The organism is Streptomyces sp. CY-1, assembly GCF_047218265.1.
In the GTDB taxonomy this organism is placed as follows: Bacteria; Actinomycetota; Actinomycetes; order Streptomycetales; family Streptomycetaceae; genus Streptomyces; species Streptomyces niphimycinicus.
Genome location: NZ_CP178393.1, coordinates 571,390 through 799,986, shown reverse-complemented (window position 1 = coordinate 799,986; position 228,597 = coordinate 571,390). Strand labels below are relative to the sequence as shown.

Genomic DNA, 228,597 nt, shown 5'->3' with positions numbered 1-228,597 from the left:
CAGTGGTAGCCGCGGGCCACCCCGGCGCCCGCGATGTACAACTCCCCGGGAATTCCCGGGGGTTGCGGCTGAAGGGCGCCGTCGAGGACGTACGCCCGGGTGTTGTCCAGCGGCCGTCCGATGGGCAGCGAGCGCGGCAGCGCCTCCCCGGCGCGGAACGGGCGCCGGGTGGCGAAGGTCGTGGTCTCGGTGGGCCCGTAGCCGTCCATCACGGTCAGCTCCGGGCAGGCCGCGAGCACCCGGCGCACCGCCCCGGGGGGCACCGCCTCACCGCCGGTCCACACCTCCCGGGCGCCGCGCAGCGCCTCCGGCGCCTCCTGCGCCACCAGCCGGAACAGCCCGGCGGTCAGCCACAGACAGCTCACCCCGTGCTCCGCGATCGCCCGGCGCACGGTGTCCGCGTCCACGTCCCCGGCGGGCGCCAGCACGGCCCGGCCGCCGCGCAGCAGCGGCACCCACAGCTCGTATGTCGAGGCGTCGAACGCCTGGGGCGAGTGCACCAGCACCCGGTCGTGGCCCGCGAAGGCGCGGTCCGCGACGAGGGCGGTCACATCGCGGTGGCGCACCGCCACTCCCTTGGGCCGCCCGGTGGAGCCCGAAGTGAACATCAGATACAGGGCGTTGTCGGGGGAGAGCACCACGCTCGGCGGCTCGGACGGGCCGTCGTCGCCGTCGCCGGACTCCACGGCCAGGACCCGGCCGGCGTCCGCGATGTCCGCCGCCGTGCGCTCCCAGGCGCGGTCGGTCAGCAGCAGCTCGGCGCCGGCCTCCGCCAGCACGCTCCGCAGCCGGTCCTCGGGGGCCCGGGTGTCCAGCGGTACGTACACCCCGCCCGCCTTGACGACCGCCAGCAGCGCCACCACCAGCTCCACCGACCGGTCCATCAGGACGGCGACCGGACGCTCCGGGCCGACGCCGTGGCCGATCAGCCGGTGGGCCAGCCGGTTGGCGCGGGCGTCCAGCTCCCGGTAGCTCACCGGGCCCGCCGCGCCGTCCAGGGCCGTCGCGTCCGGCGCACTCCGCACCCGGTCGGCGAAGAGCCCGGCCACCGTGGATTCGGGCAGCGGGACCGCGGTGTCGTTCCACTCCCGGAGCACCTGGTGGCGCCGCACCGAGGTGAGCATCGGAAGGCGTGCGGGCGCCCGGTCCGGGCCGTCGGCCATAGCCGTCAGCAGCACCGTCAGATACTCCGCCAGCCGCCGGGCGGTGGTCGTATCGAACAGCGCCGGGTCATAGCCGAGCCGCAGCGTCAGCTCAGCGCCGGGGTAGACCACCAGCGACAGCGGATAGTTGGTGGTCTCCACGCCCTCCAGCTCGCGCAGGGCCAGGCCGTGGGCGGCGGCGAGGTCGTCGCCGAGCGGATAGTTCTCGAAGACCACGATGGAGTCGAAGAGGTTCACCCGCTCGGGCAGACCGGTCCAGGACCGCAGCCGGGTGAGCGGTACGAAGTCGAACCGCCGGTCCTCGGTCTGCCCGGCCTGCACCGCGCTCAGCCAGGACAGCAGGGTGGAGCCGGCCGGCACCGTGAGGCGGGTCGGCACGGTGGTGATGAACAGCCCGTTCATCGTCTCCACGCCCGGCAGCTCCGGCGGCCGCCCGGACACCGTGGTCCCGAAGACGACGTCCTCGCGCCCGGACTGCCGGGCCAGCAGCAGCGCCCAGGCGCCCTGCACCACGGTGTTCAGGGTGAGCCCCTCGCCCCGGGCCAGCTCCTGAAGCCGGCCGGTGGTGGCGGCGGGCAGGGTGAGCCGGATGTCCTCGGTGGACTCGGCGTGATGGCTCTCGGTGGGCTCCCGGTCGTACGGCAGCGGGGTGGACTCCGTGAGGTCGCCGAGCCGGGCCCGCCAGTGCTCCTCGGCCGGGGCCCCGTCGCGCTCCCGCAGCCACGCCACATAGTCGCCGAACGGACGGCGGCCGGGCAGACCGGTGGCCAGAGCCGCGCCGGATGCCCCGTCACGTGCCCGCGCATGGCAGTGGAAGACATCCGAGAGCACCTGGAAGAGGCTCCAGCCGTCCAGGATCAGATGGTGGAACGTCCACACCACCTGGACCTCGGTGGCCGACAGCCGGGCCAGCGCCAGCCGCGTCAGCGGGGCGGCGGCCAGGTCGAGACCGCGCTCCCGGTCCTCGGCGAGGAACCTGCGCAGCTCCTCCCGGCGCTCGTCCGGCCCGGACAGATGACGCCAGTCGAGCAGGGTGACCGGGATCCGCACCCCGCGCTCCACCACCTGGACCGGCTCCGGCACCCCTTCCCACACCACGCGGGCGCGCAACACCTGCGTACGGTCGGCGACCCGCTGCCAGGCCGCGGCCAGCGCCGCCGGATCGGGCACCCCGTCGAGGACGAAGCTCAACTGCTGGAAATAGGCGCGCCGGTCGTCCTGGGCCAGGCTGTGGAACAGCATGCCCGCCTGGGTGGGGGTGAGCGGGTAGATGTCCTCCACCGTGCCGCCGTTCCCCGCCAGCCGGTCCACGGCCACCTGGTCGAGGGTGGCGAGCGGGAAGTCGGACGGGGTGCGGCCGCCCGCGCCGGGCGCGCTGCCGTGCCGGGCGATCTCGCACAGCGCCGCGCGGAACTCCTCGGCGAGCCGGGCGACCGTCTCCTCCCGGTGCAGATTCCCCGAGTAGAACCAGGTGAACTCCAGGTCGTCCCCCTCGACCCGGCCCACCACCTCCAGCGGATGCGGGCGCGGCGAGGCCGGGTCGGCGTCCAGGGCCAGTTCCCGGTGGAGACCCCGGAAGAGCCCGTCGCCACCGCCCGGCGCCTCGAACCGGCCGAGGTAGTTGAAGCTGATCCCGGCGGTGGGTCCGTCGGGAAGGCCCTGGCCATCGAGCAGATGGCGCCGCACCCCGTAGCCCAGACCACGCCGTGGCACGGCCCGCATCTGCTCCTTGACGGACTTGAGGACCTCGCCCCAGCCGCCCTCCGGGAGGTCGAGCGCCACCGGGAAGCGGGTGGTGAACCAGCCGACCGTACGGGACAGATCCAGGTCCGCGAAGAGCTCCTCGCGGCCGTGGCCCTCCACGTCCACCGGCACCCGGGCGCGCCCGGTCCAAAGGCGCAGTACCCGGGCCAGCGCGCTCAGCAGCACATCGTTGACCTGCGTCCGGTAGACCTCGGGCAGTGTCTGGAGCAGTGCGGCGGTCTCCTCCGGGCCGAGCCGGACGGTGACCGACCGGGCCGAGGCATAGGTGTTCGGCCCCTGGAGGTCCACCGGCAGCGAGGCGTCGCAGGCCCCGGCCAGGCCGGTCCAGTACGCCTCCTCGTCGGCGAACCCGCCCTCGGCCGCATGGGCGGTGAGCCGCAGCGCCCAGCGGCGCAGCGGGGAGGACTTCGCGGGCAGCCCGGCCCCCTCGTCCCGGGCCGCCCGCCGGTAGGCGCTGTCGAGATCCTCCAGGAGGACCCGCCAGGACACCCCGTCCACCACCGCGTGGTGAACGGTGAGATGGAGGACCGGACGCGGCCCGGCGTCCCGGTCGAGCACCGCGCGCAGCAGCGGTTCCCCGGCCAGGTCGAAGCGGCCCAGATGCGCGCCGCCGGTGGTGGTCAGCGGTACGCGGACGGCCGCCGCGTCCTCGATCCGCTGGTGCCAGCCGTCGTCCCGGCGGTGGAACCGGGAGCGCAGCGCGTCATGGTGTGCCACCAGCGCGTCCACGGCGTGCCGCAGCGCGTCCTCGTCCAGGTCCTCGGGCAGCACCAGGGAGATGGTCTGGTTGAAGTGGCCGGCCCGCTCGGGGTCGGTGGTGAACAGCCAGTGCTGAATGGGGGTCAGCGGCAGCTCCCCGGTGGCCGTCTGGTCCCCGTCGGAGCCGGGCGGCCCGGCCGGGGCCGTGGTGGTGTCCAGATGCAGGGCCAGCGCGGCGACCGTCTGGTGGCGGTAGACATCGCGCGAGGTGACGGCGAGCCCGACCTGCCGTGCCTGGGAGACCAGTTGGATGCTGAGGATCGAATCGCCGCCGAGGGAGAAGAAGTTGTCCTCCACGCCCACGCGCTCCACCCGCAGGACCCGGGCCCAGACCGCCGCCAGGGTCCGCTCGGTGGCGGTGCGGGGCGCCACATAGCCCGGTGCCGCGGCCTCGGCCCAGTCGGGTTCGGGGAGCCGGCCGCGGTCCAGCTTGCCGTTGGGGCTCAGGGGCATCCGCTCCAGGACGACGACCGAGGCGGGCACCATGTAGTCGGGCAGCGAACGCCGCAGGAGGCGCCGCAGCCCCGCCGGGTCCGGTACGGCGCCCGCGGCGGCCACCACATACGCGATCAGCCGCGTATGACCGTCCGCCTCCCTCGCGACGGCGGCGGCCTCGGCGATGTCGGGGTGGCGCAGCAGCGCCGTCTCCACCTCGCCCAGCTCGATCCGGAAGCCGCGGATCTTCACCTGGTCATCGGTCCGGCCCAGGTACTCCAGCCGGCCGTCGCTATTCCATCGGACCAGGTCACCGGTGCGGTACATCCGGCTGCCGGGCCGCCCGAAGGGGTCCGCGAGAAAGCGGTGGGCGGTCAGCCCGGGCCGCCGCAGATAGCCCCGGGCCAGGCCCTGCCCGCCCAGATACAGCTCACCGGTCACCCCGGGCGGCACCAGCCGGAGCGTCGGGTCCAGGACATAGGCGCGGGTGCCCGCGACCGGGCGGCCGATCGGCGGGGCCTGCGACGGCGCCTGCCCGTCGCAGAACCAGGCGGTGGCGTACACCGTGGCCTCGGTCGGCCCGTACAGATTGGCGATCCGGCAGGACGGCATGGCCTCCCGGACCTCCCGTACGGTCTGGGCGGGCAGCGCCTCGCCCGCCAGTACGACCGTCCGGGCCCGGACCGCCGGGGGATCCTCGCCCAGAAGCCGGGAGAACACCGAGGGCACCCCGCTGAGCAGCCCCTGCGCCCGCGGCCGCCCGTCCGGATCGGTGAGGGCGAGCAGATCCCGCACCACCTCCACGCTGCCGCCGGCCAGCAGCGGGCAGAGGATCTCGAAGACCGACACATCGAAGTTGAGCGAGGTCGAGGCGACCACATCGGTCAGCCGCTCACGGCCCAGCTCCGCCTCGGCCCAGGCCGCGAGCCCCGCCACGCCGCGGTGGGTGGCCACCACGCCCTTGGGCCGGCCGGTCGATCCGGAGGTGTAGATGACATACGCGGGATGGGCCGGGTCCAGCGGACGGATCCGCTCCCCGTCGGTGATGTCGCCGTCCGCGAGCCCGTCCAGTTCGGCGCGGACCGCCGGGGCGTCCAGCACCAGCGGTTCGGCGTCCGCGGGCAGGCAGCCGGCCGTTCCGGTGGTGGTGAGGATGGTCGAGGGCGCGGCGTCCTCCAGCATGAACGCGATGCGCTCGGCCGGATAACCCGGGTCCACCGGCAGATATCCGGCGCCCGACTTGAGCACCGCCAGCAGGACGACGACCAGCTCGGCCGAGCGGGGCAGGGCGAGGGCCACCAGCCGCTCGGGACCGGCGCCACGGGCGATGAGCAGCCGCGCCAGCCGGTTGGCGCGCCGGTTCACCTCGTCGTAGGAGAGGTCGGTGTCCTGGCAGGTCACGGCGGTGGCGGCCGGTCGCCGTGCCACCTGGGCGGCGAAGAGATCGGGCAGGGTGGCCTCGATGGGGGTCTGCTCCGGCCCGTTCCAGGCGTCGAGCATCGCATGCCACTCGGCGTCGGCCAGCATCCGCAAGCAGACCAGGGTGGCGCCCGGATCGGCCACCATGGCGGTCAGCAGCCGGTGCAGATGCCCGGCCATCCGCTCGATGGTGGCCACGTCGAACAGATCGGAGTTGAACTCGACGGTCAGCCCCAGCGAACCGTCGTCGCGGGGCAGGAACTCCAGCACCAGATCGAACCGCGCGGCCGGGCGCGGCAGGGAGTGCTCGGTGATCCGCACACCCGCCGCCTCCTGGGCGGGCACCATGGCGCTCTGCTGCACCACCAGCGCCTGCACCAGCGGATTGCGGCTGGGGTCGCGGCGCGGGGCCAGCTCCTCGACGACCCGCTCGAACGGCAGCCGGTCATGGCTGAAGGCGTCCAGCACCGTCTCGCGCATCGTGTCCAGGAACCGCTCGACCGTGCTGTCCCCGTCGACATCGGCGCGCAGCACCAGGGTGTTGACGAAGAATCCGGCGACCGACTCCAGCTCCTCGCGGTGGCGTCCGGCGGTGACGGTGCCGAAGGCGATGTCCCGCTGGCCCGAGTAGCGGGAGAACAGCACCGCGACGGCGGACGCGAGCAGGGTGAACAGCGTGGTGTCCCGCTCTCTGCCGAGCCGGGTCAGCCCTGCCACCAGCTCGGCGGGCAGCTCACGGCGGTGCACCTCGCCCGCCGTGGTGCGCACCGGCGGGCGCGGGCGGTCGGTGGGCAGCTCCAGCGTCTGCATCCCGGCCAGCCGGCCCCGCCAGTACTCCAGGTCGGCGTCGTCCGGGGCGATGGCGGGACGGCCACGCTCCCAGACCGCGAAGTCCGGGTACTGGAGGGCGGGTTCGGGGAGTTCGGCGGCGGTTCCGGACGCCTCTGCGGCGTAGAGCGCGGCCAGCTCGCGCACCAGCACCCCGACCGACCAGCCGTCGGTGACGATGTGATGCTGCGCCAGCAGCAGGATGTGCTCCTCGTCGGCGAGCCGGATCAGCAGCGCCCTGGTCAGCGGGCCCTGTCGCAGGTCGTAGGGGCGGTTCAGCTCGCCGGTCAGGGTGTGCTCGAGCGCCTCGGCGCGCTCCCGCGGCGGATGCCCGCCGAGGTCGACCCGGTCCAGCGGTACGGTCCCGTGCGCGGCCACCTGCTGCACCCCGTGCCCGTCCACGGTGGCGAAGGTGGTGCGCAGGGCGTCATGGCGGGCGGCGAGCCGGTCCAGCGCCCGGCGCAGCGCCGCCGCGTCCAGCGGGCCGTCGAGCCGCAGCCCGGCCCCGGTGTTGTACTCGGTGCCGCCGGAGGTCAGATCGTCCAGGAACCACAGCCGCCGCTGGGCGGAGGACAGCGGCAGCGGACGGTCGCGCGGCGCGGGCGGGATCGGCGCCTCGGGCGCCACGGGCCCGTCGGCGGCCCCGGCGGGCAGCCGGCCGGCCAGCCGGGCCACCGTCCTGGCGTCGAGCAGGTCGCGCAGCGAGAGCTCCACGCCCAGTTCGGCCCGGACGCGGGTGAGCAGCCGCACACCGAGGATGGAGTCGCCGCCCAGGCCCAGGAAGTCGTCCTCCACGCCCACCGTGTCCACCGGCAGCACCTCGGACCAGATACGGGCCAGGGCCTCCTCGGCCGGGGTGCGCGGGGCGATATGGCGCCAGTCGCCGCCCGGCGCGGAGCGCGGGGCGGGCAGCGCCTGCCGGTCGATCTTGCGGTGCGGGGTGAGGGGAAAGGAGTCCAGCACCACATAGGCGGACGGCACCATATGCGCCGGCAGCACCCGGGCCGCCGCGGCACGCACCTCCGCGGCCTTCGGCGGGGTCCCGCCGCTGGGCGGCACCACATAGGCGACCAGCCGCTTCTGACCGGGCTCGTCCTCCCGTACGGTGACCACGGCCGTGCCCACCCGGGGGTGGCGGGCCAACGCGGCCTCCACCTCGCCCAGTTCGATGCGGAAGCCGCGCAGCTTGACCTGGTGGTCGGCCCGGCCGAGGAATTCCAGTTCACCTTCGGCGTTCCAGCGGACCAGGTCCCCGGTGCGGTACATCCGGGAGCCGGGCGGGCCGAAGGGGCAGGCGGTGAACCGCTCGGCGGTCAGCCCCGGCCGGTCGAGATAGCCGCGGGCCAGGCCCGCCCCGCTGACGCAGAGCTCTCCCGTGGCGCCGACCGGCACCTGCCGCGCCGCCTCGTCCAGCACGAACACCCGGGTGTTGGGAAGCGGACGGCCGATCGGCGGCGCGCCGGAGCCCGCCGACAGGGCGTCCGTCCAGGTGGCCACGACCGTGGCCTCGGTCGGGCCGTAGGAGTTGACCAGCCGCCGCCCGGGCGCCCACAGGTCCACCAGATCGGCGGGGCAGACCTCCGCGCCCACGATCAGGGTGCGGAAGTCGGGCAGCCCGTCGTGGAGTTCCTCCGGGGGCACGGTCGCCAGCGCCGCCGGGGGGATCAGGGCATGGGTCACCCGCTTCTCCCGCAGCACCGAGACCAGCTCGGCGCCCAGCAGGGGCCCCTCCGGGGGCACCACCAGCGCCGCCCCGGCGAGCAGCGAGGAGCACAGCTCCAGCACGGAGGCGTCGAAGCTCGGCGAGGAGAACTGGAGCACCCGGTCGCCCGGCCGGACCCGGTAGTGGGCCGTCGTCGCGGCCGAGAAGTTCCCCAGACCGGCATGCGGCACCAGCACGCCCTTGGGCACACCCGTGGAGCCGGAGGTGTAGATGACATACGCGGGATGCTCGGGGAGCAGCGGGCCGAGCAGGTCTCCCCGGCCGGGCGCGTGATCGGGGCCCGCCCCGGCCGCCACCTCCCGGATCCGCGCCGGGTCGTCGAGCACGGCCACCGGCCGGGCGTCGGCCAGCATCATGGCGCGGCGCTCCTCGGGATGCGCCGGATCGATCGGGAGATACGCGCCGCCGGCCTTCGCCACCGCCAACTCGGCCACCACCAGTTCGGCCGAGCGGGGCAGGACCAGGGCCACCACCCGCTCCGGCCCCACGCCCTGCCCGATGAGGCGGTGGGCCAGCCGGTTCGCCCAGCGCTCGACCTCGCCGAAGGACCACTCGCGGTCGTCCGCCACCAGGGCCGGCGCCTCGGGGGTGCGCCTCGCCCATACGGCGAAGAGCTCGCCGAGCGGCGCGCGGGAGACGGCACGGTCCGTGGCGTTCCACGCCGCCGGAGGGAGGTCCGGGACATCCTGGGGTGCGGACACCGATGAGGTCGCGTAGTGGTCCGTCATGGCGGGGTGTGGCCCTTCAGAGCGGTTGAACGGGCGGATGGGTGACGGCTCGGGCCTTGTGGCGCCGAACCGGGGCGCCCGCACCCGGCCGGGGAGATGTGGGGAGACGACCGTGCGTGTGGGCGGTGGGGCCTCAGACCAGGGCGCTCTTACGGGCCATCCGGCCCGAGAGCTGGATCCGGTCGACGGCGCCGGTGCGCGGATCGCGGACGAAGCGCCCGCCGGGGATCCGGCGTCCGGAGGACGGGTCCACCAGATCGCAGGTGAGGTCCTCATGGCAGACCAGCGGCGCGGGGAGGTCGCCGTCCACGGACAGGGCGAGGCCACCACCGTCGCCCATGGTCACCTGGTACTCGATGTCGCCGTTGAGATAGATCCCGGTGCACTGCGAGGTCACGGCCATGGGGGTGGCCGAGTGACGCGGGGTGGGGCTGGCGGGCACCCGGACGCCGGTGACCTCGCCGAGGACATCGGTCAGTTCGTTCCACAGCTCGGTGCCGCCGCCCGCGTTGGCGGTGAAGCCGACCACCACCCCGGTCGCGGGATCGGCCCGCAGCGAGCACGAGGTGCCCTGGGCGTTGCCGTCGTGTCCGAACCACAGCGTCTCGCCGTGCCGGAAGAGCGCCCAGCCCAGGCCCCAGCCGTCGGCCAGCACACCGGGATCGGCGCCGGGCACGGGGCGGCGCATCTCCTCCGCCAGCTCATGGGGCGGCAACCCGCGCGGGCCGTCGCCGAGATGGGCCCGGCCCAGCGCCACCAGATCGAGGGCGCCGGCCCGCAGCGCACCGGCCGCGGCCTCGGCGGGGGCGAGGTTCTGCCGCACCGGTCTCGTTCTGCCCGTGGCCGTGTTGGCCGAGTGGCCGCGCGCGGTCGGCCGGTGCGGAGTGGTGGCGGTGCCGATGAAGGACGGCACGGTGCCCAGCGGATCGAGCAGCACCGACCGCATGGCCTCCTGCCAGCTCATCCCGGTGACCGCCTCGATCAGCCGGCCCGCCGCGACATAGCCCGCGTTGGAGTAGGAGAAGTCCGTGCCCGGGGGCATCACCAGGCTGCGGTCGGTGCAGTGGTCCAGCAGATAGCGCGCGGCGGTCACCGAGGCCACCTGGTCCGAGTCGGGCCCGGACGGCAGCCCCGCGGTATGGCTGAGCACCTGGCGCACCGTGCACGGCGGACCGCCCCGGCGCAGCTCCGGCACATGGTCGCCGAGCGGGTCGTCCAGCTCCACATCGCCGTCCGCCACCAGCAGCGCCACCACGGTCGCGGTGTACGCCTTGGTGACGGAGCCGATGGGCACGGCCGCCTCGGCGGTGAACGGCTCGCCGGTCTCCGCGTCCAGGACACCGGTCTCCACGGCGAGCGTCATCCCGCCGGTGTGTACGGCGAGTTGGGCGCCGGGCACCTGATGGGCGCGGGCCAGGGCGGTCAGCCGGTCCTCGAGGACGCGGCGTATCTTCGACCGCTCGACGGACGGTGCCGGGGTCGGACGTAACACGGTGCACTCCTTGCCGGGGGACGGAACGGGATGGGCGACAGGGGCCGGGTCATGGCAGTTGGCTCGTGGCCGTGACATCCCGGGGCACGATCGTGAAGCCCTGCCAGTGGGTGGGCATCGGGTCCTGGTCCTCGTCCCTGGGCACATGGTGGAAATCGACGCTGACCCAGGCGACCGGATCGGTGAGCTTCTCGTCGCCGGTGTACTTGTCGACCGAGGCGGCGCAGTCCGGGGCGGTGTTGCCGTAGGCCAGCCGCTCGCACTCCCGGTACTGCGTGAAGTACATGTCGTGGTGGGTGAATTCCTCGGTCTCCTGCGGACCCCGGTACTGATCGCTGTGGTGGTTGTCGATCTCCCAGGACTTGGCGTGGCCGTCGGAGTTCTCGGCCGTGGGGTTCACCACCCGCCAGAATCGGGTGGGCGCGAGGTCCGCCGCGGTCTCATGGGAGAGCACCGTGCGCCTGGTGGTGCGCTCGGCCGTACCGCTGCCCAGGTAGTCGTACTGCTCCACGGTGTTCGCCGACTGTCCGTCGACGTCGAAGTCCAGCCGCCAGAAGATGTTGTGCGAGTGGTTCTCGCTGAACCGGGTGGAGCCCACCCCGGTCGGCCAGCCGCTGCTCGCGTCGGAGAACTGGAACGGCGAGAGGCTCCCGGTGGCGCCCGACCGGGGAGTGATGGAACCGTCGTCCGAGAAGCGCCACTCGGTGATGTAGTCGTACCAGCCGATCTCGGAGACCGAGAAGACGACCAGGTCGGTGCCGTGCAGCACGCCCTTCTCCACCGCGCTCTTGTAGGCGAACGGCCGGGGCTGCTCCTCGGCGCACAGCACGGGGGTGTCCCGGAAGTCGTGCAGCCGCCCGTCGGGGCAGTCCTTGGCGCTGAGCGGGGTGAGTGTGCCCTGCTCCAGATCGCCGAAGCCGATCGCGGACACGTCGTAGAAGCGCGGCCGGCCGCTGTCGTAGGGCACATGCACCTCGGCGAGCGAGGCGCTCTTGAGGACCCGGGTGGGGGCGCCGCGGTTCGGGGTGTAGGTCACATCGCTGAGCACCGCACCGGTGTTGCGGTCGATGTCCCAGCACATCTGCCACCGGGCACCGTTCTTCAGGGTGGTGTCGATGCGATCCGCGGCGGGGCAGGACGGCGCCGCCGAGGCCCTCGGGGGTGCGGCGGACGCCGGGCCCGGCACCCACAGGGCCAGCAATCCCACCACGGCGACCAGCACACGGGCACGCCGAAACAGACTGGACACGGACGAAGCCCCCCTCACAGGCCGATGACGGCGGCGCGCCTGGCCGACAGATCGATGACGATCCGGCTGGTGTCGATCCACTTGCCACCCGGAAGGCGCACGAAGAGCTGCACACACCGGTGCTCACCGCATCGGGACACCTTCCGGGCGCCGTCCACCCCCTTGGCGCGGGAGCCGAGGAACGACATGCTCTGGAGGCGCAGTTGGGAGGGCGAGGTCAGCCGCTTCCCGGTCTGCGAGGTGTAGGAGTCGCGCATCCCCGGGCCGAGCCGGCGGTCGGCCAGGACGACCTTCACCGCCTCACGGGCCTCGGCCAGGGTGGGAGGCGGCTGGACGCCGTGCTGCCGGGCGGAGTCGAGGACCTTCTTGGAGCGCAGATCCACCAGCCGGGTGATGAGGGTGTCCGAGGCGTAGTCGTAGAGCTGGACCTCGGCCCGGCTGTCCGGGGCGGAGGAGGCCGACTTGGGTCGGGGCGGACGGCGGGTGTCCAGCGGCTCGGCGCCAAAACCGCCCGCGGCGTTCCGCTCCCCGCCCGCGGTGTCCTTCTCAGTGTCCTGGCCGCCCCGCGCGGGCGCGGTCCCGGGCCGGGCGGTGGCGTCGATGGCGATGCGGGACGCCTCACGCGACTCCCCGGGTGTCAGCCGGCCGGAGTGCGAGGCGACGACGGCCGCCGGCTCCGGGGCATCGGACGCGGGCGATCCGGCCGTCCGGAGGGCGGCGATCCCGCCGCCCGCCAGCACCGCCGTCAGACCCAGTGCCGCGGACACGCGCCATCGCGGATGACGGCGCCCCCTCGTATCGTCCGCGCCCCTGTCAGTGGCGTTGTCTCTCATCACCCAGCCGTTTCCGTTGTCGGTCAGGAGAGCCCGGTGGGGCTCGCGGTGACAGCACTCGGCCGGATCCCGATTTGTCGCTGGTGCGTTTCCCGTCCATACCGACGGGATTCAAGCCGCTGACGACGGCTCGCGCGGACCCCCCGGACACTTCGCTGTCCACTGATGGCTCACGCTTTCACCACTCCGGGCGGCGTAACAGTCGCATTTGTCATCAAGCGGCTGTGAGAAACGCATGTCTCGATGGGGGGCCGAACGGCCGCAAAGCGATGACAGGGAAGGCCCGTTGGAGGCCGCTCTGCCATCATGCTCACATGAGCCATTCGATCACCATTCGATGTGACATCTGTGGCGCCACGCATTCCTCCTCCGCGGCCGACAGCATCGGTGCGCTCCGCGAAGCCATCGTCAAAATGAGCTGGTCCAGGGCGCGATGGGATGACCGGGTGATCGATATGTGCGGTGGGTGCGGCGTCCGGGAAAAGGCGCCGAGCAAGCCCGGACGACGCTGCGGTTCCTGTGAGGGGGGCGAACTTTTCGATGCCCTCGGACACGACAGAATCGGACATCGTTTGGCCAATGCATTACTCAGAGCTGGTATCGATAATCTCGAACTACTCTCCAGTTTCTCCGCGCGCCAGCTTCGCGATCTGGAGGGCATCGGCGCCGTGAGCGCACACCACGCACTCAATCGTCTGCACTCCGCACCGAGCGAAAGGCCATCGTGAACGAATATTCCACCGGAACATCCGCGCGGCCCACTCTGTACAGCGGCCCGCGCCACCGGGTGCTGTGGGTGGTGGGCGTGGTGTTCTCCGCCGGGCTGCTGGCGCCGCTGTTGTTCCTCGGCGCCGCCCGTAAGGGGATCGTGCCGCCCACCGTGCCCGCCGGGTACGCGGTGGCCATCTATCCGATCGCGCTCGGACGCCAATGGCTGCCCGACCCGGGCAACTGGATCTCATGGACACTCGCGGCCGTGGTCCTCACCGCGGCCGTCCATGCCGCGCTCCTGGACACCGGCCGTACACCCGGCGGTTGACCGTCGGGCGCGGGCCTCAGCCCTGTGCGGTGGGGCGGACCACGATCTCGCCGACGTCGACACCGGACGGCTGCTCGATGGCGAACGCGATGGCGCGGGCGATGGCGTCCGGGGAGATCGCGATCTTGTCCATGCCGGCCTGGATCTCGCTCCTCGCGCCCGGATCGGTGATGGAATGCGCGAGCTCCGTCCGGATGTACCCCGGCGAGACGGTGGTCACCCGCAGCGACTCGCCCGCCTCCTGGCGCAGCCCCTCGGAGATGGCGCGTACGGCGTTCTTGGTCCCGGCGTAGACCGACATCGTCGGGACGATTTTCAGCCCGGCGGTGGAGAGGGTGTGGACGAAATGCCCGAAGCCCTGCTCGCGGAAGACGGGCAGGGCCTCGGCGATGCCGTACAGCACGCCCTTGACGTTGACGTCGACCATCTCCTCCCAGTCCTCGACACGCAGATCGTCGAGGGCGGAGATCGGGCTGATACCGGCGTTGCCGACCAGTACATCGAGCTTTCCGTACCGCTCGCGTGCCGTCGTGACCAGCCGGGACAGATCCGCGCGCCGCTTGACATCGGTGACGACGGGGACGGCCTCGCCGCCCGCCTCGGTGATCCGCGCCGCCAGCGCCTCGATGCGGTCCGACCGCCGCGCGGCGAGGACGACCTTGGCACCGCGCTCGGCGAGGAGCAGGGCGGTGGCCTCGCCGATGCCGCTGCTCGCGCCCGTAATGGCGATGACCTTGCCTTCGATACCGGACATCATGGGGAGTCCTTCCAGGGGGATTGCGGGAGAAAGCGGGGGAGGCGGCGATGGCCTACAGTGGGAACCGGAGCCGCCTCCACTTCACTCGACACACACTAAGTGGATGCGCCTCCACTTAGCAACCGGGGAATGAGGAGAGCCGCCGATGGTCAGGGATCCAGGGCGTCCGCTGCGGGCCGACGCACAGCGCAACCGGGAGAAGATCCTCTCCGCCGCGGTGCGGGTGTTCGCCGAGGAAGGGCTGGACGCCCACCTCGAGCGCATCGCCAAGGAGGCGGGTGTGGGCACCGGCACCCTCTACCGGAACTTTCCGACCCGCGAGCTGCTGATCGAGGCCGCCTACCGCAATGAGCTGGCCCGGCTCTGCGATGCCGCCCCCGAGCTGCTGGCGACCCTGCCCCCGCGTGAGGCGATGCGCGCGTGGCTGGGCTGCTTCATGGACTACGCGAACGCCAAACTGGGCATGGCGGACGCGTTGCGGGGCGTCGTCGCGTCGGGCGTCAATCCGTACGCCCAGAGTCACGAGATGATCCAGGGCGCTCTCTCCCGGCTGATGGACGCCGCCGTCACGGCCGGGGTGATCCGGTCCGACATCAGCGCGACCGACATGTTCGCCGCCCTCACCGGCATCGCCCTCGCCTCGGGAAAGCCCGAACAGCGGGAGCAGGCCGACCGGCTTCTCGACCTCACCCTGGACGGACTGAGCGCCGGATCCCGCCAGTAGCGCCGGACCTCGTCAGTATCGCCGGACTCCGCCAGTAAAGATTTCTGAGTTTTCAGTACAGACTCTTGTGCCAGCCGCTCAGCGCTCTTAGCGTGTCCGGCCATGGAGAACGAACACCCCACGGACCGGGTCGCCGGTACCGGCGACGAGTCCGTAGGCGACCGGCTGCGTGCGCTGCGCAAGGCACGACGGCTGACGCTGCGGACCGTCGCCGAGGCCGCCGCGATCAGTGAGGGCTATCTGAGCCAGATGGAGCGCGGGCAGGCCAACCCCAGCATCGCCACCCTCCAGCAGGTCGCCGCCGCGCTCGGCCTGAAGGTGGCCGACCTGTTCGGCGACGACTTCACCAGCGGCCCCAGCGTGCTGCGCGCCGAGGAGGCGCCCCGGCTCGCCCTCGGAGTGCTCGGCGGGCGCAAGTTCCGGCTGACCCCGGGACCGCAGCACCATCTCGAGGTGTTCCTGGGGGAGTTCGACGCCCATGGCTCCACGGGGGAGACCCTCTACAGCCACGGCGACTCGGAGGAGTTCCTCTACGTACTCGAGGGCACGGTCTCCCTCCAGCTCGGCGACCGCTCCTTCACCCTCGGGGCCGGTGACAGCATCCGCTACTCCTCCGCCGTACCGCACCGGCTGAGCGAGACGGCCGCGGCGGCCGCCCGGGTGCTGTGGGTGATCAGCCCACCCAGCTACTGACCCGCACCCCTGGGTCCAGGCTCCTCGGTCCACCCTCCTCGATCCGCGACGAAACCGGGGCCATCCCCAGGCCGCCCGACCAGCGGCCGTACGACCACGATTGGCTGAGTACCGCAGTGCTGAACGGAAATGTGTCCTTCTGGTACCGCCAGACCGGCTTCCCCGAACGGCGTCCGCCCCTCGACGGCGACCTCGCCACCGATGTGTGCGTCGTGGGCGCGGGCTTCACCGGGCTGTGGACCGCGTACTACCTCAAGCAGGCCGCCCCCGATCTCGATATCACCGTCGTGGACCGGGAGTTCGCCGGATTCGGCGCCTCGGGGCGGAACGCCGGCTGGCTCAGTTGCAAGATCGCCGGATCGGCCGGGACCTATGCGAGGAAGCGCGGGCGCGAGGCCGTCATCGCCCTCCAGCGGGAGATGATCCACACCGTGGACGAGGTGATCTCGGTGGCCCGTACCGAGGGCATCGAGGCCGACATCGTCAAGAGCGGCTATCTCACCGTCGCCCATGGCGCCGCCCAACTGCCCCGGCTGCGCACCGCGTACGACCAGATGCGGCACTGGGGCGCACAGGACCTGGAGTGGCTGAGCGCACCCCGGGTCGCCGAGCGGCTGCGCCTGGACGGGGCGTTGGGCGGATACCACAATCCGCACTGCGCCCGGGTCCACCCGGCCAAGCTGGTGCGGGGCCTGGCCCGCGCGGTGGAGGCGCGGGGCGTACGGATCCTGGAGTCCACCCCCGTCACCGCCATCGCCCCCGGCCTGGTCAGCACCCCGTTCGGCACCATCCGCGCGGGCCGGATCGTCCGCGCCACCGAGGGGTTCACCAGCGGCATCGACGGAGAGCGGCGCACCTGGCTGCCGATGAACTCCTCGATGATCGTCACCGAACCGCTCCCCGACGAGCTGTGGAAGCGGGTCGGCTGGGCGGGGCAGGAACTCCTCAGCGACGCCACCCACGCCTACACCTACGGACAGCGCACCGCGGACGGCCGGATCGCCATCGGCGGCCGCGGCGTGCCCTACAAGTTCGGCTCCCGCACCGACCGGGTCGGACAGACCAGCGCGGACACCGTGCGCGCCCTGCGGCGGATCCTCACCGGCCTCTTCCCGGACACCGCCGAGGCCGCCATCGACCACACCTGGTCGGGGGTGCTGGCCGTACCCCGCGACTGGTGCGCCTCGATCGACTACGACCCGGCCACCGGTCTCGGCTTCGCGGGCGGATACGTCGGCCATGGCGTGGCCGCCACCAACCTCGCCGGACGCACCCTGTCCGATCTGCTGCTCGGTCGTTCCACCGAGCTGACCGCGTTGCCCTGGGTCGGCCACCGCACCCGTCGATGGGAGCCCGAACCGTTCCGGTGGATCGGGGTGCACGGCATGTACGCCGCGTACCGCGCCGCCGACCGCTCCGAGTCCTCCGGCCGCACCACCACATCACCCATCGCCCGTCTCGCCGACCGCATCTCTGGACGCTGACCATGAGCAAGCCCACCGCCACCGCCGCGGCCACGGACCGCGCCCCGGCCACCGACCGCGAGCGGACCGCCCGCAAGGCGGGTCTCGCCTCGTTCATCGGCACCACCGTCGAGTGGTACGACTTCTACATCTACTCCACCGCGTCCGCGCTCGTCCTCGGCAAGATCTTCTTCGGCGGCGGCGGTGGCACCACCGGCGCGCTGGAGGCGTTCGGCAGCCTGTGGCTCGGATTCCTCGCCCGGCCGATCGGCGGCATCGTCTTCGGTCACCTCGGCGACCGGATCGGCCGGAAGAAGACCCTGGTCACCACGTTGCTGATGATGGGTATCGCCACCACCTTGATCGGGCTGCTCCCCGGCTACGACGAGGTCGGTGTCGCCGCGCCCATCGCGCTGGTGCTGCTGCGCATGGTGCAGGGCATCGCGGTCGGCGGCGAATGGGGCGGCGCCGTCCTCATCGCCAGCGAACACGCCCCCAAGGGGAAGGCATTGTCGTTCGGCGCCTTCGCCCAGCAGGGGTCACCGGCCGGATCGATCCTGGCCACCGGGATGTTCGCGCTGCTCACCCAGCTTCCGGACGACGACTTCGACGCCTGGGGCTGGCGCGTTCCGTTCCTCTTCTCCGCCGTGATGGTGGTCATCGGCCTCGTCGTGCGCCTCAAGGTCGAGGAGTCCCCGGAGTTCGCCCGGCTGCGCGACGAGAAGCGGGTCGCGAAGGTCCCCCTGCGGGAGCTGGTCACCCGCCACCCCGGAACCCTCGCCCTCGGCGTGCTCGCCAGCTCCATCGGCATCGCCGCCACCTACTTCATCACCACCTTCGTCCTGTCCTGGTCCACCGGCAGCCTTGGCATGGAGCGCTCCACCATGCTGAACGTGCTGCTCGTCTACAGCGTCATCCAGTTCTTCACCCAGCCCTTCGGGGTGCTGCTGGCCGACCGCTTCGGCCCGCGCCGCACCGTGGCGGCCCTGCTGAGCCTCAACTTCGCGCTGGTGCCCGTGATGTACGCGTGTGTCTCGACGACCCAGCCGGTCATCGTGGGGCTCGGCATCTGTCTGCTGGGCATCACCGGCGCGATGAACTACGCGATCCTGGCCGGACTGCTCGCCGCCGCCTTCCCGATCTCCGTGCGCTACACCGGTATCTCCCTCTCCTACCAGCTCTGTTCGGCGCTCATCGGCGGTACGGCGCCCCTGGTCGGCGAGTGGCTCCTGCGCTCGACCGGCGGCTCGATCGTGCCGGTCGTGATCTACCAGATGGCGCTGGTGGCGGTGTCCCTCATCTGCTCCCTGGCACTGCTGAAACGCTCACGAGAGGCGTAGCCACGGCGGGCGCCGCCCACGGGGTAGCCACGGCGGGCGCCGCCCACGGGGCGGCACCTTCCGGCCCAGCCTAGGAGTAGCGCGGCCACCTTACGGGCTCCGGATGCCGCTTTCCCCGGTCTAGGCTCGATTTCATGGACAGCGAGAACCCTCTGGGGCGCTTTCTGCGCGCCCGCCGTGAACTGGTCCGGCCCGAGGACGTGGACATCCGGCCCGCCGGCCGGCGCCGGGTGGCGGGACTGCGCCGCGAGGAGGTCGCCCTGCTGGCGGGGGTCAGTACCGACTACTACATACGGCTGGAGCAGGGCCGGGAGCGGCATCCCTCGGCGCAGGTGACCGAGGCGCTGGCCCGGGCCCTGGTGCTGGAGGAGGACGCGGTCGCCCATCTGCACCGGCTGGCCCGTCCGGCCCCCGCCCGACGCCGCCCGGCCGCGCGGCGGGAGCGGGTGAGCCCGACCCTGCTGCGGATGATGGAGGGCTGGCCGCGGACACCGGCCGTCGTCCTGGGGCGCTGTCTGACCGTACTGGCCCACAACACCCTGGGCAGGGCCCTGTTCGACGGGCATACCCACAGCCGGGACCTGATGCGGCTGGTCTTCCTCGACCCGGACGCGCGGGAGTTCTACCCCGACTGGGAGCGGGTGGCGGCCAACACCGTCGCCGGGCTCCGCGCGGCGGCCGGGATCGACGAAGAGGACCCCGAACTGATCGCAGTCGTAGGCGAGTTGTCGCTGAAGAGCGAGGCGTTCCGGCGGCTGTGGGCCCGCCATGACATCCGTCAGAAGACCCATGAGACCAAGCGCTTCCGGCACCGCCTGGTCGGGGAGCTGACGCTGGAGTACGAGGCGCTGACCGTGAACAGCGCCCCCGGTCAGCAGCTCATCGTCTACCAGGCCGAACCGGGCAGCCCGTCCGAACAGGCGCTGTCCCTGCTGGGCAGCCTCGCCGCCGACGCGGTGGAGACGCCCCACGACACCATGAGCACCACGACGAAGGACTCTTCCGCATGAGCGTGATCGACTCGCCCGTCTGGTTCATCACCGGCTGTTCCACCGGTCTGGGCCGGGCACTGGCCACCGCCGTCCTCGACCATGGCCACCGCGCGGCGGTCACCGCCCGCGACCCCGGGCAACTGGCCGACATCGTCGCCGGGCACGGGGACCGCGCGCTGGCCCTGGCACTCGACGTCACCGACAAGGACCAGGTGGCGGAGGCCGTCAAGGAGGCGGAAACCGCCTTCGGCCCCATCGACGTACTGGTCAACAACGCGGGCTACGGCTATCTCGCCGCTCTCGAGGAGGGCGAGGACGAGGAGGTCCGGGCCCTGTTCGACACCAATGTCTTCGGCCTGGTGGACGTCACCCGGGCGGTGCTGCCGGGCATGCGCGCCCGCCGCGCCGGCCACATCGTGAACATCTCCTCCCTCGGCGGCCTGGCCGCCTTCGGCGCCACCGGCTACTACCACGCCACCAAGTTCGCCGTGGAGGGCCTCTCCGAATCGCTCGCCGCCGAAGTGGCCCCGCTGGGCATCAAGGTGACGATCGTCGAACCCGCCGCCTTCCGCACCAACTGGTCCGGCCCCTCCATGCGGCAGTCCGCCGTCACCATCGAGGACTACGCCGAGAGCGCGGGCGCGCGGCGCACCAGCACCCTGGCCACCTACGGCCACCAGCCCGGGGACCCGGCCCGGGCGAGCGAGGCCATCATCGGCGCGGTGGAGGCGGCGGAGCCCCCACTGCGGCTGCTGCTGGGCAAGGCCGCCTACGACATCGCCCAGGCCAGGCTGGACTCCCTCAGGGCCGGCTTCGACGCCTGGCGCGATGTCACCCTCGGAGCCGACTACCCCGTCGCCGCGACGTCCTAGGGCCGTCCGGCGGATCGTGACGGCTGCGGCAGTGTTCCCCTCCCCGCCCCTTCCCACAGCCCCGAAATGCGGCTCCACCGCGTGGCAGGGGCCCCGCCCCTGGACTCGGGGTCTGGGGCAGAGCCCCAGTTGCGGGAAGGGGCGGGGAGGGGAACAGCCCGCGCTCCTTGGCCCCGCCGGCCCTCAGCGCCCCCGCATGCGGCGGCCCCACCGGCGCAGCAGCCCCCGCCGGGTCCGGGAAGCCCGCGCTCCAAAGGGCCGACGGTCCCCCGGACCGGCGGCGGCGTGGCTCGGCGTCCACTGACCGTCGGGGGAGAGGATCGGCGCCTTGCGCTCCGCCTGTGCCAGGATCTCGTGGTGGGAGTCATGGGCGGTCACCCGGAACGCCTCGTCATGGGAGGCCAGGGCCGCCCGCAGGGCCGCGCCGGTCGCGCCTCGCCGACGGGCGAGGGACGCCACCCAGCCGAGGAAGCCCATGAGCGCGGCGAGCACCCCGGCGACGATCAGATACGGCAACGCATCACCCATGGGCCGAGGTTACCTGTAGCCGCACCTCGTCGAGGAACCCCAATTCGAGGCGGCTCAGCCGCCCAGGGTCGGCGATCACCTCGTACGCGGTGATCCGCTCGTCCTCGACGGTGAGGGTCAGGGCGAGCAGCAGCCGGCCGCGCGGGGCCACGACGATCCCCACCGCCCCGTTGATCAGCGCGGGCTCCGCCAGCCGCGACCTCGGCGCGAACCCGGCGGTCTCCTCCGCCACCGCCCGCGCACCGCGGGCCACCGTCGGCGCCCCCTCGGGCAGGGCGGCGCGGTCGGCACGCCGTACGACATCCGGGTCCAGCACCGCGAGCAGCGCCGCCATGTCCCCGCCCCGCGCGGCGGCGAGGAAGGCGTCGACGGTGCGCCGCTGCCGGTCCAGTTCGGAGCGGGGCACCGCCGCGACCCCCCGTACCTTCTGGCGGGCGCGGCTGGCGAGCTTCTTCGCGGCGACCGGTGACCGCTCCACGATGGGCGCGATCCGGTCGAACGGCACCGCGAACACATCGTGCAGCACAAAGGCGACCCGCTCGGCCGGGCCCAGCGTGTCCAGCACCACGAGCAGCGCCCTGCCGACCGAGTCGGCCAGCACCGCCTCCTCCTCCGGATCGCCGCCGTCCCCGGCCTCCCGGGCCAGGTCGGGCAGCTCCGGCCCGACAGGTTCCTCCCGGCGCGCGGTGCGGGAGCGCAGCATGTCCAGGCAGATCCGGGAGACGACCGTGCGCAGCCAGCCGGACAGGTTCCCGACCGCCTCGGCGTCGGCGCGGCTGAGCCGCAGCCAGGTCTCCTGGACGGCGTCGTCGGCCTCGCCGAGCGAGCCGAGCATCCGGTAGGCGACCGCCCGCAGCGGGCCGCGGTGCTTCTCGAACCGCTCCGCCAGCCCGTCCTGCGGGTGCTGCCCGTCCCCCGGCTTCCGCCCGTCCATCGGTCACCTTTCCTCGCCGCGCTCCGTCACCTCTTCAGACGTATCCCACGCGGCCGGGGTGACCAGGCCGAGGTGACGAGGAGAAACACACCATGAGCACCACCTGTCCGACAGTCCTGGACCAGCCACTGCTGCGCCCCGCGGACCTGGGGGACCTCCGGCTGCCCAACCGGGTGGTGATGGCCCCCATGACCCGGGCCCGGGCCACGGGTAGGGGGCTGGTCCCGAACGGTATGCACGCGGCCTACTACGGCCAGCGGGCCGGGGCCGGGCTGATCATCACCGAGGGGACCTGGGTCAGCGAGCGGGCCATCGGCTTCCCGAACGTTCCCGGCGTCTACAGCGAGGAGCAGGTCGGCGGGTGGCGGCGGGTCACCGACACCGTCCACGCCCTCGGCGGCCGGATCGTGCTCCAGCTATGGCACACCGGCGCCGCCTCGCACCCGGACCACCTCGGGGGAGCGCTTCCGGCCGGCCCCTCGGCGGTCGATCCCCGGGAGCGCTCCTACACGCCCGGCGGGCCCAAGGAGACGGTCACCCCGCGGGAGATGACGATCACGGAGATCCGGGAGACGGTCGCGGACTACGGCGCCGCCGCGGCGAACGCCCGCCGCGCCGGTTTCGACGGAGTCGAGATCCACGCCCTCGGCTCGTTCCTGATCCCGCAGTTCCTCAATCCGCGGCTGAACCGCCGCCACGACGCCTACGGCCACGACCCGGCCGGACGGCGGCGGCTGCTGGTGGAGATCGTCGACGCGGTGGCCGCGGCCTGGGACGGCCGCCGGGTGGGCGTCCGTCTGTCGCCGTACTGGACCGCCGAGCGGTTCACCGCCGATGAGCGGACGCTCGCCGAGTACGACGCGCTCGTGGCGGAGCTGAGCGACCAGCCCGTGGCCTATCTGCATCTGCGGGGACCGGCCCCCGCCGCGCCGGGCGCCGCCCCCGGCCACGACGCCTTCGCCCGCTACCGGCGCCTCTTCGACGGCCCGCTGATCGTCAACCATGGCTTCGGCCGGGAGAGCGGGAACGCGGTGATCGAGGCGGGGCTCGCGGACGCCGTCTCCTACGCCACGCACTTCGTGGCCAACCCCGACCTGGTGGCCCGGTTCGCCCTGGACCACGAGCCGGCGGCGGGCGACCCGGGGACGTACTACACCGGCGGGGCGGGCGGCTACATCGACTATCCGGTGGTGACCGAGTGACGGCGTCAGGCGTTGAGGACGCCCGAGCCGAGCAGTCCGAACAGCGCCAGACCGATGACGATCCGGTAGATCACGAAGGCGTTGAACGAATGCTTGGCGACGAACTTCAGCAGCCAGGCGATCGAGGCGTAGGCCACGGCGAAGGACACCACCGTGCCCACCGCGAGCGGCACCGTGCTCACGCCACCGCCCATGGCGTCCTTGAGTTCGTACAGACCGGCGCCGGTCAGCGACGGAATGCCCAGGAAGAAGGAGAGCCGGGTGGCGGCCAGGCGGTCCAGGTCGAGGATGAGGCCGGTGGACATCGTGGCGCCCGAGCGGGAGAAGCCGGGGAAGAGCAGCGCGAGGATCTGCGAGGAGCCGACCAGCATCGCGTCCTTGAGGCTGGTGTCGTCCTCCCCGCGCTTGTGACGGCCCATCTGGTCGGCCAGCCACATCAGCCCGCTGCCCACGATCAGCGAGGCGGCCACCACCCACAGGGAGGCGAGCGGGCCTTCGATCAGCGGCTTGGCCGCCAGGCCCACGACCACGATGGGGATCGTGGCGTAGATGACCCACCAGGCGAACTTGTAGTCGTGGTGGTACCGCTCCTCGCGGTTGACCAGCCCCCGGCCCCATGCGGTGGCGAAGCGCCGGATGTCGCGGAAGAAGTACAGCAGGACGGCGGCGATGGCACCGACCTGGATCACGGCGGTGAAGGCGACGACGGACTTGTCGTCCACCGGGATGTCCATCAGCCCCTCAGTGATCTTGAGGTGGCCGGTGGAGGAGACCGGGAGGAACTCCGTGACCCCCTCGACGACGCCGAGAACCACGGCCTGTCCGATGTTGATCGCGCTCACGTGATCCGTCCCGCCGGTGTCTTTCCGCAACCAGTGAATGTCTACGAGACTGTAGACGATGGATCGGGAAGGTGACCAATCGACGGGCGGCCCACGGCGGTCCGCCGCGAGAGTGGGGGAGGGGCGGCTCCGACATCATCCGGGCATCGCCGCGGCCCGTGCCCGTGGAGAGAAGGGCACGGGCCGCCGCGGCCGAAAAGGGTCAGGCGGCCGGACCGGAACCGCTGAGCAGGCTCCGTACGCCGGTGGCCGAGAGGGTGACGGCCTCCGGGGCACCCGCGTCGATGGTCAGGGAGAGCTCCTCGGAGGGCCATCCCTGGGCCAGCGCGCCCAGCGGCACCAGGTGGTACCGCTCGATCTGGGGCAGGGCCTGGTGCATCCGGGCCGGAGTGGTGAAGACCGGTACGAGCTGAGCCCCGTCCTCCTGCTGGAACACGGGCAGGGTCACGGCCTGGGGGTCGGTCTCCTCTCCGCTCTCGGCGGAGGGGAGGAGGACCTCACTGTTGGCAAGGGTGTTCAGCGCCGACTCGTCCGCCCGGTCGGCCGCCAGCTCGCCGAGGGCCTGCTGGGTGGCGGAGACGTTTTCATCGGAAGGGCTGGTCATGATTCCGTCCATGGATCGGGTTTTGGGTCTTCATGGGTTTCTGGGTCCCAGAGCGACTGGTTTTCAACAGCCGCGGCTGGCTCGAATACCCCGCCTCATGGAACTCACACGTCCACCTCGGGCACGATTCTTTCCCCGGGGCCCGACGGGGCCCGATATGGCCCGCCCGGAAAGGTGCCCCGGGCTACGACCTAGGTGCCCCGGGCTACGACCTGGCCCAGCCCAGCGACCGCTCGACCGCCCGCCGCCAGTTCTCGTACTCCGCCTCCCGCCGCGCGGGATCCATCGTGGGCATCCACTGGGCCGCGCGGTGCCAGTTGCGCCGCAGCCCCTCCAGATCGGGCCAGTAGCCGGAGGCGAGCCCGGCGGCGTAGGCGGCCCCTAGGGAGACGGTCTCGGAGACCATGGGGCGCACCACGGGCAGGTCCAGGACATCGGCCAGGAACTGCATCAGCAGATTGTTCGACGTCATCCCGCCGTCCACCTTGAGCTGCCGCAGCGGTTGGGGCGAGTCCGCGTTCATGGCGTCGACCACCTCCCGGGTCTGCCAGCCGGTGGCCTCCAGGACGGCCCGGGCCAGATGTCCCTTGGTGATGTACGAGGTGAGCCCGACGATCACTCCGCGCGCGTCGCTGCGCCAGTGCGGGGCGAAGAGCCCGGAGAAGGCGGGGACGATATAGCAGCCGCCGTTGTCCTCGACGCCGCGGGCCAGGGTCTCGATCTCGGGGGCGCTGTGGATCATGCCCAGGCGGTCGCGGAACCACTGCACCAGCGAGCCGGTGACGGCGATCGGGCCCTCCAGGGCGTAGACCGTCGGCTCGTCGCCGAGCTTGTAGCCCACCGTGGTCAGCAGCCCGTGCCGGGACCGTACGAGCTCGGTGCCGGTGTTGAGCAGGAGGAAGCTGCCGGTGCCGTAGGTGCACTTCGCCTCGCCGCCGGCGAAACACGTCTGTCCGAACAGCGCCGCCTGCTGATCGCCGAGCGCGGCGCAGATCGGGACCTGCGGCAGCAGCGCGCGGGCCATGCCGTAGCGCTCGGCGGAGGGACGGATCTCCGGCAGCATCGCCCGGGGCACATCGAAATAGGCCAGCAGCTCATCGTCCCAGGTCAGGCTGCGGATGTTCATCAGCATGGTGCGGCTGGCGTTGGTGGCGTCGGTGAGGTGCAGCCCGCCGTCGGGCCCGCCGGTGAGGTTCCAGATCAGCCAGCTCTCCATCGTGCCGAACAGCACGTCCCCGCGCCCCGCGCGCTCGCGCAAACCGTCGACATGGTCGAACAGCCAGCGCAGCCGTGGCGCCGAGAAGTAGGTCGTGGGGGACAGTCCGCAGCGTTCGAGGAAGAAGTCGTCACCGGTGGTCCGCCGCAGCTCCTCGACATAGCCGCTGGTACGGGTGTCCTGCCAGGTGATGGCGTGGCACACCGGATCGCCGGTGCGCCGGTCCCAGACCACCGTGGTCTCGCGCTGATTGGCGATGCCGATGGCCGCGATCTGCTCGGGCCCGATCCCCGCGCCCTCCAGGGCCCGGGGCACGACGACCCGGCGCAGATGGGACCAGATCTCGGCGGGGTCGTGCTCGGCCCAGCCGGGCTTGGAGAAGTACTGCTGATGTTCTCGCTGGCCGACCGAGACCAGCCGTCCCTGGTGGTCGAAGAGGATGCACCGGGTGGACGTGGTGCCCTGGTCGATGGACATCACATAGCGTTCAACCATGGCCTGGCCTGCCTTCGGGCGGGTTCGAGCAGGGCATGGGGCGTCACCAGCGGGCCGCGCCGAGATCGCGGGAGATCGCCCGGGCGGCGTCGCGCGTCAGCCCGACGAGTGAGGGATGCGGGCGGCCCTTGCCGTCGCAGAGGCGGTCCACGGCGCCGGAGATGCCGACCGCGCCCACCACCAGGCCGCCCTGCCCGCGGATCGGCGCGGCGATATCGGCCTCGCCCACCATCATCTCCTCGGTCGCGACCGCCCACCCGTTCTCGCGGATCTCACTCATCGCCCGGCTGAGCTGCTGGGGAGAGACGAGGGTGTGACGGGTGTACTGCTCCGGTTCGGTTTCCATGAGCGGCTCCAGCGGGGTCGCCCCGTACGCCAGCAGGATCTTGCCCAGCGCGCTGGCGTGCAGGGGCAGCAGCGAGCCCACGTCCAGGGTCTGGAAGGTGTCATCGGGCCGGAAGACGTGGTGGACGATGAGGACCTTGCCCTCCAGGGGCACTCCGAGCCGGACCGCCTCACCGCTGCGGGCAGCCAGGGCGTCGGTCCAGTTGATGGAGCGGGACCGCAGCTCGTTGATGTCGAGATAGCTGGTCCCCAGGTGCAGCAGCGCCGCGCCGAGCTGGTACTTCCCCGTCGCCTTGTCCTGTTCGACGAAGTCGACGCTCTGGAGCGTGCGCAGAATGCCGTGCGCGGTGCCTTTCGCGAGGCCGAGCGAGGCGGCCACCTCGCCCAGACTGAGCCGACCGGAGCCCTGGGCGAGCAGCCGCAGAATCGCCGCCGCCCGCTCGATGGACTGCACCGGGCCGGCCATGACGCGATCGTAGCTCTTCGGCCAGTGGCACAGCCTGTCGGCGAAAACGCCAAACGTTCGGTAATGCCGACTCGGATTCGTTGACCCCGATGGAGAGGGGCCATAGCGTCCGTATCGGGACAAGAAGACCAGGATGCCAAAAGGTGGCCCGAAGGGTGCCCGGCACGGACAACCCACCCGGCTCGGAGAGGAGGAGACGTGGCGGAACAACTGAGCTACCCGAAGCCCGGCGCCACCGGGCAGGCCGCGGAGACCGTCGATTTCAACGGCGCCCGTCTCATCGGCTCCCAGGCGCCGGAACCGGATCCCCTGCTGGCGCCGGTGGTGACCCACGGCGAGGTCCCCGACCGGCCCCCGGCGGACGAGGCGGACGGGGGAGACGGCCATGTCCTCCCGGTCCCGCACATCTGCGAGGCCGTCGCCACCGTGCGGCGGCGGGCGCACGCGCTGCTGACCGAATGGGAGCTGTCGGACGACTGCCTCGACGAGGCGCTCATGGTGATCTCGGAACTGGTCACCAACGCGATCCTGCACGCCCTGCCCCCGGCCGTGCTGCGGCTGCGCTGGACCGAGTGCGAGGGCTCCGCCAGCCTGCGCATCGAGGTGACCGACGGCGGTCCGGTGCCGGCCGGTCAGCGGGCCGACGAGGACCTCGAGCCCGATGAGCACGGCCGCGGCCTCGGGATCGTCACCGCGCTCTCCACGCGCCACGGCAGCCACTCCTGCCATGAGGGCATCACCTGGTGGGCGGACCTGCCGGTCGCCTAACCGGCGGCCCGGTCCCAGGTGACCGGGAGCCGATGGACGCCGTAGATCAGCATGTCGTGGCGCAGGGGCACCTCCTCGGGCGGCACCGCCAGGCGCAGCGTGGGGAAGCGCCGCAGCAGGGCGGGAAAGCCCGTCCGCATCTCCATCCGCGCCAGATGCTGGCCCAGGCACTGGTGGATGCCATGGCCGAAGGCGATCTGATCGGCCGTCTCGCGGGTGACGTCCAGGGTGTCGGGGTCGGAGAACCGCGAGGGGTCCCGGTTGGCCGAGGCGAGCGACCCGACGACCGTCTCCCCGGCCCGCACCCGCGCCCCGGCGATCTCAAGATCCTCCCGGGCGACCCGTACCGTCCCGAACTGGACGATGGTCAGATACCGCAGCAGCTCCTCGACCGCGTGGTCGATCAGCTCCGGCCGCTCCCGCACCAAGCGCGACTGCCCGGGGTGGCGCAGCAGCGCGTAGGTGCCAAGGGCCAGCATGTTCGCCGTCGTCTCATGGCCCGCGATGAGCAGCAGCAGCCCCACGCCGGTCAGCTCCTCGTCGGTCAGCCCGGCCGCCGTGGCGGTGCCGGAGCCGCCGGGCGCGCCGTGCTCGCCGTTGACCAGACGGGAGAGCAGCGCCTCGTCCGGCCGGTGCCGCTTGGTGCCGATCAGCTCCCGCATGTACTCCCACAGCGCGTCCCGGGCCGCGTAGACCTCCTCCTCGGCCTGGCCGATCCGGAGCAGAACGGCTGCCCAGCGCTGGAAGTCGCCCCGGTCCTCGTACGGCACCCCCAGCAGCTCGCAGATCACCAGCGACGGGATCGGCTGGGCGAAGGACGTCACGAGGTCGGCCGGCGGACCGGCGCGCTCCATCGCGGCCAGATGGCCGTCGACGATCTCCTCGATCCGGGGCTGGAGCCGCCGCATCCCCCGGGCGGTGAACCACTTGCTCAGCAGCCGCCGGTAGCGGGTGTGCTCGGGTGGATCCATGCCGATGAACGAGCCCAGCATGCGACGATCGTCCGGGCGGACCGGAAACGCGTGCACCGGCGAGGAGGCCCGGCGGCGGTCCGAGCTGAACCGCTCGTCCGCCAGCAACTGCGCCACGTCCTCGTGCCGGGTGAGCAGCCAGCCCGCCTTGCCGTCCGGAAAGGCCAGCCGGCTGGCCCCGCCCTCCGCGCGCAGCGCCTCGTAGGCACCGGGCGGGTCGAAGGGGCAGTCGCGATCTCTGGGCAGCGGCGCCGGAGTCGACGCGCGTGATGTGACGGACACGGAAACGCTCCCTTCGAAGGCGAACCGAGTCCCTCCCTTTTGAGCGTAGCTCGGGCCGCAGGGCCGGGCGACGCGACCGGGGGCTACGGCAACCGGCCGTCACCGCGGGTGGTTTCCCCGGCCGACGCGGCAGCGCGGGCCGCCCGCCCGAGCAGACGCGGAACCGTTCGGTGGTGGACCGGCGCGGCCAGGGCCCACAGCGGGCGGCCGACGGGCCGGTCGAACCGTACGAAGGTCGCCCACAGGACCCTCGCGTCCTCGACGGCCACGACGTTGTGCGTGAGCACCAGCGGGGAGCGGGCGGTGAGGGTCAGCGAGTGGTCCGCCGCGTCCGAGACGGCCCACCCCAGGACATGGCGTGGCGACGTCCTGGGGCCCAGCCGGAGCCCGAGCCCCAGCGTCCAGCCCAGCACGAGGAACCGCCGCAGAGGGGCCGGCGCGCCCTCGAAGACGGCCCGCGCCCACTGCTCGGCGGTCAGGGCCCCGGCCCGTGGGACCGGTAAGGCGAACGCCGAGGCGTAGTGGGCACCCGCGAGGTCATAACGGGCCGCCAGCGCCCCGGGCACCGTGGTGCGTCGGGCGAGAGGAGCGGCCGGGGGAGTGGTCATGGGAACAGCTCCTTTTCATGGCATGGGCGGGACTCCACGACGTGACCGGCCCTTCATGACGTGACCGGGACTTCATGGTGTGGCTGCACCGGCGCCGACGCCGGAAGGTCCCGGGAGTGCCGGATGGGGGAGAAGAGCAGGATCAGCCCGGCGAGCGGAATCCCCGCCGTGGTGATCCACATGGCGGCCCGGAGACCCAGCGCGGTGCCGAGCGCACCGCCGAGCAGCGCTCCCAGGGGCAGCGTTCCATAGCTGACGAACGCCGATGACGCGGTGAGCCGGCCGAGCAGCTCCGGCGGGCAATAGCGCTGCTGGAAGCCCGCCTTGAGCACATTGCCGGCCACCACACCGGCGGTGACGCAGAAGCCGCCCGCCACGAACAGCACGACCCACGGCCCCTCGGCGGTCATCGGCATGAGCAGCGCGCCCACGGCCAGCCCCAGCTCGAACAGGAGCGTCGCCCGGGCGTCGCCGACCCGGGCGGCGACACGGCGGGCGCAGAACGCCCCGGCGACGCCGCCGAGGCTGACGGCCGCGATGAGCCCACCGACCAGCCCGGGGGACAGACCGACGGTACGGACCAGGAAGACCACCCGGATCGATTGGTATCCCATCAGCGCCAGGTTGGACGCGGCCGCGAAGAGCGTCAGGGTGCGCAGCCACCGGTCGCGGGCGATCAGCCGCAGCCCTTCGGCCACCTCATGGGCCAGCGCCCGGGGCGGGCGCTCGGCCCGGGGGACGCGCGGTTCGCGGAAGCCGATGCCGGTCAGGCAGACAAGGGAGACCAGAAAGGTCGCGGCGTTGACGAACATGCCGTTCACCGCGCCCGCGAGCTGTGCGATCAGACCGCCGGAGCCCTGGCCGGCGATCTGCGCCGCGGACGCGCTGCCGTGCAGTTTGGCGTTGCCCTCGGGCTGGTCCCCGGGGTCCAGGAGGCCGGCGAGATACGCGCTGTAGGCGGTCTGGAAGAACACCGCGGCCGTACCCGTCAACAGGGCGACGGCCAGCAGCAGTGGGATGCTCAGCAGACCGCACCAGGCGGCCACCGGGACACTCGCGAACAGCACCAGCGAGACCGCGGCGGCCGCCAGCATGACCGGCCTTCGGCGCCACCGGTCCACCCAGGCCCCCGCCGGAAGGCCGATGACCAGCCAAGGGGCCCAGCTCGCGGCGGTCAGCAGCCCGACCTCGAAGGTGTCCGCGTGCAGGGTGCTGACCGCGATCAGCGGCATCGCCACTCCGGTGACGGCGGCACCGTACTTCCCGGCGGTCTCACCGCACCACAGCAGCCGGAAGTCACGGTGGCGCCGCAGCAGGCCACCGGAGGTTCTGGGTGTCACGACGGTCAGGCTCCTTGGGTGGGGAGGAGGGCGGCCGCGTGGCGGAGCAGCGCGTGCAGGGCCGGGTTGTCGTTGTTCTTACGCCACACGAGGTTGAGTTCTACCGGCTCCGGAGTGGCCGGCTCCACCGATTTGAAGACGATGTTCGGGTAGCGCGGCCGGGCGGCGGTCTCCGGGACCAGGGCCACTCCCCAGCCGCCGTTCACCAGGGCCAGGATGGTGTGGACCTGGCTCAGGTACTGGGAGAACACCGGGGTGGCGTGTGCGGCGCGGAAGATGCTGATGAGCAGCTCGTTGAAGTAGCGCGCCTCGATGGGCGAGTACATCAGCAGATCCTGCCCGTCGAAGTCGGCCACCTGGAGCGGCCCTTCGCCGGCCGCCAGCGGATGTCCCGTCGGCAGGGCGGCGAGCAGCCGCTCCCGGGCCGCGGGCCGGGACCGCAGATCCGGTCCGGTGACCGAGGGCCGCACCAGGCCCAGGTCCAGGCTCTGCTCGGTGACGGCCTCCAACTGATCCCGGGTGACCATCTCGCGCAGGGTGATCTCCGCGCCCGGCATGGCCGCACGGGCGATCTCCAGCAGGGTGCCGAGTACGGAATGGGCGCTGGCCGCCGTGAAGCCGATGGCGATGGACCCCGCCTCGCCCGTCGCCACCTGCCGGGCGGCGAGGACGGCGTGCTCGGACTGGCGCAGGATACGGCGGGCCTCGGTGAGGAAGGCGCGTCCCGCGGGAGTGAGTCTCACCGAGCGGTTGGTGCGCTCCAGCAACTGGACCCGCAACTCGGTCTCCAGCAACTGGATCTGGCGGCTCAGCGGCGGCTGGGTCATCTTCAGCCGCTCCGCGGCCCGGGTGAAATGCAGCTCCTCGGCGACCGTCACAAAGCTGATGAGTTGCATGAGCGTGAACAACGATGCTCTCCCGGTATCAACGCATGCCAATTTTAAGTTAGACGTAGATCGTCCGGCGACCTTAGCTTGCAAAGGAGCTCGCCGGCCGCCCCGGGGCGGATCCGGCGATATCCACTCGCCCCGCATACGGGCCCACACACAGGGACAACACGTGGTGACCACATCGCATACGGCAACGCACCCCGCGCAGCAGCCTGGTGAGGCAACCCTCGACCGGGTCTCCTGGATCCGAGTGTCCTCGGTCGTCCTTCCCCTGGCCACGCCCATCAGTGACGCCAAGGTTCTCACCGGGCGCCAGAAGCCGATGACGGAGGTGGCCTTCCTCTTCGTCGAACTCGCCACCGAGGAGGGACACCAGGGCATCGGCTTCAGCTACTCCAAGCGCGCGGGAGGGCCCGGCCAGTTCGCCCACGCCCAGGAGATCGCGCCCACCCTCCTCGGTGAGGACCCCAGCGACATCGGCAAGATCTGGACCAAGCTGGTGTGGGCCGGTGCCTCCGTGGGCCGCAGCGGGCTGTCCACCCAGGCGGTGGCGGCCTTCGACATCGCCCTGTGGGACCTCAAGGCCAAGCGGGCCGGGCTGCCGCTGGCCAAGCTGCTGGGCGCGCACCGCGACACCGTCCGCTGCTACAACACCTCGGGCGGCTTTCTGCACACGCCGACCGAGCAGGTTCTGGAGAACGCCACGGCCTCCCTGGCCAGCGGAATCGGCGGTATCAAGATCAAGGTGGGGCAGCCGGACGGCAAGGAGGACCTGCGCCGGCTGACCGCCGTACGGGAGCACCTGGGCGACGAGGTGCCGCTGATGGTCGACGCCAATCAGCAGTGGGACCGGCCCACCGCACAGCGCATGGGGCGCGCCTTCGAGGAGTTCGGCCTGGTCTGGATCGAGGAGCCGCTGGACGCCTATGACGCACCGGGCCACGCGGCCCTCGCCGCCTCGCTGGACACCCCCGTGGCCACCGGGGAGATGCTGGCCAGCGTCGCCGAACACTGGGAGCTGATACGCCACAACGCGGCGGACATCATTCAGCCCGACGCACCGCGCATCGGCGGCATCACCCAGTTCCTCAAGCTGGCCACCCTCGCCGAACAGCACCATCTCCAGCTCGCCCCGCACTTCGCGATGGAGATCCACCTCCATCTCGCGGCCGCCTATCCGCACGAGCCGTGGGTGGAGCATTTCGACTGGCTGGAGCCGCTGTTCAACGAGCGGCTCCAGATCAGCGACGGCCGGATGCGGGTGTCCGCACGGCCCGGCCTCGGCATCACCCTCAGCGAGCAGGCCCGCGCCTGGACGGGAGCCAAGGCCGAATTCGGCGCCCGGTAAGTCCGGTTCACACCGGCGCCGATCGCGAATCCCCGGCACACCCATTGACCAGCGGTGTTCACCCCTCTAGCCTCCATCTTCATATATAGACGGAGTGCATGTACGTGGACTCCTTGACCCGTGTGGCGATCCGCTCGAGCCTCCAGCTCACCGGCCGCAGTTCAAAGGGGAACTGAAGACATGCCTCTCGTCGTCGTCGGAATCAGCGTGGTGATCCTGCTGTTCCTCATGACCAAGCTGAAGCTCAACGGCTTCATCGCCCTGCTCCTCGTGGCCGTCGGTGTCGCGCTGGTGCGGGGGGTCGAGGTGGAGAAGATCCCCGATGTCCTCGGAGAGGGCGTCGGGGGTCAGATCGGCGACACCATGCTCGTCGTCGGTCTCGGGGCCATGGTCGGCCGGGTCATGGGCGACTGCGGCGCGGCCCAGCGGATAGCCAGCACCCTCATCGACACCTTCGGACTGCGCTGGGTCCAGGTGGCGATGGTGGTCACCGCCATGCTCATCGGCGTGACCATGTTCTACGAGGTCGCCTTCGTCATCATCGTGCCGGTGGCGTTCACCATCGTCCGGGTCACCCGCAAGAATCTGCTGTGGGTCGGGCTTCCGATGTCGATCGCCCTGTCGACCATGCACAGCTTTCTGCCGCCGCACCCCGGACCCACCGCCGTGGCCTCGACCTTCCACGCCTCCGTCGGTCTGACCCTGTTCTACGGGCTGTTCATCGCCGTTCCGGCCGGTGCGCTGATCGCCCTGGTGTGGCCGCGGCTCCCGTTCGTCCGGCGGATGGACCCCGAGATCCCCAAGGGCCTGGTCAGCGAGCGCACCTTCACCGAGGAGGAGATGCCGGGCCTCGGCTGGTCGCTGTCGGTGGCCCTGGTCCCGGTGGTGCTGATCGCGGGCGCCGCGGTGACCGATATGGCGGTGTCCGGCGACAGCCCCGCCCTGCACGTCATCGCCTTCATCGGCTCCGCGCCGATCGCCCTGCTGCTGACCCTGCTGCTGGCGGTGTGGGCCTTCGGCCCCCGGATCGGCCGGAGCCTTGCCGAGGTCAGCGCCTCCTGCAACTCGGCGGCCCAGGCGATGGCGATGATCCTGCTGGTCATCGGGGCCGGCGGCGCGTTCAAGGAGGTCCTGGTCGAGGGCGGGATCTCCGACTACATCAAGGACCTCACCGACGGCTGGTCCATCTCGCCGATCATCCTCGCCTGGCTCATCGCCGTCGTCCTGCGGGTGGCGCTCGGATCGGCTACGGTCGCCGTGGTCACCGCCGCCGGTGTGGTGCAGCCGCTCCTGGAGAACAGCGGAGTCCACCCCGAGCTGATGGTCCTCGCCGTCTCCTGTGGATCGATCGCCTTCAGCCATGTGAACGACCCCGGCTTCTGGATGTTCAAGGAGTACTTCAACCTCTCCGTCATCGACGCCATCAAGGCGCGCACCACCTACACCACCGTGCTCGCGGTCCTCGGCCTCGGCGGCGTGCTGGCCATCGAGGCCATCATCTGAACCCTCCCTGTGCGACCCCTCCGACCCCGACCGCTCCGACCCCGACCGCTCAGACCCCGACCGCTCCGACCCCGACCGCTCCGACCCCGACCGCTCAGACACCGACCCAAGGACGCCACGATGAGCCAGCCGACCGTCACCTCGTTCGCCGTCTATCCGGTCGCCGGCCGGGACAGCATGGAGCTGAACCTCTCCGGCGCCCACGGCCCCTACTTCACCCGCAACGTGGTCGTCCTCGAGGACTCCGAGGGCCGTACCGGACTGGGGGAGGTCCCCGGCGGAGAGAAGATCACCCAGACCCTGCGCGACGCCGAATCCCTTGTCGTCGGGGCGCGGGTGGGCGACTACAAGCGGGTGCTGGCCGAGATCGGGCGGCGGTTCGTCGACCGCGACGCCGGGGGCCGGGGCACCCAGACCTTCGATCTGCGCACCACCGTGCACGCCGTCACCGCCGTCGAATCGGCCCTGCTGGACCTGCTGGGCCAGCATCTGGAGGTGCCCGTCGCGGCGCTCCTGGGCGACGGGCAGCAGCGCGAGGCGGTACGGGTCCTGGGCTATCTGTTCTACGTCGGCGACCCCGACCGGACCGACCTGGAGTACGTCCGCGAACCCGGCGCCGAGGCGGAGTGGTACCGCATCCGCCGCGAGGAGGCGCTGACCCCCGAGGCGATCGTCCGCCAGGCCGAGGCCACCTACGACCTCTACGGCTTCAAGGACTTCAAGCTCAAGGGCGGAGTGCTGGAGGGAAACGAGGAGGTCAAGGCGGTACGGGCGCTCAAGGAGCGGTTCCCCGACGCCCGTATCACCCTCGACCCCAACGGCGCCTGGTCGCTGCGCGAGGCGATCGAGCTGTGTCGGCCGCTGCTCGGCACGCTCGCCTACGCCGAGGACCCCTGCGGGGCCGAGGACGGCTACTCGGGCCGGGAGATCCTGGCGGAGTTCCGGCGCGCCACCGGACTCCCCACCGCCACCAACATGATCGCCACGGACTGGCGGCAGATGACCCACGCACTGGCGTTGCAGTCCGTCTCCATCCCGCTGGCCGACCCCCACTTCTGGACCATGCAGGGGTCGGTACGGGTGGCCCAGCTCTGCCATGAGATGGGGCTGACCTGGGGCTGCCACTCCAACAACCACTTCGACATCTCCCTGGCGATGGTGGCCCACTGCGGAGCCGCCGCCCCGGGCGAGTACAACGCCCTGGACACGCACTGGATCTGGCAGGAGGGACTGGAGCGGCTCACCGTCGAGCCGCCGCGGATCACCGGCGGTGAGATCGCCATCCCGGACGCCCCCGGGCTCGGCATCCGGCTCGACCGCGACCGGCTCCTCGCCGCCCACGCCCTCTACCAGGAGAAGGCGCTGGGGGCGCGGGACGACGCGGTCGGCATGCGCTATCTCATTCCGGGCTGGACCTTCGACAACAAGCGTCCCTGCCTGGTGCGGTGAGTGCGGTGACCCCGCGCATGCCGACCGCCCCGGTCAGACGGCGGGGCCGCTCGTCGAGCGGCCCCCGCGCCCGTATCGGGGGCCATGCGGCCCGGACGTCAGACCTCCAGCTCGGCCTCGATCTTGCGCAGTTGGTGCCGTGCCATCGCCAGATTGGCCCGGTTCTTGTCCAGTGCCAGATAGAGGAAGAGCCCCTGGCTGTCCCGGCCCCTCAGCAGCCGGATCAGGTGGTACTGGCTGCCGAGGGTGATGAGGATGTCCTCGATGGAGTCCTGTAGACCGAGCTGTTCCATGGTCCGCACCTTGGCGCGCACCACATCGGTGTTGCCCGCGGCGGCCACCGTCAGGTCGAGTTCTTTTCCGCCGCCCACGGTGCCGAGGGCCATCCCGCTGGAGTAGTCGACCAGCGCGGCGCCGAGGGCGCCCTCGATGGACGTCATCGCCTCTTTGAGCGCGGTCTGGGTATTCGCCATGATCGTGGCTGTTCCTTTCGATGTCAGTGATGTCCGGTCGGGTGCCGGCGCGGGTGTACGCGCCGGGCGGGAAAAGGTCGTGGTGGTCAGGGCTGCGGCTGCTCGGCCCTGCTGAGGGCGACGCCCACCAGATCGGCGAGCCGGGCGCCCGAGCGGCGGGCCTCCATATGGAGACGGCCGACATTGGTACGGTCACCGGCCAGAACGGTCAGCACGGCCGTGGAACCCGCGGCATAGGTGGCCACATAGCCGTTCTCGCCGCGGACCAGCAGCTCACGGAAGGCGCCCCGCCCGGTGGCGCCCGCCAGCGACTGCGCCACCCCGAGGGCCGCGGCGGTCAGCGCCGCCACGCCCTCGGCCTCGACGGCCGTGTCATGCGCCAGCACCACTCCGTCGCTGGTGGCGGCGAGGGCGCCGGTCACATGGGTCACCCGGGCCCGCAGCCGGCGCAGCTCCTCCAGTACGTCGGGCTCGGCGGCCAGCAGCCACTTCCGCTCCGTGCGCTGCCGCAGGCTGAGTCTCATGACGCCGCGCACGGGGCGGGCGGGTCGGTCGGGGGAATCACAGGGTTGCCTCCAAGGCGTCGCGGAGCCGGCGCAGCAGGTCGATATCGGGATCGGTGAAGACGGCCGCGGCGGGACCGCGGTCCGCAGCGGGCGGCGCGGAGGCGCCGGACCGGGCGGACGGATAGGGGCGGCCGGGATGTTCCGGATCGTCGGGCCGCGGCGTGGCGACATGGCCCGCCGCCGCCAGCCGCCGTATGTCGATCAGCGTGTGGAAGGCGGGGCGGCCCAGCTCCCGCGCGATCCGGGCGGGGGTGCGCACCCCGTCGGCCAGCGCCAGCAACGCGCGCTGACGGGGGGTCACGGCCGGGGCGCGGCCATCGGGGCGGCGGAGCACCACCGGCTCGATGTCCACCCGCGGATACGGCCACAGGGAGTCCAGCAGCTTGCCGCGGCGCCGGGTCTCGCGCTCGACGGCGACCGCGCCCACCGCGCGCACCGGTCCGAGCCAGTGGGCCGCGCCCCGCTGGAAGCCGCGCGGGCCGCTGCCGTGCCCGAGGGCGAAGTACGCCGCGTCGAACAGCGCGCCCAGATGGCAGATCTCCAGCTCCGCGTCCGACAGCCGGCCGCTGTCGACGAGGAACCGCCCGACCCCGCCGTCCGGGCCCGTCCGGCCCACCGCCTCCCGCCAGTTGTCGGCGGTCAGCCGTCCACCGGTGGTGAGCAGCACCTCGATTCCGGGGGCCACGGGGCTTTCGGCGTGCACCACCTCGCCGTCCCGGAGATAGACGGTGCCCGCGTCGCACAGCAGCGCGCCGCTGGCCCGCTCGGCGGCGAGCCCGGTGAGGCTGGGCGCGTGGCCGTCTCGCCCACCGGCCCTGCGAGGCATGCTCATATCAGTGCCAGCCGCCCGCACATATCGCGCAGCCGCATCCGGGCGAGCGCCAGATTCCCCTCCCGGCGGTCGAGCCAGAGATAGAAGAAGACGCCGCTGTCGAAGGCCGTGTCGACGAAGCGCAGCAGGTGGTAGCAGGTGCGGGTGGTGACGATGATGTCCTCGACGGCGGGCTCCCCGTCCGTATCGTCCGCGTCGGGGCCGCTCCCGGCGCCGCTGTCCGAGCCGCCCTTCGCGCCGCCGGGGCCCAGTGCGGCGAACGCCCGCTGCTCGGCGGCCATCCGGGCCAGCTCCGCCGTCTCCGCCGCCGTGGCCTCGGGGTCCTCGTCGCGGACCTCGCCGACCATGCCGAGCGCGAGTCCGCTGGTCCACTCGATCACGGCGGCTCCGCGCGCGCCGTTCACGGTCATCGCTTCCAGCAAGCACTCGTCGATTCCGGGCATGCGGCCTCCCCTTTCCTGCGTCGCCCGTGGCGGGCGCCCACCGGGGCGCTTCGCCAGTGACGGAGAGGTTACGCAGGGTTCAGCAGTTGGGGGTTAAATCCGGTAATGCTCGGAAATGGTGGGTGGCGTGTAGTAGGGTCCGCCGTCCCATGGGCCCCGTATGCCTCGGCGGCCCTGCCGGGCACCACACCGGGCCCGGTCACCGGCCCTCTGAACGGATTCATAGCCGCTTCGGGGCCACCGGGCCACAGACGGGCGGGCGCATATTCCACCGTCCTATTGCAGGCGTGGTGGATGGGTCAGTAGACGGTCGTGCGATGGTCGAGTACGCATTCGCGGGGAGCCGGAACGCGGCGCGGTGCCCGACAGGAGTGCCCGCAAGGCTTTCCCAGGGCCGTTTCGCACCCCTGTGCCGCACAGAGTGGCGAGATTTGACGGTACCGATGTGGCGGAAACCGCCCGCGTTTCACCCGGCTTGTCTGCGCTGTCCTGACGGTGCGTTACCGAACGGCGGGCGCGGAGGGGGAGGAGGTGGCGCCCGGAGTGGCCGGGGAGGCCGAGGAGCCCGGCGCGTCGTCGACCGGGGCGGGCGGGGACGGTGTGGGCGGTTCGCCCTTGCCCTCGAGCGAGGCCGGCTTCTTCAGGACCACCATCGGCTCCCCGGGCTTGGGCATCACCGGCTTGGTGAAGTCCGGGCCCTGGGTCGGAGTCTCGGTGATCTGCGCGGGAAGCCGCTCGTAGTCGACCATCCCGGTGTTCTCCATCTGCGTGATGTGGTCCAACACCGTGTTGTTGGCCTGGGTGGCGAGCTGACGCACCAGGGTGTTCTTGCTGGTCGCGCGGATCTTGGCGATGGAGCTGAAGATCTGGCCGTGGGTGATGCGCAGGATCTGGGCCATCTCGCTGTCGAAGTTCTTGCCCGTGGCGGCCGTGAGGGTGTCCAGGAACCCCTGCTGCTGCGGGGTGGGCTTGTTGGGCAGGGTGATGCCGAGTTTGGGTGCGATGTCCCGCGCGGCGTCGTCCAGTTGCGCATGCCCCACGATCAGATGCTCACCGGCCGTCTTCACCGGCGCCGTGGTGCCCTTCTTCAGGGCCAGCTCACCGACGGGGTACTCCCACAGCCCGGCGAGCCGGACCTTGACCACGAACTCCTTGTCGGCCCCGGTGAGCGGTCCGTACTGCGTCGAGTTCGTCTTCGCCAGGTTCGTCTGGTTCTCCTGCTGCACACCCGTCAGGGCGGGCGACATGATCACGCCGAGGGTGACCACCACGGAACCTATGAGGAGGGAGGTACCTGTCACGAAGTACCGGGATCGCATAGAGCCTCCTGGCGGGGACGCCGGTCGTTGTGCAGAGCAGTGTCTGCCCGTGCTTGCACCGGCGAATACGGACCGCGAAGGGTCTGTGCTCAATGGCGCAGCGGTTGTTTATACGTCTTTGAGCCGTTACTTCGGCGGCGTATGGCCTATCTCACAGCCACCTCCGGTCTCATGCGTCACGGCGCCGCTCCCCAGGCGCTCCCGGGTGAGGACGTCCACCAGCCGCTGGAGCGCCGGGTTCGGGCTGTCGGGGCTCCAGCAGGCGTGGAGGGTGACGGAGTGGGCATCGGCGGGGGCCAGTTCGCGGTAGCGGACGCCATGGACGCCCATGGTCATGATCGAACGGGGTATCAGGGCGCAGCCGAGACCCGCGCGGACCAGGGCGAGCATGGTGGGGACCTGGGAGGTCAACTGGCTGACGGCGTAGCGGTCCACCCCGATCATGGCGGCGCAGATGTCATGCAGATAGCGGGAACCCTCGGGGCTGTACCCGATATAGCCATCCGCCACGTCCGTCAGGGCGACGGGGGTACCGTCGCCGAGGTGGGCCAGCGGGTGGCCTGCGGGGACCGCGAGCACCAGATCCTCGGAGTGGACCAGCAGCGAGGCGTACCCCTCGGGGATGGGCGGCCGCACCAGACCCAGGTCGATGCGCAGCTCCGAGAGGGCGGCGAACTGGTCGGGGCTGACCAGTTCGGTCAACTCGACGGTGACGTCGGGGAGATGCCGGTTCACCAGGTCCAGGACATCGGCCAGGATGGCGTACGCGCCGATCGCGGTGAAGGCGAGCCGCAGGGTGCCGGTGCGGCCGTCGGCGGCCCGGCGGGTGGCGGTCGGCGCGGCGTCCAGCAGGGCCAGGACCCGATGGCAGTGGTCGAGGAAGACCTGGCCCGCGGCGGTGATCCGGGCCCCTCGCCCGGTGCGCTCGAACAGGACGACGTCCAGGGCGCGTTCCAGGGCCTGGATCTGACGGGTCAGCGGGGGCTGGGTCATGTTGAGGCGCGCGGCGGCGCGGCCGAAGTGCTGCTCCTCCGCCACCGCGACGAAGCCGCGGAGCTGCTGAAGGGAGAGGTTCATACCCTCAGGGTATGGGGCGATGCGAAAGTGGGCTTGGACGGGCATGGCGGCCCGCCTCTACGGTCATGACGACCGCCAGGGCAGATCCGCGCCGATCCCGTCCGAGGAGCCAGGTTGTCCAGACTCGCCGTCGCCATGACCCCCCAGCGTGCCGCCGATGTGATCAGCGCCGAGGCCCGGGAGCTGATCGAGAAACGCTACGAAGTGACCTGGGCCGATGAGCCGCTGACCGCGGACGGGGTGGCCCGGCTCGCCGCCGGCAGCGACGTACTGCTGACCAGTTGGGGCACGCCCCGTCTGGACCGGGCGATCTGGTCCGGCGGCGGTGGCCCCCGGGTGGTGGCACACGCCGCCGGGACGGTGAAGAAGCTCATCGACCGCGAGGTGCTCGACCAGGGCGTCACGGTCTTCTCGGCCGCCGGGCGGATCGCCTGGTCCGTGGGGGAGTACTGCCTGGCGGCGATGCTCACCCTGGCCCGCCGGCTGCCGCTGTTCGACACCGCGATACGGGCCGGGGGCTGGAAGCAGAGCGGTTTCCGGGGCGGTGAACTCACCGGCCACCGGGTGGGCGTCCTCGGCGCGAGCTCCACGGCCCGCGCCCTGATCACCCTGCTCCGGCCGTTCGGCTGCGAGGTGGTGGTGTACGACCCGTATCTGGACGAGGAGCGGGCCGCCGCGCTGGGGGTACGGACCGCCACTCTCGAGGAGGCGCTGGGCTGCCCGTTCGTCTCCGTGCATGTGCCGGATGTCGCCGAGACCCGTGGCCTGGTGAGCGCCCGGCTCATCGAGCGGATCCCCGACCACGCCGTGGTCGTCAACTCCGCTCGGGGGCCGGCCCTCGACCAGGGCGCACTGCTCGAACAGGTGCTGGTGGGGCGGCTGTTCGCCGCGCTGGACGTCTTCGACCCCGAGCCGCCGCACCTCGGCGAGTCCGTGCTGAGCTGCCCCAATCTGCTGCTCACCCCGCATATCGCCGGGGACACCGTGGACGGCCATCTGGCGCTGGCCGGCTATGTGCTGGCGGATGTCGCCGACTGGCTGGACAAGGGTGTCCGCGGTCCCAGTTACGTCGACCCCACCGCCTGGCCCATCGCCGCCTGAGCCACGGCCTGGGCCACCGCCTGGGCCACCGCTTCGGTCACGTCCGCACTCCGTACCCGGCCGTCCGCGTCATCGACCTTTTGGACAGGAGTCACTCACCATGTCGCGAATCACGGCGGTCGAGGTCTTCCCCGTGGCCGTGCCGTTCGCCCGGCGGTTCGTGCTGGGCAGCGGCGCCGTCGGCACCCCCGATCAGGCGGGAGCGGTCGTCTTCGTCAAGCTGACCACCGAGGACGGGGTCGTCGGCTGGGGCGAACAGCGGGCCCTGCCGAGCTGGAGCTATGAGACCGCCGAGACGATCGCCGTGGTCATCAAGCGCCATCTGGCCCCCATCCTGCTCGAACTCACCCCGTTCGACGTGGAGTTGTTCCACGCCCGGGCGAGCCGCCGACTGAGCCCCGCGGTGTCCAACGGCTTTCCGTTCGCCCGGGCCGCGGTGGACATCGCCCTCCACGACGCGGCCGGCAAACTGGCCGGGCTGCCCGTCCACGCCCTGCTGGGCGGCAAGCTCCGGGACACGGTTCCGCTCTGCTCGGCCATCGGCGTGGGCGAGCCCTCCGCCGTCCGCGAGCACGCCCTCCAGTCCTCGGACTACACCGCCTACAAGGTGAAGATCGGTGGCGACCCCGTCGCGGACACCGCGGCCATCACCGCGGTCGCGGAGGTCGCCGCGGGCAAACCCCTGTGGCTGGACGCCAATCAGTCCTACCGGCCGACCGCCCTGACCCGGCTCATGGCCGCGGTACGCGAGGTGCCGCACCTCCACTGCGTGGAACAGCCCGTGCCGGGCACCGACACCCTCGCCCTGCGCCGGGTGCGGGAACTGATCGGCCTGCCGGTCGCCATCGACGAGGGCAGCTTCACCGCCCAGGACCTGGCCCGCACGCTGCGCCTGGACGCCGCCGATCTGGTGGTCGTCAAGATCTGCAAGTCCGGTGGACTGCGCAACGCCCTGAAGACCGCCCAGGTCGCGCTGGCGGGCGGACTGGAGGTGCTGGCCAGTGGGCTGACCGACTGCGGTATCGGCTTCGCGGCCGCACTGCACCTCTTCAGCCAACTGGAACTGGCCCTGCCCGCCGAGCTGAACGGACCGGAGCTGCTGACCGATCTCTACGTGGCGAACCTGGACATCGTCGCGGCCACCGCCACCGTCCCCTCCGGACCCGGCCTCGGCGTCGAGGTCGACGAGGAACGCATCCGCGCCGAAGCCCTGGACCTGTCCTTTCTCTGAACCCGGGGCCGTTCTCCGAACCCGGCCGCACCCCGAACCAGCAGCGAGGAGACGACGATGTCTTCCAGCTTTTCCCGGCGTGCCCTGCTCAAGGGTGCGGCCCTCGGCGGGCTCGCCGCCACGGGAGCCCTCAGCGGCTGCTCCTCCGGCCCGCCACCGGGCACGGCCACCTGGTCCATGTGGTCCAGCAGTCCCGAGGAGCAGCGGGTCTGGGCCGACTTCGGACATTACGTCGAGCGGCGGATGCACATCAGATCGGCCTCGACGCTCACCCCCTCCGACGGCTATCCCACCAAGCTCGACCTTCAGCTCGTCAGCGGAACGGCGAGCATGGTCACCGCCCTGAACGGCTGGCTGATCCCCACCTACGCCTCACGCGGCGCGCACCGGCCACTCGACGATCTCATCGCCGCGGACCCCGACTTCGACCTCGACGACTTCTACCCCGCCATCCGGTCCATCTCCTCGTTCGCCGGCCGCACCTACGCCATCGGCTTCGATGTGGCGCCGACCGTGCTCTACTACAACAAGACACTGCTGGAGCGGAACGGCGTCGATCCGCCGTCCCCGACCGAGCCCATGAGCTGGGACACCTTCCGGCACCTGGCCATCGAGCTGAGCAAGCCGAAGGACCAATACGGCTTCACCTGCTCGCCGACCATCGACGACCTGGTGTCCTGGATCTACTGCGCCGGTGGCAATGTCGTCGACGGGGACCGTGACACCAGCCCCCTGGACGCCCCCGAGGCAATGCAGGCCATCCACTACGTCGTCGACCTGTTCACCAAGGACCGGGCAACCCCGCCGATCGACAACCTGGTCACCCAGAACGCCTCCGGCGCCTCCCTCGCCAACTTCCTCCAGGGCAACGTGGCCTTTATGCAGAACGGCCCCTGGCAGGTGCTCAACGTCCGCAAGGCGTCCTTCGAATGGGACATCGCCCCCTTCCCCGCGGGCCCGGCGGGAAGCAAGCCACGGGTGTCGGGCTCCAGCTTCGCCATCCCCTCGGGGGTCAAAGGCGACGATCTCGACCTGGCGTGGCGGCTGCTGAAGACCCTCACCAGTACGGGGGCGCTGGACATCTACGCACGGGCCGGGCGCAACAACCCGGCGCGGCTCTCGGCCGCGAGCGCCTTCGAACCGCCGCCCGCCAACCTTGGCATCGTCCAGCGGATCCTCAAGGGCGAGGTCGCCGGTGGCCATCCCTTCGACGTCACCACCAACTGGAACCGCGTCCGGCTGCTGCTGGCCCAGGACCTGCCCCGGGCCTTCCTCGGCCAAAAGAGCGCCGGCGACGCGATCGACGGTGTCATGCCACGGCTGAACGCCCTGATGCGCCAGCACCGGGACGCCGTCCGCCAGGCCACCTGAGGGAGGATCACGATGGCTGTCCCCACCCGCACCGCGGCGACCGCGGCCCCGCTTCGAACACCACGTGGCCCGCTGCGTGGCCGCCGGTCCCGGCGGCACGGCTCGGAGACGCTCGCCGCCTGGCTGTTCCTCCTGCCGAGCCTGGCCGGATTCCTGGTCTTCACCGCCGGACCGGTCATCGCCGCCGGGGTGATCTCGCTGCTGGACTGGAATCTGTTCAGCCCGCCCCGCTTCATCGGACTGGACAACTTCGCCCGGCTCGGACCGGACGACACCTTCTGGTCGGCGCTCGGCAACACCGCGTACTTCACCTTCGTCAGTGTGCCGCTGACACTGCTGGTCAGCCTGGGACTGGCGCTGCTGCTCAACCAGGGGCTACGGCGCATGGCGGTGTTCCGGTCGCTGCTTCTGCTGCCGTACGCGACGATCACCGTGGCGGTGGCCTTCGTCTGGGTGTGGCTCTACATCCCGCACGACGGGCTGATCAACGCGGTGCTCGGCGTCTTCGGCATCGACGGACCGGCCTGGCTGATCTCGGACGACTGGGCCATGCCCGCCCTGATCGTGATGAGTGTCTGGAAGAGCTTCGGCTTCGGCATGGTGATCTTCCTCGCCGGGCTCCAGGCCATTCCGCAACAGCTCTACGAGGCCGCCAAGGTGGACGGGGCCTCGCCCTGGCGGACCTTTCGCGAAGTGACACTGCCCCTGCTGTCGCCCTCGGTGTTCTTCACCGTCGTCACCTCGATCATCGGCTCCTTCCAGGTCTTCGACCAGGCCCTGGTGATGACCGACGGCGGACCGGGAACCAGCACCACCACGCTCGTGATGTACATCTACCGGACCGGATTCGAGAACTACGAGCAGGGTTACGCGGCCGCGCAATCGATGGTGCTGTTCGCGTTCATCGTGGTCATCACCGCGGCGCAGTTCCTGCTCCAGCGGAGGCTGGTGCACTATGACCTCTGACGTTCCCGCGCTCGCGGCGCTGCGCCGCTCGCCCGTGGCGGCCCGGCGGCTGCTGTTGTTCACCTGCTTCCTGGTCACCGCGGTCACCCTCACCCCCATCGTGATGATGGTGCTGGTGGCCTTCCAGTCCGACACCGAGTCGATGGCGGCACGGCCGTCGCTGTGGCCTGGCAGTTGGCATCCGGAGAACATCGGCCGCGCCTTCGACCTCGTCCCCCTGGGCCGCTATCTGCTGAACACCATCTTCTTCGCCGGTGGTACGGCGCTTCTGGAGACGGCCACCGCGGCGCTGGCCGCGTACGCCTTCGCCCGGCTCCGCTTCCGTGGCCGCGGTGTGCTGTTCGGCGTGTATCTGACCACCTTGATGATCCCCTCGCAGGTCACGCTGATCCCGCAGTTCATCCTGGTGGCGAAGATGCACGGGGTGGACACCTGGCCCGGGATGATCCTGCCGCACGCCTTCACCGCGCTCGGGGTCTTCCTGCTCCGCCAGTTCTTCCTGGGCGTCCCCCGCGACTACGAGGAGGCCGCCCGCCTGGATGGGGCGAACCGCTGGCAGACCTTCATCCGGATCATCATCCCGCTGGCCGTCCCGGCCATCGCCACCCTGGCGGTGTTCAAGTTCATCAGCCAGTGGAACAACCTGCTCTGGCCGCTGGTGATATCCAACAGCGACTCCACGAGGACGGCGGCGGTCGGCCTCCAGGTGTTCCAGTCCACCAATGGAACCCAGTGGAATCTGCTGCTGATGGCGGCCGCCATCACCACCGTGCCGCTCATCGTGCTCTTCTTCCTCACCCAGCGCTGGTTCGTCAAAGGCATCACCATGAGCGGGCTCGGAGGCCGCTGACACCATGACATTTCTCTGGTCCGTCTTCACCAAACCGTGGTCCGCACTGCCCGGCGAAACCCTGGGCCCGCTGGTGTCCGGCCTCGGTTTCACCGGCGCCGAGATCCCGGTCCGGGACACCGCCTACGTCACCCCGGCCGAAGCCGGACGGCTGCTGCCCGAGTTCACCGCGCGGCTGCGGGCCGACGGCGTCGAGGTGATCAGCGTGGCCGGCGATCTCCGCGAACCCGTCTTCGCGGCCTGCCGGGAGGCGGGGGTGCCGATGATCCGGATCATGGCCGAGCTGGGCCTCGACGGCTATGCCGCCTCGGTCCGCCGCGTACGGAAGCGGCTGGAGGACGCGGCGCCCCTCGCGGAGCGGTACGGCGTCCAGGTCGGGGTGCAGCCGCACCACGGGCGCTATGTGTCCTCCGCGCTCGGGGTGATGGACCTTCTCGACGGCCTGCCGGTCCAGCACTTCCGGGTGATCTGGGACGCCGCCCACGACGTGCTGGCGGGCGACGATCCACGGGTCACCCTGCCCCTGGTCGCCGAGCGGCTGGGCATCGTCAACCTCAAGAACGTCATCCATGTGCGCACCGAACCGGCCGCCGGGGCCGTCGGCGGGCACTGGAAACCCTGGTTCGTGCCGGGCCCCGACGGACTGGCCGACTGGTCGGCCGCGCTCGGCCAGTTGGCGGAGCTCGGCTATACGGGCCCGGTGTGTCTGTCGGGGCAGTACTCCGACCCCGGAGTCCCGGTGGAGGAGCGCCTGGTGGCCGATCTGGCGGCGGCACGCGGCGCCGCGGGCGACGCCTGACCGGGTCCCCCGCTCACCGCGGGGAGCGGGAGAACCCCGCGCCCCCGCTCCCCGCGGCCCCTCCTCCCAGAGGTTCCTACGGCAGTCCGCCCGGCTCGGGGCCCCGGTAACCCGGCCTGGACGAATCGTCGATGCCCACCTCGTAGCGGATACCGGAGTGGAGGGTGTTGCCGTCGACCCGGGCGCCGGTCGAGTGGTAGGCGAGGCCGATGGCGTGGTCGGTGGGGGCGGCGAAGACATTGCCGGTGATGGTGGCGTTCTGCACGTCCTCGAACATCAGGGCCTGCGAGGCGCGCAGCGTCTCGCAGTGGTTGCCCCTGATGGTGAAGTCGGAGGTGGTACCCCGGCCGTCGCCCTCGCCGTCGTTCGGGCCCTCGGCCATCAGGCACATGTTGTCCACCTGCTCGCAGCGGTTGCCCTCGATCCGCACACGATGGCTGGGCGGGGTGTCGCCGGCGAAGGTCTGCATGCAGTCGGCATGCCGGCCATGGCTGTTGTCGGTGCCGCGGACGGTGTTGTGCGCGATGGTCAGGTCGTCGCCGAAGAACCGGATACCGTCGCCGTCCCCGCCCCGCGGGCCGATCACGGTGTTGTTCCGCACGGTGACGCGGTGGCCGGTCAGCTCGATCCCGGGCGCCTCCGGGCGGACGGACCGGAACCCCTCGACGATCACATCGTCGGCCCCGATGGTGATGCCGTCCACGGCGTCCCCGCCCCCGGCGTAGATGACCGGATGCTCCCGGCTGCCGCCCCTGGTGATGACCAGCCGCTGCCGGGACAGATCGCCGTCGAAGCAGACGGTGTCGCCCGGCCTCGCCCGGCGCGCCGCCTCCCGTGGGGTGGTGGCGTGCAGAGTGCAGGGCGCGGCCCCCCGCACGGTGGCGGGCGCCCCCGCCCGAGCGCCGGCGTCCGAGCCGCCGTCCGCGCCCCGCTCCCGGGGCCACGACGGACTCGCCAGGGCGGCCAGGAGTGCGAGGACCGAGACGGCGAGAAAGCCGAGGACGAGTCTCCATGTGATCCGCATGGCGGGAACCGTAGACCCGGGTCCCGGGGACCGGTCCCGATCCCATCCGCCCATCGCCGCCGTCCGGTTCACTCCACCGTCACCATGCGCCCCTAGGTTCACACCCACACACGGAAGGGCGTGATCCCCGATGGAGACGCACAGAGCACGGCGAAACAGACTCGGGCGCCGGTCGGCGCTGGCCGGCGGGGGAGTGGCGGTGGCGATCGGCGCGCTGCTCGCCCCGCTCGTCGAGGCACCCGCGGCGAGCGCTGCGCCACGGGCCGACGAGGTACGTCACCCCGTCGACTACGTGGACCCGCTGATCGGCTCGGCAGGCGGCGGCAACACCTACCCGGGCGCCAATCTGCCGTTCGGCATGATCGCCTGGTCGCCGACCAGCACCGCGGGCGACCAGACCAACACCGCGGCGGCCAACGGCTATTCGTACGACACCACCCGGGTCCGGGGCTTCAGCCTCACCCATGTCAACGGCGCGGGCTGCCACCCCGGAGCCGCGGGCGATGTGCCGATCATGCCGTTCGTCGGCGAGGTCGACAGCTCGCCCACCGCCGACACCAAGGACCAGAAGTACGCCGCCGGCTTCTCGCACGAGAAGGAGAAGGCCGAGCCCGGCCGCTACCGGGTGGGGCTCGACTCGGGCGCGGCCGCCGATCTCGCGGTGAGCGAGCGGGCCGGTGTGGCCGACTTCTCCTTCCCCGAGGACGCCCCGGCCCGACTGCTGTTCCGCACCTCCAACTCCCTCAACGGCAGCGAGAACGCGCATATCGAGATCGACCCCGAGCGGCGCAAGGTCACCGGCTGGGTGCTGACCGGCGCGTTCTGCGGACGGCGCGCCAACGGCGGGGAGAACAACCGCAAGACCTACTACCGCCTCCACTTCAGCGCCTCGTTCGACCGCGCCTTCTCCACCGTGGGCACCTGGGAGAACGACCGGCTCTCACCCGGCGCCACCACCGCCGACGGCGGTGAGGGCTATCTCACCGGCGCCGACCGGGCCGGACGTGGCTCCGGCGGATACGTCGGCTTCGACACCACGCGGGACGACGATGTCCGGATGCGGCTCGGCATCTCGTACGTCTCCCTCGCGGGCGCCGAGGCCAACCTCCGCGCCGAGATAGCGCCCCGGGCGAGCGTCGCCGATGTGGCGGCGGCCGGTCGGGCCGCCTGGGACCGCAGGCTGCGCGCCATCCGGATCAGCGGCGGCAGCGAACCGCGCCGCACCGCGTTCTACACCGCCCTCTACCACGCGCTCCAGCAGCCCAACCTGATCAGCGACACCGACGGCCGCTACCCGGGCATGGACGGCACACCGCACCGCCTCGAGCGCGGGCAGACGGCGCAGTACAGCAACTTCTCCGGCTGGGACCAGTACCGCGCCCAGGTGCAACTGCTCGCCCTGCTCCAGCCCCGGGTGGCCGGGGACTTCGCCCAGTCGCTGTTCAACTTCGCCCGGCAGAACGGCGGGGTGTGGGACCGCTGGGTGCACATCAGCGGCGCCACCCATGTGATGACGGGCGACCCCTCCGCCGCCACGCTCGCCACCTTCTACGCCATGGGGGTACGGAACTTCGACGCCAAGGGCGCCTTCGACTCCCTCTACCGCCAGGCCACCGTCCCGCACCCCGACGGGCTCTCCGACAAGGGCTGCCCGGGACAGTGCGAGGGCCAGCGCCCGAACCTCGCCCAGTACCTGGACTCGGGCTACGCGGCGCAGGACGCCTGCCACTGCTGGGGCGGCGCCGCGGAGACCCTGGAGGACTCCGTGGCCGATGACGCGCTCGCCCGCTGGGCCCGGCTGCTCGGCCGGCAGAAGGAGGCCGATGAGCTGGGCGCGCGCGGCGGCTACTGGCGGCATGTGTTCAACCCCGGGGCCACCGGCACGGCGGGCTACATCCAGGCCAGAAACCGGGACGGCTCCTGGGTGACCCCCTTCGACCCGGCGTCCGACCGGGGATTCGCCCAGGGCAGTGCGGCCACCTACACCTGGATGGTGCCGCAGGACGTACAAGGGCTCGCCGAGGCCATGGGCGGACGCGAGCGCGCGGCGGCCCGGCTGGACGGCTTCTTCCACCGGCCCGACGGCTCCTGGTCGGTCCGCGGCGGCGACCCGCTCCGCTACGACCCCACCAACGAACCGGGCATCCACGCCCCCTGGCTCTACAACGCGCTCGGGCAGCCCTGGAAGACCCAGGAGACGGTGCGCCAGATCGTCGCCACCGTGTACGGAACCGGGCCGAAGGGGCTGCCCGGCAACGACGACCTGGGCACCATGTCCGCGTGGTACGTGTTCGCGGCGCTCGGCATCTATCCCCAGGCCCCGGGGCGCGCCGAGGCACTGCTCACCGGACCGCTCTTCCCCCGCGCGGTGATCGCCCCGGCGGGGCAGCGGCGTGCCCTGACCATCGGCGCCCCGGACGCCTCCGACACCCATCTCTATGTGCGCGCGGTGCGGGTGAACGGCACACCGCACGCCACCTCATGGCTCGACGGCTCGTTCCTGCGCCGGGGCGGTTCGCTCGCCTTCGACCTGGCCGACCGGCGCGACACCACCTGGGCCACCGACCCGGGCGGGCTGCCCCGCTGATGCCCTGGGCCGGACCGGGTGAGCTTCCCATGGACCACGTCGGCGAGCTCGTCGTTCCCGGTACGGATCACCTCATGCCCTCATCGGCGCCGCTCGCCGTCGCCGCGGGTCCGCCGGAGCGTGAAGGTGTCCACGGGTTCGATACGGCCGTAGAGACCGGTGACCGCGTAATAGGTCACCGACATCGTGGTGAGGCCGCCCGGTTCGGTGCCGGGGTCGACGGAGAACGCGGCGAAGCCGTACGGGTTCACCCGGTCGCGTACCGCCGACCACGGGGCCGCCTCGGTCACATAGACCGGGGTCTTATGGCCATTCGCACCGGTGGCTCCGACACCGGTGATGACATTGCATCGCGGGGTGTCGAACAGGACGTCCATCGACGGGACCGAGGTGCCACCGCCACCGATGACCATATGGACGGTGCCCCCGGTGGTGTCCACCAGATCGGTGCGGGTGGCGGCGGGGGTCGGCGTCATCGTGTCGTTGGGCTCCCGGCCGCGGATCGGGTGGGAGCGCTCGTAGTGGTGTTCATGGCCGCAGACGACCAGGTCGACGCCGTAGGTGTCGAAGAGCGGCAGCCACTCCTGCCGGATGCCGAGGTCGGCGCCGTTGCCCGGGTGGTCGGCCGTGGAGACGACCACCTGGTGCATGACGACCACGATCCAGTCGATGTCCCGGTCGGCCCGGGCCCGTGCGAGCTCGGCCTCCAGCCAGCGCCGCTGGGCCCCGCCGGAATAGCCCCGCACATAGGTGTTCCCGGCGTCCTGGTAGGCCACGTCGTCATTGGCCAGGCTCACGACGCGCACCGAGCCGACGGTGAAGGCGTACCACAGCCCCTGGGTCTCGGCGTCGCCTCCGTTGCCGGGCAGCGAGAAGTACGCCTGGTAGGCGGCGAACCCGATCGGCCCGTTGCCCAGCTCGTTCTCGTGGTTGCCGGCCGCGGGCATCCACGGCCTGAACCGCGAGGACCGGCTGGTCATATCGAACCAGTCCGACCAGGTGCGCAGCCGGTCCTCGGACAGATTGGCGTAGCACAGATCGCCGTTGATGAGATGGAACAACGGCGCGACCCGTTCGACGGCGGTGGTCACGTCATTGGCGTACGGCGAGCCGAGGTTGTCGTTGAGATAGGTGAGCTTCTCGGTGATCTTCGGCGGCTTGGGGCCGTTCAGCTTGCCCACCGTGGGCGTGCCCTGGTCGCCGAAGCTGGTGAAGGTGAACGGCGCCCGGCCACTGGGCCCGGTGCGGAACGACCCCGCCTCCGGCGTCGCCCCGTCGTGCACGGCGGCGTAGACATAGCCGGTGCCGGGGCGCAGCCGGCTCAGCCGGGCGTGATGGACATGGATGCGCTGCTGGGATTTGGCGTCCTGGTAGGAGGTGGTCCGCGCGGTGACCTCGGTGCCCATGCCATGGGCCGGGGTGCCGAACCTGACACGTGGCCGTCTCACCGGGACCGGCGTCTGCCAGGACACCACGACCTCCCGGGCGGCGTCGGACCCGAACTGGAGGTGCAGCCCGCTCACCGGTGGCATCCCGGACCCCTCCGGCCGGGTCCACAGCACCGGCGAGGCCGCCACCGCCTCCTGCTGGGACATCAAGGTGCCCGCACCGGCCGCCGCCGCCCCGGCCGCGCCCAGCAGCCCCCGGCGGCTCACCCGGGACTCCGGCGGTGTGGTGCCCGTGGTCTTCGGTGTCGTCGTCATGGGGCGAAGCTCCCATGCGCCCACCGCCGACCGACACCGTGGCGCCGTGAACACCACGGCACGGCGGGCTACCGCCGGACGACCGGACGGCGAACCCGGACAACCATCTCGGTGGACGGTGGCGGATGCGCGTTGCCACCGGCGGTGGCGGCACAGCACGCTGGTCCCTGTGAACGATCGGGACGAAGAGCTGCGCGGGCTGGACGCGGTGCTGCGGGAGCTGCGGCACGCCCGGTTCGGGCTGTACGGACCGCTGGTACGGGAGCGCTTCCTGAGCGGGCTGCCCGGGGATGTCACCCCGACCGGCTACCGGGTGCTGCGCTTCGTCGAGGCCAGCTCCCCGCCCGGCCCCGCGGTGTCCGACATCGCCGCCCTGCTGCTGACCGACCGGGCCCGCGCCGTGCGCGTCGTCGACCGGCTGACGGCGGCAGGGCTGGTGACCCGGGTGCGGGACACCGTGGACCGGCGGATACGGAGGGTGGAGCTGACCGACGCCGGGCGCCGCCATATCGCGCTGGCGGCCGAGCGGCGGACCCGGCTGCTGGGCGAGGCCGTCGCGGACTGGCCGGACGAGGACCTCGCCCGGCTGACGGAGTTCCTGAAGCGCCTCAACGCCTCCGTGGCACGCCATCTGCCGGTGTCCGGCGCGTCCGAGGTATCCGATGGCCGGTGACGCGGGGCCGGGACGCCACCGGCCCCGCGTCACCGCCGCGGGCTATGCCTTGGACGCCTGGAAGTTCCGGAACAGCAGATAGGTGTCGAGGATGTCCGACGAGGCGCTCTCGACCGAGCGGTAGATGCCCCACTTGGGCCGCTGGTAGTCGTCCTGGTCCGGCACCTTCACATTGGACATGCTGCCCTGGACCGCGACCGGGGCGCCGGACCCGGTGCCGTTGCGGGCCACGAAGGCCGCCTTGCCGTTCGAGCCGATGGTGAGCGTCCACTCGATGGTGATCCACTTGTTGCGCAGCGGGGACAGATTGGTCGAGGCGATGTCCGGTGAGCCGGAGTTGGCGTACGCACGGGCCCGCAGCGTTTCCGTGCTGCCGCTGCGGCCCAGGTCCAGGGTGATGTACGGACCGCCGTTGTCCGCCGGGGTCTTCGTCTGGAAGATGTGCGTGAACTTGCTGGTGCCGTGCAACGAGGTGGGCATGAACATCTCGTAGCTGATGGTCCATGTCTCACCGTCGCGCATCTTCAGGGTGGTGCCGTCCTGCACCATGCCCTTGGACTCGGTGCGCTGGCGGTCGCCGCCACCCGTGGTGTCCCGGTCGTCCTTCCAGATGTTGAAGCGGTAGTGGTCACCGCCCTCGACGACCACATAGTCCCGGTCGGGGTGTGCGTTGCCACGGTCGGCCTCGATGCCCTCGAACGCCTTGAGCCCGGCGCTGGACGGGTTCGGGTGCCAGAGCAACTGCGCGGCCGCGGCCCGGGAGGCGGCGGAGGCGGGGGTGGCCCCCGAGGTCAGTTGCCCAAGGGCGATCGGCGTTCCGACGGCGGCCGCGGCCATCGAGCCGAGGACCCGGCGGCGGCTTAACGAGCGGGGAACCAGGGGTTCTGCCATGGTCGTTGACTTCCTTCCTGAACCGGTAGAGGAGTGGCGTGCTCATGGCGCACCACGCACATTGGACCGGACCAAATGGACCGTCAAGGCTCACGGACAGTTCTTTACCGCAGAATGATATTCACATCCATGAACAAGCGTGCCCCTTTTTGGGTGCTTAGCAGGTCCCGTGAGTCTCTGGGTTGGTCATTCCTTCGTCATTCTGAACGCGTAGACACTGTCTACTCCTCTCTGGTAGACAGTGTCTATGGATGAGCATGGGCAGGAGCAGGACTCGGGTCTCCGATCCCGATTGGTGGACGTCGGAGTGGCACTGGTGGCGGCGGAGGGGGTACAGGCCCTTTCGCTGCGGGAGATCGCCCGTCGGGCAGGGGTGTCCCACGGTGCGCCGCGGCGCTACTTCCCCACACATCTGACCCTGCTGTCGGCCATCGCGCGCCGCGGCTTCGAGAGCCTGGCGGACCAGGCCGGTGAGGCCATCGCCGCTCATGAGGGCGATCCACGCGGGCAGTTGACGGCCCTGGCGCGGAGCTGTCTCGACTTCGCGCTGACCAACCGCGGCATGTTCGAGCTGATGTTCCGCCACGATCTCCTGGAGAGCAATCAGCTCGGTCTGCGGGAGACGAGCCTGCCGCTCTTCGCCACCCTCGTCGACCTGGTGGCCAGGGTGCGGCCGGAGTCCGGCGCGGAGCCACGGATCGTCGCGGGCGCGCTGTGGGCGAATCTGCACGGCATCGCCCAACTGTGGGGCTGGGGCAGCCTTCAGCTCGCGGTGGGAGTGGACGACGCCGAGCCGCTGCTGCGTGCCGCGCTCGACGCACACCTCGGCCCGGAGGCCCGATGAGCGCCCCGCGGGCACGACGCCTCACCCTCGTCGGCAGCGTCACCGGGGCCGTGATCGTCGCCCTGGACGGCACCGTGCTGACCGTCGCCCAGCCCCGTCTACAGCGGGACCTCCATGCCACGTTCGCCCAGGTCCAGTGGACCAGCACCGGATATCTGATCGCCGTGGCGAGTCTGCTGGTGTTCGCGGGCCGCCTCGGCGACCGCTACGGGCATCGGCGCGTCTTCGCCATCGGGATGCTGGGCTTCGGCGCCGCCTCGGCGGGCATCGGACTCGCTGGCGGTATCGGCTGGGTGATCGGACTGCGGATCGCCCAGGGGGTCTTCGGGGCGCTGCTGCAACCCGCCACCCTCGGAATGCTGCGCGCCGCGTATCCGCCCGACCGGCTCGGCAGGCCCCTCGCGGTGCGCACCGGCGCCATCGGCCTCGCGGCCGCGGCGGGCCCCCTGATCGGCGGGGCGCTGACCACCCATCTGGGCTGGCGGTCGGTGTTCTTCCTCAATGTCGTGCCCGCCGTTGCCCTGGGCCTGGTGGCGCTCGCCGCACGGGCCCCGGCCGCGCCCCGTGAGACCGCCCGGCCGCGGCTCGATCTGCCCGGTGCCGCTCTGCTCGCGGTGGCGCTGGCCGGGCTGGTGCATACGCTCGTCGGCGTCCCCGGAACCGGCTGGACGGCGGCGACCGCGCTCGGGCCGACGGGCGCCGTGGTGGCCGGAGGCGTCTTCGTATGGCATGAGCGCCGTACGGAACATCCGCTGCTGCCGCCGGGACTGCTGCGGTCGGCCACCGTCGGCCCGGCGCTCGGCGTGCTGGTGTCCGCGTCGGCCACCCTCTTCGGGACGCTCTTCCTCGGCACCTACTATCTCCAGGACGTGCTCGCGCTGGATCCGCTCGCCAGCGGGCTCAGGGCGCTTCCGCTGGCGGTGATGATGGTGCTGGGCGCGCCGGTGGCGGCGATGCTGATGCGCCGTCAGGGGCCCCGCCGGACTTCGGTCGCGGGGATGGTTCTGGTGGCGGCCGGTGTGCTGCTGATGTCCTTTCTCGGCCGGGGCTCGGGCGCCGCGGCGATCGGTGGATGCTTTCTCGTGCTGGGCGCGGGATTCGCCACCGTGATGGTCACCGCGACCACCGTCCTCGTGCGCCACGCGTCCGTGGACACCGCCGGGGTGGCGGGCGGGCTCCAGCAGACCGCCATGAACATCGGCCCCGTGCTGGGGGTCGCGGCCGCGACCACGCTGATGAGCGTGGCCGGGCCGGGCGGCGCCACCGGACGGCGGCCAGGCGACGGGCCGGGCTGGGCGCCCGACGTCTTCCTCTCGGCGATGGGACCGGCGCTGACGGCCCTCGCGGCTGTGGCCGCGGCCGGTGCGCTGCCGGCCACCAGACTGCCGGGCCGTGCCGCGACGCGGCCAACCGAAGGTCGGCCGGTGGATGAGCTCCCGGACGGGCCGCCGAGGTCGCAGATCGCGTCGGGCGCCTGACCTCACCGCGGGTACCTCGCCACCTTCTTCAATCGCCGTCGTCGAGCGGCCGCGCGAACCCGGGGACGGTCTGCGCGCCGCCCCGGAGGACATGGCGTACGGCCATCCGGCTCGGTGAGGCGCTGGGCCGGTGGACACCTTTCCGCGGGCATACGAAGCCGCCGCCACCGAGCCCCCTGACCCGAGGGCCGGGGACCGGTGGCGGCGACTTGTCGACGCTGTCGGCTCAGCTCAGGGCGACCAGCAGATCGCCGCCTTCCACCTGCTGGATCGCGCTGATGGCGATGCGCGACACCGTCCCGCTCCTCGGGGCCGCGATGGTGGCCTCCATCTTCATCGCCTCGATCGTGGCCACGGTGGCACCGGCCTCCACCTGATCGCCCTCGGCCACCGCCAGCGTCACCACACCCGCGAAGGGCGCCGCCACATGGCCGGGGTTGCTCCGGTCGGCCTTCTCGGTGGCCGGTACGTCGGAGGCCGCCGAGTTGTCCCGTACCTGGACCGGGCGCAACTGCCCGTTCAGCGAGGCCATCACGGTGCGCATACCGCGCTCGTCGGCGTCGCCGATGGCCTCCAGCTCGATCAGCAGCCGGACCCCGGGCTCGAGGTCCACCGTGTACTCCTGCCGCGGGCGCAGCCCGTAGAAGAAGTCCTTGCTGTCCAGCACGCTGGTGTCGCCGTGGGCCTGCCGATGCGCCTCGAACTCCTTGGTCGGACCGGGGAACAGCAGCCGGTTCAGCGTCGCCCGCGGATCCTTCTCCAACTGCTCCCGGTCCTCCGTGGACAGCTCCGCGGCCGTCGGCTTGGCGGCGGCGCGGCCCTCCAGCGCCTTGCTGCGGAACGGCTCGGGCCAGCCGCCCGGCGGATTGCCCAGCTCGCCGCGGAGGAACCCGATGACCGAGTCCGGGATGTCGTACCGGCCCGGATCCGCCTCGAAGTCCTTTGGCGACACTCCCGCCCCCACCAGGTGCAGCGCGAGATCGCCGACCACCTTCGACGACGGGGTGACCTTCACCAGATGGCCCAGCATCCGGTCCGCGGCGGTGTACATCGCCTCGATCTCCTCGAAGCGGTCGCCGAGGCCGAGCGCGATGGCCTGGGTGCGCAGATTGGAGAGCTGACCACCGGGGATCTCATGGTGGTACACCCGCCCGGTCGGCGAGGCGAGGCCCGCCTCGAACGGTGCGTAGATCTTGCGCACGGCCTCCCAGTACGGCTCCAGGCCGCCGATCGCCTCGAGGTCGAGCCCGGTCGGCCGGTCGGAGTGGTCGGTGGCGGCCACGATCGCCGACAGCGACGGCTGGGAGGTGGTGCCCGCCATGGAGGCCACCGCGCCGTCCACCGCGTCCGCACCGGCCTGGACCGCCGCGAGATAGGTGGCGAGCTGGCCGCCCGCGGTGTCATGGGTGTGGATGTGCACCGGCAGGTCGAACTCCCTGCGCAGCGCGGAGACCAGCGTGGCCGCGGCCGGGGCGCGCAGCAGCCCCGCCATGTCCTTGATGGCCAGCACATGCGCGCCCGCGTCCACGATCTGCTCGGCGAGCCGCAGATAGTAGTCGAGGGTGTAGAGCCGCTCGGAGGGGTCGGACAGGTCGGAGGTGTAGCAGAGCGCCACCTCGGCGATCGCCGAGCCCGTCTCCCGTACCGCGTCGATCGCGGGCCGCATCTGCCCGATGTCGTTCAGCGCGTCGAAGATCCGGAAGATGTCGATTCCGGTGGCCGTGGCCTCCTGTACGAAGGCGGTGGTCACCTCGGTCGGATACGGCGTGTAGCCCACCGTGTTGCGGCCGCGCAGCAGCATCTGGAGACAGATGTTGGGCACGGCCTCGCGCAGCTTGGCCAGCCGCTCCCACGGGTCCTCGGCCAGGAAGCGCAGCGCCACGTCGTAGGTGGCCCCGCCCCAGCACTCCAGCGACAGCAACTGCGGCACGCTCCGCGCCACCACCGGGGCCACGGCCAGCAGGTCCCTGGTGCGGACCCGGGTGGCCAGCAGCGACTGATGCGCGTCCCGGAAGGTGGTGTCGGTGACCCCGATGGTGGGCGACTCGCGCAGCCACCGCGCGAAACCCTCCGGGCCAAGCTCGGTGAGCCGCTGCTTGGAGCCGGCGGGCGGCTCGGTGTCCGGCACCGGGGGCAGCTTGGTGGTCGCGTTGATCAGATGGGGCCGCTCGCCGTGCGGCTTGTTCACCGTGACATCGGCGAGATAGGTGAGCAGCTTGGTACCGCGGTCGGCGGAGTGGCGCGCGGTCAGCAGATGCGGCCGCTGCTCGATGAACGACGTGGTGACCTGCCCGGCCCGGAAGTCCGGATCGTCCAGCACCGCCTGGAGGAAGGGGATGTTCGTGGAGACGCCGCGGATGCGGAACTCGGCCACCGCGCGCCGGGCGCGGCCGACCGCGGTCGCGAAGTCGCGCCCCCGGCAGGTCAGCTTGACCAGCATCGAGTCGAAGTGGGCGCTGATCTCCGCACCGGAGTGGGTGGTGCCACCGTCCAGCCGGATGCCCGAGCCGCCCGGGGAGCGATACGCGCTGATCATCCCGGTGTCCGGGCGGAAGCCGTTGGCCGGGTCCTCGGTGGTGATCCGGCACTGAAGCGCCGCACCCCGCAGATATACGGTGTCCTGGGCGAGGCCGAGGTCGGCCAGGGTCTGGCCGGCGGCGATCCGCAACTGCGACTGGACCAGATCGACGTCGGTGATCTCCTCGGTCACCGTGTGCTCGACCTGGATCCGCGGATTCATCTCGATGAACACATGGCGGCCCTCGCGGTCGAGCAGGAACTCCACCGTGCCGGCGTTGCGATAGCCGATCTGCCGGGCGAACTTCACCGCGTCCTCGCAGATCCGTGCCCGCAGCTCCGGATCGAGGTTGGGTGCCGGCGCCAGCTCGATCACCTTCTGGTGGCGTCGCTGCACCGAACAGTCGCGTTCGAACAGATGGATGACATCGCCCTGCCCGTCGGCGAGGATCTGCACCTCGATATGGCGGGGCTCCACCACCGCCTTCTCCAGGAAGACCGTGGAGTCGCCGAAGGCGGACTCGGCCTCCCGCGCCGCCGCCTCGATGGACTCACGCAGCGTCTCCCGGTTCTCGACCCTGCGCATTCCGCGCCCGCCACCACCGGCGACGGCCTTGACGAACACCGGGAAGCCGAGCTCGTCCGCGGCCCGGACCAGCTCGTCCACATCGGTCGACGGCTCGGAGGAGCCGAGCACCGGCACCCCGGCCGCACGGGCCGCGGCCACCGCGCGCGCCTTGTTCCCGGTGAGCTCCAGGATCTGCGCGCTGGGCCCCACGAACGTGATCCCCGCCTCTTCGCACGCACGTGCGAGATCGGGGTTCTCGGACAAAAAGCCATAGCCGGGATAAACGGCGTCCGCGCCCGCACTGCGCGCCGCGCGGACGATCTCCTCGACGGAGAGATAGGCCCGCACCGGATGGCCCGGCTCACCGATCTCATATGCCTCATCGGCCTTGAGCCGATGCAGCGAGTTGCGGTCCTCATGCGGGAACACGGCTACGGTTCTCGCGCCCAGCTCATAGCCGGCGCGGAAGGCGCGAATGGCGATCTCTCCACGATTGGCGACCAGCACCTTGCGGAACATGCCCGATCCCTTCTACCTGCCCGGTACCTACAACACACGCTTGTCGGCGAACCCTACTGCCGCGTGCCACGCGGGACGCCCGGGGTGTGATCGAGTTCTCGTGGATGGCGTGCGGGATGGCGCCCGGCCCTTGTGGTCCATGGTCGCAGCGGATGCGGAGAGTGGCCCCGTGGCCGCGCCGGGTGATGCCGTGCGTGGCCCCGGAGCGCCGTTTCGGATGCTGGGATCGAGGAGCGCGTGTGTGACGGTAATTGGTAAATAACGAGAACTCGCGCAAGTCCTCCGATGCCGAACATGACCGCCGAAAACGACCTTGCGTCATGCCATGGCGAGATCTGGCGATTCCGCCCATCATGCCGCCATGACAGCAAACCTGACGCGTCGTCACATTCTCGGTCTGGCCGCCCTGCAGAGCGCGGCGGCCCTCGGACTCACGCGCATCGGCCTCACCCCGGCGGCGGCCGCCGCCGGGAGCGCCGAACACTTCCCCGCCGTCGTCGTCGGCTCGGGCTACGGCGCGGCCGTGGCCGCGCTCCGGCTCGGCGAGGCGGGCATCAAAACCCTCGTCGTGGAGATGGGACGGTTATGGGACACCCCGGGTCCCGACGGCCGGATCCACTGCTCGATGACCGCCCCCGACCAGCGCTCCATGTGGTTCAAGAGCAGAACCGAGGCGCCCCTGTCCACCTTTCTGTGGCTGGACGTCATCAACAAGGACATCACCCCCTACCCCGGCGTCCTGGACCGCGTCCGCTTCCCCGGCATGTCCGTCTACGTGGGCCGCGGGGTCGGCGGCGGCTCGCTGGTCAACGGCGGTATCGCGGTCACCCCGTCGCGCTCGTACTTCCAGCAGATGCTGCCGCAGGTGGCCGCGGACCCGATGTACGACACCTACTTCCCGCTGGCCAACCGCATGCTCGGCGCCAACACCGTGCCCGCCGCGTGGTTCGAGGCCACGGAGTGGTACACCTACGCCCGCGTCGCCCGCGACCAGGCCGCCAGGGCGGGCCTGAAGACCGTCTTCATGCCCAACGTCTACGACTTCGACTACATGCAGCGCGAGGCCGACGGAACGGCGACCAAGTCGGCGCTCGCCCAGGAGGTCATCTACGGCAACAACTTCGGCAAGCGCAGCCTCGGCAAGACCTATCTCGCGGCCGCGCTCGGCACCGGCCAGGTCACCCTGCACACCCTCAGCCGGGCCCGGGCCCTGCGGCGGGCGCCTGACGGCAGCTATGTCCTCACCGTGGAGCGCATCGACACCACCGGCACCGTCGTCTCCACCGACGAGATCACCTGCGGTTCGCTCTTCCTCGGCGCGGGCAGCCTCGGCACCACCGAACTCCTGCTGCGCGCCCGCGAGACCGGCGCCCTGCCCGAGCTGAGCGAGGAGGTCGGCCGGGGCTGGGGCGGCAACGGCAACGTCATGCTCGGCCGCGCCAACCATGTGTGGCACCCGACCGGCGCCCGTCAGTCCACCATCCCGGTGATGGCGATCGACGACTGGTCCAACACCGCCAACCCGGTCTTCGCCGAGATCGCCCCGCTGCCCGCCGGCCTCGAGACCTGGGTCAGCCTCTACCTCGCCATCACCCGGAACCCCGAGCGCGCCGCCTTCACCTACGACGCGGCCAAGGACGCCGCCGTGCTCAACTGGACCCGCGCCCAGAGCGCGCCCTCGGTCGCCGCGGCCAAGGCGCTCTTCGACCGCGTCAACTACGCCAACGCCACCATCTACCGCTATGACCTCTTCGGCGACACCCGGGCCATCGCCGACGACTTCTGCTACCACCCACTGGGCGGCTGTGTCCTGGGCCGGGCCACCGACGAGTACGGCCGGGTGTCCGGCTACGACGGGCTCTATGTGACCGATGGATCCCTCATCCCGGGCTCCATCGGCGTCAACCCGTTCGTCACCATCACCGCCCTGGCCGAGCGCACCATGGCCCGGGTGCTGGCCGAGGACCGCGTCGGCGGCCGGTGACCCCGGTCCCACCGGGGTCACTTCCAGGGAAGGGTGAGCCAGGGGCTCTCGGGATCGGTGGTGAGGATGCGATGCGCGGTGAGCATGTCCTCGTACCACTCGCCGAACTCCTCGTCGTCGAAGTGGAGACACCGCCCGAGGATGTACGCGGCGGAGAACTCCTCCCAGGAGCGGTAGTTGGCCTGCGCCGACCGTCCCGCGCGCAGCACCGCGCGCTCGGCCTCGTCGAGGGAGCAGAACCGGGCGGCGAGCCCCCAGCGGGCCATTCCCGAGGCCCGCCCGTAGTCCCACGCCTCCACCGTGCGGACGAACTTGCCCTCGGCGAGCAGGCCGTCCGCGCGGAACCGGGCCTCATAGCGGGCGATCCGGCCGATGAGCCGCTGCACGCCCGCCACCTGTGCCTCCACCTCCGCGCTGTCCCGGGGCTCCGCCTTGGTGACCCCGTCGGGGGTGATCCGGACCTCGCCGGGCTCGGCGGCGGTGCGCCGCAGCACCCGCTCGGCCACCGTCCGCCAGTGGTCCACCCCGACCGGGCCGGCGAAGTCCAGGGCCAGGGTGCGGCGCACCCCGAGCGCGAACTCCCAGACGCCGCTGATCATTTCGGCGCCCAGCAGCAGCTCCTGGATGCGCTGCCACTCCTCCCGGGCGGTGATGCCCCACCACTCCTTGAGCCGGCTCCGCTCACGGGTGTATCCGCCACCGTGGTAGGCCATCGCGTTCCACAGCTCGCCGTTCTTGACGAACAGCAGCGCCCCGCAGGCCAGTCCATGGGCCACCGGGCCCTGTGTCGGCCCGCCCACCCGCAGCCCGCGCAGCTCCATGGGCGCGTGTGCGCGGCCCTCGGCGGCGTGTTCGGCGTGGCCGCTCCACAGCGCGCGGTGCGTGGGGGAGGTCGGGAAGAACGTCTCACACGGACTGCCCGGGTTGACCACGATCCACGGCGGATCGCCGGGCTCCCACTCCGTGGCGAACCACCCCAGGGAATAGGAGAGATAGACGGTCTCCGGATGGGGCGCGGGGAGCATGCCCTCGGTGAAGATGGGCAGGCAGTTGGCCTGCACCTGGGGATACCAGTACGGGGTGAACAGCACCGTCCCGGGGCGCGCCTGGAGGCGGGAGTACGCGTCGGCGACGAAGAGTTCGGCGCGGGCCAGCACATCGAAGTACGCCGACCAGTCGCCGCGGGTCTTCGCCTCGTACAGCTCCCGCTCGATCGCGCTCGGCGCCGGCCATGCGGTCTGTGTGCTGCCCTGGACGCCGTGTTCCGGCCCGGTGGCCGGCCCCTCCCCGTTCCCCATGGCCGACCACTCTATCCAGCGGCCGGCCGGGCCCGCGTGATCAGCCCAGGGCCCGGTCCAGGTTGAACGCGGCGCTGATGAGCGCGAGATGGGTGAACGCCTGCGGGAAGTTGCCGATCTGCTCACCGGTGCGGCCGATTTCCTCCGCGTACAGCCCGACATGGTTGGCGTAGGTGAGCATCTTCTCGAAGGCCAGCCGTGCGTCGTCCACCCGTCCGGCCCGGGACAGCGCCTCGACGTACCAGAACGAGCAGATCGAGAAGGTGCCCTCCGCACCGCGCAGCCCGTCCGGGCTGACCGTGGGGTCGTAGCGGTAGACCAGCGAATCGGACACCAGCTCCTCGCCCAGCGCGTCCAGCGTGGACAGCCATTTGGGGTCGGTGGGGGAGATGAACTTGGACAGCGGCATCATCAGCACCGAGGCGTCGAGCACCTCCTCGCCCTCGCGCTGTACGAAGGCGCGCCGCCGCGGCGACCAGCCGCAGCGCATGATCCGGCGGTAGATGTCATCGCGCGCCTTCGACCAGCGGGTCATGTCCGCGGGCAGGCCGCGGTGGCGGGCGATGCGCATCGCCCGCTCGATCGCGACCCAGCACATGAGCTGCGAGTACAGGAAGTACTGCGGGCCGGCGCGGGTCTCCCAGACGCTCATATCGGGCCGGTCCCAGTTGTCGCAGACCCAGCCGACCGCGTCGCTGACGGTGTCCCAGTGGTCGCTGGCCAGCGGCTGCCCCCATTTGTCGTAGAGATAGAGGGAGTCCACCAGCGCTCCGTAGATGTCCAACTGGAGCTGGTGGACCGCCGCGTTGCCGACCCGGACCGGGGCGGAGCCCTGATGGCCCTCCAGATGGGGGAGCGTCTGCTCGGGGATCTCGCTGCGGCCGTCGATGCCGTACATGATCTGCATCGGGCCGCCGGGGCCGTCCTCGAAGCTGATCTTCTCGGACAGGAACCGGACGAACGCCTCGGCCTCCTGGGTGAAGCCCAGCCTGAGCAGTGCGTAGATACAGAACGCGGCATCGCGGACCCATACATACCGGTAGTCCCAGTTGCGCTCGCCGCCGATCTGCTCGGGCAGGCTGGTGGTCGGGGCGGCCACGATGGCGCCGGTCGGCGCGTAGGTGAGCAGCTTGAGGGTGAGCGCGGAGCGGTGCACCATCTCCCGCCACCGCCCGCGGTAGCGGGACTGCGAGAGCCAGCGGCGCCAGTAGCGCACGGTGGCGTCGAACAGCTTCTCCGCCTCCGCCTGCGGGCAGTGCCGCGGCTGCACCGTGCCGCCGATCCGGTCGAGCGCGAAGACCGCGGACTCGCCCTCGACCAGCTTGAACGTGGACACCACATCGGCCCCGTCGGTCTCCACGGTGACGCTGGAGGTGAGCGCCAGCGACAGCTCCGGGGACTCGAAGATCGTGAGCCCCTCCTCGGCGCGCACCGTATGCGACTGCCGGGCGTAGTCGAACCGGGGCGCCACCCGCGCGCTGAAGGGCAGCGAGCCGCGTACGCACAGCACCCGGCGGATCAGCCGGTGCCGGTCCGCCTCGCGTGAGTCGTCCACGATCGGCATGAAGTCCTGGACCTCGGCGACTCCGTCGTCCGCGAAGAAGCGGGTGATGAGGATATTGGTGTCGGGGAAGTAGAACTGCTTCGTCCGGGCGGGCACCTCCGGTGTGAGCCGGAACGAACCGCCGCGGTCGGCGTCCAGGATCGACGCGAACACACTGGGTGCGTCGAACCGGACCGGGCAGTACCAGTCGATGGTGCCGCGGGTATCGACGAGCGCGGCGGTGCGCAGATCGCCGATCAGACCGTGCTCGGCGATCGGCACATAGCGGGACGCGTCCGCCGGGCGGCGGACGCTGTCGGCGACGGTCATCGGAACCTCCCGCGCTGAGGGAGGGCGGGAAACCCTGGGTAGCGCAGACTCTCGCTTCAGGATACGACCGGCGGGCCGGTCCGGCGCAGCACCGCCCCGGTGCGTAGTCGGCCGTCACGGTCCGTACGCAGGGGTGTTCGCGAGTGCCCCGGACCGGCGCGAACGGGGACGGGACCGCCCTCAACGCGCCGGCTCGGTGATCACCCGCGCCGCCTCCGCAGCCACGGTGCTCCGGCCCGCTCGTCACCGGTGGGCGGCCCCGGGCGCCGCCAGCCAGGACGCGACCGCCGCCGCGATGGGCTGACCGGTCTCCAGCTCGACAAAGCCGAATTGGCCGCCCTGGTTGCACTCCAGGAACCACCAAAGGCCATCGGCGTCCTCGGCGAAGTCGAAGGCCCCGTAGGCGAGACCGGTGAGAGCCATGTACTCATGAACGGCGCGCACGATTCTGGCGGGCACATCCACGGGTTCCCAGCGGTGTCCATGACATCCAAAGCGCCCGTCCACCTGCCCCGAGCCGGCGGTCTTGCGTGCGGCGAATAACTCGCTGCCGACGCAGATCAGCCGGATGTCGGCCGCTTTGGGAATGTACCGCTGAAGAAGGGTTGCCCCGGCCGCGACATCGGAGAAATCTGTGTCCGGATCGATACGCGTTGTAGGCAACGTTACCGGCGGATCGGCGGTTGGCGGACCGGAGGCGGATTTCACCACGATGTCCGAGCACTGGACGGCGAAATCGCGTGCCGCGCGCGGATAGGTGGTGACCAGAGTCGAGGGCACGGCGAAACCGCTGTGCTGGGCGACTCGCAACTGGAACGGTTTGTGCCGGGCCGGTTCGGCGGCTGCTGGATGGTTCATCCAGCGGGCCGTTGTCGCGTAGAGCATCCCGTAGAGCGCCTGTCCGCACTCGGCGGTCAGCCACTCCGATGGATTCGCCGCGTGGGCCGCGGGGCGGCCCGGCCTGCGCACCCAGATGGAGCGCACACCGTGGATGCTGACGAGGCGTCCCTCGGTCGACAGATAACCAGTGAAGTCACCGCGATCGAATTCGACCGACAGCCCGGCCTGATCCGGAAGGTCGGCCGGATCGAAACGCACCAGAGGGACGCCTTGTTCGCGCAGCTCTGCCACCACCAAGTCGGCGGTGACATCCTGGCGACAGGTCAGGATGAGTACCGTCATCGACGTATGCGCAGGTCAGTCGTCGAAGTGCGTCTTGGAACCCGCTGTGGACGTGGTGGTGCCGGTGGCCAGCAGCACCGCATGGTCGGCGATGGCCGGACGCCCGTCGGAGAGGACATTCAACTGCAGGGCGGCGCTATAGGCGTAGGGAACGCTCGCCGACGACCGCTCGGCAGGGATTGCGTGCTTCAGTACGAAGGGCTGCATGAGTGACCTCTTGGTGCTCCATGTATTCGTCTATCCACCACGCAACAGTACGTACTAAAAGTCTACGGCACTCCCTAGCAACGATTTTGTCCTCTGCGTTGCGATATGAAGTGTGTCACAGGATCCCAGTGGAACCTCAAGGCCCGATTGAGCGTCAACATATGCCTCGGGTATTGCTTCACCGAATAGTCGGCCACCGCAGAGGGAGCACCGGCTGAGGAACGGCGGGTCAGGACGTCCGCGCGGCCTCGCGGTGGGTGACGCGGATCTTCGACTGACCGTGCGGCAGCTCCTCCCAGTCCGCCATGAACCGGGCCGCCAGACCGTGTTTCTCCGCCAGCGCTATGAGCGTCTCGGTGCGGTAGTAGAAGTCCTCCCGCAGTACCTGGTGTTCGACGCCCTCGGTGCGGTCGAAGGTGAAGTCGAACCAGCCGCCGGGCGCCATGACGCGGCCGACATGGGCCAGGCACTCCTCGATGACGGGCAGTGGCGAGTGCGAGAAGACACTGTGCGCGTGCACAACGTCGAAGTGGGCGTCGGGCAGAAATCGCAGCGTCAGATCGCGGACCGGAGTGAGGGTGGGACGGCGGTCCTGCAACCCCTCGCGCACCAGCGTGTCCTGGGCGGCAGCGAGGATCTCGGGCGAGATGTCGACGCCGTAATAGTGGCCCGGCTTCAGATGGCTGATGAACCGCCAGCCCGCCCGCAGATTGCCGCAGCCGATCTCCAGCATCCGGTGTTCCGGCCGCAGTCCGTGGTCCAGGAGGTAGTCGAACTGCATCGCGCCCAGCGCCAGCCACCGCTCATGGCTGCGGCTGCCGACCGCCGCCTCCGGGCTGGTGCGGGTGTCGGACCGCATCACCGCGCGGTAGTACGCGACGTGGTCGGGGTAGCGGTAGCGCAGCCAGGCGTCCCGGGTGGCACGGACCAGATGACTCGGTACGCGCTGCGGGTGGCGCAGCGCGTAGGAGACCCGGTGGCCGAGGGCGGAGCGGTTGACGCCGAGGTTCTTGGCGGGCATGTGGACTCTCTCATGGTCGTCGTACGGACGCGGCGGACGATGCGTTCCCGCGTCGCTGTTGTCGGTACCAGCCTCGGTGCCGTGGCGACGGCGCGGATCGGCGGAGCGGTCCCGGTCCGGACGCGGTCCGGGTGAACGCCGTATCAACCGATCGGATGATGCGGGGTCCGGCCGGGCGGGTTAGGACTGGCTGAGGGAGTGGACGCAAGAAGAACCGGAGAGGTCCGGAGCGAATCCGGAGAGCGGGGAGGGGCCCAGGTGCGGTCGGCGGTCGGGGCGGTCAGGGCGGACGGGCGGTCAGGGTGGGCGCCGTGGTCGGCGATGTGGTCGGCATGGTCCGGGCGATCCGGGACCGACGGGGTGGACGATCCGGACGAGCGGTGGCTGACGGCGGTCCTGCACATCGCCTTCTTCCTGCTGCTGGGCTCCTCACTGGTCCGCTATCTGATCCGGGACACCGGCACCGCGCCGAACGGCTGGGTCGTCGCCCTCTTCGTGGCCTTCGGCGCGCTCTATCTGCCCGGCCGGTGGCCGGCGCCCGCGCCGAGCCCCGGCGGCCGGCCCTCCGGCCGCTATCTGGTCTGGCTGACAGCGGTGCTGGCCGCATGGGTCGCGCTGCTGGTTCTCGCGCCGAGCGCCGCATGGTGTGCCATGCCGCTGTTCTTCACCGGTCTGCACACGCTGCCCACCCGGTTCGCGGTGCCCTTGGCCGCCGTGCTCACCGCGCTCGTCGTCGCCTCGAAACTGCGGTTCATGCACGACGGCTTCGATCCCAACGCGCTGATCGCACCGCCCGCCATCGCCGCCGTGGCCGCCGCCGTCCTCATTCATCTGCGGCGCCAGTCGGCGCGGCAGCGGGTGCTGATCGACGATCTGGTCCGTACCCGCCGAGATCTGGCCGCGACCGAGCGGCGGGCCGGAATCCTGGCCGAGCGCCAGCGGCTGTCCTCGGAGATCCATGACACCCTCGCCCAGGGCCTGTCCAGCCAGCGGATGCTGCTTCAGGCCGCCGACCGCACCTGGGAGACGGACCCGGCGGCGGCCCGAGGCCATATGCGCGACGCGGCGGAGATCGCCTCCCGCAGTCTCGCCGAGGCCCGCCGGTTCGTCCAGGACCTGGCCCCGGTCGACCTCGCCGAGCGCTCCCTGGCCCAGGCGCTCGGCGCGCTGGCCGAGCGGGAGAGCGGCGCGGGGCGGACGGTGGACTTCCATCTCGACGGACCCCTCGGGCCGCTGCCCGAGCCGGTGGCGGCGGCGCTGCTGCGCATCGCCCAGGGCGCGCTGGCCAATGTGCGGGAGCACGCCGGGGCGAGCCGGGCCGCGCTCACCCTGACCTGCATGGGCGACCAGATCTGTCTGGACATCGCCGATGACGGCCGCGGTTTCGACACCGACGCGGTCCCCGCGCCAGGAGCGGACCGGTCACGCGGACACGGGCTGCGGGCGATGCGGGTCCGCGTACGTCAGCTCGGCGGCACACTCACCGTCGAATCCGCACCGGGCGAGGGGACCGTCGTCTCGGCCGCCATCCCCGTCGATCCCCTCCCCGCCCTCGTCCCCGACCGTCCCGTGGAGGCCACGGCATGAGCCCGACCCCGTCCCCGCCGTCCGGCGCTGCCTCGAGCCCGAGCCCGGTCCCGCCCGCCCCTGCCATCCGGCTGCTGCTCTGCGACGACCACGCCGTGGTGCGGGCCGGTTTGCGAGCGCTGCTGGCCAGCACCGACGGCATCGAAGTGGTCGGCGAGGCGGGAAGTGGCGAGGAGGCCCTCGCCATGGCCGACCGGCTCCGGCCCGATGTGGTGCTGATGGATCTCCAGCTCGGGGAGGGCATGGACGGGGTGACCGCCACCCGGCGGCTGGTCTCCGGCGACCCGCCGGCGCCCCGCGTCCTGGTGCTCACCATGTTCGACACCGACGCCGACATCACCCGTGCCATCGAGGCCGGGGCCACCGGCTATCTGCTCAAGGCCGAGCGGCCGGAGGAACTGTTCGCGGCGATCCGCAACGCCGCCTCCGGCCGTACCGCGCTGTCCGCCCCGGTCGCCGACCGGGTGCTGGCCCGGATGCGCAGCCCGCGCCCCGGACTGTCCGAGCGGGAGCGCGACATCCTGCGGCAACTGGCCCGTGGCCTGGGCAACCGGGAGATCGCCCGGGCCCTGTTCATCAGCGAGGCCACGGTCAAGACCCATCTGGGTCGGATCTACGGGAAATTGGGGGTCGAGACCCGGGCCGGGGCGGTGGCGGTGGCCACCGAGCGGCGGCTGCTGCCGTGACGGCGTCAGACCGCCGAACGGTCCGGCAGCGGCAGCCGGTCCTGGTCGGGCAGGACGAGCGTACGGGTGGGCAGCGGGATCTCGATGCCCTCGGCGCGGAACCGGCGGTGCAGCTCCTTCATGAACTCATGCTTGATGAGGTACTGGTCGCTGAACTCCAGGGCCCGCAGAAACACCGAGAAGTCGATGCCGGACTCTCCGAAGGTGTGGAAGCGCACGCTCGTCTCGTGGTCGACGACCCCGCCCTCGACGCCGGACATCACCTTCCCGGCCACCTCGATGGTCACCCGCTCCACATGGTCCAGATCGCTTCCGTAGCCGACCCTCGCCTGGACCATGACCGACATCTGCTGCTCGGGCTGGTGGAAGTTGGTCATGATGGTGTTGCCCAGCTTGGCGTTCGGGATGATGACGAGGTTGTCCGACAGTTGCCGCACCGCCGTGTTGCGCCAGTTGATGTCGACCACATATCCCTCCTCCCCGCTGCTGAGCCGGATGTAGTGGCCGGGCTGCACCGTCTTGGAGGCCAGGATGTGCACCCCCGCGAAGAGATTGGCCAGGGTGTCCTGTAGCGCCAGGGCGACCGCCAGACCGCCCACGCCCAGGGCGGTGAGCAGCGGTGCGATCGAGACGCCCAGCGTCTCCAGCAGGATCAGCACGCCCATCGCCAGCACCGCGATCCGCGTGATGTTGACGAAGATGGTGGCCGTTCCCGCCACCCCGGAGCGGGACAGCGCCAGCGAGCGCACCATACCGGCCACCACCCGCGCCGCGGTGACCGTGCTGACCAGGATCAGCACGGCCTTCAGCGTCTGATTGACGTCATGGCCGACCGTGGCGGTCAGCGGCAGTGCGGCGGCCGCGGCGGCGACTCCGGCGGCCATCGACGCCCACGGCGCCAGTGTGCGCAGTGTGTCGACGATGATGTCGTCGCCGCTCCACCGGGTGGAGCGGGCCCGCTCACCCAGCCAGCGCAGCGCCACGCGCAACAGCACACCACCGGCCGCACCGCAGACCAGCGCCGCCCCGACGAGGATGACATCGTGCAACGTCAGGCCCCGGTTCATCGGCCACCGTCCGCTATACCGGAAAGCGCGTCAGAACCGGCCGCGCGGCCCGCGGTCGTCGGTGCGGCCTCCGGTCTGGAGTTCTGTGGGATCACGTTGTCCACCTGCTCGTGCCTGGGGTGTACGGGCTGTGCCGGGCGTACATGTGTACGGCTCCGGCGTGAGGTGCCATCCTGCCGCATGCGATCAGGGCCGAATGACGGGATGTCCCGCTACCGCACGTAACCCGCCAGGAAGGCGGCGCCGCGCCATCGCGTTTGACGCAGAGGTGATGTGTGGTGGAATCGGGTCGTATGGAAAGCCGCCAGGACATGGAGAGGAGATGGCCGTTCCTCGCGGCCGCCTACGCCTTCGTGGTCACGATGTGCGGTACGACGCTGCCCACCCCGCTCTACTCGCTCTATCAGCGGGAGTTCGGCTTCTCCTCGTTCATGGTCACGGTGATCTTCGCCGTGTACGCGGCGGGGGTCATCGTCGCGCTGCTGCTGCTCGGGCGCATGTCCGACTTCATCGGGCGACGGCCCGTCCTGCTGGCCGCGCTGGCGCTGTCGGGCCTGAGCGCGGTGTGCTTCCTCCTCGCCGGCGGACTGCCGGAGCTGTTCACGGGCCGCACCCTGTCGGGGCTGTCCGCCGGTCTGGCCACCGGCACCGCCACCGTGATGGTGATCGAGCTGGCCCCCGAGCGCCGCCGCCGTGCCGCCACCCTTCTCGCCACCGGGGCCAACCTGGGCGGTCTCGGTGTCGGCCCGTTGCTCGCGGGTGTGCTGGCGCAGTACGCCCCGGCGCCGCTGAAGCTGGTGTTCGTGGTGGACCTGGTGCTGGTGGCGGTGGCCGCCGCCGTGGTGCTCGCTCTCCCGGAGACCGTACGGACCCGGGGGCGCCCGTCGCTGAGGCCGCAGCGGCTGCGGGTGCCCAAGGAGATGCGCGCGACGTTCGCGGCCGCGGCGATGGCGGGGTTCGCGGGCTTCGCCACCCTGGGCCTGTTCACCTCGGTGTCGCCCACGTTCCTGAGCGAGGTGGAGGGGGAGAGCAATCTCGCGGTGGCCGGTGCCGTGGTGTTCTCCGTGTTCGCCGCTTCGGTCGCCGGGCAGGCGCTGGGGCGGCGGCTGGGCCCGGGGCGGTCGCTGCCCGGCGGGTGCGCGGTGCTGGTGGCCGGTATGGCGGCCATCGCGGTCTCGCTGGCGATCGCATCGCTGGCGCTGCTGGTGCTGGGCGCCGTGATCGCGGGGACGGGCCAGGGGCTGTCGTTCCTCGCCGCCGTACGGGTGGTGACCGAGCGCAGCCCGGCCGACCGGCGTGCCGAGGTCACCTCCGCCCTGTTCGTGCTGATGTATCTGGCCATCTCGATTCCGGTGATCGGCGTGGGGGCGCTGTCGCTCGCGGTCGGGCTGCGCTCCGCCGGGCTCATCTTCACGGGGTGTGTGGCGCTGCTGGCCGTGGCCGCCCTGCTGCGGCTGCGGGGGATTTCCGTCGTGGCATCAGGCCGCTGAGCACGCCCGGCGAACGTGGCGGGGACGCGCACCGCGCGGCGAACCGCTCGATCCGCCCCCGGGAGCGGGAGCGGATCGACGGCATCACGGCTTCACGGCATTCGGCGCGGGGCGCCTCGCGTCACAGCTCCAGGACGGTCCGCACCGGCAGATGGTCGCTGGGGTACTGGCCGTCCCCGGAATAGGTGTCGATGACGGCGTGGTGGGTGCGCACACCGGGCGAGGTCAGGATCCAGTCGATCCGGTCGCCGTCCGGGACCAGCGGGCCGAAGCCGTGGAACGTCCCGTACAGCGGGCCGCGCCGCTCGGCGGTGTCCCACGAGTCCACCAGGGTGCCGCCGTTCAGCATGGCGTCGTAGACCGGGTTGCCGTGGGCCGCCACATTGAAGTCGCCGGTGACGACGCGGGGGAGCGCGGAGTCCAGCCCGCCGAGCCGCTCGGTGATCAGAGCGGCGGCGTGGTCACGGGCGTTCTGGCTGCGGTGGTCCAGATGGGTGTTGAGGGCGTAGAACTCCTTGCCGGTCCGCCGGTCGTGGAAGCGCACCCAGGTGACCATCCGGACCACGGCCCCGCCCCAGGTGTTGGAGCCGATCACATTCGGGGTGTCGGACAGCCAGAAGTGGTCGTACTCCACGGGCTCGAGCCGCTCGGTGTCGTAGAAGACGGCCATGAACTCGTCGCGGCTGCCCCCCATCCGCCCGGTGCCGATCCACGCGTAGCGCTGTCCGAGGTCGTGGGCGATATCGCGCAACTGGCCGTACAGCCCCTCCTGAGTGCCCAGCAGATGGGGCCGGGCCCGGCGCAGCAGCTCCCGCATGACCGGGCGGCGCCGGCCCCAGGAGTTGGGCTCGCTGTCGCCGGCGTAGCGCAGATTGAAGGTCATGACGGCCAGCCGTGAACCGTCGGCGGGGGCGTTCGGGGCGGCGGCGACCGCCGTGGCCACGTACTGCGGCTGGGAGGCGAGCGGAAGCGCGGCGGCCGCCGCGGCCGCGACGCGCATACCGTGACGGCGGCTGAACACAGGTGCGGGCATGGCTCCTCCAAGGTCTTGAAGGTGCGGTGACGGACCCAGTGTCGGGTCCCGCGGTGTGGGGGGTGTGTCCTGCGGTGGCCGTGCGGTGGAACGTACGGTCACGCAGAGCCGACCACAAGAGCGCGGGCGTACTCCACCCGTGACGAAAGTGGCCGGGGATGCGCGGTGGCGGCGCTGGGTAGAGAAGGGCGGTAGTTGTCGAGACGGAAGGGGCATCTGGGGTGACGTTACGGCCGCTGACCTTCGTCGTGGGGACCGGACGATGCGGTTCGACCGCTCTGTCCCGCGTCCTGCGGCTGCACCCGGATCTGCTCAGCGTGAGCGAGCTGATCGCCGCGCTGGAGCCGGACGCGCTGCCCGAGGCGCCGCTGACCGGGGCGGAGTTCTGGCGGATCCTCGCCACTCCGAGGTCGTTCGCCAACCGCGTCATCCGCGATGGCATCCCGCTGCCGGAGTACCGGTATCCGCATGTCGAGGGGCGGTTCTCGGTGGCGGGCGGTGGCATTCCGGCCCTGTGCATGATGACGCTGCCGCATCTCACCGACGACCCCGACGCGCTGTTCGACGCGCTGGAGCCGGAGCTGTCCCGACGGCCCGCCGCCCCGGTGGCCGATCACTACCGGGCACTGTTCGACCTGCTGGGGGAGCGGTTCGGCCGACGGGCCGTCGTGGAGCGCTCCGGCTACTCGCTGCGGTCGGTGCCCCGGCTGCGGGAGGTCTTTCCCGAGGCCCGGTTCGTCCATCTGCACCGGGACGGCGCCGACTGCGCGCTCTCCATGAGCCGCCACCCCGGATTCCGGCTGATCCAGCTCATGGCGGAGCGCGCCGAGACCGCCGAGAGCCTTCCGGCCGGTCTCGAGGCGCTGCTCAGCGACGACGACGCCGATCTGCGTCCGCTCTACGAACGATCCGTACCCGTCGCCGAGTTCGGCCGATTGTGGTCGCACACGATCGTGGCGGGGCTGGCCCATCTGTCCCGGCTCCCTGCCGGGATCCGGATGTCCCTGTCGTACGAGAGCCTGCTCGACGCGCCCGAGCGCGAGCTCACCCGGCTGGCCCACCACCTCGGCGTGGAACCCCTCCCGGAGTGGCTGGCTGCCGGAAGCGCCCTGCTCGACGGCGACCGCCGGGGCTCGGCAGCCGCGACCCTGCCGCCCGCCGAACTGGCCGCCCTCCGCGAGAGCTGCGCCCCCGGCGCCCGGGCCCTGAGCCTGGCCGGGGCCGGATGAGATAGCTGCTCCGGTGCGCGGAGGATGAGGTAGCCCCGGCGTGCGGATGAGGTAGCTCCGGTGCGCGCATGGGCCGGCTTCGGCGTCAGGCCGTCGCCGCTTCGGCGACCTCCCCCGAATGCTCGACGGCCACCGCCCGCAGCGCCTCCAGCAAGGCGGCCACCGCGGGCACCCGCGCCGCCTCCGGCCGCAGCAGCGCGCAGACGTGGCGCCGTGGCCAGTCGTCCAGCGGGCGCGGCTCGACCCGCGGATCGGGCCGGGGGAGCAGACCGAGGCCGTCCATCAGGGCGATGCCCACCCCGTCGCCCACCAGGCCGAGGGTGGTCGCCTGGTCATCGGTCGTGGTCACCACCCGGGGCTCGAACCCCGCCTCCGCGCAGCGCCGCAGCAGCCGCCCGCGGTCCCGCTCCAGGATCCACCGCTCCCGCGACAGATCGGCGAGGCCGACGCTGCGCCGCCCCGCGAGCGCATGGCCCCGCGGCAACAGCACATGGCGGCGGTCGACCAGCAGCGGGACCCGGCGCAGCGGAGTGTGCGCGGCCCCCGAGGCGTCTCCCGTCTCATCGTCGGCGACGATCGCCAGATCGGTCTCGCCCGCGTCCAGCAGCCGGTACGCGTCATGGGAGTCCGTCTGGCCCAGCTCCACCTCCACCTCGATACGGGAGGCGCCCAGCCTGGCCAGCGCCGCGGGCAGCACGGCGACGCAGACGCTCTGCACCGAGGACATCCGCACCCGGCCACGGGTGCGCGCGGCGAGCGCCTCGAACTCGTTCTCCACATCCCGCAGCCCGGCCAGCACGTCCTGGGCGCGCTCGGCGAGTCTGTGGCCCGCGGGCGTGAGCCGTACCCCCCGTCCCGCCTTGACCGTGAGCGGCACGCCCACGGCGCGTTCCAGCGCGCGCATGTGATAGCTGACAGCCGGTTGGGTGTAACCGAGCCGGTCCGCCGCAGCGCTGTACGAGCCGGCGCGACAGACCTCAGCGAGTACGGTGAGCTGACGAAGATCGATCACTACAGGACGATAAAAATCGTTTATCAATTCCCGTAAGACTCTAATTGGACGCGTGATCGAGAGACCGTCAAAATCATGGTGACGGATTTCGCCCGCACCCGCTCATTGAACTGACCGATCGGACACGGCCCCACCCGCACTGGCTGCCCGTACGGTCACAGCCCGCCCACAACGGTTTCCTCCCCACCGATCCGGCCGGACCGGCAAGGGGACCCGGGCGCGGTGACTTTCCTCCCTCCGCCCGAATCCCCCGCTGGAATGGATGGATGGTGCCCGATGCATGATGGCTGGAATCGCATGACTCCGGTGGTCGCGGAGAGCAATCCCTTTCACCAGATGTCGCTCAACGAAACCGTTCACCCCCCGCTCCCCGAAGTGGTGGACGCCGTCCTGCGCACCGCGCGGACCGCCCACCGTACCCTGGATGCCCTCGGCACCGGGCTCTGTCAGGCCCTCGCCGGACATCTGGGAGTGCGCCCGGAACATGTGCTGGCCGGACCGGGTTCCGGTGCGCTGCTCCAGCAGTTGTTCTCCACCCTCACCGGACCGGATACGGACACGGTGCACGCCTGGCCCTCGTGGGAGGCGTACCCGATGATGGCGGCCAACGCCGGATCCACCACCGTCCGGGTGCCGCTCACCGGATACGACCACGATCTGAAGGCGATGGCCGACGCCGTCACCGACCGCACCCGCATGGTCCTGCTGTGCACCCCCAACAACCCCACCGGCACCGCGCTGGACCAGGAGCGCATCCTTCGTTTCCTCGACCGGCTCCCCGCGCATGTCACCGTCGTCATCGACGAGGCGTACCGGGACTTCGCCGACCCCGGCGCCGTCGCCGACGGCATCGCACTGCACCGCGCCGATGAACGGGTCTGTGTGGTGCGGACGTTCTCCAAGTCGTACGGGCTGCTCAGCCTGCGGGTCGGCTATCTCGTGGCGCATGAGCCCGTGCTCGCCCCGCTCCGCTCGGTGCTGCCCTTCTACCGGGTGAGCGCCGTGGCGCAGGAGGCCGCCATCGCCGCGCTCGGTGCCCAGGAGCAGGTGCTCCGGCAGTGCGCCGAGACCGCCGAGGAGCGCGACCGGCTCCATCGGACCCTGCTCGACCAGGGCTGGGAGGCGCCCGCGAGCCAGGGCAACTTCCTGTGGCTGCCGATGACCTCCGGTGTGGAGCGCTTCACCCAGTTCTGCGCGGACCACGGCGTGGTGGTGTGCGGCAAACCGGGCGAAGGGGTACGGGTGACCGTCGCCGAGCCCGCCGCCAACCGGGCGTTCGCGGAGCTTGCCGGGAAGTACCGCGAGGCGTCCCGGTGACGCCGCCCGATGTCGCGGTCACCGATGTGGCCGACCCGCTGGCGGAGGCCGCGCCGACCATGGAGCTTCTGCTGCGCGAACTCGACCGGCGCTGGCCGCCGGAGGCCGAGCGGCTCCACCAGATCTCCCGGTACGCCCTGCTCCCGGCGGGGAAGCTGCTGCGTCCGCTGCTGCTCATGGAGTCGGCCGGGGCGGTGGGCGGCGGCGGACCGGCCGTCGTCCCGGCCGCGCTGAGCGTGGAGTACCTCCATGTGGGATCCCTCGTCCATGACGATGTCATCGACGGGGACGCGATGCGGCGGGGCCGTCCGTCCGTCGTGGCACGCTACGGCACCGCCGACGCCATCGTCACCGGGGACGCCCTGATGCTGGGCATGTTCGGTGTGCTCACCGACGGCGCCGAAGAGGCCGGGGGACTGCCGCCGGGCCGGGTGCTGGGCGCCGTGCGGGTCTTCGCCCGGGCGGGCGTCGACCTGTGCCGCGGCCAGGCGATGGAGGGCGAACTCCGCGGCGACCTCGGCTGCGGACTCGACCGGTATCTCACCATGAGCTCCCTGAAGACCGGGGCGCTGTTCCGGGCCGCCTGCCGGGGCGGGGCGATCCTGGGCGGCGGAACCCCCGCCCAGCAGCACGCGCTCACCGCCTACGCCGAACATCTGGGGCTGGCCTTCCAGATGCACGACGACCTGCTGCCGTACACCAGCGACCCCCGCACCACCGGCAAGTCCGCCCTCAGCGACATCGCGGCCGCCCGGCCCACCTTCCCCGTCCTGCTCTGCCACGCCATGGCCGGTGCGCCTGGCCGCGCCCGGCTGGAGGCGGCACTCGGCGGCGCCCTGCCCGCCGCCGACGCGCTGCGCACCGTGCACGAGCTGCTGGAGGCGACCGGCGCGCTCGACGCCGCGCGGGACCAGGCCACCGCCCAGGCGGACCGGGCCAAGTCCTGTCTGGCGGAGCTGCCCCGCTCCCGGGCCACCGCCGTGCTCGCGGCGGTGGCCGATCTGTCGGTCAGCCGGGACCGGTGACGCCATGGCGGCCCCGCGCACCGCACTCCTGGCCCATCTCCAGACCTGGCGCCCGTACACCCTGTGGTATCCCGGGCTGGTCGGCCTCGCCGGAGCCACCCTCGCCGGAGCGCACCCCGCCACGGGGCAGTTGCTGGTGGCCTGGGCCGCGCCGACCCTCGGCTGGATCGCCGGCCACTATCTCGGCGACTACTACGACCGTGACCTCGACGCGCTCAGCAAGCCCCAACGCCCCATCCCCTCCGGCCGGTTGAGCCCACGAGCCGCCGTGGCCACGGGCATCGGCTGCGTCATCGCCGTGGCCGCGCTGGCCCTGTGGGCCAACTGGCGCGCCGTGGCCGTGGCCGCCGCCGCCATGGCGGGCATCGTGGCCTACAGCCGGGTGCTCAAGGGACGTGGCCTGTCGGGCAATCTCATACGGGGCGTGCTGACCGCCCTCACCGTGCTCTTCGGCGCGATGGCCGTCCAGCCGTGGCCACCATGGCGGGCGCTGCCGTTCGCCCTGCTCTTCCTGGCCCATGACACCGCGTCCAACCTCGTCGGCACCCTCCGCGACGTCGACGGCGACCGCGAGGGCGGCTATGCCACCGTGCCGGTGCGCCAGGGTGTCCGGCGCGCCACCCACACCGCCGCCGCGCTGTATCTGGCCGCCGTGGCGGTGGCCTGCGCCGCCACCGGGCTGGTACCGCGGGACACGGCCGGCTATCTCGTGCTGCTGTCGGCGGCGGCGCTGTGCGGCGCGGGCGCCTTCGGGCTGCTGCTGCGGTCGCCCGGGCACCTCACCCCCGCGCTGGCGCTGCGCGCCCACGCCGTCCTCGTCGCCGAACGCCTGGTGCTGGCCGCGGCGGTGGTGGCCGCGGGCGCCGGCACGACGCCCGCCCTGGCACTGCTGACGCCGCTCCTCACGGTGAGCGTCATCACCCAGAGCCGGATGCGGTCCCGGCATGAATTCCCCGCCCCCCTGGCCGACGGCGGGCCCACTCTTCCCGGTCCACGCCCCTGAAACACCGCGCGCCACCAGCAGAAGGGTCCGCTCCCATGCCCGCTTCCGCCTTGACCGAGAGCGTCGGCACGGCCGTCACCGCCGGTACCGAGGCGCTCCTCGCCCACCGGCGCGACGACGGCGCCTTCGTCTTCGGCGCGCACCACGCCTCCCCGCTGAACACCGCCGGAGCCCTCACCGCACTCCACTTCGCCGATCCGGAGGGCTCGGCCGAGACCATCGAGCGCGGTGTCACCTGGCTGTGCGAGAACCAGCGGGACGACGGCGGCTGGGCCATGCGCGGGGTGCCCACCGAACCCCTCACCACCGCGCTCGCCGCCGCGACGCTCCACCTGCTCGCGCCCCGCCGGGCGGCATCGGCCGTCCATGCCGCACGGGCCCGGTTCGAGGCGCTCGGCGGCTCCGGGGCCGTCCCGGAACCCGCGATGACCGCCCTCATCCGCCAGTTCCACACCTTCGCCGGACTGCCCCACGAGGGCGCCCAGCGACGGCTCCCCCTGGAACTGCTGCTCTTCCCCGGCCTCAGCCGCCGCCTGCTGAGCCTGCGGCTGCCCATCTACGCGAGCCAGGCGCTCGCCCAGTCCGCCCACCGCCGCCGCGGCCCGGCCGGTCGCGCCCTGGACCGGCTGGCCCGGCCGAAGGCCCTGGCGATCGTCCATGACGCCTACGAACGGGAGGGCGCCACCGGCGGGTTCAGCACCGACCCCTGGCTCACCGGACTCATCTGCCTCGGCCTCGCCCGCTCCGGCCAGGCGCCCTGCCTGGTCCGCGCCGCCGCCCGCTGGCTCCGCTCCGCGGCCAACCCGGACGGCTCCTGGGATCTCATGCCCCTCGATGTGACCTGGACGAACTTCGCCACCGCCGCGCTGATCGAGGCCGGTCACGCCGAGGACCCGCAGCTCATCGGCACCCGCGAGATGCTCCACCGCCACCAGCAGCCCGAGCCGTTCGACGCCCTCGGCTGCCCGGCCGGCTACTGGGGGTTCTCCAGTCCCCGAAGCTGGCCGATGGCCCTGGAGACGGCCGAGTCCAGCGCCATCCTGCTGAAGCTGCCCGGCGGCGCGGACGACCGCCACGTCCGCGCCGGACTGGGGTGGCTGACCGCCACCCAGGACGCGGCCGGTTCCTGGAGCCTCGCCGTACGGAACAGCAAACCGGGCGGCTTCGGGCCCTGCCCCCAGATGACCGCCAAGGTCGTGGGCACCCTGCTCGACTCCGGGGCAGGGGCCGACGACCCGCGCGTGGCCAAGGCGGTGCGCTGGCTGCTCGGCCGGCAGCGACCCGACGGATCGTTCGAGGCCATGTGGTACCGCGGCGGCACCCCCGGCACCGCCGCGGCGCTGGAGGCGCTCAGCCGGGCGGGCCGCACCGGGGAACACCACCGGGCGGCGGCCCGGGCCAGGGACTGGCTGCTGCGCACCCGCCACCCCGACGGCTCATGGAGCACGGGCGAGGGCACCCAGCCGGGCGAGGGCACCCAGCCGGGCGAGGACACCCGGCCGGGCACCGTCGAGGAGACCGCCTGGGCGCTGCGCGGACTGCTCGCCGCCGGGCTGAGCCCCGCCGACCCCGCCCTCGCGGCGGCGGCCCGATGGCTCGTCGACGCCCAGCGGACGGACGGCGGCTGGACCCCGGGCCCGGTCAACGAGTACGTCCGCGGCTGTGCCCGCTACGCCGACGACGGCATCGCGGCGGGCCTGGCGCTGCGGGCCCTCGCCCACTACCGCTCGGCGGAGGCCGCTCGCGCGGCCGAAACCGGAGAAGGAGGCCGGGGATGAGCCCCGATGTGCTGGTGTGCGGGGCGGGCGTCGGCGGTCTCGCGGCGGCCCGCGCACTCGGCGGCCTCGGACTGGACGTCCTGGTCGTCGACAAGCAGCCGAAGGTCCGCCCGATCGCCAAGGGAGAGGTGCTCCAGCCGGGCGCGCTGCGCCTGCTGCGCTCCTGGGGCGTGGAGAAGCGGCTCGACGCGCGGGGGGCGGTCCGGCTCGGACGGCTGGTCGTCCGCGATCCGCGAGGCACCGCGCAGATGTCCCTCGACTACGGCCAACTGCCCGCCCCCGACCAGTGGTTGCTGGCCCATGACCACACGGTCATCCTCGCCGCCCTGGCCGAGAGCCTCGGGCCGGGTGTCGAACTGCGCCGGGGCGTGCGCGCGGAGGCGCCGCTGCGCGACGACTCCGGCCGGATCACCGGACTGCGGCTGGCCGAGGGCGGCAGGGTCTACGAGCAGCGGGCGCCGCTCGTGGTCGCCGCCGACGGCATCTCCTCACGGCTGCGGTCCTGGGCGGGCATCGAGGCCAAACGGGCCGACTATCCGCACCGGCTGGTCTCCTTCGACATCGGCGACGCCGACGCGGCCGCGCGGGCCGACGACTTCTCCGCGTATGTCACCGACCGGGGGCTGCGGCTGCTCTATCCGCTGCCGGGCGGCCGGTTGCGGCTCTACCTCCAGGCGGGGCCCGATGAACTGCGCGGCGTCACGGCACGTGGGGGGCTGGGCGACTGGGTCGCCCGAGCGCTGTCCCAGGTGCCCGCCCTGGAGCCGCTGACCGCGTCCCTGCTCGCCCATCTCGACAGCCGCCAGACGCTGCCCGTCGGACGGCTGCTGTCGCCCCGGCTGGCCGGGCGCGGACTGGCGCTGGTCGGCGAGGCCGCGTACGCCGTCCATCCGATGGCGGCGCAGGGCATGAACACCGCCATCACCAGCGCCGGTGCCCTCGCCGAACGGCTGTCGGACCAGTTGGAGCGTACGGGCGGGATGTCGGCCGCGGTGGTGGACGCCGCGCTGCGCGACTACCACGAGCGGCAGTCGCCCCTTCTCACCCAGGCGGCCAGGACCAGCGGCAACGCGGCGCGGATGGTCACCGATCTGTCGTGGCGCGGCCGGGTCCTCGGGCGCCGGGCCGTCCGTCACACCGGTGCCAACCCCCGGCTGCTGCACACCGTCACCCACAACATGTCGGGCCTCGGCCCGCGCCCGCTGACCCCGCTGGACCGGCTCCAGCAGCTCGGTCTCCTCCCCGATCCGCGCGCCCACCGAGTGCCGACCGCCCCGGCCGGCCGACCGCAACCCATGTGAGGACGGTTTACCGCATGTCCACTTCCGAATTGATGGTGACCCCCGTCTCCGGAGCACTCGGCGCGGAGATCCGCGGTGTCGATCTGACCGAGCTCACCGATGAACTCTTCGACCGGATTCACGAGTTGCTGCTCAAGCACCTCGTGGTCTTCTTCCCGGACCAGGAACACCTCACCCCAAAGGCGCATATCGCCCTGGGACGGCGGCTGGGGGAGCTGGAGGTCCATCCGTTCCTGCCGAAGGTCGAGGGCCATCCCGAGATCGTCGTCCTGGACGCGGACCAGGGCGCCAAGGCCGACGAGTGGCATATCGACGTGACCTTCCAGCCCAATCCGCCGGTCGCCTCCATCCTCCATCTCCAGGTGTGTCCCGCCTCCGGCGGCGACACCATGTGGAGCAACCAGTACCTGGTCTACGAGACGCTCTCCGAGCCGATGCGCGAACTCCTCGACGGGCTCACGGCTGTCCATGTCCTCAACACACCGCAGACCGGCGAGCACTCCGCCGAACACCCGGTGGTGCGGATCCACCCCGAGACCGGCAGGCGCTCCCTGTACGTCACCCGCATGTGGACCTCGCACATCCCGCAGCTCAGCCGCCCGGAGAGCGACGCCCTGCTGCAATACCTTTTCGAGCACTCCGAGTCGCCCCGGTTCAACTGCCGTTACCGCTGGCAGCCCGGCGCCGTCGCGATGTGGGACAACCGCGCCACCCAGCACCTGGCCGTCAACGACTACACCGAACCCCGCAGGGGCCGGCGGGTGACCGTCCTCGGCGACCAGCCCACCGGCGACACCCCGCGCTGGAAGGAGTACCGGCCCGCGCCCGACGAGCGCTACTACCCGCGCCATGTCACGGCCCGCCACGGCTACCGGTGACAGCGGCCGGTCAGCGGCGCGGGCGCCGCCACCGTACGGCGGCGGCGGCGCCCGCGCCGAGCACCAGCACGGACGCACCGCCGGCGAGCAGCACCGGAGTGCTGTCGCCGTCGTCCTCCTCGGAAGTGGCAGAAGTGGCAGAAGTGGCAGAAGTGCCGGAGGTGGCGCGGGAGTCCGCTGCGGCGTCCTGGGACGGCGGGGCGGCGGCCTTCGACGAGGGGGCTTCCGACGAGCGGGCCTTGGAGCCCAGCACCACATCGGAGCAGGAGTAGTAGGTGTCCGGGGTGCTGGTGTTCCGCCAGATCGTATAGAGGAGCTGACGGCCGGTCCGGCCGGCGGGCAGCGTGGCCTTGATGCGGTACGCGTCGTCGATCAGCGCGGGGTCCTTGGCCGTGGCGAACGGTCTCGCCTCCAGGTCCGACCACTTCAGCGGCCGCGCGGGATCGTAGCCCTCCTTGGTGAGATACAGCTCGAAGGTCCCCGTGTGCGGAATCGTCGACCGGTAGGTGAGCGTGAGATCGGCCCCGGCCGACAGCCGTGTCGAAGGCCAGTCGGCGCGCGCCAGATCCAGCCCCCGGTACGCCTCCAGGCCCCCGCTGCACAGCTTCCCGTCCGGGATCCGCTCCCGGTCCTTGCCCGCCACCCCCGCGATGCGCAGGTTGTCCCAGTCCGCCGCCTCCGGACCATTGGCGGCCCGAGCCGCCCGGCACGCCGCCGACCGCGCCGCGCCCCCGCCCTCGGGGGAGCAGGCGAACGTCCGGCTCACCGGGTCCGTCGGCGCCCCGTGCGCCTGGGCGGGCTGAGCGGCCAGTGCCGTCAACAGGCAGGGGAGGGCCCCGAGAAGAGCGCCCACGGCGGCGGTGCGATACGAGGTCATCCGGTGCGGCCCTCCGGTTCGGTTCGACGGACGCGTCGCCCGTCCACTCGAATACGGGAAGCCAGGGCCGGGCGTTCAACGGCCCGCCGGAAGCAGTCCCGGAAGCAGTCGTGGAATGCCGTACAACCATCCGCGAGCCCGGCATGTCTCCCTAGGCAGACGCAAACAGCGCCTACGCCCATGAAGAATCATTAAGGGGGACAAATGAATCTTTCTCGCCGTATGGCCGCCACCGCGGTGCTCGCCACCGCCATCGCGGGCACCGTGGCCCTGACGCCGCAGGCATCGGCCGCCACCAAGGCCGCGTACAACGGGGTGTGCGGCAGCGGGTACAAGGTGGTGAACTCGGCGCCCATCGGCACCAAGGGCACCGTCTTCCTCACCTACAACTCCGCCAAGGGCAAGAACTGCGTGGTCACCGTCCGGAACGCCACGGGCAAGGCGGTTCCGATGTTCGCCTACCTGTACGTTCAGGGGGCCGACGAGGCGGCCGAGGACGGCGGCGCGTACACCTCGTACGCGGGCCCGGTGTACGGCGACGGGCGCGGCAAGTGCGTGGACTGGGCCGGGGGCATCGACAACCAGTCCACCTGGACGTACGGATCGAACTGCGGATCCCTCAAGGCCCACCGCGTGACCAAGGGCTGGTAAGCCCGAAAGCCACGCGTCGGCACACCGACGGGGGAACACACGGGGGAGCGGCGGCCACCTTCTGGGAGGGTGGCCGCCGCGATTCCGAAGATTTCGAGTGATCTTCGCCCAGGATCTGAAGATGGGACTCAATCTGGGGTTCTGCCGTACCTTCGCGGTACCGGAGATCGCCCGGGTGCTCACCGCCACCGGCCGGATGACCCGGCACACCCGGGTCCGCGCCAAGGCGACCGGCGAGTTGATGTATCGGATGTTCCGCCATGGTCTGGACGGCGAGGAGGGTGAGCGGGCCGTCCCCGCGCTGAAGTGTCTGCACGCCCCGTGGGCCATCAGCGACAACGCCTACCGCTATGTGCTGGCCTGCTTCGACCTCGCCCCGCTGCGCTGGTGCGCCGCCCATGCCTGGCGGGCTCCCGCCAGGGATCTGCTCGCCGGGCGTGTCCCCGGGGTGCTCCGCCCGCTCGCGGGCAGCGCCGCCGACAGCCTCCTGGACGAGGAGCTGCGCCGGGCGCTCGGCGTTGGGCGGCCCGCGATGCCGGTCCGCGCCGCGACCCACACCGCGCTGCGGCTGCGCGCCGCCACCGGCCGGGTGCGCAGGAGAATTCGCGGAAGTCACCGACCCGCCGGTATGTCGATGGTGCAATAGCGGGGCAGGCTCTGGTATTCAACCTGGTCGTGGCCTCACGCTGCCGCGTCGAGCTGCGCATTGCCCGTCACAGGTGGAGGAACGTTCATGCACCCAGTCACCGGCTCCCGCGCTTCCGTCCCCGCCAAGGGCCGCGCCGTCCCCCGCCTGTCCACCGACCGGGGGCGGACGCCGCCCCGGATGCCCGCCGCCCGTCCGCCGATCCGGTCGCGGGCCGATGCCGAGACCGTGGCGCTGCTGCACCGCGCCGCCCGGGTGCTCATCGAGGAGGTGCCCCGGCTGGCGGACCGAATCGTCGCGCTGATGAAGGAGCGGGAGCCCGCCTACCGGTCGCCCTCCCTGGACCCGCATGAGGTGTGGCGGGAGGTCCACGACTCGCTCAGCAACAATGTGCGCTCGCTGGTGCACCCCAAGGAGACGCGCGAATCGGCCAGGTCCTGCGCCTGGCGCATCGGCACCGACCGGGCCGCGCAGGGCTTTCCGCTGGACGCGCTGCTGCACGCGTACCGTATCGGCTGCACCGTCGTGTGGGAGCAGCTCCTGGAGACCGCCTCCAAGGAGGACCCGCTCGGCGCCCAGTCGCTGGTCCATGTCGCCGCCGACGTATGGAACTTCGTCGACGAGCACTGCACCCTCGTCGCCACGGCGTATCAGGAGGTCGAGCGGCAGCTCTCCTGGCACCGGGAGAACCGCTACCGGATCATCGTCGCGGCCCTGCTCGACGGCACCGCCCGGGTGAGCGACTTCCCCGAGGCGGAGGAGGTCCTCGGCCTGCCCGAGCAGGGGCGTTACGCGGTCGTGGCGCTGGAGGACGCCGACGCCTCGTCCCGGGCGCCGCACCCCGCCACGGTGGGCGCGGGACTTCGTACGGTCTGGCATACGGCGGAGGGCACCGCCCACGCCATCGTGCTGCTCGGCGACGACGGAGCGGAGCATCTGGTGCGCGGGCTGGAGGTGCCGCCCGGCGCACGGGCCGGGGTCAGCCCCGCCGTGTCCGGTCTCGCCGCGGTGAACACGGCCCGCCGGCTCGCCGATACGGCGCTGCGCACCCGCCCGGCCGCCGGGCAGGCGGCGCTGCTGGACGAGCGCTATCCGGAGGCGCTGGTGGTGTCCTGCCCGGACCTCGGGGCCGCGCTCGCCGACCGGATGCTCGGACCGGTCCTGGCCCTGGAGTCCGCCGACCGGGAGCTGCTGCTGACGACGCTGGCCGCCTGGCTGGACGGCGGGGGATCGGCCCGCCGCGCGGGCGAGCTGCTGTTCTGTCACCGCAACACGGTGCTCAACCGGCTGCGCCGCTATGAGCAGTTGACCGGGCGTTGCCTGGACCACCCCCGAGAGGTCATGGAGTTGTCGCTCGCGCTGTCCGCGCACCGGCTGCTGACACCCTGAGCAGCACCCCTCGGCCTGAGGCGATGTGGGCGTGCACAACGGCCCTCGGCCGATCATGTGCACCCGTCACACGGTCCGCCGGTTGGGCTGTACGCGACCGCGCTGACCTGCTGTCGTGGCGATTCCGCCCCTGTGACATGGGGCGGAACCCGCACAAGGAGCCGCGACATGTCCGACTACGACCAGCCCTGGCGCGCGTCCGTCCCGCCCTTCGAGCTCGAGCCCCGCACCACGCGCCGCACCATCGCCATGCCGCCCCGCCCCACTGCACCGCCTCCGCCGGCGCGGCGCACACGGTGGCAGGGGCCGTGGCCCTGGCCGGCGCGGGCGGCCTGCACCGCGCTCGCCTGTCATGTGGCCGCCGTGGTGGTGAACTGTGCCGCCGAAGGCGTCGTCAACCTCGGCGCGGGCGGCGGATTCACCGTGGGCGCCCTGCTGATCGGCCTGGACACGGCGGTGCTGCTCACCGTGCTGGTCCGGGCCCACCGCCGGTCCACCGTCACGACGGAGGAGGGGGAGGGGTGAGCTTCCTCGATCCCAGAACGCTCGCGTTCGTGCTCTTCGCGGGCTTCATGGCCGTCTCGTTCCTGCTGTGCATCCTCGCGGCCACCGGCAATGACGACCCCACCGAGTTCTACCTCGGCACCGGCGGACTCAGCCCGATGCAGAACGGCCTGGCCATCGCGGGTGACTACATCTCCGCCGCCACCGTGCTCAGCACCACCGGCACCATCGCCCTGGCCGGATTCGACGGGGTGCTCATCGCCTCGTCCACCGTGCTCTCCATCCTGCTGTTCATGCTGGTCCTCTCCGGACCGCTGTGCGGGCGGGGGCGGTTCACCCTCGGCGACGTCCTCTCCGAGCGGCTGAGCGAACGCCCCGCCCGCATCGGCACCGCCGTCGGGGTGCTGGTGGTCGTCATGCCGCTGCTGCTGGTCCAGCTCAACGGCGCCGGCGCCATGCTGGCGGTGCTGCTCGGCATCCCGGGAAGCGGCGCGGTCACCGGCTGCACCGTCTTCATCGGCTCGCTGATGGTCTGCTACGCCGCCCTCGGCGGGATGAAGGGCACCGGATTCATCCAGATCCTCAAGACGGTACTGCTGCTCGCCGCGTTCGTCCTGCTGGCCGCTCTGGTGCTCAAGCGCTTCTCCTGGAACCCGTTCACCCTCTTCGACGCCGCGGCCGACGCCAGCGGTTACGGCGACGGCTTCTGGCAGTCCGGCCGCCAGTACGGCGACTCGCTCAGCGGCCGCCTGGATGTCATCAGCGTCCAGCTCACCCTCGCCGTCGGCGCCGCCTGCATGCCGCATCTCACCATGCGGCTCCACCCGATCCGCGGCATGCGGGCCGCCCGCGCCGCCACCACCTGGGCGGTGGGCGCGGTCACCACCATCCTCGGGCTGATCGTGATCGTGGGCGCCGGAGCCACCGCCGTCGTCGGTGCCCGCGCCCTGCGCGCCTCCGACCCCACCGGCAGCGACTCGCTGCTGACGCTGACCCTGGCCCTGGACCCGGCGGCGCAGGAGCCCCACCGCAGCCTGCTCTTCTCCGTCGTGGCCTGCGCGGTCGTCGCCACCACCCTCGCGGCGGTGGCCGGACTGACCCTGGCCGCCGCGGCCTCCCTCGCCCATGACGTCCTGGCCAAGGTCGTCTTCAAGGGCAGGCTCTCGGCCAACCGGGAGCTGGCCGCCGCCCGTACGGCCATCGTGGTCGTCGGCGTCGTGGCCGTCGTCCTCGCCATCGTGACCCAGCACTGGAACCGGCAGGTCCTGATCTCCTTCACCTTCGCGGCCGCCGCCTCCGCCCTGCTGCCGATCGTGCTCTACGGCACCCTGTGGCGCGGCTTCACGGTGAACGGACTGCGCTGGGCGCTGTACGGAGGACTCCTCCTCACCGCCGTGACCATGGCCTTCTCCCCGGCGATCTCCGGCAACCCGCTCGCGGTCTTCCCCGGGCGCGACTTCCACTGGTTCCCGCTCCGCAACCCCGGCCTGGTCACCATTCCCGCCGGGTTTCTGCTCGGCTGGCTCGGTTCCCGTACCGGACGGCGGGCACGGCATGCCCAGGACCCCACGCGGGGGGAGACGCCGTACGCGATGCCCACCGGCTGACCCGCCCGGTGCCGCCCCGGGGCCTGGGTCTCCTACGGGGACCGGGGCCCGGCCTTGGCGCGCCGGTGGGCGGCCACCCGCTCACGGGTCGCGCACCGGCGTGAGCAGTAGCGGCGCTCCGGTCCGCCGCCCACGGTGAGGAAGACATCGCCGCAACTGGGGGAGGAGCACAGGCCGCCGGGCGGGCGCTGACCGTCCCAGATCAGCACGGTCAGCGCCATGCAGGAGGAGGCGAGGAACCATTCGCCCCAGGGCGCCTCGTCATCGCTGTCCAGGTGCGGATGCCAGGGTGAACGGCCGTCGTGGGAGCTGAGCCGGAGCGGACCCGTGCCCTCCCGCAGCAGCCGGTTCAGCACCCCGGCGGCCTCGTCGACCTGCGCGGCGGCGAACACCTCGCGCAGCCGCAGCGCGGCGGTGCGCATGCCCGCGACATCACCGGCGGTGAGCTCGACGGGGCCGGGCTCACCGTGGTCGAGCAGGATCCCGGCGATCGCGCCGGGGTCCGGACTCGGCTCCGCGGTCAGGGCGTTGACGAGGGCGGCGGTGCGCCGGGCGGTGTCCCGCACCGAAAGCCGGGTGGACCGTTCGTCGTTCGAGGGTGGTGACACGGAGCCAATGTAACGCATCTGGTGAACATTTACGTTACCCCCGTAACGTGATCTGTATGCCAGGGCGTTACGCGATGGAGTGCTATCTGGGCGGGGCGGCCGCCGCCCGTGCGGGGGACGAGATGTCGGGGCCCGCGCTGCTGCTGGCCGGACCCGCGCTCACCGGTTCGGCCTCCTCGGGTTCGTCGCTGCTGGCGGGCATCATGATCGCGGCGGCGGTCGGCGGACCGCTCTTCGGGGTGCTCCTCGACCGCTCCGCCCGGCCGGGGCGGCTGCTGGCCGCGGCACTCGCCCTCTACGCGGTGGCGCTGACCGCGATCCTGCTGGGGCTGGGGCGGTTGCCGTTCGCCCTTACCCTTCTTCTCGCGGTGGGCGCCGGGCTGCTGGGACCGGCCCTGTCCGGCGGCTGGACCTCCCAACTGCCGCGGGTGGCACCGCCGCGGGCCCTGCCCCGGGCCAACGCACTCGACGCGATGACATTCAGCCTCGCCGCGCTGGTGGGGCCCGCACTCGCCGGGGCCGTCGCGGGGGCGGCCGGGGCTCCGGCCGCCATGGCGGTGTCCATCGCGCTGATCGGCCTCGCGCTGCCCGCCGCCTGGGCGCTCCCCGCGCCTCCGCCGCCCGCCCCGGTCCCGCCATCGGCCACATCGGTCGTCGCCGATCTCACCGCCGGACTGCGCGCCATCGCCCGCAACCGGCCGCTCGCCCGTGCCACCGCCACCTCCGTCGTCTCCTGCGTCGGCCAGGGCGCGCTGCTCACCTGCTGCCCGCTCCTCGGCGCGGCCGTGCTCGGCGGCGCCGACCGCGGCGCCCTGCTGCTGTCCGCCTCCGCCGCATCCGCCCTCGTGGCCAACGCGGTTCTCGCCCGCCGTCACCGCCCGCCGCGTCCGGACACCGTGCTCCTCGGCGGAGTCCTGCTGCTCGTCCTCGCGCCCCCGCTCGCGGCCACCGGCCACCCGGTCGCGCTGATCGCCGCCGTGCTGCTCGCCGGGGCCGCCGAGGGGCCCCAGCTCACGGCCCTGTTCGCGGTGCGCCACCGGGAGTCGCCCGAGCGGCTGCGCGGCCAGGTGTTCACCACCGGCGCCAGCCTGAAGATCAGCGGCTTCGCCGTGGGCGCTGCCTTCGCCGGTCCGCTCGCCACCTGGTCGCTGCCCGGCGCCCTGATGGCCGCAGGGGGGTGCGAGGCGCTCGCTGCTCTGGTGTTCGTATGCTTGCCGGGCGATGCGGAGGTCGTCGTTCCGGATTCACCCCCGGGGCTGTGTGACAGAGGCATGTCAGTCATGATGACCTGCATGGAAGACCTGAAAGACCTGCTGCCCGTCGAGGCCGTCCGGCTCGACGTCCGGGCGGCCGACTGGCGTGAGGCGATAGGCGCGGCCGGCCGGCTCATGGTGGAAACGGGCGCCACCACCGACGAGTACACCGGCGAGATGGTCGCCAACGTCGAGGAGAACGGGCCGTACATCGTCATCGCTCCGGGGGTGGCGTTCGCCCACTCCCGGCCGTCCCCGGCGGTGCTCCAGACCGGGATGTCCTGGGTCCGGCTCGCCGAGCCCGTGGAATTCGGGCATGAGTCCAACGACCCCGTCACCCTCGTCGTCGCCCTGGCCGCCCAGGACTCCGCCGCGCACACTTCCGCGATGGCGAGCCTGGCGCGGCTTCTGGGCGATCCCGCCACCGCGGCCGCCCTGGCGGAGGCGCCCACCCCGAAGGCGCTGCACGCCGTACTGGCGGGGGAGCGGCCGGAGGACGGCTCCGAGGCGGCTACCGATCCCGAGCCGCCCACCGATTCCGCACCCCGCGCGGCCTCGCTGCACAAGATCCTCACGGTCTGCGGCAACGGCGTGGGCACCAGCCTGTTCCTCAAGAACACCCTGGAGCAGGTGCTGGACCGATGGGGGTGGTCGAGGTTCGTCACCGTGGAGGCCACCGACACCATCTCCGCGAAGGGCAAGGCGTCCGAGGCCGTGGCCCTGCTCACCTCCCGTGAGATCGCCAGGACTCTGGGGGATGTGGGACGGCCCGTGAAGGTCGTCCAGGACTTCACCAGCACCGCCGAGGTGGACGCGGTGCTCCGGGACACGTACGACGTCTGAACGACGGGGACAGAGGAAGCACCATGGGCTGGTTTGTCACCCTCGCCACGTTTCTCGTCAATGAGATTCTGAGCGAGCCCGCGTATCTGATCGGCATCATCACCGCCGTCGGACTCATCGCGATGAAGAAGAGCACCGGGCAGATCGTCGGCGGCGCCATCAAGGCGACCCTCGGCTTTCTGCTGATCGGCGCGGGAGCGGGACTGGTCACCGCCTCCCTCGACCCGCTGGGCACCATGATCCAGGGCGTCACCGGCGCCCACGGCGTCATCCCCACCAACGAGGCCATCGTCGGCATCGCCCAGGACCAGTTCGGCTCACGGGTCGCCTGGCTGATGATCCTGGGTTTTGTGGTCAGCCTGCTGCTGGCCCGGTTCACCCCGCTCCGCTATGTCTTTCTGACCGGGCACCACATGCTCTTCATGGCCACGCTGCTGACCGTGGTCCTGGCCAACGGAGGCCGCTCGACCGTCGCGGTGGTGGCCGTCGGCGGTGTGCTGCTGGGCATCATGCTGGTCGCGATGCCCGCCTTCGCGCACCCCTGGACCAAGCGCGTCACCGGCAGCGACACCGTCGCCATCGGCCACTTCGGCACGGCCGGATACATCGTGGCGGGCGCGACCGGACGGGTGGTCGGCAAGCGCAGCCGCTCCACCGAGGAGATGAAGCTCCCCGAGGGGCTGCGCTTCCTGCGCGACTCGATGGTGGCCACCGCCCTGTCGATGCTGCTGATCTACCTGGCCATGGCCGTCCTCCTGCTCGTCAAGGAGGGGCAGAAGACCGCCTTCAAGGCGTTCGCCACGGGCACCGGCACGGTGGCCACCGGCACCGGGAACTACCTGATGCAGTCCGTGATGCAGGGGCTCCAGTTCGGCATCGCGGTCGCCGTGATCCTCTTCGGGGTCCGTACGATCCTCGGTGAGCTCGTCCCCGCCTTCCAGGGGATCGCCCAGAAGGTCGTCCCCGGCGCCCTGCCCGCGCTGGACGCGCCCATCGTCTTCCCGTACGCGCAGAACGCGGTGCTGATCGGCTTCATCTCCAGCTTCACCGGCGGTCTGATCGGGCTGGCCCTGCTCACCTGGATCTTCAATCCGGCCTTCGGGCTCGCCCTGGTGCTGCCCGGTCTGGTGCCGCACTTCTTCACCGGCGGCGCGGCCGGGGTCTACGGCAACGCGACCGGCGGCCGGCGCGGCGCGGTCGTGGGGGCTTTCCTCAACGGGCTGCTCATCACCTTCCTCCCCGCCCTGCTGCTCAAGGTGCTCGGCGCGTTCGGCGACCAGAACACCACCTTCGGCGACGCCGACTTCGGCTGGTTCGGCGCGCTCATCGGCAACGCGGGCAAGGCCGGTGGCGCCGCCGGACTCGTCATCATCGTGCTGCTCGGCCTCGCCGTCCTCGGAGGCGCGATCCTGGTGCAGAAGCGGGTGGTCGACACCGGCTGGGACCCGGGCGCGGCGCGCGACGCCCTGATGCCGCGCGAGAGCGTGGCGACGCCCGCCGAGGCGGGCGCCACCACGGCCGCGTACGCCAAGATCCCGCCGCCCGCGGGCGCTCCCGCACCTCCGCCCGCCGCCTGACGCGGCGCGGCGCGCCGCCCCAGTGGTCCTGTCCGTCCCGAGCCCTCGGCCGGGACGGGACAGGACTACCGGGGCGAGGGGGTTCACGCCCGCTTGACGTAGTCGCGCAAGTGGACGGCGGTGAGGGAGCCGCCGGTGTCCACGAGGTCGGCGGGGGTGCCGGTGAACACCACCTGACCGCCGTCATGACCCGCCCCCGGGCCCATGTCGATGATCCAGTCCGCATGGGCCATCACGGCCTGGTGGTGCTCGATGACGACGACCGTGTTGCCGGCGTCGACCAGGCGGTCGAGCAGGGCGAGCAGTTGGTCCACATCGGCGAGATGCAGGCCGGTGGTCGGCTCGTCCAGAACGTATGTCGTGCCGCTCCGCGCCATATGGATGGCCAGCTTCAGCCGCTGGCGTTCACCCCCGGAGAGTGTGGTGAGCGGCTGGCCGAGCCCCAGATAGCCCAGCCCGACCGCGGCCAGCCGGTCCAGGATCAGCCGGGCCTGGCCGCCTGTGAAGAACTCCCGCGCCTCGGCCACCGACATGCCCAGGACATCGCTGATGTCGCGCCCGCGCAGCCGGTACGTCAGCACCTCGGGCCGGAACCGCTTCCCCTCGCAGTCCTCGCACACCGAGGCCACCTCGGCCATCATCGCGAGATCGGTGTAGATGAGCCCGATGCCCTTGCACCGGGGGCAGGCACCCTCGGAATTGGCGCTGAACAGACCCGGTTTGACGCGGTTGGCCTTGGCGAACGCCGCCCGGATCGGATCGAGGAGCCCCGTATACGTGGCCGGGTTGCTGCGGCGGGAGCCACGGATCGCCGACTGGTCGGCGACGATCACCTCCTCCCGCCCGGACAGCGACCCATGGATCAGGGAGCTCTTGCCCGATCCGGCGACACCCGTGACGACGGTGAGCACACCGATGGGGATGTCGACGCTCACATCCCGCAGATTGTGCAACCGCGCGCCCCGGACCGGCAGTTGCCCACTGGGCTGCCGCACCGTCTCCCGCAGCCGCACCCGGTGGTCCAGATGGCGCCCGGTCAGGGTGTCCGAGGCGCGCAGCCCGGCCAGGTCGCCCTGGTAGCAGATCCGCCCGCCCGCCGCCCCCGCGCCGGGCCCCAGGTCCACCACATGGTCCGCGATCCGGATGGTCTCCGGTTTGTGCTCCACGACCAGCACCGTGTTGCCCTTCTCCCGCAGTTGGAGCAGCAGCCGGTTCATCCGCTCGATGTCATGCGGATGCAGACCCACCGTGGGCTCGTCGAAGACATAGGTGACATCGGTCAGGCTGGAGCCCAGATGGCGGACCATCCGTACCCGCTGGGCCTCGCCACCGGACAGGGTCGAGGACTCCCGGTCCAGGCTCAGATAGCCCAGGCCGATCTCGACCAGTGAGTCCAGGAGCGCCCGCAGGCTCTCCAGTACCGGTCCGACGGAATCGTGCCGGATCCCGGCCACGAACTCCGCCAGATCGCTGATCTGAAGGGCCGAGCACTCGGTGATGGAGCGGCCGTCGATCCGGCAGGACCGGACGGCCTCGCACAGCCGGGCGCCCTCACACTCGGCGCACTCGGTCAGGGCCATGGCCCGGTCGGCGAACGCGCGCATCCGCGGCTGCATCGTCTCCCGGTCCTTCGCCAGGTACAGCCGGCGGACCTTGGTCACCAGCCCCTCGTAGGTGAGGTTGTTCTTCCCCACCTTGATCTTGGTGGCCGGTTTGTGGAGGAAGTCCTCCCACTGGGCGGGGGAGTAGTCCCGGAGCCTGATATCGGGGTCGAAAAGGCCGGAGGCCGCCATAACCTGCCAGTGCCAGCTCTCCACCTCGAATCCGGGGACGGTGATCGCGCCCTCCTTCAACGACTTCTCGCTGTCGATGAGTTGGGCGATGTCGATGTCGGTGACCCGGCCGAGCCCCTCGCACCGCGGACACATGCCCTCGGCCGTGTTGAAGCTGAAGGCGAGCGGAGGACCGACATAGGGGCTGCCGATCCGGCTGAACAGGATCCGCAGCAGGGTGTGGGCATCGGTGGCGGTGCCCACCGTGGAACGGGAGTTGGCGCCCATCGGCTCCTGGTCCACGATGATCGCCGCGCTCAGATTCCGCAGCGAGTCGACATCCGGACGGCCGAGCGTCGGCATGAAGTTCTGGACGAACGCCGTATAGGTCTCATTGATCAGCCGCCTCGACTCCGCGGCGATGGTGTCGAAGACGAGCGAGGACTTACCGGATCCGGAGACGCCGGTGAAGACCGTAAGGCTTCGCTTGGGAATGTCCACACTCACGCTCTGGAGATTGTTCTCCCTGGCGCCACGGACCTTGATTTCGCTGACATCCATGCCTTCAAGTGTTTCATTGAAGTGCACGTTGAGACTTTTCGCGGATTTCCTCCCAACACCCGCCGGATTCGGTGCGGCAGAGCCGCGCTAACCTTCAACTCGCCCGTGAACCCTTGCCGGGAAGGTGACGAACCGTGAGCCGTACGGACGCCGCGCTGCGCCCCGTCGATCTGGCCCGGATGGCGGGTGTCTCCACCCAGCAGATCCGCAACTACCTCGACGCGGGCATCCTGCCCCCTGCCGCCCGCACCCCCGCCGGCTACCGCAGGTTCGAGGACCGGCATCGCAGAGCCCTGGTGACCTACCGGGCCCTGCTGCCGGGATACGGCGCGGAGACCGCCCGCGCGGTCATGCGGGCCGTCCACGCCGAGGACATCGCCCTGGCGCTCACCCTCGTCAACGCCGGCCATGCCGCGCTCCACGACCAGCGGCTCTCCCTCCAGGCGGCGGGGGAGGCGCTGGAGACGGTCGCCGGGCAGACCCCGGACACCTCGGCGCCCGCACGCTCCGGGCCACTGCGCATCGGCGAGGTGGCCGCCCGGATCGGGGTGCGCACCTCGGCCCTCCGGGTCTGGGAGTCCGCCGGTCTGCTGCGCCCGCGCCGCGACCGGGGCACCGGCTACCGCGTCTACGGCCCGTCCGACATCCGGGATGCCCGGATGATCGACCTGCTGCGCCAGGTCCGCTATCCGCTGCCCCAGATCCGGCCCGTCATCGAGGGCCTGCGCCGCACCGGCGGCAGCGACGCCCTGCGCGCGGTCATCGCCCGCCGTCAGGAGGGGCTCGCCCAGCGCGCCACGGCCATGCTCGAAGGCTCCTGCCGGCTGCACCACTACCTCACGGAAGATCGGTCGGCCGAGGACCGATGAATTCCCGGCGCGGGAGCGGTCGATAGGGGTAAACGCTCCCCAACGCAGGAGGAACCGATGGCCACCGACGGATTCACCACATGCCTGTGGTTCGACGGCAACGCCGAAGAGGCGGCGCAGCACTACATCTCGATCTTCAAGAACTCCAGGCTCGGACGGATCGCGCACTACACCGGGGCCGAGCCCGGCGGCGCGGAGGGATCCGTGATGACCGTCGAGTTCGAGGCCAACGGACAGAAGTTCGTGGGGCTCAACGGCGGGCCGCAGTTCACCTTCAGCGAGGCCATCTCCTTCCAGGTGCACTGCGCGGACCAGGACGAGGTGGACTACTACTGGAACAGGCTCTCCGAGGGTGGCGAGGAGGGCCCCTGCGGCTGGGTGAAGGACAAGTTCGGGGTGTCCTGGCAGGTCGTCCCCACCGTGTTCCTCGACATGGTGGCCGGCTCGGACCCGCAGAAGGTCAAGCGGGCCACCGACGTGATGATGAAGATGGGCAAGCTCGACATCGCCGCACTCCAGGCGGCGTACGACGGCGCCTAGCCGGCCCGCGGTCGTACGGGCTCGGTGCGCGGTTGTACGGGCCCGGCCCGCGAGCGCGCCGCTCAGCAGGTCGGATGAAGTCCACTGCGGTTCGGCAGGTGCCCTGAAGGGGCGCCGGGCTGTATGGATATGCGGCTCCGCCGCGGGGCGCGACCAGCCACGATGGCACCACAGACGGCCGAGGGCACGGCGCGGCACATCCAGCGGAGCGCTTAGCGGCCGTGGGTGAGGTCCGCGGGGTCGGTGTTGGCGCCGCAGAGCAGTACGGCGACCTTCTCCCCGGGCCGCGGCCGGTAGCCGCCGGAGGTGAGGGCCGAAAGCGCCGTGGCCGCCGCGTGCTCCACCGCGATCCTGCGGTCGTCCCACAGGGCCTGCCGCGCGTCGACGATCGCCTCGTCGGACACCAGGACGGACCGCACCCCGTCCTTGCGGGCCCACTCCAGTGCGTCTGAGGACACATGGCGCGCCCCCAGCGAGTCCGCCGCGACCGAGTCCACCGGGACATCGACCACCGCACCGGCCTCCAGCGCGGCGTTCAGGGCCCGGCATCCGTACGGCTCCACGGCGACGACCCCCACCCCGTGCTCCAGGGCGGACACCGCGACACCGGTGAACAGCCCGCCGCCCCCGACCGACACCACCACGGTGTCCAGATCGGGCCGGGCCTGGAGGATCTCCTCCATCACGGTGCCCGCCCCGGCGGCGATCAGCGGGTGGTCGTAGGCGTGCGACAGCAGCGCACCGGTCTCGGCGGCGTGCTTCTGCGCGGCCTCCCGCGCTTCGTCGTACTCGGTGCCGATCTGATGGACCTCGGCGCCGAGCCGGCGCAGCCGGCCGACCTTCACCGGGGGCGCGGTCTCGGGCACGAACACCGTGGCGGGTACGGAGTGCCGCGCCGCCGCCCACGCACACGCGAGCCCGGCGTTTCCGCCGGAGGCGATGGTGACACCGGTCTCCGGCAGGGTGCCCGCCTCCCGGTGGGCCCTGACGAAGTTGAACGCGCCGCGCGCCTTGAAGGTGCCCGTGTACTGGAGGAACTCCAGGGCCAGCCAACCCTCGGCCGCGCCCCATGTCCCCTGCTCCACCGGAGCGAGCGCCACCGGCCGGATATGTCCCGCGCCCCGTTGGGTCGCGGCTCGTACGTCCTCGATGGAAAGAGTCACTGAAACACTGTAACAACCACTGGTACGCTCGGCCCGTGCGAAGCAACCGGGACCGAGCCGATCAGCCCACCCTGGAGGCCATCGCGGAGGCCGCCCTGGCCGTCGTGGACGACGAGGGGCCCGAGGCGCTGAGCTTCCGCAGGGTGGCGCAGTCGCTGGGCGTCTCCCATGCCACGGTCTTCCGCCGCTGCGGCGACTTCGACGGTCTGGTGAACGCGTGCGCGGACCGGCTGGCGGCGCGGATGCCGCGGGTGGGGCAGGACCTCGACTGGGCCACCGCCACCGAGGCCCGCTTCTCCGCGTTCTACGAGGTGCTGATCGAGCATCCCGGGCTGGTGGCGCTGCGATCGGGCCGCGCCTGGTGGGGCCCGCATCTGCTGAGCCGCCTCGTGGAGCCGCAGCTCGCGCACAGCATCGCCGCAGGAATGGCGCCCGAGGCGGCGATCCGGATCTACCGGCGGCTGTATCTGCTCACCCTCGGCGCCGTCGCCTTCGTCGACCACCGCGACGCGAAGAAGGTGCGCACCGCCGCGCGCACGGCGCTCGCCGCCCTGGACCCCGAGGAATTCCCGGCCCTCACCGGAAACCTCGGCGTCGTCGTGCCCGCGCTGACCGACCACGAGGTCTACCGCGGCGCGCTGCGGCAGCTCATCGACGCCTCCGCGGCGGCCTGCGCCGGACGGTGACCAACGCCCGCGGGGCGGGCCCGGAGAGGGCCCGCCCCGCTTCGCGCCGCGACGTGGTTACAGCGTCTGCTGCACCCGCTCCGCCACCAGCTTGATGAAGCGCGACGGATCGCTCAGCTCACCGCCCTCGGCGAGCAGCGCCATGCTGTAGAGCAGCTCGGCCGTCTCCGCGAGACCGCTGTCGTCCTTGCGCTCACCATGGGCCTTGCGCAACCCGCTGACCAGCGGATGGGTGGGGTTCAGCTCCAGGATGCGCTTGATCTGGGGCAGGTTCTGGCCCATGGAGCGATAGATGTTCTCAAGGGCCGGGGTGACATCGAAGGTGTCACCCACGATGCAGGCCGGGGAGGTGGTCAGCCGCGTGGACAGCCGCACCTCCTTGACCTGCTCGCTCAGCGCCGTGGTCATCCAGGAGAGCAGCTCGGCGAAGTCCTTCTGCCGCTGCTCCCGCTCGGCCTCCGCCTCCTCGTCCTTCTCGTCCTGGGAGTCGAGGTCGACCTGCCCCTTGGCGATGGAACGCAACTGCTTGCCGTCGAACTCCGGCACGGCGTCGACCCACAGCTCGTCGATGGGGTCGGTGAGCAGGAGCACCTCGAAGCCCTTGTCCCGGAACGCCTCCATATGGGGCGAGCTCTCCATGATCGAGCGGGACTCGCCCGTCATGTAGTAGATGTGCTCCTGCCCGTCCTTCATGCGCTCGGTGTAACCGCGCAGAGTGGTCGGCTGCTCGGTGTCGTGTGTCGAGGCGAACGAACACACCTCGAGGATCGCCTCGCGGTTCTCCAGGTCGCTGAGGAGACCTTCCTTGAGAACGCGGCCGAATTCCGTCCAGAAGGTCCCGTAGCGCTCCGCGTCGGAGGACATGATGTCCTTCACCGTCGAGAGCACCTTCTTCACCAGGCGACGCCGCATGAGCTGAATCTGGCGGTCCTGCTGAAGGGTTTCCCGCGAAACGTTCAGGGAGAGGTCCGCCGCGTCCACCACGCCCTTGATGAAGCGGAGGTATTCCGGCATCAGCGCTTCGCAGTCGTCCATGATGAAGACGCGCTTGACGTAGAGCTGCACACCCCGCTTGCGGTCCTGCATATACAGGTCCTGCGGTGCGCGGGCCGGAATGAAGAGCAGCGACTGGTATTCGAAGGTGCCCTCCGCCTGCATGCGGATGGTCTCGAGCGGATCGACCCAGTCGTGGCTGATGTGCTTGTAGAACTCGTGGTATTCCTCGTCGGTGACCTCGTCCTTGGGACGGGCCCACAGCGCCTTCATCGAGTTGACGGTCTCGAGCTCGGGCGCCTTCTCCTCGCCCTGCTCGGCCTCGTCCGTCTCGTCCGTCGTCACCGGGGCCTGGGCGGGGGCCATCCTGATGGGCCAGGTGATGAAGTCCGAGTGCTGCTTGATGATTTCCCGGATCTTCCAGGGCGAGGCGTAGTCGTAGAGATGATCCTCGGTGTCCTCCGGCTTGAGCTTCAGCGTCACGGAGGTGCCCTGGGGCGCGTCGTCGGCCGGTTCGAGGGTGTAGGTGCCCTCGCCGCTGGAAACCCAGCGGGTGCCCTGGCTCTCCCCGGCGTGACGGGTCAGCATGGTCACCTCGTCGGCCACCATGAAGCTGGAGTAGAAACCCACCCCGAACTGCCCGATGAGGTCCGCGGAAGCGGCCGCGTCCTTCGACTCCCGCAGCTCCTTGAGGAATCTGGCGGTGCCGGAGTTCGCGATCGTGCCGATGAGCTCCACGACTCCGTCGTGCGACATGCCGATGCCATTGTCGCGGACGGTCAGTGTGCGGGACTCCTTGTCGACCTCAATGGCGATATGGAGATCAGAGGTGTCCGCCTGAAGGTTTCCGTCGCGGAGCGATTCGAGCCGCAGTCTGTCCAGCGCGTCGGAAGCGTTGGAGATGAGCTCGCGCAGGAAGACGTCCTTGTTCGAGTAGATCGAATGGATCATCAACTGGAGAAGCTGCCGCGCCTCGACCTGAAACTCGAAAGTCTCGACCCCTGTAGTCAACTGTTTCCCCTCATGAGATAAGTGTCGACGCCATCAAGCACCGTGCGTCATCGGCAGTTTATCGAAGGTGAGGGGTGCCGAGCGGCCTTCCGGGGAGATGGCGGACGGCCGCTCACGGGACACGGATACGGTGGCCCTGGGCGAGGGGGCCGGAGTGCGTCAGTCGTTGCCGCGCACCCTGCTCCAGTCCAGGGCCTCGGCGGCCTCCCGCTGGATGACCTCGGCCGCCTCCCGGGCCTCGGCGGGGACGTCGCCGTGCTCCGCCACGAGGCTGTCGTAGATCGGCACGAAGTCGGGTTTGTCGGTCGCGGTCATGTGGCGCACTTCCTTGGCTGCGGATTCCGGGTCAGCCCCCCGGCTACCCGATCCATCGAACGGTCATGCTTTGGCGTAGATCACACAGGGGTTTCCGGCGATCCACAGGGGCCCGGCGCGGTGGGAGGATGCTGACTCTGTCGGGGATCTTGGCGGTCTGTTCAGTCTTTGGCGGACCGCCAAGACCTCGGCCGGGTGATTCCGTGCTGGTCCAGGTAGTTCTGGAAGGCGGTCGGCGGCCGGGACGGAGGTGCTTCTCCGGTCGGCGGCCGTCGGCTGAGGCGCTCGATGTTTGCGGCGATGGCCGTGAACACGTGCTGTAGGTGGGCTTTGTGCTGTCCCCGGTAGCGGCAGTGGCGCATGCCGTGTCCGTGGGCGAGCTCGTTGACGGTGCCTTCCACTCCGGAGCGGACCGCATAGCGGGCCTGCCATTCGGATGTCTGCTGCTCGGCACGGACGCGGAGTTGCAGGTCACGGAGTTCTCGCGGGGGAAAGCCCACGCTCCGGGCGCTGTCGGCGGTGGTCGTGCAGCGGGTGCGGACCGGGCAGGGACGGCACTGGCCCTTGGTGAACCGCGCGATGATCAGAGGTGCCGCGGTGGGTGAGGAAGCCGGGTAGGGGCCGTGCCATCCCGCGCTGGTCTCGCCCTGTGGGCAGGTGACCTGCCGGCGGTCGAAGTCGATGTGGAAGTCGTCGCGGCCGAACCCGTTGTTCCTGCGGTGCTGGCGGGTGGTGTTGACCGGCAGTGGTCCGGTGACCGTGATCTGGTGTTCGCGGGCTGCCTGTTCCAGATGGACCAGGGAGGTGTAACCGCCGTCGACCAGGTGCTCGGCGGGCAGCAGCCCGCGGCGCCCCAGCCGGGTGTGGATGCCGGGCAGAGCCTTCGCGTCGTAGCCGGTGGCGTCGGTGGTGGCCACATCCGTGATCACGTTGACACCGTCCGGGTCACAGGTCTCGGTGAGATGCGCGACGAAGCCTTTCCAGCGGGTGTCGCCGCGGCGCGCGTAGCGGGCCGTCGGATCGTAGGGCGAGACGACCGCGACGGCCGAGGGCGGCAGGCCGCCGTCCTCGGCGGTGCGCCAGCGCAGGCGGCCGGCCCCGTCGCGGCAGTAGTTCTGCACCATGATCTGCCGCAGGGCCTGGACGCGGGGCCCGGACAAGCGTTCCGGCCCGTGCTGCCCGAGGTGCTCGATCAGCCGGACGGCATCGCCTCCGGTGGCGAGGATCCTGGACTTGGGGCGGGTGGGGTTCTTGCCCAGACGGACCGGACGGCCGTAGCGGCGCCCCCACTCCTCGTCGACCAGGCCGGCCAGCAGGTGCGGAGCTGTGCCGGCCAGTTCTTCCAGCGCGGCGCGGACCGCCTCGGTGACCAGTTCCAGCCGGGTCAGGTCGCGCACCGCGGCCAGGACATGGGTGGAGTCCGTGCGCTGGGTGGTGCGCTCACGGACGAGACCGGCCTCCTTCAGGCGCGCGAGCGCGAGGTCGAGGAGACGGTCGGCTCGGCCGTCCTCGGTGAGACGCTCACGGAAGTCGGCCAGCACGCTGTGGTGGAAGCCGGGGTCGTCCAGTTCCATGGCCAGCGCGTACTTGAAATCGATGCGGCAGCGAACCGCTTCGGCTGCCTGCCGGTCCGACAGACCGAGGAGGAACTGAAGCACGCAGACGGTGGCCAGCTGGGCGGGCGAGAGACCCGGGCGGCCATCACGCGGGTACCAGTCGGCGAAGTCCTCGTCACGCCACAGCCCGCCCAGGTGGTCTCTCACCCACATCGCCGTCGTACCGCCCGGATTGCTCGCCCGCGCCATCTGCACGGTCAGAGAAGGGACTGCTCACCGGAACGGGGGCGGAGCGACAACGGGCACCTCGACAACTGCATTGGTTCTTGAACAGAGCCGAGCATGCCCGTTGATCACACTGCCCCGCCGGGGATCCTCAAGATCCCCGACAGAGTCAGCATCGGTGGGAGGCGCCGGGCCCCGTCGCAGGTCAGTGCCCGGCGGGCGCCGGCTCCAGGACGAAGACCGGGATCTGGCGGTCGGTCTTCGTCTGGTAGTCGGCATAGTCCGGGTACGCCTCGACCGCGCGCTCCCACCACAGGGCCTTCTCCTCGCCCGTGACCTCGCGCGCGGTCATGTCCTGCCGCACCGGGCCGTCCTGGAGCTCGACCCGCGGGTCACCCACGACGTTGTAGTACCAGACCGGATGTTTGGGGGAGCCGCCCAGCGAGGCGACGACGGCGTAGATGCCGTTGTGCTCCACCCGCATCAGCGGGGTCTTGCGGATCTTTCCGCTCTTCGCGCCCCGCGTGGTCAGGAGGACCACGGGCATACCCCGCATGGTCGTTCCCTCGGTGCCACCGGAACTCTCGAACAGCTCGACCTGATCCCGTACGAACTGCTCCGGGCTCGGCTCGTACTCACCCTGCAACGGCATGATGTCCGTCCCCTTGCTGCGTTGTCCCTGATGCGAAGACTCGCCTGACGTCTCCCCGTGCCCATCCTCAACACAGGGAGTGCGCGAGATCATCCCGACAACACGGGGAGTACGCGAGATCATCCCGACGGGCTCCGGCCGTCGGGGCGGCGACGTGGAAGTCGTCCCTTACGCCGCCATGCGGCGCTGTTCGGGAGAGGGAGAGGGAGAGGGAGAGGGAGAGGGAGAGGGAGAGGAAGTGGGGGTGGGGGCAGAAGTGGGGGTTTCCTTGTCACCGTTCCGCTCCGCCGCGCGCTTCGACTCATCGGCCTGACGTCCACGAGCAGGGAAGGTCAGGTCCGGTACGTCGACGACCGGCGGCAGATCGGGAGTGAGCAGGGGCTGCTCATTTCTGTTCATGGGCAGCGGGTACCCAGGCGCGGCAGGCTCACCCTGCGATACCGGTCACAGTCGGACATGGCGGTCAGATCGGCGGTTCACGCCCGGGCGCGGTTCACGCCGGGGAGAGGGCGGGCCGTGGAGACGTCGCCGATCCGCGACGCGTCCACGGCCTGCCCTCGGTGCCGGCGGCTCAGCCCACGCGTTCGATGCGCGCGTTGCGGATCAGGAATTTGCCCGGCTCGCGAACCTGTTCGAAGGCGGCGTTGTTGAGCAGGGCGCAGCTTCCCGAGGTCGAGGCGACGGAGACCGTTGTCGACTTGTCGTTGTCCAGATTGGTCACCTTGAGTTTGGTGCCGACCGGGAATTGATTGCTGGAGGCGGCCGGGGCCCCGCCCTCACCGGACAGGGTGACGGTCGACCCCGCGCAGACGACCTCGCCGGAGGCGCCGGAATCACCGGCACCGGAGTCCGAGGGTGCCGCCGAGGCGGGAGCCGAGGCCGAGGCGCCGCCGTCGGCCGGGGCCGTCGCCTCCCCCTGGCCGGCCGCCTCGTCGACGGCGCACCCCGACGCCTTCTGCTTTCGCTTGATCTCCTCGATGACGGCCTGACGATTGGCTATCCGCGCCTCCGACTGTGCGTCCGGGTTGGCCTGCTGGTCCGCGATGAACTTCTGGTTGTTGGCCAGCGCCTGCTCCAGCCCGGTGCAGGCCGTGGAGGACTGTGCCGCGCCGTCCGTGCTGGCGTTGCTGGTCGCCGCCAGGACCCCGGCGCCGGTGCCCGCCAGCGCGAGCGCACCGACCAGCAGGCCGAGCTTCTTCTTGCCGCTGAGTGTCCTTTTGCGTGTCATTTCGACTCCCTTTCGAGCTGCTCGTCCTCCCATACGGGCGGCTGCCGAAGTCGTCTCATGACCGGCGGAAAATTTTTTGACGAATGTGATTGAGGATTAAACGGCGCCGGGGTCTTCCGGGCCTCACCTTAAAAGGGCCTTAAGGCTTCATGAAGCCTTAAGGCCCTTTCGGGCATAAGCCGATTTCCTCAGCCCAGCCGCCGGTGCAGGAAGTCCAGCGTGCTCCGCCAGGCCGATGCGGCGGATTCCGCGTGATAGGACGGCCGCTCGTCATTGAAGAAGGCGTGACCGGCGGGATAGAGCCGGAAATCCGGCTCCACCCCGGACTGCTCCCGGATGGCCAGGCGCAGCCGCTCCAGACCGTCCAGCGGCACACTGCTGTCGTTCTCCCCGAAATGGCCCAGGATGTCGGCCCGCAGCCCCGAGAAGTCCGGCAGGTCGCCCTGGATGACGCCGTAGAAGGGCACCGCCGCGCCGACCCGGGCATCGGTGGCGGCCAGATACAGCACGAAGCCGCCGCCCATGCAGAACCCGACCGCCCCCACGGTGGCGGAGGTGACCTCGGGCCGGCCGAGGAGATGGCCGACCGCCCCGGAGAGCAGCTCGACACCGCGCTCCACCGGCAGCTCCGCCATCATCCGGTACGCCTCTTCGGCGTCATGGGCGACGCTGCCCCCGTACAGATCGGGCGCCAGCGCGACGAAGCCCTCGCGGGCCAGCCGGTCGGTGACATCGGCGATGTGGTGGTCCAGGCCCCACCACTCCTGAATGACGATCACCCCGGGCCCCTGCCCGGAGGGCGGCAGCGCCAGATAGCCGTGGGCGGTGGTCTCCGGCCCGGGGAAGGTCACGTTCTGACGGGCGGGGGAGCCGGACGGCTCCGGGGCCTCGGGCATGGGCGTATCGCTCCTGTCCTACCGATCGTCACCGGCCCCGCTCCGGCCGCGGGTCAGGATCCGGCGGCGGGTTGCGACGTGGCCGACGCGCGGATGTCGTGTCCGTCCGAGGTCAGACAGCGGCCCGTGGACAGGTCGTAGCGCCAGCCGTGCAGGGTGCAGGTGAGGACGTCGCCCTCGATCTGCCCGAACCGGCCGAGGTCGGCGCGCAGATGGGGGCAGCGCCGCTGCACCCGCCAGCCGTCCAGCACGATGTCCTGGCCGTCGTCCTGGCATGAGTCGTAGTAGTTCTCCACGTACTCGATGCGCTCCATGGACAGGCACTTGAAGAACACATACAGGAACTCGTTGTAGGGCCCGATCCGGCTGGCGGTGAACCGCATCGACAGCAGCAGGCTGTTGGACCAGTCCACCTCGCGCCGGTCGATGTTGGTGGCCACCAGATCGGCCGAGGTGGAGAGCGTGTAGCGGCAGCGCTCACCGTCCCAGAGGCGGACCTCCCGCGCCGGGAAGTCGATCACGATCGGCACCTCGCCCACGTCCAGCCGCGCCGGGCCGCCGACGCCCGCACAGATCCGGTCGGCCCGCGTCAACAGCGGTTCCCACCATTGCTTCAGCTCGGCCAGCAGCCGCTCGCGCGGCAGCGCCGGGGCCCGCGAGGCGCGCTCGGCGGCGAGCACGGGCTGCTGCCGCTGGGCGAATTCCCGCAGATACGCGCGCTTCTCGCCGAAGATGTGCTCGATCTCCGACTCGGTGTAGCGGTGGGTGAGCTTGCACGCGGTGTCCTCCGGCTCCGCCACCGTCCCCGGCAGCAGCAGATGCGCTCTCACCTCCGGGCGCGCCCGGCCCAGTTGGCGCAGGAACTCCAGTTGGTCCACGAAGATGCTCGTCCCGTCCCGGCCGGTGCCATTGTGCTCGAAGAGCTCGTCGTCGAGGAAGCACGGCGGGCCCGCGTTGGGGAACACATGCTTGGCCTCCACCGCTTCGATATAGCGCAGCGCCCGGTCGAACTGCCCCTGCCGCTTGCGCGCGGCGAACTCCTTCTTGGCGGAGTCCGGCAGTTGGTACACCATCGGGTACCAGATCGCCCCGGAGAACTGGACGAAGTACGCGTCCACCTCGCCGAACTCCCGGATGGCCGCGATGTCCAGCGGATGGGCGTCGTTCTGGTTGAGCAGCACCGTCTCGCCGTCGTCCAGCGAGAGCGCCGAGTCGCCGATGGGGCCGTCCCCGGGGCCGGTCAGCGCGGTGATCATGATGCGCAGACCATCGCGCTCGACCGGTGCACCCGCGCGGGTGTGAAGGAAGTTCGTGAAGCCCAGCGCGCTCAGCTCGCGTTCCAGCTCATCGGTGGCGAAGGCCGGAAGCAGCACCGTGATGTCCTTGCGCACGTTCCGGCGCAGATTCTCCGCGTCGAAGTGGTCGCGGTGCAGATGGGAGACATACAGATAGTCCGCCGCGCGCCCGTAGTGCCTCCAGTCCAGATCGGTGTTGTCCGGGAACGGGAACCACGAGCCGAAGAAGGCGGGGTTCACCCATGGATCGCAGAGCACCGATCCCGCCGCGGTTTCGATGAACAGCCCAGCATGCCCAAGTCCGGTCACGCGCATACCACAGCACCTCAACCCGGTCGGTGACGTCCGATATCTCCACCGTGTGGGGGTTCGTGGCGATGCGCATCCGCGGCTGCGCTTGCCGGGTGGCGGGATCCGCCACCCGGGTCACGCCGGTGTGCCGGAATCCCACCGGGCTTGCGGCACACCGCCGTCTTGGCATGAGACCGTAGCGCGACGGTCGTCCGCCGCTACGGCGCGGATACCGGAAGATGCGCCTCTACGTGGGCGAATGGTGCGGATGAGGGGGGTGTGTGGTGCGGATCACGTTGGTCGCGCCCGCCGTCAACGCGGCGCTGCGGCAGGTGCGGTTCGACGACGCGCCGCCGGACCCGGCCGGGGTGCGCCGGGCCGAGGCGGCGGCCGCGGCGCTGCCCCACCACGACACGGCGTTCACCGGGCCCTCCGCGCGCTGCCGCGGTACCGCCCAGGCCCTGGGGCTCGACGCCGCCGTGGCTGCTGAGCTGGGCGATCTCGATGTGGGCCGTTGGCGGGGCCGTTCGCTGGACGAGGTCGGGCAGGAGGGGCCGGAGGAGGTCGCCGCATGGCTGTCCGATCCGGCCGCGGCGCCGCACGGCGGCGAGTCGCTGCTGGAGCTGGTGGAGCGGATCGGGGCGTGGCTGGAGGCGCACCGGGAGAGCCCGTCACCGGCCGCATCGCCCGCCTCCGCCCGCGAGGGGCGGCTGCTCGCCGTCGTGGAACCGGCCGTGGTCCGGGCCGCGCTCGTCCACGCCCTCGGCCTTCCCGCGCCCGCGTTCTGGCGGCTGGACGTCGCCCCGCTGACGGCGACGGAACTCAGCGGCCGTGCCGGCCGGTGGAATCTGCGCTGCGGATACCCGCTGGCGGGGAGCGCGTCGTAACGGGGCGCGTGTCCTGATGGAGGGTGTGCCGTAGCGGGGCGCCTGCGCAAACCGGGGAGCGCCGTAATGGCGCCGCGCCCTGACGGTGTGCGTGCCGTAACGAAATGATCTCTCCGATGGCGTGGCTCCACCGGATGCGCTGTCGTGGCCTGATGGCATCCCCCACCACCAGGCTCCGCCCCGTCCCCGCCACCCTCTGCGCCGCCGCGCTGGCGCTGCTCACCGCGTGTGGCGGTGGCGGTGGAGACGATGCGAAAAAGGGTGGCGACGGGGCCGGGAACAGCACGGCCGCACCCGTCGTCACCCCCACCGCGACCGCTCCCGTCGCCCGGGGCAAGGGCAGCGCGCTGCCGGACGACCTCAACGGCGACGGCCGCCCCGAGCTCGGAATCCCGCTCGCCTCCGGCCAGGAACTCGGGGGCCTGCGCCATATCGCCTATGTGTACGGCGCGGCGAAGGGCGTCGACCCCGCCGTGCGCACCGTGCTCGGCCGGGCGGACCTCGGCCTGCCCACCGGCGCCGGGTGGCAGGAGCACAACGGGGGCGAGATGCACTCCGCGACCACCGCGGACCTCGACGGCGACGGCTTCGCCGATGTGATCGCCACCGCCACCAAGGAGCGCGATCCGGCCGGCAGCGAGCGCACCCACATCTCCAGCCAGACGCTTCCCTACATCGCCTGGGGCGGCCCCGAGGGACCACGCCGGGGAGCCCCCGCCACTGCGCTGCGGCTGGCCGACGCCGACGACGGCCTGGAGATCCCCCGGCCCCTGGCGGCGGGCGACTTCAACGGGGACGGTCACCACGATCTGGCCGCCGTGCGCCAGAGCGGCAAGGACTTCCACGTGATGTACGGCCCGTTCGGCCGCGACGGCAGGGCCGCCCGCACCCGGACGTACGCCAATCCGCTCGGCCCCAGCGGCCAGATCGCGGAGCTGTACGCCGACGCCATCGACGGCGACCGGCCCACCGACCTGGTGGTGCACGCGCAGGGCGACGACGACCAGATGGAGTCCGCGCTTCTCACGGCGGGCCCGGACGGTCTCGCCACCACCGGCCGCACCCTCCGCAAGGGCAACGCCATCGCCTTCGGCGACTTCGACGGCGACGGGAAGCGGGACGTGGCGGTCGCCGACACCGGCAGCCGCAACGACGAACCGGGCTATGAGACGGAACCCGCGGACGTCAGTCAGTCAGTGAGCGTATACACCAAGCGCACGGCCGGATCGACGCCTTCGCCGATCAAATTCCCCGCCCTGGGCGGTGATGCCCTCGCCGCGGCCGACACCGACGGAGACGGCACCGACGAACTGGCCGTCTCGCTGCGCACCGGCGGCACCGAACTGCTGACGATCCGCCCGGACGCCCCCGGCGAGATCGCCCACCGCCGCACCCTCGACCGCACCGTCCCGGCCCGCGTGGACGGCCGTGAGGTGCCCAAGAAGCAGCGCGCCGTCAGGCTCTTCGGTGCCGGGGACTTCGACCACGACGGCGAGGACGAGGTCGTACTGGCCTGGGGACCGGACCCGCTCTTCGCGCTCTACGGGGAGCAGCCGCGACGGTTCTGGGTGACCGACGGCACCCGCGACAAGGTGGTGTTCACCAGCGCGCCGTACGAGAAGGGCGCCTCCTGAGCCGCGGTGCGCCACCGCACTCGTGTCCGTGGCCCCCTTCGCCGGGCCCGGCCGACGCCCTACTGTGGGCGTCAGTCGGCTGGTGAGGGGGTGGCGGATGGGGACGACCGGGGGAACATCCGGCGGCGATCGGCACGAGCAGGGTTCCGAGGGGGGATCGCCCCACGGGAGCGTGCTCGGCGGCCGGTACGAGTTACGCGGGCGCCTGGGCGCGGGCGGTATGAGCCTGGTCTGGGACGCCTACGACATGGCGCTCGGCCGCCCCGTCGTCGTCAAGGAGCTGCGCCCGGTCGGCGATCCGGACCCGGAGGCGTACCGGCGCTGGCACGAACGGCTGCGCCGTGAGGTCCGCGTCCTCGCCGCGACCGTGCATCCGCATCTGGCCGCCATCTATGACCTGGGCGAGAGGGACGGCCGGGTCTGGATCGTCATGGAGCGCCTCGACCCGCGTTCGCTGGCGGACCGGATGCGCGAGTGGGACGGACGGCCGTATGCGCCCCGGATCGCCCGGATCGGCCTGGAGGTGCTGCGCGCGTTACGGGCGATGTACGCGGCGGGGGTCGCCCACCGCGACGTCAAACCGCGCAACATTCTCTTCCGCCCGGACGGCCCCGCGGTGCTGGTGGACCATCTCGGCCTGACCTTCGTGGACGAGGACACGGTGGTCGGAACGCCCCCCTACATGGCACCGGAGCGCTTCACGCTCTCGCCCTATCCGGCGACCGCGGAAGCGATGCTCAAGGCCGATCTGTGGTCACTGGGCGTGACTTTGTACGAGGCCGTCGAAGGCGTCGTGCCGTTCCAGGGGGAGAGCGTGGGCGAGCTGATGAGCGCGGTGCTCAACGACCCGCCGCCACCCATGAGACACGCGGGTCCACTGCGGCCGCTGATCGAGGGCCTGCTGGTCAAGGACCCGGAACGGCGGCTGACGGCCGAGCGGGCCGAGGCGCTGCTGCGCCCCCTGGCCCAGGATCGGCCCAGGTCGGCCATGGCAACCGGGGCCGCGGCCCAGGCAAGGGCCGCCCCGGCCCCCGCGGGGGCCATGCGGTCGGCCGCCCGTCCGAGCGGTGCGGGCGCCGGAGCCCTCGTCTCGATCGCCGCCGTACTGGCGGTCGTGCTCGCCGTATCGGGGTCGGTGGCCCTGCCCTCGCTGCGCCCCGGCTCCCTGGACGACATTCCCGGATGGGTGGGGCCGGTGCTTCTCGGTCTGCTGTGGCTGGCGCTCGCGGCGCGCGGCTTCGCGTCGGCCAGACAGCGGGACCGCCGGGCCCGGTGGCTCGACGCCCTGCGCCCGGATGCCCGGGAGGCGGCCCACCGGCCCGCCGGGCCCTGGCAGGCGCTGCGCGAGGGATATCTGGCGTCCCTGGCGATCCCTCAGCCCCCGGCGCGGCGGGCCCGACGTCCGGTGGAGCGAGAGATGGAGCGGGACATGGCCGACTTCCTCACCGCGCTCGGCCCGCCGCCTCCGCCGCCACGGTCCGCGGCCGCGGATCCCCCATCCCCCTCGGACCGTCCGGGGGAGGCTCCGTGACCGAAAACGCGAGTGAGAACCCCGCCCCGGGCGGCCCCCCGGAGACGGCGGTGCCCTGGGGCGACCGGCTGCCGGTGGAACAGGCCAAGGAGTGGGAGGCGGTCAGGCCCGGCACGGTGGAGTGGATGCTCACCGAACTCCAGCGGGAACGCGAGCACCGCCGCCGCATGGACTGGGTCCACACGGGGTTGCAGGCATTCGGCTCGCTGCTCGGCGCGGGCACGGTCGTGGCGTACATCTGGGTGGCCACGTATTTCCTCGCCCATGACGCCGCCACCCAGGGCGCGGCCATCCTCGGCGGCGGCACGGCCGCGCTGGTCGGGGGGTTCCTCGGCAAGCGCTACGGCGACCGGCGCTGATCCCCGGTTCCCGCGGCCGGCGGCGAGCCGTGGCCGCCGCTGCGTCCGGGGAGTGAGCAGGACACCGTTTCCTTACGTACGAGGGGGAGGGCCTTCGCCGTCCGAGGCCCCGGCTGGATCGACGTAAGGAGACAGGGTGGTGAAGCACATGCGGCGAGGCGTGCGCCGGGTCGTGCGGTTCGCGGCTGTCGGGGCGCTGGTCTGTGGCGGGGTGATGGTCTCGCAGGCCGTGCCGGGCGGATCCGCCCACGGGACGACCGGAAGAGACGGTTCGCGAGCCCTGACCGCGCGCCAGACGGACGATGTGGGCGGACGGCTGGTATCCGCGCTCGGCACCTCCCGTACGGCGGGCAACTGGATCGGTGCCGACGGCCGTCCGGTGGTCGCGGTGACGGACGATACGGCGGCGGGCGAGGTCAGCCGGGCCGGGGCCACCGCCAAACGGGTGCGGTACAGCATGGAGCAACTGGCTTCCGCGACCGAGAAGCTGCGCTCGGCGCCCCGGGTGGCGGGCACCGCGTGGATGGTGGACCCCAAGTCCAACCAGGTCGTGCTGGTCGGCGACAGCACCGTCTCCACCGCCCGCTGGTCGAGGATGAAGGACCTCGCGGCGGAGGTGGGCGACGAGGTGCGCACACAGCGGACGACGGACTCCTTCACCACCAGAACCGCGGGCGCCTCCCCGATGTTCACCAACGGCAGCCGCTGCTCGGCCGGTTTCAATGTCACCGACGGCCAGACCGGTTTCATCCTGACGGCGGGGCACTGCGGTCCCCCCGGCACCCCCTGGTTCACCGACGCCACCGGCCGCACCAAGATCGGCACCACGGTCCAGACCAGCTTCCCCGGCAATGACTTCTCGCTGGTGCGGTACGACAACACCTCGCTGGACCGGAGCAGTGTGCTGAACGTCGGTGGCGGCCAGGTGGTGCGGGTCACCGGCGTGGCCGACCCCGTCGTGGGTCAGGAGGTGTTCCGGAGCGGCAGCACCACCGGGCTGCGCTCGGGCAAGGTGACCGGGCTCAACGCGACGGTCAACTACCCCGAGGGCACGGTCACCGGGCTGGTCCAGGCCACCGTGTGCGCGGAGCCCGGCGACAGCGGCGGGCCGCTCTTCGCCCAGGGCGTGGCGCTCGGCGTCACCTCCGGCGGCAGCGGCGACTGCACCAAGGGCGGGGTGACCTTCTTCCAGCCCGTGACCAAGGCGCTGACCGCGCTCGGGGTGAGCATCCCGGGCGCCAAGGCCCAGAGCGCCAACCCGTCCATCGCGTCCGGCGGCCAGACGGGCGCCGCGCCCGGCACCTCCGGGGCCGACGACGGCGTCTCGACGCTCGACGACGTCGTGGCGTACGCCCAGAGCTTCGGCCCCGGCCTGGTGGTCATCGTGGTGGGGTTCGCCGGGCTGCTGTCCACGCTGGCCATCCGGCCCCGGAGCCGCCGCTACCGCCGCTACCCGGCCGGCTGGGGATGAGCCGGTGAGGCGGCGGCCGTCACCTGGCCTCGAAGGCGACGATGCGCTGGGCGCCGTCGGCCGCGCCCGGATGACGGCTGGTGAGGTCCAGCCGGAGCCGGGAGGTGCGGACCGGGTCGAAGGTGATGACCGTCGGGGTGCCGGAGGCGGTGGCCCAGTCGACGGACGCCCCGTACACCGGGACATAGGCGTGGCCGTCCCATGCGGACACCTCGATCGAGGCGGGCAGGGTGTGCGTGGCGTCGACCGTGAAGGACACCTCGACGCGGCGCAGCCGCCGCCTCCCGTTCCAGGTCACCGAGACCCAGTCGGCCTTACGGGCGCCGTCGAAGGCGGGAAGCAGCGCCGTGGCCGGCTTGTGGAAGGCGTTGGACCAGCCGGTGGCCGGATCGCCGTCCAGCATGGCCGGGGGCAGCGTCGTCGGCGCGCCCGAATAGCTCGCGTCGGCGTGTGGATCGTCCGGGGCGCCGGGGCCGGGGTCGGGCGCGAAGGACACCGGGCGGGTGACCGGTTCCGATGTCCCGCCGGTGGCGCGGACGGTGATGGTCGCGGTGCGCAGCCCCGCCGAGCGGGCCGTGATGGTCAGCGGCCCGGCCTTGGTGCCCGAGCGGACGATGGCCAGGGCCTTGCCGTGGAAGGCGGTGCGGGTGCTCGCCTGGTAGCGCTCGGCGCTCTCCTGACGGCCGTTGTCGACCCCGGCCAGGGAGCCTCCGTTGACCTTGAAGGCGATCAGGTGGTCGGCATCGGGTACCACCACACCGTGGGCGTCTACGACCTCGGCGGTCACGAAGCACAGTGAGCGGCCGTCGGCGTCGAGGGTCTCCCGGTCGGGGGTGAGCCGTACGGTGTGCGGGCGTCCGGCCGTGCGCAGCACATCGGTGGCCACGACCCGGCCACCGCGCCGGGCCACGGCCTTCAGCTCACCCGGTGCGAACGGCACCCGCCAGGTGAGGTGGAGCTTTCCGGCGCTGCCGCCCGGACTGGTGTAACTGCCGGGGTAGGGGCCGGAGGTGACGGTCTTGTCGTCGCCGGTGGGCTCGGTGGTCTCCAGGTAGGCACGGCCGTCGGTGGTCTTCTTGGTGTCGAACTCGCGGACCCCCAGCGACCGGCCGTCCAGGAACAGCTCCACCGCGGCGACGTTGGAGTAGGCCCACACCTCCACGGTCTCGCCGGGCCGGTGGCCGGTCCAGTCCATGGGGACCAGATGGACCATCGGTTCGCTGGTCCACTGGCTCTTGAAGAGGTAGTACATGTCCTTGGGGAAGCCCGCGGTGTCCACCGCGCCGAAGAACGACGCCTTCACCGGGAACACGTCGTACGGCGTGGGCTCGCCGATGTAGTCGATGCCCGACCACAGGAACTGCCCGGCGAAGAACCTCCGGTCCCGGTCCTTCTTCAGCCCGTACTCGCCGCTCATCGTCCAGGAGGCGAGGTTGTTGTCGTAACTGGAGGTCTCGCGTCTGCCGGGGGTGTGGTTCTCGCCCGTGTTGAGGTGCTCGGGCTCCTGATAGGCCCCGCGGGTGGAGGTCTGCGAGGAGGACTCGGACTCGAAGAGGAACAGCCGCGGATAGCGGGCGTGCAGGGCGTCCACCGAGGCGGCGGTGTTGTAGTTGACGCCGAGCCCGTCCAGCTTGGCGAGCATCAGATCGGCGGGGGACCCCTCGGCGGGCAGCCCGCGGTACTTGTCCGAGCCGATCACCACGGGTCTGGTGTCATCGGCCGCGCGGACGGCCTCGATGAGCCGCTCGGCCATGCCCAGCCCCGGGGCGCTGGTGGAGTCGGGGATCTCGTTGCCGATGGACCACATGACGACGGCGGGGGAGTTGCGGGCGGCGCGCACCATCTCGGTGATGTCCGCCTCGCAGTGCTCGTCGAAGAAGCGCCCGTAGTCGTACGTGTTCTTGCCGGTGCGCCAGCAGTCGAACGCCTCCACCAGCATCACGATGCCGAGCCGCTCGCAGACCTCGATCAGCTCCGGCGAGGGCGGATTGTGCGAGGTGCGCAGGGCGTTGACGCCCATGCTCTTCATGATGGTGAGCTGGCGCAGCACGGCGTCGGTGTGGACGGCGGCGCCGAGCGCGCCCAGGTCATGGTGGAGATCGACGCCCCGGAGCTTGGCGTACTCGCCGTTCAGCGAGAATCCGCGGTCGGGGTCGAGGGTGACATGGCGGAGCCCGAAGGGGGTGCGGTACCGGTCGGTGGTGTCCTGGCCGACCCGCAGTTCGGTCTCCAGGACATAGCGCTGCGGGGTGTCGAACGACCACAGCAGCGGCCGGTCGATCCTGAGCTCCTGGGTGGCGGTACGGGTCTCGCCCGCCCCGACGGTGACGGTGGAGTGCGCCTGCACCACCGTGTGCCCGTCGGGGTCCTTGACGGTGGAGACCACGGTCACCGGCTTCCGGCCGTCCGACTCGTTGACGACGAGGGTCCGCGCCCGCACCGTGGCATGTCCGGCGCGCAGGGCGGTGGCCAGGCCGGGGGTGGTGAGGCAGGTGCCCCACCGGGCCACATGGACCGGGTCGGTGACGACGAGCCGGGCATGGCGGTAGATGCCGCTGCCCGAGTACCAGCGGCTGCTGGGAAGGCGGTTGCGCACCTTGACGGCCAGCACGTTGGGGGTGGCGCCGTCGGTGTGGGCCACCTCGGTCAGGTCGAGGGCGAAGCCGGTGTATCCGTAGGGGTGTTCACCGATGAGCCGTCCGTTGCAGTACACGGACGAGTCCATGTAGACCCCGTCGAACTCGACGGAGATCCGCTTGCCCTCGAGGGTGCGCGGCAGGGTGAAGGTGGTGCGGTACCAGCCGAGCCCGCCGGGCAGGAACCCGGTGCCGCCGCTGGTGCCGTGGTCGGTGGTGGGGGAGAGCTCGATGCTCCAGTCGTGCGGGACCGCGACCTCGCGCCAGGCCGAGTCGTCGTACGCCGGGTCGTGGGCGGTCTCGTACGCGCCGGTCGGGTCGGTGATCCCGCCGGGGTTGACGAGGGCGAAGCGCCAGCCGTCGGTGAGCGGGATCGTCCGTCCTCCCATGGCGCGGGACGCGGTGGCGCCCTGCGCGGGACTGGCCGTGACAAGTGCCCCGGCCATCGGGGCGGCGGTGCCTGCGATCAACAATGATCTGCGCGTGACCGCCATCGCGATCCCCTTCTCTTCGATTGTGTGGTGGCGAAGGGCACGTGACCGACCACAACGGCCCTTCGCGCGACAGATTCTGACAGTTTTAAACAGGGAACTGTCAAGGGTCCCGCAGGGCGCTCAACGCTCAGCCGCGCCCGGGGAGTCGTACGACGACGAGGTGGCCCCCGCCATGGGCGGGGGCCACCTCGTCGGAAGGGGGCTGACCGGCACTCAGTAGTGGTGGTGCCGGTGGTGGTCGGACTCCTCGGCCACGGGCGGCGCCACGGCGGTCGGTTCGACGACACGCCGGCGCTTGTAGACACTCACATACGCCGATGTGCCGATGATGCCGACGGCCATCAGGATCAGGCCGACCAATTGGACGTTGAAGCCGCTGGCGCTCCAGTCGGTGGCGAAGGTGAGAATCCCTCCCACCGCGATCATCAGTATGCAACCGCCGAGGCCCATCAGTTCTGCCTCCGTACATGAGTTCGCTGTTGTGGGCTGGTCCTCACCCGGGTACCCAGGCCCGCCGGGGCCAATCTCACGCCCCGCGCTCCTCCCGCTCCACGGCCGCCACCGTCTCATCGAGCGCCTGGCGGTCCTCGCGCGCCTTCGCCCGGTCCCTGGCCGAGGCGTCGGTGACATCGAGAAAGATCTGGTCGGCATGCGGCCAGATCTCCGCCATCGCCGTCTTGACGCGTACCAGGACCTCCTCGACCTCCTCGCTGTCCAGACCGGGGAAGAGATCGACCCGGGCCGCCACCAGCGTCGAATCGTTGCCCAGACGCATCGTCAGCAGACTGGTCACGGTGTCGATCTCCGGCTGTCCCTCGAGGAACCGGCGGAGCTCCCGGCGCTGGACCGGGTCGATCGCCTCGCCGATGAGCTGTGCGCGCGACTCCCTGGCCAGCCGGTAGGCCACATAGACCAGCAGCGCCCCGATCAGGAAGGAGGCCGTGGCCTCGTAGGCCACTTCGCCGGTGACCATGTGCAGCCACATGCCGAGCAGGGCGAACACCACACCGAGACAGGCGGTGGAGTCCTCGGCCAGGACGGTGCGCAGCGTGGGGTCCTCGCCCCTGCGCAGTTCGGCCGCCATGCCACGGCCCGCCTCCCGGGCGTGCCCGCGGACCTGGAACAGCGCCCGGACCAGCGAGGAGCCCTCGGCGATGAGCGCCAGGCCCAGGACCGCGAGGCCCACCAGATAGCCGCTGTGGTCCTCGGAGCTGCCCGCGCTCAGCGCCTCGGCGCCCTGGAAGAAGGAGAAACAGCCGCCCATGACGAAGATGCCGACGGCGGCCAGCAGCGCCCAGAAGTAACGCTCCTTGCCGTAGCCGAAGGGGTGCTGGTCGTCGGGGGCCCGCTTGCTGCGTTTGAGGGAGGCGAGCAGAAACACCTCATTGAGGCTGTCCGCGACCGAGTGGGCCGCCTCGGACAGCAGCGCGGGGGAACCGGCGAAGACACCGCCGATGGCCTTGGCCAGCGCGATGACCACATTGGCGCCGAGCGCGACGAAGACGGTGACGGCGGTCCGGGCGTCCTGGCCCCCCTGTGCGTCGGGCCCGTCCGGCTCAGGCCGGCTGTCCGGTGCGTCCGGTGCGTGCGAGGGCTCCGGTGGGTCCGGCGTATGCGGTGTGCGCGGTGTCCCGTGCCGGTCGGAGGGGGACGTTGAGGAACGGCTCATCGGCGGGAAACTCCGTAGGCGGAAGTCCGTGCCGTCCTGGTGGCGCTCTCCGCCGGGGGCGGCCGGACGGCCTGTCCCGCTCGCGGGTGTCCCGATGCCGGGACCTCAATCGTGATGTGCACATCGTGGCACGCCCCGACGACGGAGCGCGCCCCGCGTGAGCCATCCGGACCACGGGGCGCGCTCGGATCGGGGCAGCCGGCCCGACGGGTCCGATCAGCCGGCCGGAGTGTTCGGGGAGGCGGGCACCTTCGGCAGCTCGCTGAAGATGTCGAGCCCCATGGCGGCGGCGATCAGCAGACCGATCACGCCGAGCGCCACCGCTCCCCAGGCCACCGCGGACACCCAGGGTGCCCCGGTCGTGACGGGCCGCCGCCGGCGCAGCAGCACCACAGCGGCGATCACCACGGCGGCCAGCGCGAAGAGCCCGTTGACGAGGGCCGTGGTGTGCCATGGAGTGCCGTACACCGTGGCGATCTGATCGGCGGCCGACCCGGACTGGGCCTTGATCTGGCCGGTGAGCTGCTTGCGCTCCTGAAGCATGGTGCCGAGCCAGGTGCCGGAGAGCGAGGCGAGCCCAAGGCCGGCGGCGACGACCGAGGCGGCGCCGGGGACGACGCTCGGCGTGGTGGCCGGGGCGGGAGTTCCGATGTCGTCGGACGTTTCCTCGAGCTCCGGTGCTTCCTGCGGGTCCGAGGTTTCCTGCGGGTCCGGAACAGCGTTCGGGGCACCCTCCGCCGTGGTTTCTTCCTCGCCTTCCGCGGGCTGTACGGCGGTGTCGGTCGGTTGGTCGGTCTTGGTGGTGTCCATGTGCCGCAACCGTACGGACCGAAGATGAAAACCCACTGAGAAAGCGATGTCCTTCGGCCGGCGGCACCGGCCGGGTGGTGGCCGGCCGGCCCGCATACGCTGACCGAAGGGTCTCACCGATGGCCGGGGACCTGTTCGCCGTACGACGGGAGTACCCCGTGGTCTCGTCCACCTCTGGCGGCGGCGCCTCCGATGGCGGGGCACGGCACCGGTTGCGCGGATGGCTGCTGGCGGGCCTGACCGACATCGCCAAGCGTCAGCCCGGCCCGTACGCCGAGCAGGAAAGCGCACACCACGGCCGGCGGTGGTGGCGGGTCATGTGCCTGACCGGTCTGGACTACTTCTCCACTCTCGGCTACCAGCCCGGTATCGCCGCCCTGGCGGCCGGGCTGCTCTCCCCGCTGGCCACCGTGGTGCTGGTGGTGGTGACCCTGGTGGGCGCGCTCCCGGTGTACCGCAGAGTGGCCGAGGAGAGCCCGCACGGCCAGGGCTCGATCGCGATGCTGGAGCGGCTGCTGACCTTCTGGAAGGGCAAGCTGTTCGTCCTCACCCTGCTGGGCTTCGCGGCCACCGACTTCCTCATCACCATCACCCTCTCCGCCGCCGACGCCACCGCCCACCTGGTGGAGAATCCGCATTTCACCTCGACCCTGCACGGTCATGAGGTGGCCGTCACCCTGGTCCTGGTGGGATTGCTCGGCGCGGTTTTCCTCAAGGGGTTCACCGAGGCCATCGGGATCGCGGTGGTACTGGTCGCGGCCTATCTGCTGCTCAACGCCGTCGTGGTGGCGGTCGGGCTGTGGCATATCTGCACCGCGCCGCATGTGATCCCGGACTGGTCGCACGCGCTGGTCGCCGAGCGCGGCAGTCCTCTGGTGATGATCGGCGTGGCGTTGGTGATCTTCCCGAAGCTGGCCCTCGGCCTGTCCGGGTTCGAGACCGGCGTGGCCGTCATGCCGCATATCGAGGGCAAGCCGGGCGACACCCCGGAGCGCCCCGCCGGACGTATCCAGGGCGCCAGGAAGCTGCTGACCACCGCCGCGGTGATCATGAGCATCTTCCTCATCACCTCCAGCTTCATCACGACCCTGCTGATCCCGCAGCGCGAGTTCGAACCGGGCGGCGCGGCCAATGGGCGCGCCCTGGCCTATCTCGCGCATGAGTATCTGGGCTCGGCGTTCGGCAGCGTCTATGACGCCTCCACCATCGCCATCCTCTGGTTCGCCGGCGCCTCGGCCATGGCCGGACTGCTCAACCTGATGCCCCGCTATCTGCCGCGCTACGGCATGGCACCCCACTGGGCGCGCGCGGTCCGTCCGATGGTGCTGGTGTTCATCGCCGTCGCGTTCCTGGTGACCTGGCTCTTCAAGGCGGATGTGGACGCCCAGGGCGGCGCCTACGCCACCGGTGTGCTCGTGCTCATCACCTCCGCCGCCATCGCCGTGACCATCGCCGCCCGGCGCGCCCGGCAGCGCGGCTGGACCATCGGCTTCGGCGTCATCGCGGTGATCTTCCTGTACACCACCGCGGTCAATGTCATCGAACGGCCCGACGGCGTGAAGATCGGCGCCTGCTTCATCGCGGGCATCCTGGCCGTATCGCTGCTGTCCCGGGTCGCCAGGGCGTTCGAGCTACGGGTCACCAGCGTGACGTTCGACCCCCTGGCCGAGCGGTTCATGCGCGACACCGCCCACCGCCAGATCCGCTTCATCGCCAATAAGCCGGAACGCCGCGACCTGGCCGAATACCGGGAGAAGCAGCACCAGATCCGCGCGGACAACGACATCCCGCCCGAGGACGACATCATCTTCGTCGAGGTCACCGTCGCCGACCCGTCCGAGTTCGAAAGCGAGCTCCAGGTGTGCGGAGAGGTGGTGCACGGCCGCTACCGGGTGCTGACCCTACAGAGCGCCACCATCCCCAACGCGCTGGCGGCGCTGCTGCTGTGGGTGCGGGACGCCACCGGGCAGCGCCCGCACATCTACTTCGAGTGGACGGAGGGCCATCCGCTGGCCCACTTCCTGCGCTTCTTCCTCTTCGGTCAGGGAGAGGTCGCCCCCGTCACCCGTGAGGTCCTCCGCGAGGCGGAACCCGACCGCGGCCGCCGCCCCCACGTCCACGTCGGCTGACGAGGGGCCCTGGGGCGGCCGTTGATGTCAGGGCGCCACCGGCTCCCGCTCCGGCTCCGTGGCGGGCAGGCTGTCCATGAACGAGCTCACCGAGAACACCGCCCGCCCCGGCCCCGGCGGGCCGTACCCCGGTGGCGAGGCCAGCCCGAAGTCCTCCAGCGTCGCCCGGTAGGTCTCCAGCAGCCGGATGTGGTACTCCAGCGGGGCGCCCTGCGGATTGGCCTTGCCCAGCGGTGTCGTCGGCTCGGGACACCAGGTGGTGAACCGGGGCACGACACCATGCGACATGAAGAAGCGCAGCCCCTCGGCGGTGGAGTCGATCGCCTCGGCCACGGAGGAGAAGCCGAACGGCTCGGCCATCTCCACGCCCGCGACGAAGTTGGGAATCACATTCCGCGCGCCGAACACCTCGGTCGAGTCCAGGATCCGGCGGTGCCACTCGTCGCGGCCCACGTAGCGCTCCTTGCCCGGGCAGTACAGCTCGAACAGCCGCCGGTCCCACACCTCGAAGTTGGGGTGGTAGATCCGCACCCCGTAGTCGTGGAACCGCCGCACGTCGGCCTTGGGCAGCGCCTGTGCCACCACCTTGCCGATCCACCGGCCCGGGAAGCGCTCCTCGATGGCCTTCGCGTACTGGCCGTAGAAGTCGGCCTCGTCCCGGCCGCCGATATGCGAGGTGATCGCGCCGCCGGTGAGGGTGTACGCCTGGGAGGTGCGGGCGGTGTCATGGCGGTCGATGATCTCCAGCGCCTCCAGCACCTCCTCGACCGGCTTCACCCCGGTGTACGGGCGGCCCGCGGCCTTGTGCTGACGCCAGTTGTGGTTGATGTCGCAGTACTGGCACTCCTCCTTGGCGCCGAAGTACTGGCACACCCGGAAGACCGTCAGATAGACCAGATAGCCCCACTGGATGGTGGGCGCGACCTCCATCACCGACTTGCCGTTCGACAGGGTGTGGCGGTAGTAGTCCGGCATCGGGGGCAGCCCCACATCGGCGATCCGCGCACCGTCCAGATACAGGCCCAGCGCACCGTCCTCCCCGGCCCGGACCACATATGGCGAGGTGGGGTTGACGCGGACGGACACCACGGTGCGGCGCAGCTCGTACGGCCCGCCGGTGAGCACGATCTCCTCGGGCGGCCGGTTGAGGGCCGCGGCGCCCAGCTCCGGCAGGGTGCGGTGGTCGAACGAGAAGATGAAATACGACTTCGGCTTGACGTCGCCGTCCTCGTTGCCGCTGAGCGCGGACTCGTCGAAGGCCATGCCGCCGCGCAGCAGGTCCTCCTTGATCACCGCTTCCCGGGGCACCTGGGGGAAGCTCGCCATCAGGCCCTCGACCAGCTCGGTTCGTCTCTGGCTCGCCATCCGCTGCACCATCCCTGGCTCCCTGTGGACGCGGTGTGGTTTCCCCGCGGGCCATCTGCCGGTCAACACCATAGATCAGCGTGATTGTTCAGCTCCAGGGTGCCCGCCCTCGCCACGACCGGCCGGTCGCCATGACCGCGTACCGGCCTGGCGGGCGCCCCGGGGCCGGCCGATCTACGGTGGAAGGGCCATGGCTGTCAACCGGCTCGGCATGGTCGTCCACCAGGCCCGCCCCACCGCTGTCGCGGCGGCGCACACCGCCCGCGCCTGGGCCGCTGCCCATGACATCTCCTGCTTCGAACTGGACGTCTGGCGCGGCGACCGGCCCCGGCGCAGCGCCAAGGAGGAGGCCGCGGCCGCGGGCCACCCCGACCTGATCGTCACCTTCGGCGGCGACGGCACCTTTCTGCGCGGCGCCCGGCTCGCCGCCGTGAACGGGGCCGCGGCGCTGGGGGTGAACGTGGGGCGGGTCGGCTTCCTCACCGAGATCACCGCCGATCAGGTGGAGGACGCGCTGGACGCCGTCCACGACGGCCGCGTCACGATCGAGGAGCGGATGCTGCTCACCCTGCGGGCGTCCCGGCCGCTGGAGATGCCCGAGGGCATGGAGGCGCTGCTGCGGTACGGGCGGGGCCCCGTGCCGCCCCCGCCCAAGGTCCGCCCCGGCCGCGGGCCCGAGGAGGTCGGCTGGGGCGTTCCGCTGGATGTCATCGCCGTCAACGACGTGGTCTTCGAAAAGCTCGCCCGCGACCGCCAGGCGGGTCTTGGCGTGTATGTGTCCGGGCAGTTGCTCGCCTCGTACTCGGCCGACGCGATCATCGTGGCCACCCCGACCGGCTCCACCGCCTACAGCTTCGCCGCCGGCGGACCGGTGGTCTCCCCGCATATGGACGCGGTGATCTTCACCCCGGTCGCCCCGCATATCGCCTTCGACCGCACCGTGGTGGCCGCGGTGGACGAGGCCGTCGCCGTGCGCGTCCTGCCGACCTCGGGGCGGGTGGCGGTCAGCCTCGACGGGCAGTTGCGCGGGGTGCTGGATCCGGGCGACTGGGTGGCCGCCTACCGGGCACCGAACCGGCTGCGGCTGGTGCGGCTCGCGCCGACGCGCTTCTACCACCGGCTGCGGGACCGCTTCCGGCTGGCCGACTCGCCCGCCGCCGACGCCGCCCCGCCGTTCTACCACCCCAGCTCCCCGGTCCCCCCGGACCTGGCGCATCTGCGGCTGGTCTTCGACCCCCTGCCCCCGGACGCGGAACACGGGGAGTGATGCCGAAGATGCGGGGCGCCCACCCCGATGCCAGGCTGAGTGATGTGACAGCTCACGCGTTTCACAGCGATTTCACGCTGCGTATCAACGGTGCTGACCGCCCCCTCACCCTCGACCACCGGGTGACCCTGCTGGACGCCCTGCGCGAACACCTGGCGCTGACCGGGGTCAAGAAGGGCTGCGACCACGGGCAGTGCGGGGCCTGCACCGTCCTGATCGACGGCGAGCGGGTCAACAGTTGTCTGGTGTTCGCCGTGGCCGCCCAGGGCCGCGACATCACCACCATCGAGGGCGTGGCGGGGCTCGCCGCCCCGGAGGAACTCCATCCGCTCCAGCGGGCGTTCCTGGAACACGACGGCTTCCAGTGCGGCTACTGCACACCGGGCCAGATCTGTTCCGCGATCGGCGCGCTCACCGAGGCCGCCCGCGGCTGGCCCAGCCATGTCACCGAGGACGTGGCGGCCGGGGTCGGCGCGCCGGGCGACCTGGACGCCGACGAGATCCGGGAGCGGATGAGCGGCAACCTGTGCCGATGCGGGGCCTACCCCGGCATCGTGGCCGCCATCCGCGAGGTCGCCGGGGCCGACGGCGGCGGTGCCCCGGCCCGCGCCGGCGCGGCAGGAGGGGCGCGATGAAGCCGTTCGCCTACGAGCGCGCCACCGACCCCCGGGCCGCCGCCACCCTCGTGGCCGACTCCACCGAGACGGTGTACCTGGCCGGGGGCACCAACCTGGTGGACCTGATGAAGCTCGGGGTGACCGAGCCCGCCATGCTCGTCGACATCACCCGGCTCCCGTACGACACCATCGAGCACCGCCCGGACGGCGGTGTGCTCATCGGCGCGCTGGTATCGGGCAGCCGGCTCGCCGGAGACCCCGGCGTCCGCGAGCGCTTCCCGGCACTGGCCGAATCGCTGCTGTCCGGGGCCTCCGGGCAACTGCGGACGGTGGCCACCACCGGCGGCAACCTGTTGCAGCGCACCCGCTGCGTGTACTTCCAGGACGTCACCAAACCCTGCAACAAGCGGCGGCCGGAAACCGGCTGTTCGGCCATCCAGGGACTCCACCGCGACCTGGCCGTGCTCGGCACCTCCGACTTCTGCGTGGCGAGCCATCCCTCGGACATGGCGGTGGCGATGGCCGCGCTCGACGCGGTCGTCCATCTGCGGCGGGTCAACGGCAGCCCCCGCGCGGTGCCGCTGAACGACTTCTATCTGCTGCCCGGCGACACCCCGGACCGCGAGACGGTGCTGCAACCGGGCGATCTGATCACCGGTGTCGAGCTGCCACCGCCCCCCGAGGGCGCCGCCATGTCCTACCGCAAGGTCCGCGACCGCTGGTCCTACGCGTTCGCCGTGGTGTCGGTGGCCGCCGTGGCCGCCACGAACCCCGACGGCGCGCTGCGGGAGATCCGGCTGGGGCTCGGCGGCGTGGGCACCCGCCCCTGGCGGGCCCGCGAGACCGAGCGGCTGCTCCTCGGCCGGCAGCCGACCGAGGAGACCCTGCGGCAGGCGGCACGGGCCGAGTTCGCCTCGGCGCGCCCGCTGCCACAGAACGCGTTCAAGATCGACCTCGCGGTGGATGTCATCACCTCGGCCGTACGCGACCTCGTGGGAGGGCAGCGTCGATGACCACGCTCCAGCGGACCGTGGGCGCGGAGGTGACCCGTGTCGAAGGACGCGAGAAGGTCACCGGCACTGCGCTCTACGCCTATGAGTACCCGGTGCCGGACGCCCTGTACGGGTGGGCGGTGCAGTCCACCATCCCGCGCGGCAGGGTGCGCGCCGTCGACGCCGCGGCGGCCCGGACCCTCCCCGGGGTGATCGCGGTGCTCGACAGCGGCAACGCGCCCCGGCTGCACCCGACCGACGATCCCGAACTCGCCGTGCTGCAATCCGCCGACGTCGCCTACCGGGGGCAGATCGTGGCGGCCGTGGTGGCGGACACCTTCGAGACGGCCCGTCAGGCCGCGGCGGCGGTGCGGATCGAGTACGACGTGGACGATCACGACTCCGAGCTGACGGACGGCGATCCGCGCATCGTCGTCCCCGACACGGTCAACGGCGGCTATCCGGGGCACACCGAGACCGGCGATGTGGAGGCCGCCCTCGCCGCGGCGCCGGTCGTCCTCGACGCCACGTACACCACGCCCCCGGAGCACACCTGCGCGATGGAACCGCACGCCACCCTCGCGGTCTGGGACGGCGACTCGCTCACGCTCTACAACGGCGACCAGGGCCCCTGGATGACGGCCGCCAAACTGGCCGGGCTGTTCGGCCTGCCCGAGGGCGCGGTACGGGTCGTCGCCGACCACACGGGGGGTGGTTTCGGCTCCAAGGCGGTGCCCCGCCCGCCCGCGGTGCTCGCCGCGCTGGCCGCCCGCGCGGTGGGCAGGGCGGTCAAGGTGGCCGCCACCCGGCAGCAGATGTTCACCATGGTCTCGTACCGCACACCCACCGTGCAGCGCGTCCGGCTCGGCGCCGAACGGGACGGCCGGCTCACCGCCGTGTGGCATGACGCGCTTCAGCAGAGCTCCACCCTCGCCCCGTACTGCGAGCAGACGGCCACCCCCGCCCGCACCATGTACGCCGCGCCCCACCGCCGCACCACCCATCGCCTGGCGCGGCTGGATGTGCCCACCCCGTCGTGGATGCGGGCCCCCGGCGAGGCGCCCGGGATGTTCGGGCTGGAGAGCGCGATGGACGAACTGGCCGTGCGGCTGGGCATGGACCCCATCGAGCTGAGGCTGGTCAACGAGCCGTCCGTGGACCCCGAGTCCGGCCATCCGTTCAGCAGCCGCAACCTGGTGGCATGTCTGCGGGAGGGAGCGGCGCGCTTCGGCTGGGCGGGCCGCGACCCGGCCCCGGGGCGCCGCCGGGAGGGGCGCTGGCTGGTCGGCACCGGAGTGGCGGCGTCCATCTTCCCCGCCATCACCTGGCCCGCCACCGCGACCGCCCGTGTCGAGCCCGACGGCGCGTTCACGGTACGGATCGCCGCGGCCGACATCGGCACCGGGGCCCGTACCGCGCTGACCCAGGTGGCGGCGGACGAACTCGGTGTGGGGATCGACCGGGTCACCCTCGACATCGGCCGCAGCGCCTACGGCCAGGCGCCGTTCGCGGGCGGCTCGATGGGCACCAGCTCCTGGGGATGGGCGGTGTCCAAGGCGTGCCGGGCGCTGGCGAAGCGGCTGGAGGAGTCCGCCGGCGCGATCCCGCCCGGCGGCCTGGAGGAACGGGCGGACACCGCCGAGGACGTCGCGGCGCGCCGGGAGTTCTCGCGCCACGCCTACGGCGCCGAGTTCGCGGAGGTGCGGGTGGACTCCGTCACCGGTCAGGTGCGGGTCGACCGGCTGCTGGGGATGTTCGCCGCCGGACGCATCATCAACCCCCGGACGGCCGGTGCGCAGTTGCGCGGCGCCATGTGCATGGGGCTTTCGACGGCGCTGCACGAAGGGCTCGAAGTGGATCCGCGGTTCGGCGACTTCGCCAACCACGACCTGGCCTCGTACCACATCGCCGCCCACGCCGATGTGCGGGACATCCAGGCGCACTGGATCGATGAGCACGATGACGAGCTGAACCCGATGGGCAGCAAGGGCGTCGGGGAGCTGGGCATCGTCGGCACGGCGGCGGCCATCGCCAACGCGGTGTACCACGCCACGGGGGTGCGGGTCCGCGATCTGCCGATCACGCTGGAGCGGGTGCGCGCGGGGCTGGCCACCCCCTGAGCGGCCGCGCGGCCGGTGGCTCCGGGGGCGGCGGCCTGCCGCCGTTCCTGGGGCTGTCCGTGCGGGCGGGGCTTCCGGGGGCGCAAGGCCAGTGGCTCCGGGGGCTGTCCGGCCTGTCGCCGCTCCGAGGACCCGGCGTGTCGTGACTCCCGGGGCCGCCCGGCCCCATCGTGGCTCCCGGGTGTCCCGCGGTGACGGCGCGGGACACCCGGGTCGCGTGGGGTCAGCCGTTCTCGGCAGCCCCACCGGCGCCGTCCGCGCCCGCGCCGTCCCCGGCGGCCCCGCCGTCATCGGCGCCGCCGTCCGCCGCGCCGCCGCCTCCGGCTGCGCCGCCGTCCCCGATCTGCGCGCCGACCGCCGCCAGCGCGGTTGTCACCGGCTGGAAGAAGGTCTCGCCGCCGGAGGTGCAGTCACCGCTGCCGCCGGAGGTCAGGCCGATGGCGTTGCCGTCCGCGCTGAACAGCGGGCCGCCACTGTCGCCGGGCTCCGCGCACACATCGGTCTGGATGAGCCCGCTGACCGTGCCCTCGGGGTAGTTGACCGTGGCGTCCAGACCGGTGACCGAGCCGTCGTTGAGTCCGGTGGTGCTGCCCATGCGCTGCACCTGCTGGCCCACCGCTGCCTCGGCGGCCCCGACGATGTCCACGTTCTGGTTGCCAGTGTTCACCGTGGACGGGGCCTCGGTGTTGGCGTCGTCGTAGGTGACCAGCGCGAAGTCGCCGTCACCGGGGAAGGTGGCGTCCTGCACGGTGCCGATCGGCGCGCCGTTCTGGGAGTCCGACCACTGCTCGGCCGCGACGCCGCAGTGGCCGGCGGTGAGGAACGCCGGGGCGCCGCTGTCCGTGGTGACGTTGAAGCCGAGCGAGCAGCGCGCGCCGCCGCCGAAGATGGCGTCGCCGCCCGCGACGAAGGGCTTGAACTCGCCCGTGGACTTCTTGAGGGTGGCCATGCCGTCGCCCAGCGACTTCACGGTGGACTCGAGGGTGTCCCACTTCGCCCCGGTGACGGTGGAGTCGGCCGTGACCCGCAGCTCATTGGTCTTGGGGTCCACCGACCAGGCGGTGCCCGGGATGGTGGCCTTGGTCTTGAGCGTCTTGGCGGCGGTCTGAAGCGCCTTGGTGCTGTTGTCCACGCTTCTGGCCACCGCGCCGGCGCTCTTGACCTGGACGTTCACATTGTTGTTGTCGCCGACGACATTGACGATGACCTGCTGCTTGTCCTTGTCGTAGTAGGCCCCGCCGAACGCCTCGCCGAGCCGTGACGCGAGCTGCGCCGCGATGTCCGCCGCCGACGCGGCGTCCACCTTCTTGGGCTGGGCGGCCTCGGTCTTGTCGTCCTGTGAGGCGTTGGCGTTGGGCAGCAGTATCGCGGCCGCCGCGACGGCGGCGGCCCCGGCCCCCGCGAACACGATCTTTCGCTTGGGTACGCGTTTATGGCTCAACTCATGACCTCCTGTTGGGGGGTTACGGGATCGGCTCATCCGCGACGAGCACGACCCGGCAGTGGATACGGGCGGCGCACGAGTTGCGTTCAGAGGGATTGAGGAAATCTTTACGCGGCGCTCCCACCGGCCCGGTGGGCCAGCTCCTGGCGGACCAGTGGCAGCAGCTCACGGCCGTAGCCGACGGCGTCGTCCAGCGGGTCGTAACCGCGGATCAGCAGGGTCGTGACGCCGATGTCCACATAGTCCAGCAGCGCCTTCGCGACCGTCTCCGGGGTGCCGACCAGCGCCGTGGAGTTCCCGGCGGCCCCGGTGGCGGCCGCGGTGGCCGTCCACAGCGCCCGGTCGTGGAGCTCACCCCGGGCGGCGGCGGCCAGCAGCCGCTGGGAGCCGACGTTCTGCGGCTCTGTGCCCCCGGTCGTGGGTGAGCCGAGCGCCTCGCGGCCCCACCGGGAGGAGGTGAAGGAGCCCGCCGGGCCATGGGCCCTGATGGTGCCGAGGATCCGGTGCGCCCGCTCCCACGCCTGCTCCTCGGTCGCGCCGAGGATGGGCCGGAAGGACACGCTGATACCGGGCGGCTCGGTCCGGCCCGCGGCCTTGGCGGCGCGGTGCACGGAGGCGATCTGCTCCGCTGTCTCGGCCAGCGGCTCGCCCCACAGCGCGAAGGTGTCCGCATGCCTGCCGCCCACGGCGTACGCCGCCTCGGAGGAGCCCCCGAAGTACAGGGGGATGCGCGGCCGCTGACGGGGGCGGACCTCGGCGTGGAAGTCCTCGAAGCGGTAGAAGCGGCCGTCGTGTCCGAACGGCTCCTCATCCGTCCACGCCCGCTTCAGGATCTCCAGATACTCATCCGTGCGGGCGTAGCGGTCGTCCTTGCCCAGATAGTCGCCGTCCCGCCGCTGCTCGGCATCGCGCCCGCCGCTGATGATGTGCACGGCCACCCGCCCGCCGGAGAACTGGTCGAGGGTGGCGAACGTACGGGCGGCCAGGGTGGGCGCCACGAAGCCGGGCCGATGGGCCACCAGCAGCCCGAGCCGCTCGGTGCGGGCGGCGACATACGCGGCCACCTGGGCACCGTCCGGGGTGGCGGAGCCATAGCCGATCAGCACCCGGTCGAAGCCCGCCTCCTCATGGGCACGGGCGAACCGCAGGGTGTACTCGGCGTCCACGACGGGGCCACGGGCGGGGTGGATCTCGGACACCTCATGGGTGCCGATCATTCCGATGAACTCGACGGACATCGTCAGCCTTTCTCCGAGGGGCGGGAAGTGGCCGGGGGGGGGGTCACCGCCCGGCTTCCTTGTCTGTTTCTCCGGTGGCCGCCACCAGCTCCGGCGGCCCCTTCGCGGTGACCGGGGGAGCCGCCCCGGTCACCAGCTCACGCCACTGGGGCACCCGGTGGCAGGCGACGGTGCGCCCCTGGCCCACCGGGGCCGGCGCGGGCGCGGTGCGGCAGGCCCCGATGACGAACGGGCAGCGGTGCCCGAAGACACAGCCCTCCCGCGCCGTCCAGGCGGGCGGTTCGGCCGCCGGACGCAGCGCCGCCGCACCCGGCCCGCCCCCGCCCCGTACGCTCGGCGCGGAGGCGATGAGCAGCGCGGTGTACGGATGCAGCGGCCGGCCGAACACCTCCCGTACGGGCCCCTGTTCCACCACCCGGCCGCGGTACAGCACCGCCACCCGGTCCGCGATGCCCGCCAGCGAGCTGAGGTCGTGCGAGATGACGACGACGGCCATCCCGCGCTCGGTGCGCAGCCGGTCCAGCAGCCGCAGCACCCGGTTGCGGTTGGAGGCGTCCAGGGCGCTCACCGGCTCATCGGCGATCAGCAGCCGGGGCCGGGTGACGATCGCCCGCGCGAGCAGCACCCGCTGGCGCTGACCGCCGGAGACCGCGTCCGGCAGCCGGTCGCCCAGGCGCGCCGGGTCCAGGCCCACCGTCTCCAGCGCCTCGTCCACCCGTACGGCGATCTCCGTGTCGCCGAGCTCCCCCGCGACGGCGAGCGGCTCGGCCACGGCCCGCCGGACCGTCAGCTCCGGGTCCAGGGCCCGCAGCGGATCCTGGAACGCGTAACTCAGCCGCCCCGAACGGCGGAACGCCCGCAGCGCGCGCCCTCGCAGCCCGGAGATCTCGCGCCCGTCGAAGACCACCCGGCCCGAGCGTGGCGGGACCAGGCCCACGGCCGTACGGGCCAGCGTGGTCTTGCCGGAGCCGGTCTCCCCGATGACCCCGACGATCTCGCCCTCGCCCACGGACAGCTCCACACCGTCCAGCACCGGCCGCGCGTCCCGCCGGCCGAAGGCCACGGTCAGGCCGGAGATCTCCAGCAGCCCGCTCATACCGCCACCTCCCGGGTGCCGCGCACACCGGCCCGCGACCGTTCGATCTCCTCGCCGCGGACGCACCGCACCCGCCGCCCGTCGGCCGTCTCCCGCAGCGGCACCGGACCGCTGAGGCACTCGGGCGCGGCGAACGCGCAGCGGTCGGCGAACCGGCAGCCCGGCAGCCGCGCGCCCACCTCGGGCGGCGCGCCGGGGATCACCTCCAGCTTGCGCCGCTCCCAGTCGTCGACCGTGGCCACGCGCAACAGCGCCTCGGTGTACGGATGCAGCGGGTCGTTCAGCACCCGCTCGGCCGGGCCGTCCTCGACCAGCTCCCCGGCGTACGCCACCAGGATGCGGTCGCACACCTCGGCGATCACCGCCAGATCGTGGCTGACCAGCAGCAGCGCCAGATCCTGCTCGGCGCGCATCCGGGCCAGCAGTTCCAGGACCTCGGCCTGGACCACCACATCCAGCGCGGTGGTCGCCTCGTCCGCCACCAGCAGATCCGGTGCGCAGGCCACCGCGATCGCGATCAGCACACGCTGGAGCATCCCGCCGGACAGCTCGTGCGGATGGCGCCGGGCGACCTCGGCGGGGTCGTGCAGCCCGACGGCGGTGAACAGCTCGACGGCCCGTTCGGCGGCCCGCGCGCGGTCCAGCCCCAGCTTCACCCGCAGCACCTCGGTCAACTGACGCCCCACGGTCAGCGCGGGGTTGAGATACGAGGCGGGGTCCTGGAAGACGGCGCCCACCCGGGTGCCCCGTACCCGGTCCCACTCCCGGCGCGACAGCCCGGTCAGCGCCTCACCGGACAGGGCGATCTCGCCCTCGGAGACCGCGCAGCCCGGCGGCAGCAGTCCGAGCACCGACCGGCAGATGAGGGTCTTGCCGCTGCCGGATTCGCCGACCAGGCCGACGGCCTCACCGCGGCCCACGCTGAACGACACATCGCGTACGGCCGTCAGCCGTCCGGAGGCGATGGTGACGCCGAGCCCCTGGACCGCCAGCGCGGCGGGCCGATGGCCCAGGGCGCCGGGGCCGCCGGGCGTGGCGGGGTCAGGCGACAGGGAGTGCGGCATCGGCCTGCTCCTTGGTGGTGTCGGGGGTGTCGGCCGGGGAGCCGGTCGTGGCCGTCTCCGATGCGCCGCCGGGCAGCAACGCGTCCGCCCCGGCGTCCCGTACGGCATCTGCGAGGAGGTTGAGCGCACCGGCGGTGATGACGATCAGCGCGGCGGGGAACACCGGTGCCCAGATCTGCTGGGTGAGGAAGCCCAGGTCGGTGGCGAGCATGCCGCCCCAGGTGGCGGCGGGCGGCTGCACCCCGACCCCGAGGAAGGTCAGCGAGGAGACCACCAGCAGACAGGTGGCCAGCGCGTGGGCAGCGGTGACGATGACCGTCGGCAGGACCTTGCTCCAGATGTGGGTGCGCAGCACCCGCCCGACCGAGGCGCCGAACAGCTCGGCCGACTCCACGTACTGGGCGTGCCGCAGGCTCAGCGCGGCGGCGCGGGTCATCCGGAAGAACAGCGGGGCGTAGAGCACCCCGAGGGCCAGCATGGCCTGGTGCATCCCGTTGCCCAGCGCGCCCACGACCGCGATGGCGAACACGGTGAACGGCAGTGTCATCAGCGCGTCGACCGCGCGCTGCGCGATCCATTCGCCCACGCGCCCCATCCATAGCGAGGCCAGTCCGGTCGGCACGCCCACGGCCATCGCGGCGGCCACCGCCTCCACGGCGCCCGCCACCGAGCGGCCACTGCCCTCCAGCAGCCGGCTGAGCACATCGCGGCCCAGATAGTCGGTGCCCAGAAGATGGCCGGGGCCGGGGCCGCGCAGCATGTTCCGGGGGTGCTGGGCCAGCGGGTCATGCGGTGCGAGCCGGCCGCCGAACGCCGCCAGCAGCGCGATGGCCAGCAGCACCAGCAGCGCCACCTTGGCGGACGGATGTCCCCAGGCCCGTCGCAGCGTCCTCATCGGCGCGTCACCTCCCGCCGCCGGGCGGCCGGGTTCAGCGCGAGCAGCGCCGCGTTGACGGCCACGTTGACCACCAGGACCACCGCGATGGTCACCAGCAGCGTCCCCTGGATGACCGGGATGTCATGCTGCTCGGCCGACTGGAGGGTGAGCTGGGCGAGACCGGGCAGCGCGAAGATCTGCTGGGTGACCACCGCGCCGCCGAGCAGCATCGGCACGCTCATCCCGAGCGCCGTCAGCGCCGGTCCCGCGGCGTTGCGCAGAGCATGGCCGAACAGCACTCGCCGGGCCGGCAGCCCGCGCATCACCGCACCCGTCACATAGTTCTCCCGCAACGTCCCCACCAGCGAGGTGCGCAATTGACGGGCGATGGCGGCAGCGGCCTCCAGGCTCAGTGCGAGCGCGGGCATCACGGTGTACCGCAGCCACTGCGCGGGGTCCATGTCCAGCGGCACATAGCCACCGGACGGCAGCCACCCCAGCTTCAGCGAGAACACCGTGACCAGCGCGATGGCCACGACGAAACCGGGCAGGGTGCCGAGCAGCGCGCACAGCGCGGTGACAGCCCGGTCCAGCCGTCCGCCGGCCCGGAGCGCGGCGGCGACACCGGCGGCTCCGCCCAGCACCACGGCCATCAGCAGTGCCAGCCCGGCGATGGACAGATCCACCGGCATCGCCTGCCGGATGCTGTCGGCCACCGGGACCGTGGTGAACCACGAGCGGCCCAGGTCCCCGGTGAAGGCATGCCCCAGCCACGACACGTACTGCTCCCACAGCGGCCGGTCGAGGCCGAACTGCCGGTTCATCCGGGCGATATCGGCGGGGGTCGCCGTCTCGCCGAGCACCGCCGCCGCCGGATTGGCCCCGGAGAGCGCGCCGAGACCGAAGGTGAGCGCGGAGGAGAGCAGGAAGACCGTGCCCGCCGTGGCGAGGACGCGGCCGAGCGAGCGCGGAAGACGGGCCGCCCGTACGGGCTTCCGCCGGGTGCCCGCGAGGTGCGGAGCGAGCGCGGTCATCCGGCCGTCACCCCCTCGAACCGCTGCACCACCGGGAGCGAGGGGATGGCGGAGACGGAGGACGTACGGGCCAGCGCGCGCGGCACCGTGTAGAGGAACACATTCGGCATCGTGCGCACCGCCACCGCGGTGGCCGCCCGCAGCACCTCCGGATAGCGCGGCGACTCCAGCGGGGTGCGGCGCACCGCGGCCACGGCCGCGTCCAGTTCGGGTGTCGTACGGCGGGAGGGGTTCATCAGCCCCTCCGCGCCGAAGAGCACCTGCATCGCCTGCACCGGCGACTCCCGCCCGGCGAACTGGTCGAGGTACAGGGCGCGGGAGTGCTGGACGTACACCACCTGGGACGCCCGCGCCTCCGGGATGACCTCGATCCGGGCCCGGAATCCGGCCCGGTTGAGCTGCGCCTGCAACTGCTCGGGCGCGCCCTGCGGCTGGGCGGTGGTGATGGTCACCTCGACGCCGTCGCGGTATCCGGCCTCCCGCAGCAGTGCGCGTGCCCGCTCCGGGTCGTGCCGGTACACCGCGCCGAGCGCCGGGTCGAAGCCCGTATAGCCGGGCGGGAAGGGCTGGTGGTCCACCTCGCCATGGCCGAACTGCTCGCTGTCCAGCAGGGCTTGGCGGTCCACGGCGTACTTCAGGGCCTTGAGGACGGCGGGGTCGTCGAAGGGCTTCATGGCGGTGTTCACATCCAGGACGCGCACCACCATCGACGGGATGAGCTGCACCGTGAAACCGGCCTCACGTGCCGCCCCGACCTGGCTGAACGGAATCTGGGCCACATTGAGCCGCCCGGACTGGAGCGCGGCGAGCGCAGTGGTCTCATCGGGCTTCGGATACGCCTCGAAGCGCTCGACGGCGATGTGCTCGGCGTTCCAGTAGCCGGGATCCCGGCGCAGGCTCGCCATCGAGTTCTGGGTGTAGGACACCAGCCGGAACGGGCCGTGGCCGACCGGCCTGGTGGCCAGCCGCGCCTCGTCCTTCCCGAACGCGGTGGGGCTGACCACCATGCCGGTCTTCCCGGCCAGGAGCGCGGGCAACTGGTAGTCGGCCTCGGTGAGTTCGAGGACCACGGTGTGCGCGTCGGGGGCCCGTACCGCGTCGATGCTGGTCAGTTGGGAGGCGATCAGGGACTTGGGGTGGTTCTTGCCGCGCTCGACGCTCTTCTTGACGGCCTCGGCGTTCACCGGGGTGCCGTCGGCGAACCGCAGCCCACGACGGAGGGTGAAGGTGAGGCGCCGGCCGTCGTGGGAGTAGCGCCAGGAGGAGGCGAGCGCGGGCTTGGCGCCGCCCTTGGCGTCGAGCTGGGTCAGTCCGGAGTAGACGAGCGACAGCAGATGGACATCCCAGCCCTTGGAGGAGAACACCGGATCCCAGCTCGAGGGCAGATCCCAGCCCCAGCGCAGGGTCGAGCCCCCGCCGCCCGCCCCGGTCGTCGCCACCCCGCCGCAGGCGGACAGCAGCAGGGAGCCGCCCGCCCCCAGAGCGAGCCCGAGCACGGAGCGCCGGTCCGGAGCGGGGCGCGGTGGCGGATCTGGCGGACGGCGGACGGCAAGTGGCGGGGCGGCGGAAGTCATGACGGGACGTCGCCTTTCGTGGTGTCAACTGCCCCCGGACGGCGGTGAGTACACGGCCGCACACGTCCGCGCACGACAGCGAGGACACGCGGACGGGCAGCGGTCATGAAGGCCGGAGCGGTGGAGCCCGGGGCCCGGGGAGAAAAGAGAGGGGAACGAGCGGAACGAGGCGCTCGGGACGTGGCGGATCGCGTCAGCGGATCGCGTCGGCGAAAGGGGCGATCAGCGACAGATGGCGCTGGCGGTGCGCCGGAAGTCCACGTATCGGCACACCACACCGGGGTGCGTCGTCAGCATGTGCCCATGGTGCGGGGCGAGGACCGGCGAAGTCAATGGACACCTTTAGGTGTCTCATCGGGTAAGACGCTACGACCTGGGGCTTTTCAGTCCTGACGGGCGGCGAGCGCCGGATGGGTGGCGGCCTCGTCCGGATGCAGCCACAGCGGCCCGCCCGCCGTCTCCACCCGTACGGCCGTGGGCGGGGGAGTGGTCCGGCCGGTCAGCAGTGACAGGTCGGGCCCGGTCAGACTGCGGTGCTCCACCAGGGCCTCCTCGGGCCCGATGAGGGCCGCCTGCCAGGGATGACCGGGAGCCACCGTGCGCAGCGCCGCCGTGTACTCGGCCACGCTCCGCCACCCCGGGGCGGCCACGCGCCCGCCGGGGCCGGAGAACACCAGCGTGGGCAGCGCGTAGCGCACCCCGTCCTCGGTTTCCTTGACGCCCGTGCCATGCGGCCCCGGGGCGCGGAAGGCGGACGCCTCCGGGATCGGGGCGCGGGCCTCGGCGTGGTCCTGCCGGACGGCCGCCACCACCGACGGATCGTCCATCTCCGCGCCCAGCCGCCCCACATCGACACCGGCGAGCCCCGCCAGGGCGTCGAGCACCCGCTCCGCCGTATCGGCCGGAGTGCCCAGTACGAACGTGGTCTCGCGCAGCCGCCGCAGCACCCGCTGCGCGGCGATCGCACCCTGCCGCTCGGCCGCCTTCGCGGCGAGCGAGGCCGGCCGGCTGGTGGCCGCCACCCATCGCAGCCGGTGAGCGTAGGGCGCCCGCGTATGGCGGGCGACATCGGCGACATAGCGGCCGTACCAGGCGGTCTCGGCCGCGGGATCCGGTGCCGGATCGTCGCCGTCGTCGAAGAGGATGCCGAACACCCGGCGCCAGCGGGCCCGCCCCGCGGTGAGGGCCCGCAGATGGCGGAACGCGGGCTCGGAACCCCACGCCCAGGGGCAGGCCGGATCGGTGTACTCCACGATCTCGACGGTCGCGTCGCCGCCGTCCGCCCCGGTGCGCTTGGGGCCGTCCGGGCTCGCGGGCGTCATGCCGCCAGCCGCTCGTGGACCAGATCGCTCAGGGCGGTGGAGGTCAGCACCTGGCGCACATGGTCCTCCATCCCGCGCCATACTCCGGGCAGTCCGGCCGCCGGGCCGTGGTAGCCGAGGTCGTCCAGCCGCTCGCCGCGCAGCGTCAGGAACGCCCCGTCCACGGCGAGCACGATGTCCGCGAGTGTTATCTCGGCGGGGTCGCGGGCGAGCCAGTAGCCACCCTCGCAGCCGCGCTGACTGCGTACCAGACCGGCCTGGCGCAGATCGCGGAAGACCCCCTTGAGGAACCGGAAGGGGATGCCCTGAGAGGTGGCCATCGCCTCGCAGGTGAGTGGCCTGCCCGCGTCCGCGGCCAGCTCCGCCAGCGCCCGGACCGCGTAGTCCGCCTTCGCCGAGATCTGCATACGGCCATTATGCAGCGTGGATTTCGCGGTGTTGTGCCTGGTGGGAGAAAGGACACCTGTTGACATCCATTACCCGGGCTTTCTACGGTCGCTGTCATGACGACGCCCGGCGGCGACCCCGCGCAGCAGCACGACGCGTTCCATCCGCATCTGAGGGATCCGAACGATCTGACGGCCACCGCCCCCGACAGTCCATTGCGGATGCGGCTGCACCACATCCGTACCGAGGACGTCGATCCCGGCACCGCCCAGACCGAGGGGATGCGGCGGTTCGCCGCGATCAGCGGTCAGTCGGTGGGCTCCGAGCGGCTCTGGATGGGCCAGACCCATGTGGCGCCGGACACCGCCTCCGCCAACCACCACCACGGCGAGTCCGAGACGGCCATCTTCGTGGTGCGGGGCCACCCCGAGTTCGTCTTCGCCGAGGAGCGGGACGGACGGGTCGAGGAGGTCCGGCTGCGCACCCGCCCGGGTGACTACATCTTCGTTCCGCCGTTTGTGCCGCACCGGGAGGAGAACCCGGACCCCGACGACGAGGCGGTGGTGGTCATCGCCCGCAGCACCCAGGAGGCCATCGTGGTCAACCTGCCGGAGCTGTATGTGCCGGCGCCGGGGGAGTAGCCGACCTGCGCGGACACGTGGCGTAGCGGACACGTGGCGTAAAGGTGGCCGCGTCCCATCGGCGCCGGCCACGCATTCCGCCGACGCTCGCGGGTAGTCGCCCCTGCTGTGCCCCCTCCATCGACGAATCGACGAAAGGAGCGGCATCGTGAGCGACGACCGGCGAGCGGAGGAACGAGAGGAGCGCCAGGACCGGGGCGGGATCCCCAGGGACCTCCCCGACCAGCAGGCGCAGGACGGCCCCGACCACCTGGACGTGGCGGGCGCCGGTCAGGAGCCGGACCTCGGGGACGACGTCCCCGAGACGGACGAGTCCGGCACGGGACGGCAGGGCAAGCCGCAGACCGGAAGCGTGCACCCCGAGCGGCCCGTCCCGGACGAGCCCTCGGGGTGAACACCCCCGGTGTGAAGCGGGGCGGGTCAGGTACCGGCAGGGCGGGCGCGGACATGGATGCGCTCGCCCTGCGCCCCGAACAGCGAGAGGAACTCCACCGGCCGGTCCCCGGCGTTGGCGAAGCCATGGGGCGTACGGGTGTCGAATTCGGCGGCCTCGCCGGACGTGAGCACCAGGTCGTGCTCGCCCAGCGCCAGCCGTAGCCGCCCCGAGAGCACATAGAGCCACTCATAGCCCTCGTGCACCCGCTGCTCCAGCGGTTCGTCGCGCGCGCCCTGCGGCAGGGGCGGCATGATCTGCTTGTAGGCGTGCAGCCCGCCCAGATAGCGGGTCAGCGGAACGAACGTCTGGCCCTGCCGGGTGAACGGCCGCGGATGGACCCGGGGATCCCCGGTGGCCGGCGCCCCCACCAGCTCGTCCAACTGCACTCCGTACGCCTTGGCCAGCGGCAGCAGCAGCTCCAGGGTCGGCTTGCGCTGCCCCGCCTCCAGCCGCGACAGGGTGCTCAGCGAGATCCCGGTCGTCTCGCTGAGCTGCGCCAGTGTGGTGCCACGGGTGCGCCGCAACGCCCGCAGCCGGGGTCCCACGGCGGTCAGTACCTCGGTGAGGTCTTCGTCAGCCATACCTTTTATTTGCTACCCCGGCAAAGAAGTTTGTCAAGTGGTCGCGGCCGTCTGCACTCTCCTGCCAGGAACGAAGGGAGCACATCCGATATGACCGCCGACTCGCACAGCATCTCGCCCGACACCTCGCCCGAGGAGTTCTGGGACAACTTCTACAGCGCCGAGGACCGCGTCTGGAGCGGCCGGCCCAACGCCGCTCTGGTGCGCGAGACCACCGGACTGACTCCCGGCAGCGCACTGGACCTCGGCTGCGGTGAGGGCGCCGACGCGATCTGGCTCGCCCGGGAGGGCTGGCGGGTCACCGCCGTCGACGTCTCACAGGTCGCCTTGGACCGCGCCGCCGGACACGCGGTCTCGGAAGGTGTCGGCGACCACATCGAGTGGCAGCGGCACGACCTGTCCGAGTCCTTCCCGGCCGGCACGTTCGATCTCGTCTCCGCCCACTTCTTCCACTCCCGGCTGGAACTGCCCCGGGACCAGATCCTGCGCACCGCGGCGGGGGTCGTCGCACCGGGCGGAGTGCTGCTGATCACCGGACACGCCGCATTCCCGTCCTGGGCGCCGGACCCCGGTCCGGATTTCCACTTCCCCACGCCCGAGGAGGTGCTCGCCGGGCTCGACCTCGCGGACGGGGAGTGGGACGTCCTCGTCAGCGATGTCCATGTGGAGAACATGACCGCTCCCGACGGACAGCCGGCCACCCGCACCGACAACACCCTCAAGCTCCGCCGCCACTGACGGCGGCCCCGCGCCCCACTCGGGAACCGGACCGCCCGTGGGGACCGGCCGACAGGAACCGGCCCTCAGGAACCGGTGCGCCGGAACGCCCAGTCCATGCGTGGCTCCAGCAGCGAGCGCAGGACCCGTCGCACCGGTCCCGTGCACAGCACGGTGATCATGAGCACCGCGGCCGCGGTGACGGCCAGCTCCCCGAGCGGGGTGTGCAGCCACGGATGGTCGTACCAGTCCCAGAAACGGGACGACTTGATGATGAAGCCGTGCAGCAGATAGCCGTACAGCGTCCCCGAACCGAGTGCGGTGAACCAGGTCCGGCGCCCCGGCACCCAGGCCAGGAAGCAGGCCGTCAGCACCAGTGCCAGGCCGAAGAGGGCGGGCGTGGTGAGCAGACCGGCCCAGGACGGTACGCCGTCCAGCGCCGCCACGCTCTTGCGGTGGTAGAACCACTCCGCGTCCAGCCACGGCGCCACCGCGTACGCCGTGCACAGGGCGAAGGCCACCACCGGAAGGGCGATCAGCCGGGTCCGCCGGGTCCGCAGCCGGGTGAAGTGGTCCGGTCGCAGGGTAAGTCCGACCACGAAGAACGGCAGGAACGCCAGCACCCGCTGGAGCCCGAGATCCCCACCGGCCTCGGGCGAAATGGAGGCCAGCGCGGCCACGGCCAGGGCGACCGGCACCGGGTGGCGCAGCGCGAGCCACAGCGGGGTGGTGATCCGCCAGATGAACAGGGCGGCCAGGAACCACATCACATACCAGGGGTCGAGCAGGCTGATCGGATAGCCCGGATCGTCCTGTGCCCAGCGGTAGAAGAGCGTGTACGCGATCTCGAAGACCACATACGGCACGACGACACCCGTGAGCAGCCGTTTCACCCGGCCCGGCGTCATGTCGAAACTCCGCGAGAAGTAGCCCGATATAAGGGCGAACGCGGGCATGTGGAACGCGTACACCAGCAGGTAGATCGCGGTGGCCGCCCGGCTGCCGTAGGTGAGCGGCTCCCATGCGTGGCCACACGCCACCAGCACGATGGTGAGGTACTTCGCGTTGTCGAAGTACGGGTCGCGCATCCGGCCGCCCGACGCGCCGCTCCCGCGCGGTCGTGGGACGGCCGGAGGTGTGGTCACACGGGTGGAGGTGTCCTGCCGCACAGCTTCTCCCGGATCCCTTCGATCGAGCCGACAGTCGAATCCTGGTCGTCTGCCCCGCTCCGCCCGTCCCATGCGGGCCCAGGATCCGGATCCCAGTACGTGCGGCCCGGCCGCGGCGTTCACCGGCGGGCGGCACGTCCGGGGATCCGCTCATGAACTCGGCCTTCCTCCTCAGGACACGGGGAGCCGGCTCAGCGAGGTCAGCTCGGCGTGTGCGGAGGCGAACAGCAAAGCGACGGTCAGGGCGCCCGGGTCCGGGACGCCACGGGCGTGGTCGCCGGTATAGCTGGCCCGTCCGCGCCGGGCGCGCAGATCGGTCGTGGAGCGGGCACCCCGATGGGCCGCCACCGCGGCCACGTGGAGCGCGTGCGCGGGGTCGGCGGTGGGTTCACAGGAGGCGAGGGCCCGCGCGGCGGGGACGAGGGCGTCCACCATCGTCTTGTCACCCACCTCGGCCTCGCCGACCCGCTGGATCGCGGCCGTCCCCGCGGCGGTGCCCAGGGCCAGCGCGGCGGTCCCGGGCGGGTCGGCGGCCATCCCCAGCGCGTCGGCGAGCTCCTGGAAGAGCAGCCCGAACAGGGGGCCGCTGGTGCCGCCGACATCGTCGAGGAAGACCCGCGCGGCGGCGTCGAGCGGTGCGTCCGGACCCCTCCGGTTTCTCTCGCCGTTCCCCGCGCCCGCCGCCAGGGAGTCCAGCGCACGGCGGACACCGTCCATCCCGGTGACCAGATTGCCACCGAAGTCGCCGTCGCCCGCCTTCTGGTCGAGCGCGGTGAGCTCGGGTTCGACGGAGCGTACGGTGGCGGCGAACCGCGTCAGCCAGTCCATGACGGCGGCGTGCGTAAGGCCCTTCGGGCCGGGCTGATCGGACATGAGCGGGGCAACTCCTCGGGGCGGTGGCGGGGTCACTGGTGGGTGCGGTGGCGGGGTCGAAGGGGCCGGACGGAGCACCGGGGCGGCCAGGCGGGGTCACAGTGGCCAGGCGGGCGTGCGGGCGGGGGCGTCCCACAGCCGCAGCGCCTCCGCGTCGGTGGCGAACAGGGTCAGCGAGAAGCCCCGCATGTCCAGGGCGCTGACGAAGGTGCCGGTCAGGGACCGGTCGAGGCCGACACCGCGGTCGTCGAGGGCCTTGGCGACGGCGTGGCGGATGCCGTACAGCTCCAGCGAGGTGATCGACCCCAGCCCGTTGACCAGGGCGAGCACCCGTGTCCCCGCGGTATCGGGCAGCGCGGCCAGCAGTTGGTCGGTCATGGTCTCGACCAGCTTGCCGAGCGGTGCGTGCGGGGTGGTCCCCTCGGCCCGCTCGCCGTGGATGCCGACCCCGAACTCCAGGACGTTGTCGGGAAGGGAGAAGGCCGCTGCCCCGGAGGCGGGCGTGTTGTGGGCGGCCGAGGCGACGGCGAGGCTGCGGGCCCGCCGGGTCACATCGGTGCCGAGGGCGACCAGGTCCTCCAGGCCGCGTCCCTCGTCGGCGGCGGCGCCGAGGATCTTCTCGATGATGAGGGTGGCGCCGGTGCCGCGCCGGCCGACCGCGATGTCATCGGAGTCGCTGGCGATGTCGTCGTCGATGAGGACACGTGCGCAGCGGATGCCCTCATGGGCGAGGCGTTCGGCGGCGATGCTGAAGTTGATGCGGTCACCGGTGTAGTTCTTGACGATGTGCAGCACACCGTCGGGCCGGGCGACGGCCCGGCTGGCCTCGAAGATCTGCCGGTTGTGGGGCGAGGCGAAGATCCGCCCGGGGCAGGAGGCGTCCAGCATCCCGGTACCGAGGAAGCCGGAGTGCAGGGGTTCATGGCCGGAACCGCCTCCCGAGATCAGCCCGACGCGGCGGGTGGGTGCGCAGTGGCGGGCGCGGAAGTATCCGTGGTCGGGGTGGTAGGCGACGAGATCGGCATGGGCGGCGGCGAAGCCCGCGAGCGCGTCGGGAACGAGAGACTCGGGCGAGTCGCGGAAGTACTGGGGCATGAACTCGGCTCCCTGGGCGAGTGGGGCGGACGGGGTGGACTCGGCGGTCGAGTGCCGTCTCGGCGGCAGCGGTTTGAGGGCTCAGGAACAGATCGTTCCCGCGACCCGGCGGAAGGGTGCTCAGGCTGGACAGCAGCGGGACCCCAACGGCCTACAGGCATACGCCGGTCGTGTGCAGAAGGGCAGGCATTGGGGAGGTTCCGGCGATGACTTCGAGCGCCACCCCCTGGTGTTCGGTCCCAGCCCGGTCCACCCCCCTGGACCGGCCGAGCGAGCGGCTGGGCGGGGCGCGCGTCCGGGCCAAGCGCGAGGACTGCGACAGCGGGCCGGTCTTCGGCGGCGACAAGACCCGCGAGCAGGAGTAGCTCGTCCCCGGTCCGAAAGGAGGAACGCGAGGCGATGGGCGGGCCGCCACCGGGGTACCCGAAGCGCGGCCCGGGCCACACGGCCCCCGTGGCCTGGCCACCCCCGCGAGACCAGGGAGCCAGGGTGACGGACATGAACACCGGGAACGACCGGCAGGACGGGAGCGCCGCGCCCCCCGACGGCCCGCTGTCGGGCTGCGCGGCGCTGGTGACCGGCGCGTCCAGCGGCATCGGAGCGGCCACCGCCCTGGCGCTGGCCCGCCAGGGAGCCGATCTCGCACTGGTGGCCCGCCGCACCGCACGGCTGGAGGACCTGGCCGCCACCCTCCGGAAGGAGGGCCGCTCCTGCGCCGTCCTCCCCGCGGATCTGCGCAGCGCGGCGCAGGCCCGTCAGTGCGTCGAGGACGCGGCGGAGCAGTACGGACGGCTCGATGTGCTGGTGAACAACGCCGGTTATGTGGCCACCGGCACGGTCGAGGAGAGCGACCCCGAGGTATGGGAGCGCATGATCGACCTCAACATCGAGGCCGTACTGCACACCTCCCGGCAGGCGCTGCCCCATCTGCTGCGGACGGCGTCCGACGGCCCGCGCGGGGTGGCGGACCTGGTGAACGTCAGCTCGGTGGGCGGCCGGGTGGCGCGGCCCGGCAACAGCGTCTACTCGGCCACCAAACACGCGGTGGGCGCCTTCAGCGAGGCCATGCGCCAGGAGGTGACCGCCCGCGGTGTCCGCGTGGGGCTGGTCGAGCCGGGCATGACCGTCACCGAGATGACGGCCGACAACAGGACGGCCACCGTCGCCCGCGGCTTGGCACCCGAGTCCTGGCTGCGCCCCGAGGACATCGCCCGCGCGATCACCTTCATGGTCGTCCAGCCCGCGCATGCCGCCGTCAACGAGATCATGGTGCGCCCCACCGCCCAGGCGCACTGACCCGACTGCCCCAGCCACCCCGCCGCCCCGTCACGCCACGGCGTAACGGGGCGGAAGCGCGTCCCTACCCCGGCCCGGCTTGGCTCCCGTCCGGCCCCGCTCGGCCCTCGCGGAAGCGTGCGCAAGGGATTTACAACGTTGGAAATTCTCTTTAACGTTGCGCCACGCACGGCCCGGGCCCCCCTTCCCCCTCCACCACTCCTCCTGAGGGAGCGTGCATGACCACGCCGTACCGAAGACACCTACTGCCCGCTCTGCTGACCCTCCTGACCGTTCTGGGCTCGCTCCTGGCCGTCCAGGCGCCCCCGGCCGCGGCCGCCTCCGGCACTCTGCTGCGCGACGGCACCGGCCTCTACCCCCGCGCCCTGCGGCTCGCGCACAACGGCGCCGCCAACGGCCGCGTCCTCGCCTCGGTGGTCACCTTCCGCGGCTCGGACGGGATCGGCGCCATCTACGAGAGCACCGACGACGGCGCCACCTTCCGCCAGGTGGGCGAGGTGGCCGACCCCGAGGCGTCGGGCGGACAGGGCGAATGCTGCGCCACCCTGTACGAACTGCCGCAGGCGGTCGGCGCCATGCCCGCCGGGACCCTGCTGTGGTCCGCCTCCATCGGCCAGGACGAGCCGGACCGCCGGATGGCCATCCGGGTCTTCCGCAGCAATGACCAGGGCCGCACTTGGTCCTATCTGTCCACCGTGGCCACCGCCCCCAGCACCAAGGGGCTGTGGGAGCCGGAGTTCTCCATCGATTCCAGTGGGCGCCTGGTGGCCCACTACTCGGACGAGACCGACCCCGCCCACAGCCAGAAGCTGATCGCCGCCCGCAGCGCGGACGGGATCACCTGGAAGGGCCACCACGCCACCGTCGCCAGCAAGCTCGCCTCCGACCGGCCCGGCATGCCCATCGTGCGCAAGCTGCCCGACGGCCAGTACTTCATGGCATACGAGATCTGCGCCGCCCAGGGGCAGTACTCATGCGTGGTCCACTACCGGACCTCCCGGGACGGCTGGAACTGGGGGAACCCCGCGCATCTCGGCTACCGCCCCGAAACCGCCGACGGCGAGTACTTCACCCATACGCCGAACCTCGCCTGGGCCCCCGAGGCGGGCAACCCCCGGGGCAAGCTGTTCCTCATCGGCCAGGTGCTGAACAACGCCGACGGCAGCACCGCCGCCGGCAGCGGTGCCACCGTGTGGACCAACAGCAACGGTGGCACCGGGGCGTGGCGTTCGATCCCCGCACCGGTACGGGTGGACTCCAAGGTGGTCGACTGGTGCCCCAACTACAGCTCGGCGCTGCTGCCCTCGGCGGACGGCAGCCGTGTGCTGGAGATCGCCACGGACTACGTGGGCACCGTGTGCAAGCCCTTCTTCGCCACCGGGGCGGGCTGACCGGTCGCACGATCGGATGGATGCCCGGGTGAACGCCCGCTGACCCGAGCGGTGTTGTTCACCCGGCTCCGGATCACCCGTCCGGCCGTTCGGGGCCGGTGCCCAGCATGGTGCGTACGACCGTCTGCACCAGGGCACCGGCCTCGTGGCCCTGCCGGTGGCGTTCGCCGTGACGGTGTCGTCGGCCGCGGTGTGGATGGCCGAACTGGCCGCGGCCACGGTTCTCGCCGTGCGCTCAGGGCGCCGCCCCGCTTCCCGGATTCCTTCCGTCTCCTCCGCGCGGGCGTCCGGCGTTGGCCCGGGCAGGTGACGGACAGCGCCCGGGCCATGACCCGAACGCCGTACGGAGCTGACCCGGGCAGCGGGCCCGGGCCGTGTGCCGCCGCGCGGCCACCACACCCGGCGCGGCGGGTGAACCGCGCGCCATGCCACTCGGCTGACCTGCACGAATGACCTCGGCAGAGGAGAGGTGGCGAGGTGGCGCGCGGGCCGAAGGCGAGTGGCCGGGGCGGCTTCCCGTTGCTCCGGACGCCCGCCATCCGGCCGACGGCACGGGCCGTGCGGGTGCTCGACCTGCCCCGTCCCGGATGACAGCGTGGCCGACATGGAGCACAGCCCAGGACCGCAAAACGTGCGCGCGAGGCTGCTGCTGGCCAGCGCCACCATGCTCTTCGTCGAGCTCGCGCTGATCCGGTGGACCGGCGCCAATATCGTCCATCTGAGTTATTTCTCGAACTTCATCCTCTTGGGCTCGTTCCTCGGGATCGGCCTGGGATTCCTCATGCCCGCCGGCCGCGGGCAGTGGCTCACCCGCTGGGCGCCCGTCCCGCTCGCCGTTCTCGTCGTCCTGGTGCGCGAGTTCCCCGTGCAGGTACGGCAGACCAGCGGCGAGGTCATCTACTTCACCGCCGTGAAGACCACCGGTCTGCCCCAGTGGGTGACCCTGCCGGTGCTCTTCGGACTGACCGCGCTGATCATGATGGCCATCGGCAAGATGACGGCCGATCAGTTCCGTCAACTGCCCTCGCTGGAGGCTTACCGCTACGACCTGCTGGGCTCGCTCACCGGCTCGGTGTCCTTCGCGCTGCTGTCCTGGCTGCGCGCACCGTCGGTGGTGTGGGGCGTGCTCGCCGCGGTGGCGTTGCTGACCCTCGGCGGCCGCCGCAACACCATCCGGTATACGGTCCCGCTCGCCCTGATGGTGGCCGTCCTGGCGCTGGAGACGGCGGCCAGCGGCATCTCCTGGTCGCCGTACTACAAGATCGAGGTGACCAGGCCGACCTCCGGCAGCCGGGACTACAAGATCTCCGCCAATGGCGTACCGCACCAGTCCATCGCCCCGTTGAAGGTGCTCGCACGCGCCGACTCCCCGTACGAGCAGCCCTACCGCGAAACCCCGAAGAACTCTCACCGCCGGGTGCTGGTCATCGGCGCCGGCAACGGCAACGACGTGGCGATGGCGCTCGCCCACGGCGCCCAGCGGGTGGACGCGGTGGAGATCGACCCCCGGCTCCAGGAGATCGGTGCGTCACTGCACCCGGCCCGGCCCTACGCCAACCCCCGGGTGCACGTGCACATCAACGACGGCCGGGCCTTCCTGGAACGCACCAAGACCCGCTACGACCTGGTCGTCCTCGCCCTGCCGGACTCCCTGACCCTGGTCTCGGGCGCCAGCAACCTGCGCCTGGAGAGCTATCTGTTCACCCGGCAGGCATTCGAGGCGGCCCACCGCCACCTCGCCCCCGGCGGCGCGTTCGCCATGTACAACTACTACCGGCAGAACTGGCTCATCGACCGGTTCGGCTCCACCCTCACCTCCGTCTTCGGACACGCCCCCTGCATCACCCACTACGGAGGCAAGAAGGCGGCCATCCTGGTGGCCGGTGTCACCTCCAGCGACCAGTCCTGCACCGCATCCGCCTGGCGCCCCTCGGGCCCGGTGCCCTCGGCCGCCAGTGACGACCATCCGTTCCCGTATCTGCTGCACCGCACCATCCCCACCCTCTACATCGGGGTCCTGGGCGCGATCCTGCTGGTGACCCTGGTGTCCGTACGGCTGACCGGGGTCCGGTTGCGGCGCACCGCCCGCTATGTCGACATGTTCCTGCTCGGCGCGGCGTTCATGCTGCTGGAGACCAAGAACGTGATCGGCTTCGCCCTCTACTTCGGCACCACCTGGCTGGTCAACGCCATGGTCTTCGCGGGGGTGCTGGTCGCCGTGCTGTGCGCGGTGGAGGTGCGGCGCAGGCTGCGCCGGGTCAATCAGCTCGTACTGCGACTGATGCTCTTCTCCAGCCTCGCGATCGCCTGGCTGATCCCGTCCCACCTGGTGCTGGGACTGCCCTTCGCCCCTCGGCTGGCCGCCGCGATCGCGCTGGCCTTCGCCCCCATCTTCTGCGCCAACCTCATCTTCTCCGACCGGCTGGCGGCGGCCTCCGACCCCACGGCGGCCTTCGGCGCCAACCTGCTGGGCTCCCTGTTCGGCGGCACCCTGGAGTATCTGGCCCTGCTCACGGGCTATCAGGCGCTGCTGCTGGTCGTGGCGGTGCTGTACGCGGGTGCCTGTGTCGCCATGCGCTTCACCCGCCGCGGCTCCGGCGACGTCCCCAGCCATGAACCACTCACCGTGCAGACGGCGCCACGCCCCTGAGCGCCCCGCTCCCAGCCGCCCCCGGCCGCCCTCCGGCCGGGGGCGGCTCGCGTTCGGTGGCGGGCGCCGCCGCGGTCACTCGAACATGACGTAATCCGGGCGTGGCCGCAGGGCCAGCACCTCTTCCGGGGTCATCAGCCGGCTCCCCTCGGTGTCCTCCTCGTAGAAGAGCTTGAAGCCGGTGCGCACGCCCTCGGGCTGGTCCTTGACCAACTGCCGCCAGGTGTCCCGCTTCATCCCCGGCGATCCGATGCCGTCCGCGCTCTTGATGACCACCACACCGGGCTGTGGGCGCAGCGCGGACTGCTCGCTGACGACGGACACGGCCACCTGGTGGAAGACCAGCGGCTTCTGCGGCAGATCGTGTTCGTCGACGATCCCGGAGAGATAGCGGGCCACATCGGTGAGTTCCTTGCCGCTGGTGTGGCCGTAGGTGTCGCCCGGCACCTCGCCCGGACCCATCTCCCACTCCGGGTCCAGGGCTATGCCGACATCGGGATGGACCAGCCATTCGCGCAGCGCCTTGACCTCGCCGAGGACTGACGCCCGGCCCGGCTGGATGTTCAGCAGCAGCAGGGCGCGATGGCGCTTGGCCGCGTCGTGGAAGCGGCGGATCGTGTCGGGGGAGGTGCGCGAGCGGTAGGTGCCGTCGGGGCCCGCGCTGCTGTTGGCCACCGTCGCGAGGAGTTCGAGCACCGGCTGCGGTTCGCGGTCCGCGGCGTAGGCGCGGGCGGTCTTCTCGATCTGGCGCACCTGGTCGTCGAGGTTCCCGATGCCGAGCCGGCCGAGCGCGGCGGCCCCGGGCAGTCCGCAGTAGCCCACCAGGCGGTAGCGGGACAGCTCCCGGCCGCCCCGGGGCAGCTCCGGCCGCGGCTTGGGGGTGGGGGAGGGGGAACTCTTTGACGGAGTGGCTGACGGGGAGCGCTCCGCCTTGCCGGAGCCCCGCGGGCCGGCTCCGGAGGGCGAATCGGCCGACTCCTCGCCGCAGCCGGCGAGCAGGCCGATCCCGGCCGCCGCGGCCACCGAGAGCATGCCGCGCCGGGTCGGTGGCGGTGTCCCCGATCCGCCGCCGCCGTGCCGCAGGGCGTTCTGCCCGGCCGATGCCCTGTCGGTTGCCGGCCTTCCGGGTGTGCTGTGAGCCACGTTCCCTCCGTCCGCGGTGCCGGTCGGTGGACCGGGCACCGGTCTGTTGTGCGGGCCGATGGGTTGTCCGTGCCAGGCAGCCTGTCCGGTATGACGAAGGCGAAACGGAATAGTGTCCACCGGGCGGAGGGCATGCGTCGCTTTCAGCCCGGGCAGACGACCGGTGGCTGGGTGTGGAATGTGCGAACGAGGGCGGCCGGGCCCCCGATGAGCCCAACCTGCCCTGGAGCAAGCCCCCTTGACGCCTCGCGGTCGAATCTCGATTGGGCCCGGGGGCCGCTCCCCGCCGTCGCCCGGTGGCGGGGGTGCCGGAGCGGGGCGGTCAGGCGGGCGGGGTCAGCCGGCGGATCGGCGCCCCGTCCAGATAGGCGCGGATGTCCTCCACCACATCGCCGTAGAACCGCTCGTAGTTGGCCCGGGTGACATAGCCGAGGTGCGGGGTGGCCAGCAGATTCGGCAGGGTACGGAACGGATCGCCCGACGGCAGCGGCTCCCGTTCGAACACATCGACCGCCGCGCCCGCGATCCGGCCGTCCCGCAGCGCCTCCGCGAGTGCCGCCTGGTCCACGATCGCCGCGCGGGAGGTGTTCACCAGAAGCGCCGTGGGGCGCATCCGCCTCAGCTCCGCCGCGCCCAGCAGCCCCCGGGTGCGGTCGCTGAGCACCAGATGCACCGAGACGATGTCGCTGGTCTCCAGCAGCTCCTCCTTGGAACCGGCCGGCCGCACCCCCTCCGCCTCCGCGCGCTCGGCCGTCAGATTCTCGCTCCAGGCGGCCACCTCCATGCCGAAGGCCCGGCCGACCCGCGCCACCTGGGTGCCGATCCGCCCCAGCCCCAGCAACCCCAGGCGGCGGCCGTGCAGATCGGTGCCGACGGTGCTCTGCCACGGCCCGCCGTCCCGCAGCGCCGTGCTCTCCGGCACCACATGGCGGGCGAGCCCCAGGATCAGCGCCCAGGTGAGCTCGGTGGTCGGTTGCGAGCCGCCGCCCGTGCCGCACACGGTCACACCGTGGCGGGCGGCGGCCGCCAGGTCGACCGACGCGTTGCGCATCCCCGTGGTCACCAGCAGCCTCAGCCGTGGCAGCCGGGCGAACAGCGATGCGGGGAAGGGTGTGCGCTCCCGCATGATGACCACGATCTCGCAGTCCCCGATTTTCTCGGCCACCGCGTCCTCACCGTCGATGTACTCATGGACCGGCACCACGTCCACCGCGTCGAGCACACCGGACCAGTCGGCCGCCGACAGCGCCACGTCCTGATAGTCGTCGAGTACGGCGCAGCGCGGCTTCATGGGACTACCTCTGTTTCCTCGGACGGGTACGGTGTTTCTACCACCCGTGTGAAGCCACCCCGAAAACTGGGGCCTGACACGTCGTCACCGCGTTTGCGGCGCCACCCTTCCGGATGACATCGGCGGTGCGGGCGCGGTGTGACAGGCGTGTGTTTTCACCGAAAGTTGGCTTCTCAAGGGGGGCAGAGACACGTGTGGTTGTTTTGCGTAGTGGCACACAGGGCACCGCACCGTCTGAACAGCAGGCATAATCACTGCTGCGATGGGCGCAGACGCCCAGAAAGGGGACGAAGTGAAGTGAACGCGTTGAGCGCGGACAGCAGTGTGGGTTCGACCATTGAGGTACTGGAGGCCGAACTCCCCCAACTCCAGAAGCAACAGGAGGCACTCAAGGGTGATTTGGAGGCCGTCACCAAGCGGCTGGAGGCGGTCAGCACCGCCCTGAGCAGCTTGCAGACGCTCTCCATCGCCACGGTGTCGGAGCAGGCCGTGGACAGCGCCCCGGTGGCGGTGGCCAAGCCCGTGGCCGAGGCCGCCCCGGCCGAGCCGGCCGCGGAGCCGGCCACCGAGGCCACGGCCGAGGCCGAGCCGGAGACCGCCGAGGACACGGCCTCCACCGGCCGTACCTCCGCCGCCACGCGCAAGGCCGCCATCGGCCGTCAGCGCAGCAGGGGCAAGGCGGCCAAGGCGCCGGCCACCGGACGGGCCACCAAGGCGGCGGGCAAGAAGACCGCCGCCAAGAAGACCGCGGCGAAGGCCGTGGCGAAGGCTCCGAAGGCCACCAAGGCCACGGTGAAGGCCACTGCCAAGGCCACCACCAAGGCCGCGGCGAAGCCCGCCAAGGCCACCAAGGCCGCCGCCGAGAAGCCGGCGGAGAAGGCCACCAAGGAGACGGTCGCCACCTCCGAGCGCTCCACGGGGCTCGCCGACAGCGTGCTGGCCGCGCTGCGCAAGGCCGGCCGTCCCATGCGGGCCTCCGAGGTCAACGATGCCCTGGGCCGCGACGAGACCCGCACCAATGTGAACTCGGTGCGCAACACCCTCGAGCGGCTGCGCTCCTCGGACCGCGCCCAGCGTTCCGGCCGTGGCCTGTACGAGGCCACGGCCACAAGCTGAAGGTGCCGTCAGTTCACCGCCACCCATGTGTAGCGGTGTTCGGGACGGCCGGTGTCCCCGTACTTGAGGGTGAGGCTGATGCGGCCCGCATGTTCGAGGTACTTCAGATAGCGCTGGGCCGTGGAGCGGCTGATACCGGTGCGCTCCGCCACTTCGTGGGCGGAGAGCGGCTGGTCGGCCTGGTCCAGGACCCGCCGTATGAGGTCGACGGTGGGCGCGGAGTGGCCTTTGGGGAGGGCGGGGCCGGACGTGTCGGCGGCTGCGAAGGCGCCGAAGATCCGGTCCACCCTCTCCTGGCCGGTCTCGCCGCGCCCGCCGACGCCCTCGAGGGTGCGGCGCAGCCCCGCGTAGCCGTCCAGCTTGGCCCGTAGCCCGGCGAAGCTGAACGGCTTGACCAGGTACTGGAGTGCGCCATGGCGCATGGCGGCCTGGACGGTGGCCACATCACAGGCGGCGGTCACCATGATGACGTCGGCGTGGTGGCCGAGCTGGCGCATCCGCCGCACCAGGGTCAGCCCGGTCTCGTCCGGCAGATAGTGGTCGAGCAGCACGAGGTCGACCGGGTTGCGTTCGAGGGTCGCGAGGGCCTGGGCGGCGGTATGGGCGCGGGCGATGACCCGGTAGCCGGGCACCTGGGCCACATACGCGGCGTTGATCTCGGCGACGTGGAAGTCGTCGTCCACGACAAGAACGTCAATCATCGTGACTCTCCTGCTGCGGTGAACTCATGAGTGGGTGTGTCCTCCCCGGTGAGGGCCTCGGGCAGGACGACGGTGAACACCGCCCCGCCACCCGCCCGGGCGGTGACCCGGGCCATGCCCCCGTACCGCTCGGCCAGCCGCCGTACCAGGGCCAGTCCGATGCCCCGGCCGCGCGGCGACACCATGGCGAACCCCTCGTGGGCGTGGGCGTGGGGCCGGGCGTCCGGGAAGCCGGGATGGGCGGGCCCCTTGGTGGACCAGCCCTCGGTGAAGATCTGTTCGCGCATCCCCGGTGGCACCCCCGGACCGGTGTCGCTCACCCGCAGTACGGCCGTGGTGCCCTCGGCCCTCAACTCGACCTCGATGAACGGGGTGGGGGAGGGGTGTGCGGCCACCGCGTCCAGCGCGTTGTCGATGAGGTTGCCGAGCACGGTCACCAGATCGCGCGGATCGACCACCCGCCCGGGCAGCAGGGTCGCGGGCGAGATGCGCAGCGCCACGCCGCGCTCGGCCACGATGGCCGACTTGCCGACCAGCAGCGCCGACAGCAGCGGATCATGTACCCGTTCGGAGATCTGCTCGGCCGAGGCCCGCCGGGCATTGGTGAGCTCGGCCACGAACTGTGCCGCGCGCTCGTGCAGCCCCAGCTCCAGCAGCCCCAGCAGGGTGTGCAGCCGGTTGGCGTGTTCGTGGTCCTGGGCGCGCAGCGCGTCCAGCAGCCCGCGGGTGCTGTCCAGCTCGCGGCCCAGCAACTCCAGCTCGGTGCGGTCGCGCAGGGTCGCCACCGCCCCGCCGTCCTCGGTCGGCATGCGGTTGGCCACCAGCACCCGGGCGCCGCTGACCGTCAGCAGATCCGCCCCGTCGACCCGACCCGCCAGCACATCGGTGGTACGGCCCGGTGGCAGTGACTCCTCCAGGGTGCGGCCGGTGGCGTCCGGGCGGATCCCGAGCAGCCGCCCGGCCTCGTCGTTGATCAGGCGGATCCGGCCGTGCCGGTCGAAGGCCACCACGCCTTCGCGGATGCCGTGCAGCATCGCCTCCCGCTCGTCCAGCAGCGCCGAGATGTCGGCGAACGCGACACCGTGCGTACGGCGGCGCAGGTGGCGCGAGACGGCGATGGCCGCCAGAACACCCACCCCGAGCGCCGCCCCCGCGTACAGCAGCAGCCGGGGCACCGCCGCCAGCAACTGGTCGCGCACGCTGCCGTAGCCGATGCCCACCGACACCGCCCCGATAAGCCGTCCGTCCCCGGAGCGCAGCGGCACCTTGGCGCGGGCCGAGCGGCCGAGCGTCCCCACGTCGATCTGAAGGACCTCCCGGCCCGAGAGCGCCTCGCCAGGATCGGTGGAGACGTGTTCGCCGATCCGGGCGGTGGTGGTGTGCGACCAGCGCACCCCCCGGGAGTCCATCACCACGATGTACAGCGCCCCGGTGGCCCGGCGGATCCGTTCGGCGGCCCGCTGCACCGGACCCGAGGGGGTGGGGTCGGTGGCGGCGAGGTCCCGCGCGATGTCCGGATCGGCCGCGGTGGTCTGGGCTATGGCGAGCGCCTGGTGCATGGCCTGGTTGTCGATCTCGGAGCTGAGCGGGGCCAGGAACAGCGCGGTCGCCAGCACCATCACACCGGCGGTGATGGAAAGCTGCGCGGCGAGCACCTGGCCGGAGACACGCCGGGGCCATCGGATGCGCATGAGGGGCCCCCTGTCTCCCGCCTCGCTCATGCCGTGTGGTCCCGTGTGCGAGCGGTAGTACTTCGTCCGTTTATCGTGCTGTGAAGGCACCGTAAAGGCGCCCGGGGCGTATGCCCAGTCTCCGTGGCGTTTTCGTTGTCAGGGCGCGAGCAAAACGAGCAGAACGCGGTTTGTGCGCGCAACAGCGGGTTGTGCCCAGAAGGCTGCCGCTGTGGCCCGGGTCACTTCTAGCCTCCCGGCCATGAGCAGCCACACCAGCCCCGCCATCGAGCTGCGGGGAACGAGCAAGGCGTTCCGGACACCGTCCGGGGCCCTCCACACCGCGGTCAGGGATCTCGACCTGACGGTTGGGCACGGTGAGTTCGTCGCCGTCGTCGGGCCCACCGGTTGCGGAAAGTCCACGACACTGACGCTGGTCAGCGGGTTGGAGGAGCCCACCGAGGGCGAGGTGCTGGTGGCCGGCGAACCGGTCCGCGGCATCGCCTCCAACGTCGGCTTCGTCTTCCAGCAGGACGCGGTGTTCCCCTGGCGCAGCGTGCTGTCGAATGTGATGGCCGGCCCGCGGTTTCGCGGTGTGCCCAAGCCGGAGGCCAAGGAGCGGGCCCGTGAGTGGCTGGCCCGGGTCGGCCTCTCCTCCTTCGAGGACCGCTATCCGCATCAGCTCTCCGGCGGTCAGCGCAAGCGCGTGGCGCTCGCGGCGACCTTCGTCAACGACCCCGAGATCCTGCTCATGGACGAGCCGTTCTCGGCCCTCGATGTGCAGACCCGTGCGCTGATGTCGGACGAACTGCTGGAGCTGTGGGCGGGGACCGGCGCCTGCGTCGTCTTCGTCACCCACGACCTGGAGGAGTCCATCGCCCTGGCCGACAAGGTCGTCGTGATGACGGCCGGACCGGCCACCGTCAAGGAGGTCTTCGAGATCGATCTGCCCCGGCCCCGCAAGGTCGAGTCGGTGCGGCTGGAGCCGCGGTTCGTGGAGATCTACCGGGAGATCTGGTCCTCGCTCGGCGAAGAGGTCCGCATCACCCGCGAGAGGGGTGCCGTCGATGCCTGAGACCATATCCGCCACGGCCGCGCCCGCCCTCGACAAAACACCCGGCACACGCACCAGGGCCCGGGCACGCGCCGCCCGCAACCGCGCGATCCTCGTCCAGACCAGCCGCGCCCTGGTGCTCCTCGGTGTCATCGGGCTGTGGGAATGGCTGGCCCGCGCCGCCGTCATCGACCCGTTCAACTTCTCGATGCCCTCCAAGATCTGGGACCAGCTCAAGCAGTGGGCGCTGCACGGCACCGCGCAGGGCTCGCTGTGGGAGCAGATCTGGTACACGCTCTACGAGGCACTCCTGGGCTGGGGCATCGGCGTCGTGGCCGGTGTGGTCCTGGGGATCGCGTTCGGCCGGGTCGCCTTCCTGGCCGATGTGCTCGGCCCGTACATCAAGGTGCTCAACGCGCTGCCGCGTATCGTCCTCGCGCCCATCTTCCTGATCTGGTTCGGCCTCGGCCCGGCCTCGAAGGTCGCCTCGGCCGTCGTCCTGGTCTTCTTCCCCGTCTTCTTCAACGCCTTCCAGGGCGCCCGGGAGGTCGACCGCAACCTGGTGGCCAACTCCCGGATCCTCGGCGCGAGCAACCGCCAGGTCACCCTCCAGGTGGTCATTCCCTCCGCCACCTCGTGGATCTTCACCAGCCTCCATGTCAGCTTCGGCTTTGCCCTCATCGGCGCCATCGTCGGCGAGTACATCGGCGCCACCAAGGGGCTCGGCCTGCTGGTGTCCTCCTCGCAGGGCACCTTCAACGCCGCCGGTGTGTACGCCGCCATGGTGATCCTCGCCGTGGTGGCCCTGCTCGCCGAGGGGCTGCTGACCTTCCTGGAGAAGCGGCTCTTCCGCTGGAAGCCCGCCCAGCCCGGCGAAGACCGCTGAGCCCCCGCCTCCTTTTTCCTCCCTCTCCGCTCATCACCGCTCACAAGGACGTGACCCATGCGCAGCAGTGCCAAGTTCTCCGCGGCCGCGGTCGCCGCGGCGCTCGCTCTGACCACCCTCACCGCCTGCGGAGGTGACTCCAGCGCCTCCGGCGGCGAGAACGGCAAGGTCAAGATCATGGTGGGTGGCCTGGACAAGGTCATCTACATGCCCGCGATGCTCACCCAGCGGCTCGGCTACTTCAAGGCGGAGGGCCTCGAGGTCCAGTTGCTCACCGAGCCCGCCGGGGTGCAGGCCACCACCTCGCTGATCGCGGGCGATGTCCAGGGTGTCGTCGGCTTCTACGACCACACCCTCGATCTACAGGTCAAGGGCAAGCAGGTGGAGTCCGTCGTCCAGCTCGCCCAGGCCCCCGGTGAGGTCGAGGTGGTCTCCAACAAGGCGGCGGGCGAGATGAAGTCCCCCAAGGACTTCAAGGGCAAGAAGCTCGGTGTCACCGGTCTGGGCTCCTCCACGGACTTCCTGACCAAGTACCTCGCGGTCGACGGCGGCGTGAAGACCAGCGAGTTCACCCCGGTGGCGGTCGGCGCGGGACAGACCTTCATCTCGGCCCTGAAGCAGGGCTCCATCCAGGGCGGTATGACGACCGATCCCACGGTCGCCCAGATCGTGGACCAGAAGATCGGCAAGGTCCTGATCGACATGCGCACACCCGAGGGATCCAAGCAGGCGCTCGGCGGTCTGTACCCCTCCTCCTCGCTCTACATGAACACCGACTGGGTGAACGGCCACAAGGACACGGTGCAGAAGCTGGCCAACGCCTTCGTGAAGACCCTGAAGTGGATGTCCACCCACTCGGCCGAGGACATCGCCGCCAAGATGCCGAGCGACTACGCGCAGGGCGGTGCGAAGCTCTACGCGGAGGCCATCAAGAGCACTCTGCCGATGTTCACCAAGGACGGGGTGATGCCGGCGGACGGTCCGGCGACGGTCGAGCGCGTCCTCAAGGCGTTCAACCCCAACCTGAAGAACGCCACGGTGGACCTGAAGAAGACGTACACCACCGAGTTCGTCAAGAAGGCGGGCTAGGGGCCCGAGGGCCGAAACCGAGGGCCGAAACCCGCTGGGGTCCTCGGAGCGGCCCAGCCTTCGAAGAGCTCAGCCCGACGCCGCCGTCCGCGCGACCGCCCCGGTCAGCCGGACGGCGGCGTCGTCGGCGAACAGCCGACGGCCCGTCGCGATACGGCGCTCGCGCCACGCGGAGGGCTCGGTGAGCGCGTCGAGCAGCCGCACCAGCTCCCACGAGTCCCGGGCATGGTCCGAGAGCCCCAGCGCGGCCATCCGCCGGACGCCCTCGCGGCCGTGGCCCGGGATGGGGCGGTAGCCGATCACGGGCACTCCGGTGGCCAGTGCCTCCAGCGCGGTCTGACCGGCCGCGTTGTCCACCACGGCCCGCACCGCGGCCAGCAGACCGGGCATGTCCCGCTCCCAGCCGAAGGCGGCCACCTCCGGCCGGCGCGACAGCTCGGCGCGCAGCCGTTCGTCCCGGCCGCACAGCACCACCGGCAGATACCCCGCCCCGGCCACCAGCCGCGCCGTGTCCACCACCCGTGTCCCGGCGCCCCACGCCCCCACGGACAGCAGCACCGGCGGCCTCCCGGGCGCGAGCGCGCACAGGTGCCCCCGCCACCGCGCCGCCCCGGGCGCCGGGGCGAAGAAGCGCGGCGCCACCACGGGTCCGGTGGCCACCGATGGACGGCCCAGCGCCCGGCGCACCGTGTCCGCGGCCTCCGGGGTGACACACAGATGCAGATCGTTGCCCGGGTGCAGCCACTGGCGGTGCACCGCGAAATCGGTCACCACGACCGCGCTGGGCACCCCCAGGGCCCCGCGCGCCCGAAGCCTCCCCGTCAGTTGCGCGGCCAGATGGAACACCGGGACGACCACATCCGGCCGCTCCCGCTCCACCAGGGCCAGCAGCCGGTTCTCGGCGAGCGCGGCCAGCGGGGCGCTGCCCGGCCGGGGGCCCCTGCCGGGGCGGAAGAACGCCCGGTAGATGCCCTCGTACACCACCGGGGCACGGCGGATGGTCGTCCGGTAGAGCGAACGCAGCCCCGCCCCGATCCGGTGTGGCAGCAACTCCAGCACATCCACCCGGCCGGCCCCCTGGCCCAGCTTCTCCAGCCTGCGCACCAGCTCGGCGGCGACCGCGTCGTGCCCGGCCCCCATCCCGGCGCTCACAACGAGGAAACGTGCCGACGGCTGGTGCATGACCACCTCCGATGGTGCGAGGCGCGGCTCCTCATGGCTCACTGGAGGTATCCGCTCCGCACGCCGTCAAACCGCGCGCTCGACGGCCGGTGACCCAGGGCCAGCGGCCGGTCGGCGGCGAGACAGGGAGATGCCATGATCCGCCCCCTCCCGGACGCACCGCTCGATCGCGGCCACGTGCGGGACACCGGGTACGCCGACACCACCGGGACCAGGGTCGCGCTGGTGACCGGTGCCTCTTCGGGTATCGGCGCCGCCATCGCCGACCGGATCGCGGCCGAGGGCGGCTGGCGGCTGCTGGTCAGCGGCCGCCACCGGGAACGGCTCGACCACGTGGCCGCCAGGACATCGGCCCTCGCCTTCCCCGTCGACCTGGCGGCGCCGGAGGGCCCGGAGGCGCTCGTCCAGGACGCCCTCCGTGCCGCCGGACGGGTGGATCTGCTGGTCGCGGGGGCGGGCGTGGGCTGGGCCGGCCCCTTCGCCACCATGCCGCCCGCCGCCATCGACCAGGTGGTCCGCGTCGATCTGCTCGCCGCGATGCGCCTGGTGCGCATGGTCGTCCCCCGGATGGAGGCCGAGCGGCGGGGACACATCGTGCTGATCGGCTCGGTGGCCGGGACCGTCGGGGTGCGCGGCGAGGCGGTGTACTCCGCGGCCAAGGCGGCGCTCGGCGTGTTCGCCGACGCCCTGCGCTACGAGCTGAGCCGGGCCGGGGTGCGGGTCACCCATGTGGTCCCCGGTGTGGTGGACACCCCGTTCTTCGCCCGGCGGGGTGCCCCGTACGCCCGCCGGCTGCCCCGTCCGCTGCCGCCCGAGCGGGTCGCCGACGCGGTCTGGGAGGCCGTGGAGCGCGGGCGGGACGAGGTGTACGTACCGGCCTGGATGCGGCTGCCCGCGGTGGCCCGCGCCGTGGCCCCCCGGCTGTACCACCGGTTGGCCACACGCTTCGGGTGACCCCGGTGAGCGTCCTGACGGTGTTGCTGGCCCTGCTGTCCGCCCTGGGCAACGGCATGGCCTCGGTACTTCAGCGGCGGGCCGCGATGGACCAGGTCCGGGAGGAGCGGAGCGCCCCGGGCCCGAAGCGGAACCTGCTGCGGCTGGCGCGTCTGCTGCGCCGCCCGTACTGGCTGGCTGGGCTGGCCGCGATGATGGTGTCGGCGGCGGCGCAGGTGGGCGCGCTGGCGGTCGGGCGACTCTCCGTGGTCCAGCCGCTGCTGGTCAGCGAGCTGCTGTTCACCCTGGTGGTCGGCAGCCTGGTCTTCCACCACCGCCCGGACGGCCGGACCTGGCTGTCGTTCGTGATGCTCGCCGCCGGGCTCGCGCTCTTCCTGGCGGCGGCCGATCCCTCACACGGCGCGACCACGGCGAAGAACGGCGAGTGGCTGCCCGTGGGCGTGGTGGTGGCCATCGCCGTGGGCGTCCTGATCGCGGTGGCCCATGCGCTGCGCGGGCCCGCCCGCGCCGTCGCCCTCGGATGCGCCACCGCCGCCTGTTTCGCCTGTACGGCGGCGCTGATCAAGGAGTTGACCGGGCGGTTCGCCGGCGGGGTGGTGGAGGTGTTCACCGACTGGCCACTGTACGCGGTGTGCGTCGTGGGGCTGCTGAGCTTTCTGCTGTTGCAGAGCACCCTGCGCGCGGGCACCCTGGCCGCCTCGCAGCCCGCGCTCACCCTCGGCGACGCCCTGGTCAGCATCGCGCTGGGCTGGGTGCTGTTCGGCGAGCGCGTCGACCTGGGGCTGCGCATCGTGCCCGAGGTGGCCGGCATCCTGCTGATGGCGGCCGGCATCGTGGGGCTGACCCGCTCGCCCGCCATGTGCGGCGGCTGGGACCAGGTCGTCCCCGAGCCGTCGCGGCAGGCCGGGACCCTCCGCGGACGGCGGAGGAGCCCGGACGGCGGTGAGGGAACACCATGAGCGCGCGCCACCGCTCCGGTGTCCTGGTGCGCGACGCGGCGCTGCTGGCGGCGGCCGCGCATATCGCCCCGGCCGGCACCTGGCTGGCCGGGCCCCGGCGCGCCCTCTTCCCCGCCCTGGCGGGCCGCGGCCGCCGCGACCATGTGGCCCTCACCTTCGACGACGGACCCGATCCGCGCACCACACCGCGCTTTCTCCGGGTGCTGGACGAGTTGGGCGTCCGGGCCACCTTCTTCGTCCTGGGGGACGGGGTGACGCGCTTCCCGCGCACCACTTTGGACATCGTCCGCCGGGGCCATGAGCTGGCTGTCCACGGCTGGACCCACAGCCGCCCCTGGCTGCCCACGGTGTCCCGGGATGTCACGGAGGTCGCCCGCGCCGCCCGCGCGATACGGCTGGCCACCGGCGAGGTACCGCTGTGGTACCGGCCGCCGTACGGCATCCTCACCGGCGGCCGCTGGCTGGCGGCGGCACGGGCCGGGCTCACCCCCGTCCTCTGGTCGGCCTGGGGGCGCGACTGGTCCGCGGACGCCACCGCGCGGTCGGTGTCCGCCGCCGTACGGCGCGATCTGTGCGGCGGTGCCACCGTTCTGCTGCATGACACCGACCGCGCGGCGGCCACCGGCTGCTGGCGCGCCACGCTGGCCGCGCTGCCCGTGATGGTGGCGGAGTGCCGGGCCGCGGGCCTGGAAGTGGGGCCGCTGGCCGAGCACGGGATACGCCGATGAGGTCAGCCGTCCCGGAGGCGGGCCATCTTCCGGGGGTCCACGATGCGGTCGAAATCCTCGGCGCTGATGTGGCCGCTGGCGATGGCCGCCTCGCGCAGGGTCGTCCCCTCGGCGGCGGCCTTGTGGGCGATCTCGCCGGCCTTGTCGTGGCCGATCTTCGGGGACAGCGCGGTGACCAGCGTCAGCGAGCGGGCGAGATGCTCGTCGATCCGCTCCCGGTTCAGCTCGATGCCCTCGACGCAGTATTCGCGCAGCCTCTCGCAGGCGTCGGCGAGGATGCGGGCGGAGTGCAGGAAGTCGCTGATGACCAGCGGCCGCGCCGAGTTGAGCTGGAAGTTGCCCCGGGTGCCCGCGTGCGCGACGGCGCTGTCGTCGGAGAGCACCTGGGTGCACACCATCATCATGGCCTCGCACTGGGTCGGGTTGACCTTGCCGGGCATGCTGGAGCTGCCGGGCTCGTTGGCGGGCAGGGTGAGCTCCCCGAGCCCGGAACGAGGGCCGGAGGCGAGCCAGCGGAGATCGTCGGCGATCTTCATCAGGGGGACGGCGAGGCCCCGCAGCCCGGCGGAGGCGGCCACCATGGTGTCCACACCGCTCTGGGCCGCGAAGGAGTTGGACGCCACCTTGAACGGATGGCCGGTGGCACCGGCGATCTCCCGGGCCACGGCAGGGCCGAACCCCTCGGGGGCGCCCAGCCCGGTGCCGACCGCGGTGCCGCCGATGGCGAGCTGGTACAGATCCGGCAGGGTGGCGCGCAGCCGCTCCAGCGCGTCGGAGAGCTGGGCGGCGTAGCCGGACCACTCCTGTCCCACGGAGAGGGGGACCGCGTCCTGAAGATGGGTGCGGCCGGTCTTGACGACGTCGTACCAGGCGCGGGACTTGGCGGCGATGGCCTCCTGGAGCAGGCTGACCTGCGGCAGCAGGGGGTCGTGCAGGATGCGCACGGCGGCGATGTGCATGGCCGTGGGGAAGGTGTCGTTGGCGGACTGGCCCAGATTGACGTGGTCGTCGGGGTGCACCGGGTCCTTGCTGCCGAGGACGCCGCCGACCAGTTGGATCGCGCGATTGCTGATGACCTCGTTGACGTTCACATTGGTCTGGGTGCCGGAGCCGGCCTGCCACACATACAGCGGGAAGTGGTCGTCCAGCGCACCGGAGATCACCTCGTCGGCCACATGCGCGATCAGATCGGCCCGCCACCCCGCCAGCCGCCCCTCCCGGCCGTTGACCAGCGCGGCGGCCTTCTTGACATAGCCGTAGGCGTGGTAGACCGCCTTGGGCATGCGGTCGTCACCGATCGCGAAGTGGACCAGGGCCCGCTCGGTCTGGGCGCCCCAGTAGCGGTCGGCGGGGACCTCGACGGTCCCCAGCGCGTCCGTCTCCCGCCGGGTGCCGGTGGCGTCGATGCGGGTGGGGAGGTCCCGCACCCTGGGGGTGCCCTGGGCGCCACGACGCCTGTGGGGCGTGTTCATCGCGTGCTCTCCCAGACGGACGGCAGCCCATCCATACGCACACTCCGCATCACGGCTGTTGCACTCCCCGCCAGTGTCGCCCCGCACCGCCCCGGCCGCATCCGGCACCGGCGCCCCGCGGCCCGTCCGCGCGCTTCCGCGGGCGAGGCGACGTGCGTCCGCGGGCGAGGCGACGTCAGATGCGGGTGCGCAGCCGGATGAGGGTGCCGTCCGCGTCGGCCTGCATCTGTACGACATCGCACAGCATGCGCACACCCCACAGCCCGAATCCGGGCTCGGTGTCGGCCGGCGGGGTGAAGCCCCACAGCGCGTCCGGGTACCAGTGGCCGGGCCCGGAGATCTCGCAGACCAGATCGCCGTCATGGACCCAGGTGCTCAGCCGCGCCGGGGCCTCGCCGTGCCGGATCGCGGTGGTGGACACCTCGCTCACGGCCGCGACCATATTGCGCAGCGCGTCATGCCCCATGCCGTGCCGGCCGGCCCGCTCGGCGACGAAGGTGCGCACGGCATCCAGATCGGTCGAGACGATCGACACCGACTCGGCCATGCGCGGGGCGGACGGCAGGGGACGCCGGTCGCAGGTGGCGCTGAACGGGCCGGGGTCGGTGTAGGCGTCGCTCCGCTCCGGCCCATGGCCGTCGATGATCTCGGGGTGGGTCTGGCGCGCGTACGTGAGGATCTCGGGGTGCAGCAGGCGCCGGTCGTAACAGCAGATCGCGCGGGCGCCGGAGTGGGCGAAGGCCGCGTTGACGATCGACTCGTAGCGCGCCCACTCCACCACCTCGAGCGGGGTGCGGCCCTGCCACACGGGTTCGGCGATCACCCGGACCCGGCGCGGCTTCTCGGCCTTCACGAAGGAGTCGTAGGCGGCGATGGTCTTGACCGGGTGCTGGTACCAGCTCAGCGCCTCCTCGAACTGCACCGCCTTGGCGTCCTGCCCCAGCGCGTCCCGCAGCGCGTCGATGTTGGCGGAGGCGGCGACGACGGCCACGGCGTCGTCCGCCTCCAGCCCCTCGCGGAGGAAGGGGACGCAGACGTCGACGACTTCGTCCTCGTCGCGATAGAGGAAGCCGCGATGCATCATGGCATCGCGGTGGTCCGCGACGGGGCTGCTCGGGCTGGTCATCGGGCCTCCCTGGGGCTCGGCCGGCGAAAACACTTCAGGTGCGTCATCGAATTTCCGGACGGTATAGCGCAGTCTGCCACTTCCCCGGCCCCGCGCGCAGCCCGTTCCGGCCATACATGGACGCCATCCTGACGGTGCATTAGCATCCTCGGGCGTGACAGAGCTGAAGAACATCAACGCAAATGGACTTGATTTCGGGTATTTCGAAGCGGGCCCGGCCGACGCCCCATTGGCGCTCTGCTTGCACGGCTTCCCGGACACCGCGCACTCCTGGCGTCATCTGCTTCCCGCGCTCGCGGACGCGGGCTACCACGCCGTCGCGCCCTTTCTGAGGGGCTACGCGCCCTCCGGTATACCGGCCGACGGCGCCTACCAGGCGGGCGCCATCGCCGCCGACGCCAACGCGCTCCACGAGGCATTCGGCGGCGACGGCGACGCCGTGCTCATCGGCCACGACTGGGGCGCCATCGCCACGTACGGCGCCACCGGCAGCGCCCCCGAGCGCTGGCGGCGCGCGGTCACGATGTCGGTGCCCCCGCTGGGCGGGGTGCTGGCCGACTTCTTCGACTATGACTACGGCCAGTTCAAGCGCTCCTTCTACATCTTCCTGTTCCAGACGCCGCTGGCCGAGGCCGGTGCGGCGGCGCACGACATGGCCCTGATCGACGGCCTGTGGCGCGACTGGTCGCCCGGCTACCAGGACGCTGCCGAGGACATCGCGCACGTCAAGGAGAGCCTGCGGGACCCCGCCCATCTCGCCGCCGCGATCGGCTACTACCGGGCCCTGTTCGACCCGTCGCGCCATGTCGCGGCGTACGCGGCCGAGCAGGAGGCCATCACGGCCACCGGGGAGACCCCCATCCTCTATCTGCACGGCACCGACGACGGCTGCATCGGCGCCGATGTCGTCCAAGGGGCCAAGGACCACCTCCCGGCGGGCTCGCGCATGGAACTGGTCGAGGGCACCGGGCACTTCCTCCACCTGGAGGCGCCCGAGCGGATCAACCGGGAGGTGCTGGCCTGGCTCGCCGGGTGACCGGGCGGCCCTGGTCACACGCCTTGCTGCCACATCGCGTGTGACCAGGGCCTCTCCCATGCGGAACGCGATGCGGCCGCGGCGGGGATCTCGACCGGGGCGGAACCGGTCGAGCCGCCGCGGCCGTCGCTTTACCGCCGGTATACCGCCGCTGGTCCGCCCTCTTCCATGCTGGACGCATCGCTACAGCCGCCCGGTAGGGACGCGTCTGGAGAGGGCCTGTGAACGTCGACCAGCAGCATCAGCCTCGCACCGAGGACGAACCCCTCTACGCCTGGAGCACCTTCCAGCTCTGCGGCGGGGTGGAGGGGTCCGGCCCGAGCGGCACCTGCCGGGCCGAACACACCGCTCGCACCTGTCTGGAAGCGGCACTCCAGGCCACCGCGACGCACTCCGGCGCGTACTCCTGGGGGCAGCTCAGCCGGGTGTCCGCCGATGTCGGACTGCCCTTCCACCTATGGGCGCGAGATCCGGTCGCCTGGGCCGAACCGGGGCCCAGCAAGACGGTCACCTGGCGTCCGGGCGCGGCTCCGCATCCGCAGTGATCCGGAACCGTCCGCGGTGAGGCGAGGCAGTGCTATGGGTAAGGGAATCACGATGAAGAGCAGCGGACCCGGGATAGGGCTCCTCAGGACACGGGCGTGGCCCCCGGCCGACCACGGCCGTCTCGCGGTCAGCCAGGCGAATCCGGCCAGGGTCTACAACTTTCTGGTCGGCGGCAAGGACAATTACCTCGCCGATTACGAGCAGGCCCAGCGGTTTCTCGGAGTCGCACCGGAAGTCCGCGACACCGCGCTCTCCAATCGGAGATTCCTGCACCGTGCCGTCCGTCATCTCGCCGCCAATGGAATCAGCCAATTCCTGGATATCGGCGCGGGATTGCCGGCGAACCCGAATGTGCACGAGATCGCCCAGGCCGTGAATCCCCGGGCCCGAGTGGTCTACGCCGACAACGACCCCATCGTGGCCAGCCACGGCCAGGCCCGTCTCTCCGTCTCCGGCACCACCATGGTCAGGGCCGATGTCCGCTCGCCCGACGATCTCCTCGGCCATGAGGAGCTGCGGCGGCTGCTCGACCCCGCGCAGCCGGTCGCGATCGTGCTGACGCTCGTCCTCGACTACATCGAGGACCTGGAGAACCCCATCGGCATCGTGCGCCGGCTCATGGACTGGGCCGCGCCGGGGAGCTGTCTGGTCCTCTCCCACGCCACCGGTGACTTCACCATCGACACCGACCGGGAATGGGAGGTCATCAGCTTCGGGGACCCGGTCAGGCTGGTCGCCCGCGACCGTGCCGGGATCATGGAGTTCTTCACCGGCCTCGAGCTGCTCGACCCGGGCCTGGTGCAACTGCCCTCCTGGCGCCCGGGCATCGGCGCCGAGTCCGACCCGAGCCGGGTGTGGGCCTACGGCGGGGTGGCCCGCAAGCCGTAACCCCGCCCCTGCCGTACAGCGTCCGCCCCGGATCCCGCCTCAGCGCGGGCCGGGGCTGATCCGCTCAGTGCGGGCCGGGGCCGATCTGTAGGGTCATACAGGCGGGGAAGAGCCCGCTCCAGGTGTGTCCGCGCCAGCTCTCGTAGGTACCGGGGCGCTGCCATACGGGCAGGGCCTGGTCCATATGGGCCCGGCCCTCGACGAACCTGCCCTGTTCCATATAGGTGATCCCGATCTCGTAGAGGGCGAAGCCCTCATGGTGGATGTTGCCCGTGCGGCGGGCGTACTCCAGGCTCTCCTTGAAACAGGTCAGGGCGTCCTCGGGACGGCCCATGCCCCGGTGGGCCCGGCCGAGATTGCCCAAACCGATCACCTCGGCCGGCAGATCCCCGGCCTCCCGGGCGAGGGCCAGTTGCCGCTCCTGCACCGTGATGGCCTCCTCGAACAGGCCCAGTTCGCACAGCGCGTCCGCGAGATTACCGGCGGAGCGCAACTCGCCCTCCCGGTGGCCCAGTTCGCGCCAGATCTCCAGCGCCGACTCCAGCGCGGTGCGCACCTCGTCATAGCTGTGCTGCAACCAGTACGCGGCGGAGAGGCCGTCCAGCGCCCATGCCTCGCTCGCCGGGTCGCCCAGGCGGCGGGCGGTCTCGATGGCCAGCTCGTTGACCGACTCCAGATCCTGGGCGTGGGCCCGGGGAAAGAGGAACCACTGGAGCGCCCGCGCCAGCCGCAGCCCGAGGCGGGCGATCGCCTCGGGCTGGGCGGGCTCGGCCGCGTGGGCGACGGCGGCCAGCAGATTGGGCAGCTCGGCCTTCAGCCAGCTCTCGGCCTCGTCCTGGCCGGTCAGCGGTACCGCCGGGCCCTCGACGGGATGCCGGGGCCAGGGGCGGAGCGGGTCGAGCAGGATGACCGCCTGCTGGGCGGTGGCCGCATAGCAGGACAGCGCCCGCTCCAGCGCCGCCGACCGCTCCGCCTCGGACTCCTCCTGCTCCGCCTGCTCCGACGCGAACAGCCGCAGCAGATCGTGCATGTGGTAGCGGACGGAGTCCCGGCTCTCCAGGAGCTGGGCGTCGACCAGCCGCTCCAGCGCGTTCTCGGTGCGGTCGGCGGGCAGGTCCAGCAGCGCGGCGGCCACCGGCAGGCTCACATCGTGCCCGTGCACCACGCTGAGCAGCCGGAACGCGCGGACCGCGTCCAGGTCGTCGGAGCGCCGGCCGAGCCGGAACGCCTCGTAGCTCACCTGGAAGCTGATACGGACGGCCAGATCGCCGAACCGCAGCTCGTCCAGCCGGCCGCGGGCGTCGGTCAGCTTGGCCACGAGGGTGCGCAGCGGCCACGCGGGGCGGGCGGCCAGCCGGGCGCCGGCGATCCGCAGCGCCAGCGGCAGCCCGCCGCACAGCCGGGTGATCTCCTCCGCCTCCGCGGGCTCGGCCCGCACCCGCTCCGCGCCGACGACCCGCTCCAGCAGCGCCACCGCCTGGTCCTGGGGCAGCACATCCAGATGCAGATGGGTGGCGCCCTCCAGGGTGGTCAGCATCTCGCGGCTGGTGACCAGCGCGGCGCAGCCGGGCCCCGCGGGGATCAGCGGCCGCACCTGGTCCACACTCGCGGCGTTGTCGAGGATCACCAGCAGACGCCGCCCCGCCGCCAGCGAACGGAACTGCGCGGACGCCTCGTCGGTGTCGCCCGGCACGCTCGAGCCGTCCACGCCGAGGGCGCGCAGGAACCGGCCGAGCACCTCGCCGGGGTCCAGGGCCGACTGCCCGGCGGTCGCCCCGTACAGATCCACATAGAGCTGGCCGTCGGGGAAACGGTCGGCGAGCTGATGCGCGGCGTGAATGGCCAGGGTCGACTTGCCGACCCCGCCGGTGCCGTCGATGGCCGCGAGCATCACTGACCGCCCGCCCTCGCCCGCCTCCGGGTCCCCGGCCGCGTCCATCAGCGCCTGGATCACCGCGACCTCGCCATGACGGCCGGTGAACGTGGGGCTGGCGGGCGGCAGTTGGCGGGGGCCCCGGGGGGCCTTACGGGGAGCGGCGGGCGCCGGGCGGTCCGCCTCCGGGGCGGGCGGCGCCGTCAGGGAGGCGTCGGCGTTCAGGATCCGCTCATGGAGGCCGCGCAGCGGCGGGGTCGGCTCGACCCCCAGCTCCTCGCTCAGCAGCCGGTGCAGATCGCGGTAGACGGCCAGGGCGTCGGCCTGCCGGCCGGACCGGTACAGGGCCAGCATCAGCCGGCCGCGCAGCTCCTCCCGGAACGGATGCTCGGCGGTCAGCGCCTCCAGTTCGCCCAGGACCGCCGTATGCCGCCCGCACCGCAGGTCCGCGTCGATCCGGGCGTCCACGGCCTGTAGCCGGCACTCCTCGAGCCGGGTGGCCTCCGCCGCCACCGCCGGGGTCGGGGGCACATCGGCGAACGGGGCGCCGCGCCACATCGCCAGCGCCTCGCGGAGCCGCTCCGCCGCGGTCTCGGGCGCCTCCCGGTCGAGGCTCCGCCGTCCCTCCTCGACCAACTGCTCGAACCGGTGGGCGTCGAACTCGGCGGCCTCCACCGCCAGTCGGTAGCCCTGCGCCTTGTAGCCCTGCTTCTCGGTGATCAGGGTCTGCCCGGCCTCGTCGCCCATGGTCTGGCGGAGCCGGGAGACATAGGTCTGGAGCAGTTTGGTGGCGCTCTGGGGCGCCCGGTCCTCGCCCCAGAGCTCGTCCAGGAGCCGCTCGGTGGAGACGGTCTGGTTGGCGTGGCACAGCAGCACCGCGAGCAGCGTCCGCCACTTGGCCGGCCCCAGGGAAGTCCACCCGTCGCCGTCGCGCAGCTCAAGCGCCCCCAGGACCCGGTATCGCACCCGTCGCCTTCCCTCGGCTCGCCAACTGACCACTCCGCAATGGTTATACCTCCGATGTGGCCCCTGCCGTGCATCGTTCCATCCGCCCGGAGCGAGTCCGCGCCGGGTACGGGCCGCGCCGATGACCGAAAATCGCCGCACCAGGGGCCACCGTGGGTCGGCCGCGGTCACAACGGCCGGTCGCGCCGGCCGCGGTCACAACGGCCGGTCGCGTCGGCCGTGCTCGGAACGGCCGGTCGCGTCGGACAGGGTCAGAACGGCTGGTCGCCCTCGATGGCGACGCGTTCGGCGACCCTGCGATGCGGTGCGTAGTCGTTGACCGCGTAGTGCTGTGTGGCGCGGTTGTCCCAGAACGCGATGTCGCCCGGCTGCCAGTGGAAACGCACCTGGTACTCCGGGACATGCGCCTGCCGGCACAGAAAGCTCAGCAGCCGGTCGCTCTCCGCCCGCTCCATCCCGGTGATCCGGGTGGTGAAGGAGGTGTTGACGAACAGCATCCGCCGGCCGGTCTCGGGATGGGTGCGCACCACCGGGTGCTCCACCGGCGGGAACATCTCCTGGAACGGGGCCAGCCGCTCGGGCCCGTAGAAGCGGGCGAAGCCGGGGATGAAGTCGTGGACGGCGGTGGCGCCGTCGATACGGTCCTTCACCTCCGCCGGGAGGTTGTCGTACGCCGCCGCCATGTCCGCCCACAGGGTGTCCCCGCCCACCGGCGGCACCTCGCGCAACTGGAGCACGGCGCCGAGCGCTGGCCGGGTGCGGAAGGTGACGTCGGTGTGCCAGACGTTCTCGAAGGTCGGTGTGGCGCCGGAACCCTTGTCGAAGCGGACGACATCCTCGCTGGTTCCGGCGGCCAGCAGCGGATTGGTCTCCAACTCGCCCCAGTGGCGGGCGAATCCGCGCTGTCGCTCCGGGGTGAGGTGCTGGCCGCGGAAGAAGAGCACCTTCCACTCCAGCAGGGCCCGGTTCAGCTCCTCGCGCAGCGCGGGCTCCAGCGGCCGGGACAGGTCCAGCCCGCGGATCTCGGCCCCGATGACCCGTCCGAGGGGTACGACCTCGAACCGGTCGTAGGGACGCTCCTCCCACCCCTCGGGCACTCGCCGCAGGATGCGGTGGCCCTCGTACATCCCGTCCGGCGGGATGGTGGCCTCGCGCAGGGTCGCTGGTGTGGTGTCGACGACGGTCATGGCGTCTCCTCATGCGTGACAAAGGGCAGGGGGCAGGCGGGGGAGATGCCCTCGTGCCGAGGGGGACCACACGGGAACGTCGTCCGGATCGTCGCGATGTCCGGTTCGTCAGTCGTCACGATGTCCGGAGCGGCAGGGTAATGACCGGCGATCGTCAGAGGAATGACCGGCGTGGTCTCGGGGGCGCGGGGGCGATGGCCGCGGGATGCGGAGAGTCCCGGTCAGAGGCCCGAGCGCTCACACCCGGTCCGGTCCGGGGCGCGAAGGTGTCCCGTCGATTCGAACCGGTGCCTGATCATGCCGCAATTCTGGAATCTGCCCTGGTGGGCTGTCAATGGGGCGGGCGGACGCTCAGCCCGCCAGGGCGGTGCGGGCGCGCTCGACCAGCGCCCGGCCGGCCGGGCCGCTCGGACCGTCCGCCCGCCAGGCGAAGGCCAGCCGCCCGCGCAGGGCCGGCCGGTCGATACGGACCGACCGCAGCCGGTCCGACCGCGCCTCGGCGAACGCACCGGGCAGGATCGCCGCGCCCAGCCCCCGCTCGGCGAGCTGTGCCAGCACCTCCGGATCGCTGGCCTCGAAGGCGATATGCGGAGTGAAACCGGCGGCGGCGCACGCCTCGTCGATCCGGGTGCGCAGCCCCGTGCCGCGCGGCAGGCTGATCAGCGCACGGCCCCGCAGGGTGTCCAGCGAGATGGCCGAGTGCGCGGCGAGCTCATGGTCCGGGCCGACCGCGGCCACGATCGGCTGGTCCGTGATCACCTCCAGCTCGACACCGGCCGGGGTGGTGGCGCCCACGCTGACGATCGCCGCGTCGAGCCGTCCCGTGCGCAGGCCCTCCAGCAGCTCGTCCGAGGTGGCTTCGGTGAGGGTGATCTCCACGGCCGGGTGGGCGTCGTGGAACTCCGCCAGCAGCCCCGGCAGATCCACGCTGTGCGAGGTGACCGTCCCGACCGCCACATGGCCGCGCAGCAGCCCGGTCAGCTCGTCGACCGCGAGCCGGGCGCCCTCCACCGCCGCGAGCGCGGCCCGTGCGTAGGGGAGCACCGCCGCGCCCGCCTCGGTCAGCCGCACCGAGCGGCCCGAGCGGTCCAGCAACTGCTCGCCCAGCTCGCGCTCCAGCCGGCGGATCTGTGCGCTGACCCCGGGCTGGGCCACATGCACCTTCTCCGCGGCCCGGGTGAAGTTCCGCTCCTCGGCCACCGCCACGAAGTATTCAAGCTGCCGCAGCTCCATAACCAATGATTCTAGCAACCAGACTTACCATCTCTTGGACTTCTGATCGCGCCCACCGGAGAGTGGAGACAGCCGAGAGACAGCCGAGAGACAGCCGAAAGGGCGGTCGAAGGCAGCCGCAAGGCAGTCGAAAGGAGTCGACCATGACCGAGACCCGTGCCCGCGCCACCACCCCCGAGGAGCTGGCCCGGCTGTTCGTGGAGCGTGCCAACGCCGGTGACGCCGAGGGGCTGGCCGAGCTCTACGAGCACGACGCGGTGCTCGCCTACCCGCCAGGTGCCGTGACCGTCGGCCGGGAGGCGATCCGCGCCGTCTGCGAGCGGATGCTGGCGCACGCCCCGCGCCCCTTCGAAGTGGAGGAGGCGCTGCCGACCGTCCGCTACGGCGATCTGGCCCTCACCTCGACTCGTCCCGCCGACAACACCGGCGGCCGGGTGCAGGTGGCCCGCCGCCGGCCGGACGGCACCTGGCTGCGCATCATGGACCGCCCCGAGATCCGCCCCGGGGCCGGAGCCGAGTGATGAGTGTGCTCATCGCAGGGGCCGGGATCGGCGGGCTGGCCGCCGCCCTGAGCCTCCACGCCGCCGGTGTCGGGACGGCGGTCGTCGAGAGCGCCCGGGAGATCCGGCCGCTCGGCGTCGGGATCAACCTGCTGCCGCACGCCGTACGCGAACTCATCGAACTCGGCCTCGGCGACGAGCTCGCCGCCATCGGCGTGGCCACCGCCGAGAACGTGTACGCCGACCGGTTCGGCCGACAGGTCTTCACCGAACCGCGGGGCATGGCCCAGGGCTACCGCTGGCCGCAGTACTCGGTCCACCGCGGGGAGCTGCAACGGCTGCTCCTCGCGGCGGTCCGTGAGCGCCTGGGCGCGGACGCGGTCCGCACCGGGACGCGGGTCGTGGGATTCGACGACGCCGGGGAAGAGGCGGGGCCCAGGGAGCGGGGCGGTGTGCGCGTACGGCTCCTCGACCGGGCGACGGGGACGGTCGAGGAGAGCGCCGCGCGGGCGCTGATCGGCGCCGACGGACTGCACTCCGCGGTGCGCGCCGCGCTGCATCCGCAGGACGGTCCGCTGCTGTGGTCGGGCATCCGGATGTGGCGGGGCACGACGCGGGCCGAGCCGTTTCTTTCCGGGCGCTCGATGGTGATCGTGCGCGACGGGAACGCCGAGCTGGTCGCGTATCCGATCGGCGGCGGCCGGGTGAATTGGGTCTGCCAGGTGCGGGTGTCCGAGCCCGGGCCGCTCACCGGGGAGGCGGCCTGGAACCGGGTGGGCCGGCTCGCCGATGTGCTGCCGTACTTCGACCACTGGCGGCTGGGCTGGCTCGATGTGCCCGGTCTGCTGGTGAACAGCGGCGAGATCCTCGAATACCCGATGGTCGACCGCGAGCCGCTGCCGCGGTGGGGGAGCGGCCGGGTGACCCTGCTCGGCGACGCCGCCCATCCGATGTATCCGGTGGGGGCCAACGGCGCGTCCCAGGCCGTCGTGGACGGCCGCGTCCTCGCCCGCGAACTCGCGCGGGCAGACGATGTGCCGACCGCGCTGGCCCGCTACGAGACCGAGCGCCGCGAGGCCACGGCGGCCGTCGTACGGGCGAACCGGGCCATGAACCGGGCGGGTGCGCGGACCCCCGAGGAGCTCGCCCGTGTCACCGACACCTACCGGGACACCACGGGAGGCGATGTCCGCACGCTCAACGCCCGCGCCTCCCTGAGCTGCCGGTGAGCCCTCCGGCCGGCGGGGTGGCGGGCGCGGGCGGAGCGCACCGCGCCGGCCGCTGCCGTACCGCGGCCGGGTGCCGCCGTGGCCATGGCGCCGACCTGGCCCGGTCGTTGGGCGGGCCGCCAGCGTTGGCGCCCTCCTGACACCACGCTTAGCGTGGACATCAGACAGCGGTCTTCACGAGACGGTCCGACGGGCGATGTGCCGGACCACTCCTGGTGCGGGAGGTCGGGAATGGATTCCGTCTCCTTCCTTCTGGTGGCCGTCATCCTCACGGCACTGGCCTTCGACTTCACCAACGGCTTCCACGACACCGCCAATTCGATGGCCACGTCCATCGCCACGGGGGCGCTGTCGCCCCGGATCGCCGTCGGCGTCGCCGCGGTGCTCAATCTGGCCGGGGCCTTTCTCTCCACGGAAGTGGCCAAGACCATCTCCAATGGCATCGTCGACGACGCCAAGGTCTCCCCGGTCATGATTTTCGCGGGGCTGATCGGGGCGATCCTGTGGAATCTGATCACCTGGCTGGCCGGGCTGCCGTCGAGTTCCTCGCATGCCCTGTTCGGCGGGCTGATCGGCGCGGTGTGGGTGGGCGCCGGGGAATCCGCGGTGCGCTTCACCGCGATCGTGGAGAAGATCCTGATCCCGGCGGTCGCCTCACCGATAGTGGCCTGTGCGGTGGCCGTGCTGGCGACCTATCTCGCCTACGTGATCACCCACCGGGTGGCCGCTCCCGCGGCACGCAAGGGCTTCCGCGCGGGCCAGGTGGGATCCGCGTCCCTGGTGGCCCTCGCCCACGGCACCAACGACGCGCAGAAGACGATGGGGGTCATCACGCTCACCCTCATCGCCGGTGGTGTGCTCGGCCACGGCTCCGGGCCCCCGTGGTGGGTGGTACTCGCCGCGGGCCTGGCGATCTCGCTCGGCACCTATATCGGCGGGTGGCGGATCATCCGGACCATGGGGAAGGGGCTGACCGACATCCAGCCCCCGCAGGGCTTCGCCGCCGAGACCAGCGCCACCGCGGTGATCCTGGCCTCGTCACACCTGGGCTTTCCCCTCTCCACCACCCAGGTGTGCACGGGCAGCATCCTGGGGGCCGGACTCGGCCGCAGGCTGGCCCATGTGCGCTGGGGGATCGCCGGGCGGATCGCCGTGTCCTGGCTGCTGACCCTGCCCGCGGCGGCTGCGGTGGGAGGTGTCGCGGCCTGGGTGGCGGGCCGGGGCAACGCGGGGGTGGCCCTGGTGGCGGGCATCGCCGTGGCCGCGGCGGCGGGCTTCTACGCCCTCTCGCGCCGTCGCCCGGTGAACCCGGACAACGTGAACGAGCCGGACCTCCCCGAGTCCGCCGAGCGCGCCCTGGACCGGACCGTCTGACCCGGATCCGACCGCCGTTGAGGAGCTGATCCGTATGGGCACCACCTGGGGCACCATCGGCGGGGTCTTCGGGGTCAGCCTCGGGGTCACCGTCCTGGTGGTCGTGATGTTCTCCCTCGGCGTCGCCGCCTGGGCCCGCGCCGGTGGCGGCGTGCCGTGCCACGGGGCACGCCGCGGTCGTTCGGACACGGTGGCGGCGGGCGCGGCGGTGGTGTGTTTCGCCGCGTGCCTCGCGATCGCCGCCTATGGAATCGACCTGATCATTCCCGGCTGAGCCCGCTTGCGACAATGGAACCACCGAGCACCGCCCGCATCGCGGTGCTCTTGTCCACGCGGGAGACCACGCACGGTGTCACATCCGACCGAAACCCCCTCCTCCGGCCCGGCCGCCGCGGACCGTACCGCCCTGCGGGCCGACTGCGGCAACTGCTTCGGGCTGTGCTGTGTCGCCCTGCCCTTCGCCGCCTCCGCGGACTTCGCGATCGGCAAGAGCGCGGGGGAGCCCTGCCGTAACCTCCGGTCCGACTTCCGCTGCGGTATCCACTCCCGGCTGCGGGAAGAGGGCTTCAAGGGCTGCACGGTCTACGACTGCTTCGGCGCCGGACAGAAGGTCTCGCAGCTCACCTTCGAGGGCCGCGACTGGCGGCGGCACCCCGGGACGGCCTCCGAGATGTTCGCCGTCCTTCCCACCATGCGCCACCTCCACGAACTGCTCTGGTACCTCACCGAGGCGCTGACCCTGCCGGCCGCCCGGCCCGTCCACGGCGCGGTGCGCCGGGCGCTGGAGGAGACGGAGCGCCTCACCCGCGGAAGCGCCTCCGAGCTGATGGAGCTCGACGTGGCGGCCCACCGCGACCGGGTCAATGAGCTGCTGCTGCGGACGAGCGAGCTGATACGGGCCCGGATCCCGGGCAAGAAGAAGAACCGCAGGGGAGCCGATCTCATCGGCGCCGATCTGAGGGGAGTCGATCTGCGGGGTGCCAACCTCCGCGGGGCCCTGCTCATCGCGGCGGACCTCACCCGAGCCGATCTGACGGCGGCCGATCTGATCGGGGCCGACTTCCGCGACGCCGACCTGAGCGCGGCCGACCTCCGGGGCGCCATCTTCCTCACCCAGGCCCAGCTCGCCGCGGCCAAGGGCGACGCCGCCACCCGGCTGCCGCCGTCCCTCACCCGCCCCGCGCACTGGTGATCCCCTCCTCGCCACCGCGCCGTATGCGACCCTGACTGCCATGTCCGACACCGTCGACGCGCCCGTGATCCGTAGCGATGAACCCGGATCGTTCGCCCGGAGTGTGCTGGCCGAGCGCCATCCCGCACTGATCGAGAAGGTGCGCGACGCCTTCCCGTACGGGCCCGAGCAGCACCGCGCCCTCGACGCGCTGCGCGACAACGCCGCCGAGGGCGCCATCACCCCGCTCCCGCCCACCGCGTACGACCACGACCGGTGGGCGGAGTGGGGCCGGGAGCACTTTGGCCGGTCCTGGTTCGACGTGCCGTTCCTGTGGGCCGAGAGCTACTTCTACCGCCTGCTCCTGGAGGCGGTGGGCTACTTCGCCGACGGGCCCTGGCGGGGCGTCGACCCGTTCCGCCCCTTCAAACAGGCCGAGCTGCACACCCCCGAGGCCGAAGCCGAACTGGCCACCCTCGACGACATCCTGCGCAAGCCCGCCGGGGAACAGGCCGCCGCGCTGGTGCACGGCTCACTGTGGGGCAACCGCGCGGACCTGGGCTTCCGTATCTCCTCCTCGGCCGCTGAGGCGAGCGGCGCCGACACCCCGCCGCTGGTCGCGGACGACTCCGAGGCGCTGTGGTCCCTGCTGCCCACCGGCTCCCCGGCCACGCTGTGCCTGGTGGCGGACAACGCCGGGCGGGAGCTGCTCCCCGACCTCGTCCTCATCGACCATGTGCTCCACCACGGGCGCGCCGAGCGGGTGGTGCTTCAGGTGAAGCCGTATCCGTACTACGTCTCCGACGCCACCACCGAGGATGTCGTGGACTGTCTGCGCCGTCTGGTGCGGGCGGAGGGCGCCGCGACCGGAACCGGCAGACGGCTCTGGGCCGCCATGGGCGACGGGCGGCTCGTCGTACGGGCACATGACTTCTTCCGGGCCCCGCTGCCGTACGAGGAGATGCCGGGCGAGCTGCGGAGTCAGTTCGCCGAGGCCACGCTCACCGTCTTCAAGGGCGATCTGAACTACCGCCGCCTGGTCGGCGACCGGCTGTGGCCCCCGACCACCTCCTTCGCCGACCGCACCGCGTACTTCCCCGGCCCGGTGGCCGCGCTGCGCACCCTGAAGTCGGATGTCATCGTCGGCCTCGACGAGCGGACCGTGGCCGCGCTGGACGCACATGAGGACCGCTGGCGGACCAGCGGCGCCCATGCGCTGATCCAGGTACGGCGGTGAAGCACACGCTCCCCTCGACCCGGAGGGCCGAGGGGAGCGCGGTGGGCCGGTGACCGTGGTCGTCGGCCCCTGCCCCTGCGTCAGCCGCCGAGGTAGTTGATGCAGTTGCTGCCGATGTTCATGTCACCGCTCGGGCCGACGCCGCCGATGGAGGAGGTGGTGCCGGTGGCTGTGTTGCACTCGTTGCTCTGGAAGATGAAGCTGGAGAGGTTGACGCTGGTGGAGCTGTCGAAGCCTCCGTCGTCGCCGTAGGCGGCCGCGGTGCCGGTGCCGAGGAGCGCAAGGGTGCCCGCGGTCGCGGCCACCAGGGCGGCCTTCTTCGCGATCTGCATGGATTCCTCCGTGTCGGGTCGCAGAACAATTAAATCTGACGGTCCGATTTAACGAAGAAACCCCGGGAGAAGTCGGGTAAGCGCACCGGAGAGTGGCCCGTTCGGCGTACCGAGCCATCGGGCCGGAACGGCCGAGCTCCTCCCGCCCCGGAGGAGCGGGAGGAGCTCGGTGAGCCGGTGACGGTGGTCATCGGCCACTGTTCCGGCGTCAGCCGCCGATGATGTTGGCGCAGGTGCTGCCGATCTTCATCTCACCCGTCGGACCGGCGACGGCGCTGGAGAGGGTGGTGCCGGTGGACGTGTTGCAGTGGTTGCTCTGGAAGATGAAGCTGCTGACGTCCAAGCTGGTGGGAGCACCGGAGTTTCTGTCGGAGCTGCCGCCGTACCCGCCGCCCGCTGCCGCGGTGCCGGTGCCGAGGAGCGCAAGGGCGCCCGCGGTCGCGGCCACCAAGGCGGCCTTCTTCGCGATCTGCATGGATTCCTCCGTGTTGGGTCGCAGAGCGAGATATCTGACCATCAGATTTAACGGAGGAATGCACGGAAAAGTCGGGTAAGCGCACCGTGGAGTGACCCGCACGGCGTACGCCATCCCCTCCGTGCCGGTCGGTCCTCGCGGGGATGTCCGACCCGGATGGCAGGATCGCCCCCGCACGCCGTCCGCCCCCAGGAAAGTGAGCCCGGCATGGCGCCGTCCCCCCGTGAACTGGCCGATCTGCCCTTCGCCGACCATCTGCGGCCGTTCGACGGGGCCTTGGCGGAAGGGGGTGACTACGACACCGTTCATCTGGACGGCGACGCGTTCGACGGGGCCATATGCGACCACGCCCGGTTCCTCGAATCCGCGTTCTCCTCGGTCACCTTCACCGGGGGCCGTGGTCGCGGGGCCCGGTTCAATGAGGTGTGGCTGGACGGGGTGCGGTGGGTCGGCACCGATCTGGCGGAGACCGACTGGCAGGACGGCGAACTCAACGGCTGTGTGCTGGCCGGTCTCGAGATGTTCTCCGCGCGGCTGCACCGGGTGGTCTTCCACCGGTGCAAGCTCGAAGCGGTGAACCTGCGCACCGCCACGCTGCGGAACGTCACCTTCGTGGACTGTCTGCTGCGCGATGTCGACCTCGGCGGTGCGGGCCTTGAGGAGGTGGCGTTTCCGGGGTCGGCGCTGGAGGAGGTGCGGTTCGCCAAGGCGCGGATGGCGAAGGTCGATCTGCGGGGGGCCACCCGGCTGGAGATCGCCGATGGCTATGACGCGCTGGGCGGCGCCACCATCGGCAGCGGGCAGCTCATGGAGCTGGCTCCGATGCTCGCCGACGCCTTGGGGATCACGGTACGGGACGGCGGGGCCGCCCGGTGAGCGCCCACGTCCCACGGGGGCCGAGGTTCACTGAGGGATCAGCCAGGGCTGCTGCGGCAGCGGACTCCCCGTCTCGATCAGCGACTTCAGGTTGGACAGCACCGCGGCCCAGCCACCGGCCGCCGCGGTCCGCTCGGCCTCGTCGGCCAGGTTCTCATGGGTCACGGTGAGCCGGACGATGTCGCCGTGCGGCTGGATGTCGAAGGTGACCCGGGAGGGCTCGGCGGCGGCATCCGCGTCGGGCGCGGCCCAGGTGGTCACCAGCCGGGTGGGCGGTGAGCTCTCCACGACCGTGCCGACGACATCGGCGGTGCCGGAGCCGTCCGTCCGCTGATGCTCCCACGGGGAGCCGACCTGCCAGTCGGACACATTGCTGTGGCCCCAGTACTCGGCCGTGAGGTCGGCGTCGGTCAGCGCGTGCCAGACCTTCTCCGGTGTGCTCTCGATATAGATGACGTACACGAACGCCGGCTTGTCGGTCATCGCTTCCACCGCTTCCACCGCTTCCATCGCTTTCTCGGCTTGCCGTCTCACCAAGCTCAGCGTGCGCAGCCGCGGGCGCTCGAACTTGTCGATCCAGCGCTCCTGCATCTCATTGAGGGGGACGGGGTTGAGGTAATGGAGTTTTTCGCGGCCCCGCCGCACCGTGCTGACCAGGTTGGCGGCCTCCAGGACGGCCAGATGCTGGGTCGCGGACTGGCGGGTCATCTCCAGCCTTCGGCACAGCTCGCCCAGCGTCTGGCCGTTGTGCTCATGCAGTCTGTCCAGCAGATACCGCCGGGTCTGATCGGCCAGCGCCTTGAAGACCTTGTCCATCTCTGAGCTCACACCGCACGTTAGGCAGGCGATTGCCTGCATGTCAATGCGAGCGGTGTGACGGCCCCCGGTTCTCCGTGATCGCGCGCTATCGCCTCCGGATCGCGCCGCGGATGAACGCCGCCTGCCCGGCGTGCTCCAGATCGTCCCCGATCACGCTGACCAGCCGGACGCCGAGGGTCACCGCCGGGGTCCACCGCTCGTCCACGATCCGGTCGAGGTCGGAGTCGCGGAGGCCGCGCACGAAGGCCAGCGTGTTCTCGTGGACGGCGTCGTAGTACCCGGCGAGCAGATCGGCGTCCGCCCGCACCGCCGCCACGTCCTTGCTCCGGTGGCCGTAGCCGGTGGCGTCCGGCGGGAACGGCAGGCCGAACCGCTCGGCCCAGCCCTCGGACGTCCACAGTTGCTCGGTGCCCGCCGCGTCCGCGATGTGGTCGTCCTGGACCCGGGTCAGATGCCACACCAGCCAGGCGATCGAATTGGCCCCGCTGTCGAGCCGTACGGCCAGCTCGTCCTCGGAGAGCCCGTCCACGGCCGCCTGCACCTCCTCGCGCACCCGCTCAAAGGCGTCGGCCAGCAGATCGGCGCTGTTCATTCACGGCTCCCTCGCTCGTGGTTACCTTCCGGTCATGGTTTCACCCCGCGGCGCGGGCCGGGGGGCGCCGACTCGCCGGGACGCGACTCACACGGGCGGGACGAGGGTGAAGTAGCGGTCGAGCACCGCCTGGTCGCCCGTGACCTTGTCGAGCCGGTCCGCGGGGAGCCGCTGCCACAGGAAGAGCATCAGGTCCGACGCGGTCCCGGCCAGCTCGACATCGCAGAGCGCCTCGTCGGTCTCATCGTCCGCGGCGCCCGTGGTGAGCCGCACCTCGTCGCCGTCGAAGCGGACCGCCCACCGGTCCGGACCGTCGGTCCGGCGGAACCGGAACCGCTCGCCCGCCCCGGGAGGGGCCTCCCGCCACGCCCGCCGGGCCGGGGCCATCACCTCGAAGGTCTGGGCCACGGCGTCCGCCGCGAGGCCGGGCTCGACCGGCCGGGCCCGTGCGCCGACCGCCTGCTCGGCGTCCCAGCGGTGCAGGGCCGCCTCGATGGTCTGCATCCGCAGCCAGAATCCCACGGTTCGCTCCGCCGACCAGGTCCACACCGCAAGGCCCGGATCCTCGCTCCGGAACAGGGCCTCGAGCCGGGCGGCCCCCTCGGCGAACCAGTCGACGAGGCTCACCGGCACCGGGCCGTGATGCGGCCCGCCCGTGGGCGCCGGCCAGCCCTCACGGTCCTCGGGAAGCTCGAAGAGGGTGGCGTCCGTGATGTCCGGCTGCCGGCTGAGTCGGTCCCGGATGACACGGGCGACCAGGCGATGCACCCCGCCCAGGTGCAGCACCAGGTCCGACATCGTCCAGCCGGGGCAGGAGGGGATCAGCGGCGCGTCCGCCCCGTCGGCGGCAGCGCGGGCCGCCTGCTCGAACGCCACGATCTCACGGTGGAAATGGGCTGAATAGTCCATGGCCGCACTCTGCCAGGCCGCAACCACTCCTGCCATACCCCGCCCGGCTCGAGCCCCTGTTCGACGAGGTGTCCCGGCCATGGTGCGAAGAGCTGACGACCCCTATCGTGAAATGCCATGAGAGCCCAACTGCGCGTCCGCTCAGCAAAGTTGGCCGCGACCGCCACGGTCACCGCCGTGCTTCTCGCCGGATGCGGCGGCTCCGGGGAGGAGTCCGGGGCCCGGGGCGGGCCGGAGAAGAAGACGATCACCGTCGCCGGACTGCCCCTCGCCGATGTGGCCGCGCTGCACATCGCCATCGACCGGGGGCTCTTCCAGAAGGAGGGGCTGAACGTCCGCGTCCAGCCGGTCCAGCAGAGCGTCCAGGCGCTGCCCGCACTCGCCCACGGCCAGGTGGACGTCATCGGCGGCGCCAACTTCGTGACGTTCCTCCAGGCCCGCGAGAAGGGCACGCTGGCCACCCGGGTGCTGGCCGAGGGCGCGCGCAACGCCCCGCACATGATGGAGGTGCTGGTGCCCTCCGACTCCACGATCAAGGGACCGCGGGACCTCAAGGGCAAGAAGATCGCGGTCAATATCCTCAACAACATCCAGTCGCTCACCCTCAACGCCGTCCTCGGCAAGGCCGGGGCCGGGCTGCCCGAGTACCGGCAGGTCCCGTTCCCGCAGATGGGCTCGGTGCTGGAGCGGGGCCAGGTGGACGCGGTGCACGTCGCCGAGCCGTTCGTCACCGCCCTCAAACGCGAGCTGAAGGCCCGTACGGTGGTCGACGGCAACGCGGCGCCCACCGCCGGACTGCCGCTCAGCGGCTACGTCACCACCGACACATTCATCGACAAGTACCCGAAGTCCGCCGCCGCGTTCCAGCGCGCCATCACCGCCGCCCAGGCCGTCGCCGCCAAGGACCGCGGCGCCGTGGAGAAGGCGCTGCCCGGCTATACGAAGATCAAGCCGGCGGAGGCCGCCGCCATCGGCCTGCCCGACTACCCGGCCACCTCCAGCGCCGCCCAGCTCAAGCGGCTCATCTCGCTGATGCGGGCGCAGAAGCTGCTCACCAAGGACCTGGACCCCGCCGCCGTCCTCTACCAGCCCGCCAAGTGAGCCCCACGACGGCCGGGCGCAAGCACACCGGGCGGGCCAGGGACGCGCTGCTCGGCGCCGTAGGCGTGCTCGTGGCCTTCGCCGCCTGCGAGGCCCTCAGCCGCTCCGGGATGGTGCGGCGCACGTTCCTGCCGCCCGCCTCCGAGGTGCTGGTACGGGCCGTCGAACTCGGCGGCGACACCGCCTTCCTGAACGGCGTCGGCGCCACCCTCGAGGCATGGGCCACCGGGCTCGCCCTGGCCTGCGCCCTCGCGATCCCCCTCGGGCTGCTGCTGGGCAGTGTGCCGGCGGCCGGGCAGGCCGCGCGGGTGCTGATCGAGTTCCTGCGCCCGGTGCCGTCGGTGGCCCTGATCCCGCTGGTGTCACTGCTGCTCGGCGCCGGTGGCGAGACGACCGTCGCCCTCGTCACCTACGCCAGTGTCTGGCCCGTGCTGTTCAACACGGTCTACGGGCTGGGCGAGACCGATCCGCTGGCCAAGGACACACTGCGCGCCTTCGGCTTCGGGCGGCTCGCCGTCCTGCTGCGGGCAGGTCTGCCCTCGGCCGCCCCGTTCATCGCCGCCGGGGTGCGCATCGCGGCGGCCACCGCCCTGATCCTCGCCGTGGCCAGCGAGATCCTCGCCGGATTCGGCGAGGGTCTTGGCATCTTCATCGCCCAGGCGGGCATGGCCACCGACGGCACCCGCGATGTGCTGGCCGGAGTGGTGTGGGCGGGAGCGCTCGGCCTCGCCGTCAATCTGGCCCTCACCGCGGTCGAACGGCGGTTGTTCCCCTGGGCGCCCGAACACCGCGGGAGCGGCACATGACCGCGCGGGCCACGCTCCACACCGTCCGGCGGCTGCCCCGGACACTCGCGCTGCGTCTCGGCGTACCCGTGGTGGCGGTGGTGCTGTGGCAGCTCGCCGCGCGGGCCCACGGCAGTGTGTTCTTCCCGACCCCCGCCCGGATCGTCCAGCACGGCTATCACCTGTGGTTCTCCGGCCCCGCCGGACGGGCGTTCCTCACCGACGCGGCGGTCCGCGATCTGCTGCCCAGCCTCGGCCGGGTGCTCGCCGGATTCGCCCTCGCCGCGGCCGGTGGCATCGTGCTGGGGCTCGCCCTGGGCCGCTCGCGCACCGTGTACGCGCTGTGCGACCCGGTGCTGCAATTCGCCCGCGCCGTGCCGCCGCCCGCGCTGGTGCCCGTCTTCGTCGTCGTCTTCGACCTCGGTACGCCGATGCAGCTAGCCTCGATCGTCTTCGGCGCCATCTGGCCCGTACTGATCAACACGGCCGAGGGGGTCCGCGGCATCGACCCGCTGCGGCTGGACGTCGCCGCCACCGTGCGGATGCGGCCCGCCGAGCGGATCGTGCTGCTGTATCTGCCCGCCGCGCTTCCGCGTATCTTCGCCGGGCTGCGGCTGAGCCTGTCGCTCTCGCTGATCCTGATGGTGTTCTCGGAGCTGCTGCCCGGCACCGCCGACGGCATAGGCTTCCAGCTCACCGACGCCCAGACCCGCTCCGATCTGCTCACCGTATGGGCGGTGATGGTGCTGCTCGGCGCGCTCGGCCATCTGCTCAACAGTGTGCTGCTCACCGTCGAACGCCTGGCCCTGGGCAGACACCGTGCCGCGCACGGCTCCTGACGACCCGTACGCGGGACCCGCCCCCGCACCCAGCCGAGGAGGTGGCCCCATGGCCGCGCCCCCCGCCCACCCACCGACCACCACGGTCCGCGAGGCGGTGCTGGCACTGTGCCGCGCCACCGGCATGACGACCGTCTTCGGCAACCCCGGCTCCACCGAACTGCGGATGTTCCGCGACTGGCCCGAGGACTTCCGCTATGTGCTCGGACTTCAGGAGTCGACCGCCGTCGCCATGGCCGCGGGCCACGCCCTGGGCACCGGGCGGGCGGCGCTGGTCAGCCTGCACTCCGCCGGGGGCGTCGGCCACTCCCTGGGCGCGGTGTTCAACGCCTACCGGGACCGGGTGCCGGTGGTGATCATCGCGGGCCAGCAGTCCCGTGCGCTGCTCCCGCTGCGGCCCTTCCTCGGCGCCGACGAACCGGCCCAGTTCCCGCGTCCCTACGTGAAGTTCAGCAGGCAGCCGGAGCGGGCCGCCGATGTGCCCGCCGCGCTCGCCGAGGCCCACCGCGTCGCCATGAGCCACCCCCGGGGCCCGGTCTTCCTCTCCGTACCGGAGGACGACTGGGACCGCCCCGCCGAGCCGGTCGCCCCGCGCACCGTCCACGGCGGCTACACCGCCGACCCCGGCGCGCTGGCCGGTCTCGCCCGCGCGCTCGACGCGGCGGCCCGCCCCGCGCTGGTCGCAGGGCCCGGAGTGGACGACGAGCACGCCGTACCCGAAGTGGCCGAACTGGCCGAGCGGCTGCGGGCCGCGGTGTGGATCAGCCCGCTCTCCGGACGCTCCGGCTTCGACGAACGCCACCCGCTCTTCCAGGGCTTTCTGCCACCCGTCGCCGACCAACTGGCGGAGCGGCTGGCTCCCTACGATGTGGTGGTCGCGCTCGGGGCCCCGCTGTTCACCTACCACGTGCACACCGAGGGCCCGCCGCTCGCCGAAGGCACCGCGCTGTACCACCTCGACTGCGATCCCGCGCAGGCCGCGTGGCTGCCCGTGGGCACCAGCATCGTCACCACCCTCCGCCCCGCGCTGCGCACCCTCACCGATCTCGTCCAGCCCTCCGATCGGCCCGCGCCGGAGCCGCGGCCCGCCCCCGAGCCGCTGCCCGCCTCGGCCGAGGACATCTCGCCCGAGCTGGTGATGGAGCTGCTCCGCGAGCGACTGCCCCGGGACACCGTCCTGGTGGAGGAGACCCCCAGCCACCGCGACGCCCTCCACGCCCGCCTCCCCATCAGCGGCGCGGGCCGCTTCCTCACCACCGGCAGCGGCGCGCTGGGCTGGGGGCTGCCGCTCGCGGTCGGACGCGCCCTGGCGGACGGCGAACGGGTGGTGTGCGTGGTCGGCGACGGCTCGGCGCTCTACTCGGTGCAGGCCCTGTGGACCGCGGCCCGGCACCGCGCCCCGGTGACCTACCTCCTGCTCGACAACGGCGGCTACGGCGCGGTCAAGGCGCTGGGCCGCCGCATCGGCATCACCCCCGTGCCGGGCACCGAGATCGGTGGCATCGACTTCGCCGCCCTCGCCGGGTCCTTCGGCTGCCCGGCCGACCGGGTGGAGCGGCCCGACGACCTTCCCAAGGCCCTTGACCGGGCCCTCGCCCTCGGCCGCGACGACGGCCCGCTGCTGCTCCAGATCCGGGTCCCCGCCGACGACTCCCCGGCGTACGAACCCTGGGCCCGGTGAGGCGGACATGCTGCGGATCGACCACCTCAGCCACCGCTACGGCGACGGCCCCGAGGTGCTCCAGGACATCGAACTCACCGTCCTCGACGGTCAGTTGCTCACCCTCGTCGGGCCCTCCGGCTGCGGCAAGTCCACTCTGCTGCGCTGTGTCGCGGGCCTCGTCCGTCCCTCCGCCGGGCGGATCACCCTGGACGGGGAGGTGGTGGACGGTGTCCCGGACCGGCTCGGTGTCGTCTTCCAGGACTACAGCCGCTCCCTCTTCCCCTGGCTTACGGTGCGGGAGAACGTGGCCCTTCCGCTGCGGCGGCGCGGACTGCCCCGCGCGCAGCGCCATGCGGCGGCGGTGGCCATGCTGGAGCAGGTGGGCCTGGCCGACGCCGCCCGCCGCCACTCCTGGCAGTTGTCGGGCGGAATGCAGCAGCGCGTCGCCCTCGCCCGCGCCCTGGCCGCCCGGCCCGCGCTGCTGCTGATGGACGAGCCGTTCGGCGCGCTGGACGCCCAGACGCGGGAGGATCTGGAGGATCTGCTGCTGCGGCTGCACCGGGCCCAGGGGATGACGACTGTGCTGGTCACCCATGACATCGACGAAAGCGTCTACGTGGCCGACCGGGTGGTGGTGCTGGCCCCGGGCCCGGGCCGGGTGCGGGCGGATCTGCCGGTGGCGCTGCCCGCCGACCGCGACCAGATCGCCACCCGGGGGCTGCCCGAGTTCATCGCACTGCGGACGGAGGTGGGGCGCGCCGTGCGCCAGGGCGCCGCCACGACCCCACCTCCTCGCGCCTAACGCAACGTCAGCCAGTCCACGGCGGCAACCCGGTGGCCACCCGTGGCGACGAGATAGACATCATGGGAGCCGGTCACCGTACGGGGGAGGCGCACCGAACGCTCCCGCCACTCGTCCGTGCCACCGGTCCCGCGCACCGGAAGCGTGGCCGCCACCGCTCCGTCCGGGGAGTCCAGGCGCAGCCGCAGGGCGCAGTCCCCGCAGCCGCCGGACGCCAGCCGCACCGTCAGCGTGTCCGCGCCCGCACCGAACCGCACACCCCGGAAGCCGATGGCGTCCCCCTGCCCGAGGACCGAGGTGGCCGCCTCGCCGCGCTCGGCGCCCCGGACCACCTCGGCGCGCTCCGCCTGCAAGGTGGCGGCCGCGTCGGGGCCGTCGGCGTAGAGCCGGATCTCGTTCACCGCCCAGGGGTTCTCGCCCGGCGCCGTCAGCTCGATCCGCAGATAGCGGGCGGTGTGCTGCGGGAAGACCGCGTCCTGGGTGAAGGAGCGGCCGCTGACCCGGGCCACCGGCGTGCCCCAGTGGTCACCGTCGCGGCTGACCGAGACGGTGAAGCCATAAGGGTGCCCGGTGGCGTCCATCCCCGCGTCGATCGCCATCCGGCCGAAGGTTTTCGCGGTGCCCAGATCCACGGTGAGCGACTGACCGGAGGACTGGGGCGCACTCCCCTTCCACTGGGTGGTCTGGACCCCGTCGACGGCGGCCGAGGCATCGGCGCCACCCGAGGCGGTCGCCTTCCAGCCGTCGTTGCGGACCCGGGTCTCGCAGCCCGGCAGCCGGCAGCCGGACGACCAGATGGGCGCCCCGTATTCATACGCGCCCTGGTCCGGCCCGTCCCCCCGGACCTCGCCGGTCACCCCGTCCACGGTCTCACCCGCGTCGATGGCGGGGGAGCCCGGGCGCGGCCACAGCTCGCCGTTGCGCGCGTCGGTGTAGCGCGGATCCGTGGGCGGCAGCAGGTTGTTCCGTACCACCGGGGCCGGATCGCCGGGGCCGGAGATCTCCATCGGCCCGAGCGCCACGTCATTGCTCACATACGTGCCCGTGGCGTCGGTCGCCCCGCTCAGCCGTACGGCGGTGGTCACCCCGAGCCCGTAGGAGGAGTGGTGGTCGCGGTTGCCGAGGCTGACCCCGCTGTGGCCGTTGTAGAAGGTGCCACGCGCCCCGGTGTTGTACGCCACGTTGTGGTGCAGCAGGAACTGGCTTGAGGAGTTGTCGATGTAGTAGCCGACCTGGCCGTCCGCGTCATGGACGGTGTTGTGGTCGACGCTGGTGCCCTTGGCGTCCAGGTTGCAGCACACATAGAACGGGCTGCCGTCACGTGAGGTGCGCATCGCCTCGGAGAGGTCGTTGTAGGCGATCCGGTTGTCGTGGAAGGGCACGCCGTTCAGTTGCCAGGCGGTGTCGATGCTCGCCCGGCCGGTGCGCCGGATGGTGTTGTGGGTGACGCTCTGGCCGCTGCCGTTGATCTCGATACCGGGGGTGTAGCTGCCCATCCAGCCGACGTCGTGGATGTAGTTGCCGGTGACGGTGTTGCCGCTGCCGCGCAGCAGCACCCCCGTACCGGCGGAGTAGCCGATGTCGCTGTCGCGCAGGGTGTTGCCGTTGCCGAGGATCTGGACACCGGAGTTGAGCACCCGCGAGGCGACGATGTGTCCCTCGCCGGGCGGGATGGCCAACTCGTCGTCGCGCGGCATGGGGAGCGTGGAGAACTCCGAGATGTAGCGCGCCCGCACCCCCTCGACCAGCACACCGGTGCTGTCCGCGCCGGTGCGCAGCGAGGTGCCCCACAGGTCGAGGCCGCGCACGGTGACATGCGAGCTGTGCGAGAGGTCCACGCCCCAGCTCTCGTGTTTCGCGGTCACGGTGTGGCCCGTGACACCGCCCTCGGGCGGGACCAGATACAGGCGGCGCGCGTCCTTGTCGTAGTACCACTCACCGGGCTGGTCGAGCGTGGCCTTGGCGCCCACCAGGTAGTAGTTGCGGTAGTTCTGGTCGCCCATGCACAGCGGGGTGCAGCGGTAGTTGCCACCGGTGAAGTCCAGCGCACCGGCCTTGGTGGCGGTCACCGTGCCGGTCTGCTGGCTCCATGGGTTGGAACCGGCCCACAGATGGACGGTGGCGCCGGTGAAGTCGCCGTCCGGCAAATCCGGGTCGTCGATGTGCTGATCGGTGGAGGAGCGCTCGGCCACCGCCCAGGACGGATTGAGCGGATCGGGGCCGGAGTTGGGCCAGCGGCCCTCCATGGCGCGTTCGCCGTCCAGGAACAGCGCGTTCTCGCTGCGGTCGAGCGGAAGGTCCACATCGGCGGCCACCAGACCGCCGCCCGCGTCCCGCCAGCCGGTGACGGTCCTCGTCCCGTCCACCGTGACCGTGCCGTCGCCGTACGCGGCGAGGGTGATCGGGGCGTCCTTGGTGCCCGAGGGCGGGGCGACGCGCTCCTGGTAGCGGCCGCGGTGGATCAGACAGGTGTCCCCGGGCCGGACCTGTTCGGTGCAGCGGCCGATGGTGCGGAACGGATGGAGCGAGCTGCCGCTGTCGCGGTCGGCGCCCCAGGTGGCGACGTGAAACGTGCGCCCCTGGTGCCGTCCTTCGGCCGATGCGGCGCCCGGCAGCGCGGTCAGGACCGCCGCTGCGGCGGCGACCACGGATATGCGCCTGAGCGCGGATCTCATCTACAGCCTCCCCGGTTGGGATTCGACCGCAACGTAGGAGAAACATCGGATGGGGTCAACGGCTGGGGAGGAAATGGCTGGAGGTGTGGCCGAGAGACTAGGGAAGATTTCGCGCTTAGTTGGCTCTATCACCCCAAAGGGAGTCGATAACAGATCCGATGTCTCGATAGGTTGCTTGTTTAATTCGTGTGTTTTAAAGTGGCGGCGGAAGCGCTCACCGGAACGATCGGGACGGGAGGCCGCGGTGGCCGAAGCACGCACTGTCCGCTCCACCGGGACCCGCGAAGCCATCATGGCCGCCGCGGAACGGCTCTACGCCGAGCACGGCCTGGTCGCGGTGTCGAACCGTCAGATCAGCGAGGCGGCCGGACAGGGCAATGTCGCCGCGGTCGGCTATCACTTCGGCACCCGGGCGGATCTGGTGCGCGCCATCATGGGCAAGCACTCCGAGGCGATCGAGCGGATCCGGCAGCGGATGCTGGACGAGACCCGCGGCAGCCGGGAGGTCCGGGACTGGGTCGCCTGCCTGGTGCGCCCCGCCCCCGAGCACCTGGCCACCCTCGGCCTCCCCTCCTGGTACGCCCGGTTCGCCGTCCAGGTGATGACCGACCCCCTGCTGCGGGCGATCGTCACCGACGAGGCCCTCACCCGGGAACCGTTGCGGGAGACCCTCTATGGCCTGGGCCGCTGCCTGGACGCGCTGCCCGCCGAGGTGCGGGCCGAACGCGGCGACATGGCCCGCCAGTTGATCACCCACACCTGCGCCGAACGGGAGCGCGCCCTCGCCGAGGGGACCAGTACCCGCCAGCCGTCCTGGGATGACACGGCCGGCGCGCTGACCGACGCCATCACCGGCCTGCTCCTCGCCCCCGTCACCCCCCGTTCCTCAGCCAAGGAGGCCCGGACCACCCCATGACCCCCTCGCCCGTGACCGGCGACGCGCCGGCCGAGATCCCCGCCTTCCCCCAGCCGCGCGCCGCGGCCTGCCCCTTCGACCCGTCCCCGGAGCTGCGCGGCCTGGCCCAGTGGGGCCCGCTGACCCGGGTCCGGTCCTGGAACGACAGCACCCCCTGGGTGGTGACCGGCCACGCCGAGCAGAAGACCCTGCTCTCCGACTCCCGGCTCAGCGCCGACTTCTCCCACCCCGGCTTTCCGAGCCCCGTCCCGCATACCGGCGGCAAGCGGGAGGCCACCGACCTCAGCTTCGTCGGCATGGACGATCCGGAACACGCCCGGCTGCGCCGCATGGTCAGCGGCGCCTTCACCATCAAGCGGGTCGAGGCGATGCGCCCCGTCGTCCAGGAGATGGTGGACGACTTCATCACCCGCATGCTGGCCGGGCCGAAACCGGCCGATCTGGTCCAGGCGCTCGCACTGCCACTTCCCTCGCTGGTGATCTCCGAGATGCTGGGCGTCCCGTACGAGGACCACGCGTTCTTCCAGACGAACAGCAAGGTCCTCGTCTCCGCCGTGGCCACACCCGAGGAGCGCGGGGCCGCGCACACCAACCTCTACGAGTACCTGGACCAGTTGGTGGCGGAGAAGCTCGCCAAACCGGGTGACGATCTGCTCTCCGGCCTCGGCCGGCAGATCGCCGCGGGCGATTTGACCCGCCGTGAGGCCGCCGCGATGGGCGTGCTGCTGCTCCTCGGCGGACACGAGACCACGGCCAACATGATCACCATGGGGACGCTGCTGCTGCTCCAGCACCCCGAACAGCTCGACCGCGTCCGCGAGGCCGACGACCCCAAGGTGATCGCCTCCGCGGTGGAGGAACTCCTGCGCTACCTCAGCGTCGTCCACCTCGGACGCCGCCGGACGGCGCTGGAGGACATCGAGATCGCCGACCGGACCATCCGGGCCGGTGAGGGAGTGATCCTCCTGGGCGAACTGGCCAACCGGGACGCGGCCGTCTTCCCCGAACCGGACCGGCTGGACATCGGCCGGGACGCCCGCCACCACCAGGCGTTCGGCGTGGGCACCCATCACTGCCTCGGCCAGCCGCTGGCCCGGATGGAACTCCAGGTGGTCTACCCCACCCTCCTGCGCCGCGTCCCCACCCTGCGGATGGCCACGGACCTGGCGGACATCCCCTTCAAGTACGACGCGGTGATCTACGGAGTCTACGAACTCCCCGTCACCTGGTAGCCGCCCCGGCGCAGGGCTCGCAGCGGCGGAACGGCAGGGACCTCCGGCGCGGTGCCGATGTCCTCGGGCGTCAGCATGAACTCCTCGGGGTAGGCGTCGCGCCGGGTGCGCCGGGCGGGCTCGCTGGTGCGCCACATGTACAGGCACCGCCCGCACTGGAGCACCTCCCAGACGCCGGGGACGGGTGAGCCGGTGATGTGCTCGATCGTCTCGTGGGCACAGCGCGGGCACAGGGGCATGGTGTCGGACATCCGAAGTCCTTCCGTGGTGTGAGGTGGCGTGGGATGGCGTGGGATGGCGCGGGGTGGTGTGGTCAGCGGGCGGCGGTGAGCCCCCGCAGCCGGGCCAGCCACTCGGCCGTCTCGGGCAGATCGCGCACCTGGGTGCCGTAGGTGCCGCGGCGGTCGGGGGCGACGGGGGTGGTGGCGTCGATGATGAGCTTGTCGGTGATACCGGGCGTGATGGCCTGCGGGGCCAGTTCCAGCACCGACAGATTGGGGATCTGGACCAGATCGCCGGCCGGGTTCATCTTCGTGGACAGCGCCCACATCACCTGGGGGAGGTCGAACGGGTCGACGTCCTCGTCCACCACGATCACGGTGGCCGCGTAGCCGAGGCCGTGCGGAGTGGTCAGCACCCGCATGCCGACGGCCTTGGCGAAACCGCCGTAGCGCTTCTTGGTGGACACGATGACGACCAGCCCATGGGTGTACATCGCGTTGACCGCCTGGACCTCCGGGAAGTCGTGGCGCAGTTGCTGGTACAGCGGCACACAGGTGTTGGCGGCGATCAGATAGTCCACCTCGGTCCACGGCATGCCGAGGTAGAGGTGTTCGAAGATCGGGCCGGTGCGGTACGAGATCCGGTCGATGCGGATGACGGGCATGTTCCGGCCGCCGGAGTAGTGGCCGGTGAACTCGCCGAACGGCCCCTCGATCTCGCGCTTGCGGCCCTCGATGACGCCCTCGATGACCACCTCGCTGCCCCATGGCACGGGCAGCCCGGTGAGCGGGGCCCGGGAGAGCGGGGCGGGAGCGCCGCGCAGGGCGCCGGCCAGCTCGTACTCGTTCTGTTCGTACTCCATCGGGGTGGACGCCACGATGGAGATCACCGGTTCGTTGCCGAGCGTGATGGCCACGGGCAGGTCCTCGCCCCGCTCCTCGGCGGTGTGCAGATGCTGGGCGATGTCATGCATCGGCACCGGCTGGATGGCGAGCGCCCGCCTGCCCTTGACCTCGATACGGTAGATGCCGACGTTCTGCTTGCCGCTGTGCTCGGGGTCGGCGGGGTCCTTGGAGACCACGGCCGCCTTGTCGATGTAGAAGCCGCCGTCGCCGTCGTTGAGCCGGATCAGCGGCAGCACCCGGAAGATGTCGGCGTCCTCGCCCTCCAGGGTGTTCTCGGCCCACAGCGGATTCTCGCGCCACTCGGGGGCGAGGGGGAAGGTGTCCCAGCGGCGGATGAACTCCTCGACCTGCTCCTTGGTGCCGGTCTCCTTGGGCAGCCCGAGCGCGAGCGCGTGATTGGCCCAGGAGCCGTGCACATTGAGCGCGATCCGAGCGTGGGTGAAGCCCTTGACGTTGTCGAAGAACAGGGCGGGGGCGTGGCCGCCCAGGCGCGGGGCGGCGTTCGCGGCGGCGGCGATGTCCGGCTCCGGCATCACCTCGTCGGCGATGTGCAGCAGTTGGCCCTCCTTCCGGAGGGTGTCGAGAAAGCCGCGGAAGTCGTCGTAGGGCATGGAAACTCCAAGTGGGGGCAGAGGCGGGGGAGGGGATCAGGCGGCGGTGTGCTTCGGGCCGCGGGCGGCGCGCATGCCCTCCCACCGCTTGGCGGCGGGTGCGGGCAGGTCGAACTGGTCGAGGAGGCGGGCGGTGAGGTGGTCGACGATGTCGTCCACCGACCGGGGGTGGTTGTAGAAGGCGGGCATGGGCGGGACCATCCGTACGCCCATCCGGGAGAGCGCCAGCATGTTCTCGAGGTGGATCTCGCTGAGCGGGGTCTCCCTCGGTACGAGGACGAGCCTGCGCCGCTCCTTGAGGACCACGTCCGCGGCGCGGCCCACCAGACCGTCGGCGTATCCGGCGCGGATCCCGGCGAGGGTCTTCATCGAGCACGGCGCGATGATCATGCCGTCGGTGCGGAAGGAGCCGGAGGAGATGGTGGCGCCCTGGTCCTCGGGGGAGTGCGTCACCTCGGCGAGCTCGGCCACCTCGCGGGCGGACCGGCCGGTCTCCAGCTCGATCGTGGTGCGCGCCCAGCGGCTGAGCACCAGATGGGTCTCGACCTCGGGCAGCTCGGAGAGGGTCTCCAGCAGGCGGACACCGAACACGGCACCCGTTGCTCCTGTCATGCCCACGATCAATCGCATGGTGGCGTGCTCCCTCGGCTGCGGTCGGTGGAAGGGGGAAGCGGTGATTCGGTGACTCTTTCGGTCACCCGTTCATCGCAACGCACTCCACGCTAGATGCGGACCACGGGACACCAGCCGTACACTGAGGACGCGCTATGGACAGAAACGGACACCGTGATGTCACCGAGGTTCCGTTCCGGCCCTCCGTGGGAGCCCCGCCGGGAGCGGCCGTCCTGGATTTCCCCGGGCTGGCCGCCCGCGCCCGCAGCCATGGCCTCGATGTCCACGCCCCGATGCGGCTCGCCTTCCACCAGGTGATCGCCGTGCGCTCGGGGAGGCTGCGCTGCTCGGTGGACTTCACCGAGCACGAGCTGACCGAGGGCGGCTGGATGTGGGCGCGCCCCGGGCAGATCCACCAGTTCCGCTCCCCGCTCGGCGCCGCGGAGGGCGCCGCCGTGCTCTTCCCGCCCGGCTATCTCGGCACCGCCACCGCCGCGGTCGCCCGGCTGGACCGGCCCGCCTCGCGGTCCCCGCTGGTGGTTCCCGAAGGCGCCGACGCCGAGGCCGTCCGCGGTGTCCTGGACCTCCTGGAGGGCGAGTACCGGGCGGTCTCCGGGCCGCTGGAGGCGCATGTCGAGGTGGTGCGGCATCTCGTCGCCGTCCTGGTGCTGCGGCTGGCCCATCTGCCCGGCGCCCAGAGCGGGGACACGGCGGCCAGTGAGGCGTTCCGCCGCTTCCAGCAGGCCGTGGAGCGCGACTACACCCGCACCCACCGGGTCGAGGACTACGCGGCCCGGCTGGGCTACAGCGTCCGCACCCTGACCCGCGCCACCCGCGCCACCGCCGGATGCGGCGCCAAGCGATTCATCGACGACCGGGTGCTGCTCGAGGCCAAGCGGCTGCTGGTGCACACCGATTTGTCCGCCACGGCCATCGGTGAGCGGCTCGGCTTCCCGGACGCCACCGTCTTCACCAAGTTCTTCCGCCGCCGGGCGGGCGAGACCCCGGCGGGCTTTCGTACCCGTGCCTCGGGCACCCGGCACTGACGCACGGTGCCCGCACGAGTGCGATACGAGGCGTAGGAGAGGCCGTACGGGGTGCCTGAGCGCCGTTGGCGGCGTACGGGGGCTATGAGGGCCGTACGCGGCGCGGAGACGCACGCGCGCCCGTCCGGCGGGGAGCCGCCGGACGGGCGCGCGACGAGGGGCCGCCGGCGGTGGTTCAGTCCGCCGAGAGCGCGGGGTCGCTCATCCCCGCACGGCCGGTCTCCACATGCCCGGCCAGCCGGCGCAGATAGCCGCTGTCGTGGTCGGAGACCACCGACAGGTCGTACCACTGGTGGCTGCGCCCGGTGCGCACGGTGTGCACCACCCGCGCCCCCGGCCGGAGCCGGTAGTGCGCCGGCTTCTCCTCGCCGTAGCCGTCCGTGACGGTGAGCCGCACCGTCGCGTCGCCCTGGTTGACCAGGGTCAGCCTGACCTCGCCGGTCGACCGGTCATGACGGGCGCTCACCTCGGGGCCCGTGCCGGTGGCGTGGCCGGTGAAGTGGCGCAGGAAACCGGCCGGACCGTGCACCTGGAAGTCATAGGCGCCCTGGTCCGCCGAGGAGCGCTGCCAGTTGCCCGACAGCCGCTTGCCCGCCTCGACGGTGTAGCCCCACGGCCCGCCCGCATGGCTCGCGGAGGTCACGTGGAAGTGCGCCCCGGCGTCCCGGCCGTGGTTGACGAAGTCGACCCGAAGGCCGCCGTCGGCGGCGGTCGTGGCGTCGGCCGACAGCTCGTACGGCAGCGGCCGGGCGCGGCGCAGCCCGGGCTCCTGCCGGGGCAGCGAGGGGTGCTCCGGGAGCGTCGGCACATAGTCGGGGTGCCGCTCGTTGTCCTTGGGCCGGTAGCCGCTGGTGTCCGGCATGGCCGGGACCTTCACATCGGTCCGCGAGAAGTCGAAGGCCGCGGTCAGGTCACCGGACACCGCCCGCCGCCACGGCGAGATGTTCGGCTCCTCGACGCCGAAGCGCCGCTCCATCAGCCGGATGACCGAGGTGTGGTCCAGCGTCTGCGAGCACACCCAGCCGCCCTTGCTCCACGGCGACACCACGAGCATCGGCACCCGCTGACCCAGCCCGTACGGGCCCGCGGGCTGCGCGGAGGAGCCGGGGAACAGCTCCCCGGTGGTGTCCACGGTCGAACCGCCCCGCTTGTCGCCGGGCGCGTACGGCGGCATCACATGGTCGAAGAAGCCGTCGTTCTCGTCGTAGGTGATGAGCAGCGCGGTCTTGCTCCACACCTCGGGGTTGGCGGTGAGCGCGTCCAGCACCTGGGCGATGTACCAGGCGCCGTAGTTGGCGGGCCAGTTGGGGTGCTCGGTGAAGGCTTCGGGCGCCGCGATCCAGGAGACCTGGGGCAGCTTCCCGGCCTTCACATCGGCCCGCAGGATGTCGAAGAAGCCGTCGCCGTTCTTGGCGTTGGTGCCGGTGCGGGCCTTGTCGTACAGCGGGTCGCCGGGGGAGGCGTTGCGGTACTGGTTGAAGTAGAGCAGGGAGTTGTCGCCGTAGTTGCCGCGGTAGGCGTCGTCGATCCAGCCCCAGCCGCCGTCCGCGTCCAGCCCGTCGCCGATGTCCTGGTAGATCTTCCAGGAGATCCCGGCCTTCTCCAGGCGCTCGGGGTAGGTGGTCCAGCCATAGCCGGCCTCGGCGTTGTCCAGCACCGGGCCGCCGCCCTTGCCGTCGTTGCCCGTGTAACCGGACCACAGGTAGTAGCGGTTGGGGTCCGTGGAGCCGATGAACGAGCAGTGGTAGGCGTCGCAGATGGTGAAGGCGTCGGCCAGCGCGTAGTGGAAGGGGATGTCCTCACGCGTCAGATACGCCATGGTGGTGGCCGACTTCGAGGGGATCCACTTGTCGTAGGCGCCGTCGTTGAACGCGACATGGCCATCGCCCCAGCCATGCGGCAGGTCCTGGAGGAACTGCAATCCGAGGTCGTTCACCTCGGGCCGGAACGGCAGCACCTCCTTGGAGCCGTCCGACTGATGCCACACCGGCTTGCCGTTGGGCAGCCGCACCGGCCGTGGATCGCCGAATCCCCGCACCCCGCGCAGGGTGCCGAAGTAGTGGTCGAAGGAACGGTTTTCCTGCATCAGCACCACGATGTGCTCGATGTCCCGCAGACTGCCGGTCCGGCGTTTGGCGGGTATCTCCGCGGCGCGCGCGATGCTGGCGGAGAGCAGGGAGGTGGCCGCACCGGCCCCGGCCAGTTGCATGAATCGTCGACGATCGAAGGAGGTCATGGCACTCCGGATTTCTATGGCGTTGGGAGGGGAAGTAGCGGAATCGGTGCAGTCTGTTCCCCCGGGACGGTACGGACAACGGCAAATGGGCGAAACGGCGGGAAAGCCTCCGTAAATCTTGATCGCGGGCCGAAACCTTGCCGCGCCTCCCGCGCATGCCTCCGTCGGCTTCTATCAGCGCCTCCCGGGCCGTTGTGACGCACGCCGCACCGGATGAGCCGGTATCCGCCGGGGCGAACTCCGTTTCGCGGAGCCGAGGACGGGCACGCGAGCAGTGTGCTTCGGACCGGAGGCACGCCACGGGAGCATCCCGGCTGTGCGAGGCGTGTTCACGGTCGCCCGAGTTGTCTGGAATGTCCTCCTGTGGTGACACCGACAACAGCCAAGGGAGGCACCGGCTCATGACGTCCGCTCAAGCACACCCCCGAGCCCATCCCAAGCACACGCACCACGACGCCCCCGACACCTCCGGCGCGTTCCGCCGGATCGCCGAACTGCCGGACGGCTCGGAGAAGGAGGCCCTGCGGGAGGAAGTGGTCCGGGCCTGGATGCCGATGGCCGAGCGCATCGCCTCGCAGTACCGCAACCGCGGTGAAACGCCCGAGGATCTGCGGCAGGTGGCCATGGTCGGTCTGGTCAAGGCGGTCAAGCGCTATGAGCCGGACCGGGGTTCGGCCTTCGAGAGCTACGCCGTCCCGACCGTCGTCGGGGAGGTCAAGCGGCATTTCCGCGACCATATGTGGGGCCTGCATGTGCCGCGCCGGGTCCAGGAACTGCGCAACCAGGTCCGCACCGCCGTCCAGGAGCTGACCCGCTCACCCGACGACCGTTCCCCCAGCGTCAAGGACATCGCACGGCACACCGGCATGGCCGAGGAGGACGTCCTCATCGGCATGGAGGCGCTCGAGAGCTTCCGTACGCTGTCGCTGGACGCCGCACTGCGCGGCGCGGACGACGGCTACGCGCTGCTGGACACCCTCGGCTCCACCGAGTCCTCCTACGAGCGGGTCGTCCAGCGCGAATCCCTCAAGCCCTGTCTGCGCAGGCTCCCCGAGCGCGAGCGGGAGATCCTCTACCTGCGGTTCTTCTGCGACGAGACCCAGAGCCGGATCGCCCGCCGGCTCGGCATCTCCCAGATGCATGTCTCCCGGCTCATCAACCGCACCTGCGCCCGCCTGGGCGAGGAGGTCGGCGCGCGTGCCGCGTAGCGACCGCGCCCCCGGCGACCGTCCAGAACCCAGACGCCGTGAGCGGGACGCGCCTCATCCGCCCGGTCCCGCCTCCCGCTCCTCGGCGCATACGACGCACAACTCCGCGTGGGGCAGCGCCGGCGACCGCTCCCGGCGCTGAGGCCGGCCGCACCGCGTGCAGATCCCGAAGGATCCGGCGCGCGGCCGGTCGAGCGCCGCGGCGGTCCGCTCCAGCAGGGCCTCATCCGCCTCCGCGCGCGTGCGCGGTTCCCGGAGCGTCATGGCCTTCGCACCCGTGTCCCCGTCTCCGCTCTGTTCATCCGCCGCACCTCCCTGTGCGTCCGCACCCCGGGTCCCCGCCGTGGCCACGGTCACTCATGGCGGGCCATGCGATCGTTGAGATATGCGCGGCACGGCGGTGACGCTGTTCCTCTGCGGCGATGTGATGCTCGCCCGCGGTGTGGACCAGATCCTGCCGCACCCCGGCGACCCGGAGCTGCACGAGCCCTTCATCCGCGACTCCCGCGCCTATGTCGAGCTGGCCGAGGAGGCGAACGGCCCGATCCCGCGCCCGGTCGACTTCCCCTGGCCCTGGGGCGACGCGCTGGAGGTACTGGACGAGGCGGCACCCGATGTGCGGGTGCTCAACCTGGAGACGAGCGTGACCCGCAGCGATGAGTTCGCCCCCGGGAAGGACGTCCACTACCGGATGAGCCCGGACAACCTCCCCTGCCTGACCGCGGTCCGGCCCGATGTCTGCGTCCTGGCCAACAACCATGTGCTCGACGGCGGCCGGCGCGGGCTGGAGGAGACACTCGACACCCTGGCCGCCGCCGGACTCCGGGTGGCCGGAGCGGGCCGTGACGCGGCCGCCGCGCGGCGCCCCGCCGTCGTCCCGGCCGGTGACCACCGCCGGGTGCTGGTGTTCTCGTTCGGCGCGGCCTCCAGCGGCATTCCGGACCGGTGGGCCGCGACCGGGGACCGGCCCGGGGTCGACTTCCTGCCCGATCTCACCGACGCCCGCGCGGCCGCGATCACCGACCGCGTACGGCGGCTCAGCCACCCCGGGGACATCGCTGTCGCCTCGGTCCACTGGGGCGGCAACTGGGGATACGGCGTCTCACCGGAACAGATCCACTTCGCCCACGCCCTGATCGACGGCGGTGTCGACCTCGTCCACGGCCACTCCTCCCACCATCCCCGCCCGCTCGAGGTGTACCGCGGCAAGCTGATCCTCTACGGCTGCGGCGATGTGGTCGACGACTACGAGGGCATCGGCGGCTACGAGCGGTACCGCGACGATCTGCGGCTGCTCTACTTCCCCGCGGTGGACCCGGACACCGGCCGTCTGATGAGCCTGCGCATGGTGCCCCTGCGGTCACGGCGGATGCGGCTGGAGCACACCGGCCACGAGGACGCGGCATGGCTGGGCGCGACCCTCGACCGCGCCGGGGCGGGCCTCGGCTCGCATATCGACGTCCGGCCCGACGACGTCCTCACCCTGCGCCCGCCCTGACCCCACCGGGTCAGACGATCTTCGAGCGCACCAGCCCGCCCAGCACCAGCGCCCCGGGGATCAGCGGCAGCCACACCGTGATGAAGCGGTACGCCAGCACCGTGGACGTGGCCGCCTCGACCGGCGCCCCCGCTGCGACCAGCGCGATGACCAGCGCCGCGTCGACCGAGCCGATACCACCGGGGGAGGGGACGACCGCGGCCACCGCCGTGGCGGCCAGATACGCGAGCATCACATGCGCCGGCCGTACCTCGAGCTCCAGCGCCAGGGCGACCGCCACCAGCCCCGCCGCCTGTAGCAGCGGAAACGCCAGCGAACCGCCCCACAGCGCCAGCGCCCTGGACGGCCGCATGTGCAGCGACCGGGCGTCGGCCATCGCGGTGCGGAGAAACCTCACCACGATCCGGCGCACCGGACGGATCAGCGCCACGCCGGCCACCAGCGCCCCGGCCGCCACCACCGCGCCGGCCACCACCATCCCGCTCACCGACTCCGGGAGCAGCGGGCCCAGCCGCAGCGCCTGGGGAAACACCAGGAGCAGCACCACCAGCAGCCCCACCCGGGTCGTGGCCTCCGCCAGGAAGTACAGGGCGAGCGCAGCCGAGGAACGGGCGGGCGGCAGCCCGCAGCCCGTCATGAACCGGATGTTCACCGCGCTCGCGCCGATCCCCGACGGCAGCAGATGATTCGCCGCTCCCGCGGCGAACTGGGTGGCGAACAGCCGCCTGGCCGGCAGCCGCTCCAGCACCGTGCCCTGCCGGGCGAACGACACCGCCACCCAGCCGAGCCCGGTCGTGGCCACCGCCGTCAGCAGCCAGTACGGATTGGCGGTGAACATCTGACGGGCGCCGGAGCCGATCAGTGACCGGTGCTGGACCACCCAGTAGCCGACGACGAGCAGCGGCAGCAGGCACAGGATCTGGCGCAGCGGAAGCCGCCGGAGCAGGGCCCAGCGCCCCGCCCGCTCCTCGGGCTGCTCCACGGGCTGGTCCAGCGGCTGCCCCGTGGGGCACGGCATCACGTCAGGCATCGGTCCGGACACTCCTGTCGTTCATGGGGTACGTGCCGGATACGGCTCTTGGCTCAGCATGTTCGCGGAACGCGCGCCGCGCAGCGGGAGCGCGATCAGCAGGACGAGGCAGATCCACACATAGGCGTTGCTGCCGAGGAAGCCGTCCACCCCGGTGGAGTCGAACCGCCACAGCCACACCACGCTGCTGCACAGGAGCACGTACACCACCGCACAGACCCGGAGCAGCAGCCTGCGCCGGGCCGGTGACGCGTCCGGCCGCAGCCCGCTGTCGACGAGCACCGCCAGGGCCGGAATCAGCCAGACCAGATGGTGCACCCAGGTGATCGGGCTGATCAGACAGGCGGCGACCCCGGTCAGCGCGAATCCGGCCCGCTCGTCCCCGGCGGCCGCCGCGCAGCGCACCCGGTGCGCCCAGATGGCCAGCACGGCGAGCACCCCGAGCGCCCACACCACCCCGCTCGGCGGCACCGGGTCGACCAGCCGGGCCAGCACCCCTTCCCACGACTGGTTGGAGACGTAACTGAGTACACCGATCCGTTTGGTGTCCCACAGCGCCTCGGTCCAGTAGACCCGGGAGGCCCCCGGCGCGACCGCCAGGGCGAGCAGGGTGGCCGCCGCGGCGGTGGCCGTGGCCGTCGCGGCGGCGCGCCACCGCCGGGTGATCAGCAGATAGCCGATGAAGATCGCCGGAGTGAGCTTGATGGCGGCGGCGAGCCCGATACCGCAGCCGGCGAACCGGCCACGCCCCGTGGACAGCAGCCAGGCGTCGAAGAACACCAGCACCAGCAGCAGCAGATTGACCTGCCCGAAGCTGAAGGTGTCCCGCACCGGCTCCAGCAGCGCGAACAGACAGGCCGCCACCACGAAGGCGAACCACTTGTTCCAGCCGTGCCGGCGGACGATCGGCCCGATCAGCCAGGTCAGCAGGGTGGCCGAGGCGGCCACGTTGAGCACCATGCTCAGGGTGATCGCGGTCGGCCAGTCGAACAGGGCCATCGGCAGCATGCACAGCGCGGCGAAGGGCGGATAGGTGAAGCCGTAGTCGGCCCCGTCCGCGCCGGGGATGGTGAAGTCGTAGATCCGGCCGTCCCGCAGCCAGTGGCCCACGGCGCCGTAGTAGACGTTCAGGTCGAACCAGTCCCGGTGCAGCGGGACGAAGGCCAGGAAGAGCCCCACCGCCACGGTGAGGGCGAGCGCCAGTACCAGCCGTCCGCGAGGTGTGGTGGGTCCCGTCATGCCGAACGCTCCGATCGGTGGCCGCCGTGGACGGCGGAGAGCGGAGTGCCGGTGCCGAACCCCGGTGCGTGCCGTACGCACCACAGCGCGCACACCGCCAGCACGCCCCCGCACACGGCGAACGTCAGTTGCCGCGAATCCGGTGCGAATCCATTGGGCAGCACGGCCAGTGTGAGCACCCCGCTCCCGCCCACCACCGCCTTGCGCACCGTTCCGCCCGGCCCGGCCGCCGCGATCACGAACAGTCCCCACAGCACGTACCAGGGCCGGATCGCCGGGCCCAGTACGGCCACCGCTATCAGGCTCAGCCCCAGCGCGTACACGGGCCGGGGACGGGGTGGACGCAGCCAGGCGACCCCTATGGCCACGGCGGTGGCCAGCAGCCCCAGACCGTGCCACGCGGGCGCGGCCAGCGGAGCCAGCCCGCTGCCGACGGCCTCCAGCAGGGCGCCGGTGGCACGGCCCAGGGTGCTGGTGAGCGCCCAGTTGTCCGGTGAGGCCGGGGTGGTGAGCGCCGAGATCCAGCCGTAGCCGGTGCCGGTGACGGCCGTCGCCACTCCGGTGGTGGCCAGGGCCAGCGCCCCGGTGGCCGCCACGGCGCCGACGCGGCGCCTGCGGCCCTCCATCCGGCGCGCCCACAGCGTGGCCACCGCCAGCAGCCCCAGCGCGGCCGGAGCCTTGACCAGGGCGGCGAGCGTGACCAGCACCGCGCCACAGGCCGGCCATCGGCCCGTCGCGGCCACCAACCCGGCCCCGAGCAGCCCGAGCATCACGGCATCATTGTGCGCCCCGCCCACCAGATGCAGCAGCAGGAGCGGGTTGAGCCCCCCCAGCCACAGGGCGGCACTCGGGTCGGTGCCGCAGCGGCGGGCCAGGATGGGCAGCGCCAGAACCATCACCGCCACACCGAGCAGCGCGATCAGCCGCAGCCCGATCACCCCGAGCGACGGCTCGGCGCGCGAGGCGTGGGCGACGGCGGATTCGAAGGCCAGTGAGACCGGGCCGTACGGCGTCGGGGTGTGCTGCCACACCGGCGCCACCTGTTCCGCCAGCGGCCCGCCGAGGCGTATGGGGCCGTGGGTGTAGACATCGATGCGGGCGTGCACCATGGCGCCCTGGGCGAGATAGCTGTACACATCCCGGCTGAACAGCGGCGGCCCGGGCAGCAGCGGAGCCGCCCAGACGGCGAGCGTGAGCAGCAGGGAGCGGGGGCCGGGCGGGCGCGGTCCGCGCACCTCGCGCCCCAGCAGCCACCATGCCGCGACCAGCAGCACCAGCCCGAAATAGGTGCTGATCAGCCCGAGCGCCTCTCTCCCGGAGTCAGGGGTGAGGGCATCCCCCACCGGCAGCGCTCCGGCCGCCGCTCCGCCCGCCGCCAGGGCCACTGACCCAGCGAGGCCGAGAAGCCGGCAGTGGCCCGGAGCGACGGCGACACCTTGGACGAGAACACGACGCAGCACCCTGCCAGGGTCGCGAAAGCGCATGGCCGGAAATTGACGTCGCGGTCACCGGAGACTGGCCGAGAGGTGTCGGCCGGGCCACACCGCGGGCGGGGCGGGCAGGATCGATGTCCAAGGTGCGCGGTCGACCACGAGTTGACGCAGTTTGCGCAGCTCGCACGGGCTGTTCCAGCCGAGCACCCCGACCACCCGGCCCCGGTGCCCGTAGGCCACGACGAAGTGGCCGCCTTCGAGCTCGCCGTGGAGTACCGCGAGTTCGGCATCGGCGGGGAATATGCCGTACGCCTGGATATGGGCGTCGTACTGATCGGTCCAGAAGTACGGCACGGGGGCGAACGGCTGGCCTGCGCCGAGCACATTGCGGGCGACGGCCTGGGCCTGTTCCGTGGCGTTCAGCCGGTGTTCCAGCCGCATCCGGCAGCCGAAGTGGTCGTTGTGCCACGAGGCGACATCACCGGCCGCGTAGACACCGGGCGCGGCACGGCAGGTGGGATCGCATTCGACCCCGTTGCCCAGCTCCAGTCCGGATCCGGCCAGCCAGCCGACCGCCGGGGCGGCGCCGATGGCGACCACCACGACATCGGCGTCCAGCAGCGTGCCGTCGGTCAGCTCCAGACCGGTCACCCGGCCGCCGGACTCGAAGAACCGCCGCACCCCGGTGCCGCAGCGCATGGACACGCCGTTCTTCGTGTGCAGCCGCCCGACGAGACCGGCGATCCGGTCGCCGAACTGCCGCCGCATCGGCACCGGCCGCGGGTCGATCATGGTGACGTCCAGCCGCATCCGGCGGGCCGCCGCCGCGGCCTCCGAGCCGAGGAAGCCCGCGCCGACCACCGCCACCTTCACATCGGGCTTGTGGCGCAGATCGGCGCGCAGCGCGAGGGCGTCGTCGAGGGTGCGCAGCAGATGCACCCCGGCCAGATGGTGGGCTCCGGGCAGGCTGTTGGGGGTCACCCCGGTGGCGATGACCAGGGCGTCGTAGGAGACGCTGCCGCCGCCCTCCAGCACCACCCGGCGGGCGGCGGTGTCCAGACCGGTGGCGGACCTGCCGAACAGCAGCCGTGCGTCGAGGTCGGACAGCTCCTCGTCGGTGCGCAGCTTGATCCGGTCCGGCTCCCAGGTGCCCGCCAGGATCTGCTTGGACAACGGTGGCCGGTTGTAGGGGGTGTGCGGCTCGTCGCCGATGAGGGTGAGCCTTCCCTCGTATCCCAGGGTGCGCAGCGTGACGGCCGCGGTGAGCCCCGCGACCGAGGCGCCCACGACCACGACGTTCCCCGGTGTGTTCACGCGTCGGCCAGGGCGATGGCCAGGGCGGGGCAGACGGCGGCCGCTTGACGCACGTCGTCGTGCAGTTCCGCCGGCGGTCGCTCGTCGAGGAGGACGGCGACACCGTCCTGGTCCCGCTGGTCGAACACGTCCTGGGCGGCGAGTACGCACTGCCCCGAGGCGACGCATTTGTCCTGATGCAAGGTCACCTGCATGGCGTTCTCCGGCACTGGGGGATCAACGGAAGGCGGTTACCAGACGAATGTTCGGTAACGGGCGCAAGGGAGGCTAGTTCTCCTGCGTACCCAGCACAACACGCTCCGCAAGAAGCTGGCCACGCAGCGAGACATATGAGCCTGGCATGTGCACCCCGGGCAGACCGTCCGGTCGGACCGGGGAAGCTGTCCAAACCACCAGGTCACACCCGGGTATCCGGGTCGCGGGGCGCCGTGGCGCGAGGTGGGGCATCAGCGCCTCACATGGCGGAAATACGCAGGTTACGAAAGTTCCGCATAGCTCACGTACGGTTCGAAGAGCCCCACGATTTCCACCTCACGGAGGATCCTTGCGCACGCTGCCCACACCGCCCGACTGGCTGACGCACCCCCTGCGCGGGGCGCGGACGCTGCGGGACCCCATACCCTGGGCGGCGGTGGCCCGCGGAGCCCTCGGCGTGGGGCCGGTGGTGGCCGTCGGCGTGGCGTCGGGACATCTGCCCTTCGGGATGCTCGCCGGGCTAGGGGCCATGTTCGCCCATGTCAACGACCGCCCCGCCACCCGCGCCACCCGGATCGTGCGCATCGGCCTGCCCGCCCTCGCCGGGGCGATCGGCCTGCTGACCGGGGCCTGGCTGGGCACGCTTGGCCTCGGGATGGGGATCGCGCTCGCCCTCGCCGCCGTCGGACTGGTCTCCGGCGCGATCAGCGCCATCGGGCCGGTCAGCTCCGCCGCCGGGGTGCAGTTGATGGTGCTCGCCGTGGTCGGCGCGGGCATGCCCGTCCCGGTGCCCCCGCCGGTCAAGGCGGGCCTGCTGTTCATCGGCGCCATATGGGTGATCGCGATGGCCACGCTGCTGCCGCGCGTCATCCCCGCACGCCAGACCGCGCCCTTTGATGAACGGGAGACGGTGGCCGCCGTGTACGACGCCCTGGCCGACCTGATGACGGCGGTCGGCACCGACGGCGGCCAGGCCGCCCGGCGCCGGCTGACCGCCGCCTACGACGCCGCGTACGAGGCCCTCTACGCCCACCGGCTCCCCTTCCACCGCCTCGACGAGGAGGAGCGGCGGCTGCGCGACCGGCTGGCGGTGGCCGGAGCACTCAGCGAAGGCGTCCTGACCCTTCTGTGGGAGAACGAACCGGTGCCCGGCCGCATCGCGCGCACCCCCGCCCAACTGGCCCGCTCGGTGCGGACCGGACTGCCACCGGGCCGGCTGCCCGCCCCCGTACCCGACTCCGCGGGCAATGTGGCCATGCACCGGGCCGTGCTGCTCGCCGCCCGGGTCTTCGACGGCGAACCGGCGCCCCCTGTCGGCGCGGTCGTCCCCGGCCACCGGCAGCGGCTGCGCCGCGCGCTCGGCCCGGCGGGCCGGGAGTACGCCGCCCGGGTGGCGCTGTGCGTGGGCGTCAGCACCGTGCTCGCCCAGCAACTGCCGGGCGAGCACTGGTACTGGCTCCCCGCCACCGCCGCCTTCCTGGTCAAGCCGGACATGGGCCCGCTGGTCTCCCGGGCCCTGTCCCGCGCCCTCGGCACCGCCGTGGGCGTGGCCGTGTTCGGCGGGCTCGCCATGCTGTTCGGCCCCGGCGCGGGCGTCAGCCCCGATGCGGGCGCCCCCGCCATCTGGCCGGTCGTCGTCGCGGCGGTCTGCTCCGCGCTGATCCCCGTCTCCGTACGCCACTTCGCCCTTCAGACCGCCGTGCTCACACCGCTGCTGCTGTCCCTCGTCTACCTCGGCGGCGACACCGACCCCGGGTTCACCCGGCTCACCGACACGCTGCTGGCCTGCGGTGTGGTGCTGGCCGCCGGGGCGCTGCCCGGGCTCGGCGGCCCGCGCGCCCAGGTCTCCGTACGGCTGTCGCTCGCCGTCCGCGCCACTCGCGATCACCTGGACCGGGTGCTGACCGCCGAAGCGCCGTACGCCACCCGGCTGCGGCTGCGCCGCGAGGCGTACCGGGCCCTCGCCGACGCGCGCAGGGCGGTGGAGGTGGCCGGCGCCGAACACCCGCCGTTCGGCCGGGACCTGGCGGCATGGGCGCCGGTGGTCTTCGCCCTGGAGGAGATCGTGGACGCGGTCACGGCCTGCGGCGTACGGCTCGATCAGGGCGCCCCGCAGCCCGAGCCCGCCCTCGCGGCCCGGCTGCGGGCCGCGCTGTCCGACCTGGCCGACGCCGTCGCCGCCCGCCGCCCCCCGACGGACCTCGTCCTGCCCGCGGGGGCGGCGGTGGGAGACTGCGCGACCCTCGCCGATGTCACCGCCGGGCTGCGCCGGGTCCGCGACCTGGCGGCGGGCTGAGCCCGCGCACCGGGGTGGCGGCGCGCACTGCGGTGCCCCCATCCTTTCCCGTGCACACGTCCCCGCCGCTGTCTCGGCGGCCCCGGCAGCGCGCGGTAGCTCACTCGGGCCGGGCCCGCGGGGCGTTCCAGAGGTGGTGCATGGCGTACGAGCGCCAGGGCCGCCAGCCCTCTGAGTCCTCCAGATGTGCCCCGGCGCCGCGGGCCCCGGCCAGGACGGCGACATCCGACTCCAGCAGCACATCGGGGTCGCTCAGCGCCCGCATCCGGACGTAACCGGCCGTCCAGGGGCCGATGCCGCGCAGCCCCAGCAGCTCCTTCTCGGCCCGGTCGCGGTCGGCACCCGCGTCCAGCCGCACCGTGCCGTCCGCGAGCGCGGTGGCGAGCGTGCGCAGCGTGGCGCGTCGGCTATCCGGCATGCCGAGCTCGGTGAGCGGCGCCTCGGCCAGGTCCTCCACACGCGGGAAGAGATGCGTGAGCCCGCCGTCGGGCCGCGCCAGGGGCTTCCCGTACGCGGCGACGAGCGCATCGCCCAGCACACGCCCGGCCGTCACCGAGACCTGCTGGCCGAGCACGGCGCGCACGGCGAGTTCGTGAGGGTCGGCGGTGCCCGGGGAACGCAACCCCGGCCGCGCGTCCACCAGGGGCGCGAGCGCGGCATTGGCGCCGAGGCGCTCGGCGACCGCGTACGGATCGGCGTCCAGGTCGAACAGGCGCCGAATCCGCTGGATGGCGGTGGTCAGATCGCGCAGCTCGGTCAGGCGCAGCCGGCACTCCAGCCAGCCGTCACCGGGCCGTTCGTCGATCTCGACGATGGCGCAGGCATGCGGCAGCCGCAGGGTGCGGCGGTAGGTGCGGGCGCCCGGGCTGCCCACCATCTCCTCCAGGCCGGTGAGGGCGCGCCGGGCGAGATAGTCGAAGACCTGCGTGGTGTCGTACGGGCCGCGATAGGCGAGCCGCAGCGGCACCCCGGCCGTCCCGCCGTTCGTCCCCAGCACCCCGCCGGTGGCCACCGGGTGCCCGGACAGGGAGGACTTGGCGGGCCGGGCGGCACGCAGTTCGGTGGGGGTGGCGGCGTATATCTCGCGCAGCGTGTCATTGAACTGCCGGACGCTGGAGAACCCGGCCGCGAACGCGATCTCCGAAGCCCGCAGGGCGGTGGTCTGGAGCAGGATCCGCGCGGTGTGCGCGCGCTGCGCGCGGGCGAGCGCGACCGGCCCGGCGCCGAGCTCGGCGGTCAACTGCCGCTGCACCTGCCGGGCGCTGTAGCCGAGCCGCGCCGCGAGCCCGGCCACCCCCTCCCGGTCCACCACCCCGTCCCCGATCATCCGCATGGCGCGGCCGACGGCGTCCGCCCGCGCGTTCCAGTCGGCGGAGCCGGGCACGGCGTCCGGGCGGCAGCGGCGGCAGGCCCGGAACCCCGCGCCCTGCGCGGCGGCCGAGGTCGGGAAGAACCGGACGTTCTTGCGCCGGGGCGTGGTCGCGGGGCAGCTCGGCCGGCAGTAGATCCCGGTCGTGGCGACACCGAAGAAGAACTCGCCGTCGAACCGCGCGTCGCGGCTGCACACCGCCTCGTAGCTGCTGTCGTCGCTCATCACACCTCCACTGTGCGCCCTGGCAGGGGTGGTGTGCTGGCGGAAATCGGACATGGCGCTCCCGGCCGCGTGGGCGTGGGCGAGGGGCGACGTGGTCGGGGGCGAGCGATTGGACCCAGTGGCTCGCCAGCCCGGACAGCATGACCTTCGGGCATGGTCTCGGATCGACGAGCGCCCGCGCACCGCGTCACGGCCCTGCGCCACCGCCAACTGCCCCTGGGGCCTGACGGGCGGGCGCTGCTAGAGTCGGTGAGGTGACTGCCGGGTCGGCCATGGGCCACGCACGAGTGAGGCGCCCGGCCTCGGCGTGAGCCCGAGGCGGGCCAGAGGTCCGCCCCTTCCTCCGTGTCGTTCCTCCCGGCGCCCGTACGTGGCGCCGGCCCCAGCGGATTCCACGATGCGGAGACACACCACAGATGTCCCACCCAACGCAGCCCCGGCACGACTCCGAGCCCCGGACCACCGTCGTCCAGCTCAATCACACCGCCGTCTACGCCCACGATCGGCAGTTGTCCGCCGAGTTCATCGCCGCGATTCTGGGAGTGGAGGTAGGCGCCCCGTTCGGCCCGTTTCTGCCCATCGATCTCGGCAACGGCGTGACGCTCGACTACTACGAGAAGCGCGACGAGCCGATACAGCCGCAGCACTACGCGTTCCTCGTGCCCGATGAGCAGTTCGACGCCATGATCGCCCGCCTGGAAGCGGTCGGCGTCACCTACTACGCCGACCCCGGCCACACCGACCCCGGACGGATCAACCGTCTCTTCGGCGGCCGCGGCGCCTACTTCGACGATCCCGGCGGCCACAACATGGAAATCATCACCCGGCCCTATATCCGGCCCTAGTAGGACTCCGTTAGGTCTGTCTTGATCTGGGTGTTGTGGTCCTGGTGGGGAGGGGCTGGTGGCAGGTGGTGCAGGTGCCGGTCCAGCACCTCAGGATGTCTTGGAGGTCGTCGAGGATCTGGTGGAGGGTGAGTGCGGTCCAGGTGCTTTTGGGGCCAGACGTTGTTCGGTGAGAAACGCGTGGGCCGCGGTCACGAGGTGACGTGGTGGTGCCAGCCGGGCCAGGACCGGCCTTCGAAGTGGTCCAGGCCCAGGCCGTGCTTGAGTTCGCGGTAGTCGTGCTCGATGCGCCAGCGGACCTTGGCCAGACGGACCAGGTCGGCGATCGGGGTGTCGGCCGGCAGGTTGGACAGCCAGTAGTCGGTGGGAGCCTCGGCCTCTTCGGGCCATTCGACCAGCGGCCAGCAGTCGGGCAGGATGCCGTCCCACCAGCCCTGTTCGGCAGAGGCGGCGGCCCGGATGGGACGTTCGACGGCGTTGCCGGCCGGGTGGACGCGCACGGCGGCGAAGCGGGAACGTAACTCGCCGCGTGAGCCCTGCCGCCAGGTGAGGGAGGTGAACGCCTTCTGCCCGAGGCCGGTGGCAAGGGCTGCCACTTCAGGGTGCGGGGTGGCGGTAGCGGGGCTGGGGCCGGCAGCCGACGGGGCCCTTGCGGTCCGGGGCTGTCGGCTGGGCGTCGAATGGGTGGGCGGTCACGTCCGCGCGGACGGCCAGCATGTAGTCGATTCCCCGCTGTGCCAGGCCGGCCCGAAGGTGAGCGTTGGTGCCGTAGGCGGCGTCGGCCACCACGACCGGCGGCCTCATGCCCCAGCCGGCCAGCGTGTCGAGCATGTCCAGAGCCAGCCGCCACTTCTCGCGGTGGCCGGCCTCGGGCGGGATGCGGGTGAGGGTCCTGCGGTCAGTGTCCGCCGCCCACTCCTTGGGCAGGAACAGCCGCCACTGCAGTGGACAGGAGCCTACTAGCGCTGTGACCGGAAACGATCACAGGGTTGGCGGTGGTCGAGTGTTTGGCGTGGGGAGGTGATGATGAGGGTATGACCGTCAGCTCTCGCGCCCAGTCGTTCGACGTAGCCGCGGCTCAGTACGCGGCGAGTCGGCCTTCGTATCCAGCCGCGCTCTTCGACTTCATCGAGGAGTTCGCAGGCCGTCGTCTGGCTGGTGCCCGGGTCGCCGATGTCGGCGCGGGCACCGGAATCGCCAGCGTGCTGCTGCGGGAGCGAGGTGCTGATGTGATCGCTGTCGAGCCGGGTGAGGCCATGGCTGGTGAGTTCCACCAGGCGCTCCCGGGGGTGCCGGTCGTGAGGGGCGACGGTAATGCGCTTCCGCTGGCCGAGGCTTCCTGCGACCTCATCACGTATGCCCAGTCATGGCAGTGGACCGATCCTGGCCGGTCCGTCCCGGAGGCGTTGCGCGTCCTGCGAGCGGGCGGTGCGCTGGCGATCTGGTGGAACACCACGGCCTTCGACGTGCCGTGGATCCGCGAGCAGCACGGGCGTATCGCGCACCACTGCGGGGTGAGGCCACGGTCTGCGGTGCGCCCTTCGGACAGCGATGCCATCCGGCTGGCTGGGCTGACGGGACTGCGAGTTGAGCGCCGCCAAGTGCGCTGGAGCCGCACCGTCTCCTTGGACACGCATCTCGCCAACACTGGCAGCCGATCGGCATTCCTCGTCCTTGAAGAGGTTGACCGTCAGGCGTTTTTCGTAGACGAGCGGGAGCGGCTGGGCAGGATCTTTCCCCGCGAGGAGGTGGAAGAGACCTACGTGGTCGATCTCCTGGTCGCGCTCCGTCCCTGACGTTTGCGCAGGGACCAGCGGGCCGCGAGCTCGACGCGGTCGTGGTGGCTGTCGGCAAGCCGACATAGCGTGAGGTGATCCCCGCCCGTGACTACGCCGATGAGTGAATGACACCCCTGGCCTGCGCATGATCCGGAGACCCCTAGACTATCTCGCAATTCTCACGTTGATCGGAGCACGACATGCGTCGCCTTGCCCTTGCCCTCCTGGCATGTTCAGCCCTCACACTCGCCGGGTGCGCACAGGACTTTGACCGGGGTCCTGATGGGACAGTCACCGACAAGGTCAAGGACGGGAAGAAGTTCTACCTGGTCGTTGATCCGGCCAAGGGCGGCGACGAGAAGAAGTTCCGGGTCAGCAAGTACGACTACCACGACTGCAACCGGGGCTCGAAGTACCCCAAGTGTGTTGATGACTAAGGGCTGTTGAGCCTGAGGGCATTCACCGTCGGCCCTGACACTCCGCTCGGGTGTCGGGGCCGACTGACATTGTCGGTGCCGGCCCGCTGGGGAGGGCAGGGTCGTTCAGGTGAGCATCTTGGCGAAGCGCCGTGTGAAGAGGTAGGCGTCGCCGGGCCAGCGGGCGGACAGGTATCGGCCGTCCTGGACGACGAAGGCGGGGGTGTCGTCGGTGGCCGTGCCGCGGCGGCGTAGCTCGATGGGTCCGCGTTCGAACTGGGCGGGGTCGGTCAGGGCGCCGACGACCTCGTCCTGGACGTAGGCCGGATAGGTGCGGTAGTAGCGGCCGCGGCGCCAGGCCGTGAGGTAGTAGGCGGTCCGCTCCATGTACGCGGGCAGGCAGGTGGTGCGCCGGTCGGCGAGGAGGCTGCGGCCGGTGGCCGGGTCGTTGGTGCGGGCCAGGGTGAGGACGCCGTGGCAGATGGCGCCGACCGGGCGGTCCAGCCGCCAGAATTCCGCGATCTTCTCGCGCAGGACTTCGGAGCCGAGGTACTGGCGCATCCCCGGGGCGTGGCCGCCGGGCAGGATCAGCCCGTCGTACGCCTCGGGCTTGAGGTCCGCCCACGCGAGGGGGTGGCGGAAGGCGGTCGCCTCGGTGAGCTGCTGGTAGAACTCCTTGGGCTCGGGTTCCGCGCCGAGTTGCCCGAAGAGCACTCCGGTGATCAGCAGCGGATCGGCGGCAGGCGGGCCGTCGCCGTGTTCGGTGGCGATCACGACCTCATGGCCGAGGTCGGTCAGGAGCTTCCAGGGCACGGCCACCTCGGTGACGTCGAAGTCCCGGTCGGGCAGCGGCAAGAGAATACGCACGGGGACTGCCTACCACAGCGGGCAGTGGCGCCCAGAGCCGGATGGCGTGGTGGCCACTGCGGCCCCCGCCCCTGCCCCGGTGCGTTGCGCCGGGGCGGGGGCGGGGGCGGAGCCTCGGGCTACTTCCAGATGGAGTCGACCCATTCGGGGTGGTCGATGAACGGGTTCCGGTTGTGCTGGAAGCTGTCGTAGATGACCTGGTTGCGGTGCTCCTCGAAGGCGTCGGGCGGGTCCTCGGCGCTCCACTCCTTGAGCACGGACAGGCGGCCGATGTTGGGTGCGGAGCCGTTGTCGACGTTGTCGTTGGGCTCGAGGTCGGCGAAGCCGTCGTCTCCGTCGTAGCGGACGGCCATGTAGAGGATCATCCGGGCGACATCGCCCTTGACCTGGTCACGGGGCTCGAAGGAGTCGTCGTCGGTGCGGTTGCCGGGGGCGTCGGGGACGTCCTGGCCGCCGTTGTCGAAGTCCTTGTTGCCGCGGATGCTGTTCACCTTGACGTTGGCGGGGCGCAGGTGGTGCAGGTCGGTGCCGGGCCCGGTGGCCGTGCCGAAGTCGCCGTGCGACTTCGCCCAGACGTGCTCGCGGTTCCAGTCGTCGGGGTTGCCGCCACTGGCGTCCTTGGACTGGGAGCGGCCGGTGTAGAGGAGGATGACGTTCGACGGGTTGGCCGGGTCCTCGTCCGTGGACTTCAGTGCGTCCCATACCTCGTCGTAGGACACCTTGGTCTGGTCGCTGATGATCGTGTGCAGCGCGGCCTTCAGTTCCGGGCCGCTCTTGCCCATCGCGTCCTGGTAGTAGGTGTCGTCCAGCGCCTGCACGGCCGTGGGACGGTTGGTGTCGGTCGTGGCCGGTGTGTTGGCGGCGGCGACCGACGGGGCGGCGATACCGGCCACGGCCACTACGGCCAGCAGGGGCAGTCGCCGTGATCGGCTCGGGCGATGAGTGGACATGATGTGGGGGTGTCCTCTCCTAGATGAGTACCCGGACCGCCAACCGGCGCCGCGAGTACGGATGTTCAAGGCACAAGCTCTGGGAGATTCCCATGCGCGAAGCCCGAACATGTGTACATGGTGTGCCCGTTCGGCGCGGATCTGATGAACGCCCCGTGGCCCAGGGGAGGACCGGCCGACGTCGACCGCCGTTTGCGCGAGGGGTAAGAGTGGGTGGCTCGGCTCGCCATCGGGGCGGACGGCAGGCCGCCGACGAGGACCGGGTCTCCGCAGTGCCGGATGAGAAGTGCTGGCAGTATCGACGTATGGCTGAACAGATCATCGCCGCGTGTGACGGGGCATCGAAGGGAAACCCCGGGCCCGCGGCCTGGGCATGGGTCATCGCGGGCACCGACGGTGCGCTGGAGCGCTGGGAGGCCGGTCCGCTTGGCACCGCGACCAACAACGTGGCCGAACTCACCGCACTGCAAAGGCTGTTGGAGTCCACCGACGCGGCCGTGCCGCTCCAGGTCCGCATGGACTCGCAGTACGCGATGAAGGCGGTCACCACATGGCTGCCCGGATGGCGGAAGAAGGGGTGGAAGACCGCCTCGGGATCCCCGGTGGCCAACCGCGAACTCGTGATGCGTATCGACGAGCTTCTGGGTGGCCGCAAGGTGGAATTCGTCTATGTTCCGGCGCACCAGGTCGACGGTGACCCGTTCAACGCGGCCGCCGACCAGGCGGCCAGTCACACCGCCCGCACCCAGCAGCCCGCGGGCACCTCGCTCGGCTCCGCCCTGCCACCGCCCGAGGCCCAGACGGCAACACGCTCAGCGGGCCGCGGTGGTATGGCGCGCCCGCGCACGACGGCGGCGCAGCGGGGGACGGGCACCCGCTCCAAGGCGTCCATCAAGGCGAAGTTCCCCGGCCGGTGCCGCTGCGGCACGCCCTACGCCAAGGGCGAGACGATCATGAAGAACTCCGACGGCTGGGGCCATCCGGCCTGCGCCACCTGAGCCACGGGGCATCCGCGGCGGGCTGTCCGATCCAGCCCAGGCGAGTCCAGCCCAGTCCAGGCCATTCCAGGCCAGTCCGCTTCAGTCCGATCCGGTCCGCTCCCCGGCCGGATCAGGGCGCGGTGAAGAGCGTGGGGAACCGTGGCGCGAGCCAGGGCTTACGGCCCCAGGCGAGGACGTGGCCCCTGGCGGCGGCGCCCCACGGGCCGAGGCGGCCCAGCGCCATCAGGAGGAAGGCGACGGGCTCGGTGAGGATGGTGCAGTCCGGGCGGCTCGGCGGGTGCGGCGTGACGGTCACCGCGCCGTCGGCGAAGGTGGCGCCGAAGCGGGCGCCACCCTTGAGCCGGATGGTGAAGCGGGCGGTGAGCCCGGCGGTGGCCGTGGTGTCGACCACCCGTGGCATGGCCGTGATCAGGAACGGCAGGGTCAGCTCGACCCGGGCCCGGTTGAGCATATGCGGGCGGCCCAGCGCACAGGCGAGGTCATAGCCGTGGCCGAGCATATGGGTCAGCAGATACGACCCCAGTACGTCGAGGCTCATCGGGCCCATCGGTGTGATCAGTTCCCCGGGCGACGCGGGCCGGGCCGCCGACCGGAGGAAGGCATCGGCCTGCTCCACGATCATGGCGGCCAGCGGCTCGGCCCGGCGCTCGGCGAACGCGGCGAGCGCGAGCTGGTTGGCCTCGGCCAGCCCGTGCGGCGTGCCGTCCCCGTAGCTGCGTGTCCTCCCGTCCGCGAGGTGCGCCATCAGCTCGTTGGCCTGCGCCAGATGCGCCGCCGCGTCCCCGACCGTCCACTGCGACCCGGGCACCGGAGCCCCGGTGTCGGGTGCGCCGCGCAGCGTTGTGGCGATGTCGGCCGCGGTGGCGCGTATCGCCTCGTCCAGACCCGTGGGCCATGTGCCGCCGTCGCCCTGCCCGCTCACGGATTCCACGCGCCCTCCCCGTACCGAGCCGGGGCACTTCCCCGGGGTACGTACCCTGTCACGGCCCCACGGCCGCCACGATCACGGTGTCAGCACGATCCTGCCGAACACCTCACCGGCGTCCATCTTCCGGTGTGCCAGCACGGCGTCCTCCAACGGCACCACCTCATGCACCACCATGGGCAACTCGCCGCGGCCCGCGGCAGCGAACTGCTCGGTCCGCACCGCACGCCGATCGGCTTCGGCCACGGTGTCGGCGCTGAAGGTGGCGAAGGACATCGACTTCCGGAACGCGGCCATCATCGTCATACCGAAGTCCGCCGGCGGCCGGCCCCCGACCATGCCGACGGCCACCATGCGACCGTTCGGGTTGAGCTTGGCGAAGAAGGACGGCATATCCGCACCGGCCACGATGTCGATGATGACGTCGTAGCCCTCGGGAGCGTCCTCGCCACCCTCCCCTTCGCCGGAGCGGTCCAGCACATGGGTCGCGCCGAGCTTGCGCAGGCGGTCGCCACGCTCGGCCGACGACGTCGTGACCGCCACCGCGGCGGCACCGCCGCGAGCCGCGAGCTGGACCGTCATGATCCCGATGCTGCCGGCCGCACCGCGCACCAGCACCGACTCGCCAGGTGCGAAGTGGGCATGGGCAAGGCTGAAGTGGGCCACCACTCCGGAGCTCCCGAGCGTCACCGCGCCGACAGGCGACAGGTTCCCGGGGAGGGGCAGGATGTCCTCGACCGAGGCGATCGCCTGTTCGACGTAGCCGCCGCTCACACCGGTGAACGCCCATACGCGCTGACCGACCCATGATGTGTCGACGCCGTCGCCGACCGCGGTCACGATGCCGGCTACCTCGCTGCCGGGGATATGGCCTTCCTTGAAGCCGTAGGTGGTGAGAACACCGCGTCGGATCACGACGTCGACGCCGCCGACGCCGATCGCCTCATTGGCGATGAGCACCTGTCCCTCCGCGGGAGTGGGGGTGGGGAGGTCGATGAGCGCCAGACCTTCCGGGCGTCCGAACGCCTGGATCGCGACTGCCTTCAACGTCGTCTCCTTGTTCTGGGGTCGGCCGGGTTCCGGGGCCGGCCGGATCGATGGGGACCGGCTGGGAAGGGTCGGGACCGGCCCGCCCGGCCCCCCGGAGTAGCGCCGGGCTTCCATGCCTTCGGACTCGGACGCTAACGGACGCCCCCGTCCGGTTGGCTAAAGTGAGAGCGGTGACCGACCGTTTGCCTCACACCCTGCGCTCCGACGCCCTGGACAACCGCGAACGCATCCTCGACGCGGCCCGTGCGCTGTTCGCCACCGAAGGTCTGAACGTGCCGATGCGGGAGATCGCCCGGCACGCCGGGGTCGGCCCCGCCACCCTGTACCGCCGTTTCCCGACCAAGCAGATGCTGGCCACCGAAGCCTTCGCGGACGAGATGCGCGCATGCCACGTCCTTGTCGAGGAGGGGCTCGCCGAGCCGGATCCATGGCGTGGGTTCTGCCTCGTGATCGAGAAGACCTGTGAGCTGCACGCCCGCAGCCGAGGCTTCACCGAAGCCTTCATGGCGACCTTCCCCGAGGCGATGGACTTCGCCGCGGAGCGGGCGTACGCGCTGCGGTCGATAGCCGAACTGGCCCACCGCGCCAAGGACGCCGGCCATCTGCGCCCCGACTTCGTCCTGGACGATCTGATCCTCATGCTGATGGCCAACAGGGGCATCCACACCACCTCGAACACCGCCCGGGTCGCGGCCTCCCGGCGCTTCGCCGCGCTCGTCATCCAGGCATTCCGCGCCTCCCCGCAGCACTCACCGCTCCCGCCGGTGGCACGGTTGGCGCCCGCGGCGCCAGGCAAGATCATGTGAAGACACTTCGCCTCGTGAGAGCTGCTGAAGAGATCACCGAGGCCAAGAGCCCACGGGGGCATGAACTGTCGGCCACCGGTGTCACCGTGGCCTACGAAGGCGTCGACGTCCTGCACGACGCATCGGTGACCCTCCGGCGGGGCCTGGCGGCACCGCACGCGGCCCGGGCCCTGGTGGGCCGACAGCACGCCCGGGTCGTCCCGGCCCAGTTCGGGGCCGGCCTGGTGACCGCGGTGATCGGCACGCCGTACTTCCTCCAACTGCTCGTACGCGGCCGCCGCTAGAGCGCGCGCCGAAGTGGCGGGGCAGGGGAGACCGAGGCGTGCCCCGTGTCCGGCCTGGTGGCGCGGGATGCCGGCGGTAGCCTCTACCGCGGACGGCGGCACGCGGGTACGGCGCTTTCACACGCCGGTGCGGAGTGCCACCGGGTGGTCGTACGGGGGAAGAGATCGGGAGGGTCGGGCATGGGCCCGTGGGGCAAGGCGCTGGATGCCGCGGGGATCAGCGACCCCCGGCTGCGGGAGAGTTATACGCAGCAGCGGAAACTGGTGGCGGGCTACCGGCGCAGCTCCTACCTCGCCGCACGCCTGCTGCTGCCCCCGCCGTTGCTGCCGCATCTGATCGCGGCGACGGCCTTCATGCATCGCACCGACACACTTCTCGACAGCGGCCCCGCCGAGGAGCGTGCCGGGGCCTTCGCGGAGTGGGCGAAGCAGGTGCGTGACGGCCTGGCGGGTGGCGGAAGCGAGCATGCCGCCGTACGGCCGCTGCTGCACACCGTCTCCGCGCACCCAGGGCTGCGCGACCGGGTCGAGGCTTTCCTCGACGCGGCCCCACTGGAGCTGGAGTTCACCGGATTCGCCACCGAAGCGGACTACCAGCGTTACGTCGACGCGTATGCCCTACCGGCGTTCATGCTGATCGCGGGCCTGATCACCGGGGAGGACACCCCGGTGGGCTACCGCGAGGCATGCCGCGTGTTCATCGACGGCAGCCAGCGCCTGGACTTCGTCAACGACCTGTCCGAGGACCTCGCCGACGGACGCCTGAATCTGGTGCGGGAGACCCTCGACGCGCACGGTGTCACCCGCGTCGACCTGGAGAACGCCCAGGACACCCCCGGAACCCGGAGCCTGCTGGCGCATCTCCTCGACCAGGCCCACCAGTGCCTGTCCACCAGCCGGAGCCTGGTCGGCCTCGCGCCGCCCGAGGGCCGCCCACTGTTCCGCGCCATGATCGAGATCGAGCAGCTCACGGCCACGGCAGCCGCCACCAAGGGCCCCGGTGTCCTCCGCGCCCCCGCCCGTCCTCCGCTGCCGACCACCGCTCGGGTGCTGCTCCGGGAGCGCCGCCGCGCCCGTCACCCGGGCTGAACGTGGCAAGCTTCTCAGGAGGCGCGTGCCTCGCCGGGCTCGGCCGCACCGGTGTCCGCGTCCGGGGTGGCGGTCGAGTAGAAGACGGACTTCTGCTGCTTGGTGCGGTGTGCTTGGCCCTTGGCGACGAGTGATTCGAGGGTGCTGCGCACCACCGTGGGCTTGATGTCGCGTCCCGGAAGAGCCTGGGTGAGAGTGGCGGTGATCTCGGCTGCGGAGCGGGGCTCGCCGTGCTGGGTGAGGTCATCGCGCACCAGCTCCCGGAGCGTGGGCGCGCCCGCTTCGCGCACCGGCTTGCGGCTCGGGCGGCTGTCGGCCGACTCCGCACCCTTCCGCTTTCCGCCGACCGCGTCGGCCTTCTTCCTGGGCTTGCGGGTGGCAGGCGGCGCCGCGGATTCCCGTGTCGCGGACGAACCATCCCCAGGGCCGCTGACGCCACCACTCTCCGGTGCGCCACCAATGGCGTCGTCGCCAAGAGTCTCCCGCATGCTGAGCAGAAGTGTCCGGTTGTCTTCGAGCACCGCCAACTGCTGTTGCAACGAGGCGATTTCGGAGCTGAGTCGCTCGTGCTCGGCGGAGTTGCGTTCCAGATCGGCGGCCACCTGAGCCGCGTACTGGGTTTTCAGGCTGGTGCTATCGGCAGGAGTGTCCACTACAAGCTCCCTCATCTGGGCGCACACCACGTTGGTGCTGGATGGTACATCCGCGTGATTGCCACGTGGAGGCCGATCCCGCCGTTGAACTGGCGCGGTGGCCGCGGTCACCGCGCCAGGAGGTGCATTTGCGGTCGGCCTCGGTGGCCAGGTTCCGACGGCCGGACAGCCTTGCCTCGCTCAGCCGGACACTCGTAAGGTGACGCGTGTCAGGTTGCCCTCAACTCCTCAGCAAGGAAGGCGAGATGACGACCACCGCATCCGAGACCGCTTCCACCGAGGAAGCGCCGTTCTTCCCCGCCCCGCGGACGTGTCCGTTCAGCGCACCTCCGCGGCACACCGCGTTCCGGGAAGCCGGCGGTCTCCACAAGGTCACCATCTGGGACGGCTCCACGCATTGGCTGGCCACCCGGCACGCGGACATCCGTGCCGTCCTCTCCAGCCCGTCCTTCAGCGCCGATGTGCGCAACCCCGACTTCCCGCTGGTCCACTCCAACCAGCCCGAACACGAGGGCGGTCTGTTCCTGCGGCTGGACGACCCCGAGCACGCCCGGCTGCGGCAGATGCTCACCAAGGAGTTCAGCGTCAAGCGCACGCAGGCGATGCGCGAGAACCTGCTGCGGATCACGGACGAGTTGATCGACGCCATGCTCGCCAAGGGCGGCCCGGCCGACTTCATCCGCGACTTCGCGCTGCCCCTGCCCTCCCGGGCCATCTGCCTCATCCTCGGCGTCCCTTACGAGGACCACCACCTCTTCGAACGGCACGCCAACGCCGGGACAGACCTGGACGTCGGCCACGACGAGCGCGCCCGTACACAGCGGGAGGCGTTCGCGTACTACGAGGCCCTCGTCGAGCGCAAACGCCGTGAGCCCTCGGACGACATGATCAGCCGGCTGCTGGCTCACCACACCGGCCCGGACGGATTCGCGCCCGGGATGATGCCCGTCCTGGTCGGGATCCTGGTCGGCGCCGGGCACGAAACCACCGCCAATATGCTGAGCCTGGGCACGGTGGCGCTCCTGGTCAATCCCGACCAGCGGGACCGGCTGCGGGCCCACCCCGAGTTGGCCCCGAGCGCCGCGGAGGAGATGCTGCGCTACTGGAGCATCGTCTCCACCGATCCGCGGCGGGTGGCCCTTGAAGACGTCGAGGTGGGCGGGCAGCTTGTCCGCAAGGGCGAGGGGATCATCGTCTCGCTGATCGCGGGAAACCGGGACCCCCGCGCCTTCGGCGCCAACGAGGGCGAGTGTCCCGCGGACACGCTCGACATCGCGCGCAACGCCCGCCGCCATGTGGCGTTCGGATTCGGCTCCCACCAGTGCCTGGGCCAGAACCTGGCGCGGGTGGAGATGCAGGTCGCCTGGCCGCGGCTCTTCGAGCGCATCCCCGGGCTGCGGCTCGCCATCGCCCAGGACGAGCTGCCGTTCAAGAAGAACTCCATCGTCTATGGCCTCAACTCCCTCCCGGTCACCTGGTGAGCCGGGCGGACCCCTGACGACAGAAGGACCGGCCATCGAGGTGTCGCAGAATGAGGTGCATGAACGAGGACACCGCCACCGACACCACCCGCAGGCGCAATCCCCGCGGCCAGGGGGACCGGCTCCGCGCCGAGATTCTGGCCGCCGTGGCACGGCTCCTCGATCAGAAGCTCAGCGGTAACCCGCTGCCGGTGTCCCTCCGGGAGGTCGCCCGCGAAGTCGGCATCGCCGCCCAGAGCATGTATCTGCACTTCGCCGACAAGGACCAGCTCGCCCGCGCCGTCGCCGAGGACGGCTACCAACGTGTCGTCGCGGCCATGCGCGGCGCCGACACCCAGGCGGCCGGCCACGGTGCCGACGCCGGTGAACGCCTCCGCGCCCAGGCGAACGCCTTCTGCACCTTCGCCCGCACCGAGCGCGGGGTCATCCGCCTGATGTTCGGTCATAACTCGTCCAGCTTCGGCGAGCCCGGCCAGGCCCATCCGGCCCGACTGCTGTGGCGGCAGTGGGTCGATGCCATCGAGACATGTGAACAGGAAGGACTGCGCTGGCCGGACGGTGCCGAGCAGACCGCGATGCTCCTGTGGTCCGCCCTCTTCGGCCGCTTCGCCCTGTGGACCTCCACCTTCGGGCGCCACGACGCACAGGAACTCACCACCTTCGTCGACCGCACCGTCGACACTCTGCTGCGCGACGCGCATCGGTGACGGGGCCTCAGGGCCTGCCGACGGATGCGCCGCATACGGCAGACTGCGAAACGGCATCATGATCACTCGCCGTCCCGTACCGGCGCGGTGACCGGCCGCGCCACCCGGCGAACCACCAGGGAGGAACCACGGATGACCTTGGACGCAGGACCGATACGCTCCGGCGCGCACGCAACGGCGGACGCGGTGGCGGACGCCCTCCCGGCCACGATGCGCGCGGCCCGGTTCGACACGGCAGCGGGCACGCTCACGGTCGAGGATGTGCCCGTGCCCCGGCCGGGAGCGGGCGAGGTCGTGGTCAAGGTGGCCGCGTGCGGCATCTGCCAGTCGGACCTGAGCCAGCTCGACGGCCATATCGCACCCCGGCTGCCGGTGGTCACCCCCGGGCACGAGGCGTCGGGCGTGGTGGCGGCGGTCGGCGACGGCGCCGAGCACTGGAAGGCGGGCGACCGGGTGGTCCTGGGCGCGGGAAAGGCGTGCGGCACGTGTCCCGCCTGCCGGTTCGGCGGTGGCACGAACACCTGTGAGAACCTCCAGGTCATGGCCTTCCACTACGACGGGGCCTGGGCCGAGTACGTACTGACCGACGCCACCACGCTCATCGCCGTGCCCGACTCCGTACCCCTGGAACACGCCGCCGTGCTCGCCGACGCCGTGTCCACCCCGTACGGCGCCATCGACACCGCCCAGTTGCGGTCCGCCGAATCGGTGGGCATCTGGGGGCTGGGGGGCCTGGGCACCCACCTCGTACAACTGACCCGCGTCTGCGGCGCCTCCCCGATCGTCGCCCTCGATCCGCTGCCCGCCGCACGTGAGCGCGCCCTCGCCCTGGGCGCCGACTTCGCGCTCGACCCGACGGACGAGGACACCCGGGCCAGGCTGAAGGAGATCACGGCGGGCAAGGGTCTGGACGTCGCCTTCGACTGCGTCGGCCGCGCGCCCTCCTTCACCCAGGCGGAGCGTGCCCTCGGCCACCGGGGCCGGCTGGTGCTCGTCGGCATCTCTCCCGACCCGCTGTCCGTGGGCCCCGAAATCCACTTCGTGCGCAACCGCCACACCGTGATCGGACACACCGGGTATCGCATGGAGCATCTGGAGGACCTGGTCGAGCTGACCGCCCGGGGCCGTCTGGACATCTCCGGGTCGGTCAGCGCGATCCTGCCACTGGAGGACGTGAACGAGGCCATCCGCCGACTGCGTGACCGGGAGGGCAACCCGATCCGCATCCTGCTGCGGCCCTGAGCCGACTGCGCTGTCGGCGAAGTCCGTGCTGCCGACGGGTCCTTCGCCCGGCCGCCCCGCTCAGGCCCCGGTCGCCCGGGCGGTCTGATCGACCCGTTCGCGTACCCAGGTCAGAAAGGCTCGCACCGCGGCGGCGGGCAGGGGGATCGCGGAGGAGCGGGGGCGCTCGAAGCTGCTCACCGCGGCCTCGATGAGCGGCCGGAAGTCCTCCTCGGCCAGGGCGACTTCCCGCGCCGCCCCGCGCTTGGTCAGCCAGCGACCCGTACGGCAGAACACCACCGAGCGGCAGCCGTTGAGCACACGGTTGTCCGCGAGGTGGCCCTCGCCGTCGCTGTGCTCACGGACGGAAGCGCGGATCGCGGCGAGCAGATCCGGGCGCTCCGGCGCGGCGATCACCTCCCGCGCGGGGCGGCCGAACAGCGAGAGCCCGGTCTGATGGGCGACGGAGCGGTCGATGACGTACCAGAACGCAGGGGAGCGTGCCGCGTCGACATCGGCCCGGTTCGGCAGCAGCGGGCCGGTGTTGAGGTCCAGAAGGTACCCGGCCGCACCGGAGGGGCGGCTGAGGAAATCCGTTCCGTAGACCACCAGTTCCAGGCCCGCCGCAGGGCAGGGCAGGTGGGGGTGGGCGAGAGCCCCGGCCAGGTCGTGCCGGGCCGGTCCGGGCAGTGACGGCTCCACGGCGACCGTCACATCGACGTCGCTGCGCCCGTGCCGATAGTCCCGCAGCGCCAGGGAGCCGACCGCGACGACACTCACCAGATGGGGCCCGCACACCGTGCGGGTGCGCCGGACGAGTTCCGCCAGGTAGGGCCGCAGTTCGGTGGGGACGGAATGCGGATCTTCGCGAGGGTGGACCACAGGTCCAGTATCCACAGCGCGATCCGGGCCGCCGCACCCCGCTGTGCACCCATACATCCCTTATTGTGCCTTTTGTCGTAAAGCCTTCGTGGACGGGACGGAGTCGGGGACGTGGCGTTCGCGGAGTCGGCCGGTGGCGGCGAGCCCGCGTCCTCTCCTGCGCCCGGCCCGGTGTCCGGCATGCGGTACTGGATCCCACTGCTGGCCGTGTGCGCCGGGTACTTCATGGTGATCCTGGACGTGACGGTCATCAACGTGGCCGTGCCGGTGATCGGCCGGGAGCTGTCGGCTTCGCTCACCGGCATCCAGTGGATCACCGACGGGTACACCCTGGCCTTCGCCGGGTTCCTGTTGAGCGGCGGGGCGCTGGGGGACAGGCTGGGCAACCGCCGGATCTTCTGCACCGGCGTGGTGGTGTTCACCGTGTCCTCGGCCGCGTGCGCATTCGCACCGAGCGCCCCCGTCCTGATCGCCGCCCGGGTGGCGGAGGGCCTCGGTGCGGCGTTGATCGTGCCCGGCTCGCTGGCCCTTCTCCAGCAGGCATACCCGGCTCCGGCCGCGCGCTCGCGGGCCTTCGGGGTATGGGGCTCCATCGCGGGCATCGCGGCCTCGGCGGGGCCGCTGCTGGGCGGGCTGCTGGTCTCCACCGTGGGCTGGCGATGGGTGTTCCTCATCAACCTGCCCGTCGGCCTCGCCTGCCTGATGCTGACGCTGCGCCATGTGGCGCCCTCCGACCGGCTCACCGGCCGGGCTCTGGACTGGCCGGCGCAGTGCGCGGTGGTGGCGGCAGTGGCCTCGCTGACCGCCGCGCTCAACGAGGCCGGCCGGCGTGGCTGGTCCGACCCCGTCGTCCTCGCCGGGGTGGGTCTGTCCGTACTGGCCGCGATGGCGTTCCTGGTGCGCGAGCGGCTGGCCCGCTCGCCCGCCGTTCCGCCGAGCCTGCTGCGCTCGCGTGCGCTGGGCGGCGGAGCCGTCATCGGCCTCCTGTTCAATTTCGGCTTCTACGGCATGGTGTTCACCGCCAGCCTGGACTTCCAGCATCAGCGCGGCTACAGCGCCCTCGTCACCGGCCTGGCACTGTTCCCCGCGGTGGCGATGACCATGTTCGCCTCCGTACTGTCCGGGCGGCTGGCCCGCACGACCGGCGACCGTCCGCTGGTGTTCACCGGCATGCTTCTGGCGGGCCTGGGGCTGGCCGGCTGGGTCGCGGCGGGAACCGATCCCGCCTACCCGCTGCTGGTGGCCCCGATGATGGCCGCCGGATTCGGCACCTCCTTCGCACTCACCGGCTCCGCCTCCACGGTCATGGGCGCCGCGCCCCCGGCGTACTCGGGGACCGCCTCCGCCCTGTTCAACACGACCCGCCAGCTCGGAAGCGCCATCGGCGTGGCACTCGGTGGCACCCTGCTGGCCACGGCCGCCGACTACGGCGAGGGGCTGCGCACCAGCATGGCCATCGGTGCGCTTGCCTACCTGGCCGCCGCGGGTCTGGCATGGTTCTGCGTACCGCCCAAGCCCAGGGACGGGGCGCCCGATGCGAAGGCTCGCACATCCCGCTGAGCGGTTGCCGATCCTCATTACTGAACGTCGCGCATGCGGCTGCCTGTCGTCGACGACTCGTCGCACGCTGATAAAGCCAAGTGACAATTCGTGGCCGGTGTTTGGCGCCGTTTCGGGGCTCATTAGCTCGACCTGTCATTCAGCCGAGCGGAACCGTTGATTCGCCGGCCCAGCGGCTTCTGTCTCTGTCGTTGGCAGGATGCGCGCGTCCGTGTACGCGCCGATGGCCGGGGTCCGCCCCGCGCACCCGCCCGTGGCCGAGGCGGGTGCGGAAGCCGAGGCGGGTGCGGTCGCTCCGTTCCGTGGGCACCGTGCTCACCTGCCGGAACGCCGTGGTGGATCGCCGGTCTCGATGACGGTTCCTTCGGCCTGTCGGGCAGCGGCTTGTCTCTGCCGCCGGAATCAGGTCATCGCGGCGGCACGGTCATGGGCCGCGGGCCACGGTCGAAAAGCCGCCGTTCCGGCGGTCGTTCGGCGGTCTCGCTCGTAAACATGACCCACCTCATATGTCGGCTGATTGGCCGGATAACGAAATGGTGAACGTGCCGGACGAACCGGACCGGGCGGACCACGGCAGGCGACCGGCCCTGGCCGTGCGACCGGTCCCGATCACGTCGGATCGTCAGCGTAGCCCCTCTGTGCGGTTGAATCGTGCACGAATGCCCGAATATAAATCGTGATGAAACGGTCAAGAAGTGGCCGCTCTTGCGGCGGACGGCCGGGACTAGCATGCGACCCCGTGCGGCGGCAAGGGCGCCTACGTGGGATTGGCCAGATCGAAATGCATGATCCATTTAGGCTGAAACTAGTTGCCTGAACATCATTGCCGCTCCGGAAGAGGCCCGGATACCGTAAATGCGGGCCCCGTACGACGCGAAAATGCGCAGGGAAACAAATTTCTGCCCGGGGTCCCTTTCGCTGGACCCACCACTCCGGTATAGCGCAGTAAATGAACGAATTGCCGCGGGTTTTGCCGCGCCGTCATGGCGTTTCGGAAACCCGGCTGGCGGATGCGGCCTCGCCGGAGGCCGGGACCGAAATGAGGGTGATGCACAGGTGGATGCTGTCTTCGTCATGCCCGGAACTGTGGCCGCTCCGCGCGGGGGCGTCCTTCGCGACCTCCACGACCGTTACGAGACCGTCCGTGACGCACTGTCCCGCATCGACAAGGCAGCCGCGGGCCTGGGGCTGCCCGACATCAGCACCAGGCTGATCGAGGACAACGGCACGAGCGACCGGCGCGGTCCCGAGGTCCAGTATCTGGAGATCTTCGCCGTCAGCCTCGCGACGCACCACATGCTGGTCGCCGAGGGCATCCAGCCCATCGCGATCGTCGGACAGAGCATCGGGGAGCTGTGGGCCCTCGCCGCTGCGGGCCACCTGCCGGTGGAGGACGCCGCGCGGCTGGCCGTCGCCCGGTCCCAGGCGCTGACCCGGCAGAGCTGGCGGGGGAAGATGCTCGCGGTCGGCGTGGACGGTCGGCGGGCGGAGTCGCTCGCCGGGCTGATCGACCATCCCCACCTGGTACTGGCCTGCGAGAACGCCCCTCGACAGAGCGTCATCAGCGGGCCCGAGGAACTGATCCGGCATGTGGAGCGGGTCGCCGACGCCCTCGGCTGGCCGAGCCTTCCCCTGGACGTCCCGCACCCGACGCACACTCCGGCGATGGCGCAGGCAGCACGGGATCTCCGGGCCACGGCGCCGAGGGTCGCGTACGGTTCCGGACGCTGGCGGGTGCGCTCCCCCTGGTTGGGACGGGACGTCGGCGACGACGACCCGGTCGACCTCGTCGCCGGCGCGCTCACCGCCCGGGTCCGGATGCTGCAAACGGTCCGCGAGCTGCACGCGGCGGGTGCCGACATCTTCGTGGAGTGCGGGGAGTGGCCCGTCGTCACCAAGTTCGTCGAGGCGTCGATCCCGGGTGTGCGGTGTGTCGTACCGCTCAGCGAGAGCGATCCGGTCGGAGCCGTCCGGGCGTTGGCCGAGGACCCCGCGGCGATCGGCCCGTTCTCTTCGCGCCCGCCGGTGCGGCCGAGCGAGAGGCTCCTGCCCTCCGCGCGAGTGAGCGCGCCCGAGTCGGCCGACCCGCCTTCGGCGGTCGCCCTCGCCGAGGCGCCGGCCCGGGTCTCCGCGCCCGTGCCCGCCGCCCCGGCGTACTACGCGGAGCCCGCCGCTCCGGCTGCCCCGCCCGCTCCGCCTGTCTCCGCCGCTCCGCCCGCTCCGCCCGTTTCCTACGCCCCGCCCGCTCCGGTCACCGTCGATGCTCCAGCCGCTCCTGTCACACCGGTCGCTCCTGTCACCCCGGCCGCTCCGGTGGACGCGGTCGCCCAGCCGTCCGGCGGGCTGGACTACGAGACGGTGCTGGCCGAACTGCGCACGCTCTACGGTGACTTCCTGGGCTACCCGCCGGACCTGCTCGGTGAGGACGACGGTCTGGAGTCCGAGCTGGGCGTGGAGTCGCTCAAGCAGGTCACCCTGCTCGGCCGGGTCTCCGAGCGGTACGACCTGCCCGATCTGAGGTCGGACACCTCGCTGCTGACCGCCGGTACGCTGCGCCGGATCGCGGAGGGCGTCGTACAGGGCCGGGCGGAGGCCGCCGGGTGACGGACGACAGCCTGCGGGGCAAGATCGCCCTCGTAACCGGCGCCGCGAAGAGCCTCGGCGCGGACATCGTGCGCCGCCTGGCGCAGGGCGGCGCCCATGTGATCGTGAACTACTTCCACTCGGTCGACCAGGCGAAGCTGCTCCAGGAGGAACTGGAACAGGCAGGCCATAGCTGTGAGTTCATCCGCGCCTCCGTGGCCAAGACCAGCGAGATCGACCGGATGTTCGACCTGATCCAGGAGCGCCACGGTGGCCTGGACATCCTGATCAACAACGCCGCGGGCGGGGCGTTCCTGCCCCTGTTCGACATCGACGACACCTACTGGCAACGGGCGTGGTCCACCAACGTGATGGCGGCCTACCACTGTTCGCGCCGGGCGGCCGAGCTGATGACGGGACGCGAGGGCGCGAGCATCCTGTGCCTGTCCAGCGTCGGGGCGCACCAGCCGGTTCCGGGCTACGGTCCCGGTGGTGTCACCAAGGCGGCCCTGGAGTCGCTGGTCCGCTATCTCGCGCTGGAACTGGTCGGCCAGGGCATCCGGGTCAACACCGTACTGCTGGGCTCCGTCGCCAGCGAGATCATCGTGAACCTCGACGGCCCGGCGACGGTCGGCGGCGCGGATGCGGTCGACGAACTGATGAACCGCACCCTCTCGACGCCGGAGGCGGCCCGGTTGATCGTGCACCTCCTCCACGAGGACGCCGGTTTCATCACCGGGCAGACGCTCGTCGCCGACGGTGGTATCAGCATCGGCGGGATGCAGGGCCTGCGACTGCACAGCAGACTGGCCGACCAGGTGAGCAAGCCCGCCCGCCGCCCGGCCCTGGCGGCCTCGGTGTCGTCAGCGTCCGCGCCGTCCGCGGACGTAGCGGCCCCCGAGCCGTCCGCGTCCGCACCGGCCCCCGCGCCCGCGCCGTACGCACCCGCGCCAACCGCGGCCGTACCCGCGCCAACTGCGGCCGTTCCCGCGCCCGCAGCCCCCGCGCCACCCACGGCCGCACCGGCCCCCGCACCGCCCCCAACACCCCGACCAGCGGTGACCCCGGTGTCGGACAAGGCGTCGGACAAGGCATCGGACGAGGTGTCGGACGAGGCGGCGGACCGGACGCCGGAGGCCGATCCCGGTGCCGTCGCGGTCGTCGGACTCGGCCTGGCACTGCCCGGGGCCAACAACACCGCCGAGTTCTGGGACCGGCTGCGGGAGGGCGTCCTGCTCTCCAGCGAGCCGTCCGCCTTCGACCTGAAGCACTTCTGGGCTCCCACCCGCGAGGAGACCGACGCCTTCTACGTCCGCGAGGCCGGATACCTCCACGACTTCGTGCCGGACCCCGCCTCGATCGCGGAACCGGACGGGAACATAGGACACCCCGGCTGGCCGCGGACCACCCGCTGGCTGCGGCACTGTGCCGTCCAGGCGCTGGCGGGGGTGCGTCGGCGTCCGACGGATCGCTGGCTCACCGCGACCACCGGCATCCACGACCAGACCGGGCTCGGCCCCCAGGGCATCGTCCTCGGCGACGAGTACCGGCGCATGGTGCGCGAGGCGATCCCCGCCGACCGGGACGGCGACTGGCTGGCGGAGCTCGCCGATCACGCGATCAGCGCGCAGTACGGCGGTGACGGCGGCGACCCGCAGTCCTATCTGCCCGCGTCCGTCGTCCGCAACGCGT

General features: G+C 71.6%; 195 protein-coding genes and 4 pseudogenes (2 of these 199 cut by a window edge). 103 read left to right on the top strand and 96 right to left on the bottom strand.

The genetic code is table 11. From position 1 onward, the window contains the following. The 4 genes from ACK1X7_RS03670 to ACK1X7_RS03655 all read right to left on the bottom strand — a co-directional run. Window positions 1–8,819, bottom strand: partial view of a non-ribosomal peptide synthetase gene (locus tag ACK1X7_RS03670; protein WP_413114619.1) — the start only. It extends 9,817 nt beyond the left edge of the window; only the first 8,819 of its 18,636 coding nucleotides appear in the window; it begins with the start codon at window positions 8,817–8,819; the stop codon falls past the left edge of the window. Between the two features lie 133 nt (window positions 8,820–8,952). Beyond that, window positions 8,953–10,311 (bottom strand): serine hydrolase domain-containing protein, encoded by a 1,359-nt coding sequence (locus tag ACK1X7_RS03665; protein WP_385152748.1) that lies wholly within the window; start codon window positions 10,309–10,311, stop codon window positions 8,953–8,955. A 49-nt stretch (window positions 10,312–10,360) separates the two neighbouring features. Continuing rightward, window positions 10,361–11,560: a copper amine oxidase gene (locus tag ACK1X7_RS03660; RefSeq protein WP_385152745.1), complete on the bottom strand. Its 1,200-nt coding sequence runs from the start codon at window positions 11,558–11,560 to the stop codon at window positions 10,361–10,363. A gap of 14 nt (window positions 11,561–11,574) precedes the next feature. Next, window positions 11,575–12,327 (bottom strand): hypothetical protein, encoded by a 753-nt coding sequence (locus ACK1X7_RS03655; protein ID WP_398160385.1) that lies wholly within the window; start codon window positions 12,325–12,327, stop codon window positions 11,575–11,577. A gap of 380 nt (window positions 12,328–12,707) precedes the next feature. Here ACK1X7_RS03655 and ACK1X7_RS03650 point away from each other — a divergent pair, with 380 nt between their 5' ends. Further along, window positions 12,708–13,121 (top strand): helix-hairpin-helix domain-containing protein, encoded by a 414-nt coding sequence (locus tag ACK1X7_RS03650; RefSeq protein WP_385152739.1) that lies wholly within the window; start codon window positions 12,708–12,710, stop codon window positions 13,119–13,121. Continuing rightward, window positions 13,118–13,432: a hypothetical protein gene (locus ACK1X7_RS03645; RefSeq protein ID WP_385152736.1), complete on the top strand. Its 315-nt coding sequence runs from the start codon at window positions 13,118–13,120 to the stop codon at window positions 13,430–13,432. Before ACK1X7_RS03650 ends, ACK1X7_RS03645 begins: the two co-directional genes overlap by 4 nt. 16 nt (window positions 13,433–13,448) lie before the next feature. On the opposite strand, the gene ACK1X7_RS03640 is transcribed toward ACK1X7_RS03645, so the two are convergent. Further along, on the bottom strand, window positions 13,449–14,186 hold the full coding sequence (locus ACK1X7_RS03640; protein WP_385152733.1) for an SDR family oxidoreductase: 738 nt from the start codon (window positions 14,184–14,186) through the stop codon (window positions 13,449–13,451). Window positions 14,187–14,334: 148 nt separating this feature from the next. Here ACK1X7_RS03640 and ACK1X7_RS03635 point away from each other — a divergent pair, with 148 nt between their 5' ends. The 6 genes from ACK1X7_RS03635 (at window position 14,335) to ACK1X7_RS03610 (ending at window position 20,273) form a co-directional block, all read left to right on the top strand. Then, window positions 14,335–14,913 (top strand): TetR/AcrR family transcriptional regulator, encoded by a 579-nt coding sequence (locus ACK1X7_RS03635; protein WP_385152730.1) that lies wholly within the window; start codon window positions 14,335–14,337, stop codon window positions 14,911–14,913. Between the two features lie 102 nt (window positions 14,914–15,015). After that, window positions 15,016–15,606 carry a helix-turn-helix domain-containing protein gene (locus ACK1X7_RS03630; protein WP_385152727.1) on the top strand — a complete coding sequence of 197 codons (591 nt, stop codon included), beginning with the start codon at window positions 15,016–15,018 and terminating at the stop codon, window positions 15,604–15,606. A 116-nt stretch (window positions 15,607–15,722) separates the two neighbouring features. Beyond that, window positions 15,723–17,090, top strand: a complete 1,368-nt coding sequence (locus tag ACK1X7_RS03625; protein ID WP_413114618.1) for an NAD(P)/FAD-dependent oxidoreductase — start codon at window positions 15,723–15,725, stop codon at window positions 17,088–17,090. A gap of 2 nt (window positions 17,091–17,092) precedes the next feature. Continuing rightward, window positions 17,093–18,409: an MFS transporter gene (locus ACK1X7_RS03620; RefSeq protein ID WP_385152721.1), complete on the top strand. Its 1,317-nt coding sequence runs from the start codon at window positions 17,093–17,095 to the stop codon at window positions 18,407–18,409. A 134-nt stretch (window positions 18,410–18,543) separates the two neighbouring features. Next, window positions 18,544–19,419: a helix-turn-helix transcriptional regulator gene (locus ACK1X7_RS03615; protein WP_413114617.1), complete on the top strand. Its 876-nt coding sequence runs from the start codon at window positions 18,544–18,546 to the stop codon at window positions 19,417–19,419. Beyond that, window positions 19,416–20,273, top strand: coding sequence for an oxidoreductase (locus ACK1X7_RS03610; RefSeq protein WP_413114616.1), 858 nt, complete (start codon window positions 19,416–19,418; stop codon window positions 20,271–20,273). The genes ACK1X7_RS03615 and ACK1X7_RS03610 overlap by 4 nt, the downstream gene beginning before the upstream one ends. Window positions 20,274–20,456: 183 nt before the next feature. Here ACK1X7_RS03610 and ACK1X7_RS03605 read toward each other — a convergent pair whose 3' ends face one another. After that, on the bottom strand, window positions 20,457–20,801 hold the full coding sequence (locus tag ACK1X7_RS03605; RefSeq protein ID WP_390794563.1) for a hypothetical protein: 345 nt from the start codon (window positions 20,799–20,801) through the stop codon (window positions 20,457–20,459). Continuing rightward, entirely contained in the window at window positions 20,794–21,735 is a 942-nt protein-coding gene (locus ACK1X7_RS03600; protein ID WP_398160389.1) for a sigma-70 family RNA polymerase sigma factor, read from the bottom strand. The genes ACK1X7_RS03605 and ACK1X7_RS03600 overlap by 8 nt, the downstream gene beginning before the upstream one ends. A gap of 92 nt (window positions 21,736–21,827) precedes the next feature. Between ACK1X7_RS03600 and ACK1X7_RS03595 the strand changes: the two genes are divergently transcribed. Continuing rightward, window positions 21,828–22,937, top strand: a complete 1,110-nt coding sequence (locus tag ACK1X7_RS03595; RefSeq protein ID WP_385147148.1) for an alkene reductase — start codon at window positions 21,828–21,830, stop codon at window positions 22,935–22,937. Window positions 22,938–22,942: 5 nt separating this feature from the next. Here the strand turns inward: ACK1X7_RS03595 and ACK1X7_RS03590 are convergent, their stop codons facing one another. The 4 genes from ACK1X7_RS03590 to ACK1X7_RS03575 form a co-directional block, all read right to left on the bottom strand. Further along, entirely contained in the window at window positions 22,943–23,779 is an 837-nt protein-coding gene (locus ACK1X7_RS03590; RefSeq protein WP_385147145.1) for an undecaprenyl-diphosphate phosphatase, read from the bottom strand. Window positions 23,780–23,981: 202 nt separating this feature from the next. Beyond that, complete coding sequence (locus tag ACK1X7_RS03585; RefSeq protein WP_014058204.1) at window positions 23,982–24,383, bottom strand: SseB family protein; 402 nt, start codon at window positions 24,381–24,383, stop codon at window positions 23,982–23,984. Between the two features lie 205 nt (window positions 24,384–24,588). Beyond that, window positions 24,589–26,094 carry a glycerol kinase GlpK gene (glpK, locus tag ACK1X7_RS03580; protein WP_385147142.1) on the bottom strand — a complete coding sequence of 502 codons (1,506 nt, stop codon included), beginning with the start codon at window positions 26,092–26,094 and terminating at the stop codon, window positions 24,589–24,591. 43 nt (window positions 26,095–26,137) lie between these two features. Continuing rightward, entirely contained in the window at window positions 26,138–26,905 is a 768-nt protein-coding gene (locus ACK1X7_RS03575) for an IclR family transcriptional regulator (protein ID WP_413114615.1), read from the bottom strand. 198 nt (window positions 26,906–27,103) lie between these two features. On the opposite strand from ACK1X7_RS03575, the gene ACK1X7_RS03570 reads away from it, so the two are divergent. Then, window positions 27,104–27,673: an ATP-binding protein gene (locus ACK1X7_RS03570; RefSeq protein WP_413114614.1), complete on the top strand. Its 570-nt coding sequence runs from the start codon at window positions 27,104–27,106 to the stop codon at window positions 27,671–27,673. On the opposite strand, the gene ACK1X7_RS03565 is transcribed toward ACK1X7_RS03570, so the two are convergent. From ACK1X7_RS03565 to ACK1X7_RS03550, 4 genes are all read right to left on the bottom strand, one after another. After that, on the bottom strand, window positions 27,670–28,926 hold the full coding sequence (locus ACK1X7_RS03565) for a cytochrome P450 (RefSeq protein WP_390794561.1): 1,257 nt from the start codon (window positions 28,924–28,926) through the stop codon (window positions 27,670–27,672). The two genes, ACK1X7_RS03570 and ACK1X7_RS03565, sit on opposite strands and share 4 nt — an antisense overlap. Window positions 28,927–29,009: 83 nt before the next feature. Beyond that, window positions 29,010–29,534: a DUF2867 domain-containing protein gene (locus ACK1X7_RS03560; RefSeq protein ID WP_385147131.1), complete on the bottom strand. Its 525-nt coding sequence runs from the start codon at window positions 29,532–29,534 to the stop codon at window positions 29,010–29,012. Window positions 29,535–29,587: 53 nt separating this feature from the next. Continuing rightward, window positions 29,588–30,874, bottom strand: coding sequence for an MFS transporter (locus tag ACK1X7_RS03555; RefSeq protein WP_390794560.1), 1,287 nt, complete (start codon window positions 30,872–30,874; stop codon window positions 29,588–29,590). A gap of 5 nt (window positions 30,875–30,879) precedes the next feature. Beyond that, on the bottom strand, window positions 30,880–31,782 hold the full coding sequence (locus ACK1X7_RS03550) for a LysR substrate-binding domain-containing protein (protein WP_385147125.1): 903 nt from the start codon (window positions 31,780–31,782) through the stop codon (window positions 30,880–30,882). Window positions 31,783–31,933: 151 nt separating this feature from the next. On the opposite strand from ACK1X7_RS03550, the gene ACK1X7_RS03545 reads away from it, so the two are divergent. From ACK1X7_RS03545 to ACK1X7_RS03535, 3 genes are all read left to right on the top strand, one after another. Next, window positions 31,934–33,112: an L-talarate/galactarate dehydratase gene (locus tag ACK1X7_RS03545; RefSeq protein ID WP_413114613.1), complete on the top strand. Its 1,179-nt coding sequence runs from the start codon at window positions 31,934–31,936 to the stop codon at window positions 33,110–33,112. 180 nt (window positions 33,113–33,292) lie between these two features. Then, a complete protein-coding gene (locus ACK1X7_RS03540) occupies window positions 33,293–34,615 on the top strand; it encodes a gluconate:H+ symporter (RefSeq protein WP_385147122.1) in 1,323 nt (440 codons plus the stop codon). 120 nt (window positions 34,616–34,735) lie between these two features. Beyond that, window positions 34,736–36,064 (top strand): enolase C-terminal domain-like protein, encoded by a 1,329-nt coding sequence (locus ACK1X7_RS03535; RefSeq protein ID WP_390794559.1) that lies wholly within the window; start codon window positions 34,736–34,738, stop codon window positions 36,062–36,064. 98 nt (window positions 36,065–36,162) lie between these two features. Here the strand turns inward: ACK1X7_RS03535 and ACK1X7_RS03530 are convergent, their stop codons facing one another. The 6 genes from ACK1X7_RS03530 to ACK1X7_RS03505 all read right to left on the bottom strand — a co-directional run bounded on the left by ACK1X7_RS03530 (window position 36,163) and on the right by ACK1X7_RS03505 (window position 40,774). After that, on the bottom strand, window positions 36,163–36,537 hold the full coding sequence (locus ACK1X7_RS03530) for a hypothetical protein (protein WP_390794558.1): 375 nt from the start codon (window positions 36,535–36,537) through the stop codon (window positions 36,163–36,165). Between the two features lie 86 nt (window positions 36,538–36,623). Then, on the bottom strand, window positions 36,624–37,061 hold the full coding sequence (locus ACK1X7_RS03525; protein ID WP_351885057.1) for a roadblock/LC7 domain-containing protein: 438 nt from the start codon (window positions 37,059–37,061) through the stop codon (window positions 36,624–36,626). Between the two features lie 37 nt (window positions 37,062–37,098). Then, window positions 37,099–37,935 carry a transcriptional regulator gene (locus ACK1X7_RS03520; protein WP_385147113.1) on the bottom strand — a complete coding sequence of 279 codons (837 nt, stop codon included), beginning with the start codon at window positions 37,933–37,935 and terminating at the stop codon, window positions 37,099–37,101. Further along, window positions 37,932–38,378 carry a hypothetical protein gene (locus tag ACK1X7_RS03515; RefSeq protein ID WP_383149326.1) on the bottom strand — a complete coding sequence of 149 codons (447 nt, stop codon included), beginning with the start codon at window positions 38,376–38,378 and terminating at the stop codon, window positions 37,932–37,934. The genes ACK1X7_RS03520 and ACK1X7_RS03515 overlap by 4 nt, the downstream gene beginning before the upstream one ends. Window positions 38,379–38,878: 500 nt before the next feature. Next, window positions 38,879–39,697, bottom strand: coding sequence for a DUF4142 domain-containing protein (locus ACK1X7_RS03510; RefSeq protein WP_216341368.1), 819 nt, complete (start codon window positions 39,695–39,697; stop codon window positions 38,879–38,881). A gap of 126 nt (window positions 39,698–39,823) precedes the next feature. Beyond that, window positions 39,824–40,774, bottom strand: coding sequence for a LysR substrate-binding domain-containing protein (locus ACK1X7_RS03505; RefSeq protein ID WP_413114612.1), 951 nt, complete (start codon window positions 40,772–40,774; stop codon window positions 39,824–39,826). A 114-nt stretch (window positions 40,775–40,888) separates the two neighbouring features. Here ACK1X7_RS03505 and ACK1X7_RS03500 point away from each other — a divergent pair, with 114 nt between their 5' ends. The 6 genes from ACK1X7_RS03500 (at window position 40,889) to ACK1X7_RS03475 (ending at window position 47,092) form a co-directional block, all read left to right on the top strand. Further along, window positions 40,889–41,875, top strand: coding sequence for a hydroxyacid dehydrogenase (locus ACK1X7_RS03500; protein WP_413114611.1), 987 nt, complete (start codon window positions 40,889–40,891; stop codon window positions 41,873–41,875). Between the two features lie 100 nt (window positions 41,876–41,975). Further along, entirely contained in the window at window positions 41,976–43,106 is a 1,131-nt protein-coding gene (locus ACK1X7_RS03495) for a mandelate racemase/muconate lactonizing enzyme family protein (RefSeq protein ID WP_361506503.1), read from the top strand. Window positions 43,107–43,163: 57 nt separating this feature from the next. Continuing rightward, window positions 43,164–44,477 (top strand): ABC transporter substrate-binding protein, encoded by a 1,314-nt coding sequence (locus ACK1X7_RS03490; RefSeq protein WP_385147104.1) that lies wholly within the window; start codon window positions 43,164–43,166, stop codon window positions 44,475–44,477. Window positions 44,478–44,489: 12 nt separating this feature from the next. Next, window positions 44,490–45,443, top strand: coding sequence for a carbohydrate ABC transporter permease (locus ACK1X7_RS03485; protein ID WP_385147101.1), 954 nt, complete (start codon window positions 44,490–44,492; stop codon window positions 45,441–45,443). Then, the gene (locus ACK1X7_RS03480) at window positions 45,433–46,293 is read left to right on the top strand and encodes a carbohydrate ABC transporter permease (RefSeq protein ID WP_390794555.1); all 861 of its coding nucleotides are present in this window, start codon (window positions 45,433–45,435) and stop codon (window positions 46,291–46,293) included. The genes ACK1X7_RS03485 and ACK1X7_RS03480 overlap by 11 nt, the downstream gene beginning before the upstream one ends. 4 nt (window positions 46,294–46,297) lie before the next feature. Beyond that, entirely contained in the window at window positions 46,298–47,092 is a 795-nt protein-coding gene (locus ACK1X7_RS03475; RefSeq protein ID WP_390794554.1) for a sugar phosphate isomerase/epimerase family protein, read from the top strand. A 76-nt stretch (window positions 47,093–47,168) separates the two neighbouring features. Here the strand turns inward: ACK1X7_RS03475 and ACK1X7_RS03470 are convergent, their stop codons facing one another. Beyond that, on the bottom strand, window positions 47,169–48,116 hold the full coding sequence (locus ACK1X7_RS03470) for a right-handed parallel beta-helix repeat-containing protein (RefSeq protein WP_398160396.1): 948 nt from the start codon (window positions 48,114–48,116) through the stop codon (window positions 47,169–47,171). A 130-nt stretch (window positions 48,117–48,246) separates the two neighbouring features. On the opposite strand from ACK1X7_RS03470, the gene ACK1X7_RS03465 reads away from it, so the two are divergent. Continuing rightward, window positions 48,247–50,703 (top strand): GH92 family glycosyl hydrolase, encoded by a 2,457-nt coding sequence (locus ACK1X7_RS03465; protein WP_413114610.1) that lies wholly within the window; start codon window positions 48,247–48,249, stop codon window positions 50,701–50,703. 80 nt (window positions 50,704–50,783) lie between these two features. On the opposite strand, the gene ACK1X7_RS03460 is transcribed toward ACK1X7_RS03465, so the two are convergent. Continuing rightward, entirely contained in the window at window positions 50,784–52,406 is a 1,623-nt protein-coding gene (locus ACK1X7_RS03460; protein ID WP_385157867.1) for a purple acid phosphatase family protein, read from the bottom strand. 169 nt (window positions 52,407–52,575) lie between these two features. Here ACK1X7_RS03460 and ACK1X7_RS03455 point away from each other — a divergent pair, with 169 nt between their 5' ends. Beyond that, window positions 52,576–53,079 (top strand): MarR family winged helix-turn-helix transcriptional regulator, encoded by a 504-nt coding sequence (locus tag ACK1X7_RS03455; RefSeq protein WP_390794551.1) that lies wholly within the window; start codon window positions 52,576–52,578, stop codon window positions 53,077–53,079. A 42-nt stretch (window positions 53,080–53,121) separates the two neighbouring features. Here ACK1X7_RS03455 and ACK1X7_RS03450 read toward each other — a convergent pair whose 3' ends face one another. Further along, entirely contained in the window at window positions 53,122–53,970 is an 849-nt protein-coding gene (locus tag ACK1X7_RS03450; RefSeq protein ID WP_385146553.1) for a hypothetical protein, read from the bottom strand. Between the two features lie 247 nt (window positions 53,971–54,217). Here ACK1X7_RS03450 and ACK1X7_RS03445 point away from each other — a divergent pair, with 247 nt between their 5' ends. Both ACK1X7_RS03445 and ACK1X7_RS03440 read left to right on the top strand, forming a co-directional pair. Next, on the top strand, window positions 54,218–54,814 hold the full coding sequence (locus ACK1X7_RS03445) for a TetR/AcrR family transcriptional regulator (RefSeq protein WP_385146551.1): 597 nt from the start codon (window positions 54,218–54,220) through the stop codon (window positions 54,812–54,814). After that, window positions 54,811–56,292 carry an MFS transporter gene (locus ACK1X7_RS03440; protein ID WP_385146549.1) on the top strand — a complete coding sequence of 494 codons (1,482 nt, stop codon included), beginning with the start codon at window positions 54,811–54,813 and terminating at the stop codon, window positions 56,290–56,292. Before ACK1X7_RS03445 ends, ACK1X7_RS03440 begins: the two co-directional genes overlap by 4 nt. 226 nt (window positions 56,293–56,518) lie before the next feature. On the opposite strand, the gene ACK1X7_RS03435 is transcribed toward ACK1X7_RS03440, so the two are convergent. Next, a complete protein-coding gene (locus tag ACK1X7_RS03435) occupies window positions 56,519–59,896 on the bottom strand; it encodes a pyruvate carboxylase (protein ID WP_398160399.1) in 3,378 nt (1,125 codons plus the stop codon). Window positions 59,897–60,257: 361 nt separating this feature from the next. On the opposite strand from ACK1X7_RS03435, the gene ACK1X7_RS03430 reads away from it, so the two are divergent. Further along, window positions 60,258–61,880, top strand: coding sequence for a GMC oxidoreductase (locus ACK1X7_RS03430; RefSeq protein ID WP_385146545.1), 1,623 nt, complete (start codon window positions 60,258–60,260; stop codon window positions 61,878–61,880). A 17-nt stretch (window positions 61,881–61,897) separates the two neighbouring features. On the opposite strand, the gene ACK1X7_RS03425 is transcribed toward ACK1X7_RS03430, so the two are convergent. The 5 genes from ACK1X7_RS03425 to ACK1X7_RS03405 form a co-directional block, all read right to left on the bottom strand. Continuing rightward, window positions 61,898–63,178 carry a DUF1266 domain-containing protein gene (locus ACK1X7_RS03425; RefSeq protein WP_385146543.1) on the bottom strand — a complete coding sequence of 427 codons (1,281 nt, stop codon included), beginning with the start codon at window positions 63,176–63,178 and terminating at the stop codon, window positions 61,898–61,900. Between the two features lie 40 nt (window positions 63,179–63,218). Next, on the bottom strand, window positions 63,219–65,051 hold the full coding sequence (locus ACK1X7_RS03420) for a glycoside hydrolase family 15 protein (protein WP_385146541.1): 1,833 nt from the start codon (window positions 65,049–65,051) through the stop codon (window positions 63,219–63,221). A gap of 243 nt (window positions 65,052–65,294) precedes the next feature. Beyond that, entirely contained in the window at window positions 65,295–66,233 is a 939-nt protein-coding gene (gene tgmB / locus ACK1X7_RS03415; RefSeq protein ID WP_385146539.1) for an ATP-grasp ribosomal peptide maturase, read from the bottom strand. A gap of 15 nt (window positions 66,234–66,248) precedes the next feature. Beyond that, the gene (gene tgmA, locus ACK1X7_RS03410; protein ID WP_361501372.1) at window positions 66,249–66,440 is read right to left on the bottom strand and encodes a putative ATP-grasp-modified RiPP; all 192 of its coding nucleotides are present in this window, start codon (window positions 66,438–66,440) and stop codon (window positions 66,249–66,251) included. Between the two features lie 229 nt (window positions 66,441–66,669). Further along, window positions 66,670–67,461 (bottom strand): class I SAM-dependent methyltransferase, encoded by a 792-nt coding sequence (locus ACK1X7_RS03405; RefSeq protein WP_385146537.1) that lies wholly within the window; start codon window positions 67,459–67,461, stop codon window positions 66,670–66,672. Between the two features lie 321 nt (window positions 67,462–67,782). On the opposite strand from ACK1X7_RS03405, the gene ACK1X7_RS03400 reads away from it, so the two are divergent. After that, on the top strand, window positions 67,783–69,048 hold the full coding sequence (locus ACK1X7_RS03400) for a sensor histidine kinase (protein ID WP_390794595.1): 1,266 nt from the start codon (window positions 67,783–67,785) through the stop codon (window positions 69,046–69,048). Next, window positions 69,045–69,734: a response regulator gene (locus ACK1X7_RS03395; RefSeq protein ID WP_390794548.1), complete on the top strand. Its 690-nt coding sequence runs from the start codon at window positions 69,045–69,047 to the stop codon at window positions 69,732–69,734. The genes ACK1X7_RS03400 and ACK1X7_RS03395 overlap by 4 nt, the downstream gene beginning before the upstream one ends. A 5-nt stretch (window positions 69,735–69,739) precedes the next feature. Here the strand turns inward: ACK1X7_RS03395 and ACK1X7_RS03390 are convergent, their stop codons facing one another. Then, entirely contained in the window at window positions 69,740–70,801 is a 1,062-nt protein-coding gene (locus ACK1X7_RS03390; RefSeq protein WP_385146533.1) for a mechanosensitive ion channel family protein, read from the bottom strand. A gap of 311 nt (window positions 70,802–71,112) precedes the next feature. Here ACK1X7_RS03390 and ACK1X7_RS03385 point away from each other — a divergent pair, with 311 nt between their 5' ends. Beyond that, window positions 71,113–72,291: an MFS transporter gene (locus ACK1X7_RS03385; protein WP_385146531.1), complete on the top strand. Its 1,179-nt coding sequence runs from the start codon at window positions 71,113–71,115 to the stop codon at window positions 72,289–72,291. 121 nt (window positions 72,292–72,412) lie between these two features. Here ACK1X7_RS03385 and ACK1X7_RS03380 read toward each other — a convergent pair whose 3' ends face one another. Continuing rightward, window positions 72,413–73,324 carry an endonuclease/exonuclease/phosphatase family protein gene (locus tag ACK1X7_RS03380; protein WP_385146529.1) on the bottom strand — a complete coding sequence of 304 codons (912 nt, stop codon included), beginning with the start codon at window positions 73,322–73,324 and terminating at the stop codon, window positions 72,413–72,415. Between the two features lie 221 nt (window positions 73,325–73,545). Here ACK1X7_RS03380 and ACK1X7_RS03375 point away from each other — a divergent pair, with 221 nt between their 5' ends. Then, window positions 73,546–74,553, top strand: a complete 1,008-nt coding sequence (locus ACK1X7_RS03375; RefSeq protein WP_385146527.1) for a sulfotransferase family protein — start codon at window positions 73,546–73,548, stop codon at window positions 74,551–74,553. 85 nt (window positions 74,554–74,638) lie between these two features. Here the strand turns inward: ACK1X7_RS03375 and ACK1X7_RS03370 are convergent, their stop codons facing one another. Then, window positions 74,639–75,565, bottom strand: a complete 927-nt coding sequence (locus ACK1X7_RS03370) for a LysR family transcriptional regulator (RefSeq protein WP_390794547.1) — start codon at window positions 75,563–75,565, stop codon at window positions 74,639–74,641. 336 nt (window positions 75,566–75,901) lie between these two features. On the opposite strand from ACK1X7_RS03370, the gene ACK1X7_RS03365 reads away from it, so the two are divergent. Genes ACK1X7_RS03365 through ACK1X7_RS03340 form a run of 6 tightly spaced genes read left to right on the top strand, consistent with a single transcriptional unit; the run spans window position 75,902 to window position 82,867 of the window. Beyond that, the gene (locus ACK1X7_RS03365; RefSeq protein WP_385146523.1) at window positions 75,902–76,882 is read left to right on the top strand and encodes an aminotransferase class I/II-fold pyridoxal phosphate-dependent enzyme; all 981 of its coding nucleotides are present in this window, start codon (window positions 75,902–75,904) and stop codon (window positions 76,880–76,882) included. Beyond that, complete coding sequence (locus ACK1X7_RS03360; protein WP_385146521.1) at window positions 76,879–77,907, top strand: polyprenyl synthetase family protein; 1,029 nt, start codon at window positions 76,879–76,881, stop codon at window positions 77,905–77,907. Before ACK1X7_RS03365 ends, ACK1X7_RS03360 begins: the two co-directional genes overlap by 4 nt. Before the next feature lie 4 nt (window positions 77,908–77,911). Next, window positions 77,912–78,910: a UbiA family prenyltransferase gene (locus ACK1X7_RS03355; RefSeq protein WP_390794546.1), complete on the top strand. Its 999-nt coding sequence runs from the start codon at window positions 77,912–77,914 to the stop codon at window positions 78,908–78,910. A gap of 35 nt (window positions 78,911–78,945) precedes the next feature. Continuing rightward, complete coding sequence (locus tag ACK1X7_RS03350; RefSeq protein ID WP_413114609.1) at window positions 78,946–80,688, top strand: prenyltransferase/squalene oxidase repeat-containing protein; 1,743 nt, start codon at window positions 78,946–78,948, stop codon at window positions 80,686–80,688. Then, entirely contained in the window at window positions 80,685–81,989 is a 1,305-nt protein-coding gene (locus ACK1X7_RS03345) for an FAD-dependent oxidoreductase (RefSeq protein WP_385146515.1), read from the top strand. Before ACK1X7_RS03350 ends, ACK1X7_RS03345 begins: the two co-directional genes overlap by 4 nt. Before the next feature lie 14 nt (window positions 81,990–82,003). Then, window positions 82,004–82,867 (top strand): TauD/TfdA dioxygenase family protein, encoded by an 864-nt coding sequence (locus ACK1X7_RS03340; RefSeq protein ID WP_385146513.1) that lies wholly within the window; start codon window positions 82,004–82,006, stop codon window positions 82,865–82,867. 10 nt (window positions 82,868–82,877) lie between these two features. Here the strand turns inward: ACK1X7_RS03340 and ACK1X7_RS03335 are convergent, their stop codons facing one another. After that, window positions 82,878–83,744, bottom strand: a complete 867-nt coding sequence (locus tag ACK1X7_RS03335) for a lytic polysaccharide monooxygenase auxiliary activity family 9 protein (RefSeq protein WP_413114608.1) — start codon at window positions 83,742–83,744, stop codon at window positions 82,878–82,880. Window positions 83,745–83,966: 222 nt separating this feature from the next. Here ACK1X7_RS03335 and ACK1X7_RS03330 point away from each other — a divergent pair, with 222 nt between their 5' ends. The 5 genes from ACK1X7_RS03330 to ACK1X7_RS03310 all read left to right on the top strand — a co-directional run bounded on the left by ACK1X7_RS03330 (window position 83,967) and on the right by ACK1X7_RS03310 (window position 88,541). Beyond that, window positions 83,967–84,395: a spore-associated protein A gene (locus tag ACK1X7_RS03330; RefSeq protein ID WP_390794594.1), complete on the top strand. Its 429-nt coding sequence runs from the start codon at window positions 83,967–83,969 to the stop codon at window positions 84,393–84,395. A gap of 121 nt (window positions 84,396–84,516) precedes the next feature. Beyond that, window positions 84,517–85,041 (top strand): hypothetical protein, encoded by a 525-nt coding sequence (locus tag ACK1X7_RS03325; RefSeq protein WP_390794543.1) that lies wholly within the window; start codon window positions 84,517–84,519, stop codon window positions 85,039–85,041. Between the two features lie 87 nt (window positions 85,042–85,128). Beyond that, window positions 85,129–86,430, top strand: coding sequence for a PucR family transcriptional regulator (locus tag ACK1X7_RS03320; protein ID WP_390794542.1), 1,302 nt, complete (start codon window positions 85,129–85,131; stop codon window positions 86,428–86,430). 168 nt (window positions 86,431–86,598) lie between these two features. After that, window positions 86,599–86,955, top strand: a complete 357-nt coding sequence (locus ACK1X7_RS03315; RefSeq protein ID WP_390794541.1) for a hypothetical protein — start codon at window positions 86,599–86,601, stop codon at window positions 86,953–86,955. Next, window positions 86,952–88,541, top strand: coding sequence for a cation acetate symporter (locus tag ACK1X7_RS03310; RefSeq protein ID WP_413114607.1), 1,590 nt, complete (start codon window positions 86,952–86,954; stop codon window positions 88,539–88,541). The genes ACK1X7_RS03315 and ACK1X7_RS03310 overlap by 4 nt, the downstream gene beginning before the upstream one ends. A 32-nt stretch (window positions 88,542–88,573) precedes the next feature. On the opposite strand, the gene ACK1X7_RS03305 is transcribed toward ACK1X7_RS03310, so the two are convergent. Continuing rightward, entirely contained in the window at window positions 88,574–89,167 is a 594-nt protein-coding gene (locus tag ACK1X7_RS03305; protein WP_385155629.1) for a CGNR zinc finger domain-containing protein, read from the bottom strand. A 56-nt stretch (window positions 89,168–89,223) separates the two neighbouring features. Here ACK1X7_RS03305 and ACK1X7_RS03300 point away from each other — a divergent pair. From ACK1X7_RS03300 to ACK1X7_RS03290, 3 genes and pseudogenes are all read left to right on the top strand, one after another. Next, a pseudogene (locus tag ACK1X7_RS03300) lies at window positions 89,224–90,357 on the top strand (MFS transporter); the annotation flags it as partial. A gap of 84 nt (window positions 90,358–90,441) precedes the next feature. Continuing rightward, window positions 90,442–91,245, top strand: a complete 804-nt coding sequence (locus ACK1X7_RS03295; RefSeq protein ID WP_361507782.1) for a PTS sugar transporter subunit IIA — start codon at window positions 90,442–90,444, stop codon at window positions 91,243–91,245. 23 nt (window positions 91,246–91,268) lie between these two features. Further along, window positions 91,269–92,822 (top strand): PTS ascorbate transporter subunit IIC, encoded by a 1,554-nt coding sequence (locus ACK1X7_RS03290; protein ID WP_385109311.1) that lies wholly within the window; start codon window positions 91,269–91,271, stop codon window positions 92,820–92,822. A gap of 83 nt (window positions 92,823–92,905) precedes the next feature. On the opposite strand, the gene ACK1X7_RS03285 is transcribed toward ACK1X7_RS03290, so the two are convergent. Further along, the gene (locus ACK1X7_RS03285) at window positions 92,906–95,155 is read right to left on the bottom strand and encodes an ATP-binding cassette domain-containing protein (RefSeq protein ID WP_390794537.1); all 2,250 of its coding nucleotides are present in this window, start codon (window positions 95,153–95,155) and stop codon (window positions 92,906–92,908) included. A gap of 179 nt (window positions 95,156–95,334) precedes the next feature. Here ACK1X7_RS03285 and ACK1X7_RS03280 point away from each other — a divergent pair, with 179 nt between their 5' ends. Both ACK1X7_RS03280 and ACK1X7_RS03275 read left to right on the top strand, forming a co-directional pair. Beyond that, window positions 95,335–96,024, top strand: coding sequence for a MerR family transcriptional regulator (locus tag ACK1X7_RS03280; protein WP_385158123.1), 690 nt, complete (start codon window positions 95,335–95,337; stop codon window positions 96,022–96,024). A gap of 57 nt (window positions 96,025–96,081) precedes the next feature. After that, window positions 96,082–96,564, top strand: coding sequence for a VOC family protein (locus ACK1X7_RS03275; protein ID WP_385158119.1), 483 nt, complete (start codon window positions 96,082–96,084; stop codon window positions 96,562–96,564). A 212-nt stretch (window positions 96,565–96,776) separates the two neighbouring features. Here the strand turns inward: ACK1X7_RS03275 and ACK1X7_RS03270 are convergent, their stop codons facing one another. Continuing rightward, window positions 96,777–97,727: a serine/threonine dehydratase gene (locus ACK1X7_RS03270; RefSeq protein ID WP_413114606.1), complete on the bottom strand. Its 951-nt coding sequence runs from the start codon at window positions 97,725–97,727 to the stop codon at window positions 96,777–96,779. A 35-nt stretch (window positions 97,728–97,762) separates the two neighbouring features. Between ACK1X7_RS03270 and ACK1X7_RS03265 the strand changes: the two genes are divergently transcribed. Beyond that, a complete protein-coding gene (locus tag ACK1X7_RS03265; RefSeq protein ID WP_390794534.1) occupies window positions 97,763–98,413 on the top strand; it encodes a TetR/AcrR family transcriptional regulator in 651 nt (216 codons plus the stop codon). A gap of 57 nt (window positions 98,414–98,470) precedes the next feature. On the opposite strand, the gene htpG is transcribed toward ACK1X7_RS03265, so the two are convergent. The 7 genes from htpG to ACK1X7_RS03230 form a co-directional block, all read right to left on the bottom strand. Next, complete coding sequence (htpG, locus tag ACK1X7_RS03260; RefSeq protein ID WP_390794533.1) at window positions 98,471–100,417, bottom strand: molecular chaperone HtpG; 1,947 nt, start codon at window positions 100,415–100,417, stop codon at window positions 98,471–98,473. Window positions 100,418–100,576: 159 nt separating this feature from the next. Next, window positions 100,577–100,732 (bottom strand): hypothetical protein, encoded by a 156-nt coding sequence (locus ACK1X7_RS03255; RefSeq protein WP_385157907.1) that lies wholly within the window; start codon window positions 100,730–100,732, stop codon window positions 100,577–100,579. Window positions 100,733–100,893: 161 nt separating this feature from the next. After that, entirely contained in the window at window positions 100,894–102,495 is a 1,602-nt protein-coding gene (locus ACK1X7_RS03250; RefSeq protein ID WP_413114605.1) for an IS1182 family transposase, read from the bottom strand. A gap of 223 nt (window positions 102,496–102,718) precedes the next feature. Continuing rightward, on the bottom strand, window positions 102,719–103,165 hold the full coding sequence (locus tag ACK1X7_RS03245) for a nitroreductase family deazaflavin-dependent oxidoreductase (RefSeq protein WP_385154014.1): 447 nt from the start codon (window positions 103,163–103,165) through the stop codon (window positions 102,719–102,721). Window positions 103,166–103,736: 571 nt separating this feature from the next. Beyond that, the gene (locus tag ACK1X7_RS03240) at window positions 103,737–104,393 is read right to left on the bottom strand and encodes a hypothetical protein (protein WP_385154020.1); all 657 of its coding nucleotides are present in this window, start codon (window positions 104,391–104,393) and stop codon (window positions 103,737–103,739) included. Between the two features lie 188 nt (window positions 104,394–104,581). Further along, complete coding sequence (locus ACK1X7_RS03235; RefSeq protein WP_385154023.1) at window positions 104,582–105,289, bottom strand: dienelactone hydrolase family protein; 708 nt, start codon at window positions 105,287–105,289, stop codon at window positions 104,582–104,584. A gap of 53 nt (window positions 105,290–105,342) precedes the next feature. Beyond that, window positions 105,343–106,899 carry a Rieske 2Fe-2S domain-containing protein gene (locus ACK1X7_RS03230; protein ID WP_385154026.1) on the bottom strand — a complete coding sequence of 519 codons (1,557 nt, stop codon included), beginning with the start codon at window positions 106,897–106,899 and terminating at the stop codon, window positions 105,343–105,345. Between the two features lie 257 nt (window positions 106,900–107,156). Here ACK1X7_RS03230 and ACK1X7_RS03225 point away from each other — a divergent pair, with 257 nt between their 5' ends. The 5 genes from ACK1X7_RS03225 to ACK1X7_RS03205 all read left to right on the top strand — a co-directional run bounded on the left by ACK1X7_RS03225 (window position 107,157) and on the right by ACK1X7_RS03205 (window position 112,757). Further along, window positions 107,157–107,762, top strand: a complete 606-nt coding sequence (locus ACK1X7_RS03225) for a histidine phosphatase family protein (RefSeq protein ID WP_385154029.1) — start codon at window positions 107,157–107,159, stop codon at window positions 107,760–107,762. Window positions 107,763–107,914: 152 nt separating this feature from the next. Continuing rightward, window positions 107,915–109,396 carry an FG-GAP repeat protein gene (locus ACK1X7_RS03220; RefSeq protein ID WP_385154032.1) on the top strand — a complete coding sequence of 494 codons (1,482 nt, stop codon included), beginning with the start codon at window positions 107,915–107,917 and terminating at the stop codon, window positions 109,394–109,396. A 97-nt stretch (window positions 109,397–109,493) separates the two neighbouring features. Continuing rightward, window positions 109,494–110,927 carry a serine/threonine-protein kinase gene (locus ACK1X7_RS03215; RefSeq protein WP_413114604.1) on the top strand — a complete coding sequence of 478 codons (1,434 nt, stop codon included), beginning with the start codon at window positions 109,494–109,496 and terminating at the stop codon, window positions 110,925–110,927. Further along, the gene (locus ACK1X7_RS03210; RefSeq protein WP_216346075.1) at window positions 110,924–111,286 is read left to right on the top strand and encodes a hypothetical protein; all 363 of its coding nucleotides are present in this window, start codon (window positions 110,924–110,926) and stop codon (window positions 111,284–111,286) included. Before ACK1X7_RS03215 ends, ACK1X7_RS03210 begins: the two co-directional genes overlap by 4 nt. Window positions 111,287–111,425: 139 nt before the next feature. Beyond that, window positions 111,426–112,757, top strand: a complete 1,332-nt coding sequence (locus ACK1X7_RS03205) for a S1 family peptidase (protein WP_385154041.1) — start codon at window positions 111,426–111,428, stop codon at window positions 112,755–112,757. A 19-nt stretch (window positions 112,758–112,776) separates the two neighbouring features. Here ACK1X7_RS03205 and ACK1X7_RS03200 read toward each other — a convergent pair whose 3' ends face one another. The 4 genes from ACK1X7_RS03200 to ACK1X7_RS03185 all read right to left on the bottom strand — a co-directional run bounded on the left by ACK1X7_RS03200 (window position 112,777) and on the right by ACK1X7_RS03185 (window position 118,366). Next, window positions 112,777–115,887, bottom strand: coding sequence for a glycoside hydrolase family 2 TIM barrel-domain containing protein (locus ACK1X7_RS03200; RefSeq protein WP_413114603.1), 3,111 nt, complete (start codon window positions 115,885–115,887; stop codon window positions 112,777–112,779). A 213-nt stretch (window positions 115,888–116,100) separates the two neighbouring features. Then, a complete protein-coding gene (locus ACK1X7_RS03195; protein WP_385157244.1) occupies window positions 116,101–116,337 on the bottom strand; it encodes a DUF6458 family protein in 237 nt (78 codons plus the stop codon). A gap of 76 nt (window positions 116,338–116,413) precedes the next feature. Further along, on the bottom strand, window positions 116,414–117,556 hold the full coding sequence (locus ACK1X7_RS03190) for a cation diffusion facilitator family transporter (protein ID WP_413114602.1): 1,143 nt from the start codon (window positions 117,554–117,556) through the stop codon (window positions 116,414–116,416). A 216-nt stretch (window positions 117,557–117,772) separates the two neighbouring features. Beyond that, entirely contained in the window at window positions 117,773–118,366 is a 594-nt protein-coding gene (locus ACK1X7_RS03185) for a hypothetical protein (protein ID WP_385157238.1), read from the bottom strand. A gap of 119 nt (window positions 118,367–118,485) precedes the next feature. Here ACK1X7_RS03185 and ACK1X7_RS03180 point away from each other — a divergent pair, with 119 nt between their 5' ends. Continuing rightward, window positions 118,486–120,495 (top strand): amino acid transporter, encoded by a 2,010-nt coding sequence (locus tag ACK1X7_RS03180; protein ID WP_385157235.1) that lies wholly within the window; start codon window positions 118,486–118,488, stop codon window positions 120,493–120,495. Window positions 120,496–120,522: 27 nt separating this feature from the next. On the opposite strand, the gene ACK1X7_RS03175 is transcribed toward ACK1X7_RS03180, so the two are convergent. Continuing rightward, on the bottom strand, window positions 120,523–121,860 hold the full coding sequence (locus ACK1X7_RS03175; protein WP_385157232.1) for a radical SAM protein: 1,338 nt from the start codon (window positions 121,858–121,860) through the stop codon (window positions 120,523–120,525). Between the two features lie 190 nt (window positions 121,861–122,050). On the opposite strand from ACK1X7_RS03175, the gene ACK1X7_RS03170 reads away from it, so the two are divergent. Genes ACK1X7_RS03170 through ACK1X7_RS03155 form a run of 4 tightly spaced genes read left to right on the top strand, consistent with a single transcriptional unit; the run spans window position 122,051 to window position 126,856 of the window. Next, window positions 122,051–123,127 (top strand): NAD(+)/NADH kinase, encoded by a 1,077-nt coding sequence (locus ACK1X7_RS03170; protein ID WP_390794377.1) that lies wholly within the window; start codon window positions 122,051–122,053, stop codon window positions 123,125–123,127. Between the two features lie 8 nt (window positions 123,128–123,135). Next, window positions 123,136–123,762 (top strand): 2Fe-2S iron-sulfur cluster-binding protein, encoded by a 627-nt coding sequence (locus tag ACK1X7_RS03165; protein WP_390794387.1) that lies wholly within the window; start codon window positions 123,136–123,138, stop codon window positions 123,760–123,762. Continuing rightward, window positions 123,759–124,757 (top strand): FAD binding domain-containing protein, encoded by a 999-nt coding sequence (locus tag ACK1X7_RS03160; protein ID WP_390794376.1) that lies wholly within the window; start codon window positions 123,759–123,761, stop codon window positions 124,755–124,757. Before ACK1X7_RS03165 ends, ACK1X7_RS03160 begins: the two co-directional genes overlap by 4 nt. Further along, on the top strand, window positions 124,754–126,856 hold the full coding sequence (locus tag ACK1X7_RS03155; protein WP_413114601.1) for a xanthine dehydrogenase family protein molybdopterin-binding subunit: 2,103 nt from the start codon (window positions 124,754–124,756) through the stop codon (window positions 126,854–126,856). The genes ACK1X7_RS03160 and ACK1X7_RS03155 overlap by 4 nt, the downstream gene beginning before the upstream one ends. A gap of 223 nt (window positions 126,857–127,079) precedes the next feature. Here the strand turns inward: ACK1X7_RS03155 and ACK1X7_RS03150 are convergent, their stop codons facing one another. From ACK1X7_RS03150 to ACK1X7_RS03110, 9 genes are all read right to left on the bottom strand, one after another. Beyond that, complete coding sequence (locus tag ACK1X7_RS03150; protein ID WP_413114600.1) at window positions 127,080–128,297, bottom strand: S1 family peptidase; 1,218 nt, start codon at window positions 128,295–128,297, stop codon at window positions 127,080–127,082. 110 nt (window positions 128,298–128,407) lie between these two features. After that, window positions 128,408–129,538, bottom strand: a complete 1,131-nt coding sequence (locus ACK1X7_RS03145) for an LLM class flavin-dependent oxidoreductase (protein ID WP_385154905.1) — start codon at window positions 129,536–129,538, stop codon at window positions 128,408–128,410. A gap of 43 nt (window positions 129,539–129,581) precedes the next feature. Further along, complete coding sequence (locus tag ACK1X7_RS03140; protein ID WP_390794373.1) at window positions 129,582–130,634, bottom strand: ABC transporter ATP-binding protein; 1,053 nt, start codon at window positions 130,632–130,634, stop codon at window positions 129,582–129,584. Further along, window positions 130,631–131,698: an ABC transporter ATP-binding protein gene (locus tag ACK1X7_RS03135; protein WP_390794372.1), complete on the bottom strand. Its 1,068-nt coding sequence runs from the start codon at window positions 131,696–131,698 to the stop codon at window positions 130,631–130,633. The genes ACK1X7_RS03140 and ACK1X7_RS03135 overlap by 4 nt, the downstream gene beginning before the upstream one ends. Next, a complete protein-coding gene (locus ACK1X7_RS03130; RefSeq protein ID WP_390794371.1) occupies window positions 131,676–132,593 on the bottom strand; it encodes an ABC transporter permease in 918 nt (305 codons plus the stop codon). Before ACK1X7_RS03130 ends, ACK1X7_RS03135 begins: the two co-directional genes overlap by 23 nt. Continuing rightward, entirely contained in the window at window positions 132,590–133,609 is a 1,020-nt protein-coding gene (locus tag ACK1X7_RS03125; protein WP_390794370.1) for an ABC transporter permease, read from the bottom strand. The genes ACK1X7_RS03130 and ACK1X7_RS03125 overlap by 4 nt, the downstream gene beginning before the upstream one ends. Continuing rightward, window positions 133,606–135,183: an ABC transporter substrate-binding protein gene (locus tag ACK1X7_RS03120; protein WP_385154890.1), complete on the bottom strand. Its 1,578-nt coding sequence runs from the start codon at window positions 135,181–135,183 to the stop codon at window positions 133,606–133,608. Before ACK1X7_RS03120 ends, ACK1X7_RS03125 begins: the two co-directional genes overlap by 4 nt. Before the next feature lie 383 nt (window positions 135,184–135,566). Further along, window positions 135,567–136,505: a DsbA family oxidoreductase gene (locus ACK1X7_RS03115; protein WP_390794369.1), complete on the bottom strand. Its 939-nt coding sequence runs from the start codon at window positions 136,503–136,505 to the stop codon at window positions 135,567–135,569. After that, the gene (locus ACK1X7_RS03110) at window positions 136,502–136,912 is read right to left on the bottom strand and encodes an RrF2 family transcriptional regulator (RefSeq protein WP_385154884.1); all 411 of its coding nucleotides are present in this window, start codon (window positions 136,910–136,912) and stop codon (window positions 136,502–136,504) included. Before ACK1X7_RS03110 ends, ACK1X7_RS03115 begins: the two co-directional genes overlap by 4 nt. A 96-nt stretch (window positions 136,913–137,008) precedes the next feature. Here ACK1X7_RS03110 and ACK1X7_RS03105 point away from each other — a divergent pair, with 96 nt between their 5' ends. After that, entirely contained in the window at window positions 137,009–137,533 is a 525-nt protein-coding gene (locus ACK1X7_RS03105) for a cupin domain-containing protein (protein ID WP_385154881.1), read from the top strand. A gap of 148 nt (window positions 137,534–137,681) precedes the next feature. Beyond that, complete coding sequence (locus ACK1X7_RS03100; RefSeq protein ID WP_385154878.1) at window positions 137,682–137,927, top strand: hypothetical protein; 246 nt, start codon at window positions 137,682–137,684, stop codon at window positions 137,925–137,927. Window positions 137,928–137,953: 26 nt separating this feature from the next. On the opposite strand, the gene ACK1X7_RS03095 is transcribed toward ACK1X7_RS03100, so the two are convergent. Next, the gene (locus ACK1X7_RS03095) at window positions 137,954–138,550 is read right to left on the bottom strand and encodes a helix-turn-helix domain-containing protein (protein WP_385154875.1); all 597 of its coding nucleotides are present in this window, start codon (window positions 138,548–138,550) and stop codon (window positions 137,954–137,956) included. A gap of 90 nt (window positions 138,551–138,640) precedes the next feature. On the opposite strand from ACK1X7_RS03095, the gene ACK1X7_RS03090 reads away from it, so the two are divergent. Then, window positions 138,641–139,288: a class I SAM-dependent methyltransferase gene (locus ACK1X7_RS03090; RefSeq protein ID WP_390794367.1), complete on the top strand. Its 648-nt coding sequence runs from the start codon at window positions 138,641–138,643 to the stop codon at window positions 139,286–139,288. A gap of 65 nt (window positions 139,289–139,353) precedes the next feature. Here the strand turns inward: ACK1X7_RS03090 and ACK1X7_RS03085 are convergent, their stop codons facing one another. From ACK1X7_RS03085 to ACK1X7_RS03075, 3 genes are all read right to left on the bottom strand, one after another. Then, complete coding sequence (locus tag ACK1X7_RS03085) at window positions 139,354–140,436, bottom strand: acyltransferase family protein (RefSeq protein WP_390794366.1); 1,083 nt, start codon at window positions 140,434–140,436, stop codon at window positions 139,354–139,356. 171 nt (window positions 140,437–140,607) lie between these two features. Next, window positions 140,608–141,309 (bottom strand): DAK2 domain-containing protein, encoded by a 702-nt coding sequence (locus tag ACK1X7_RS03080; protein WP_385147662.1) that lies wholly within the window; start codon window positions 141,307–141,309, stop codon window positions 140,608–140,610. Between the two features lie 96 nt (window positions 141,310–141,405). Continuing rightward, a complete protein-coding gene (locus ACK1X7_RS03075) occupies window positions 141,406–142,404 on the bottom strand; it encodes a dihydroxyacetone kinase subunit DhaK (protein WP_385147659.1) in 999 nt (332 codons plus the stop codon). Between the two features lie 172 nt (window positions 142,405–142,576). Between ACK1X7_RS03075 and ACK1X7_RS03070 the strand changes: the two are divergent. The 4 genes and pseudogenes from ACK1X7_RS03070 to ACK1X7_RS03055 all read left to right on the top strand — a co-directional run. Next, window positions 142,577–142,766, top strand: a pseudogene (locus tag ACK1X7_RS03070) (hypothetical protein); the annotation flags it as partial. A 136-nt stretch (window positions 142,767–142,902) separates the two neighbouring features. Next, window positions 142,903–143,700, top strand: coding sequence for an SDR family oxidoreductase (locus tag ACK1X7_RS03065; RefSeq protein ID WP_413116842.1), 798 nt, complete (start codon window positions 142,903–142,905; stop codon window positions 143,698–143,700). Between the two features lie 218 nt (window positions 143,701–143,918). Further along, window positions 143,919–145,091 carry a sialidase family protein gene (locus tag ACK1X7_RS03060; protein ID WP_390794364.1) on the top strand — a complete coding sequence of 391 codons (1,173 nt, stop codon included), beginning with the start codon at window positions 143,919–143,921 and terminating at the stop codon, window positions 145,089–145,091. A 631-nt stretch (window positions 145,092–145,722) separates the two neighbouring features. After that, entirely contained in the window at window positions 145,723–147,741 is a 2,019-nt protein-coding gene (locus tag ACK1X7_RS03055; RefSeq protein ID WP_385147653.1) for a spermidine synthase, read from the top strand. Between the two features lie 75 nt (window positions 147,742–147,816). Here the strand turns inward: ACK1X7_RS03055 and ACK1X7_RS03050 are convergent, their stop codons facing one another. Then, window positions 147,817–148,884, bottom strand: a complete 1,068-nt coding sequence (locus tag ACK1X7_RS03050) for a hypothetical protein (RefSeq protein WP_385147650.1) — start codon at window positions 148,882–148,884, stop codon at window positions 147,817–147,819. 322 nt (window positions 148,885–149,206) lie between these two features. After that, window positions 149,207–150,175 carry a D-2-hydroxyacid dehydrogenase family protein gene (locus ACK1X7_RS03045; protein WP_390794362.1) on the bottom strand — a complete coding sequence of 323 codons (969 nt, stop codon included), beginning with the start codon at window positions 150,173–150,175 and terminating at the stop codon, window positions 149,207–149,209. Window positions 150,176–150,472: 297 nt separating this feature from the next. Here ACK1X7_RS03045 and ACK1X7_RS03040 point away from each other — a divergent pair, with 297 nt between their 5' ends. Then, complete coding sequence (locus ACK1X7_RS03040) at window positions 150,473–151,291, top strand: prephenate dehydrogenase (RefSeq protein ID WP_385147644.1); 819 nt, start codon at window positions 150,473–150,475, stop codon at window positions 151,289–151,291. A gap of 8 nt (window positions 151,292–151,299) precedes the next feature. On the opposite strand, the gene ACK1X7_RS03035 is transcribed toward ACK1X7_RS03040, so the two are convergent. Further along, window positions 151,300–151,992 (bottom strand): response regulator, encoded by a 693-nt coding sequence (locus tag ACK1X7_RS03035; RefSeq protein ID WP_385147641.1) that lies wholly within the window; start codon window positions 151,990–151,992, stop codon window positions 151,300–151,302. After that, entirely contained in the window at window positions 151,989–153,683 is a 1,695-nt protein-coding gene (locus ACK1X7_RS03030; RefSeq protein ID WP_385147638.1) for an ATP-binding protein, read from the bottom strand. The genes ACK1X7_RS03035 and ACK1X7_RS03030 overlap by 4 nt, the downstream gene beginning before the upstream one ends. A gap of 241 nt (window positions 153,684–153,924) precedes the next feature. Here ACK1X7_RS03030 and ACK1X7_RS03025 point away from each other — a divergent pair, with 241 nt between their 5' ends. The 3 genes from ACK1X7_RS03025 to ACK1X7_RS03015 are packed head-to-tail and all read left to right on the top strand — an operon-like array spanning window position 153,925 to window position 156,691. Beyond that, window positions 153,925–154,737: an ABC transporter ATP-binding protein gene (locus ACK1X7_RS03025; protein ID WP_361507668.1), complete on the top strand. Its 813-nt coding sequence runs from the start codon at window positions 153,925–153,927 to the stop codon at window positions 154,735–154,737. Beyond that, window positions 154,730–155,602, top strand: coding sequence for an ABC transporter permease (locus ACK1X7_RS03020; RefSeq protein ID WP_216344952.1), 873 nt, complete (start codon window positions 154,730–154,732; stop codon window positions 155,600–155,602). The genes ACK1X7_RS03025 and ACK1X7_RS03020 overlap by 8 nt, the downstream gene beginning before the upstream one ends. Window positions 155,603–155,659: 57 nt before the next feature. Then, the gene (locus ACK1X7_RS03015; protein WP_385147635.1) at window positions 155,660–156,691 is read left to right on the top strand and encodes an ABC transporter substrate-binding protein; all 1,032 of its coding nucleotides are present in this window, start codon (window positions 155,660–155,662) and stop codon (window positions 156,689–156,691) included. A gap of 69 nt (window positions 156,692–156,760) precedes the next feature. On the opposite strand, the gene ACK1X7_RS03010 is transcribed toward ACK1X7_RS03015, so the two are convergent. Continuing rightward, on the bottom strand, window positions 156,761–157,873 hold the full coding sequence (locus ACK1X7_RS03010) for an MGDG synthase family glycosyltransferase (RefSeq protein ID WP_390794360.1): 1,113 nt from the start codon (window positions 157,871–157,873) through the stop codon (window positions 156,761–156,763). 135 nt (window positions 157,874–158,008) lie between these two features. Between ACK1X7_RS03010 and ACK1X7_RS03005 the strand changes: the two genes are divergently transcribed. Genes ACK1X7_RS03005 through ACK1X7_RS02995 form a run of 3 tightly spaced genes read left to right on the top strand, consistent with a single transcriptional unit; the run spans window position 158,009 to window position 160,514 of the window. After that, entirely contained in the window at window positions 158,009–158,827 is an 819-nt protein-coding gene (locus tag ACK1X7_RS03005) for an SDR family NAD(P)-dependent oxidoreductase (RefSeq protein ID WP_390794359.1), read from the top strand. Between the two features lie 5 nt (window positions 158,828–158,832). Further along, window positions 158,833–159,786, top strand: a complete 954-nt coding sequence (locus ACK1X7_RS03000) for a DMT family transporter (RefSeq protein ID WP_413114599.1) — start codon at window positions 158,833–158,835, stop codon at window positions 159,784–159,786. Next, a complete protein-coding gene (locus ACK1X7_RS02995; RefSeq protein WP_385147624.1) occupies window positions 159,783–160,514 on the top strand; it encodes a polysaccharide deacetylase family protein in 732 nt (243 codons plus the stop codon). The genes ACK1X7_RS03000 and ACK1X7_RS02995 overlap by 4 nt, the downstream gene beginning before the upstream one ends. Before the next feature lie 2 nt (window positions 160,515–160,516). On the opposite strand, the gene ACK1X7_RS02990 is transcribed toward ACK1X7_RS02995, so the two are convergent. Continuing rightward, the gene (locus tag ACK1X7_RS02990; protein ID WP_413114598.1) at window positions 160,517–161,986 is read right to left on the bottom strand and encodes a class II fumarate hydratase; all 1,470 of its coding nucleotides are present in this window, start codon (window positions 161,984–161,986) and stop codon (window positions 160,517–160,519) included. Between the two features lie 175 nt (window positions 161,987–162,161). Beyond that, window positions 162,162–163,112 (bottom strand): anti-sigma factor RsbA family regulatory protein, encoded by a 951-nt coding sequence (locus ACK1X7_RS02985; RefSeq protein ID WP_385147618.1) that lies wholly within the window; start codon window positions 163,110–163,112, stop codon window positions 162,162–162,164. Between the two features lie 154 nt (window positions 163,113–163,266). On the opposite strand from ACK1X7_RS02985, the gene ACK1X7_RS02980 reads away from it, so the two are divergent. From ACK1X7_RS02980 to ACK1X7_RS02970, 3 genes are all read left to right on the top strand, one after another. Next, the gene (locus ACK1X7_RS02980; RefSeq protein WP_413114597.1) at window positions 163,267–164,148 is read left to right on the top strand and encodes an alpha/beta fold hydrolase; all 882 of its coding nucleotides are present in this window, start codon (window positions 163,267–163,269) and stop codon (window positions 164,146–164,148) included. 221 nt (window positions 164,149–164,369) lie between these two features. After that, window positions 164,370–164,693 (top strand): hypothetical protein, encoded by a 324-nt coding sequence (locus ACK1X7_RS02975; protein WP_078638415.1) that lies wholly within the window; start codon window positions 164,370–164,372, stop codon window positions 164,691–164,693. A gap of 52 nt (window positions 164,694–164,745) precedes the next feature. After that, the gene (locus ACK1X7_RS02970; RefSeq protein ID WP_385147614.1) at window positions 164,746–165,582 is read left to right on the top strand and encodes an SAM-dependent methyltransferase; all 837 of its coding nucleotides are present in this window, start codon (window positions 164,746–164,748) and stop codon (window positions 165,580–165,582) included. Between the two features lie 64 nt (window positions 165,583–165,646). Here ACK1X7_RS02970 and ACK1X7_RS02965 read toward each other — a convergent pair whose 3' ends face one another. The 3 genes from ACK1X7_RS02965 to ACK1X7_RS02955 all read right to left on the bottom strand — a co-directional run bounded on the left by ACK1X7_RS02965 (window position 165,647) and on the right by ACK1X7_RS02955 (window position 170,841). After that, entirely contained in the window at window positions 165,647–168,421 is a 2,775-nt protein-coding gene (locus tag ACK1X7_RS02965; RefSeq protein ID WP_398160950.1) for an AfsR/SARP family transcriptional regulator, read from the bottom strand. Window positions 168,422–168,672: 251 nt separating this feature from the next. After that, window positions 168,673–169,608: a TauD/TfdA dioxygenase family protein gene (locus ACK1X7_RS02960; protein WP_385151509.1), complete on the bottom strand. Its 936-nt coding sequence runs from the start codon at window positions 169,606–169,608 to the stop codon at window positions 168,673–168,675. 351 nt (window positions 169,609–169,959) lie between these two features. Further along, window positions 169,960–170,841, bottom strand: coding sequence for a LysR family transcriptional regulator (locus ACK1X7_RS02955; protein ID WP_385151512.1), 882 nt, complete (start codon window positions 170,839–170,841; stop codon window positions 169,960–169,962). A gap of 143 nt (window positions 170,842–170,984) precedes the next feature. Here ACK1X7_RS02955 and ACK1X7_RS02950 point away from each other — a divergent pair, with 143 nt between their 5' ends. The 6 genes from ACK1X7_RS02950 (at window position 170,985) to ACK1X7_RS02925 (ending at window position 176,352) form a co-directional block, all read left to right on the top strand. Next, window positions 170,985–171,362, top strand: coding sequence for a YybH family protein (locus ACK1X7_RS02950; protein WP_385151515.1), 378 nt, complete (start codon window positions 170,985–170,987; stop codon window positions 171,360–171,362). Beyond that, a complete protein-coding gene (locus tag ACK1X7_RS02945; protein ID WP_413114596.1) occupies window positions 171,362–172,570 on the top strand; it encodes an FAD-dependent monooxygenase in 1,209 nt (402 codons plus the stop codon). Before ACK1X7_RS02950 ends, ACK1X7_RS02945 begins: the two co-directional genes overlap by 1 nt. Before the next feature lie 231 nt (window positions 172,571–172,801). Beyond that, window positions 172,802–173,944, top strand: coding sequence for an inorganic phosphate transporter (locus ACK1X7_RS02940; RefSeq protein ID WP_385151521.1), 1,143 nt, complete (start codon window positions 172,802–172,804; stop codon window positions 173,942–173,944). 34 nt (window positions 173,945–173,978) lie between these two features. After that, a complete protein-coding gene (locus ACK1X7_RS02935) occupies window positions 173,979–174,218 on the top strand; it encodes a hypothetical protein (protein ID WP_385151524.1) in 240 nt (79 codons plus the stop codon). 75 nt (window positions 174,219–174,293) lie between these two features. After that, window positions 174,294–175,136 (top strand): pentapeptide repeat-containing protein, encoded by an 843-nt coding sequence (locus ACK1X7_RS02930; RefSeq protein ID WP_385151527.1) that lies wholly within the window; start codon window positions 174,294–174,296, stop codon window positions 175,134–175,136. 40 nt (window positions 175,137–175,176) lie between these two features. After that, complete coding sequence (locus ACK1X7_RS02925) at window positions 175,177–176,352, top strand: damage-control phosphatase ARMT1 family protein (RefSeq protein WP_385151530.1); 1,176 nt, start codon at window positions 175,177–175,179, stop codon at window positions 176,350–176,352. Window positions 176,353–176,432: 80 nt separating this feature from the next. Here the strand turns inward: ACK1X7_RS02925 and ACK1X7_RS02920 are convergent, their stop codons facing one another. Together ACK1X7_RS02920 and ACK1X7_RS02915 are read right to left on the bottom strand one after the other, a co-directional pair. Next, a complete protein-coding gene (locus ACK1X7_RS02920; RefSeq protein ID WP_390794352.1) occupies window positions 176,433–176,684 on the bottom strand; it encodes a hypothetical protein in 252 nt (83 codons plus the stop codon). 208 nt (window positions 176,685–176,892) lie between these two features. Further along, entirely contained in the window at window positions 176,893–177,159 is a 267-nt protein-coding gene (locus tag ACK1X7_RS02915; protein WP_383144070.1) for a hypothetical protein, read from the bottom strand. Window positions 177,160–177,366: 207 nt separating this feature from the next. Between ACK1X7_RS02915 and ACK1X7_RS02910 the strand changes: the two genes are divergently transcribed. After that, on the top strand, window positions 177,367–178,035 hold the full coding sequence (locus ACK1X7_RS02910; RefSeq protein WP_390794351.1) for a pentapeptide repeat-containing protein: 669 nt from the start codon (window positions 177,367–177,369) through the stop codon (window positions 178,033–178,035). Between the two features lie 27 nt (window positions 178,036–178,062). Here the strand turns inward: ACK1X7_RS02910 and ACK1X7_RS02905 are convergent, their stop codons facing one another. From ACK1X7_RS02905 to ACK1X7_RS02895, 3 genes are all read right to left on the bottom strand, one after another. Further along, on the bottom strand, window positions 178,063–178,851 hold the full coding sequence (locus ACK1X7_RS02905; protein ID WP_390794386.1) for an ArsR/SmtB family transcription factor: 789 nt from the start codon (window positions 178,849–178,851) through the stop codon (window positions 178,063–178,065). Window positions 178,852–178,939: 88 nt separating this feature from the next. After that, window positions 178,940–179,446 (bottom strand): mycothiol transferase, encoded by a 507-nt coding sequence (locus tag ACK1X7_RS02900; RefSeq protein ID WP_119984420.1) that lies wholly within the window; start codon window positions 179,444–179,446, stop codon window positions 178,940–178,942. 87 nt (window positions 179,447–179,533) lie between these two features. Beyond that, complete coding sequence (locus ACK1X7_RS02895; RefSeq protein ID WP_390794350.1) at window positions 179,534–180,355, bottom strand: maleylpyruvate isomerase family mycothiol-dependent enzyme; 822 nt, start codon at window positions 180,353–180,355, stop codon at window positions 179,534–179,536. Between the two features lie 117 nt (window positions 180,356–180,472). Between ACK1X7_RS02895 and ACK1X7_RS02890 the strand changes: the two genes are divergently transcribed. The 5 genes from ACK1X7_RS02890 to ACK1X7_RS02870 are packed head-to-tail and all read left to right on the top strand — an operon-like array spanning window position 180,473 to window position 185,545. Continuing rightward, window positions 180,473–181,456 (top strand): ABC transporter substrate-binding protein, encoded by a 984-nt coding sequence (locus ACK1X7_RS02890; protein WP_385151544.1) that lies wholly within the window; start codon window positions 180,473–180,475, stop codon window positions 181,454–181,456. After that, window positions 181,453–182,262, top strand: a complete 810-nt coding sequence (locus ACK1X7_RS02885; RefSeq protein ID WP_390794348.1) for an ABC transporter permease — start codon at window positions 181,453–181,455, stop codon at window positions 182,260–182,262. The genes ACK1X7_RS02890 and ACK1X7_RS02885 overlap by 4 nt, the downstream gene beginning before the upstream one ends. Beyond that, entirely contained in the window at window positions 182,259–183,080 is an 822-nt protein-coding gene (locus ACK1X7_RS02880; protein WP_385151551.1) for an ABC transporter permease, read from the top strand. The genes ACK1X7_RS02885 and ACK1X7_RS02880 overlap by 4 nt, the downstream gene beginning before the upstream one ends. Before the next feature lie 49 nt (window positions 183,081–183,129). Continuing rightward, window positions 183,130–184,761: a benzoylformate decarboxylase gene (gene mdlC / locus ACK1X7_RS02875; RefSeq protein WP_390794347.1), complete on the top strand. Its 1,632-nt coding sequence runs from the start codon at window positions 183,130–183,132 to the stop codon at window positions 184,759–184,761. 7 nt (window positions 184,762–184,768) lie between these two features. Next, complete coding sequence (locus ACK1X7_RS02870) at window positions 184,769–185,545, top strand: ABC transporter ATP-binding protein (RefSeq protein WP_390794346.1); 777 nt, start codon at window positions 184,769–184,771, stop codon at window positions 185,543–185,545. On the opposite strand, the gene ACK1X7_RS02865 is transcribed toward ACK1X7_RS02870, so the two are convergent. Further along, window positions 185,542–188,220 carry a carbohydrate-binding protein gene (locus tag ACK1X7_RS02865; protein ID WP_385156254.1) on the bottom strand — a complete coding sequence of 893 codons (2,679 nt, stop codon included), beginning with the start codon at window positions 188,218–188,220 and terminating at the stop codon, window positions 185,542–185,544. The genes ACK1X7_RS02870 and ACK1X7_RS02865 overlap by 4 nt on opposite strands. Before the next feature lie 292 nt (window positions 188,221–188,512). Here ACK1X7_RS02865 and ACK1X7_RS02860 point away from each other — a divergent pair, with 292 nt between their 5' ends. After that, the gene (locus tag ACK1X7_RS02860) at window positions 188,513–189,136 is read left to right on the top strand and encodes a TetR/AcrR family transcriptional regulator (protein ID WP_390794385.1); all 624 of its coding nucleotides are present in this window, start codon (window positions 188,513–188,515) and stop codon (window positions 189,134–189,136) included. Continuing rightward, window positions 189,133–190,368 (top strand): cytochrome P450, encoded by a 1,236-nt coding sequence (locus ACK1X7_RS02855; protein WP_390794344.1) that lies wholly within the window; start codon window positions 189,133–189,135, stop codon window positions 190,366–190,368. Before ACK1X7_RS02860 ends, ACK1X7_RS02855 begins: the two co-directional genes overlap by 4 nt. On the opposite strand, the gene ACK1X7_RS02850 is transcribed toward ACK1X7_RS02855, so the two are convergent. From ACK1X7_RS02850 to ACK1X7_RS02840, 3 genes are all read right to left on the bottom strand, one after another. Further along, entirely contained in the window at window positions 190,344–190,619 is a 276-nt protein-coding gene (locus tag ACK1X7_RS02850; RefSeq protein WP_385156249.1) for a non-oxidative hydroxyarylic acid decarboxylases subunit D, read from the bottom strand. The genes ACK1X7_RS02855 and ACK1X7_RS02850 overlap by 25 nt on opposite strands. 62 nt (window positions 190,620–190,681) lie before the next feature. After that, entirely contained in the window at window positions 190,682–192,106 is a 1,425-nt protein-coding gene (locus tag ACK1X7_RS02845; protein ID WP_390794343.1) for a non-oxidative hydroxyarylic acid decarboxylases subunit C, read from the bottom strand. A gap of 36 nt (window positions 192,107–192,142) precedes the next feature. Further along, a complete protein-coding gene (locus tag ACK1X7_RS02840) occupies window positions 192,143–192,736 on the bottom strand; it encodes a non-oxidative hydroxyarylic acid decarboxylases subunit B (RefSeq protein WP_385156243.1) in 594 nt (197 codons plus the stop codon). 137 nt (window positions 192,737–192,873) lie between these two features. On the opposite strand from ACK1X7_RS02840, the gene ACK1X7_RS02835 reads away from it, so the two are divergent. After that, the gene (locus ACK1X7_RS02835) at window positions 192,874–193,764 is read left to right on the top strand and encodes a helix-turn-helix transcriptional regulator (protein ID WP_385156240.1); all 891 of its coding nucleotides are present in this window, start codon (window positions 192,874–192,876) and stop codon (window positions 193,762–193,764) included. 175 nt (window positions 193,765–193,939) lie between these two features. Here ACK1X7_RS02835 and ACK1X7_RS02830 read toward each other — a convergent pair whose 3' ends face one another. Further along, window positions 193,940–196,000 (bottom strand): phosphocholine-specific phospholipase C, encoded by a 2,061-nt coding sequence (locus tag ACK1X7_RS02830; protein WP_413114595.1) that lies wholly within the window; start codon window positions 195,998–196,000, stop codon window positions 193,940–193,942. A gap of 401 nt (window positions 196,001–196,401) precedes the next feature. Between ACK1X7_RS02830 and ACK1X7_RS02825 the strand changes: the two genes are divergently transcribed. Beyond that, window positions 196,402–197,208: a SigB/SigF/SigG family RNA polymerase sigma factor gene (locus ACK1X7_RS02825; RefSeq protein WP_385155138.1), complete on the top strand. Its 807-nt coding sequence runs from the start codon at window positions 196,402–196,404 to the stop codon at window positions 197,206–197,208. A gap of 54 nt (window positions 197,209–197,262) precedes the next feature. Here the strand turns inward: ACK1X7_RS02825 and ACK1X7_RS02820 are convergent, their stop codons facing one another. Continuing rightward, on the bottom strand, window positions 197,263–197,472 hold the full coding sequence (locus tag ACK1X7_RS02820) for a TraR/DksA C4-type zinc finger protein (protein WP_385155141.1): 210 nt from the start codon (window positions 197,470–197,472) through the stop codon (window positions 197,263–197,265). A gap of 121 nt (window positions 197,473–197,593) precedes the next feature. Between ACK1X7_RS02820 and ACK1X7_RS02815 the strand changes: the two genes are divergently transcribed. Then, complete coding sequence (locus ACK1X7_RS02815) at window positions 197,594–198,706, top strand: CapA family protein (RefSeq protein ID WP_385155144.1); 1,113 nt, start codon at window positions 197,594–197,596, stop codon at window positions 198,704–198,706. A gap of 10 nt (window positions 198,707–198,716) precedes the next feature. Here the strand turns inward: ACK1X7_RS02815 and ACK1X7_RS02810 are convergent, their stop codons facing one another. Genes ACK1X7_RS02810 through ACK1X7_RS02790 form a run of 5 tightly spaced genes read right to left on the bottom strand, consistent with a single transcriptional unit; the run spans window position 198,717 to window position 203,916 of the window. After that, entirely contained in the window at window positions 198,717–199,736 is a 1,020-nt protein-coding gene (locus ACK1X7_RS02810; RefSeq protein ID WP_385155147.1) for a lysylphosphatidylglycerol synthase transmembrane domain-containing protein, read from the bottom strand. Between the two features lie 21 nt (window positions 199,737–199,757). After that, complete coding sequence (locus tag ACK1X7_RS02805; RefSeq protein ID WP_413114594.1) at window positions 199,758–200,975, bottom strand: glycosyltransferase 87 family protein; 1,218 nt, start codon at window positions 200,973–200,975, stop codon at window positions 199,758–199,760. Continuing rightward, the gene (mptB, locus tag ACK1X7_RS02800; protein ID WP_413114593.1) at window positions 200,972–202,459 is read right to left on the bottom strand and encodes a polyprenol phosphomannose-dependent alpha 1,6 mannosyltransferase MptB; all 1,488 of its coding nucleotides are present in this window, start codon (window positions 202,457–202,459) and stop codon (window positions 200,972–200,974) included. The genes ACK1X7_RS02805 and mptB overlap by 4 nt, the downstream gene beginning before the upstream one ends. 21 nt (window positions 202,460–202,480) lie before the next feature. Beyond that, a complete protein-coding gene (locus tag ACK1X7_RS02795) occupies window positions 202,481–203,722 on the bottom strand; it encodes an NAD(P)/FAD-dependent oxidoreductase (protein WP_390794339.1) in 1,242 nt (413 codons plus the stop codon). Further along, the gene (locus tag ACK1X7_RS02790; RefSeq protein ID WP_078638382.1) at window positions 203,719–203,916 is read right to left on the bottom strand and encodes a ferredoxin; all 198 of its coding nucleotides are present in this window, start codon (window positions 203,914–203,916) and stop codon (window positions 203,719–203,721) included. The genes ACK1X7_RS02795 and ACK1X7_RS02790 overlap by 4 nt, the downstream gene beginning before the upstream one ends. Window positions 203,917–204,266: 350 nt before the next feature. Between ACK1X7_RS02790 and ACK1X7_RS02785 the strand changes: the two genes are divergently transcribed. Then, window positions 204,267–206,213, top strand: a complete 1,947-nt coding sequence (locus ACK1X7_RS02785) for an FUSC family protein (RefSeq protein WP_390794338.1) — start codon at window positions 204,267–204,269, stop codon at window positions 206,211–206,213. Between the two features lie 100 nt (window positions 206,214–206,313). Here the strand turns inward: ACK1X7_RS02785 and ACK1X7_RS02780 are convergent, their stop codons facing one another. Beyond that, window positions 206,314–207,807 carry an AlkA N-terminal domain-containing protein gene (locus ACK1X7_RS02780; protein ID WP_390794337.1) on the bottom strand — a complete coding sequence of 498 codons (1,494 nt, stop codon included), beginning with the start codon at window positions 207,805–207,807 and terminating at the stop codon, window positions 206,314–206,316. 416 nt (window positions 207,808–208,223) lie between these two features. On the opposite strand from ACK1X7_RS02780, the gene ACK1X7_RS02775 reads away from it, so the two are divergent. After that, the gene (locus ACK1X7_RS02775) at window positions 208,224–208,652 is read left to right on the top strand and encodes a VOC family protein (RefSeq protein ID WP_385158583.1); all 429 of its coding nucleotides are present in this window, start codon (window positions 208,224–208,226) and stop codon (window positions 208,650–208,652) included. A gap of 90 nt (window positions 208,653–208,742) precedes the next feature. Here the strand turns inward: ACK1X7_RS02775 and ACK1X7_RS02770 are convergent. Beyond that, a pseudogene (locus ACK1X7_RS02770) lies at window positions 208,743–209,606 on the bottom strand (IS701 family transposase); the annotation flags it as partial. Window positions 209,607–209,686: 80 nt separating this feature from the next. On the opposite strand from ACK1X7_RS02770, the gene ACK1X7_RS02765 reads away from it, so the two are divergent. After that, window positions 209,687–210,448, top strand: a complete 762-nt coding sequence (locus ACK1X7_RS02765) for a class I SAM-dependent methyltransferase (protein ID WP_413116841.1) — start codon at window positions 209,687–209,689, stop codon at window positions 210,446–210,448. A gap of 182 nt (window positions 210,449–210,630) precedes the next feature. Further along, window positions 210,631–210,867: a hypothetical protein gene (locus ACK1X7_RS02760; RefSeq protein ID WP_014058039.1), complete on the top strand. Its 237-nt coding sequence runs from the start codon at window positions 210,631–210,633 to the stop codon at window positions 210,865–210,867. Window positions 210,868–210,972: 105 nt separating this feature from the next. Here the strand turns inward: ACK1X7_RS02760 and ACK1X7_RS02755 are convergent, their stop codons facing one another. Together ACK1X7_RS02755 and ACK1X7_RS02750 are read right to left on the bottom strand one after the other, a co-directional pair. After that, on the bottom strand, window positions 210,973–211,713 hold the full coding sequence (locus tag ACK1X7_RS02755) for a type 1 glutamine amidotransferase domain-containing protein (protein ID WP_413114592.1): 741 nt from the start codon (window positions 211,711–211,713) through the stop codon (window positions 210,973–210,975). Window positions 211,714–211,832: 119 nt separating this feature from the next. Continuing rightward, window positions 211,833–212,663, bottom strand: a complete 831-nt coding sequence (locus tag ACK1X7_RS02750; RefSeq protein ID WP_413114591.1) for an endonuclease I family protein — start codon at window positions 212,661–212,663, stop codon at window positions 211,833–211,835. A gap of 305 nt (window positions 212,664–212,968) precedes the next feature. On the opposite strand from ACK1X7_RS02750, the gene ACK1X7_RS02745 reads away from it, so the two are divergent. Then, entirely contained in the window at window positions 212,969–213,661 is a 693-nt protein-coding gene (locus tag ACK1X7_RS02745; RefSeq protein ID WP_413114590.1) for a ribonuclease H family protein, read from the top strand. Window positions 213,662–213,773: 112 nt separating this feature from the next. Here ACK1X7_RS02745 and ACK1X7_RS02740 read toward each other — a convergent pair whose 3' ends face one another. Both ACK1X7_RS02740 and ACK1X7_RS02735 read right to left on the bottom strand, forming a co-directional pair. Then, a complete protein-coding gene (locus tag ACK1X7_RS02740) occupies window positions 213,774–214,595 on the bottom strand; it encodes a maleylpyruvate isomerase family mycothiol-dependent enzyme (protein WP_413114589.1) in 822 nt (273 codons plus the stop codon). A gap of 72 nt (window positions 214,596–214,667) precedes the next feature. Next, window positions 214,668–215,636, bottom strand: a complete 969-nt coding sequence (locus ACK1X7_RS02735) for a zinc-dependent alcohol dehydrogenase family protein (RefSeq protein WP_390794334.1) — start codon at window positions 215,634–215,636, stop codon at window positions 214,668–214,670. Between the two features lie 173 nt (window positions 215,637–215,809). Between ACK1X7_RS02735 and ACK1X7_RS02730 the strand changes: the two genes are divergently transcribed. From ACK1X7_RS02730 to ACK1X7_RS02720, 3 genes and pseudogenes are all read left to right on the top strand, one after another. After that, window positions 215,810–216,445, top strand: a complete 636-nt coding sequence (locus tag ACK1X7_RS02730; protein WP_385153418.1) for a TetR/AcrR family transcriptional regulator — start codon at window positions 215,810–215,812, stop codon at window positions 216,443–216,445. Window positions 216,446–216,585: 140 nt separating this feature from the next. Further along, a pseudogene (locus tag ACK1X7_RS02725) lies at window positions 216,586–216,729 on the top strand (ferrichrome ABC transporter permease); the annotation flags it as partial. Window positions 216,730–216,909: 180 nt separating this feature from the next. Continuing rightward, complete coding sequence (locus ACK1X7_RS02720) at window positions 216,910–217,818, top strand: phytoene/squalene synthase family protein (protein ID WP_385153421.1); 909 nt, start codon at window positions 216,910–216,912, stop codon at window positions 217,816–217,818. Window positions 217,819–217,832: 14 nt separating this feature from the next. On the opposite strand, the gene ACK1X7_RS02715 is transcribed toward ACK1X7_RS02720, so the two are convergent. Further along, a complete protein-coding gene (locus tag ACK1X7_RS02715) occupies window positions 217,833–218,471 on the bottom strand; it encodes a hypothetical protein (RefSeq protein WP_390794333.1) in 639 nt (212 codons plus the stop codon). Window positions 218,472–218,716: 245 nt separating this feature from the next. On the opposite strand from ACK1X7_RS02715, the gene ACK1X7_RS02710 reads away from it, so the two are divergent. From ACK1X7_RS02710 to ACK1X7_RS02700, 3 genes are all read left to right on the top strand, one after another. Continuing rightward, a complete protein-coding gene (locus ACK1X7_RS02710; protein WP_385153426.1) occupies window positions 218,717–219,952 on the top strand; it encodes a cytochrome P450 in 1,236 nt (411 codons plus the stop codon). A 59-nt stretch (window positions 219,953–220,011) separates the two neighbouring features. After that, complete coding sequence (locus ACK1X7_RS02705) at window positions 220,012–220,659, top strand: TetR/AcrR family transcriptional regulator (protein WP_385153429.1); 648 nt, start codon at window positions 220,012–220,014, stop codon at window positions 220,657–220,659. 132 nt (window positions 220,660–220,791) lie between these two features. Continuing rightward, window positions 220,792–221,901, top strand: coding sequence for a zinc-binding dehydrogenase (locus tag ACK1X7_RS02700; protein ID WP_385153432.1), 1,110 nt, complete (start codon window positions 220,792–220,794; stop codon window positions 221,899–221,901). Window positions 221,902–221,961: 60 nt separating this feature from the next. On the opposite strand, the gene ACK1X7_RS02695 is transcribed toward ACK1X7_RS02700, so the two are convergent. Further along, window positions 221,962–222,762, bottom strand: coding sequence for an aminoglycoside adenylyltransferase domain-containing protein (locus tag ACK1X7_RS02695; protein WP_413114588.1), 801 nt, complete (start codon window positions 222,760–222,762; stop codon window positions 221,962–221,964). Between the two features lie 111 nt (window positions 222,763–222,873). Here ACK1X7_RS02695 and ACK1X7_RS02690 point away from each other — a divergent pair, with 111 nt between their 5' ends. The 3 genes from ACK1X7_RS02690 to ACK1X7_RS02680 form a co-directional block, all read left to right on the top strand. Then, entirely contained in the window at window positions 222,874–224,322 is a 1,449-nt protein-coding gene (locus tag ACK1X7_RS02690) for an MFS transporter (protein WP_385153438.1), read from the top strand. Between the two features lie 1,074 nt (window positions 224,323–225,396). Beyond that, complete coding sequence (locus ACK1X7_RS02685) at window positions 225,397–226,926, top strand: acyltransferase domain-containing protein (RefSeq protein WP_413114587.1); 1,530 nt, start codon at window positions 225,397–225,399, stop codon at window positions 226,924–226,926. Continuing rightward, on the top strand, window positions 226,923–228,597 hold the 5' end (the start) of the coding sequence (locus ACK1X7_RS02680) for an SDR family oxidoreductase (RefSeq protein ID WP_413114586.1). Its footprint extends 4,547 nt past the window's final position; 1,675 of the gene's 6,222 nt are visible here — the first part of the coding sequence; it begins with the start codon at window positions 226,923–226,925; its stop codon lies off the right edge, out of view. The genes ACK1X7_RS02685 and ACK1X7_RS02680 overlap by 4 nt, the downstream gene beginning before the upstream one ends.

Coding starts and splice junctions, on each gene's coding strand:
- ACK1X7_RS03005 (WP_390794359.1), top strand. CDS start 158,009: ATGATCCGCCCCCTCCCGGACGCACCGCTCGATCGCGGCCACGTGCGG.
- ACK1X7_RS02825 (WP_385155138.1), top strand. CDS start 196,402: ATGACGTCCGCTCAAGCACACCCCCGAGCCCATCCCAAGCACACGCAC.
- ACK1X7_RS03095 (WP_385154875.1), bottom strand. CDS start 138,550: ATGGCTGACGAAGACCTCACCGAGGTACTGACCGCCGTGGGACCCCGG.
- ACK1X7_RS03635 (WP_385152730.1), top strand. CDS start 14,335: ATGGTCAGGGATCCAGGGCGTCCGCTGCGGGCCGACGCACAGCGCAAC.
- ACK1X7_RS02750 (WP_413114591.1), bottom strand. CDS start 212,663: ATGTCCACTCATCGCCCGAGCCGATCACGGCGACTGCCCCTGCTGGCC.
- ACK1X7_RS02920 (WP_390794352.1), bottom strand. CDS start 176,684: ATGCAGATCGCGAAGAAGGCCGCCCTGGTGGCCGCGACCGCGGGCACC.
- ACK1X7_RS03320 (WP_390794542.1), top strand. CDS start 85,129: ATGCACCCAGTCACCGGCTCCCGCGCTTCCGTCCCCGCCAAGGGCCGC.
- ACK1X7_RS02865 (WP_385156254.1), bottom strand. CDS start 188,220: ATGAGATCCGCGCTCAGGCGCATATCCGTGGTCGCCGCCGCAGCGGCG.
- ACK1X7_RS02790 (WP_078638382.1), bottom strand. CDS start 203,916: ATGCAGGTGACCTTGCATCAGGACAAATGCGTCGCCTCGGGGCAGTGC.
- ACK1X7_RS02860 (WP_390794385.1), top strand. CDS start 188,513: ATGGCCGCCGCGGAACGGCTCTACGCCGAGCACGGCCTGGTCGCGGTG.
- ACK1X7_RS03400 (WP_390794595.1), top strand. CDS start 67,783: ATGTGGTCGGCATGGTCCGGGCGATCCGGGACCGACGGGGTGGACGAT.
- ACK1X7_RS03475 (WP_390794554.1), top strand. CDS start 46,298: ATGACATTTCTCTGGTCCGTCTTCACCAAACCGTGGTCCGCACTGCCC.
- ACK1X7_RS03190 (WP_413114602.1), bottom strand. CDS start 117,556: ATGAGCCGTTCCTCAACGTCCCCCTCCGACCGGCACGGGACACCGCGC.
- ACK1X7_RS02960 (WP_385151509.1), bottom strand. CDS start 169,608: ATGACCGTCGTCGACACCACACCAGCGACCCTGCGCGAGGCCACCATC.
- ACK1X7_RS02955 (WP_385151512.1), bottom strand. CDS start 170,841: ATGGAGCTGCGGCAGCTTGAATACTTCGTGGCGGTGGCCGAGGAGCGG.
- ACK1X7_RS03385 (WP_385146531.1), top strand. CDS start 71,113: ATGGAGAGGAGATGGCCGTTCCTCGCGGCCGCCTACGCCTTCGTGGTC.
- ACK1X7_RS03350 (WP_413114609.1), top strand. CDS start 78,946: ATGCCCGCTTCCGCCTTGACCGAGAGCGTCGGCACGGCCGTCACCGCC.
- ACK1X7_RS03430 (WP_385146545.1), top strand. CDS start 60,258: ATGACAGCAAACCTGACGCGTCGTCACATTCTCGGTCTGGCCGCCCTG.
- ACK1X7_RS03405 (WP_385146537.1), bottom strand. CDS start 67,461: ATGCCCGCCAAGAACCTCGGCGTCAACCGCTCCGCCCTCGGCCACCGG.
- ACK1X7_RS03595 (WP_385147148.1), top strand. CDS start 21,828: ATGAGCACCACCTGTCCGACAGTCCTGGACCAGCCACTGCTGCGCCCC.
- ACK1X7_RS03275 (WP_385158119.1), top strand. CDS start 96,082: ATGGCCACCGACGGATTCACCACATGCCTGTGGTTCGACGGCAACGCC.
- ACK1X7_RS03600 (WP_398160389.1), bottom strand. CDS start 21,735: ATGGACGGGCGGAAGCCGGGGGACGGGCAGCACCCGCAGGACGGGCTG.
- ACK1X7_RS02720 (WP_385153421.1), top strand. CDS start 216,910: ATGGGCCCGTGGGGCAAGGCGCTGGATGCCGCGGGGATCAGCGACCCC.
- ACK1X7_RS02815 (WP_385155144.1), top strand. CDS start 197,594: ATGCGCGGCACGGCGGTGACGCTGTTCCTCTGCGGCGATGTGATGCTC.
- ACK1X7_RS03220 (WP_385154032.1), top strand. CDS start 107,915: ATGGCATCCCCCACCACCAGGCTCCGCCCCGTCCCCGCCACCCTCTGC.
- ACK1X7_RS02915 (WP_383144070.1), bottom strand. CDS start 177,159: ATGCAGATCGCGAAGAAGGCCGCCTTGGTGGCCGCGACCGCGGGCGCC.
- ACK1X7_RS02910 (WP_390794351.1), top strand. CDS start 177,367: ATGGCGCCGTCCCCCCGTGAACTGGCCGATCTGCCCTTCGCCGACCAT.
- ACK1X7_RS03235 (WP_385154023.1), bottom strand. CDS start 105,289: ATGCCCGAGGCCCCGGAGCCGTCCGGCTCCCCCGCCCGTCAGAACGTG.
- ACK1X7_RS03245 (WP_385154014.1), bottom strand. CDS start 103,165: ATGCCGTTGCAGGGTGAGTACGAGCCGAGCCCGGAGCAGTTCGTACGG.
- ACK1X7_RS02950 (WP_385151515.1), top strand. CDS start 170,985: ATGACCGAGACCCGTGCCCGCGCCACCACCCCCGAGGAGCTGGCCCGG.
- ACK1X7_RS03010 (WP_390794360.1), bottom strand. CDS start 157,873: ATGCACCAGCCGTCGGCACGTTTCCTCGTTGTGAGCGCCGGGATGGGG.
- ACK1X7_RS03305 (WP_385155629.1), bottom strand. CDS start 89,167: ATGCGTTACATTGGCTCCGTGTCACCACCCTCGAACGACGAACGGTCC.
- ACK1X7_RS03285 (WP_390794537.1), bottom strand. CDS start 95,155: ATGGATGTCAGCGAAATCAAGGTCCGTGGCGCCAGGGAGAACAATCTC.
- mptB (WP_413114593.1), bottom strand. CDS start 202,459: ATGCGCTTTCGCGACCCTGGCAGGGTGCTGCGTCGTGTTCTCGTCCAA.
- ACK1X7_RS03615 (WP_413114617.1), top strand. CDS start 18,544: ATGGACAGCGAGAACCCTCTGGGGCGCTTTCTGCGCGCCCGCCGTGAA.
- ACK1X7_RS03140 (WP_390794373.1), bottom strand. CDS start 130,634: ATGAGCGGGCTGCTGGAGATCTCCGGCCTGACCGTGGCCTTCGGCCGG.
- ACK1X7_RS02905 (WP_390794386.1), bottom strand. CDS start 178,851: ATGGACAAGGTCTTCAAGGCGCTGGCCGATCAGACCCGGCGGTATCTG.
- ACK1X7_RS03525 (WP_351885057.1), bottom strand. CDS start 37,061: ATGAGACTCAGCCTGCGGCAGCGCACGGAGCGGAAGTGGCTGCTGGCC.
- ACK1X7_RS03425 (WP_385146543.1), bottom strand. CDS start 63,178: ATGGGGAACGGGGAGGGGCCGGCCACCGGGCCGGAACACGGCGTCCAG.
- ACK1X7_RS02940 (WP_385151521.1), top strand. CDS start 172,802: ATGGATTCCGTCTCCTTCCTTCTGGTGGCCGTCATCCTCACGGCACTG.
- mdlC (WP_390794347.1), top strand. CDS start 183,130: ATGGCCGCGCCCCCCGCCCACCCACCGACCACCACGGTCCGCGAGGCG.
- ACK1X7_RS03075 (WP_385147659.1), bottom strand. CDS start 142,404: ATGCCCCAGTACTTCCGCGACTCGCCCGAGTCTCTCGTTCCCGACGCG.
- ACK1X7_RS02985 (WP_385147618.1), bottom strand. CDS start 163,112: ATGACCAGCCCGAGCAGCCCCGTCGCGGACCACCGCGATGCCATGATG.
- ACK1X7_RS03355 (WP_390794546.1), top strand. CDS start 77,912: ATGGCGGCCCCGCGCACCGCACTCCTGGCCCATCTCCAGACCTGGCGC.
- ACK1X7_RS03465 (WP_413114610.1), top strand. CDS start 48,247: ATGGAGACGCACAGAGCACGGCGAAACAGACTCGGGCGCCGGTCGGCG.
- ACK1X7_RS03315 (WP_390794541.1), top strand. CDS start 86,599: ATGTCCGACTACGACCAGCCCTGGCGCGCGTCCGTCCCGCCCTTCGAG.
- ACK1X7_RS03515 (WP_383149326.1), bottom strand. CDS start 38,378: ATGCCCGGAATCGACGAGTGCTTGCTGGAAGCGATGACCGTGAACGGC.
- ACK1X7_RS03335 (WP_413114608.1), bottom strand. CDS start 83,744: ATGACCTCGTATCGCACCGCCGCCGTGGGCGCTCTTCTCGGGGCCCTC.
- ACK1X7_RS03380 (WP_385146529.1), bottom strand. CDS start 73,324: ATGCCCGCACCTGTGTTCAGCCGCCGTCACGGTATGCGCGTCGCGGCC.
- ACK1X7_RS03030 (WP_385147638.1), bottom strand. CDS start 153,683: ATGCGCATCCGATGGCCCCGGCGTGTCTCCGGCCAGGTGCTCGCCGCG.
- ACK1X7_RS03505 (WP_413114612.1), bottom strand. CDS start 40,774: ATGAACCTCTCCCTTCAGCAGCTCCGCGGCTTCGTCGCGGTGGCGGAG.
- ACK1X7_RS02925 (WP_385151530.1), top strand. CDS start 175,177: ATGTCCGACACCGTCGACGCGCCCGTGATCCGTAGCGATGAACCCGGA.
- ACK1X7_RS03145 (WP_385154905.1), bottom strand. CDS start 129,538: ATGTCCGTCGAGTTCATCGGAATGATCGGCACCCATGAGGTGTCCGAG.
- ACK1X7_RS02935 (WP_385151524.1), top strand. CDS start 173,979: ATGGGCACCACCTGGGGCACCATCGGCGGGGTCTTCGGGGTCAGCCTC.
- ACK1X7_RS03080 (WP_385147662.1), bottom strand. CDS start 141,309: ATGTCCGATCAGCCCGGCCCGAAGGGCCTTACGCACGCCGCCGTCATG.
- ACK1X7_RS03560 (WP_385147131.1), bottom strand. CDS start 29,534: ATGACCACTCCCCCGGCCGCTCCTCTCGCCCGACGCACCACGGTGCCC.
- ACK1X7_RS03620 (WP_385152721.1), top strand. CDS start 17,093: ATGAGCAAGCCCACCGCCACCGCCGCGGCCACGGACCGCGCCCCGGCC.
- ACK1X7_RS03290 (WP_385109311.1), top strand. CDS start 91,269: ATGGGCTGGTTTGTCACCCTCGCCACGTTTCTCGTCAATGAGATTCTG.
- ACK1X7_RS03325 (WP_390794543.1), top strand. CDS start 84,517: ATGGGACTCAATCTGGGGTTCTGCCGTACCTTCGCGGTACCGGAGATC.
- ACK1X7_RS02700 (WP_385153432.1), top strand. CDS start 220,792: ATGACCTTGGACGCAGGACCGATACGCTCCGGCGCGCACGCAACGGCG.
- tgmA (WP_361501372.1), bottom strand. CDS start 66,440: ATGCAGCCCTTCGTACTGAAGCACGCAATCCCTGCCGAGCGGTCGTCG.
- ACK1X7_RS02835 (WP_385156240.1), top strand. CDS start 192,874: ATGGACAGAAACGGACACCGTGATGTCACCGAGGTTCCGTTCCGGCCC.
- ACK1X7_RS03485 (WP_385147101.1), top strand. CDS start 44,490: ATGGCTGTCCCCACCCGCACCGCGGCGACCGCGGCCCCGCTTCGAACA.
- ACK1X7_RS02765 (WP_413116841.1), top strand. CDS start 209,687: ATGACCGTCAGCTCTCGCGCCCAGTCGTTCGACGTAGCCGCGGCTCAG.
- ACK1X7_RS03185 (WP_385157238.1), bottom strand. CDS start 118,366: ATGGACACCACCAAGACCGACCAACCGACCGACACCGCCGTACAGCCC.
- ACK1X7_RS03535 (WP_390794559.1), top strand. CDS start 34,736: ATGAGCCAGCCGACCGTCACCTCGTTCGCCGTCTATCCGGTCGCCGGC.
- ACK1X7_RS03180 (WP_385157235.1), top strand. CDS start 118,486: ATGGCCGGGGACCTGTTCGCCGTACGACGGGAGTACCCCGTGGTCTCG.
- ACK1X7_RS03240 (WP_385154020.1), bottom strand. CDS start 104,393: ATGACACGCAAAAGGACACTCAGCGGCAAGAAGAAGCTCGGCCTGCTG.
- ACK1X7_RS03605 (WP_390794563.1), bottom strand. CDS start 20,801: ATGGGTGATGCGTTGCCGTATCTGATCGTCGCCGGGGTGCTCGCCGCG.
- ACK1X7_RS03045 (WP_390794362.1), bottom strand. CDS start 150,175: ATGAAGCCGCGCTGCGCCGTACTCGACGACTATCAGGACGTGGCGCTG.
- ACK1X7_RS03025 (WP_361507668.1), top strand. CDS start 153,925: ATGAGCAGCCACACCAGCCCCGCCATCGAGCTGCGGGGAACGAGCAAG.
- ACK1X7_RS02805 (WP_413114594.1), bottom strand. CDS start 200,975: ATGACGGGACCCACCACACCTCGCGGACGGCTGGTACTGGCGCTCGCC.
- ACK1X7_RS03345 (WP_385146515.1), top strand. CDS start 80,685: ATGAGCCCCGATGTGCTGGTGTGCGGGGCGGGCGTCGGCGGTCTCGCG.
- ACK1X7_RS03015 (WP_385147635.1), top strand. CDS start 155,660: ATGCGCAGCAGTGCCAAGTTCTCCGCGGCCGCGGTCGCCGCGGCGCTC.
- ACK1X7_RS03450 (WP_385146553.1), bottom strand. CDS start 53,970: ATGGCAGAACCCCTGGTTCCCCGCTCGTTAAGCCGCCGCCGGGTCCTC.
- ACK1X7_RS03460 (WP_385157867.1), bottom strand. CDS start 52,406: ATGACGACGACACCGAAGACCACGGGCACCACACCGCCGGAGTCCCGG.
- ACK1X7_RS03650 (WP_385152739.1), top strand. CDS start 12,708: ATGAGCCATTCGATCACCATTCGATGTGACATCTGTGGCGCCACGCAT.
- ACK1X7_RS03200 (WP_413114603.1), bottom strand. CDS start 115,887: ATGGCGGTCACGCGCAGATCATTGTTGATCGCAGGCACCGCCGCCCCG.
- ACK1X7_RS03530 (WP_390794558.1), bottom strand. CDS start 36,537: ATGGCGAATACCCAGACCGCGCTCAAAGAGGCGATGACGTCCATCGAG.
- ACK1X7_RS02775 (WP_385158583.1), top strand. CDS start 208,224: ATGTCCCACCCAACGCAGCCCCGGCACGACTCCGAGCCCCGGACCACC.
- ACK1X7_RS02830 (WP_413114595.1), bottom strand. CDS start 196,000: ATGACCTCCTTCGATCGTCGACGATTCATGCAACTGGCCGGGGCCGGT.
- ACK1X7_RS03575 (WP_413114615.1), bottom strand. CDS start 26,905: ATGGCCGGCCCGGTGCAGTCCATCGAGCGGGCGGCGGCGATTCTGCGG.
- ACK1X7_RS03020 (WP_216344952.1), top strand. CDS start 154,730: ATGCCTGAGACCATATCCGCCACGGCCGCGCCCGCCCTCGACAAAACA.
- ACK1X7_RS03105 (WP_385154881.1), top strand. CDS start 137,009: ATGACGACGCCCGGCGGCGACCCCGCGCAGCAGCACGACGCGTTCCAT.
- ACK1X7_RS03520 (WP_385147113.1), bottom strand. CDS start 37,935: ATGAGCATGCCTCGCAGGGCCGGTGGGCGAGACGGCCACGCGCCCAGC.
- ACK1X7_RS02945 (WP_413114596.1), top strand. CDS start 171,362: ATGAGTGTGCTCATCGCAGGGGCCGGGATCGGCGGGCTGGCCGCCGCC.
- glpK (WP_385147142.1), bottom strand. CDS start 26,094: ATGGTTGAACGCTATGTGATGTCCATCGACCAGGGCACCACGTCCACC.
- ACK1X7_RS02820 (WP_385155141.1), bottom strand. CDS start 197,472: ATGACGCTCCGGGAACCGCGCACGCGCGCGGAGGCGGATGAGGCCCTG.
- ACK1X7_RS03390 (WP_385146533.1), bottom strand. CDS start 70,801: ATGAACCGGGGCCTGACGTTGCACGATGTCATCCTCGTCGGGGCGGCG.
- ACK1X7_RS02845 (WP_390794343.1), bottom strand. CDS start 192,106: ATGCCCTACGACGACTTCCGCGGCTTTCTCGACACCCTCCGGAAGGAG.
- ACK1X7_RS02880 (WP_385151551.1), top strand. CDS start 182,259: ATGACCGCGCGGGCCACGCTCCACACCGTCCGGCGGCTGCCCCGGACA.
- ACK1X7_RS02995 (WP_385147624.1), top strand. CDS start 159,783: ATGAGCGCGCGCCACCGCTCCGGTGTCCTGGTGCGCGACGCGGCGCTG.
- ACK1X7_RS02760 (WP_014058039.1), top strand. CDS start 210,631: ATGCGTCGCCTTGCCCTTGCCCTCCTGGCATGTTCAGCCCTCACACTC.
- ACK1X7_RS02840 (WP_385156243.1), bottom strand. CDS start 192,736: ATGCGATTGATCGTGGGCATGACAGGAGCAACGGGTGCCGTGTTCGGT.
- ACK1X7_RS03230 (WP_385154026.1), bottom strand. CDS start 106,899: ATGCGCGTGACCGGACTTGGGCATGCTGGGCTGTTCATCGAAACCGCG.
- ACK1X7_RS03065 (WP_413116842.1), top strand. CDS start 142,903: ATGAACACCGGGAACGACCGGCAGGACGGGAGCGCCGCGCCCCCCGAC.
- tgmB (WP_385146539.1), bottom strand. CDS start 66,233: ATGACGGTACTCATCCTGACCTGTCGCCAGGATGTCACCGCCGACTTG.
- ACK1X7_RS02900 (WP_119984420.1), bottom strand. CDS start 179,446: ATGAACAGCGCCGATCTGCTGGCCGACGCCTTTGAGCGGGTGCGCGAG.
- ACK1X7_RS03110 (WP_385154884.1), bottom strand. CDS start 136,912: ATGCAGATCTCGGCGAAGGCGGACTACGCGGTCCGGGCGCTGGCGGAG.
- ACK1X7_RS02745 (WP_413114590.1), top strand. CDS start 212,969: ATGGCTGAACAGATCATCGCCGCGTGTGACGGGGCATCGAAGGGAAAC.
- ACK1X7_RS03295 (WP_361507782.1), top strand. CDS start 90,442: ATGGAAGACCTGAAAGACCTGCTGCCCGTCGAGGCCGTCCGGCTCGAC.
- ACK1X7_RS03610 (WP_413114616.1), top strand. CDS start 19,416: ATGAGCGTGATCGACTCGCCCGTCTGGTTCATCACCGGCTGTTCCACC.
- ACK1X7_RS03445 (WP_385146551.1), top strand. CDS start 54,218: ATGGATGAGCATGGGCAGGAGCAGGACTCGGGTCTCCGATCCCGATTG.
- ACK1X7_RS03395 (WP_390794548.1), top strand. CDS start 69,045: ATGAGCCCGACCCCGTCCCCGCCGTCCGGCGCTGCCTCGAGCCCGAGC.
- ACK1X7_RS03420 (WP_385146541.1), bottom strand. CDS start 65,051: ATGACCGTCGCCGACAGCGTCCGCCGCCCGGCGGACGCGTCCCGCTAT.
- ACK1X7_RS02990 (WP_413114598.1), bottom strand. CDS start 161,986: ATGAACACGCCCCACAGGCGTCGTGGCGCCCAGGGCACCCCCAGGGTG.
- ACK1X7_RS02890 (WP_385151544.1), top strand. CDS start 180,473: ATGAGAGCCCAACTGCGCGTCCGCTCAGCAAAGTTGGCCGCGACCGCC.
- ACK1X7_RS03540 (WP_385147122.1), top strand. CDS start 33,293: ATGCCTCTCGTCGTCGTCGGAATCAGCGTGGTGATCCTGCTGTTCCTC.
- ACK1X7_RS03630 (WP_385152727.1), top strand. CDS start 15,016: ATGGAGAACGAACACCCCACGGACCGGGTCGCCGGTACCGGCGACGAG.
- ACK1X7_RS02895 (WP_390794350.1), bottom strand. CDS start 180,355: ATGGACTATTCAGCCCATTTCCACCGTGAGATCGTGGCGTTCGAGCAG.
- ACK1X7_RS02810 (WP_385155147.1), bottom strand. CDS start 199,736: ATGCCTGACGTGATGCCGTGCCCCACGGGGCAGCCGCTGGACCAGCCC.
- ACK1X7_RS03510 (WP_216341368.1), bottom strand. CDS start 39,697: ATGCGATCCCGGTACTTCGTGACAGGTACCTCCCTCCTCATAGGTTCC.
- ACK1X7_RS03490 (WP_385147104.1), top strand. CDS start 43,164: ATGTCTTCCAGCTTTTCCCGGCGTGCCCTGCTCAAGGGTGCGGCCCTC.
- ACK1X7_RS03195 (WP_385157244.1), bottom strand. CDS start 116,337: ATGGGCCTCGGCGGTTGCATACTGATGATCGCGGTGGGAGGGATTCTC.
- ACK1X7_RS03640 (WP_385152733.1), bottom strand. CDS start 14,186: ATGTCCGGTATCGAAGGCAAGGTCATCGCCATTACGGGCGCGAGCAGC.
- ACK1X7_RS03155 (WP_413114601.1), top strand. CDS start 124,754: ATGACCACGCTCCAGCGGACCGTGGGCGCGGAGGTGACCCGTGTCGAA.
- ACK1X7_RS03160 (WP_390794376.1), top strand. CDS start 123,759: ATGAAGCCGTTCGCCTACGAGCGCGCCACCGACCCCCGGGCCGCCGCC.
- ACK1X7_RS03255 (WP_385157907.1), bottom strand. CDS start 100,732: ATGACCGCGACCGACAAACCCGACTTCGTGCCGATCTACGACAGCCTC.
- ACK1X7_RS03170 (WP_390794377.1), top strand. CDS start 122,051: ATGGCTGTCAACCGGCTCGGCATGGTCGTCCACCAGGCCCGCCCCACC.
- ACK1X7_RS03125 (WP_390794370.1), bottom strand. CDS start 133,609: ATGACCGCGCTCGCTCCGCACCTCGCGGGCACCCGGCGGAAGCCCGTA.
- ACK1X7_RS03585 (WP_014058204.1), bottom strand. CDS start 24,383: ATGACCAGCCCTTCCGATGAAAACGTCTCCGCCACCCAGCAGGCCCTC.
- ACK1X7_RS03215 (WP_413114604.1), top strand. CDS start 109,494: ATGGGGACGACCGGGGGAACATCCGGCGGCGATCGGCACGAGCAGGGT.
- ACK1X7_RS03365 (WP_385146523.1), top strand. CDS start 75,902: ATGTCGCTCAACGAAACCGTTCACCCCCCGCTCCCCGAAGTGGTGGAC.
- ACK1X7_RS03440 (WP_385146549.1), top strand. CDS start 54,811: ATGAGCGCCCCGCGGGCACGACGCCTCACCCTCGTCGGCAGCGTCACC.
- ACK1X7_RS02780 (WP_390794337.1), bottom strand. CDS start 207,807: ATGAGCGACGACAGCAGCTACGAGGCGGTGTGCAGCCGCGACGCGCGG.
- ACK1X7_RS02850 (WP_385156249.1), bottom strand. CDS start 190,619: ATGTCCGACACCATGCCCCTGTGCCCGCGCTGTGCCCACGAGACGATC.
- ACK1X7_RS03175 (WP_385157232.1), bottom strand. CDS start 121,860: ATGGCGAGCCAGAGACGAACCGAGCTGGTCGAGGGCCTGATGGCGAGC.
- ACK1X7_RS03435 (WP_398160399.1), bottom strand. CDS start 59,896: ATGTTCCGCAAGGTGCTGGTCGCCAATCGTGGAGAGATCGCCATTCGC.
- ACK1X7_RS03165 (WP_390794387.1), top strand. CDS start 123,136: ATGCGGGGCGCCCACCCCGATGCCAGGCTGAGTGATGTGACAGCTCAC.
- ACK1X7_RS03035 (WP_385147641.1), bottom strand. CDS start 151,992: ATGATTGACGTTCTTGTCGTGGACGACGACTTCCACGTCGCCGAGATC.
- ACK1X7_RS03495 (WP_361506503.1), top strand. CDS start 41,976: ATGTCGCGAATCACGGCGGTCGAGGTCTTCCCCGTGGCCGTGCCGTTC.
- ACK1X7_RS03120 (WP_385154890.1), bottom strand. CDS start 135,183: ATGACTTCCGCCGCCCCGCCACTTGCCGTCCGCCGTCCGCCAGATCCG.
- ACK1X7_RS03470 (WP_398160396.1), bottom strand. CDS start 48,116: ATGCGGATCACATGGAGACTCGTCCTCGGCTTTCTCGCCGTCTCGGTC.
- ACK1X7_RS02855 (WP_390794344.1), top strand. CDS start 189,133: ATGACCCCCTCGCCCGTGACCGGCGACGCGCCGGCCGAGATCCCCGCC.
- ACK1X7_RS03060 (WP_390794364.1), top strand. CDS start 143,919: ATGACCACGCCGTACCGAAGACACCTACTGCCCGCTCTGCTGACCCTC.
- ACK1X7_RS02870 (WP_390794346.1), top strand. CDS start 184,769: ATGCTGCGGATCGACCACCTCAGCCACCGCTACGGCGACGGCCCCGAG.
- ACK1X7_RS03130 (WP_390794371.1), bottom strand. CDS start 132,593: ATGAGGACGCTGCGACGGGCCTGGGGACATCCGTCCGCCAAGGTGGCG.
- ACK1X7_RS02710 (WP_385153426.1), top strand. CDS start 218,717: ATGACGACCACCGCATCCGAGACCGCTTCCACCGAGGAAGCGCCGTTC.
- ACK1X7_RS03480 (WP_390794555.1), top strand. CDS start 45,433: ATGACCTCTGACGTTCCCGCGCTCGCGGCGCTGCGCCGCTCGCCCGTG.
- ACK1X7_RS02705 (WP_385153429.1), top strand. CDS start 220,012: ATGAACGAGGACACCGCCACCGACACCACCCGCAGGCGCAATCCCCGC.
- ACK1X7_RS02685 (WP_413114587.1), top strand. CDS start 225,397: ATGCCCGGAACTGTGGCCGCTCCGCGCGGGGGCGTCCTTCGCGACCTC.
- ACK1X7_RS03340 (WP_385146513.1), top strand. CDS start 82,004: ATGTCCACTTCCGAATTGATGGTGACCCCCGTCTCCGGAGCACTCGGC.
- ACK1X7_RS03135 (WP_390794372.1), bottom strand. CDS start 131,698: ATGCCGCACTCCCTGTCGCCTGACCCCGCCACGCCCGGCGGCCCCGGC.
- ACK1X7_RS02970 (WP_385147614.1), top strand. CDS start 164,746: ATGAAGAGCAGCGGACCCGGGATAGGGCTCCTCAGGACACGGGCGTGG.
- ACK1X7_RS03330 (WP_390794594.1), top strand. CDS start 83,967: ATGGCCGCCACCGCGGTGCTCGCCACCGCCATCGCGGGCACCGTGGCC.
- ACK1X7_RS03115 (WP_390794369.1), bottom strand. CDS start 136,505: ATGACGCCCGCGAGCCCGGACGGCCCCAAGCGCACCGGGGCGGACGGC.
- ACK1X7_RS03280 (WP_385158123.1), top strand. CDS start 95,335: ATGGCGGGTGTCTCCACCCAGCAGATCCGCAACTACCTCGACGCGGGC.
- ACK1X7_RS03090 (WP_390794367.1), top strand. CDS start 138,641: ATGACCGCCGACTCGCACAGCATCTCGCCCGACACCTCGCCCGAGGAG.